208 protein-coding genes, 1 tRNA gene, 6 pseudogenes and 2 riboswitches (2 of these 217 cut by a window edge) are annotated in these 229,601 nt (G+C 70.8%); of the genes and pseudogenes, 108 read left to right on the forward strand and 107 right to left on the reverse strand.

All coding sequences use genetic code 11. The features are described from left to right. Window positions 1-2,437 carry the 5' portion of a beta-L-arabinofuranosidase domain-containing protein gene (locus QE392_RS04785; RefSeq protein WP_307448701.1) on the reverse strand. 1,703 nt of this gene lie to the left of the window's left edge, so only the first 2,437 of its 4,140 coding nucleotides appear in the window; the start codon lies at window positions 2,435-2,437; its stop codon lies beyond the left edge, outside the window. A 286-nt stretch (window positions 2,438-2,723) separates the two neighbouring features. Between QE392_RS04785 and QE392_RS04790 the strand changes: the two genes are divergently transcribed. From QE392_RS04790 to QE392_RS04845, 13 genes are all read left to right on the forward strand, one after another. After that, entirely contained in the window at window positions 2,724-7,061 is a 4,338-nt protein-coding gene (locus tag QE392_RS04790; protein ID WP_307448704.1) for a family 43 glycosylhydrolase, read from the forward strand. A 316-nt stretch (window positions 7,062-7,377) separates the two neighbouring features. Further along, window positions 7,378-7,557, forward strand: a complete 180-nt coding sequence (locus tag QE392_RS04795; RefSeq protein WP_307448707.1) for a hypothetical protein — start codon at window positions 7,378-7,380, stop codon at window positions 7,555-7,557. Window positions 7,558-8,876: 1,319 nt separating this feature from the next. Then, the gene (locus QE392_RS04800) at window positions 8,877-9,878 is read left to right on the forward strand and encodes a LacI family DNA-binding transcriptional regulator (protein ID WP_307448710.1); all 1,002 of its coding nucleotides are present in this window, start codon (window positions 8,877-8,879) and stop codon (window positions 9,876-9,878) included. Between the two features lie 100 nt (window positions 9,879-9,978). Next, the gene (locus QE392_RS04805) at window positions 9,979-11,220 is read left to right on the forward strand and encodes a sugar ABC transporter substrate-binding protein (protein WP_307448713.1); all 1,242 of its coding nucleotides are present in this window, start codon (window positions 9,979-9,981) and stop codon (window positions 11,218-11,220) included. Between the two features lie 26 nt (window positions 11,221-11,246). Continuing rightward, a complete protein-coding gene (locus tag QE392_RS04810; protein WP_373426435.1) occupies window positions 11,247-12,224 on the forward strand; it encodes a carbohydrate ABC transporter permease in 978 nt (325 codons plus the stop codon). Between the two features lies 1 nt (window position 12,225). Further along, the gene (locus tag QE392_RS04815) at window positions 12,226-13,041 is read left to right on the forward strand and encodes a carbohydrate ABC transporter permease (RefSeq protein WP_307448722.1); all 816 of its coding nucleotides are present in this window, start codon (window positions 12,226-12,228) and stop codon (window positions 13,039-13,041) included. Window positions 13,042-13,055: 14 nt separating this feature from the next. Continuing rightward, window positions 13,056-14,792, forward strand: coding sequence for an amylo-alpha-1,6-glucosidase (locus tag QE392_RS04820; protein WP_307448725.1), 1,737 nt, complete (start codon window positions 13,056-13,058; stop codon window positions 14,790-14,792). A 112-nt stretch (window positions 14,793-14,904) separates the two neighbouring features. Then, entirely contained in the window at window positions 14,905-15,138 is a 234-nt protein-coding gene (locus tag QE392_RS17495; RefSeq protein WP_373426436.1) for a type II toxin-antitoxin system Phd/YefM family antitoxin, read from the forward strand. A gap of 329 nt (window positions 15,139-15,467) precedes the next feature. Next, window positions 15,468-19,373: a LamG-like jellyroll fold domain-containing protein gene (locus QE392_RS04825; protein WP_307448729.1), complete on the forward strand. Its 3,906-nt coding sequence runs from the start codon at window positions 15,468-15,470 to the stop codon at window positions 19,371-19,373. A 224-nt stretch (window positions 19,374-19,597) separates the two neighbouring features. Then, the gene (locus QE392_RS04830) at window positions 19,598-19,987 is read left to right on the forward strand and encodes an ester cyclase (RefSeq protein WP_307448733.1); all 390 of its coding nucleotides are present in this window, start codon (window positions 19,598-19,600) and stop codon (window positions 19,985-19,987) included. 111 nt (window positions 19,988-20,098) lie between these two features. Next, the gene (locus QE392_RS04835; RefSeq protein ID WP_307448735.1) at window positions 20,099-20,386 is read left to right on the forward strand and encodes a hypothetical protein; all 288 of its coding nucleotides are present in this window, start codon (window positions 20,099-20,101) and stop codon (window positions 20,384-20,386) included. Further along, the gene (locus tag QE392_RS04840) at window positions 20,383-20,820 is read left to right on the forward strand and encodes a BLUF domain-containing protein (protein ID WP_307448738.1); all 438 of its coding nucleotides are present in this window, start codon (window positions 20,383-20,385) and stop codon (window positions 20,818-20,820) included. Before QE392_RS04835 ends, QE392_RS04840 begins: the two co-directional genes overlap by 4 nt. A gap of 63 nt (window positions 20,821-20,883) precedes the next feature. Next, window positions 20,884-21,525 (forward strand): Pr6Pr family membrane protein, encoded by a 642-nt coding sequence (locus tag QE392_RS04845; protein WP_307448741.1) that lies wholly within the window; start codon window positions 20,884-20,886, stop codon window positions 21,523-21,525. Window positions 21,526-21,668: 143 nt separating this feature from the next. Here QE392_RS04845 and QE392_RS04850 read toward each other — a convergent pair whose 3' ends face one another. Both QE392_RS04850 and QE392_RS04855 read right to left on the reverse strand, forming a co-directional pair. Next, the gene (locus tag QE392_RS04850; protein WP_307448744.1) at window positions 21,669-22,373 is read right to left on the reverse strand and encodes an SGNH/GDSL hydrolase family protein; all 705 of its coding nucleotides are present in this window, start codon (window positions 22,371-22,373) and stop codon (window positions 21,669-21,671) included. A gap of 64 nt (window positions 22,374-22,437) precedes the next feature. Continuing rightward, window positions 22,438-23,016, reverse strand: coding sequence for a YdeI/OmpD-associated family protein (locus QE392_RS04855; RefSeq protein WP_307448747.1), 579 nt, complete (start codon window positions 23,014-23,016; stop codon window positions 22,438-22,440). Window positions 23,017-23,138: 122 nt separating this feature from the next. Here QE392_RS04855 and QE392_RS04860 point away from each other — a divergent pair, with 122 nt between their 5' ends. From QE392_RS04860 to QE392_RS04870, 3 genes are all read left to right on the forward strand, one after another. Further along, on the forward strand, window positions 23,139-23,501 hold the full coding sequence (locus QE392_RS04860) for a hypothetical protein (protein ID WP_307448750.1): 363 nt from the start codon (window positions 23,139-23,141) through the stop codon (window positions 23,499-23,501). A 223-nt stretch (window positions 23,502-23,724) separates the two neighbouring features. Beyond that, the gene (locus tag QE392_RS04865; RefSeq protein ID WP_307448753.1) at window positions 23,725-24,486 is read left to right on the forward strand and encodes an SDR family NAD(P)-dependent oxidoreductase; all 762 of its coding nucleotides are present in this window, start codon (window positions 23,725-23,727) and stop codon (window positions 24,484-24,486) included. A 167-nt stretch (window positions 24,487-24,653) separates the two neighbouring features. Continuing rightward, window positions 24,654-25,001, forward strand: a complete 348-nt coding sequence (locus tag QE392_RS04870; RefSeq protein ID WP_307448756.1) for a hypothetical protein — start codon at window positions 24,654-24,656, stop codon at window positions 24,999-25,001. Window positions 25,002-25,272: 271 nt separating this feature from the next. Here QE392_RS04870 and QE392_RS04875 read toward each other — a convergent pair. Next, window positions 25,273-25,343: transfer RNA gene (locus tag QE392_RS04875), tRNA-Gly, on the reverse strand. A gap of 242 nt (window positions 25,344-25,585) precedes the next feature. Between QE392_RS04875 and dcd the strand changes: the two genes are divergently transcribed. Continuing rightward, on the forward strand, window positions 25,586-26,191 hold the full coding sequence (dcd, locus tag QE392_RS04880; protein WP_307448759.1) for a dCTP deaminase: 606 nt from the start codon (window positions 25,586-25,588) through the stop codon (window positions 26,189-26,191). Window positions 26,192-26,749: 558 nt separating this feature from the next. Here the strand turns inward: dcd and QE392_RS04885 are convergent. The 11 genes from QE392_RS04885 to QE392_RS04940 form a co-directional block, all read right to left on the reverse strand. After that, a complete protein-coding gene (locus QE392_RS04885; protein WP_307448762.1) occupies window positions 26,750-27,661 on the reverse strand; it encodes an NAD(P)/FAD-dependent oxidoreductase in 912 nt (303 codons plus the stop codon). Between the two features lie 331 nt (window positions 27,662-27,992). Beyond that, entirely contained in the window at window positions 27,993-28,316 is a 324-nt protein-coding gene (fdxA, locus tag QE392_RS04890; protein ID WP_307448764.1) for a ferredoxin, read from the reverse strand. Further along, the gene (locus QE392_RS04895) at window positions 28,313-29,689 is read right to left on the reverse strand and encodes an FAD-dependent oxidoreductase (RefSeq protein WP_307448767.1); all 1,377 of its coding nucleotides are present in this window, start codon (window positions 29,687-29,689) and stop codon (window positions 28,313-28,315) included. The genes fdxA and QE392_RS04895 overlap by 4 nt, the downstream gene beginning before the upstream one ends. After that, complete coding sequence (gene cobA / locus QE392_RS04900) at window positions 29,686-30,603, reverse strand: uroporphyrinogen-III C-methyltransferase (RefSeq protein WP_307448770.1); 918 nt, start codon at window positions 30,601-30,603, stop codon at window positions 29,686-29,688. Before cobA ends, QE392_RS04895 begins: the two co-directional genes overlap by 4 nt. After that, window positions 30,600-31,490 (reverse strand): ABC transporter permease, encoded by an 891-nt coding sequence (locus QE392_RS04905; RefSeq protein WP_307448774.1) that lies wholly within the window; start codon window positions 31,488-31,490, stop codon window positions 30,600-30,602. The genes cobA and QE392_RS04905 overlap by 4 nt, the downstream gene beginning before the upstream one ends. Continuing rightward, the gene (locus QE392_RS04910; protein WP_307448777.1) at window positions 31,480-32,283 is read right to left on the reverse strand and encodes an ABC transporter ATP-binding protein; all 804 of its coding nucleotides are present in this window, start codon (window positions 32,281-32,283) and stop codon (window positions 31,480-31,482) included. The genes QE392_RS04905 and QE392_RS04910 overlap by 11 nt, the downstream gene beginning before the upstream one ends. A 1-nt stretch (window position 32,284) precedes the next feature. Beyond that, window positions 32,285-33,346: an ABC transporter substrate-binding protein gene (locus QE392_RS04915; protein ID WP_373426437.1), complete on the reverse strand. Its 1,062-nt coding sequence runs from the start codon at window positions 33,344-33,346 to the stop codon at window positions 32,285-32,287. Between the two features lie 58 nt (window positions 33,347-33,404). Continuing rightward, window positions 33,405-35,669, reverse strand: coding sequence for a sulfate adenylyltransferase subunit CysD (gene cysD, locus QE392_RS17500; RefSeq protein ID WP_373426438.1), 2,265 nt, complete (start codon window positions 35,667-35,669; stop codon window positions 33,405-33,407). After that, window positions 35,651-36,388, reverse strand: coding sequence for a phosphoadenylyl-sulfate reductase (locus tag QE392_RS04930; RefSeq protein WP_373426495.1), 738 nt, complete (start codon window positions 36,386-36,388; stop codon window positions 35,651-35,653). Before QE392_RS04930 ends, cysD begins: the two co-directional genes overlap by 19 nt. Before the next feature lie 2 nt (window positions 36,389-36,390). Further along, window positions 36,391-38,148 (reverse strand): nitrite/sulfite reductase, encoded by a 1,758-nt coding sequence (locus tag QE392_RS04935; RefSeq protein ID WP_307454279.1) that lies wholly within the window; start codon window positions 38,146-38,148, stop codon window positions 36,391-36,393. A gap of 362 nt (window positions 38,149-38,510) precedes the next feature. Then, complete coding sequence (locus QE392_RS04940) at window positions 38,511-39,281, reverse strand: MarR family winged helix-turn-helix transcriptional regulator (protein ID WP_307448787.1); 771 nt, start codon at window positions 39,279-39,281, stop codon at window positions 38,511-38,513. A gap of 107 nt (window positions 39,282-39,388) precedes the next feature. Here QE392_RS04940 and QE392_RS04945 point away from each other — a divergent pair, with 107 nt between their 5' ends. Continuing rightward, window positions 39,389-39,895 (forward strand): MarR family winged helix-turn-helix transcriptional regulator, encoded by a 507-nt coding sequence (locus QE392_RS04945; protein ID WP_307448790.1) that lies wholly within the window; start codon window positions 39,389-39,391, stop codon window positions 39,893-39,895. Between the two features lie 492 nt (window positions 39,896-40,387). Here the strand turns inward: QE392_RS04945 and QE392_RS04950 are convergent. Beyond that, a pseudogene (locus QE392_RS04950) lies at window positions 40,388-41,759 on the reverse strand (MFS transporter). Between the two features lie 125 nt (window positions 41,760-41,884). Here QE392_RS04950 and QE392_RS04955 point away from each other — a divergent pair. From QE392_RS04955 to QE392_RS04975, 5 genes are all read left to right on the forward strand, one after another. Then, on the forward strand, window positions 41,885-43,660 hold the full coding sequence (locus tag QE392_RS04955) for a DEAD/DEAH box helicase (protein ID WP_307448795.1): 1,776 nt from the start codon (window positions 41,885-41,887) through the stop codon (window positions 43,658-43,660). Window positions 43,661-44,248: 588 nt separating this feature from the next. Beyond that, complete coding sequence (gene dnaK / locus QE392_RS04960) at window positions 44,249-46,120, forward strand: molecular chaperone DnaK (RefSeq protein WP_307448801.1); 1,872 nt, start codon at window positions 44,249-44,251, stop codon at window positions 46,118-46,120. A 10-nt stretch (window positions 46,121-46,130) separates the two neighbouring features. After that, the gene (locus QE392_RS04965) at window positions 46,131-46,745 is read left to right on the forward strand and encodes a nucleotide exchange factor GrpE (protein WP_307448805.1); all 615 of its coding nucleotides are present in this window, start codon (window positions 46,131-46,133) and stop codon (window positions 46,743-46,745) included. Between the two features lie 11 nt (window positions 46,746-46,756). Next, a complete protein-coding gene (locus QE392_RS04970; RefSeq protein ID WP_307448810.1) occupies window positions 46,757-47,737 on the forward strand; it encodes a DnaJ C-terminal domain-containing protein in 981 nt (326 codons plus the stop codon). An 88-nt stretch (window positions 47,738-47,825) separates the two neighbouring features. Continuing rightward, the gene (locus tag QE392_RS04975; protein WP_307448813.1) at window positions 47,826-48,263 is read left to right on the forward strand and encodes a heat shock protein transcriptional repressor HspR; all 438 of its coding nucleotides are present in this window, start codon (window positions 47,826-47,828) and stop codon (window positions 48,261-48,263) included. Window positions 48,264-48,434: 171 nt separating this feature from the next. On the opposite strand, the gene QE392_RS04980 is transcribed toward QE392_RS04975, so the two are convergent. After that, entirely contained in the window at window positions 48,435-49,028 is a 594-nt protein-coding gene (locus QE392_RS04980; RefSeq protein ID WP_307448816.1) for a hypothetical protein, read from the reverse strand. A gap of 169 nt (window positions 49,029-49,197) precedes the next feature. Between QE392_RS04980 and QE392_RS04985 the strand changes: the two genes are divergently transcribed. The 4 genes from QE392_RS04985 to QE392_RS05000 all read left to right on the forward strand — a co-directional run bounded on the left by QE392_RS04985 (window position 49,198) and on the right by QE392_RS05000 (window position 56,068). Then, on the forward strand, window positions 49,198-50,925 hold the full coding sequence (locus QE392_RS04985) for an ABC transporter ATP-binding protein (RefSeq protein WP_307448819.1): 1,728 nt from the start codon (window positions 49,198-49,200) through the stop codon (window positions 50,923-50,925). Continuing rightward, window positions 50,922-53,093: an ABC transporter ATP-binding protein gene (locus QE392_RS04990; protein ID WP_307448823.1), complete on the forward strand. Its 2,172-nt coding sequence runs from the start codon at window positions 50,922-50,924 to the stop codon at window positions 53,091-53,093. Before QE392_RS04985 ends, QE392_RS04990 begins: the two co-directional genes overlap by 4 nt. 394 nt (window positions 53,094-53,487) lie before the next feature. After that, window positions 53,488-54,726 (forward strand): glycosyltransferase, encoded by a 1,239-nt coding sequence (locus tag QE392_RS04995; RefSeq protein ID WP_307448826.1) that lies wholly within the window; start codon window positions 53,488-53,490, stop codon window positions 54,724-54,726. A 4-nt stretch (window positions 54,727-54,730) separates the two neighbouring features. After that, window positions 54,731-56,068, forward strand: coding sequence for a glycosyltransferase (locus QE392_RS05000; protein ID WP_307448829.1), 1,338 nt, complete (start codon window positions 54,731-54,733; stop codon window positions 56,066-56,068). A 24-nt stretch (window positions 56,069-56,092) separates the two neighbouring features. Here QE392_RS05000 and QE392_RS05005 read toward each other — a convergent pair whose 3' ends face one another. After that, window positions 56,093-56,350 carry a hypothetical protein gene (locus QE392_RS05005; protein WP_307448832.1) on the reverse strand — a complete coding sequence of 86 codons (258 nt, stop codon included), beginning with the start codon at window positions 56,348-56,350 and terminating at the stop codon, window positions 56,093-56,095. 87 nt (window positions 56,351-56,437) lie between these two features. Between QE392_RS05005 and QE392_RS05010 the strand changes: the two genes are divergently transcribed. After that, window positions 56,438-57,448, forward strand: a complete 1,011-nt coding sequence (locus QE392_RS05010) for a GlxA family transcriptional regulator (protein WP_307448833.1) — start codon at window positions 56,438-56,440, stop codon at window positions 57,446-57,448. Window positions 57,449-58,341: 893 nt separating this feature from the next. After that, a pseudogene (locus QE392_RS05015) lies at window positions 58,342-60,539 on the forward strand (ATP-dependent Clp protease ATP-binding subunit). Window positions 60,540-60,971: 432 nt separating this feature from the next. Here the strand turns inward: QE392_RS05015 and QE392_RS05020 are convergent. Both QE392_RS05020 and QE392_RS05025 read right to left on the reverse strand, forming a co-directional pair. Continuing rightward, entirely contained in the window at window positions 60,972-61,556 is a 585-nt protein-coding gene (locus tag QE392_RS05020) for a nitroreductase family protein (protein ID WP_307448836.1), read from the reverse strand. A 141-nt stretch (window positions 61,557-61,697) separates the two neighbouring features. Next, a complete protein-coding gene (locus tag QE392_RS05025) occupies window positions 61,698-63,059 on the reverse strand; it encodes a glucose-6-phosphate dehydrogenase (RefSeq protein ID WP_307448839.1) in 1,362 nt (453 codons plus the stop codon). Between the two features lie 111 nt (window positions 63,060-63,170). Here QE392_RS05025 and QE392_RS05030 point away from each other — a divergent pair, with 111 nt between their 5' ends. Then, complete coding sequence (locus QE392_RS05030) at window positions 63,171-64,955, forward strand: glycoside hydrolase family 15 protein (RefSeq protein ID WP_307448842.1); 1,785 nt, start codon at window positions 63,171-63,173, stop codon at window positions 64,953-64,955. Between the two features lie 711 nt (window positions 64,956-65,666). Here the strand turns inward: QE392_RS05030 and QE392_RS05035 are convergent. Beyond that, window positions 65,667-66,158, reverse strand: coding sequence for a hypothetical protein (locus QE392_RS05035; protein ID WP_307448845.1), 492 nt, complete (start codon window positions 66,156-66,158; stop codon window positions 65,667-65,669). Between the two features lie 92 nt (window positions 66,159-66,250). Between QE392_RS05035 and QE392_RS05040 the strand changes: the two genes are divergently transcribed. Beyond that, window positions 66,251-66,574, forward strand: a complete 324-nt coding sequence (locus QE392_RS05040) for a hypothetical protein (protein ID WP_307448848.1) — start codon at window positions 66,251-66,253, stop codon at window positions 66,572-66,574. Window positions 66,575-66,588: 14 nt separating this feature from the next. Further along, entirely contained in the window at window positions 66,589-66,969 is a 381-nt protein-coding gene (locus QE392_RS05045; protein WP_307448851.1) for a VOC family protein, read from the forward strand. Between the two features lie 57 nt (window positions 66,970-67,026). Here QE392_RS05045 and QE392_RS05050 read toward each other — a convergent pair whose 3' ends face one another. The 4 genes from QE392_RS05050 to QE392_RS05065 all read right to left on the reverse strand — a co-directional run bounded on the left by QE392_RS05050 (window position 67,027) and on the right by QE392_RS05065 (window position 71,170). Continuing rightward, window positions 67,027-68,145, reverse strand: a complete 1,119-nt coding sequence (locus QE392_RS05050; protein WP_307448855.1) for an ABC transporter permease — start codon at window positions 68,143-68,145, stop codon at window positions 67,027-67,029. Then, complete coding sequence (locus QE392_RS05055) at window positions 68,142-69,026, reverse strand: ABC transporter ATP-binding protein (protein WP_307448859.1); 885 nt, start codon at window positions 69,024-69,026, stop codon at window positions 68,142-68,144. The genes QE392_RS05050 and QE392_RS05055 overlap by 4 nt, the downstream gene beginning before the upstream one ends. Window positions 69,027-69,252: 226 nt before the next feature. After that, on the reverse strand, window positions 69,253-69,918 hold the full coding sequence (locus QE392_RS05060) for a response regulator (protein ID WP_307448864.1): 666 nt from the start codon (window positions 69,916-69,918) through the stop codon (window positions 69,253-69,255). After that, complete coding sequence (locus tag QE392_RS05065; protein ID WP_307448867.1) at window positions 69,911-71,170, reverse strand: sensor histidine kinase; 1,260 nt, start codon at window positions 71,168-71,170, stop codon at window positions 69,911-69,913. The genes QE392_RS05060 and QE392_RS05065 overlap by 8 nt, the downstream gene beginning before the upstream one ends. 141 nt (window positions 71,171-71,311) lie before the next feature. Here QE392_RS05065 and QE392_RS05070 point away from each other — a divergent pair, with 141 nt between their 5' ends. After that, a complete protein-coding gene (locus tag QE392_RS05070; protein WP_307448871.1) occupies window positions 71,312-71,884 on the forward strand; it encodes an NADPH-dependent FMN reductase in 573 nt (190 codons plus the stop codon). A 432-nt stretch (window positions 71,885-72,316) separates the two neighbouring features. On the opposite strand, the gene QE392_RS05075 is transcribed toward QE392_RS05070, so the two are convergent. The 4 genes from QE392_RS05075 to QE392_RS05090 all read right to left on the reverse strand — a co-directional run bounded on the left by QE392_RS05075 (window position 72,317) and on the right by QE392_RS05090 (window position 77,154). Continuing rightward, window positions 72,317-73,558, reverse strand: a complete 1,242-nt coding sequence (locus QE392_RS05075) for an RNA polymerase sigma factor (RefSeq protein ID WP_307448874.1) — start codon at window positions 73,556-73,558, stop codon at window positions 72,317-72,319. 19 nt (window positions 73,559-73,577) lie between these two features. Beyond that, complete coding sequence (locus QE392_RS05080; RefSeq protein WP_307448877.1) at window positions 73,578-74,003, reverse strand: YciI family protein; 426 nt, start codon at window positions 74,001-74,003, stop codon at window positions 73,578-73,580. Between the two features lie 1,041 nt (window positions 74,004-75,044). Next, a complete protein-coding gene (locus tag QE392_RS05085; protein WP_307448880.1) occupies window positions 75,045-75,890 on the reverse strand; it encodes an exodeoxyribonuclease III in 846 nt (281 codons plus the stop codon). A gap of 46 nt (window positions 75,891-75,936) precedes the next feature. Beyond that, window positions 75,937-77,154, reverse strand: a complete 1,218-nt coding sequence (locus QE392_RS05090; RefSeq protein ID WP_307448883.1) for a hypothetical protein — start codon at window positions 77,152-77,154, stop codon at window positions 75,937-75,939. A gap of 57 nt (window positions 77,155-77,211) precedes the next feature. Here QE392_RS05090 and pyrE point away from each other — a divergent pair, with 57 nt between their 5' ends. Next, a complete protein-coding gene (gene pyrE / locus QE392_RS05095) occupies window positions 77,212-77,790 on the forward strand; it encodes an orotate phosphoribosyltransferase (protein ID WP_307448886.1) in 579 nt (192 codons plus the stop codon). A gap of 246 nt (window positions 77,791-78,036) precedes the next feature. Here pyrE and QE392_RS05100 read toward each other — a convergent pair whose 3' ends face one another. The 3 genes from QE392_RS05100 to QE392_RS05110 all read right to left on the reverse strand — a co-directional run bounded on the left by QE392_RS05100 (window position 78,037) and on the right by QE392_RS05110 (window position 79,304). After that, window positions 78,037-78,189, reverse strand: coding sequence for a hypothetical protein (locus QE392_RS05100; RefSeq protein WP_307448889.1), 153 nt, complete (start codon window positions 78,187-78,189; stop codon window positions 78,037-78,039). Window positions 78,190-78,207: 18 nt separating this feature from the next. Next, window positions 78,208-79,038 (reverse strand): HAD-IIA family hydrolase, encoded by an 831-nt coding sequence (locus QE392_RS05105; RefSeq protein WP_307448892.1) that lies wholly within the window; start codon window positions 79,036-79,038, stop codon window positions 78,208-78,210. A 95-nt stretch (window positions 79,039-79,133) separates the two neighbouring features. Next, entirely contained in the window at window positions 79,134-79,304 is a 171-nt protein-coding gene (locus QE392_RS05110; RefSeq protein ID WP_307448895.1) for a CsbD family protein, read from the reverse strand. A 191-nt stretch (window positions 79,305-79,495) separates the two neighbouring features. Here QE392_RS05110 and QE392_RS05115 point away from each other — a divergent pair, with 191 nt between their 5' ends. Further along, a complete protein-coding gene (locus tag QE392_RS05115) occupies window positions 79,496-80,443 on the forward strand; it encodes an SDR family NAD(P)-dependent oxidoreductase (protein ID WP_307448898.1) in 948 nt (315 codons plus the stop codon). Window positions 80,444-80,615: 172 nt separating this feature from the next. Here the strand turns inward: QE392_RS05115 and QE392_RS05120 are convergent, their stop codons facing one another. Then, complete coding sequence (locus tag QE392_RS05120; protein WP_307448900.1) at window positions 80,616-81,251, reverse strand: metal-dependent transcriptional regulator; 636 nt, start codon at window positions 81,249-81,251, stop codon at window positions 80,616-80,618. A gap of 9 nt (window positions 81,252-81,260) precedes the next feature. Then, a complete protein-coding gene (locus tag QE392_RS05125) occupies window positions 81,261-82,775 on the reverse strand; it encodes an Nramp family divalent metal transporter (protein ID WP_307448903.1) in 1,515 nt (504 codons plus the stop codon). A 421-nt stretch (window positions 82,776-83,196) separates the two neighbouring features. Here QE392_RS05125 and QE392_RS05130 point away from each other — a divergent pair, with 421 nt between their 5' ends. Further along, window positions 83,197-83,838, forward strand: a complete 642-nt coding sequence (locus QE392_RS05130; RefSeq protein ID WP_307454031.1) for a TrmH family RNA methyltransferase — start codon at window positions 83,197-83,199, stop codon at window positions 83,836-83,838. A 207-nt stretch (window positions 83,839-84,045) separates the two neighbouring features. Continuing rightward, window positions 84,046-85,290 (forward strand): acyl-CoA dehydrogenase family protein, encoded by a 1,245-nt coding sequence (locus QE392_RS05135; RefSeq protein WP_307448906.1) that lies wholly within the window; start codon window positions 84,046-84,048, stop codon window positions 85,288-85,290. A 215-nt stretch (window positions 85,291-85,505) separates the two neighbouring features. Here the strand turns inward: QE392_RS05135 and QE392_RS05140 are convergent, their stop codons facing one another. After that, window positions 85,506-86,834 carry an MATE family efflux transporter gene (locus tag QE392_RS05140; RefSeq protein WP_307448909.1) on the reverse strand — a complete coding sequence of 443 codons (1,329 nt, stop codon included), beginning with the start codon at window positions 86,832-86,834 and terminating at the stop codon, window positions 85,506-85,508. Between the two features lie 263 nt (window positions 86,835-87,097). Here QE392_RS05140 and QE392_RS05145 point away from each other — a divergent pair, with 263 nt between their 5' ends. From QE392_RS05145 to QE392_RS05200, 12 genes are all read left to right on the forward strand, one after another. After that, window positions 87,098-89,080 (forward strand): M13 family metallopeptidase, encoded by a 1,983-nt coding sequence (locus QE392_RS05145; RefSeq protein WP_307448913.1) that lies wholly within the window; start codon window positions 87,098-87,100, stop codon window positions 89,078-89,080. Window positions 89,081-89,128: 48 nt separating this feature from the next. Further along, window positions 89,129-90,091, forward strand: a complete 963-nt coding sequence (locus QE392_RS05150; protein ID WP_373426439.1) for a serine hydrolase — start codon at window positions 89,129-89,131, stop codon at window positions 90,089-90,091. A gap of 235 nt (window positions 90,092-90,326) precedes the next feature. Then, window positions 90,327-90,587 (forward strand): hypothetical protein, encoded by a 261-nt coding sequence (locus QE392_RS05155; RefSeq protein ID WP_307448919.1) that lies wholly within the window; start codon window positions 90,327-90,329, stop codon window positions 90,585-90,587. After that, window positions 90,584-90,940 carry a monovalent cation/H(+) antiporter subunit G gene (locus tag QE392_RS05160; RefSeq protein ID WP_307448922.1) on the forward strand — a complete coding sequence of 119 codons (357 nt, stop codon included), beginning with the start codon at window positions 90,584-90,586 and terminating at the stop codon, window positions 90,938-90,940. The genes QE392_RS05155 and QE392_RS05160 overlap by 4 nt, the downstream gene beginning before the upstream one ends. Then, window positions 90,937-91,863, forward strand: a complete 927-nt coding sequence (locus QE392_RS05165; protein ID WP_307448925.1) for a hydrogenase subunit MbhD domain-containing protein — start codon at window positions 90,937-90,939, stop codon at window positions 91,861-91,863. The genes QE392_RS05160 and QE392_RS05165 overlap by 4 nt, the downstream gene beginning before the upstream one ends. Then, window positions 91,860-92,174 carry an NADH-quinone oxidoreductase subunit K gene (locus QE392_RS05170; protein ID WP_307448927.1) on the forward strand — a complete coding sequence of 105 codons (315 nt, stop codon included), beginning with the start codon at window positions 91,860-91,862 and terminating at the stop codon, window positions 92,172-92,174. The genes QE392_RS05165 and QE392_RS05170 overlap by 4 nt, the downstream gene beginning before the upstream one ends. After that, window positions 92,171-93,622, forward strand: a complete 1,452-nt coding sequence (locus tag QE392_RS05175) for a complex I subunit 5 family protein (protein WP_307448930.1) — start codon at window positions 92,171-92,173, stop codon at window positions 93,620-93,622. Before QE392_RS05170 ends, QE392_RS05175 begins: the two co-directional genes overlap by 4 nt. Next, complete coding sequence (locus QE392_RS05180) at window positions 93,619-95,184, forward strand: complex I subunit 5 family protein (RefSeq protein WP_307448933.1); 1,566 nt, start codon at window positions 93,619-93,621, stop codon at window positions 95,182-95,184. The genes QE392_RS05175 and QE392_RS05180 overlap by 4 nt, the downstream gene beginning before the upstream one ends. Beyond that, window positions 95,181-96,947, forward strand: coding sequence for a complex I subunit 5 family protein (locus tag QE392_RS05185; protein WP_307448936.1), 1,767 nt, complete (start codon window positions 95,181-95,183; stop codon window positions 96,945-96,947). The genes QE392_RS05180 and QE392_RS05185 overlap by 4 nt, the downstream gene beginning before the upstream one ends. Beyond that, on the forward strand, window positions 96,944-97,471 hold the full coding sequence (locus QE392_RS05190; RefSeq protein ID WP_307448940.1) for a Na+/H+ antiporter subunit E: 528 nt from the start codon (window positions 96,944-96,946) through the stop codon (window positions 97,469-97,471). Before QE392_RS05185 ends, QE392_RS05190 begins: the two co-directional genes overlap by 4 nt. Before the next feature lie 207 nt (window positions 97,472-97,678). Next, on the forward strand, window positions 97,679-97,957 hold the full coding sequence (locus tag QE392_RS05195; RefSeq protein WP_307448945.1) for a hypothetical protein: 279 nt from the start codon (window positions 97,679-97,681) through the stop codon (window positions 97,955-97,957). 15 nt (window positions 97,958-97,972) lie between these two features. Next, the gene (locus QE392_RS05200) at window positions 97,973-98,866 is read left to right on the forward strand and encodes an FHA domain-containing protein (RefSeq protein ID WP_307448949.1); all 894 of its coding nucleotides are present in this window, start codon (window positions 97,973-97,975) and stop codon (window positions 98,864-98,866) included. Window positions 98,867-98,998: 132 nt separating this feature from the next. Here QE392_RS05200 and purU read toward each other — a convergent pair whose 3' ends face one another. From purU to QE392_RS05220, 4 genes are all read right to left on the reverse strand, one after another. Beyond that, window positions 98,999-99,880, reverse strand: coding sequence for a formyltetrahydrofolate deformylase (gene purU / locus QE392_RS05205; protein WP_307448953.1), 882 nt, complete (start codon window positions 99,878-99,880; stop codon window positions 98,999-99,001). A 220-nt stretch (window positions 99,881-100,100) separates the two neighbouring features. Then, window positions 100,101-100,754 carry a zinc-binding dehydrogenase gene (locus QE392_RS05210; RefSeq protein WP_307448956.1) on the reverse strand — a complete coding sequence of 218 codons (654 nt, stop codon included), beginning with the start codon at window positions 100,752-100,754 and terminating at the stop codon, window positions 100,101-100,103. Next, window positions 100,718-101,008: a hypothetical protein gene (locus tag QE392_RS05215; RefSeq protein ID WP_373426440.1), complete on the reverse strand. Its 291-nt coding sequence runs from the start codon at window positions 101,006-101,008 to the stop codon at window positions 100,718-100,720. Before QE392_RS05215 ends, QE392_RS05210 begins: the two co-directional genes overlap by 37 nt. Window positions 101,009-101,077: 69 nt before the next feature. Continuing rightward, window positions 101,078-101,221, reverse strand: a complete 144-nt coding sequence (locus tag QE392_RS05220; RefSeq protein ID WP_307448959.1) for a hypothetical protein — start codon at window positions 101,219-101,221, stop codon at window positions 101,078-101,080. A gap of 79 nt (window positions 101,222-101,300) precedes the next feature. On the opposite strand from QE392_RS05220, the gene QE392_RS05225 reads away from it, so the two are divergent. Continuing rightward, complete coding sequence (locus QE392_RS05225) at window positions 101,301-101,879, forward strand: TetR/AcrR family transcriptional regulator (protein WP_307448962.1); 579 nt, start codon at window positions 101,301-101,303, stop codon at window positions 101,877-101,879. Between the two features lie 240 nt (window positions 101,880-102,119). Further along, the gene (locus QE392_RS05230) at window positions 102,120-103,457 is read left to right on the forward strand and encodes an MFS transporter (RefSeq protein ID WP_307448968.1); all 1,338 of its coding nucleotides are present in this window, start codon (window positions 102,120-102,122) and stop codon (window positions 103,455-103,457) included. Here the strand turns inward: QE392_RS05230 and QE392_RS05235 are convergent. Next, window positions 103,446-104,222: a GntR family transcriptional regulator gene (locus tag QE392_RS05235; protein ID WP_307448971.1), complete on the reverse strand. Its 777-nt coding sequence runs from the start codon at window positions 104,220-104,222 to the stop codon at window positions 103,446-103,448. The genes QE392_RS05230 and QE392_RS05235 overlap by 12 nt on opposite strands. A gap of 83 nt (window positions 104,223-104,305) precedes the next feature. Here QE392_RS05235 and QE392_RS05240 point away from each other — a divergent pair, with 83 nt between their 5' ends. The 4 genes from QE392_RS05240 to QE392_RS05255 are packed head-to-tail and all read left to right on the forward strand — an operon-like array spanning window position 104,306 to window position 108,132. Continuing rightward, window positions 104,306-105,265: an ABC transporter substrate-binding protein gene (locus QE392_RS05240; protein ID WP_307448973.1), complete on the forward strand. Its 960-nt coding sequence runs from the start codon at window positions 104,306-104,308 to the stop codon at window positions 105,263-105,265. A gap of 31 nt (window positions 105,266-105,296) precedes the next feature. Beyond that, on the forward strand, window positions 105,297-106,298 hold the full coding sequence (locus tag QE392_RS05245; protein WP_307448976.1) for a FecCD family ABC transporter permease: 1,002 nt from the start codon (window positions 105,297-105,299) through the stop codon (window positions 106,296-106,298). Further along, a complete protein-coding gene (locus tag QE392_RS05250) occupies window positions 106,295-107,353 on the forward strand; it encodes a FecCD family ABC transporter permease (protein WP_307448978.1) in 1,059 nt (352 codons plus the stop codon). The genes QE392_RS05245 and QE392_RS05250 overlap by 4 nt, the downstream gene beginning before the upstream one ends. Beyond that, entirely contained in the window at window positions 107,350-108,132 is a 783-nt protein-coding gene (locus QE392_RS05255) for an ABC transporter ATP-binding protein (protein WP_307448980.1), read from the forward strand. Before QE392_RS05250 ends, QE392_RS05255 begins: the two co-directional genes overlap by 4 nt. An 88-nt stretch (window positions 108,133-108,220) precedes the next feature. Here the strand turns inward: QE392_RS05255 and QE392_RS05260 are convergent, their stop codons facing one another. Beyond that, on the reverse strand, window positions 108,221-108,619 hold the full coding sequence (locus QE392_RS05260; RefSeq protein ID WP_307448982.1) for an MFS transporter permease: 399 nt from the start codon (window positions 108,617-108,619) through the stop codon (window positions 108,221-108,223). Between the two features lie 173 nt (window positions 108,620-108,792). Between QE392_RS05260 and QE392_RS05265 the strand changes: the two genes are divergently transcribed. Further along, a complete protein-coding gene (locus tag QE392_RS05265; RefSeq protein WP_307448984.1) occupies window positions 108,793-109,479 on the forward strand; it encodes a GNAT family N-acetyltransferase in 687 nt (228 codons plus the stop codon). Window positions 109,480-109,486: 7 nt separating this feature from the next. Here QE392_RS05265 and QE392_RS05270 read toward each other — a convergent pair whose 3' ends face one another. Together QE392_RS05270 and QE392_RS05275 are read right to left on the reverse strand one after the other, a co-directional pair. After that, window positions 109,487-109,696 carry a multidrug transporter gene (locus QE392_RS05270; protein WP_307448986.1) on the reverse strand — a complete coding sequence of 70 codons (210 nt, stop codon included), beginning with the start codon at window positions 109,694-109,696 and terminating at the stop codon, window positions 109,487-109,489. 5 nt (window positions 109,697-109,701) lie between these two features. Next, entirely contained in the window at window positions 109,702-110,514 is an 813-nt protein-coding gene (locus QE392_RS05275) for an SDR family oxidoreductase (RefSeq protein ID WP_307448989.1), read from the reverse strand. A gap of 209 nt (window positions 110,515-110,723) precedes the next feature. Between QE392_RS05275 and menC the strand changes: the two genes are divergently transcribed. The 6 genes and pseudogenes from menC (at window position 110,724) to QE392_RS05300 (ending at window position 116,424) form a co-directional block, all read left to right on the forward strand. Beyond that, window positions 110,724-111,857 carry an o-succinylbenzoate synthase gene (menC, locus tag QE392_RS05280; RefSeq protein ID WP_307448992.1) on the forward strand — a complete coding sequence of 378 codons (1,134 nt, stop codon included), beginning with the start codon at window positions 110,724-110,726 and terminating at the stop codon, window positions 111,855-111,857. Next, window positions 111,854-112,540 (forward strand): hypothetical protein, encoded by a 687-nt coding sequence (locus tag QE392_RS05285; RefSeq protein WP_307448996.1) that lies wholly within the window; start codon window positions 111,854-111,856, stop codon window positions 112,538-112,540. The genes menC and QE392_RS05285 overlap by 4 nt, the downstream gene beginning before the upstream one ends. Before the next feature lie 59 nt (window positions 112,541-112,599). Continuing rightward, on the forward strand, window positions 112,600-113,985 hold the full coding sequence (locus QE392_RS05290) for a glycine--tRNA ligase (RefSeq protein WP_307449001.1): 1,386 nt from the start codon (window positions 112,600-112,602) through the stop codon (window positions 113,983-113,985). A 658-nt stretch (window positions 113,986-114,643) separates the two neighbouring features. Beyond that, window positions 114,644-114,694, forward strand: a pseudogene (locus tag QE392_RS17505) (AAA family ATPase); the annotation flags it as partial. A gap of 79 nt (window positions 114,695-114,773) precedes the next feature. Then, window positions 114,774-115,376 carry an AAA family ATPase gene (locus QE392_RS05295; RefSeq protein WP_307454033.1) on the forward strand — a complete coding sequence of 201 codons (603 nt, stop codon included), beginning with the start codon at window positions 114,774-114,776 and terminating at the stop codon, window positions 115,374-115,376. Between the two features lies 1 nt (window position 115,377). Beyond that, complete coding sequence (locus tag QE392_RS05300; RefSeq protein ID WP_307449006.1) at window positions 115,378-116,424, forward strand: tetratricopeptide repeat protein; 1,047 nt, start codon at window positions 115,378-115,380, stop codon at window positions 116,422-116,424. Window positions 116,425-116,459: 35 nt separating this feature from the next. Here the strand turns inward: QE392_RS05300 and QE392_RS05305 are convergent, their stop codons facing one another. Together QE392_RS05305 and QE392_RS05310 are read right to left on the reverse strand one after the other, a co-directional pair. After that, window positions 116,460-116,813 carry a hypothetical protein gene (locus QE392_RS05305; protein WP_307449009.1) on the reverse strand — a complete coding sequence of 118 codons (354 nt, stop codon included), beginning with the start codon at window positions 116,811-116,813 and terminating at the stop codon, window positions 116,460-116,462. Continuing rightward, window positions 116,813-117,214, reverse strand: a complete 402-nt coding sequence (locus tag QE392_RS05310) for a DUF6177 family protein (protein ID WP_307449011.1) — start codon at window positions 117,212-117,214, stop codon at window positions 116,813-116,815. The genes QE392_RS05305 and QE392_RS05310 overlap by 1 nt, the downstream gene beginning before the upstream one ends. A 1,468-nt stretch (window positions 117,215-118,682) precedes the next feature. On the opposite strand from QE392_RS05310, the gene QE392_RS05315 reads away from it, so the two are divergent. Together QE392_RS05315 and QE392_RS05320 are read left to right on the forward strand one after the other, a co-directional pair. Next, on the forward strand, window positions 118,683-119,270 hold the full coding sequence (locus tag QE392_RS05315) for a hypothetical protein (protein WP_307449015.1): 588 nt from the start codon (window positions 118,683-118,685) through the stop codon (window positions 119,268-119,270). Next, on the forward strand, window positions 119,263-119,844 hold the full coding sequence (locus QE392_RS05320; protein ID WP_307449019.1) for an Imm61 family immunity protein: 582 nt from the start codon (window positions 119,263-119,265) through the stop codon (window positions 119,842-119,844). The genes QE392_RS05315 and QE392_RS05320 overlap by 8 nt, the downstream gene beginning before the upstream one ends. A 456-nt stretch (window positions 119,845-120,300) precedes the next feature. Here the strand turns inward: QE392_RS05320 and QE392_RS05325 are convergent. The 10 genes and pseudogenes from QE392_RS05325 to QE392_RS05370 form a co-directional block, all read right to left on the reverse strand. Continuing rightward, a pseudogene (locus QE392_RS05325) lies at window positions 120,301-120,753 on the reverse strand (sugar phosphate isomerase/epimerase family protein); the annotation flags it as partial. 498 nt (window positions 120,754-121,251) lie between these two features. After that, complete coding sequence (locus QE392_RS05330) at window positions 121,252-121,857, reverse strand: nucleoside deaminase (protein WP_307449022.1); 606 nt, start codon at window positions 121,855-121,857, stop codon at window positions 121,252-121,254. Window positions 121,858-121,894: 37 nt separating this feature from the next. Beyond that, window positions 121,895-123,418: a GMC oxidoreductase gene (locus QE392_RS05335; protein WP_307449025.1), complete on the reverse strand. Its 1,524-nt coding sequence runs from the start codon at window positions 123,416-123,418 to the stop codon at window positions 121,895-121,897. A gap of 31 nt (window positions 123,419-123,449) precedes the next feature. Beyond that, on the reverse strand, window positions 123,450-124,628 hold the full coding sequence (locus tag QE392_RS05340) for an ROK family protein (protein ID WP_307449028.1): 1,179 nt from the start codon (window positions 124,626-124,628) through the stop codon (window positions 123,450-123,452). Window positions 124,629-124,639: 11 nt separating this feature from the next. After that, complete coding sequence (locus QE392_RS05345) at window positions 124,640-125,491, reverse strand: carbohydrate ABC transporter permease (RefSeq protein ID WP_307449032.1); 852 nt, start codon at window positions 125,489-125,491, stop codon at window positions 124,640-124,642. Beyond that, window positions 125,488-126,414, reverse strand: coding sequence for a carbohydrate ABC transporter permease (locus QE392_RS05350; RefSeq protein ID WP_307449035.1), 927 nt, complete (start codon window positions 126,412-126,414; stop codon window positions 125,488-125,490). Before QE392_RS05350 ends, QE392_RS05345 begins: the two co-directional genes overlap by 4 nt. A 1-nt stretch (window position 126,415) precedes the next feature. Beyond that, window positions 126,416-127,729, reverse strand: a complete 1,314-nt coding sequence (locus QE392_RS05355) for a sugar ABC transporter substrate-binding protein (RefSeq protein WP_307449038.1) — start codon at window positions 127,727-127,729, stop codon at window positions 126,416-126,418. Window positions 127,730-127,911: 182 nt separating this feature from the next. Further along, on the reverse strand, window positions 127,912-128,478 hold the full coding sequence (locus QE392_RS05360; RefSeq protein ID WP_307449043.1) for a helix-turn-helix domain-containing protein: 567 nt from the start codon (window positions 128,476-128,478) through the stop codon (window positions 127,912-127,914). Then, a complete protein-coding gene (locus QE392_RS05365) occupies window positions 128,475-129,014 on the reverse strand; it encodes a helix-turn-helix domain-containing protein (RefSeq protein WP_307449047.1) in 540 nt (179 codons plus the stop codon). The genes QE392_RS05360 and QE392_RS05365 overlap by 4 nt, the downstream gene beginning before the upstream one ends. 109 nt (window positions 129,015-129,123) lie before the next feature. Beyond that, window positions 129,124-130,143, reverse strand: coding sequence for a LacI family DNA-binding transcriptional regulator (locus QE392_RS05370; protein ID WP_307449050.1), 1,020 nt, complete (start codon window positions 130,141-130,143; stop codon window positions 129,124-129,126). Between the two features lie 199 nt (window positions 130,144-130,342). Here QE392_RS05370 and QE392_RS05375 point away from each other — a divergent pair, with 199 nt between their 5' ends. Genes QE392_RS05375 through QE392_RS05390 form a run of 4 tightly spaced genes read left to right on the forward strand, consistent with a single transcriptional unit; the run spans window position 130,343 to window position 136,423 of the window. Then, entirely contained in the window at window positions 130,343-131,596 is a 1,254-nt protein-coding gene (locus QE392_RS05375) for an MFS transporter (RefSeq protein WP_307449053.1), read from the forward strand. After that, window positions 131,593-133,698: an amidohydrolase gene (locus QE392_RS05380; protein ID WP_307449056.1), complete on the forward strand. Its 2,106-nt coding sequence runs from the start codon at window positions 131,593-131,595 to the stop codon at window positions 133,696-133,698. The genes QE392_RS05375 and QE392_RS05380 overlap by 4 nt, the downstream gene beginning before the upstream one ends. Continuing rightward, window positions 133,695-134,729 (forward strand): agmatine deiminase family protein, encoded by a 1,035-nt coding sequence (locus tag QE392_RS05385; RefSeq protein WP_307449061.1) that lies wholly within the window; start codon window positions 133,695-133,697, stop codon window positions 134,727-134,729. Before QE392_RS05380 ends, QE392_RS05385 begins: the two co-directional genes overlap by 4 nt. After that, a complete protein-coding gene (locus tag QE392_RS05390) occupies window positions 134,726-136,423 on the forward strand; it encodes an amidase (protein WP_307449064.1) in 1,698 nt (565 codons plus the stop codon). The genes QE392_RS05385 and QE392_RS05390 overlap by 4 nt, the downstream gene beginning before the upstream one ends. A 31-nt stretch (window positions 136,424-136,454) precedes the next feature. Here QE392_RS05390 and QE392_RS05395 read toward each other — a convergent pair whose 3' ends face one another. The 23 genes from QE392_RS05395 to QE392_RS05505 form a co-directional block, all read right to left on the reverse strand. Beyond that, window positions 136,455-136,817 carry a hypothetical protein gene (locus tag QE392_RS05395; protein WP_307449067.1) on the reverse strand — a complete coding sequence of 121 codons (363 nt, stop codon included), beginning with the start codon at window positions 136,815-136,817 and terminating at the stop codon, window positions 136,455-136,457. Next, window positions 136,804-141,120 carry a type VII secretion protein EccCa gene (eccCa, locus tag QE392_RS05400; protein WP_307449071.1) on the reverse strand — a complete coding sequence of 1,439 codons (4,317 nt, stop codon included), beginning with the start codon at window positions 141,118-141,120 and terminating at the stop codon, window positions 136,804-136,806. Before eccCa ends, QE392_RS05395 begins: the two co-directional genes overlap by 14 nt. Next, window positions 141,117-141,911, reverse strand: a complete 795-nt coding sequence (locus QE392_RS05405) for a hypothetical protein (protein ID WP_307449074.1) — start codon at window positions 141,909-141,911, stop codon at window positions 141,117-141,119. The genes eccCa and QE392_RS05405 overlap by 4 nt, the downstream gene beginning before the upstream one ends. Beyond that, window positions 141,908-143,257 (reverse strand): EsaB/YukD family protein, encoded by a 1,350-nt coding sequence (locus tag QE392_RS05410; protein ID WP_307449077.1) that lies wholly within the window; start codon window positions 143,255-143,257, stop codon window positions 141,908-141,910. The genes QE392_RS05405 and QE392_RS05410 overlap by 4 nt, the downstream gene beginning before the upstream one ends. Beyond that, window positions 143,254-143,511 carry a hypothetical protein gene (locus QE392_RS05415; protein WP_307449080.1) on the reverse strand — a complete coding sequence of 86 codons (258 nt, stop codon included), beginning with the start codon at window positions 143,509-143,511 and terminating at the stop codon, window positions 143,254-143,256. Before QE392_RS05415 ends, QE392_RS05410 begins: the two co-directional genes overlap by 4 nt. A 67-nt stretch (window positions 143,512-143,578) precedes the next feature. Beyond that, entirely contained in the window at window positions 143,579-144,652 is a 1,074-nt protein-coding gene (locus QE392_RS05420; protein ID WP_307449083.1) for a DUF6177 family protein, read from the reverse strand. Then, the gene (locus tag QE392_RS05425) at window positions 144,649-145,425 is read right to left on the reverse strand and encodes an FHA domain-containing protein (RefSeq protein WP_307449085.1); all 777 of its coding nucleotides are present in this window, start codon (window positions 145,423-145,425) and stop codon (window positions 144,649-144,651) included. Before QE392_RS05425 ends, QE392_RS05420 begins: the two co-directional genes overlap by 4 nt. 103 nt (window positions 145,426-145,528) lie before the next feature. Then, window positions 145,529-146,008 (reverse strand): hypothetical protein, encoded by a 480-nt coding sequence (locus QE392_RS05430; protein WP_307449089.1) that lies wholly within the window; start codon window positions 146,006-146,008, stop codon window positions 145,529-145,531. Then, window positions 146,005-146,307 (reverse strand): YrhB domain-containing protein, encoded by a 303-nt coding sequence (locus QE392_RS05435; RefSeq protein ID WP_307449091.1) that lies wholly within the window; start codon window positions 146,305-146,307, stop codon window positions 146,005-146,007. Before QE392_RS05435 ends, QE392_RS05430 begins: the two co-directional genes overlap by 4 nt. A 100-nt stretch (window positions 146,308-146,407) precedes the next feature. Continuing rightward, a complete protein-coding gene (locus tag QE392_RS05440; RefSeq protein ID WP_307449094.1) occupies window positions 146,408-146,779 on the reverse strand; it encodes a hypothetical protein in 372 nt (123 codons plus the stop codon). A gap of 395 nt (window positions 146,780-147,174) precedes the next feature. Continuing rightward, complete coding sequence (locus QE392_RS05445; protein WP_307449098.1) at window positions 147,175-147,456, reverse strand: YrhB domain-containing protein; 282 nt, start codon at window positions 147,454-147,456, stop codon at window positions 147,175-147,177. Between the two features lie 255 nt (window positions 147,457-147,711). Continuing rightward, window positions 147,712-148,317, reverse strand: a complete 606-nt coding sequence (locus QE392_RS05450) for a hypothetical protein (protein ID WP_307449100.1) — start codon at window positions 148,315-148,317, stop codon at window positions 147,712-147,714. Between the two features lie 111 nt (window positions 148,318-148,428). Further along, window positions 148,429-148,740 carry a hypothetical protein gene (locus QE392_RS05455; RefSeq protein WP_307449105.1) on the reverse strand — a complete coding sequence of 104 codons (312 nt, stop codon included), beginning with the start codon at window positions 148,738-148,740 and terminating at the stop codon, window positions 148,429-148,431. Between the two features lie 195 nt (window positions 148,741-148,935). Further along, window positions 148,936-149,421 (reverse strand): hypothetical protein, encoded by a 486-nt coding sequence (locus tag QE392_RS05460; RefSeq protein ID WP_307449108.1) that lies wholly within the window; start codon window positions 149,419-149,421, stop codon window positions 148,936-148,938. A 648-nt stretch (window positions 149,422-150,069) separates the two neighbouring features. Next, window positions 150,070-152,169, reverse strand: a complete 2,100-nt coding sequence (locus QE392_RS05465) for an ADP-ribosyltransferase (protein WP_307449111.1) — start codon at window positions 152,167-152,169, stop codon at window positions 150,070-150,072. Further along, window positions 152,093-152,728 carry a hypothetical protein gene (locus QE392_RS05470; protein ID WP_307449115.1) on the reverse strand — a complete coding sequence of 212 codons (636 nt, stop codon included), beginning with the start codon at window positions 152,726-152,728 and terminating at the stop codon, window positions 152,093-152,095. Before QE392_RS05470 ends, QE392_RS05465 begins: the two co-directional genes overlap by 77 nt. Then, window positions 152,728-153,072, reverse strand: a complete 345-nt coding sequence (locus QE392_RS05475) for a DUF6507 family protein (RefSeq protein WP_307449118.1) — start codon at window positions 153,070-153,072, stop codon at window positions 152,728-152,730. The genes QE392_RS05470 and QE392_RS05475 overlap by 1 nt, the downstream gene beginning before the upstream one ends. 100 nt (window positions 153,073-153,172) lie before the next feature. Beyond that, the gene (locus tag QE392_RS05480) at window positions 153,173-153,484 is read right to left on the reverse strand and encodes a pore-forming ESAT-6 family protein (protein ID WP_307449121.1); all 312 of its coding nucleotides are present in this window, start codon (window positions 153,482-153,484) and stop codon (window positions 153,173-153,175) included. Between the two features lie 20 nt (window positions 153,485-153,504). Continuing rightward, a complete protein-coding gene (locus tag QE392_RS05485; protein ID WP_307449123.1) occupies window positions 153,505-153,825 on the reverse strand; it encodes a hypothetical protein in 321 nt (106 codons plus the stop codon). A 133-nt stretch (window positions 153,826-153,958) separates the two neighbouring features. Further along, entirely contained in the window at window positions 153,959-154,531 is a 573-nt protein-coding gene (locus QE392_RS05490; RefSeq protein ID WP_307449126.1) for an HhH-GPD-type base excision DNA repair protein, read from the reverse strand. 52 nt (window positions 154,532-154,583) lie between these two features. Further along, window positions 154,584-154,865, reverse strand: a complete 282-nt coding sequence (locus tag QE392_RS05495; RefSeq protein WP_307449129.1) for a hypothetical protein — start codon at window positions 154,863-154,865, stop codon at window positions 154,584-154,586. 94 nt (window positions 154,866-154,959) lie between these two features. After that, a complete protein-coding gene (locus QE392_RS05500; RefSeq protein WP_444875307.1) occupies window positions 154,960-156,219 on the reverse strand; it encodes an IS30 family transposase in 1,260 nt (419 codons plus the stop codon). 282 nt (window positions 156,220-156,501) lie between these two features. Next, complete coding sequence (locus QE392_RS05505; protein ID WP_307449132.1) at window positions 156,502-157,722, reverse strand: glutamyl-tRNA reductase; 1,221 nt, start codon at window positions 157,720-157,722, stop codon at window positions 156,502-156,504. A gap of 212 nt (window positions 157,723-157,934) precedes the next feature. Between QE392_RS05505 and hemE the strand changes: the two genes are divergently transcribed. The 6 genes and pseudogenes from hemE to QE392_RS05535 all read left to right on the forward strand — a co-directional run bounded on the left by hemE (window position 157,935) and on the right by QE392_RS05535 (window position 161,731). Then, window positions 157,935-159,035 (forward strand): uroporphyrinogen decarboxylase, encoded by a 1,101-nt coding sequence (gene hemE, locus QE392_RS05510; protein ID WP_307449134.1) that lies wholly within the window; start codon window positions 157,935-157,937, stop codon window positions 159,033-159,035. Further along, window positions 159,028-159,564, forward strand: a pseudogene (locus QE392_RS05515) (protoporphyrinogen/coproporphyrinogen oxidase); the annotation flags it as partial. The gene hemE and the pseudogene QE392_RS05515, both read left to right, overlap by 8 nt. Before the next feature lie 226 nt (window positions 159,565-159,790). Beyond that, the gene (locus QE392_RS05520) at window positions 159,791-160,534 is read left to right on the forward strand and encodes an FAD-dependent oxidoreductase (RefSeq protein WP_307449138.1); all 744 of its coding nucleotides are present in this window, start codon (window positions 159,791-159,793) and stop codon (window positions 160,532-160,534) included. A gap of 111 nt (window positions 160,535-160,645) precedes the next feature. Then, complete coding sequence (locus QE392_RS05525; protein ID WP_307449141.1) at window positions 160,646-161,047, forward strand: hypothetical protein; 402 nt, start codon at window positions 160,646-160,648, stop codon at window positions 161,045-161,047. 5 nt (window positions 161,048-161,052) lie between these two features. Beyond that, on the forward strand, window positions 161,053-161,463 hold the full coding sequence (locus QE392_RS05530) for a phage holin family protein (protein ID WP_307449145.1): 411 nt from the start codon (window positions 161,053-161,055) through the stop codon (window positions 161,461-161,463). Further along, a complete protein-coding gene (locus tag QE392_RS05535) occupies window positions 161,453-161,731 on the forward strand; it encodes a hypothetical protein (RefSeq protein WP_307449149.1) in 279 nt (92 codons plus the stop codon). The genes QE392_RS05530 and QE392_RS05535 overlap by 11 nt, the downstream gene beginning before the upstream one ends. Before the next feature lie 156 nt (window positions 161,732-161,887). On the opposite strand, the gene QE392_RS05540 is transcribed toward QE392_RS05535, so the two are convergent. Then, window positions 161,888-162,676 carry a bestrophin-like domain gene (locus QE392_RS05540; protein ID WP_307449153.1) on the reverse strand — a complete coding sequence of 263 codons (789 nt, stop codon included), beginning with the start codon at window positions 162,674-162,676 and terminating at the stop codon, window positions 161,888-161,890. Window positions 162,677-162,814: 138 nt separating this feature from the next. On the opposite strand from QE392_RS05540, the gene hemQ reads away from it, so the two are divergent. The 6 genes from hemQ to cofD all read left to right on the forward strand — a co-directional run bounded on the left by hemQ (window position 162,815) and on the right by cofD (window position 169,222). After that, window positions 162,815-163,486, forward strand: coding sequence for a hydrogen peroxide-dependent heme synthase (gene hemQ, locus QE392_RS05545; protein ID WP_307449156.1), 672 nt, complete (start codon window positions 162,815-162,817; stop codon window positions 163,484-163,486). Further along, entirely contained in the window at window positions 163,483-164,481 is a 999-nt protein-coding gene (gene hemC, locus QE392_RS05550; protein ID WP_307449159.1) for a hydroxymethylbilane synthase, read from the forward strand. The genes hemQ and hemC overlap by 4 nt, the downstream gene beginning before the upstream one ends. Then, window positions 164,478-165,290 carry a uroporphyrinogen-III synthase gene (locus QE392_RS05555; protein ID WP_307449163.1) on the forward strand — a complete coding sequence of 271 codons (813 nt, stop codon included), beginning with the start codon at window positions 164,478-164,480 and terminating at the stop codon, window positions 165,288-165,290. Before hemC ends, QE392_RS05555 begins: the two co-directional genes overlap by 4 nt. After that, complete coding sequence (gene hemB, locus QE392_RS05560) at window positions 165,287-166,288, forward strand: porphobilinogen synthase (protein ID WP_307449167.1); 1,002 nt, start codon at window positions 165,287-165,289, stop codon at window positions 166,286-166,288. Before QE392_RS05555 ends, hemB begins: the two co-directional genes overlap by 4 nt. Before the next feature lie 179 nt (window positions 166,289-166,467). Further along, window positions 166,468-167,808, forward strand: coding sequence for a glutamate-1-semialdehyde 2,1-aminomutase (gene hemL, locus QE392_RS05565; protein WP_307449170.1), 1,341 nt, complete (start codon window positions 166,468-166,470; stop codon window positions 167,806-167,808). Window positions 167,809-168,256: 448 nt separating this feature from the next. After that, on the forward strand, window positions 168,257-169,222 hold the full coding sequence (cofD, locus tag QE392_RS05570) for a 2-phospho-L-lactate transferase (protein WP_307449174.1): 966 nt from the start codon (window positions 168,257-168,259) through the stop codon (window positions 169,220-169,222). Between the two features lie 483 nt (window positions 169,223-169,705). On the opposite strand, the gene cofC is transcribed toward cofD, so the two are convergent. The 4 genes from cofC to cofG all read right to left on the reverse strand — a co-directional run bounded on the left by cofC (window position 169,706) and on the right by cofG (window position 175,795). Next, the gene (gene cofC / locus QE392_RS05575) at window positions 169,706-170,341 is read right to left on the reverse strand and encodes a 2-phospho-L-lactate guanylyltransferase (RefSeq protein WP_307449176.1); all 636 of its coding nucleotides are present in this window, start codon (window positions 170,339-170,341) and stop codon (window positions 169,706-169,708) included. 374 nt (window positions 170,342-170,715) lie between these two features. Further along, window positions 170,716-171,726, reverse strand: a complete 1,011-nt coding sequence (fgd, locus tag QE392_RS05580; protein WP_307449180.1) for a glucose-6-phosphate dehydrogenase (coenzyme-F420) — start codon at window positions 171,724-171,726, stop codon at window positions 170,716-170,718. Then, complete coding sequence (locus QE392_RS05585) at window positions 171,723-173,213, reverse strand: flavin-containing monooxygenase (protein ID WP_307449183.1); 1,491 nt, start codon at window positions 173,211-173,213, stop codon at window positions 171,723-171,725. The genes fgd and QE392_RS05585 overlap by 4 nt, the downstream gene beginning before the upstream one ends. Then, the gene (cofG, locus tag QE392_RS05590) at window positions 173,210-175,795 is read right to left on the reverse strand and encodes a 7,8-didemethyl-8-hydroxy-5-deazariboflavin synthase CofG (protein WP_307449186.1); all 2,586 of its coding nucleotides are present in this window, start codon (window positions 175,793-175,795) and stop codon (window positions 173,210-173,212) included. The genes QE392_RS05585 and cofG overlap by 4 nt, the downstream gene beginning before the upstream one ends. Window positions 175,796-175,922: 127 nt before the next feature. Here cofG and QE392_RS05595 point away from each other — a divergent pair, with 127 nt between their 5' ends. After that, window positions 175,923-176,312, forward strand: coding sequence for a hypothetical protein (locus QE392_RS05595; RefSeq protein WP_307326932.1), 390 nt, complete (start codon window positions 175,923-175,925; stop codon window positions 176,310-176,312). A 455-nt stretch (window positions 176,313-176,767) separates the two neighbouring features. Here QE392_RS05595 and QE392_RS05600 read toward each other — a convergent pair whose 3' ends face one another. Next, entirely contained in the window at window positions 176,768-177,586 is an 819-nt protein-coding gene (locus QE392_RS05600; RefSeq protein ID WP_307449189.1) for a sulfite exporter TauE/SafE family protein, read from the reverse strand. 79 nt (window positions 177,587-177,665) lie between these two features. Continuing rightward, entirely contained in the window at window positions 177,666-178,631 is a 966-nt protein-coding gene (locus QE392_RS05605; protein ID WP_307449192.1) for a helix-turn-helix transcriptional regulator, read from the reverse strand. 119 nt (window positions 178,632-178,750) lie between these two features. Here QE392_RS05605 and QE392_RS05610 point away from each other — a divergent pair, with 119 nt between their 5' ends. Together QE392_RS05610 and QE392_RS05615 are read left to right on the forward strand one after the other, a co-directional pair. Beyond that, a complete protein-coding gene (locus tag QE392_RS05610; RefSeq protein ID WP_307449195.1) occupies window positions 178,751-179,068 on the forward strand; it encodes a hypothetical protein in 318 nt (105 codons plus the stop codon). 287 nt (window positions 179,069-179,355) lie between these two features. Further along, complete coding sequence (locus QE392_RS05615; RefSeq protein WP_307449198.1) at window positions 179,356-179,727, forward strand: DUF7882 family protein; 372 nt, start codon at window positions 179,356-179,358, stop codon at window positions 179,725-179,727. 10 nt (window positions 179,728-179,737) lie between these two features. On the opposite strand, the gene QE392_RS05620 is transcribed toward QE392_RS05615, so the two are convergent. Next, window positions 179,738-180,556, reverse strand: coding sequence for an ABC transporter permease (locus QE392_RS05620; RefSeq protein ID WP_307449201.1), 819 nt, complete (start codon window positions 180,554-180,556; stop codon window positions 179,738-179,740). Next, complete coding sequence (locus QE392_RS05625; protein WP_307449205.1) at window positions 180,553-181,785, reverse strand: ABC transporter ATP-binding protein; 1,233 nt, start codon at window positions 181,783-181,785, stop codon at window positions 180,553-180,555. The genes QE392_RS05620 and QE392_RS05625 overlap by 4 nt, the downstream gene beginning before the upstream one ends. A 109-nt stretch (window positions 181,786-181,894) precedes the next feature. Between QE392_RS05625 and QE392_RS05630 the strand changes: the two genes are divergently transcribed. The 4 genes from QE392_RS05630 to QE392_RS05645 all read left to right on the forward strand — a co-directional run bounded on the left by QE392_RS05630 (window position 181,895) and on the right by QE392_RS05645 (window position 185,464). Next, the gene (locus tag QE392_RS05630; protein ID WP_307449208.1) at window positions 181,895-182,959 is read left to right on the forward strand and encodes an enoyl-CoA hydratase/isomerase family protein; all 1,065 of its coding nucleotides are present in this window, start codon (window positions 181,895-181,897) and stop codon (window positions 182,957-182,959) included. 323 nt (window positions 182,960-183,282) lie between these two features. After that, on the forward strand, window positions 183,283-183,789 hold the full coding sequence (locus tag QE392_RS05635) for an LssY C-terminal domain-containing protein (RefSeq protein WP_307449211.1): 507 nt from the start codon (window positions 183,283-183,285) through the stop codon (window positions 183,787-183,789). Then, window positions 183,786-184,379, forward strand: coding sequence for a hypothetical protein (locus QE392_RS05640; protein ID WP_307449214.1), 594 nt, complete (start codon window positions 183,786-183,788; stop codon window positions 184,377-184,379). Before QE392_RS05635 ends, QE392_RS05640 begins: the two co-directional genes overlap by 4 nt. Before the next feature lie 158 nt (window positions 184,380-184,537). After that, on the forward strand, window positions 184,538-185,464 hold the full coding sequence (locus QE392_RS05645; protein WP_307449219.1) for a DnaJ domain-containing protein: 927 nt from the start codon (window positions 184,538-184,540) through the stop codon (window positions 185,462-185,464). A gap of 78 nt (window positions 185,465-185,542) precedes the next feature. On the opposite strand, the gene QE392_RS05650 is transcribed toward QE392_RS05645, so the two are convergent. Further along, window positions 185,543-186,550, reverse strand: a complete 1,008-nt coding sequence (locus QE392_RS05650; RefSeq protein ID WP_307449222.1) for a tagatose 1,6-diphosphate aldolase — start codon at window positions 186,548-186,550, stop codon at window positions 185,543-185,545. An 85-nt stretch (window positions 186,551-186,635) separates the two neighbouring features. Between QE392_RS05650 and QE392_RS05655 the strand changes: the two genes are divergently transcribed. The 7 genes from QE392_RS05655 to QE392_RS05685 all read left to right on the forward strand — a co-directional run bounded on the left by QE392_RS05655 (window position 186,636) and on the right by QE392_RS05685 (window position 194,779). Continuing rightward, complete coding sequence (locus tag QE392_RS05655) at window positions 186,636-188,291, forward strand: glycerol-3-phosphate dehydrogenase/oxidase (protein ID WP_307449225.1); 1,656 nt, start codon at window positions 186,636-186,638, stop codon at window positions 188,289-188,291. Beyond that, window positions 188,266-189,768: an FGGY-family carbohydrate kinase gene (locus QE392_RS05660; protein WP_307449229.1), complete on the forward strand. Its 1,503-nt coding sequence runs from the start codon at window positions 188,266-188,268 to the stop codon at window positions 189,766-189,768. Before QE392_RS05655 ends, QE392_RS05660 begins: the two co-directional genes overlap by 26 nt. Before the next feature lie 119 nt (window positions 189,769-189,887). Then, window positions 189,888-191,429: a sugar ABC transporter ATP-binding protein gene (locus QE392_RS05665; protein WP_307449231.1), complete on the forward strand. Its 1,542-nt coding sequence runs from the start codon at window positions 189,888-189,890 to the stop codon at window positions 191,427-191,429. After that, complete coding sequence (locus QE392_RS05670) at window positions 191,426-192,439, forward strand: ABC transporter permease (protein ID WP_307449235.1); 1,014 nt, start codon at window positions 191,426-191,428, stop codon at window positions 192,437-192,439. The genes QE392_RS05665 and QE392_RS05670 overlap by 4 nt, the downstream gene beginning before the upstream one ends. Window positions 192,440-192,496: 57 nt before the next feature. After that, window positions 192,497-193,519, forward strand: coding sequence for a substrate-binding domain-containing protein (locus QE392_RS05675; protein ID WP_307449238.1), 1,023 nt, complete (start codon window positions 192,497-192,499; stop codon window positions 193,517-193,519). Window positions 193,520-193,610: 91 nt separating this feature from the next. Then, window positions 193,611-194,426, forward strand: a complete 816-nt coding sequence (locus tag QE392_RS05680) for a DeoR/GlpR family DNA-binding transcription regulator (protein WP_307449242.1) — start codon at window positions 193,611-193,613, stop codon at window positions 194,424-194,426. A gap of 170 nt (window positions 194,427-194,596) precedes the next feature. After that, the gene (locus QE392_RS05685) at window positions 194,597-194,779 is read left to right on the forward strand and encodes a DUF5302 domain-containing protein (RefSeq protein ID WP_150955198.1); all 183 of its coding nucleotides are present in this window, start codon (window positions 194,597-194,599) and stop codon (window positions 194,777-194,779) included. 49 nt (window positions 194,780-194,828) lie between these two features. Here QE392_RS05685 and thiD read toward each other — a convergent pair whose 3' ends face one another. From thiD to QE392_RS05715, 6 genes are all read right to left on the reverse strand, one after another. After that, the gene (thiD, locus tag QE392_RS05690; RefSeq protein WP_307449248.1) at window positions 194,829-196,289 is read right to left on the reverse strand and encodes a bifunctional hydroxymethylpyrimidine kinase/phosphomethylpyrimidine kinase; all 1,461 of its coding nucleotides are present in this window, start codon (window positions 196,287-196,289) and stop codon (window positions 194,829-194,831) included. Beyond that, window positions 196,286-196,930: a thiamine phosphate synthase gene (gene thiE / locus QE392_RS05695; protein ID WP_307449253.1), complete on the reverse strand. Its 645-nt coding sequence runs from the start codon at window positions 196,928-196,930 to the stop codon at window positions 196,286-196,288. The genes thiD and thiE overlap by 4 nt, the downstream gene beginning before the upstream one ends. Continuing rightward, window positions 196,927-197,748 carry a hydroxyethylthiazole kinase gene (gene thiM / locus QE392_RS05700; protein ID WP_307449258.1) on the reverse strand — a complete coding sequence of 274 codons (822 nt, stop codon included), beginning with the start codon at window positions 197,746-197,748 and terminating at the stop codon, window positions 196,927-196,929. The genes thiE and thiM overlap by 4 nt, the downstream gene beginning before the upstream one ends. Next, window positions 197,740-197,832: riboswitch (TPP riboswitch) on the reverse strand. It overlaps the preceding gene by 9 nt. 37 nt (window positions 197,833-197,869) lie before the next feature. After that, on the reverse strand, window positions 197,870-198,535 hold the full coding sequence (locus QE392_RS05705; protein WP_307449262.1) for an SDR family oxidoreductase: 666 nt from the start codon (window positions 198,533-198,535) through the stop codon (window positions 197,870-197,872). A 705-nt stretch (window positions 198,536-199,240) separates the two neighbouring features. After that, entirely contained in the window at window positions 199,241-199,597 is a 357-nt protein-coding gene (locus QE392_RS05710; protein WP_307449266.1) for a GntR family transcriptional regulator, read from the reverse strand. A 3-nt stretch (window positions 199,598-199,600) separates the two neighbouring features. After that, window positions 199,601-201,478: a D-alanyl-D-alanine carboxypeptidase family protein gene (locus QE392_RS05715; protein ID WP_307449268.1), complete on the reverse strand. Its 1,878-nt coding sequence runs from the start codon at window positions 201,476-201,478 to the stop codon at window positions 199,601-199,603. 36 nt (window positions 201,479-201,514) lie between these two features. Then, window positions 201,515-201,626: riboswitch (TPP riboswitch) on the forward strand. On the opposite strand from QE392_RS05715, the gene QE392_RS05720 reads away from it, so the two are divergent. From QE392_RS05720 to QE392_RS05730, 3 genes are all read left to right on the forward strand, one after another. After that, a complete protein-coding gene (locus tag QE392_RS05720; protein WP_307449271.1) occupies window positions 201,617-202,249 on the forward strand; it encodes an ECF transporter S component in 633 nt (210 codons plus the stop codon). It overlaps the preceding riboswitch by 10 nt. After that, window positions 202,249-203,727, forward strand: a complete 1,479-nt coding sequence (locus tag QE392_RS05725; protein WP_307449274.1) for an ABC transporter ATP-binding protein — start codon at window positions 202,249-202,251, stop codon at window positions 203,725-203,727. Before QE392_RS05720 ends, QE392_RS05725 begins: the two co-directional genes overlap by 1 nt. Beyond that, a complete protein-coding gene (locus tag QE392_RS05730) occupies window positions 203,724-204,503 on the forward strand; it encodes an energy-coupling factor transporter transmembrane component T family protein (RefSeq protein ID WP_307449277.1) in 780 nt (259 codons plus the stop codon). Before QE392_RS05725 ends, QE392_RS05730 begins: the two co-directional genes overlap by 4 nt. A gap of 122 nt (window positions 204,504-204,625) precedes the next feature. On the opposite strand, the gene QE392_RS05735 is transcribed toward QE392_RS05730, so the two are convergent. Then, on the reverse strand, window positions 204,626-205,120 hold the full coding sequence (locus QE392_RS05735) for a GNAT family N-acetyltransferase (RefSeq protein ID WP_307449280.1): 495 nt from the start codon (window positions 205,118-205,120) through the stop codon (window positions 204,626-204,628). A gap of 99 nt (window positions 205,121-205,219) precedes the next feature. Between QE392_RS05735 and QE392_RS05740 the strand changes: the two genes are divergently transcribed. From QE392_RS05740 to QE392_RS05755, 4 genes are all read left to right on the forward strand, one after another. Next, window positions 205,220-206,179, forward strand: coding sequence for a hypothetical protein (locus tag QE392_RS05740; protein WP_307449285.1), 960 nt, complete (start codon window positions 205,220-205,222; stop codon window positions 206,177-206,179). Between the two features lie 80 nt (window positions 206,180-206,259). Further along, window positions 206,260-207,021 (forward strand): SDR family NAD(P)-dependent oxidoreductase, encoded by a 762-nt coding sequence (locus QE392_RS05745; RefSeq protein ID WP_307449287.1) that lies wholly within the window; start codon window positions 206,260-206,262, stop codon window positions 207,019-207,021. Beyond that, the gene (locus QE392_RS05750; protein ID WP_307449290.1) at window positions 207,018-207,794 is read left to right on the forward strand and encodes an enoyl-CoA hydratase/isomerase family protein; all 777 of its coding nucleotides are present in this window, start codon (window positions 207,018-207,020) and stop codon (window positions 207,792-207,794) included. Before QE392_RS05745 ends, QE392_RS05750 begins: the two co-directional genes overlap by 4 nt. Then, complete coding sequence (locus QE392_RS05755; RefSeq protein ID WP_307449293.1) at window positions 207,791-208,654, forward strand: SDR family oxidoreductase; 864 nt, start codon at window positions 207,791-207,793, stop codon at window positions 208,652-208,654. Before QE392_RS05750 ends, QE392_RS05755 begins: the two co-directional genes overlap by 4 nt. A gap of 307 nt (window positions 208,655-208,961) precedes the next feature. Here the strand turns inward: QE392_RS05755 and QE392_RS05760 are convergent, their stop codons facing one another. From QE392_RS05760 to QE392_RS17510, 7 genes and pseudogenes are all read right to left on the reverse strand, one after another. Then, window positions 208,962-209,951 carry an ornithine cyclodeaminase family protein gene (locus QE392_RS05760; RefSeq protein WP_307449295.1) on the reverse strand — a complete coding sequence of 330 codons (990 nt, stop codon included), beginning with the start codon at window positions 209,949-209,951 and terminating at the stop codon, window positions 208,962-208,964. After that, complete coding sequence (locus tag QE392_RS05765; RefSeq protein WP_307449297.1) at window positions 209,951-211,174, reverse strand: amidohydrolase family protein; 1,224 nt, start codon at window positions 211,172-211,174, stop codon at window positions 209,951-209,953. Before QE392_RS05765 ends, QE392_RS05760 begins: the two co-directional genes overlap by 1 nt. Then, the gene (locus QE392_RS05770) at window positions 211,171-212,709 is read right to left on the reverse strand and encodes an ABC transporter substrate-binding protein (RefSeq protein WP_307449300.1); all 1,539 of its coding nucleotides are present in this window, start codon (window positions 212,707-212,709) and stop codon (window positions 211,171-211,173) included. The genes QE392_RS05765 and QE392_RS05770 overlap by 4 nt, the downstream gene beginning before the upstream one ends. After that, window positions 212,706-214,325, reverse strand: a complete 1,620-nt coding sequence (locus QE392_RS05775; protein WP_307449303.1) for a dipeptide ABC transporter ATP-binding protein — start codon at window positions 214,323-214,325, stop codon at window positions 212,706-212,708. Before QE392_RS05775 ends, QE392_RS05770 begins: the two co-directional genes overlap by 4 nt. Window positions 214,326-214,346: 21 nt before the next feature. Then, window positions 214,347-214,745, reverse strand: coding sequence for an ABC transporter permease (locus tag QE392_RS05780; protein WP_307449305.1), 399 nt, complete (start codon window positions 214,743-214,745; stop codon window positions 214,347-214,349). Window positions 214,746-215,243: 498 nt separating this feature from the next. Beyond that, window positions 215,244-215,762, reverse strand: a complete 519-nt coding sequence (locus QE392_RS05785; RefSeq protein WP_307449308.1) for an ABC transporter permease — start codon at window positions 215,760-215,762, stop codon at window positions 215,244-215,246. 160 nt (window positions 215,763-215,922) lie between these two features. After that, window positions 215,923-216,165, reverse strand: a pseudogene (locus tag QE392_RS17510) (ABC transporter permease); the annotation flags it as partial. Window positions 216,166-216,352: 187 nt separating this feature from the next. On the opposite strand from QE392_RS17510, the gene QE392_RS05795 reads away from it, so the two are divergent. Continuing rightward, the gene (locus QE392_RS05795; protein WP_307449313.1) at window positions 216,353-217,054 is read left to right on the forward strand and encodes a GntR family transcriptional regulator; all 702 of its coding nucleotides are present in this window, start codon (window positions 216,353-216,355) and stop codon (window positions 217,052-217,054) included. 216 nt (window positions 217,055-217,270) lie between these two features. On the opposite strand, the gene QE392_RS05800 is transcribed toward QE392_RS05795, so the two are convergent. From QE392_RS05800 to QE392_RS05815, 4 genes are all read right to left on the reverse strand, one after another. Continuing rightward, window positions 217,271-218,116, reverse strand: coding sequence for a Cof-type HAD-IIB family hydrolase (locus QE392_RS05800; RefSeq protein WP_307449317.1), 846 nt, complete (start codon window positions 218,114-218,116; stop codon window positions 217,271-217,273). A 59-nt stretch (window positions 218,117-218,175) separates the two neighbouring features. Next, on the reverse strand, window positions 218,176-219,591 hold the full coding sequence (locus tag QE392_RS05805) for a glycoside hydrolase family 1 protein (protein ID WP_307449322.1): 1,416 nt from the start codon (window positions 219,589-219,591) through the stop codon (window positions 218,176-218,178). Between the two features lie 18 nt (window positions 219,592-219,609). Continuing rightward, window positions 219,610-221,466, reverse strand: a complete 1,857-nt coding sequence (locus QE392_RS05810) for a beta-glucoside-specific PTS transporter subunit IIABC (protein WP_307449326.1) — start codon at window positions 221,464-221,466, stop codon at window positions 219,610-219,612. A 193-nt stretch (window positions 221,467-221,659) separates the two neighbouring features. Next, window positions 221,660-222,616 (reverse strand): AraC family transcriptional regulator, encoded by a 957-nt coding sequence (locus QE392_RS05815; RefSeq protein ID WP_307449332.1) that lies wholly within the window; start codon window positions 222,614-222,616, stop codon window positions 221,660-221,662. A 163-nt stretch (window positions 222,617-222,779) separates the two neighbouring features. On the opposite strand from QE392_RS05815, the gene QE392_RS05820 reads away from it, so the two are divergent. Then, window positions 222,780-223,775 carry a carbon-nitrogen hydrolase family protein gene (locus QE392_RS05820; protein WP_307449336.1) on the forward strand — a complete coding sequence of 332 codons (996 nt, stop codon included), beginning with the start codon at window positions 222,780-222,782 and terminating at the stop codon, window positions 223,773-223,775. A 3-nt stretch (window positions 223,776-223,778) separates the two neighbouring features. Here the strand turns inward: QE392_RS05820 and QE392_RS05825 are convergent, their stop codons facing one another. Then, window positions 223,779-224,687, reverse strand: a complete 909-nt coding sequence (locus tag QE392_RS05825; RefSeq protein WP_307449339.1) for a PRD domain-containing protein — start codon at window positions 224,685-224,687, stop codon at window positions 223,779-223,781. A gap of 143 nt (window positions 224,688-224,830) precedes the next feature. Here QE392_RS05825 and rlmN point away from each other — a divergent pair, with 143 nt between their 5' ends. The 5 genes from rlmN to QE392_RS05850 all read left to right on the forward strand — a co-directional run. Then, window positions 224,831-226,174, forward strand: coding sequence for a 23S rRNA (adenine(2503)-C(2))-methyltransferase RlmN (gene rlmN / locus QE392_RS05830; protein ID WP_307449341.1), 1,344 nt, complete (start codon window positions 224,831-224,833; stop codon window positions 226,172-226,174). Window positions 226,175-226,263: 89 nt separating this feature from the next. Beyond that, window positions 226,264-227,139: an ABC transporter ATP-binding protein gene (locus tag QE392_RS05835; protein WP_307449344.1), complete on the forward strand. Its 876-nt coding sequence runs from the start codon at window positions 226,264-226,266 to the stop codon at window positions 227,137-227,139. Further along, window positions 227,136-227,939 carry an ABC transporter permease gene (locus QE392_RS05840; RefSeq protein ID WP_307449347.1) on the forward strand — a complete coding sequence of 268 codons (804 nt, stop codon included), beginning with the start codon at window positions 227,136-227,138 and terminating at the stop codon, window positions 227,937-227,939. The genes QE392_RS05835 and QE392_RS05840 overlap by 4 nt, the downstream gene beginning before the upstream one ends. 1 nt (window position 227,940) lies before the next feature. Then, window positions 227,941-229,194, forward strand: coding sequence for a sensor histidine kinase (locus QE392_RS05845; RefSeq protein WP_307449350.1), 1,254 nt, complete (start codon window positions 227,941-227,943; stop codon window positions 229,192-229,194). After that, window positions 229,191-229,601: the 5' portion of a response regulator gene (locus QE392_RS05850; protein WP_307449354.1), read on the forward strand. The gene runs 210 nt beyond the window's last position; 411 of the gene's 621 nt are visible here — the first part of the coding sequence; the start codon lies at window positions 229,191-229,193; the stop codon falls past the right edge of the window. The genes QE392_RS05845 and QE392_RS05850 overlap by 4 nt, the downstream gene beginning before the upstream one ends.

The raw sequence follows: 229,601 nt of genomic DNA on the forward strand, positions 1-229,601 counted from the left end.
TGAAGGTGGCCGTGTCGGTATTCGGGATGTCCGCCGTCTGCGTCAGCTTCAGGTTCTGCGGCGCGGACGAGAACTCCGTCGAGCGGAACATGTTCACGTAAACCGACTGCCCCTTGCGGAAGTAGATCGAGTCGCCGAGCTTGGTGAAGCTCTCGGTCGCCGTGCCGTGATCGCACCAGAACTCGTCCTCTTTCCGACCGAAGACCTTGGCGTACCCGGCGGTCTGCGGCTGGAAGTACGTCATCATGCCCGTCTCGGGGTTCTGCGACGCGAGGATCGTGTTGATGTAGGTGTTCTCGTACCAGTCGGCGTACTTCACGTCAGGGCTCACACGGAACAGGCCGTGCGTGAGCTTGAGCATGTTGTACTCGTTGCATCCCTCGACCGTGGACTGCTCGCCGTAGCCGGTGGTGATGCCGTTGGTGGCGAACTCGTGCAGGGTGCCGGGCTGCTGGAAGTGCTCCGAGTAGCTGTTGCCGCCGCCGATGTAGGAGTGGTCGTTCACCACCATCTGCCAGAAGTTCTCGGCCGCCCGACGGTACATGTCGAGGTTGGACTTCTCGGCATCCGTCAGACGGGCGTAGAGCGTCGGGTTGTCGGTGAGGACGGTGTAGCGCTTGAGGGCGCCCACCAGCTTCGGGATGGTGGTGTTGGCGTGCTTGCCGGCCAGGACGTCCTGGTTCGCGGCGAGCTGCTGGAACAGCGAGACCTCGTCGAAGAGCTCGGCCGCCTTCTTGTGCTGGTCGTTCTCGGTGATGCTGTACAGCTCGTACAGCGCCTCGTTCATGCCGCCGTACTCGGTGCTGAGCAGCGCGCTCGGGTTGGCCTGGCGCGAGCCCCACACATTCAGCCACGAACCGAAGCCGCTCGCGACCGAGAGGGCCTTGTCGGCCACGTCCTTCGGTGCGTACTGGTGAGCCTTGAGCAGCCCCGCGAGCACCTTGTGGAGGTTGTAGAAGGGCACGATCAGTCCGTCGGCGCCGTGCGGCAGGTACGACACCGGGAAGGGGGCGACGTATCCGCTGTTGGACGGGTCCTTCTGCGCGTACGCGGCCTGGGCGGCGGCGAGGCCGTCGACCGCGGTGGTCAGCTTGGCCAGCAGCTGGGCCTTGCGACCCTCGTCGGTCTCGGTCGCGTACGCCTGCGACAGCGCCGACACGAAGTGGCCGAAGAAGTGACCCTGGAAGCGTGCACCGGTGGTGCGCTCCCACCCGCCGTACGGCTGCGCGGTCGTGGGGATGCCCGCCAGCTGATCGAACGAGTACAGGAAGCGCTTCGGGTCGAGGGTGAGCAGCCAGTCGACCATCTTGGCGTTGCTGTTCTGCAGATACGGGTCGGTGACGAGCACCTCGTTGAGGTCGGTGTCGTCGACGTAGATCGAGGTGGCGACACCCTCCTTCGGCACCGAGACCTGGAAGGTCTTGGTCCGCGGCGTGCTGCCGGCGTAGGTCGCCGACGCGGTGAGGGTGACGGTGGCGTCAGCGTCCTTCGGCCGGGTCACGCTCGCCTGGCCGCCGTCGACCGAGATCACGCTCGGCGCGGAGGAGGTCCAGGTGAAGGCCGTGCCGTTGGAGGCGGAGGTGGTGAGGCCGAAGCTGGTCGACGCGCTCGCCGGCACGGACAGCTGGTCGAGACCGCGCTGCGCGACGTCGGCCGGGTCGAAGGACGGGTTGTTCGCCTTGGTGAGAGCGACGACATCGGATGCCGAGGCGACGGCGTTGTAGAGGGTGTAGTCGTCGAGCGCGCCGCGGACGTAGGAGCCGTTGTACTGGGGGCCGTTGAAGCCGATGGACTTGGTCGTGGTGCTCTCGGACGTCAGCACACCGGTGGCGCCTCCGCCGATGGCGTTGGCGACGGAGGACACCTGCTGCTCGCCGTTGCGGTAGAAGATGACGGCCTTGGTCGCCGGGTCGTAGGTGACCACGACGTGCGTCCACTGGCCCGCCGGGAAGAACGCGTCACGCGAACCGTTGACCGCGACCTTGTAGGGCTGATCCGCGCCGGGGCCGATGGACAGCGCGAGCGGCGTGTTGCCGTTCTCGGAGCTCAGGTACCAGCCCGCCGAGTTGTAGACGCCCTTGTTCCAGGTGAAGACCTGCTCACCCGTGCCCATCGACTGTGCGGGCTTGAACCAGAACGACAAGGTCAGCTTCTCGGGCTGCAGCGCGGCGCTCGTTCCGAGGCCGACCGCGTCGGTACCACGCAGGTTCAGCGCCTGGTCGTGGATGCCGGTGGTGTAGGTGTCCTGCCCTCTCAACATGGACGTCGCGATCTTGTGGGGACCGCCGTCGGTGAGATTGCCGTCGAAGCGGAGGTCGAGGACCTTGGCCGAGTCGAGGGTTGCTGCCGAGGCGGCGGTGGGGGAGATCACCGCCAATCCGCTGGCGATCATCATCGCGGTCGCGCTGAGCGCCACCGCTTTTCGAATGGGGAACATCAGTGTTTCCTCTCTGCGGCTCTGCAGAAACGGTCGTGATCATCGAGTCGGGACCGCGGAACGCAGGGACCCGACGGGCGGGCGGCGGCCGACATGCGCAATGTTAGTGGTAACACGATTCGTGTGGGGGAAAAATTCCCTTCGGTCACCCGTCGCCCCTTATGGCGGGCGGTGCAGGCCGTGCGAGGGCGCCGTCCGACGACCACACCTTGCCGCCCTTCCTTGTGAGCGATAACATGTCGGAACACGGACATGACCTCGACCAATGGTGGTTGGAAGGATCGCAATGGAGCAGACCCTTTTCCGTCGCGCGCTCGCGGGCGTCACGACACTCACGCTCGCGCTGACCGGCGCACTCGTCGCCGCGCAGCCCGCTGCCGCGGCCGACGACCGGCTTGTCGCCTCCTACCCGCTGACGGAGACGAGCGGCACCGTCGCCGTCGACGTCTCCGGCAAGGGGCGCAACGCCGCCTACATGCAGGGGGCGACCCTCACAGGCGGTGAGGGCGTGCGCCTCGACGGCACCGACGACTACGTCGACCTGCCCGACAACCTGCTCGCCGGGCTCGACTCGATCACCATCAGCACCGACGTGCTGATCCGCGGCAACCAGGGCACGCCGTACTTCATCTACGGCCTCGGCAACACCGCGGGCGGGGCCGGAAACGGCTACCTCTTCTCGACGGGCAACTCGTACCGGACGTCCATCGCCACGGGCAACTGGCAGACGGAGCAGACCGCCAACAGCAACGCCGACCTGCAGCGAGACGTGTGGAAGACCATCACGTACACGCTCGACGACGCCACCGACACCGCGCGCATCTATCTCGACGGCACGCAGGTGGGCATGGCCACCGGAGTGACCACCAAGCCGAGCGCGATCGGAGGCGGGGTGACGACGGCGAACTACATCGGCCGTTCCGTGTACGACGCCGACCGACGCCTCGCGGGCAGCGTGCGCGACTTCCGCGTCTACAACGCCGCCCTCTCGGCATCCGAGGTGGCCGCCCTCGTCCCGACCGACGCCACGCGGCTGCAGCGGGATGCCGCGGCCCTCTCGCTCGGCGACCTGAGCGCCGTCACCGCCGACCTCGCCCTGCCCGCCACCGGCGTCAACGGCTCGGCCATCGCCTGGTCGACGAGCAACGCCGGCGTCGTGAGCGCGACCGGCAAGGTCACGCGTCCGGCTGCCGGTCAGCCCGCGGCCACCGCGACCCTCACGGCGAAGCTGACTCGCAACGCGGCCACCGAGACCAAGACCTTCGCGGTCACCGTCGCGCCCCTGCCGGGAAGCGCAGAACTGGCCAAGGCCGATCTCGACGCGATCAGCATCCCCAACGCGAGTGACGTGCGCGGCAACATCACGCTCCCCGCGAAGGGATCGGTCAACGGCACCGCCCTCACGTGGTCGGCCTCGCCCGCCGGTGTCATCACGACCTCGGCGTCGGGTGGCAAGGCCGCGGGCGTCGTGACGCGCGGCGCCGCCGACACGAAGGTGACGCTGACGGCAGCGGCATCCGGAACCTCCGCCACCCGGCAGATCGAGGTGACCGTCAAGGCGGCACCCGTAGGCCTCGACAAGGACTACACGGCCGGCTACCTGTGGACGCACTTCGGCGTCGAGGGCGGCTACGAGAAGATCTTCTACGGCCACAGCACCGACGGTCTGCACTGGGAGAAGCTCAACGACAACCGGTCGATCCTCGCCAACCTCGGCGGCGACCTCGGCGTCCGCGACCCGCACCTCGTGCGCTCGCCCGAGGGCGACAAGTACTGGATCATCGGCACCGACCTGCACGCCGAAGGCGGCGGCGCGGGCGGCTCGGGCTGGGACCAGCTGAACGCCAGCCAGAACCTCGTCGTCTGGGAGTCCACCGACCTGGTGAACTGGAGCGACCAGCGCATCGTCTTCGCGGGCTTCGACAAGGCCGGCTGCGTGTGGGCGCCCGAGGCCATCTATAACGAGGCCACCGGTGAGTACTACGTCTACTGGGCCGCGCGCGACCAGACCGACAACAACACCCCGGACTGGGCGCTGCGCATGTACCTGACGAAGACCCGCGACTTCGTCACGTTCACCACGCCCGAGATCTGGACGACGATGAACCCCAAGGGCGACGGCCAGGGCGGTCGCAACATCATCGACTCGACCATCGCCAAGGAGGGCGACACCTACTACCGCTTCTCGACCTCCGACTGGGACACGCTCGTCGACACAGCTCCGTCGCTCGACGGCCCGTGGACCCGCAAGATCGAGCCCGGACAGGCGGCCGCCGCGGGGCTCCGCACGCGCATGGAGGGCCTGACGGTCTACCAGCTGCCCGACGGTCGCTGGTCGGTCATGGGTGACGAATTCAACTACTACGGTCACATCGCCGACACGCTGTCGAGCCTGAAATTCCGTCAGCTCAGCAGCGGACCGGGTGCCGACCAGTTCTCGTTCGACCAGACCTTCCGTCACGGGTCGGTCCTGCGCCTGTCCAAGGCGGAGGAGGCGCGTCTGCTCGCCGCCTACGGCGACCAGCCGGTCACGCCGACCGATCCCGAGGAGCCGCAGCAGGGCCCGATCGCCGAGTACACCTTCGAGAACGGATCCCTCGCCGACTCCGTCGGTGACGCCGACCTCACCGCGTCCGGCACGGCATCCATCGCGACGGATGCCGAGAAGGGCTCCGCCCTGCGCCTGACCGGAGCCACGGGTGGCTATGCCTCGTTCCCGACCGGCTTCTTCGACGGTCGCAACACCATGACGGTGTCGATGGACGTGAAGTCCGAGCGCACGAGCGGCAACTTCTTCACCTTCACCTTCGGACAGAACCAGGACCGCTACTCGTTCCTGCGGGTCCGTGGTGACGAGGCCCGCAACGCCATCACGAAGGCGACGTGGCAGGGGGAGTCCGACGTCTCGGGCACCATCTCGAGCGGTCAGTGGCACAAATACGACCTCGTGTACGACGGCCGCATCATGCGCATGTACATCGACGGCGTGAAGGTCGACGAGAACCTCGCGCTGAACGCCACGGTGAGCGAGCTCGGCTCGAACCTCGCCGGGTACCTGGGTCGGTCGTTCTACGGCGGAGACGGCTACTTCCAGGGCTGGTACGACAACATCCGCGTGTACAACCGCGCGCTGTCGAGCACCGAGGTCCTGCAGAACGCGGGCGTCGAGGATCACTTGGTCGACGTCTCGCTGACGCAGCCCGAGAAGCTCAAGATGGCGCCGATCGTCGACAACGCGGCGCGCACGGTGAAGCTGCCGGTGGTCAAGGGCACCGATGTGTCGAAGCTCGCTCCGACCTTCAGCCTCGTCCCCGGGTCCACGGCGTCGCCGGCGTCGGGCACCGTGGTCGATATGCGCTCGCCCGTCACCTACACCGTGACGACCTCCACGGGCGCCAAGACGGAGTGGAAGATCGAAGCGCTCGTCGTCAACAGCCCCGTGCTGCCGGGCCTGTACGCCGACCCGAACATCGCGGTGTTCGGCGACACCTACTACATCTACGCGACGACCGACGGCTTCGACGGGTGGGGCGGCAAGGAGTTCTACGTCTGGAAGTCGAAGAACCTCGTCGACTGGACCCGCTCCGACAAGCCCTTCCTGACGCTCGACGGAGCCAACGGCAACGTGCCGTGGGCGACGGGCAACGCGTGGGCGCCGACCATCATCGAGCGGGGCGGGAAGTACTACTTCTACTTCAGTGGTCACAACCCGACCTTCGATCGCAAGACGATCGGTGTCGCCATCGCCGACAGCCCCGAGGGGCCGTTCACGGCGGAGCCGAACGCGATGATCGTCAACAACGAGGCCGTCACCTCGGGACAGGCGATCGACCCGGCGGCGTTCCACGACCCGGTGACGGGCAAATGGTACCTCGGGTGGGGCAACGGCTCGCCCGTCCTGGCGGAGCTGTCCGACGACATGAAGTCGATCAAGCCGGGGACGTACCAGCGCATCAACGGTCTGACCGACTTCCGCGAGGGTGTGTTCTTCAACTACCGCAAGGGTCTGTACCACCTCACGTACTCGATCGACGACACCGGCTCCGAGAACTACCGGGTGGGCTACGCGACCGCGACCAGCATGAACGGTCCGTGGACGTACCACGGGGTGATCCTCGAGAAGGACCTGTCGCTCGGCATCAAGGGACCGGCGCACAGCTCGATCATCAACGTGCCCGGTACGGACGACTGGTACATCGCGTACCACCGGTTCGCGATGCCGAACGGCAACGGCACCAACCGCGAGACCACGATCGACCGGGTGCGCTTCGGTGCGGACGGCCTGATGCAGAAGGTCGTCCCGACGCTCGAGAGCGTCGCGCCGCAGACGGTCCCCTCGCCGGGGCCGGAGATCACGGCGGCGGTGTCCACCCGGTGCGTGTCGGGCAAGGTCGTCCTCGCCGTAGCCGTCACCAACCGTGACGATGCGCCGGTGTCGGTCGCCCTCACGAGCGATTTCGGGTCCAAGACGGTCGCCTCCGTCGCCCCGGGCAAGACGACCACGCAGAGCTTCACGGTTCGCCAGTCGTCGGTGCCGGCGGGAACGGTGACGGTCAAGGCGACCGACGCGGGCGGCGGGGCCACGAAGGTGAAGTCGCCCTACAGCGCGCGGAACTGCGGCTGACGCGGCGGCCGACCCCGGCGGGGTCACCACTGCGAGCGGGTGGGCTCCGGCTTCGGCCGGGGCCCACTTCGCGTGCGCCCGGTGCCCTCCCGGTGTGCGAGGGCGCCGGATGGCGTTCGGCGGTGGTTCCCGAAAGCCGCGCCCGGCGCGACGCGAGCCGGATGCGGTGGGGCGGAGCCCTGAGAGCCCGCCGAGAGCTCTTGTTACCGAGAACATGAGCGCTTAGAGTGAACACATCGTGGTCCGTCTCCGGCGGCCCACCACCGGACCCGCTCAGGGCTCGTCGATGTCGACAGCCCTTCGGAAGGAACTCCCGATGGCCCGACGCCAGATCCTCACCATCCTCGCCCGCGGGCTCCTCGTGACCTCCGCGGTCGCTCCCGCGGGCATCGCCGCCTGGGACCAGACGGACCTCGAGAGCAGCGCCGTCCTGCAGGTCGCCGCCGGCGAACCCGACACGTTGTTCATCAACGGTCGGGCTTTCATCCTCGAGTGAGCCTCGTCGGGGCCCGCGCGCGTCGATCGATGTGCGGGCCCGGCGGAGGACGGAACAGACATCGCCGCGGGCGAGCCGCGCGCGGCGGGGGGCGTCTCGTGCCAGGCCTCCGCGCCCTCACGTCATCGTCGACGCGCTGACAGCGCGCGGGGCACCGCGCCGGCGACACCGGCGCTTCCGTGGCATCCCCTTTCCCCTCCCGGGGGGTCCGCGGTATCCGTCGAGCTGGTGATCCGCGGCGAGGCTCGGCCCTGTCCGCGGGGTGTGAGGCATCCGTCGAGCTGTCGTTCGCCGCGCAGATCCGTCCCCGCGGGTGAGCGGTATCCGTTGCGCTCTGCTCGGCTGCATGGCGGGTTCTGCGCACGAGGTCGGCATGCGCGCCCGCCGGCCGCTCGACGCCGCTCCGCCCGCAAGCGGGGGTCAGTGGTATCCGTCACCCGTCCGGATCGCTCGACATCGCCGTGCCTGCACCTCCGCCGAACCCGCACCCCGAGATCGTGGCTCTCATCGCGGATCGCGACGGTCGAGTGGCATCCCTCCGTGCTCTCCCCGTGATGCATCAGGGGGAGACCTCGCTCCCGGTGCCCTCCGGCTGGGGGAGGGGCGGGCACCGGGAGCGAGGCGATCAGCCGCAGCTTCGCGCCGAATACGCTGCGGTCTTGCTCGTGGTGACGCGCGTGCCATCGACGGTGGCGGTCGCGGTCGCAGTGATGGATCCCGCCGGGATGGACGCAGCGCGCTCGTAACTGACCGCTCTTCCCAGCCCAGTGGATCTCAGTCGCCCACGTGTTGCGGGGACGACATCGCCTTCGGGTCGATCGCGCGCTACGAGCTCCCCGCGAGGAATGGACGGACCGCGGTCAAATCTGCCCCGGGCTCTCCGATCGGCAACGGAACCGTCGACGTCGCCGTCCCGTGGGCCTGAGGCCAGGACTTTTCGTTCTCGGGCGGCGGCAGCGGTGGCCGGCCCCGGGACGAGCGTGGCCGCGAGGGTGGCGACCGCGGCGAGGGCGAGAGCGCGCGCACCGTAACGGCGTCGGCGCGGCGGTGCCTGATGCATGTCTTCTCCCGTGAGGACGTGACACCGCAGGACTGCTCCGTCGCCGGTGTTAACGGTAACAGTAGGGGACGCTGTCTGCGGGGAGCAAGCAGGAGCCCGGAACGTGCGGCCGCGTCGGCGGATGTCGTCACGCGGACGCGGGGGTCCTCGTCCGGATCCGATGGGCGACGCGCGCCGGCTCGGAACTCCCCTGTCGCTTGCGCTCCCTGTCGCCGCCGGATACTGTTCCATCGAACCAGTTCGACGGAGAGGGTGAGGCATGGTCAACATCGCCGATGTCGCGAAGGCCGCCGGTGTCTCTCGCAGCACCGTCTCGTACGCGCTCTCCGGGAACCGGCCGATCTCGCGCGAGACCCGGGAGCGCATCGACCTCGCCATCAGCGAGCTCGGCTTCACCGTCAACGCCGGGGCGCGCGCACTCGCCACGGCGCAGACAATGGTGCTCGGTCTGCTCGTCCAGTTCGAGGACGACGAGTTCCCACCCGCGATGCTGCAATACATCCTCGCGGTCTCCACAGCGGCGAGGGAACTCGGCTACGACATCCTGATGGTCACGGACGATCACGGTCCCGATGCGGTGCGACGCATCACGTCCTCCAACATGGTCGACGGCGTCGTGCTCCTCGACGTCGTCCACGACGATCCCCGGCTGCAGCCCCTCCGCGAGGCGCGCCAGCCGGGCGCTCTGGTCGGGCTGCCGCGCGACACCGAGGGACTCGACGTCTTCGACTTGGACTTCGGCGAAGCGGCCCGGCTCATCGTGGACCACTTGCACGGGCTCGGGCACCGGGACATCATCCTCGTCTCTCCGCCGCGTCATGTGTTCGAGCGCGGCGGGGCGTACGCGTGGAGGTTCCGGGAAGCCGCGCTGGAGCGGGCGGCGCGTCACGACATCCACCTCTACGCCCACTACGGCGAATCCCAGCAGCCGGGGATCGAGCGGAGCGTGAACGCCATCATCGATGCGCGTCCGCAGGCGACCGCCCTGATCGTGCACAACGACGCGTCCATCGCGGCGCTGCCTGCCGTCCTGCGGGAGCGGGGCATCGCGGTCCCTCGGGACCTGTCCGTCGTCAGTCTCTATTCGCGCGACTTCGGACGCACCTTCCTCCTGCCCTACACGGCGGTCGAGACATCTCCAGACGAGCTGGGACGCCTCGCGGTCCAGCACCTGGTCCGGCGCATCACCGAACCCGACTACGGTCCGCCGGTGGTTCGATTCGTCGAGCCGCAGCTCACCGACAGGGGGAGCACCGCCTGAACGGGCGGACATCGCGAGCCGTTTCCCGTCGATTGACGTCGAACCGGTTCAACGCGTCCCTGCAGAAGACAGTGCAGTCACATTCAGAGAGGAATATGCAGTGAGCACTTTCACGACCCGTCATCGCACTCTCGGCACAGCGGCCCTCGCCGCTGTGGCCGTGGGGGTCCTCGCCGGATGCTCCGGCGGCGTCACCGGCAGCACCACCGAGGCCTCGGGAACGTTCACCTTCTGGGATCCCTACCCCCAGTACGACGAGACATCCGAATGGGCCAAGGTGATCGGCAGCTGCGCGGCGGACGCCGGCGTCACCGTCGAGCGCACCGGCTTCGACACGAGCGACCTCACCAGCCGAGCGCTCCTGTCCGGTCAGCAGGGCGACTCCCCTGACATCCTGCTGATCGACAACCCCGCCGTCTCGACCCTCGTCGAGGCGGGGCTGCTGACCTCGGCCGGCGAGAACAACCTCGAGGTCGGCGATGTCGCCGAGAACATCCTCGGGGCCTCGGTCGTCGACGGCGAGACGTACGGTGTTCCCATCGGCGCGAACACTCTCGCCCTGTACTACAACCCGCAGGTGCTGAGCGCGGCGGGCGTCGACATCTCGTCGGTCGAAGACTGGGTCACCCTGAACGCGGCGATCGAGAAGGTCGTGGCCTCCGGTAAGAAGGGCATCACCTTCTCCGCCATCGGAACGGAGGAGGGCAGCTTCCAGTTCCTTCCCTGGTACTGGGGTTCGGGTGCGGAACTCACCGAGCTCGATTCGGCGGATGCCGTCTCGGCGGTGCAGCTGTGGACGGATTGGGTCAGCAAGGGGTGGGCCCCCAACTCGGTGATCAACAACACGCAGACCACCAGCTGGGAGGAATTCCTCACCGGTGAATTCGCCTTCGCCGAGAACGGCACGTGGCAGAAGGCCGCGGCCGCCGAGGCCGGCTACGAGGTCATCCCCATCCCGGCGAAGGACGGCGGAGCAGCCGCCGCTCCCACGGGCGGGGAGTTCCTGACCCTTCCGGTGCAGAGCGATCCCTCCCGGTACGAGAAGTCGGCGCAGATCGTGTCCTGCCTGACGAGCACCGACAATGTCGTCGACACCGACAACTCCCTGAACTACATCGCTGCGACCCCGGAGGCGCAGCAGGCGCAGCTCGCAGAGGACGCCACGTTGGAGCCGTGGATCGAGGCGGTCAACGCGGCGCAGGCGCGCACCGGCGACAACCTGGGAACCCGGTACCCGGTGATCTCGGAGCAGCTCTGGACGGCCGTCCAGAACGCGCTGACCGGTGTGCAGTCCCCCCAGGACGCCCTGACCGCGGCGCAGCAGAGCGTCAGCGCCGGCTGAACCCCTCTCCGGAAAGAAGCAGCGACATGACCCTGACCCAGTCACCCCCTGCGTCAGCGGCACGTGGTGGGAACGGGAGGGCGGCAACACGCACTGCCGCCCTCCCGGGCCCTGCCCGTCGTTCCCGCAGAACGGGTCAGTGGGCCGCGTGGGCGTTCCTCGCCCCCGTCGTGATCTACCTGATCGTCTTCTACGCCTACCCGCTCGCCCGCAACCTCGATCTGAGCCTTCGCGACTACACGGTCCGCTCGTTCATCACCGGAGACGCCCCCTTCGTCGGGCTGGCCAACTACCTCGCCGTCTTCCGCGACGCGACGTTCTGGCCCGCGCTCGCGAACACCGCCACCTTCACCCTGGTGTCGATCGTCTTCCAGTACTCCATCGGCATGGCGCTGGCGGTGTTCTTCTTCCAGAGGTTCCCCCTCTCGGCGACCCTGCGTGCCCTGTTCCTCGTGCCCTGGCTGCTACCGCTGCTGGTGTCGGCCTCGGCGTGGTCGTGGATGCTGAATTCCGAGTCCGGCGTGGTGAATTCCCTCCTCGGCGCGATCGGTCTCGGTCAGGTGAACTGGCTGACCTCGCCGCAGTGGTCGCTGGTGTCCGTGCTCATCGCCAACATCTGGATCGGCGTGCCCTTCAACCTCGTCATCCTCTACAGCGGCCTGCAGAACATCTCGTCGGACATCTACGAGGCCTCCTCGATCGATGGTGCGACCGCGTGGCAGCGGTTCTGGCGCATCACGTTCCCGCTGCTGCGGCCCGTCTCGGCGATCACGATCCTGCTGGGCCTGGTCTACACCCTCAAAGTCTTCGACATCGTCTGGATCATGACCCGCGGCGGCCCCGGGTCCACGTCGACGACCTTCGCCATCTGGTCGTACCGCCTCGGGTTCGGCTCGGCCCTGCCCGATCTCAGCCCCGCCGCGGCGGTCGGCAATCTCCTCATCCTCATCGCCCTCGTCTTCGGGCTCGTCTACATCCGCGCCCAGCGCCGTCTGGAGGTCTGACATGAGGACGCGACCGTGGTGGGTCACCGTCGTCGGTGTCATCCTCACCGCCATCATGCTGTTCCCGGTCTACTGGATGGTCAACGTCTCCTTGACCCCCCAGAGCGACATGCGCAAGAGCCCCCCGGACCTCTTCCCCGTGTCGCCCACCTTCGAGGGGTACCGGCGAGTCGTCGAGGATCAACTCCCCTTCCTGGGAGCGAGCTTCGTCATCGGGATCGGCACCGTCGTGCTCACCATCGCCCTGGCCGCGCCGGCGGCATTCGCTTTGGCGAAGCTCCGACCCCGCGGTGGCGATGCGCTCAGCTTCGCCCTTCTGATCGCGCAGATGATCCCCGGGATCATCATGGCGATGGGGTTCTACGCCATCTACCTGAATCTCGGCATCCTGAACACCATCCCGGGGCTCATCCTCGCGGACTCGACCCTCGCGGTGCCGTTCGGTGTCCTCATCTTCACCGCGTTCATGCGCGGGATACCCGACGAGCTCATCTCCGCCGCGCGCATCGACGGCGCGGGCACCTGGCGCACCTTCCGATCCGTCGTCCTCCCCGTCAGCCGCAACTCGATCGTCACCGTGTCGCTCTTTGCGTTCCTCTGGTCGTGGTCGGACTTCCTCTTCGCGTCGACGCTGAACAGCGGCGGAAAGATGCAACCCATCACCATCGGCATCTACCGCTACATCGGCAACAACAACCAGGAGTGGAACGCGATCATGGCGACGGCCGTCGTGGCATCCATTCCCGCGGCCGTCCTCCTCATCGTCGCGCAGCGGTACGTGGCGGCCGGTGTCACCGCCGGCGCCGTCAAAGACTGACCTGAAAGGCTCCCGTGTCCGCCTCCTCCCTGCCCTCGTTCGACGTGAGCGAGATCCCCTTCAGCTACCGGGGCTCGTGGATGAACCTCTCCCCGGTCGTGGGACTCCACGCCCACGCGGAGGATGTGCACCTCGTCTCGCATCTCACCGGCATGCACGCCGTCCTGCGCCTCGCGCCGTCGCGCGCGGACAGTCCGCTGCCGTGCACGGTCCGCTCCGATCCGGCGCAGCTGCACTGGCTGGTCGGCGACACGGTGGTGGCGCGCGCCGCCTTCGAGTCGTCCGATGTGCTCCGGCTCCGGGGGGATGCGGGGGAGTTCACCATCGCGGATGCCGCAGAGGCGTTGACGCCCTTCACCGGGTCCTACTTCTACCGGGAGCCGAAGGACGGGTCGTTCGTGTTCACCTCCTACGAGACGGGGAGGCGATATCGACTCACCGTCCTGCGGGGAGAGGCGCGGGCCGATGGCGCCGAGGCGCTGGGCGAGCACTGGCGCGCGCTCATCCTGGGCGGCCAGGACGGCTGGGAGGTCGCCCTCGAGCAGATCGAGGCCGCGGCGCCCCCCTACACCCGGAGGGAGAGCTTCGACGACGTGTGCCGGCGGGTGGGGGAGGAGTTCACTGACTACCTGGACGCGCTCGCCGCGTGGCGCACGACGCAGACCCCGGCCGTGGCTCGGGCGGTGTACGTGCTCTGGTCGGCGACGGTCGCGCCCGCCGGCTTCGTCACGCGCGAGTCGGTGCTCATGTCGAAGCACTGGATGGACAAGGTGTGGAGCTGGGATCACACGTTCAACGCCCTCGCTCTGGCGCCGGGGCTCCCCGATTCCGCCCTCGATCAGTTCCTCGCCCCGTTCGATCACCAAGACGCCTCGGGTGCCATGCCCGACTCGATCACGCACTCGGAAGTGCTGTACAACTTCGTCAAACCCCCGATTCACGGCTGGGCCTTCACGCGGCTCCGCGAACGACTGAGCCGACCGCTCGCCCCGGACGAGCTGCAGCAGATCTACACGCACCTGAGCCGCTGGACCTCGTTCTGGTTGGACCACAGGACGGCACCGGGGCGGGAGCTGCCGTACTACCAGCACGGCAACGACAGCGGCTGGGACAACTCGACCGCCTTCGATCACGACCGGGTCGTCGAATCGCCCGATCTCGCCGCCTTCCTCTGCGTCCAGCTCGGCGTGCTCGCCGGACTCGCGGAGGAGCTCGGCCACGACGGCGAGCCGTGGCGTGCGAAGCAGCACCGGCTTCGCGCGGCGCTCCTGCGCGACCTGCGCGACGACGAAGGATTCTTCGCCGTCGGCGCGCTCAGCCGTCGAGAGAGCAAGCGCAGCAGTCTCCTCCTGCAACTGCCCGTGCTCGCCGGCGATCAATTGCCGCCCGAGGTGAACGCGCAGCTCGCGAAAGACATCGAGGCCCACCTGACGTCCTGGGGGCCGGCCACCCAGCTCGTCCTGACGCCGGAGTACGAGAGCGACGGGTACTGGCGCGGGCCGATCTGGGCGCCGTCGACCATGCTCATCGAGGAGGGCCTGCGCCGCGGGGGGCACGTCGACCTGGCCGACACGGTGAACGCTCGCTTCCGCGCCCTGTGCGAGGAGTCCGGCTTCGCCGAGAATTTCGACGCGATCACCGGTGAGGGACTGCGTGATCGCGCCTACACGTGGACGGCGAGCGTGTATCTGGTGTTCGCGCACGACTTCACGCTCCGAGAGCGCGAAGCCCGGCGCGAGGACGCGGCGTGAGCGGCGTCTCACCGCTCTTCCGCGCGAACGGGGGCCGACTCGTCCTCGTCAGCCCCGAGCAGGTCCTCCGCGCAGATCGGGTGTCCAGCGGGTCCCCCACCCGGGCTGCCACATGGTGAAGCGGATCGCGATAGAAGAAGCCCGAACACGTCTCTCCTCCGTCGTGGACGGGGCGTGCGACGAGCCCGTCCTGTTGACCCGTCGCGGTCGAGCGGTCGCGGCGATCGTGACCGTCGAGCAGTACGAGCTCCTGGAGAGGATGCGACGCACTTCGGCGCGAAGCGGAGCGCCCCCTGCCGAAGAGGCGCCACGGCATGCGCCGCTGAACGCCCGTATTCCCCCGTGAGGCGCCCCCGCGGGGAGAACCGGTCGCGCTCGCGGACGTGAGCGACGACCCGCGCCGGAGCTGCGCGGCGAGCGGGCGGCGATCGTGGGTCGGACCGCGCTCGGATGACGTCACCACCTCGGCGGACGTCTCGACCAGTGCGACGGCATCGACACGCGATCGCCCGCCGATAGCGCGCCCAGAACGCCGGGACGTGTTCTTGCCACCCCATCCCGACTGCCCTAAAGTAACATCGAACCGGTTCGATGTCGAACCGCACATCTCAACGACGAGGAAGACACCCCATGAGGTCATCTCCGCGGCTTGCGTCCTGCAGGCCCATCGCAGCAGTGACGGCGGGCTTGGCCGTCGCCGCTCTCGCCATCGGCCAGCCCGCCGTCCCCGAAGGTGCGCAGGCCGCCGCGACCACGGTCTCGGCTGCCGACCACCTGATCCTGGACTACGACTTCGAGGGGCAGAGTTCCGTCACGGCGACCGTGCAGGACACGTCGGGTGACGGACGCAACGGTGTGCTCACCAACCCCGCGTCCGCGCGGCTGGTCGACCGTGAGGGCGGCGGCAAGGCGCTCCAGCTCACGGGTGGGGCGCCCAACTCCACGACCGCGCCCTACATCACGGTGCCTGCCGGCCTGTTCGAAGACCTGCAGGGCACGACGATCTCGTCGTGGGTCAAGTGGGAGGGCAGCGACGTCTTCGAGTGGCTGTACGTGCTGGGCAAGGACCGCGACAGCGCCACGTTCTACACGCCGAAGTTCGAGGACGGCACGGCGCGCTCCAGCGCCAAGCCCACCGCCACCGGCCAGGAGATCGGCGCCCGCGCGACGACCCCTCTGCCCGCCGGCGAATGGCACCAGGTCACCACGACCATCGACAAGAACACCCTCATCTCCTACCTCGACGGCCTCGAGGTGAGTCGTACCGAGGTGGGGATCGACGTCGCGCAGGCGCTGTTCGGAGCGGGCTCGCCGAACTCGGGCTACATCGGACAGCCCTTCTGGACCGGCGTGCACCCCTTCTTCAAGGGATCGATCGACGATTTCCAGGTGTACGACACGGTTCTCACGCCGCAGCAGGTGCGGGATCTGGCGGGGTCGTCCGCTCCCGTGCCCACCGAGGTGCTCGAGAGCTCCACGCAGGTGCGCACGAACGTCGGCACGGCGCCGGCCCTCCCGGGCGTGCGCGCGCGGTTCAGCGATGGGCAGGAACGCCTCGCGCTGGTGAACTGGGACGACGTGCCTGCGTCGGCCTACGCGCAGCGCGGCACCTTCACCGTGAACGGCGTGGTCGACGGGACCGACACCGCCGTGACGGCGCGCGTGCGGGTCGTCACCCCCGGCGAGTTGTCCATCGACGCGGGGGAGCGCACCGGAGCCTTCATGGGCGGCGCATCGGGAACCCTTTACGGGCTGTACGGCCCCGGTCTGCCCTCGAACAATCTGATCGACGGCATCCAGCTCCGTACCGTCTCGACGAAGGCGCAGGACGGCCCCCAGCACCCCGGCGCCGACGCGCTCGAGGTGGTCAAGCCGCTGGCGGACTCCTCCGACGGCGATGTCTACATCTACATGACGGACATCAACCGCGGGTTCCCCTATCAGGTGCCCGGGAACAACGGCGCGGAGAAGACCGCCTGGTACAAGCAGTCCGTCTTCGACCAGGCGAAGCAGGTCAAGCAGCTCCCCGCCGAATACCAGGACAACATCGTCTTCGTGCCGTTCAACGAGCCCGAGGGCAACATGTACGGCGGGGGTGCGGAGAACTTCTGGGGCTACAGCTGGCTGGACAACCCCGACAAGTTCTTCGCCGCGTGGGACGACTTCTACCGGGCGATCAAGGCGGAGCTGCCGGATGCCCGCATCGCCGGTCCCAACACCAGCATCCTGTACAACCAGGTCGAGGGCTTCATGAAGCACGCCGTCGCCAACGACACCGTTCCCGAGGTCGTCACCTGGCACGAGCTGAGCAACCCGGCCACCATCCGCTCCAGCGTCGACCGGTATCGGACGTGGGAGAGAGGGTTCTTCGCGGGGACGAAGTGGGAGGGCACAGAGCTTCCCATCAACGTCAACGAGTACGCCTTCAACTACCACACGTCCGTGCCCGCGCAGATGATCCAGTGGATCTCCGCGATCGAGGACAGCAAGATCGACGCCGACATCGCCTACTGGAACATCGACGGCAACCTCTCCGACTCCGCCGTCGAAGCCAATCGCGGCAACGGCCAGTGGTGGCTGCTGAACTCCTACGGGAACATGACCGGCGACACCGTCCGCGTGACCCCGCCTCAGCCCGACGTGAGCTACACCCTGCAGGGCGTGGCGACGATCGACGACGCCAAGAAGCAGGTGAAGGCACTCATCGGTGGCTCCACGGGGGCGCAGACCGTCTACGTCGACAACCTGCCGTCGTACGTCGGCGACAGCGCGCACGTGCTCATCCGCGACATCCGGTGGACGGGGCAGATCGGCGACTCCGCCGAGCCCCAGACGGTGAAGGAGTTCGAAGCTCCGGTGCGCGGCGGCACGGTCGAGCTCGGCTTCGGTGCGGGCGATCTGCCCGCGCTCGGCGCCGACTCCGCCTACGAGATCGTCGTCACTCCCGGCACCGACACCTCCTCGCCCTCGCAGCCCTCCGTGTCGTGGCGCGGCGTGTACGAGGCGGAGGCGGCCGGGCACACCGGTGCGCCGTATTACCTCAACGGTCCCGAGGGGTCGCCGGCCGACGTGGCGAAGTTCTACACCTCCGGCGAGCGAAACGTCGGCGGAATCGAGGGCAACTCCTCCCTGGCGCTGAACTTCGACGTCACGGTGCCCCAGGCCGGCACGTACGACCTGAGCGTCCTGGCGAATGCGTACAACAAGGAGGCGCGCAACGAGGAGCAGGGTCCGGTCAACATGTTCCTGCGCGTCAACGGCGGCGCCGAGCAGGAGATCTACGCCGACCTCGGCTACAAGTGGGTCGTCTGGGATCACACCGACACCAAGGTCGCCCTCAACGCCGGGAAGAACACGATCACCCTCGCGGCGCGCAGCCTCGACGGCACGAAGGCGACGAAGGGTGCCGCCATCATCGACAAGATCGATGTGACGCTGCCCAACGCGAACTACACGCCCATCTACGAGGCCGAGAACGCCGTTCTCCACGACGCCACGGCGACCTACGACCGGGGCGGCGTGTCCGGCTCGGGTTCGGTGAACGTCGGCGCGAACCAGTCGGTCACCTTCTGGGTCTACAACAAGGACGACTCCGAGAAGTCGCTCGAGGTGAAGACTCTCGGCGGCGGTACGGGGACGGTCAAGGTCAACGGGAGCGAGATCGCCTCGGTGACCGACACCGCGACGATCCCGGCGTTCCTGGTGGGCGGTGTCAACAAGGTCGAGATCGTCGGCGCCACGGGGACCCTGGCCCTGGACCGCGTCTCCGTCGGCGCATCCGGGGGCAAGCTCGCCACGCAGTCCGTCGAAGCCGAAGCGGGCACGCTCAACGGCACCGCGCGGGTGCAGGACCTCTCGCTCGCGAGCGGGGGCAAGGCGGTCGTCGCCGTCGGCGGCGCCCAGAACAACGCCAACACCCTGACCCACAAGGTGACGGTGGAAGAGGCCGGCACGTACGCGATGACGGTGCGCTACTCCAACGAGGAGCAGTCGCCCGCCTCGCACTACAACCCCGATCCGGTGGCCCGCCGAGCCGACATCACGGTGAACGGCGGACCCGTGCAGCAGGTGCTGTTCCCGCAGAGCTACAACGCCAACCAGTTCTGGGATCTCACCGTGCCGGTCCAGCTGAAGGCCGGAGAGAACACCGTCACGTTCGCGTCGAAGGAAGCGCCGGACTTCAACGGCCGGACCTTCATCTCGGAGCGGTACCCGACACTGGGGCTGCGGTCGCAGTGGGCGCCCAACCTGGACAAGCTCACCTTCACGGCGCTGAAGCCGGCGGCCGCAACTGCGGCCCTGAAGGTGGATGCCACGGCCTCCACCCGCAAGATCGGCGGCAAGGCGTACGTCACCGTCACGGCGGTGAACCGTTCATCGGTGCCGGTGCAGATCGAGGTCGTCACGGCGTACGGGAAGAAGACGTTCGCCGAGGTCAAGCCGAACCAGACGGTGAGCGCGGCCATCAATTCACGGCAAGCGTCGATCCCCGCCGGCATGGCGACGGTCACGGCAACGGCCACGATCGGTGGGCAGAAGGTGACGTCGACGGTCGAAGCGCCATACAACGCTCAGCAGTGACGATCCCGGTGGGGGCGGGCTGGACGCTCCCACCGAGGATTCCGAGGCGGGGGTGGGCACAGCTCGCCCCCGCCTCGTCGTCGCGGTGGGCCCCGAGGCCGCGCCGATCGTCGACCCCTGCGGCCGACGGTCATCGCGCGGGTGTGACAGGGTGCCCCGCTTCACGGCATCCCGCTCACCCGGCATCCGCCCGCCGTGCCCGAACCGCCGCGGATAATGGGGGAGTGGAGCCCTGGGAGATGCGCGAGTGGTTCGCCGACGTCCTCGACGCCCTCAACCGCCACCATCTCGACGACCTCCGCGCCTTCCTGCACCCCGGTGTCCGCCGGGCGCACCTGCCGGCCGGAGCCGAGGCCTGGATCGCCGAGTACGCCGAGCTGCTGCACGGCTTCCCCGACTGGCAGTGGAAGCGCATCCACGTGCTCGTCGAGGACGATCGGCTCGCTGTCCATCTGCGCGGCGGAGGCACCCACACCGGCCCGTTCGCGCACGTCGCGCCGACGCGCCGACGGGTCAACATCGCGTCATTCGCCATGTACCGGGTGGAGCACGGCCGCATCGTCGAGGCGAGCGGCACCGACGACGCCGCGCAGATCCGGGCGGCCATCGCCTGACGAATCGCGGTTCGGCAGCCGTGGGCGGTCTGTCAAGGGCGGCTCGATGTCGGAACCCCCGGGTACCGTCACTTCTGCCCGGTTTCCACCTCGGGTGTAAGGAGGGCGGCCATGGAGTCTCCCGAACAGCCCCGAGCGGGAGTCATCTGGGCTCGCGTCGAAGAGGGCTTCCACGTGGGCAGCCGCAGCGGTGTCTTCCTCGGCTACATCGACCGTCAGCCCGACGGCGTCTTCCTGGCCCACGACGGCCGGTCGCAGGTCGTCGGACGCTTCGCGGCCTTGACCGAGGCGATGGCCGCCGTCACCAACGGCCAGCCCCCACTCGAGGCGCCGGTCACCCTCGCGCAGGTGCGCGTCCCCGCACCGCGTTCGTCCGACGAAGGGAGCGCGGTCGCGTGAGCACATCCCTGGTCTCCGTCTCCTACGTCAGTACGGCCGTCGACTCGTTCGACGACGCCGCGCTGGCCGAGCTGCTCGCCCAGAGTCGCGCTTCGAACAGCGAGCACGACCTCACCGGCATGCTGCTCTACCGCCGCGGGCGGTTCTTCCAGGTGCTCGAGGGGCCTCAGGATGCCGTCGACGAGCTGATGGCGAAGATCGGGCGCGATCCGCGGCACACCGACGTACGGGTGCTGCTCACCGAGCAGCTCGACGAGCGGCGGTTCTCGGAGTGGACCATGGGCTACGAACCGATCGGGGTCCCCACGACCCCGGCTCCCGAGGGATTCCGCGACACGTTCGACGACCTCGAGTCCGACGACGAGGATGCCGGCATCCGCGCGGTGCGCGAGCTCACGGTGTGGTTCCGTGCCCGTACGGCGATCCCCGCCTGACGATCCCTGTCGGAGGAACGCCTTCTCGGTGGTTTCCCGAGGGTCGGCGGTAACGTCGCCGAGGTGACCCGCGTCTCGTCCGCTCAGCTCTCGTCGAGCGAGCGCGCGCGGCCGCTCGCCCGCGTCATCGTCGGGACGGCGATCGTTCTGGTCGTGCTCTACGCCTACGCGCTGCGGGCCGCGGTGGGCGACCTCAACCCGTTCGACTTCTTCGGATACTTCACGAATCAGACGAGTTCGCTCACCGCGCTCGTCCTCATCGCCGTGGGAATCCTCGCCCTCGGTGGTCGCCCTCGACCGACGTGGCTCTCGGTCGCGTGGGGCGTGGGGGCGGCGTGTCTGATCGTGGTCGCCGTCGTCTACAACACCCTGGTGCCCGGCACGGGATCGGCGCCGCCCTGGGTCAGTGTCGTGCTGCACATCGTCTTCCCCGCGGTGGTGCTGTTCGACGTGCTGCTCTCGCCGGACCGTCCGAGGCTCTCGTGGAGGCAGCTGTGGTGGGTGCTGCCGTACCCCCTCGTGTGGATCACCGTCGTGCTGGTCCGTGGTGTCACAGACGGGTGGGTGCCCTACGGCTTCCTGTTGCCGCAACGCGGCATCGAGTCGCTCATCCTGCATGTGATCGGCATCCTGGCTCTGCTGATCCTCGCGGCGGCGGCCGTGTGGGGATTCGGGGGGCGAGCGCCGCGGCGATCCGGGGTGTAGGGCGCGCGGGCGGTGATTCTGCGCAGCGATCGTGGGGCAGCCGGTCGTCCGCGATGGTCCGGGTGCCCCTCGGCGTCTGTCCTCGACGATGCCGGGCAGCAGGCGGTGTCAGCCTGTTCGGCACCCGGCCCGCCCCGCGGTGGTCAGAGGGGCGGATCGAGGTCGCGGAGCGCGGCATCCATCCGCTCCGCCATGACCGCGTACCCGGTGTCGTCGGGGTGCAGTCCGTCCGAGGCCATCCAGCTCTCGGCGGAGTCGGCGTCGTGGCCCTCGAGCCAGCGGCTCGCGCCGTCGATGTGGTCGGCGCCGATGCGCGCGGCCGCGGCCTCGACCCACCCCGCGATGACGTCGACCGAGGCCGGGCGATCGTCGGTGTACCAGAACGGCTCGACCACGACGATGCGGGCCTCGGGCAGTCCGTCGCGGAGGCGCTGCAGGTCGCTGTCGATGGCGGCGCGGATCCGCTCGGCGGCCCGGTCGTAGCTGAAGGTGTCGTTCAGGCCCATCGTCACGAACACGATGTCGGGGTCGTCGTCGATGATGAGCGCGGGGATGTCGTCGAGACCGGGCCCCATCGCCTCGCGCCGGTTGACGAAGCCGAGGCCGTTCTCGGAGCGGTTGATCTCGTACCAGCCGCGGTCGGCCGAGACGATGGACGACCAGCGCTTGTCTGTCGAGCTCGCGCCCGTCCCCCGCGTGTAGGAATCGCCGTAGAACGCGACGACGGGGGCATCGGGGTCGGCCACGGGCGCCGACGGCGCGGTGTCCGGTGACGGGACGGAGCACGCGGCGAGGCCCGCGAGGAGGGATGCCACGACCCCCAGGCTCAGCAGTCGTCGCGCGCGCATGAGCCCATTGTCGCCCGTGCGTCGGACGTCGGCGCGGTCGGTGGTGTCCGAGGGGGCCGACGCATCAGGTCGTTTCCTCGCGGTCCCGCTCCTCCAGGCGAGCGACCTGGCGCGCGATGCGCGCGGCGCGCACGGTGTCGTTCGGGGCCGTGACCACCGGGTGCAGCACCGCGTAGCGCTGCGTCTTGTTCAGGGCGGCGAAGAGGCGCGCGGCGCCGGGGGCGGCATCCAGCGCGGCCTGCAGATCCGGCGGCACCTCGATCGTCGCGGGCCCCGCATATGCGCGCTCCCACCGCCCATCCGCCCGGGCCCGGGCGATCTCGTCGGCGCCTCGCGGGCGCATGCGCCCCTCGTCCGCCAGGCGCGCCACGATGTCGACGTTGCGGGTGGACCACAGCGACCGGCTGCGGCGCGGGGTGAAATGCTGCCAGAAGGTGGTGGCATCCCGAGACTGTCGGCGCCCGTCGATCCAGCCGCTGCAGAGGGCCTCGTCGAGCGCCTCGGCGTAGGTCAACGTCGTGGGCGTCGTCGTGCCCTTCTTGGCGAGCACGAGGCGCACGCCGTCGCTCGAGCTCTCGTGCTCGTCGAGCCATGATCGCCACCGCTGCACATCGGTGACGATGAGCTCGGGAATCTCGGCCATCCATCGCTCCTCACGTCGTGACTGGCAACCTAACGCGTACCTCCGACATCGGGCCCCTATCGGAGCGGGACCCCGCGTGCAAGTGGCCGCACCCCGACCCCAGCGACCGCCACGATGTGGGAATGCGATGTGTGACGTACGCCGGCGAGACCGTGACCACGACCGATGACGTGGCGGAGGCACTCATCCAGCTCACCGCGTCGATCGCCGCCGACGGTCAGGCGGAGGCGGTGAGCATCCCCATCGTCACGGGGGACGGCGGCACCGAAGAGGCCGAGCTGGTCATCGGGGTCGGCAACGACGTCCTGAGCGCTCCTGCGCACGACTGGACCGGCGACGAGCCCGACTTCGCCTGGGCGGCCGAGGAGCTGCGGCAGCACAAGCGCTTCCCGCAGGCGCCCGCCATCGCGCACGAGCAGACGATCGACACCGACAACCCCGACGCCTTCTGGGACCCCGATCTCGACGGCTTCACCCGCGCCTGAGCACCCCCGCACCCGCCGGGGGAGCTCGTCAAGCCGGGGGCCCCGCGCGCACCCGGACGTAACGTGGGTGCTCCACGCCGGACGTGACCGGTCATCACCCCGGTGTGTGAGCCCCGGACAGTTCGGGCGGCGTCGCCGTTTCGCGTCGCCGCCCGGACGCTCGGTTCGACGAGGAGCGTCGCCGCTCGTTTCCGGCGGGGCACGCATCCGCGAGGATGGGACGATGCTGCACTCTCTCGTCACCGGTGCCTCGCGCGGGATCGGCCGGGCCATCGCCGTCGCCCTGAGCGCGCGCGGAGACCGCGTGGCCGTGCACTACGGCCACGATCGGGATGCCGCGGACGACACGCTCGCGCTCCTTCACGGCGACGGGCATCTCGTCGTCGGAGGCGATCTCTCCGACCCGCAGACGGCGGAGCGCGTCGTCACCGACGTGCTCGCGACGTTCGGCCGCATCGATGTGCTCGTCAACAACGCCGCGATCGCTCCGAACGCCTCGACATCGCATCCGATCGCCACCGTCGACTACGAGAGCTGGCACCGCGTCTGGGAGCAGATGGTCGACGTCGACCTCCGCGCCCCCGCGAACATGACATTCCTGGTGGCGCGCTCGCTCATCGAGCGCGGACTTCCGGGGTCCATCGTCAACGTCGGCTCGCGCGGCGCCTTCCGCGGCGAGCCGGAGTTCCCCGCCTACGGCGCCGCGAAGGCGGGCCTGCACGCCATGGGCCAGTCTCTCGCCGTCGCGCTCGCCCCGCACGGCATCGCCGTCACCAGCGTCGCACCCGGCTTCGTCGGCACCGACCGGCAGCAGGAGAAGCTCGCCGGGGCTGCGGGTGACGGCATCCGGGATCAGAGCCCCTTCGGCCGCGTCGCGACCCCGGAAGAAGTGGCGGATGCCGTGGTCTACCTCAGCGCGCCGCGCTCGCAGTGGGCGTCGGGCGCGATCCTCGACCTGAACGGCGCGTCGCACCTGCGCAGCTGAGAGCGACGACCGGCGAGTCACCGGCGATACGCTCGGCGCATGCACGTTCTTGCGCCTCGCGCGGACCTTCGGTGACCGACGAGGAGGCGGGACTCTCCCGGCGACTGTGGCGTGAGAAGCACAGGCCGCGTATGCGCCATCGCAGGATCTTCCGTGCACAGGTGTCCGTGGCCGTTCCACTGGCTCTCGCGATGTTCGTGGCGAGCTCGGGCTGGAGCCGGTACGGCGGCCAGTTGACGGCGGACGAGTCCGCGTGGTGGGTCGGCGGTATCGGCGCTTTGCTGGTCGTGGCGCTCGTCATCGACACCCTGCGTCGCGTCGCTTTCGTGGGCACAGCCGCGCTGGCGGCACTCACCAGTGTGCTGGCGTCGATCGTCATCATCGGGCGGAACCAGGGTGTGTTCGCTCCGTCCATCACGGCGATGCTCGCGATGAACGCGGTCTGCGTCGTCGTCAGCTGTCTGGCGATCGTCCGTGTCGTGCGGCGGACGCGCACGGCGGAACCCGAGGTCTGACGGCCACGCCTCGCCGCGCGCCGAGTCCGCGGCGGCGTATGCCCACACGCTGCGGCTTCGAGTTCCTGCGACACTCACGCGAAAGGTCCGCCACACCGCCTGTGGCGGTGCGTCGGACCTTTCGAGGGGCTGACGGGAATCGTCCCTCCCGCTTCTCCACCCGCCGCTGCGCGGCGCGCGGAGCCTCGGCGGCAGGGGCCCACCCAGGGCTTCGATTCGCGGCGACACGAAAGCCCTCCCGAGCGGCCTGCGGCCGCCCGTGAGGGCTTTGAGGGGCTGACGGGAATCGAACCCGCGCTATCTGCTTGGGAAGCAGATGTTCTGCCATTGAACTACAGCCCCGGATGCCGTGCGGCAACCCGGCCAGCATAACAGTGTCCGGCCGGCATCCCTCGGCATCCGAGGGTCAGGCTCCGAAACCGCACTCGTTCGCCGAAACCCCCCGTGTGGGTCGCCGGTTTCCTGCAGTCACACGGTTTCGTGGCACGCAGCCGAGGCCGCCGGCAGGCGAGGCGGTGGGGACGGGTGGGGTCACCCGCCGAAACGAGCCCGCACGGCGACGGACGCCGCCCTAGGCTGAGGGCGTGCTGCTCTCAGACCGCGACATCCGGGCCGAACTCGACGCGAAGCGCCTCGGCCTCGACCCCTTCGACCCGGCGATGGTCCAGCCCTCGAGCGTCGATGTCCGGCTCGACCGCTACTTCCGGCTGTTCGACAACCACAAGTACCCCTTCATCGATCCCGCCGTCGATCAGCCCGAGCTCACCCGACTCATCGAGGTGGAGCCCGACGAGCCGTTCATTCTTCACCCGGGCGAGTTCGCGCTCGGCTCGACGTTCGAGCGCGTGACCCTGCCCGACGACGTGGCCGCGCGCCTCGAGGGCAAGTCGTCGCTCGGCCGTCTGGGGCTGCTGACCCACTCCACGGCCGGCTTCATCGACCCCGGCTTCTCGGGGCACGTGACGCTCGAGCTGTCGAACGTCGCGACCCTGCCCATCAAGCTCTGGCCCGGGATGAAGATCGGCCAGGTCTGCTACTTCCGCCTCACCTCGCCGGCCGAGAACCCGTACGGCTCCGGCCCCTACGGCAACCGCTACCAGGGCCAGCGCGGCCCGACGGCCTCGCGTTCCGCTCTGAACTTCCACCGCACCGACGTCGGCTCCACCGACGCGGGTTCGCTCGGCGGCTGACGGCCGGCCGCGCGCGGCGTCGGACTTCGCCGAGATCACTCGCGTTTCCCGAGCTCACGCGTGTTTCCACCGAAACGGGTGTGATCTCGGGAGGGGCCGGTCATTTCGCGGCGGGGTCGCCGACCGCGACCCCGCGCCGGGCCGCGCCGCGCCGCGCCGCCGCACCGCACCGACGTCGGCTCCACCGATGCGGGGTCGCTCGGCGGCTGACCCGCGCCGCGCGCCCGCCGGCCGCGGCGGGTGCGCGTGCGTCGCGCCGGCGTCGAGATCACGTGATCGTGTCGCGAGGGCCCGACGCAGCGCGTGATCTCGCGCCGATCGTGTGATCTCGCGGTCCTGCGCAGGCCGCGGGCGCGCGGGGTCGGGCGGTGGCGCTCGTCGAAATCACACGATCGTGCCGAAAACCCGCGCCCCACCGTGTGATCTCGCGCCGATCGTGTGGTCGCGGCGCCCGCAGAGGCGCAGTCCCACAGCGCCACGCCCACCCCGCCGAGGCACCGCCCCGCCGAGGCACCGCCCCGCCGAGGCACCGCCCCGCCGAGGCACCGCCCCGCCGCGTCAGTGCGCGGTACGCACCCCGAGCAGGTCCTGCACCAGCACCGCGGCGACCCGCGCCCCTTGCCCCGCGGCGACGATGAGCTGCTGAGGCCCGGGGGCGGCGGCATCCCCCGCCGCGTACAGCCCCGGCACCGTCGTGCGTCCCGAGCGGTCGGTGATCAGGTGTCCGTCGGTGTCGCAGTCGGGGGCGAGCGGGTCGAGGAAGTCGTGGGCCGCGTGCCACGTGGGCCGCACGAAGCCGCCCGCCACGGCCAGCGCGGAACCGTCGGCGAAGCGCACGGCCGCGATCTGACCGCGCTCGCCCTCGAGCTCGGCGATCACGCGCCGCTCCACGGAGACACCGGATGCCGCGAGCTCGGCCTCATCGGCCAGCTCGATGACCTCGGCACCGTTGGTGCACACCGTGAGCTGCGACGTCCACCGCGTCAGCAGCCGTGCGCGGTCGGCCAGGTCGGGGGTCTCGCCGATCAGGGCGACGGGCTTGTCCTGCAGCTCCCACCCGTCGCACGCTGCGCAGCTGAAGATCGACATGCCGTAGAACGACCGCAGGTTTGGCACGTCGGGCAGGGTCTCGCGCAGGCCCGTGGCCACCACGACCGAGCGGGTGGCGAAAGCGGGGGATGCCGCGGCGGCCCGGCCCGTGAGCGACGCGACGAAGCCGTCGGCATCCCTCTCGATACGCGCCACCGCGGAGCGGTCGAGGATGCGCACGCCGTCGTAGGCGAGCAGTTCCTCGCGCGCGAGCTTGCGCAGCTCGATGGGGGAGATCCCGTCGCGGGTGAGGAAGCCGTGCGAGCGCAGGGTCGCGGCGTTGCGGGGGCGTCCGGTGTCGACGACCACCACCGAGGCGCGGGCGCGCGCGAGGTTCAGCGCGGCCGACAGCCCCGCTGGACCCCCGCCGACGACAAGCACGTCGGCGGACGGCCTCTCGGCCGACACCCCGGCGGCAGCGCCAGCGTGAGCTGAGCCCGCGTGGGCGGATGCCGCGTGAGCTGAGCCCGCGTGGGCGGATACCCCGTGGGCTGAGCCCGCGTGAGCAGACGCCGGGTGAGCAGAGGCCCCGTGAGCGGGGCCGGCCGCGTTCCGGTCGTGTGCGGGGCTTCGGCCGGCTGCCGTCTCAGCCGCGTGGGCGGCGCCGGCCGCGTTCCGGTCGTGTGCGGGGCCCCGGCCGGGCGCCGCCTCAGCCGCGTGAGCAGCGCCGCTCGAGCTCCCGTCGTCCACCGGCCCGCGGCCGGGGGCTGCCTCAGTCATGCGCCTGCGGCGGCAGCTCCGCGACGACCGGGTGATCCTTCGCGATCACGCCGATCTTCGCCGCGCCGCCCGGTGAGCCGATGTCGTCGAAGAACTCGACGTTCGCCTTGTAGTAGTCGGACCACTCCTCGGGCAGGTCGTCTTCGTAGTAGATCGCCTCGACGGGGCAGACCGGCTCGCACGCACCGCAGTCGACGCACTCGTCGGGGTGGATGTAGAGCGAGCGTTCGCCCTCGTAGATGCAGTCGACGGGGCACTCGTCGATGCAGGCCCGGTCTTTCACATCGACGCAGGGCAGCGCGATGACATACGTCACGAGACGAGCGCTCCCGACCGCGACACCGCCACCTGCTCCTCGCGCGGCACGACCTTGACGCGCTCACGCGTGTGCTCGTGCGCGGCGCCGAGGGCGCGCTCGTGCGCGTCGAGCAGACGCCACCCCTCCCACGTCGTGAACTCCACGCCGCGCTCGGCGAGAGAGTCGAGCACGTCGCCGTCGACCGTGGGGGCCGTCAGCGCGCCCGCCTCGATGTCGGACACCAGGTGGCCGATGGTCTCCATGGCATCCGACTTGGTGTGTCCGATGAGACCGACGGGGCCGCGCTTGATCCAGCCCGTGGCGTACAGACCCGGCACGACGGCGTCGGCCTCGACGACGCGACCCTCGACGTTCGGCACCACGCCGCGCACGGCGTCGAACGGCGCACCGAGCACGGGGCTCGAGAAGTAGCCGACCGCGCGGTACACCTGCTGCACGGCGATCTCGCGGATCTCGCCCGTGCCGCGCACCGTGCCGTCGCCGACCGGCTCGGTGCGCTCGAAGCGCAGGCCCTCGACGCGCTCCTCGCCGAGCACGGCGAGGGGGGAGTGGTAGAAGTGCAGGTGCAGGCGGCGGCTCGCGCCGGTCTGCTCGCGCGTGCGCCAGCTGTTCAGCACCCGCAGCATGACCTTCAGCTGGTTGTTGGAGGCCTGGGCGGGGTCGGCATCGGCGAAGTCCTCGTCGTGCACGATGATGTCGACGTTCGGCACCTCGCCGAGCTCGCGCAGCTCGATGGGCGTGAACTTGATGTCGGCGGGACCGCGGCGCCCGAACACGTGCACGTCGGTGACGGCCGAGGCCTCGAGTCCGTGCAGCACGTTGTCGGCGATCTCGGTCGAACGCAGGTCGACAGCGTGCTTGGCGAGCACGCGCGCGACGTCGAGGGCGACGTTGCCGTTGCCGATGACGGCGACCTCGCGCTCCTCCAGCGGCCACTCGCGCGAGACGTCGGGGTGGCCGTCGTACCAGGCGACGAAGTCGGCCGCGCCGTACGAGCCGGGCAGGTCGATGCCGGGGATGTCGAGCGGCGCGTCGCGCAGCGCGCCGGTCGCGAGGATGACGGCGTCGTACCGCGCGTGCAGCTCGTCGACGGAGATGTCGCGGCCCACCTCGACATTGCCGATGAAGCGGGTGGAGCCCGCGTCGAGCATCTCGTGCAGCGAGTCGACGATGCCCTTGATGCGCGGGTGGTCGGGGGCGACGCCGTAGCGGATGAGTCCGTACGGCGCGGGCAGCGAATCGAACAGGTCGATAGCGACCGTGCCGCCGGCGTCGGTCACCGCGCGCGTGAGGATGTTGCCGGCGTAGATGCCGGCGGGGCCGGCGCCGACGATCGCGACACGGAGCGAGGTGAGAGAAGACGAGGTCACAGCGAAGGGGCCTTTCGGGGAACGGCGAGGGGGTCGAAGGTGAGATCGAAGGATGCCAGGGCGGCGGGCGCGTGGGGACTCAGGCGCACCACGTCGCCGACGACCACGACGGCGGGGGAACGCACACCGCGCTCGGCCGCCTGCGCGGCGATGGTCGCCAGAGTGCCGACGGTCACGCGCTGGCGGGGGCCGAAGCCGTCTTCCACGATCGCGACGGGGCAGCCGGCGCCGCGCTCGCCGCGGGCGAGGGTCATGGCGGAGTGCGCGAGGGTGCCGACACCCATGAGCAGCACGACGGTGTGGTCGCGCCCGCCGCTGAGGGAGGTGATCTGATCGTGCGCGGTGGCGACGGTGAAGCTCGTCGCAACGCCCCGGTGCGTCAGCGGGATGCCGGCGAGCGCGGGCACCGAGACGGCGCTGGTGACGCCGGGGACGACGCGCACGTCGAGACCGGCCTCCTGGCACGCGAACAGCTCCTCGCCGCCGCGGCCGAAGACGTAGGGGTCGCCGCCCTTGAGGCGCACCACGGTGCGGCCGGCGAGGGCCTCGCGCACGAGGAGCGCGTTGATGGCGTCCTGCGGCACGGCGTGGTGGCCGGGCAGCTTGCCGACGTCGATCACCTCACCGCGCAGGTGCACGCCCTCGGCGGCGAGGCCGTCGAGCACCGACCGGGCACCGAGACGGTCCGCCACGATGACGTCCGCGGCCTCGAGGGCCCGAAGGCCGCGCACGGTCAGCAGGCCCGCGTCGCCGGGGCCGGCGCCGACGAGCCAGACGGTTCCGGATGCTGCGACACCGGCCGTCTTCGGAGCGCCGAGCAGCGTGGCATCCGGGACCGTCGTTTCGAAGCCGTCGCCCGTGCGCGCGTCGACAGTGTCGGCCGTGGCGTCCGCCTCGTCCGCGAAGCCGCTCACTTCGCCCCTCCCGACAGCAGCAGACCGCGCCCGCGCAGCATGCGTCGCTCGATGGGTCCGAAGAAGGCGAGCTCGATCAGGATGCCGATGCCCAGGATCACGACGATCGTGGCGAGCACGCCGGCGAGGTCGGCGAGGTCGCGCGTCTGCTGCAGCATGGTGCCGAGGCCGAAACCGATGGTGCCGCCCGACGTGATGATTTCGGCCGCCATGAGCGAACGCCACGAGAACGCCCACCCCTGCTTGAGACCCGCGAAGTAGCCGGGGAGGGCGGCGGGCAAAATCACCGAGGTCGCGAGCTGCCACTTGGACGCACCGAGCACCGTGCCCACGCGTCGCAGCTGCGGCGGCACCTGATCGACGCCGGAGATGAGGCCGTTGACGATCGAGGGGATGGCGCCCATCAGGATGACGAAGTACGCCGTGGCATCCGTCAGCCCGAACCAGATGATCGCGGCGGGCACCCACGCCACCGACGGCAGCACCTGCAGGCCCGAGATGATCGGGCCGACCGCGCGGCGGATCGGGCGCACCTCGGCCAGCAGCAGGCCGATCGGGGTGCCGATGATGATGGCGATGACGAAGCCCAGGATGCCGCGCTCCAGGCTCGTCAGCACCGCCTCTTGCAAGCGGCCGGTGTCCCACGCGTAGGACAGCGCGCCGAGCACGTCGGCGGGGCTGGGCGCCTTGTCGGGGCGCGGGTCGGCGATGACGATGTAGAGCTGCCACGCCGCGATCAGCAGGACGACGAAGATCACCGGCGGCAGGACGCTCGACCAGAACGTGCGCCAGCGCCCGGCGCCGGTGTCGGTCGTGGTCTGCAGGTTGTCGAGGCCGGCCTCGAGGCTGCGGAAGTCGTCGGTCGAGGCCGTGGTGTCAGCGCGCATTGCGGCGGATCTCCTTGCGCAGTTCGTCGGTGATCTCCACCGACAGGGCGGCGACCTCGGGCGACTCGATGCGGCGGCCTTCGGTGCGCTCGATGCGCCACTCGTTGACCACACGACCGGGCCGGCTGCCGAGCAGCACGACGCGCTGGCCGAGACGGGCGGCCTCGCGCACGTTGTGAGTGACGAACACGATGGTGCGACCGGTCGCGCGCCACACGCGCTCGAGCTCCTCGTGGAGCAGATCGCGGGTGATGGCATCCAGGGCCGCGAAGGGCTCGTCCATCAGCAGCACGGGCCGGTCCTGCGCGAGCGCGCGAGCCAGTGCCACGCGCTGACGCATGCCGCCGGAGAGCTCGTGCGGGCGCTTGTCGGCGGCATCCGCGAGATTGACGGTGTCGAGCAGGGCGAGTGCCTCGTCGCGGCGGCGGGTGCGCGGCACGCCGCGGAGGCGGAGGGCCAGCTCGACGTTCTTGCGGGCGCTCAGCCACGGCATGAGCGCGGACTCCTGGAACATGACCGCCGACCCCTCGGAGGGGGTGTCGATGCGTCCCGCGGTGGGGCGGTCGAGGCCGGCGATGAGGTTCAGCAGCGTCGACTTGCCGCAGCCCGAGGCGCCCAGCAGGCATACGAACTCACCGGGAGCGAAGTCGAGGGAGATGTCGTCGAGGACGACCGGACCCGCACCGAAGCGCTTCGAGACGCCTTCGATGCGCACCGCGGGTGCGGTGGCGGCGCCCGTCGCCGCGGCAGTGCCGGGGGCGGGGACGGGGGCGTCGGTGCGGGCCGTGGTCATGTCACTCCTCGCCGAGGCCGGCGGCCGAGATCGCCGTCTCGCCCGCCTCCTTCAGCTGTGCGTTGAGCAGCCGCAGGTCGAACAGGCCCTCGATCGAGCCCTCCTTCTGCGTGCCGGCGGTGACGCCGTGGTCGACGAGCGTCTGGAAGGTGTCGGCGTGCGGGTCCACCGAGTACGTCACGTGCTCGAGGGCCCGGGCGATGACGGCGTCAGCGAGCGGCTTGCCGGTGTCGGCGGCGATCTGCGCGTTGATGACGGATGCCGCGGAGCCGGCGTTGTCGGCGATCCACTTGACCGATGCCTCGTGACCGGCGAGCAGCTTCGATACCGTCTCGGGGTGCTGGTCGAGGAAGTCCTTGCGCACCAGCAGCACGGTGGTGGGGAATTCTCCGTCGGGCCACTCATCGGCCTCGTCGACCAGCACCTTCGCGCCGGCGTCGATGACCAGGCGCGACACCCACGGCTCGGGCAGCCAGGCGCCGTCGAGCTGGCCGTCCTTGAAGAGCTGGAACGTCTGCGCGTTCTCGGTGGGCGTGATCGTGACGTCGCCGCCGCCCGAGGTGTCGGTCTGGAAGCCCTGCGCCTTGAGCCAGCCGCGCAGCGCCACGTCTTGCGTGTTGCCGAGCTGCGGGGTGGCGAGGGTCTTGCCCTTCAGGTCGGCCGGGCTGTCGATCCCGTCGCGCACGACGAGGGCCGCTCCGCCCGTGGCCGCACCGGCGACGATGCGCGCCGACTCGCCGCGCGACTGGATGAACGTGTTGATCGACGGGTTCGGGCCGATGTAGGTCGCGTCGATGGCGCCGGCCGACAGGGCCTCGATGGCGGCGGGGCCGGCGTTGAACACCTCCGTCGACAGCTTCGTGTCGCCCAGCGCGTCCTGCAGCAGGCCCTCCTGCAGCCCGACGAGCGCCGGCGCGTGGGTGACGTTGGCGAAGTAGCCCAGGCGCAGTTCCTCGGCGGGACCCTGGTCGGTGGCTTCCGCCGTCGAAGAGGCGCAGCCCGCCATCATCGCTGCCACCACTCCCAGGGTCGTGATCGTTGCTGCAATGCGTCGTATGTTCACTGTCGCCTCCTTCACAGGGCTGGGGTGCGCCGATGGGCGCGGGTTTCTCGGGCGCCGGTCAGCGCACGATGCCGGCGGCGAGGGTCGCGCCGTCGGACGGATGGATGACGAGGAACGAACCCTCGTGGCGGCTGTCGCGGTAGGGCTCCAGCGGCAGATCGGCGGCCAGGCGCAGGCGCGCACGGCCGATGTCGTTGGTTTCGAGCCGGTCGGCGTCGACGTGCGTGAGCGCGTCGAGGTCGTAGCGCGAGTCGATGGATGCCACGATCGCCTGCACCGTGGCCGTGCCGTGCTTCACGAGCACGCGGGCGCCGGGCGTCAGGGGCCGCGCGTCGAGCTGGAAGAGTTCGACATCGGCCTCGCGGCGCGGGGCGGGCAGGGTGCCCGAGGTGGCGATGACGGCGCCGCGGGCGGCATCCACGTCGTCGGCGAGCTCGAGCGAGACGGACTGCGGGGCGACGGCGCTCTCGGCGGGAACGCCGGCGACCCGGATCCCGCGCACCACGGTGCGAACCCCCGAGCCCGACACCTCGACTTCGTCGCCCACCCGCACGGAACCGGCCGAGATCCGCCCGGCAACGGCGCGGTAGTCCCGCAGGGTCGCGGCGGCCTCGGGGTCGGCCGCGAGCTCGGGCGACAGTCCACCCTGCGGGCGGATCACCGACTGCACCGGGAGGCGCAGCGGCTCGCCGTCACGGGCGGCCTCGTCGGCCGAGGGCAGCGTCTCGAGCAGCTCGAGCAGCGCCGGTCCGTCGTACCAGGGCGTGCGAGCCGAGCGGTCGACGATGTTGTCACCCTCGAGGGCGGACACGGGGATGACGTGCAGGTCGTCGATCTCGAGCTCGGTCGCGACGGCGCGGGCCTGGGCGGCGACGCCCTCGAACACGTCGGCCGAGAAGTCGACGAGGTCGATCTTGTTGACCGCGACGATGACGTGCGGCACGCGCAGCAGGGCGACCACGGCGAGGTGGCGGCGCGTCTGCTCGACGACTCCGGCGCGCGCGTCGACGAGCACGACGACGGCGTCGGCCGTGGTGGAGCCGGTGACCATGTTTCGCGTGTACTGCACGTGGCCGGGGCAGTCGGCGAGGATGAACGACCGCGTGCCCGTGGCGAAGTAGCGGTAGGCCACGTCGATGGTGATGCCCTGCTCGCGCTCGGCGCGCAGGCCGTCGGTGAGCAGCGCGAAGTCGAACGCGCCGTGCGCGAAGCCGCGGTCGGCCGAGGTGCGGGCGACCTGCTCGAGCTGGTCGGCGAGGATGGCCTTGGCGTCGTGCAGCAGGCGGCCGACGAGCGTGGACTTGCCGTCGTCGACGGAGCCGGCGGTGGCGAAGCGGAAGAGCGTCGGCTCGGTCGTTTCGACCGGGGCCTCGAGGGTGTCGAGCGACATCAGAAGTACCCGTCCCTTCTTGCGGTCTTCCATGGCCGCCTCGCTGAGACGGTCGTCGGCGCGGGTCGCCCCGCGCTCGGTGATGGTGGTGCGCGCGACCTCGGCGACGATGGATGCCAGGTCGGCGGCATCCGATTCGACCGCGCCCGTGCAGCTCATGTCGCCGACGGTGCGGTAGCGGACCGTGCGGACCTCGACGGTCTCGCCTTCGCGGGGCGGGGAGAACGGACCCACGGGGTTCCACATGTCGCCGCGGCGGTAGACCTCGCGCTCGTGCGCGAAGTACAGCGGGGGCAGGGCGATGTTCTCGCGCTGGATGTAGCGCCACACGTCGAGCTCGGTCCAGTTCGAGATGGGGAAGGCGCGCACGTGCTGGCCGGGGGTGTGACGGCCGTTGTACAGGCTCCACAGCTCGGGGCGCTGGTTGCGCGGGTCCCACTGGCCGAACTCGTCGCGGAGCGAGATGATGCGCTCCTTGGCGCGGGCCTTGTCTTCATCGCGGCGCGCGCCGCCGAAGACGGCGTCGTGGCGGCCGGCGGCGATGGCATCCAGCAGCGGCAGGGTCTGCAGCGGGTTGCGGGTGCCGTCGGCGCGCTCCTGCAGGCGGCCGTCGTCGATGTAGTCCTGCACGCGCGCCACCTCGAGGCGCAGCCCCAGACGCTCCACGGTCTCGTCGCGGAAGGCGATGACCTCGGGGAAGTTGTGCCCGGTGTCCACGTGCAGCACGGGGAAGGGCACGCGGCCCGGCGCGAACGCCTTGGTCGCGAGGTGCAGCACGACGACGGAGTCCTTGCCGCCGGAGAACAGCAGCACGGGCCGCTCGAACTCGGCGACGACCTCGCGGATGACGTGGATCGCCTCGGCCTCGAGCAGATCGAGGGTGGACAGGGCAGTGGATGCCGTGGACACAGCGCTCATGTGTGCAACCCGCATTCCGTCTTCGAGAAGCCGGCCCAGCGGCCGGCTCGGGGGTCTTCACCGGGGGCGACCGGTCGGGTGCACGGCTCGCATCCGATGGAGGGGTAGCCGTGGCTGAGGAGGAGGTTGACCGGCACCTTCTGGTCGTTGGCGTAGCCGATCAGGTCGTCGAAGCTCCACGCCGCGACCGGGTTCACCTTGACGAGGCCGTTGCGCTCGTCCCACGTGACCAGGGGCGTGTGCGTGCGCGTGGGGGCCTCGTCGCGGCGGACGCCGGTGAACCACACCTCGTAGCCGCCGAGCGCACCCTGCAGCGGGTCGACCTTGCGGCGGGCGCAGCACAGCGCGGGGTCGCGCTCGTACAGCCGCGCGCCGAACTCGGCATCCTGCTCGGCGACCGTCTGCTCGGGGAGCACGTCGACGACGCGCACGTCGAGGGCGCGGTCGACCTCGTCGCGCGTGAAGTGGGTCTCACGGAAGTGGTAGCCGGTGTCGAGGAAGAGCACGTCGACGTTCGGCAGCTGCTCGGCCACGAGGTGCGGCAGCGCGGCATCCGCCATCGAGCACGCCACAGCGGCCGACTCCGGGGTGAAGTTGCGGGCGACCCAGGCGACGACCTCGGCGGGCGACGCCTCGTCGTCGGCGAGGCTGCGGAGTTCGATGTTGCCCCGTTCGGCCAGGGCCTTGAGCTCGTCGTGGCTGCGGCGTGCGGTGACGCGCGGGGTGAGGGACACGCTCACTGCAGGGCCTCCTCTTCGGCGCGGTGCGCCCACTGGGCGAAGGTCTCGTCGGCAGCCGCGTCGCGCTCGTCGAGGAAGCGGCGCACGACCCGATCGACGTAGTCGGCGATGCCGTCGGCGGCCACCTTCAGGCCGCGGACGGTGCGGCCGAGACCGGCTTCGTCGCGATCCTGCGATGCCAGACCCCCGCCGAGGTGCACCTGGTAGCCGGGCACCTGCTCGCCGTCGATGGTGACGAGCTGACCTTTCAGGCCGATGTCGGCGGTCTGGATGCGAGCGCACGAGTTGGGGCAGCCGTTCACGTGCAGCGAGATCGGGTGCGGCAGGTCGAAGCCCGCGAGGCGCTGCTCGAGGTCCTCTACGGCCGCGGTGGCGTTGACCTTGGTCTCGACGATCGCGAGCTTGCAGAACTCGATACCCGTGCACGCGATGGTGCCGCGGCGGATGAGGCTCGGGCGCGCCTGCAGACCGAGCTCGTCGAGACCGGCGACGAGGGATTCGACCCGGTCTTCGGGGATGTCGAGGATGACGACCTTCTGGTGCGGCGTGGTGCGCAGGCGCGTCGAGCCGTGCTCCTCGATGAGGTCGGCGAGACGGGCGAGCGTCGTGCCCGAGACGCGGCCGACGATCGGCGTCGCACCGACGTAGAACCGGCCGTCTTTCTGACGGTGGATGCCGACGTGATCGCCGGGGGCGGCCGGCTTGGCCGGCGCGGGACCGTCGGGGAGGGCGTAGCCGAGGTACTCGTCTTGCAGCACCTGGCGGAACTTCTCCGTGCCCCACTCGGCGAGCAGGAACTTCAAGCGCGCCTTGTTGCGCAGACGCCGGTAGCCGTAGTCGCGGAAGATCTGCGCCACGCCGTGCCAGGCCTCGGCGACGCGGTCGGGCGAGACGAAGACGCCGAGGCGCTCGCCGAGGCGCGGGGTGGTCGACAGGCCGCCACCGACCCACAGGTCGTAGCCGATACCGAGCTCGGGGTGCTCGACGGCGACGAAGGCGACATCGTTGATCTCGTGCACGACGTCGTGGTTGGGGTGACCGGTGATGGCCGACTTGAACTTGCGCGGCAGGTTCGACAGCGTCGGGTCGCCGATGAAGCGGCTCGTGATCTCGTCGATCTGCGGGGTGGGGTCGATGAGCTCATCGGCGGAGATGCCCGCGACGGGGGAGCCGAGCACGACGCGCGGCACGTCGCCGCACGCCTCGGTCGTTCCCAGGCCCACGGCCTCGAGGCGGCGCCAGATCTCGGGCATCGACTCGACCTCGACCCAGTGCAGCTGCACGTTCTGGCGGTCGGTGAGGTCGGCGGTGTCGCGGCCGAACTCCTGCGAGATCCCCGCGATGACGCGCAGTTGCTCGGTCGTCAGCTGACCGCCGTCGATGCGGACGCGCAGCATGAAGTAGGCGTCCTCGAGTTCTTCGGGGCTCAGCGTGGCCGTGCGGCCGCCGTCGATACCGGGCTTGCGCTGGGTGTACAGGCCCCACACGCGGAAGCGGCCGTGCAGGTCGGTCGGGTCGATGGACGAGAACCCGCCCGCGGCGTAGATGTTCTCGATCCGACCGCGCACCGCGAGACCGTCGTCGACCTGCTTCCACTCCTCGTTGCCGTTGAGGGGCGCTGTGCCGTCGATCTTCCATTGCCCGTTGGGCTTCGACGAGGGCCGCGGCGGCCGGGCGGCGGCGCGAGCAGAGGGAGGGATGGTGGTCACGGTGCGGGTTTCCTTCACTGCGCCAGCGCTGCGTGCCGACGGCATTCCAGGAGACGCTAGAACGGACCTCCGACACCGACCAGCGCGCGCGTCTCGAAGCGTCGCGTAACGACACGGAAGGTCACGAAACGTCTTGGATGTTGCGCGATCGAGCAGAACGCACTAGCGCGTCGTGTCGTCGCCGCGTCGGGTGCGAGGCGGGAGCCGTGACCGGGGGAGGTGTCGGCGTGCGGGGGAGCGAAGCCGGAGGGGCGTCGGGCGCTGCTGGGTCGGAGTCAGCCGCGGCCGGCGCCTCCGACGCGGCGTCCGGCGCGCGTCCGGAACCGGAAACGGCGCCCGCGGACGCACCGCCCGAGGGCGTCAGCGGCCGCGACCGCCGATCGTGCCGACGGCGCATCCGCGCGCGCTCACGCCTGCGGATCCGACGGCGCGCCGCCCGCTTCTCGACCGCGACGGAACCCGGCATCGAATCCGCGTTCGAATGCGCGCTCGACGCCCCGGTGGCGGCGGTGACCGGGGCCGCCGCAGCCGTGCGCACCGCGGTGGTGGGGCCGCTCGGGGAAGCCGTGGTCATGAGCGCCCGAGTCGTCGGCGACGCCGTGGTCGTCGCGCTCGCGCGGGACGGGCCCGGGGCTCGGTGCGGGGCGACGGCCTGCGGAGCCGCGCTCACCCACGCGGAAGCCGTGGTGCTCGTTGGGGCCGAAGGCTCGGCGCGGGTCGGGGCCGAAGCCACGGCGTCCGGGCACGACACGGAAGCCTGCCCGCGGGCTGCGGTCGGCCGTCTCGTCGTCGTCGACGCCGAGGAGCGCGGCGAGGCTGTCGAGCGCCGTGGTCAGGTTCTCGAGCTGCTCGGCCGGAACGCCGTCCAGCAGGGCCGACCGCTCGGCATCCACGCGGTCGAGGAGGGCGCGTCCGTCGTCGGTCAGCGCCCAGCCGTCCCCGGAGCGGACGATCCAGCCGCGGTCGGCCAGGGCGGTGACGCGCTTGCCGCCGCGCGCCAGCCGGTCGGCGACCCAGGGGGCGTCGATGCGTCCGTCGATGGCGCCGAGCAGCAGCAGCGTCTTGGGATGGATGCCGCTGTCGTGCAGTTGCGTGAGCAGGCGGTGGTGCAGCGAGTGGCCGATCGTCGTGAGGCGATGGGCGAGCGCCCGGGGGTGGGAGGGTGTGGGGGTGTTCATTGGGGGTCCTTTCGAGGGCGGACGATCCGCCGGTATATGTCATGTGACAACGAATGTACTCTGACATGTATTCCAGATGCTTGTCAAGCGACATGTAAAATCGGGGCATGCCCACCGACCCCGCCGACGAGATCGCCGCGGCGCTCGCCCGCCTGCGAGGCCGGCGCCCGCGGCCGCCGTTCCCGCCCGAGGCGCACCACCATCCGCACGGAGGCCACGGGGGGCCCTGGGGTCGCGGCGCACCGCCGTGGGCGGACCCGGCGCACGGTCGCTTCGGCGGACCCGCGCGCCTGCGCATGCTCGACGCCCTGGTCGCGGCATCCGGATCGCTGTCGGTGGGCGAGATCGCCGAGGCGGTGGGGGTCGACCAGCCGCGCGCTTCGCGGCTCGTGCAGCAATCGGTCGACCTGGGTCTCGTCGCTCGCGAACCCGACCCCGACGACGCGCGCCGCACCCGCGTCAGACTCACCCCCGAGGGGCAGGGTCTCGTCACGGGCTTCCGGGGACGCCGGCGGGATGCCGTGCGCTCGGCGCTCGAGTCGTTCAGCGACGCCGAGCGGGCCGAGTTCGCGCGGCTGCTGGCGAAGTTCGCCGACGCCTGGCCCCGCGACTGAGACCGCGGCATCCGATCTGGCGGGTCGGGTCGCCGGGTCGCCGCGCCCCTGGGTCGCCGCGCGCGCGCCGCGGCCTGGGTCGCCCTGCGCGCGCCTGTCGCCGAGCTGCCCGCCCCGTGCCCGTGGCCGCCCCGCGTCCGTGGCCGCTCGTGCCCGCCGCCGGCCCGTGCCCGCCGCCGGCCCGTGCCCGCCGCGGCCCGCACCCACTGCGAGATCACGCGATCCGCGCGAGGTCACGCGCCATATCGTGTGATCTCGGCGTGATCACGTGATCTCGCGGCATCCCCGCCGTCGACCGACGCGCACGATCCGGCCCGCGCCGCCCTCTCGTGCCCGCTGCCGGCTCGTGCCCGCTGGCCGCCCGCGCCCGCTTCGAGGTCACGCGATCCGGGCGAGATCATGCGCCAGATCGTGTGATCTCGGCGTGATCACGTGATCTCGCGGCATCCCCGCCCCCGACCGACGTGCGCAATCCGGCACGCGGGCGTCCGGTCAGCGGATGACGGCGGCCTTCGTCCTGACCGGCAGCATCAGCAGCAGGCCCGCCGCGAGGATCAGCACGATTCCCAGGATGCCGAGGCGCGTGTCGCCGGTCAGACCGACGAACAGCGCGAACAGGCCCGGCGCAAGAAACGACACCGCCCGGCCCGTCGTGGCGTAGAGGCCGAAGATCTCCCCCTCGCGCCCCTCGGGGGCCACTCGGGCGAGGAACGACCGGCTGGCCGACTGCACGGGGCCGACGAAGGCGCCGAGACCCAGGCCGACGATCCAGAAGCCCGCCTGCGACGTGCCGATGAACAGCATGGCCGTCCCCAGCACGATGAGGCCGGCGAGCGAGACGAGGATCACGTTCTTCGGGGCCGAAACGGTCGTCGAGGCGCCCGGCGAGCATGACGCTGACGCCCGCCACGAGGTTGGCCGCGACGGCGAAGTAGAGCACCTCGGTCGAGCTGAACCGGAACACCTGCGCGGCGATGATCGCCCCGAACGTGAAGACGCCGGCGAGCCCGTCGCGGAAGACGGCGCTGGCGACGAGGAAGAGCAGCACCTGCCGGCTGTCCCGCCAGAGCGAGCGCAGCGTCCCCCACAGCACGGCGTACGAACGGAAGAAGCCGACGCGCACCTGCCGCCGCTGCGCCGGGATCTCGGGCACGCGCAACAGCACCGGGATCGCGAACACGGCGTACCAGATCGCGGATGCCAGCACCGCCAGGCGGATGTTGAGACCACCCTCCTCGGGCACGGCGAGCACGCCCCCGGCATCCGGATCGCCGAAGCTCTGGATGAAGAGCACGAGGAGCAGCACCAGCAGCACGATGCCGCCGACGTACCCCATGCCCCAGCCGAAGCCGGAGACGCGGCCGATGTTCTCGCGCGTGGAGACCTGCGTGAGCATCGCGTAATAGTTGACGCTCGCGAACTCGAAGAACACATTGCCGACGGCCAGCAGCGTGGCTCCGAGCACCAGGTACGGCGGTGACCCCTCCACGAAGACCATCGCGGCCATGGCCAGCACGATCAGCCCGGTATTGACGCCGAGCCACAGCTTGCGTCGCCCCGTGCCGTCGGAGCGCTGGCCGAGCACGGGGGCCACGAGCGCGACGACGATGCCGGCGATCATGAGCGCGACTCCCACGACGCTGGCGTTGTCGGCCAGGGCGCGAACGAGCGCGGGGTCGTCGTCGTTGCCGTTCGCCGCCGCGACGACGGCGGGATCCACGAAGAGCGAACTCGCCAGATAGGTACTGAAGACGAAGGTCGTCACCACCGCGTTGAACGCGGCCGAACCCCAATCCCACAGCGCCCAGGCGAGCACGGGTCGGCGGGCGTGGTCGGCGGAGGGAGCGGGCCCGGGGGAAGGCATGTCGGTCACGCTAGCGTCCTTCGATGGATGCCCGGGGCACCGGGATCGCGCCGCGCCGTCTCGACGGGCGCGTTCAGGTTATCCCCATGCCCGCGCGGCGGGTCCGAGCCGACTACCGTGGTGTCATGGCATCCGAATCCCCCGTCCCCTCCGCCGAGGCGGACACCGCCCCCGAAAAGCTCACCTTCGCCGATCTGGGACTGGATGCCGCTGTGCTCAAGGCCCTCAAAGACGTCGGCTACGAGACCCCCTCCGCCATCCAGGCGGCCACCATCCCCGTGCTGCTGCAGGGGCGCGACGTCGTCGGTCTCGCCCAGACCGGAACCGGCAAGACCGCGGCCTTCGCGCTGCCGGTGCTGTCGCAGATGGAGACCGGCCACAAGAATCCGCAGGCCCTGGTGCTCGCCCCCACCCGCGAGCTCGCTCTGCAGGTGTGCGAGGCGTTCGAGAAGTACGCGGCGCACATCAAGGGCGTCTCGGTGCTGCCCGTCTACGGCGGCCAGGGCTACGGTCAGCAGCTGTCGGCGCTGCGCCGCGGAGTCGACGTGATCGTCGGAACGCCCGGTCGCATCATGGACCACCTCGACAAGGGCACGCTCGATCTCAGCGAGCTGAAGTTCCTCGTGCTCGACGAGGCCGACGAGATGCTCAAGATGGGCTTCGCCGAAGACGTCGAGACGATCCTCGCCGACACCCCCTCGACCAAACAGGTCGCGCTGTTCTCGGCGACCATGCCGGCGCAGATCCGCCGCATCTCGGCGCAGTACCTCAACGACCCCGAAGAGATCACGGTCAAGACCAAGACCACGACCTCGGCCAACATCACGCAGCGCTACCTCGTGGTGTCGTACCAGCAGAAGATCGACGCGCTCACCCGCATCCTCGAGGTCGAGAACTTCGAGGGCATGATCGTGTTCACCCGCACGAAGAACGAGACCGAGACGGTCGCCGAGAAGCTCCGCGCCCGCGGCTACACCGCGGCGGCCATCAACGGCGACATCGCCCAGGTGCAGCGCGAGCGCACGGTCAACCAGCTCAAGAGCGGCAAGCTCGACATCCTCGTCGCCACCGACGTGGCTGCGCGCGGACTCGACGTCGAGCGCATCAGCCACGTCGTGAACTACGACCTGCCGATCGACACCGAGTCGTACGTGCACCGCATCGGTCGCACGGGCCGTGCCGGGCGCACGGGGGATGCGATCAGCTTCGTCACCCCGCGCGAGCGCCGCATGCTCACCGCGATCGAGAAGGCCACGCGCCAGCCGCTGACCGAGATGTCGCTGCCGAGCGTCGACGACGTCAACGCCACGCGTCTCACCCGTTTCGACGACGCGATCACGGCCGCCCTCGAGGACACCGCGGCGATCGCGACATTCCGCGACGTCGTCGCGCACTACGTCGAGCACCACGACGTTCCCGAGGCCGACGTCGCCGCAGCGCTCGCCGTGGTCGCCCAGGGCGACACCCCGCTGCTGCTCGAGGAGGAGACGATCCGTCAGCCGCGCTTCGACCGCGATCGCGACGGCGGCTCCCGCGACGGGGGCTCGCGCGACGGCGGCTTCCGCGACGGCTCGTCGCGCGACGGCGGCGAGCGTCGCGGCGGCGGCGGTCGCTTCGCCACCTACCGCATCGCGGTGGGGCGGCGTCAGCGGGTCGAGCCCCGCCAGATCGTGGGAGCCCTCGCCAACGAGGGGGGTCTGCGCCGCAACGACTTCGGCGCGATCCAGATCCGTCAGGACTTCTCGCTCGTCGAGCTGCCCGCCGACCTGTCGAACGACACGATCAACCGCCTCGCCGACACCCGCATCTCGGGCCAGCTCATCGACCTGCGCCCCGACCAGGGCGGACGCTCCGCCAAGCGCAGTGACCGGCCGCAGCGCCGCGACCGCGACCGCGACTGAGCCTGCCCCGTCATCCACGCGCCGCGCGCTCCGGCGGTCCGAGCCGCGACGCCGGGTTTTCGGCATCCGTTCGACGCCCCCGCGCCCCGTTGAGGGTGCGGGGGCGGCGTCGTTCGCGGGGTTGGGGCGGCGTGTGTGGCCCCGGGGCGTCGTGTGTGGCCCTGGGGCCATCTGCGTGCGGTGGGGTGGGATGCGGTACTGGGTGGGTTGTGGTGGTGGGGCGGCGGGTGTGGCCCCGGGGCGTCGTGTGTGGCCCTGGGGCCATCTGCGTGCGGTGGGGTGGGATGCGGTGCCGGGCGGGTTGTGGTGGTGGGCCGGGCGGGTTGTGGTGGTGGGGCGGCGTGTGTGGCCGCGGGGCGCCGTGTGTGACCCCGGGGCCATCCGGATGCCGGCACCGCGACGCCGCGAGAGGAGCGCGCCGCGTGCCCGCCACACGGCATCCCGAAGTTGAGCCAATTCATATCAAGTCTCCTTGACGCCCGAATGGGCCTGCGCTAGCCTTGAGTCATCGCGGCTCAACCCGCGCAGCAGACTTCGCACCAACCTCGAGTCGTGGCATCCGCCCGGCTCACAAGCAAGGAGACACATATGCCCCGTGCAGTGGGAATCGACCTCGGTACGACCAACTCCGTCGTGAGCGTGCTCGAGGGTGGTGAGCCCAAGGTCATCGCCAACGCCGAGGGTTTCCGCACGACCCCCTCGGTCGTCGCCTACACCAAGGACGGCGAGGTGCTCGTCGGCGAGACCGCCAAGCGCCAGGCCGTCACCAACGTCGACCGCACCATCTCCAGCGTCAAGCGCCACATGGGCACGACCTGGACGTTCGACGTCGACGGCAAGAAGTGGACGCCGCAGGAGATCTCGGCCCGCATCCTGCAGAAGCTCAAGCGCGACGCCGAGGAGTACCTGGGCGACAGCGTGACCGACGCGGTCATCACCGTCCCCGCCTACTTCAACGACGCCGAGCGTCAGGCCACCAAAGAGGCCGGTGAGATCGCGGGCCTCAACGTCCTGCGCATCATCAACGAGCCCACCGCCGCGGCCCTCGCCTACGGCCTCGACAAGGGCAAGGAAGACGAGCTCATCCTGGTCTTCGACCTCGGTGGTGGAACGTTCGACGTCTCGCTGCTCGAGGTGGGCAAGGACGACGACTTCTCGACCATCCAGGTGCGCGCCACGGCCGGCGACAACCGCCTCGGTGGAGACGACTGGGACCAGCGGGTCGTCGAGTACCTCATCAAGCAGTTCAAGGACACCACCGGTGTCGACGTCTCGGGCGACAAGATCGCCCTGCAGCGTCTGAAGGAAGCGGCCGAGCAGGCCAAGAAGGAGCTGTCGAGCTCGACCTCGACCAGCATCAACCTGCCCTACCTGTCGCTGACCGACTCGGGCCCCGTCTCGCTCAGCGAGACCCTCACCCGCGCGAAGTTCGAGGACCTCACCAAGGACCTCCTCGACCGCACCCGCAAGCCCTTCTCCGACGTCATCCGCGAGGCCGGCGTGAAGGTCGACGACATCGCGCACGTGGTGCTCGTCGGCGGCTCGACCCGCATGCCCGCGGTCGCCGAGCTGGTCAAGAAGGAGACGGGCAAGGATGCCAACAAGGGCGTGAACCCCGACGAGGTCGTGGCCGTGGGTGCAGCCCTGCAGGCCGGTGTCCTCAAGGGCGAGCGCAAGGACGTGCTGCTCATCGACGTCACCCCCCTGAGCCTCGGCATCGAGACCAAGGGCGGCATCATGACCAAGCTCATCGAGCGCAACACGGCCATCCCCACCAAGCGCAGCGAGACCTTCACCACCGCCGACGACAACCAGCCGTCGGTCGCGATCCAGGTCTTCCAGGGCGAGCGCGAGTTCACCCGAGACAACAAGCCGCTCGGCACCTTCGAGCTCACCGGCATCGCCCCGGCTCCCCGTGGCATCCCGCAGGTCGAGGTCACCTTCGACATCGACGCGAACGGCATCGTTCACGTCTCGGCGAAGGACAAGGGCACCGGCAAGGAGCAGTCGATGACCATCACGGGCGGTTCGTCGCTGCCCAAGGAGGACATCGAGCGCATGGTGCGCGAGGCCGAGGAGAACGCGGCGGAAGACATGAAGCGCCGCGAGTCCGCCGAGACCCGCAACCAGGCCGAGACCCTGTCGTACTCGATCGAGAAGCTGATCAAGGAGAACGAGGACAAGCTGCCCGCCGAGGTCAAGAACGACGTGCAGGCCGATGTCGACGCCCTCAAGACGGCTCTCGCCGGTGACGACGACGACGCGGTCAAGACCGCGTACGACAAGCTGAACGCCAGCCAGGGCAAGCTCGGCGAGGCCATCTACGCCTCGTCGCAGGCCGCGGGTGAGCCCGCCGACCCCAACGTGGGCCAGCCCGGGAACGGCGAGACGCCGAACCCCGAGGAAGACGTCATCGACGCCGAAGTCGTCGACGACGACACCGACGAGAACAAGAAGTAAGCGATAGAACATGGCACACAAGGACGACGAACAGCCCACGGGCTCGGGCGCCGGTCCTGACGAGACGGGGCCGGAGGAGAACACCTCCGGCCCCGCGCCGTCGGGCGAGCAGTCCGAGACGCAGGCCCCGGATGCCGAGGGCCTGACCATCGACGACATCCTCGGCGCCGAGCAGACGCCCGAGGCGGCAGCGGAGGGGGCCGAATCCGACCGGGAGGCCTCGCTGCTGATCGACCTCAAGCGCCTGCAGGCCGAGTACGCCAACTACCGCCGGCGCACCGAGGAGCAGCGTCAGCGCGAGATCGAGCGGGCCAAGGGCGAGGCCGTGAAGGGCCTGCTGCCCGTCATGGACGACCTCGACCGCGCGGCCAAGCACGGCGATCTCGTCGAGGGCACCCCCCTCGCCGCGATCGGCGACAAGGTGCGCGCCGTGGCCGAGCGTCTGGGCGTGGTCTCGTACGGCGCCGTCGGCGACGTCTTCGACCCGCAGCAGCACGAGGCGATCTTCCAGGCGCCGACCCCCGGCGCGACCGAGACGACGATCCTCGAGGTCGTCGAAGTCGGCTACCGCCTCGGCTCGGTCGAACTGCGACCGGCGAAGGTCGTCGTCGCCGTGCCGGCCTAAGAGGAGGACACATGGCGAGTCAGGACTGGTTCGACAAGGACTTCTACAAGGTCCTCGGTGTCGACAAGAGCGTCAGCGCGGCCGATCTGAAGAAGACCTACCGCAAGCTCGCACGCCAGTACCACCCCGACTCGAATCCGGGTGATGCCAAGGCCGAGGCCACGTTCAAGGAGATCAGCGAGGCCTACTCGGTGCTCAACGATCCCGAGCAGCGCGAGGAGTACGACCAGATCCGGGCCATGGGTTCGGGCGCGCGCTTCTCGGCGCCGGGCGCGGGTGGTGGCGGCGGCTTCGACGACGTCTTCAGTCGTTTCGGGCAGCAGCGCGGCGGCGGAACCGCGGGCTTCGAGGACATCTTCTCGATGTTCGAGCAGCAGGGCGGGGGCTTCGGCTCGGGCCGCTTCGGTCAGACCACCGGCGGATACCGCGGCTTCGGCGGGCCCACGCGCGGGGCCGACGTCACGGCGCGCACGACGATCGACTTCGTCACCGCGGCCAAGGGCGAGACCATCACGCTGCAGGGCGAAGACGGCGTGCCGTTCAAGGTCAAGATCCCCGCGGGCGTCTCCGACGGTCAGAAGATCCGCCTGCGCGGTCGAGGTCGTCCCTCACCGGACGGCGGCGAGAGCGGCGACATCGTGGTGACCGTCGCGGTGCGTCCGCACCCGGTGTTCACGCGTGACGGGCTCAACCTCCGGGTGACGGTCCCCGTCACCTTCACTGAGGCCGCCCTCGGCGCGACCATCGAGGTGCCCACCCTCGGCGGCGACCCGGTGCGTCTCAAGGTCGCACCCGGCACGCCGTCGGGGCGCGTGCTGCGGGTCAAAGGTCGTGGCATCCAGTCGACCAAGGGCTCCGGCGATCTGCTCGCCGAGGTCCAGGTCGCGGTGCCCTCGCATCTCGACGACGCCGCCCGCGAGGCGCTCGAGCGGTTCCAAGAGCTTCAGCCGAAAGAGAACCCGCGCGCCGACCTCATGTCGAAAGCGCGATAGAAAAGCGGGAGAGCACTGCAGCGGCCGGGTGCCGGCATCCTGATCAGGATGCCGGCACCCGGCCGCCGACACCACGGAGGGAGAGACCGTGCCCGAGAGGGAGATCGACGAGGACGCACCGATCTTCGCCATCGCCGCCGCGGCGGAGTTGTCGAACATGCACCCGCAGACACTGCGGCAGTACGACCGGCTCGGTCTCGTCGTACCCGCCCGGACGCAGGGCGGTTCGCGCCGGTACTCCAGCCGCCACGTGCAGCAGCTGCGCGAGGTCGCCCGGCTGTCGGGCGAGGGCATGAGCCTGCCCGCCATCGCCCGGTTGCTGACCCTCGAGCAGCAGGTGCACGATCTCGCGCGTCGCGTGAGCGACCTGGAGCGCCAGCTCACGATCGAGCGCCAGTCTCGCCCCGGCGCTCGGGTGTTCGCGGCCGGTGCCACCGGCTCGGTGGTGACCCTCCGCCACGGCGCCCGCGTTCGCCGCGCGACCGACATCGTGGTGTGGCGTCCGCGCGATCCGCACGGCGATTGACGGCGTCCTCCCGGGTCCCGTGCTCGTCGACGCGATGCCCTCGCGGCCGAGGGCTGCTCGCCGACAGGGTCGGCCCGCGGCTCGCCATCTCGAAGGGAGCGGATGCCACGGGGCGGGGCCTTCGACGAGCGCGACCGCTGCCCGTGCGACGGGATCGCTTCCCGGCGCGGCTCAGGCCGGCTTGATCCGCAGAACAGTCGGCACTTCGCCGACCTTCAGATCGTCGACGACGCGCACCGTGCGTGCCACGGCATCCACCGCCCCCACGACGGTGCCGAAGCGCTCACGGTCGGAGCACACGGCCGTCACCGTGACGAAGTGCGAGCCGGTGTCCCACGTGTAGGTCGCGAAGGGCGGCGTGCGCGGGTCGCTCGGCAGCGGCATGGCCAGCTTCTCGCCGACCCCGAGGAAGGGATTGGGGAACGACTCGGTGTCGTCGTACTCCATCGGCATCATGGCCCGAGCGGTGCGCGCCTGCGGAGTCGCCTCTTGCAGCTGCGCCATGACGACGAGCAGTTCGGGGTCGCTCTTCCACACCCATACGAGCACACGGCCGGCGGCGCGACGCATCAGCAACGGCGCGGCCTGGCTCAGGATCCAGGCGAACGCACCGCCTCCGGGCCGTTGCGCGACTCCCACGGCGTTGTTCGCCTGGCTCAGCAGCATGCCGATCGCGGCCTTGCGGTGCCGGCGGCCGCGGAATCCGAGGGAGCCGGTGACGGGCACCCAGAGGTCGGCGGGGGCGTCGGCCTGCAGTCGGGACATGCGTCCAGCCTACGATCCGGCGCTGGGAAGAGGGATGCCGGAGTCTCGACGCGGGGCGGCGGCGGCCGTCGATCGGGGGTGTGCGCGCAGGGGGTCGCCGGTGTCGGAGGTTGGTGCAAGGCTGGACTCCGCGGCCACCCCGACCGCATCACGACCGTTCGGAGGTGCCGTGCTCGGCAAGATCCTCATCCGTTACCTCTCCCGGTATCGGTGGTTGCTCGTCGCTCTGCTGGCGTTCCAGTTCGTGGCGGCGATGGCGTCGCTCTACCTGCCCCGGCTGAACGCCGACATCATCGACCAGGGCGTCGCACGGGGCGACACCGCTTTCATCTGGTCGCAGGGTTCGCTCATGCTGGCCATCTCGCTCGGCCAGATCACGGCATCCATCATCGCGACCTACTTCGCAGCGCGTGCGGCGATGGCCGCGGGCCGCGACATCCGCCGCGACATCTTCGACAAGGTGAGCGGCTTCTCCGAGCGTGAGCTGTCCCAGTTCGGCGCCGGCTCGCTCATCACCCGCAACACCAACGACGTGCAGCAGGTGCAGATGCTGGCGATGATGGGCGCCACCATGCTGGTCAGCGCCCCTCTCTTGGCGATCGGCGGCATCGTCATGGCACTGCAGCAAGACGTGGGCCTCAGCTGGCTCATCGCCGTCTCGGTGCCCACCCTCTTGGTCGCGGCCGGCCTCATCATCGCTCGCATGGTGCCGCTCTTCCGGAGCTACCAGTCCAAGCTCGACGGCGTGAACCGTGTCATGCGCGAGCAGCTCACCGGCGTGCGCGTCGTGCGCGCATTCGTGCGCGAGCGCATCGAAGAAGAACGCTTCCGCGAGGCCAACACCGACATCATGATCGTGGGGCGCCAGGTCGGTTCGCTCTTCGTGCTCCTGTTCCCCCTCGCCATGCTGGTGCTGAACGTCACCGTCGTCGGCGTCATCTGGTTCGGCGGCATTCAGGTCGATGCGGGGAGCGTGCAGATCGGCACCCTCTTCGCCTTCATGCAGTACGTCGCGCAGATCCTCATGGGCGTGCTCATGGCGAGCTTCATGACCGTCATGATCCCCCGTGCGGCGGTTTCGGCCGAGCGCATCGGCGAGGTGCTCGACAGTCACTCCACCCTGGAGCGCCCGTCGAACCCCGTCAGCGTCTTCCCCGATCGTGGGGCCGTCGAGTTCGACGACGTCGCCTTCTCGTATCCGGGTGCCGAGTCGCCCGTGGTGTCGGGCATCAGCTTCCAGGCGCGGCCGGGTGAGACCGTCGCCATCGTCGGCTCGACGGGCGCGGGCAAGACCACGCTCGTCTCGCTCCTTCCTCGGTTGTTCGACGTGACCGCGGGCGCGGTGCGGGTCGGCGGGGTCGACGTGCGCGAGGCCGACCTCGACGTGCTGTGGAAGAGCATCGGCCTCGTTCCGCAACGACCGTTCCTGTTCAGCGGCACGGTGGCATCCAACCTCCGCTTCGGGCGCGAAGACGCCACCGACGACGAACTCTGGCGAGCGCTCGAGATCGCGCAGGGGCGCGACTTCGTCGAGGCGATGGACGGGCAGCTCGACGCCCGAATCGCCCAGGGCGGCACGAACGTCTCGGGCGGCCAACGCCAGCGTCTCGCTATCGCACGGGCCATCGTGCACCGACCGGCGGTGCTGGTGTTCGATGACTCGTTCTCGGCGCTCGACCTCAGCACCGACGCGAGGCTGCGTCAGGCGCTGTGGCAGGAGCTCCCCGAGGTGACCAAGATCGTCGTCGCGCAGCGCGTCTCGACCATCACGGGCGCCGACCGCATCGTCGTGCTCGAAGAGGGTCGGCTGGCCGGCGTCGGCACGCACGAAGAACTCCTGCAGACGAGCAGCACCTACCGGGAGATCGTCGAGTCGCAGCTGGGGGTGGAAGCGTGAGCACCACCGATGCCCTGACCGAAGAGGAGCGCGCCGAACTCGAGCTCGCCGAGCAGGCCCGACTCAACTCCGGCGACTGGGACAGCGTCGCGCCCGGGAAGGCCTCGAACTTCGGTCCGAGCTTTCGACGGCTGATCGGCCTTCTGCGCCCCTACGCCGCCGCTTTCACCTTCGTGTCGATCCTGGGGGCCGTCGGCGTCGTGCTGGCGGTCCTCGCCCCGCGGGTGCTCGGAGACGCGACGAACATCATCTTCGAGGGCGTGGTTTCGAAGGGGCTGGCCGAACAGTTCCCGGCCGGCACATCGCAGACCGAGGTCGTCGAGGCCCTCCGCGCGGCAGGCCAGGGCGACATCGCCAACATCGTCGGCGCGATGAACGACTTCTCGGTCGGCGCCGGCATCGACTTCGACGCCCTGCGCCTGGTGGTGGTGGCGGTCCTGGCGATCTACGTCGGGTCGTCCCTGCTGTCGTGGATCCAGGGCTACGTCATCAACGTGATCATGGTCCGCACGATGTGGCGCCTGCGCGAGGACGTCGAGGCGAAGATCAACCGCCTGCCGCTGTCGTACTTCGACAAGGTGCAACGCGGCGAGCTGATCTCCCGCGTCACCAACGACATCGACAACATCACCCAGACGATGCAGCAGTCGCTCTCGAGCGCCCTGACGTCGGTGCTCACCGTGGTGGGCGTGCTCATCATGATGTTCACCATCTCGTGGCAGCTCGCCCTCGTCGCCCTCGTCTCGCTGCCGCTGATGGCTGTGATCTTCGGTGTCATCGGGCCCAAGTCGCAGAAGGCCTTCGGCGAGCAGTGGAAGAAGGTCGGCCGCCTCAACGCGCGCGTGGAGGAGTCCTTCTCGGGCCACGCCCTGGTCAAGGTCTACGGCCGCGAGAAAGACGGCCGCGACAAGTTCGAGGTCGAGAACGAAGAGCTCTTCCAGGCGAGCTTCCGGGCGCAGTTCCTCTCCGGCATGATCATGCCCGGCATGATGTTCGTCGGGAACCTCACCTACGTCGGCATCGCCGTGCTCGGCGGACTCATGGTGGCCGGCGGGCAGCTCCGGCTCGGCGACGTGCAGGCGTTCATCCAGTACTCCCAGCAGTTCACCCAGCCCCTGTCGCAGCTCGGCGGCATGGCGGCCGTGGTGCAGTCGGGCACCGCATCGGCCGAACGCGTCTTCGCGCTGCTCGACGCCGACGAGCAGGACCCGGATGCCGCGGATGCTCCGACCGACGTCGACGGGCGCGGAGTGATCGAGTTCGAGAACGTCCGCTTCTCCTATACGCCCGAGCGCCCGCTCATCACCGACCTGTCCTTCCGCGTCGAGCCCGGACAGACCGTCGCGATCGTCGGCCCCACCGGTGCCGGCAAGACGACGCTGGTCAACCTGATCATGCGGTTCTACGAGCTCGACGGGGGACGCATCCTGCTCGACGGTCAGAACATCGCCGACCTGCGGCGCGACGACGTGCGTTCACGCACCGGCATGGTGCTGCAGGACCCCTGGCTGTTCGCGGGAACGATCCGCGACAACATCCGATACGGCCGCGAGTCGGCGACGGATGCCGAGATCGTCGAGGCCGCCGTGGCCACGCGCGTCGATCAATTCGTGCACTTTCTCCCCGAGGGCTACGACACCGTACTCGACGAAGACGCCGCCAACGTCTCGGCCGGGGAGCGCCAGCTCATCACCATCGCGCGTGCGTTCGTCGCCCGCCCGTCGGTGCTCATCCTCGACGAGGCGACGTCGTCCGTCGACACGCGCACCGAGCTGCTGCTGCAGCAGGCGATGGCGGCGCTTCGCGAGGGGCGCACCTCGTTCGTGATCGCGCACCGTCTGTCGACCATTCGTGACGCCGACCTCATCCTCGTGATGGAGCACGGCGACATCGTCGAGAAGGGGTCGCACGACGAGCTCATCGCCGCAGGGGGCGCTTACTACCGTCTCTACCGGGCGCAGTTCGAGCAGGCGGCGAGCGACCTCGACGCCGTCGACTCGCCGCCTGGCTCGGCTCCAACCAGGGACGCGGCCGCCGACGACCCCGAGGTTGTCTCGGCCTTCGCGGCCGCAGCATCCGAGGTCACCGCACCCGCCGGCACCGACGGACCTCCGCGTCCCGCGCAGGGGGTGCCACCGGCCGGTGCGGCGATCAGCGATCGCGGCTGAGGCGCATCGTCTGCGGGTATCGCCGTCGTTCCGTGCGGCGCTCAGCGAGCGGGACCGAGGCGCGCTGCTCCGCGCCGGGGCGCCGGAGGCCGGTGCGTCGCGCAGCGAGCGGGGCCGAGGCGCGTTGGTTCGCGCCGGGGCGCCGGGAAAGGTGCGGCGGTGAGCGAGCGGGGCCGAGGCGCGTTGCTCCGCGCCGGGGCGCCGGGGCCGGTGCGGCGGTCAGCGAGCGGGTGGCCGTGCCTCCTCCCGGGGGGCATGTCGGCCCTCCTCGAGGAGCCGAGGCTGCCCCACCTGTGGATGTCTCCCGGGCTCGCCGAACCCGCTCGGGTACAGTGAGGACGCGCATGAACAGCACCGCGCGACTCGCCCGCCGCTCAGATAGGCCTCACCCCTCGTGACCACTCCTGCGACGCCCGCCGACCATTCCGCGCCCGCCGCCGAGCCGTCCGCCTCGTCCCTCGCCGATACGCCGCTGCGCATCCTCATCGGCGCCGACACCTTCCTTCCGCACGTCAACGGCGCCGCGCGCTTCGCCGAGCGCCTCGCCGCCGGGCTCATCGCGCGCGGGCATGACGTGCACGTGGCCGCCCCCAGCATCGGTCACAAGAACGCCGGCACCGCCCTCGAGACGATCGAGGGCCAGCCGATGATGATGCACCGGCTGCCCGCCTTCCGCTTCCTGCCGCACGACTGGATCACCTACGTGCTGCCGTGGCGGTCGAAGCATTACGCCCGCAAGCTGCTCGACGAGGTCAAGCCCGATGTCGTGCATATCCAGTCCCACATCATCATCGGCCGCGGTCTCGCGCGCGAAGCCCGCAAGCGCGGCATCCCCGTCGTCGCGACCAACCACGTCATGGCCGAGAACATCCTCGACTTCACGACCCTCCCTGATTTTCTCGACCGCATCTTCGTGAAGCTCGCGTGGGCCGACGCAGAGCGCACGTTCAAGATGGTGCGGGCCGTCACCACGCCCACCCGGCGCGCCGCCGATTTCCTCGAGTCCACGATCGACATCAGCGGGGTCGTGCCCATCTCGTGCGGAATCGACCGCTCGAACTACCGCCCCGACCTCACCCCGCGCGACGCGAACCGCATCCTGTTCGTCGGGCGCCTCACGACCGAGAAGCACATCGACGTCGTGCTGAAGGCCCTCGCGCAGCTCGACCCGGCCCTCGACGCCCGCTTCGACATCGTGGGCGGCGGCGACCAGCGCGCGAAGCTCGAGGCGCTGGCCGGGCAGCTCGGCGTCGCCGACCGCGTCACGTTCCACGGCCACGCGACCGACGACGACCTGCGCGACCTGTACTCCCGTGCCAGTGTCTTCGCGATCGCCTCGATCGCCGAGCTGCAGTCCATCGCGACGATGGAGGCGATGGCATCCGGCCTCCCGATCGTCGCCGCGAACGCCGTGGCGCTGCCGCATCTCGTCCACGACGGCGAGAACGGCTATCTCTTCGAGCCCGGCAACGACGAGGAGCTCGCCGCGCGTCTGACCGACGTGTTGACCGCCGCCCCCGACGAGCGTCGACGCATGCAGCAGGCCTCGCTCGACGCCGTCGCCGTACACGACATCACCCGTACCCTGAACACGTTCGAAGCCCTGTATCGGGGTCGGCCTCTGCCGGAGTGATCACGTGCACGTGGTGATGTTCGCCGATCAGCACCTCGAGTCGCTCGGCGGCGCGCAGGTGTCGATGCGACTTCAGAAGCGGTTCCTCGAACGGGCGGGGCACGTGGTCACGGTGGTCGCGCCCCGGCTGCACCGCGACGCACCTGAAGACCCCGCCTACCTCGACCTCCCCTCGCTCGCCATCACCCCCGATCGCGAGTACGCCCTCTCCTGGCCCGGTGCCCGCACCGACCGGTTCGTGGATGCCGAGATGGCCACGCGCCTGCCCGCTGACGTCGTGCACGTGCAGGGTGACTTCTGGGGCGCCTTCGTCGGGCACCGGTACGCGGCTCGGCACGGCCTGCCCGTCGTTCACACGATGCACAACCGGGTCGATGTCGGCATCCAGGCGACGGCGCCGTTTCCCGGTCTGGTGCTCCGCGTGCTCAACGCGTGGGCCCGACGCGCGTTGCGCGACGCCGCGCGGTCGCGGGGCGGGTCTCGGGATGCCGCGGGGGCGACGCACGATGCTCGCACTGGCGCATCTTCCTCGCAGGAATCCTCCATCGCACTGCGAGCATCGCGCGCTTCTGCGAGAGCCCGAGCCGGCCACGTGCCCGCCGCACCCCCCGGCCGCAGCAGGTCGGACGGCTGGGCCTACTTGCGACGCCTCGCGGCCCTCTCCCGCGCCGTCACGGCGCCCTCGTCTCACTTCGCGCGCCGCCTCGAGCAGCACGGAGTCTCGCCCGCCGTCGACGTGATCTGGAACGGCATCGACGACGACGTGCTCGATGGCGTCCTCGCCGCGGGGCGGTCCGCGCGCAGACCCGGACCGCCGCGCTTCGTGTGGCTCGGACGCATGAGCCCCGAGAAGCGACTGATGCCGTTCTTGGGGGCCGTGGCGGAGTCGGGTATCGCGGCCGAGGTCGAGATCATCGGCGGGGGCGGCCAGCTCCGGGCAGCTCAGCGATTCGTCGAGCGCCACGCGTCCGCGGCATCCGTGACCTTCGCCGGTCGGCTGCCCTACGCCGAGACCCTTCGTCGGATCGCCGACGCCGACGCCGTGGTGCAGACCTCCATCGGCTTCGAGACGCAGGGCATGACGGTGTTCGAGGCCGCCTCGCTCGGCACCCCCGCCGTCGTCAGCGATCCCGATATCGCCGCCGAGCTGGGCTCGGGGATCTGGGCGGTGGCGGATGCCACGGTGCCCGCGCTCGCAGAGACGCTGCGTCGCGCGGCATCCGACATCACCGCCGGCGCGGCCGTCGCACCCGACCCGACCATCGCCGAGCGTTTCCGGCAGTCGTCGCGAACGGCCGCGATGATCGAGGTCTACGAACGCGTCGCCGCCGCCGGACGCTGAGGGCGCGCCGGCGGCGGCAGCGGTTCAGTCGGCGGTGACGATCCGCAGCGGCGCCGTCATCGGAGCCGCCGACGGTGCGCCCAGGTTCAGCGTCGGGCGCGCTGCCTCCGCGGCGGGCGCTGCGCCGACGGTTGCTGCGCGCGACGGTGCCGACCGGTCCTCGACGGAGGCCACTCGGGCCGGATCGGTGGGGATCCGACTGTACCCGTCGGTGCGGATGAGCCACACCGTCCCGACGATGCCGGCGAGGGACAGGATGCCAAGAGCGATGAAGTAAGCCATGGCAGGAAAACTACGGGTAGAGGAATGGTGCCCGCGAGTGGCATGATGGACACCAGTCAACAGATTCCTGCCACACCGGAGGTCCGCATGCGCTCGGTCGCCGTCGTCATCCAGCCGGGGTTCGCCCCGTTCGAGTTCGGTCTCGCGTGCGAGGCGTTCGGCCTCGATCGCAGCGACGACGGCATCCCGAACTTCGACTTCCGTATCGTCGCGCCCGACCCCGGCGTCGTCCCCTCGAACATCGGCTTCTCGGTCAACGTCGAGCACGGTCTGGACGCGGCGGCCGATGTCGACATCCTGGTGCTCGCACCCATTCCCCGCTCGTCGTGGGGATCCGTCGACCCGCGTGTGACCGACCTCGTCCGCGCGGCGCACGCGCGTGGTGCCTGGCTGCTCAGCGTGTGCAGTGGGTCGTTCGTGATCGCGGCATCCGGAGTCCTCAACGGCAAGCGGGGCACCACGCACTGGCGCTACGCCGACGTCATGGCGCGGATGTATCCCGAGATCGAGGTCGATCCCGACGTGCTCTATGTGCAGTCGGGCAACATCATCACGAGCGCGGGCACGGCGGCGGGTCTCGACGCCTGCCTTCACCTGTTGCGTCAGGAGCTCGGTTCCGAACTCACCAACCGCATCGCCCGCCGCATGGTCGTGGCCCCGCAGCGCGATGGGGGGCAGGCGCAATTCATCGCCTCGCCCATCCCGATCGACTCCTCGCTCTCGCTCGCTCCGGTCACCGAATGGATGCTGCAGAACCTGGATGCCGAGCTCTCGGTCGAGCGGCTCGCGGCGCGCGCCCACATGTCGCCGCGCACCTTCGCCCGCCGTTTCAAGGCCGACCTCGGGGCCACGCCCGCAGCCTGGCTCGCGCGACAGCGGCTGCTGCACGCCCAGCGCCTTCTTGAGGAGACGGATCTCGGCCTCGACCGCATCGCGTCGGAGTGCGGCTTCGGATCCGCGGCGGTGCTGCGGCAGAACTTCGCCCGCGTGATGGGCCTGACCCCGACGGCGTACCGCGCCCGGTTCTCGTGCACGGGGCCGGCGGAGGTGGCATCCGTCGCTCCCGTCGTCACCGCGGTCGAGCCGGTGCCCGCCTGACGGGGACTTCGGCCGCGGCCGGCGGTGACCGCGGCGGCGCCCGCTTGACCCGGACGCTGGCCCCGCCCGCGCGGCCCGGGCCGGCGCGCTGCGTCGGCCCGCCGGTCTGCTGCGCCGGCCCGGCCGGTCCGCTGCGTCGGTGGTGCGCGGAGTCGGCGGTGCGCTGCGCTGCGGAGGCGGTGCGATGACTCGGCGGCGCGCCGAGATCACGTGATCGGGTCGAGGCGACACGGCGGGAGGTGTGAACTCGGCCAGAACGTGTGATTTCGGCGTTCGGGCAGCCGTCGCCGCCACGGCGGCGGCGCATGGGGTCCGCGACGAGGCCTGATGCTCCGGCATGGTGGGGCCCCGAGAGCACGCGATCGGGCCGAGATCACGGGGTTGGGCGGGTGGATTCAGCCAGAACACGTGATCTCGTCCCTTGCGGCCTCGCACTGAACGCGGCGACCCGGCGGGAACACCGCGCCGCAGCAACGCCTCGGTCCGCGCCCGCAGCTTCGCGCTGCAGCAATGCCTCGGCCCGCGCCCGCGGCGTCCCGCCGCCGCTTCGCGCTGCACGGTCCCGCTGCGGCTTCGCGCTGCAGCGTCCCGTCGCGGCTTCGCGCCGCGGGTTCCGGTCGCAGCGTCGCGCCGCAGGGTCCCGCCGCCGCGTACCGCCGCCGCGTACAGCCGCCGTGTCCCGCCGCAACTTCGCACCGCGGCTTCGTACCGCCCCAGCTTCGCACCGCGGCTTCGCCCCGCCTCGCGCGCCCAACGCCAGCCGCCGCGGCACAGCTCCTCCGCGGTGGCGTCGAGCCCCCGGCATCCATTGCCTTCCCTGCCGCGCCGAGGTAAACTTGAGTCAACGCCGCTCAAGTTTTGAGCACAAAGCGAAGAGACTTCCAGGAGAACGCATGAACGCCACACAACAGCCGGGACAGGAGGACGCGCGGAGCGCCCTCGAGCAGTTCGGCATCAACCTCACCGACCGGGCCCGTCAGGGCAAGCTCGACCCCGTGATCGGGCGTGACGGAGAGATCCGCCGCGTCAGCCAGGTGCTCACCCGCCGCACCAAGAACAACCCCGTGCTCATCGGCGAGCCCGGCGTCGGCAAGACCGCCGTCGTCGAGGGCCTCGCCCAGCGCATCGTCGCGGGCGATGTCGCCGAGAGCCTCAAGAACAAAGAGCTCGTGTCGCTCGACATCTCGGCGCTCGTCGCCGGTGCCATGTACCGCGGCCAGTTCGAGGAGCGCCTCAAGAGCGTTCTGAAGGAGATCACCGAGTCCGACGGACGCGTCATCACGTTCATCGACGAACTCCACGTGCTGATGGGCGCGGGCGGCGGCGAGGGCTCGGTCGCGGCATCCAACATGCTCAAGCCCATGCTCGCCCGCGGCGAGCTGCGCCTCATCGGCGCGACCACGCTCGACGAGTACCGCGAGTTCATCGAGAAGGATGCCGCGCTCGAGCGCCGCTTCCAGCAGGTCTACGTCGGTGAGCCTTCCGTCGAAGACACCGTCGCCATCCTCCGCGGCCTCAAGGAGCGGTACGAAGCGCACCACAAGGTCGCCATCGCCGACGCGGCGCTGGTGGCCGCGGCATCCCTGTCCAACCGGTACATCCCCGCGCGTCAGCTGCCCGACAAGGCCATCGACCTGATCGACGAGGCCGCGTCGCGCCTGCGCATGGAGATCGACTCCGCGCCCCTCGAGATCGACGAGCTGCGGCGGCACGTCGACCGGCTCAAGCTCGAAGAGCTGGCGCTGAAGAAGGAGAAGGACGACGCGTCGAAGGAGCGCCTCGCCGCGCTCCGCGAGACCCTCGCGGCCGAACAGGCCAAGCTCGACGAACTGCAGGCCCGGTGGGAGCGGGAGCGCGCGTCGCTCAACCGCGTCGGTGACCTGAAGACCCGGCTCGATGCCGCTCGCGTGGATGCCGAGCGGGCCCAGCGCGAGGGCAACCTCGAGCGCGCCTCGCGGCTGCTCTATGCCGAAATCCCGGCGCTCGAACGCGAACTCATGACGGCCGAGCGCGAAGAGCCGGCCGGGGACCGCATGGTCAACGACCAGGTGACCGATGAGGACATCGCCGCGGTCATCGCCGCCTGGACCGGCATCCCGGTCGGACGCTTGCTGCAGGGCGAGACCGAGAAGCTGCTGCACCTCGAGCGCGAGCTCGGCAAGCGGCTGATCGGACAGAAGGATGCCGTGAAAGCGGTGTCGGATGCCGTCCGCCGCTCGCGCGCGGGCATCAGCGACCCGAACCGCCCGGTCGGCTCCTTCCTCTTCCTCGGCCCCACGGGTGTCGGCAAGACCGAGCTGGCGAAGTCGCTCGCGGACTTCCTCTTCGACGACGAGCACGCCATGGTGCGCATCGACATGTCGGAGTACGGCGAGAAGCACTCGGTCTCGCGGCTGGTCGGTGCCCCTCCGGGCTACATCGGCTACGAGGCCGGTGGCCAGCTCACCGAGGCCGTGCGCCGGCGCCCGTACAGCGTCGTCCTGCTCGACGAGGTCGAGAAGGCGCACCCCGAGGTGTTCGATGTGCTGCTGCAGGTCATGGACGACGGGCGACTGACCGACGGCCAGGGCCGCACGGTCGACTTCACGAACGTCATCCTGATCCTGACCTCGAACCTCGGATCGCCGATCCTCATCGACCCGACGCTGTCGATGGATGCCAAACGCGAGCAGGTGCAGGCCCTCGTGCGCCAGGCCTTCAAGCCGGAGTTCGTGAACCGTCTCGATGACATCGTGATTTTCCAGGCCCTCAGCCAGGACGACCTCGCTCAAATCGTCGAGCTCGCGGTCGACGCCCTGCACAAGCGCGGCTGCGCGAGCGCCGGCTGACGCTCGCGGTCACCCCCGACGCCCGCTCGTGGCTGTCCGAGCGCGGCTACGACCCGGTGTACGGCGCCCGACCGCTGCGCCGACTCATCCAGTCGGAGATCCAGGACCGCCTCGCCATGGCGATCCTCGCCGGAACGGTGCGCGACGGCGACGTCGTGCGGGTGGACGTGGCCAGCGACGGCGACTCGCTCATGCTCGTGAGCACGGGCCCGGCGGCGGCAGAGCCGGACGACGACGTGATCGAGGCGGAGATCGTCGAGTAAGCCCGGTCGAGAGGGGGATGCCGAGCGGTGGGCGTGGCATCCCCCTTTCTGTGTGCGCGGTTTCGGCGCCAGCGCTCTCTGTGCGCGCGGGTTTCGGCGCCAGCGCTCTCGGTTTGCGCGGGGTCGGTGCCAGCGCTCCGGGGTGGAGCTGCGATGTCCCGCATGAGCGGCCCCTTCGGGCGAACACCGCGGCGTGACCGCCGTCGACGCTGCGATCCGCGGTGCCCGGTCGCATAAACACGATCGGTGCGCGGAAACACGGTGTGCGCGTGTTTCCGCGCACCGATCGTGTTTATGCGTGACGCTGGGGCCGCCGCTTCGACGTCGCGCGGCTCCGGGCACGAACCGGCCCCGGCGAAACGCGCCGCAGAAAGACGACTGCCCCGGCAGGCAGCCGGTGAGGGCGCCCGCCGGGGCAGGGGGAGATGCGGCTTACTCGTCGACGAGCAGCGACTCCGCGACCGCGCGGCGCTCGCGGGGGGCGAGCTCGCGCTGACGCAGGCCCTCCTCCGCGGCGTCGACGTCGCCCAGGGCGCCGACGGCGATGACCGTCACGGGGACGAAACGTGCGTCGACGTCGAAGGCGGCGCGGAGGTCATCGGCGACGAAGCCGCCCATCTGGTGCGTCGCGAGACCACCGGCGTGCGCCTGGACGGTGAAGTGACCGACGGCCTGACCGGTGTCGTACAGCGCCCAGGTGCGAGCCTCGCCGTCGGCGGTCTCGGTCTCGGCCAGCGCGACCACGAGGGCACCGGCGTTGGGGGCCCACGCCTGGTTGAAGCCCATCAGCGCGGAGACGATGCGGCCGAATGCCTCCGATCCCCGGCGGGCGACGATGAAGCGCCACGGCTGGTAGTTCATGCCGGACGGCGCCCAGCGGGCGGCCTCGAGGGCCGAACGCAGCGCTTCCTCGTCGATGGGGGTCTCGGGGTCGAAGACGCGGGTGCTCCAACGCTCGGCGAGCACGTCGAGGATGGGGGCGTCGGTGCGGGCGGTGCGGTCGAGGACGAGGGACATGGGTACTCCTGAGAACGAGAACTGAGCCGGGGCGCCGTTGACCCGAACCACTGAACGCGCATCGTCGGCGGGATGTTCCCGTGTGACCTTATGCGTCGCCGATGACAGGGCCTCCGAAGTGTTGGGCCCGCGGCATCCGCCTCATGCGCTCCAGGACGCCGGCCCGGCACTTCCCGCCGGGTACTCGTCGAGCGGCACCTCGTTCTTGCGCCACGCGTCGATGACCGGCTGCACGATCCGCCAGCACTGCTCGGCGGCATCCCCGCGCACGGCGAGCATGGCGTCGCCGTCCAGGATGCCGGACAGCACTTCGCCGTACGCCTTGAGCGAGCCCTCACCAAGGTCGGCGGCGAGGGTCACGCGTTCGAGTTCGAGGGGGTCGTCGGCGCCGTTGACGTTCAGGCCGAGGCTCATCGTGTCGGGGCCGAGCGAGAACACCAACTCGGTCGGCTCGCTCTCGCCGCTGAAACCACCGGGGAGATGGCGCACCGGCTGGAACGTCACCGTGACCGCGCGGTGGCCGGAGCTCAGCGCCTTGCCGGAACGCAGCGTGATCGGCACACCCTGCCAGCGCGTGTTGCGCACCTCCACCGTCATCTCGGCGAGCGTCTCGGTGCCGCGCGAGGGGTCGACGCCGGGTTCGTCGACGTACGAGGGGAAGTGGCGCTCGCCGACGTCGCCCGCGGTGTAGCGGGCGCGGCGAGAATTGCGCACCGGATCGTCGTCGCGCACGTGCGTGGCGCGCAGCACCGCCGACGTGGCGTCGCGCAGATCGAGCTGGGTGAGGGATGCCGGGGGCTCCATGGTCACGAAGGCCATCACCTGCAGCAAGTGGCTCTGGATCATGTCGACGAGAGCACCGGCGCCGTCGTAATAGCCGGCCCGGCCCTCGAGGCCGAGCGGTTCGGGATAGTCGATCTCGACCGAGGCGATGTCGTCGGCCGACCAGACGCTCTCGAGGAGGCGGTTGGCGAAGCGCGCGCCGAGGAGGTTCAGCACGGTGGAGCGCCCCAGGAAGTGGTCGATCCGGAACACCTGGTCTTCGGGCACGAGCTTCGCCAGCTGCTGGTTGAGGCGGTGGGCGCTGGCCTCGTCGGTGCCGAACGGCTTCTCGAGGGCGAGGACGGTGCCGGCGGGGATGGTGACGTCGCTGAGCGCCAGACAGGACTTCTCGGCGACGGCCGGGGGAACGGCGAAGTACAGCGCCGGCCGCCCCTCGGCGTCGTCGAGGAGCTTCTGCAGGTCGGCCGGCTTCGTGATGTCGGCTTTCGAATAGGTGGTCTCCGACACCGCGGCGAAGGCGGCTTCGGCATCCGTCGTCTGGAACGACTTCTGCACCACCTCGCGCCAGTGCTCGTCGGTCCAGTCCTCCATGCCCGCGCCGTGCAGGCGCACGGTGCGACCGGGCTCACGGGTCAGCAGCTGGCCCAGAGCCGGGAGGAGCAGTCGCGAGGTGAGGTCGCCCGAGGCGCCCAGGATGATGAGGGTCGTGTCCGCGGCCATGCCGACACCGTATCGCCCCCCTCCGACGTCGCCTCACCCTTGCGGATGACCGAAGGATGCCCCTAAGAAACGCGGAGCTTCGATGTCGGTGCCCTCTGCCACAATCCGAGGGTGACGACTCCGATCGCCGACTACGCGCTCCTCAGCAACTGCCGTTCCGCCGCGCTCGTGTCGTCCGCGGGGCGCATCGACTGGCTCTGTCTGCCGCGGTACGACAGCGGGTCGATGTTCGGCGCGCTCCTCGGCGACGAGTCGCACGGGGCATGGTCGCTGCGCCCGGCCGACCCCGAGGCGCGGGCGACCCGCCGCTACGACGGCGACACCTTCGTGCTCGTCACGCGCTGGGAGACCGCCACCGGTATCGCGGAGGTCTATGACGCGATGCCCGTCGACGAGGGCGTCGAGGCGGTCATCCGCCGGGTGGTCGGGGTGTCGGGAGAGGTCGACTTCGTCAGCGAGGTGCTCCTGCGCTTCGATTACGCGCGCGCGGTGCCGTGGGTGCGGCAGGTCGGGCACGACGGAGAACACGTCATCCTCGCCGTCGCCGGTCCCGACGCTGTCACCATCCGAGGCCCCCGGCTGATCGCCGCCGACACCGCCCACCGCGGTCGGTGGACGACGACGGCCGGTTCGAGCGTCGACTCGGTGCTCGCGTGGGGTCCCTCGTGGCGGGACGCACCGCCGGGGTTCGACGTCGAGGCCGCGCTCGAACGCACGCGCGAGTGGTGGTCCGCATGGGCCGACCGCGTGCAGTCCGCCGGGACGCACGCGGCGCTCGTCACGCGCTCGCTCATGGTGCTCCGCGCGCTCACCCACTCCGAGACCGGGGGGATCGTCGCGGCAGCGACCACGTCGCTCCCCGAGTCCTTCGGCGGTTCGCGCAACTGGGACTACCGCTACGTCTGGCTCCGCGACGCCGCGCTCACCCTGAGCGCGTACATCGACCACGGATACCTGGATGCCGCGCAGCACTGGCGCACCTGGCTGCTGCGGGCGATCGCGGGAGACCCGGCCGACGTGCAGATCATGTACGGCGTCGCCGGTGAGCGGGACCTGCCCGAGCGCGAGCTCGCCGGCCTTCCGGGCTACGGGGGAGCGGCGCCGGTGCGCATCGGCAACGGCGCCGTCGACCAGTATCAGGCCGACGTGATCGGCGAGGTGATGGTGGCGCTCGAGGCAGCGCGCGACGCCGGCGTCGACGAGACGACGTTCTCGTGGTCGTTGCAGCGGGCGCTGCTCGACCAGTTGGCGAGGGAGGTCGACAAGCCCGACCTCGGCATCTGGGAGATGCGCGGCGACCCGCACTTCTTCACCCACTCGCGCGCAATGGTGTGGGCGGCGTTCGACCGCGGCATCCGGGCCGTCGAGCGGGACGGGCACGAGGGCGACGTCGACACCTGGCGAGCCCTGCGCGATCACGTGCGCGCCGACATCGACGCGCGCGGTGTGCACGCGGGCGGCTGGTTCACGCAGCACTTCGACACCGACGAGGTCGATGCATCGCTGCTCGTGCTGCCGCAGGTGGGTTTCTGCGCGTACGACGACCCCCGGATGCTGGCCACCGTCGCCCGCATGGAAGAGACGCTCATGCCCGACGGCTGGCTGCTGCGTTACCGCACCACCGGGGTCGACGGACTGACGGGCGACGAGCACCCGTTCCTCGCGTGCTCGTTCTGGCTCGTCGGGCAGTACGCCCGCAGCGGCCGCCGCGACGAGGCGGCGGCTCTGATGAAGAAGCTGACGGCGGTCGCCAACGACCTCGGGCTGCTGTCGGAGGAGTACGACCCGACCACCGGACGTCAGGCGGGCAACACCCCCCAGGCGTTGTCGCACCTCGCTCTGGTGGGCGCCGCCGATGCTCTGGATGCCACGGCCCCCGGGCCCGTCGACGGCTGAGGCGCATTTGGTTGGTGCGCGAGGACGGCACAAAGGCCACCACGCACAACGACGTCTACCGGGCGACAAAGACCGTCCGTGAGCTGGAAACGTGTTCGAACTGCATCCGATGGGACCCGAGCGGGTACAGGGCATGCCGCGGAGCCAGGAGAACCTCGCGCGCAAGGCGGCGCAGCGGTGCGGCGCCGCCGCACAACACAATGTCGCTAGGCCATCAGCCGGTCAAACGCCTCCGACGATGCCAGACGGTTCATCAAGAGCGTTCACGCCGAGTCGTCGCGCTTCTTACGCTTCTTCGAACAGTCCCACTCCCACAGCTGCTCTACGCCGAAGAATCGGCTCGTAGCAAAGACGACCACAGGAAGGAAGAACACGAGCATAACGGCTTTGAACCAAAGGTCGGCCTCGGCGAAGATAACGACAAGAACGCAGGCCAGCGCGACGAGGAAAGCGCTACTCGAGAAAAAGCGGCAGAGCCGGTTTCGTATCAAGCCGAGTCGTCTCTCTTCTTACGCTTCTTCGAATAGTCCCACTCCCACAGCTGTACTGAGCCGTAATACCGCTTATGAGCCACGATGATCACAGGAAAAACGACGACGAGCACGACGACCTTTTGCCAGATTTCGGTTTCGCTGAATACGATTACGAGAAAGCAGGCCAGCGTTGCAAGGCCTATGCTACTCGAAAGGAAGCGGCAGAGTCGAGTTCTCATCAGCGTGCAGGTTTCTGTTTGAATCGCTCGGTCACGTAGCGCGCCGTTTGAGTGAATGCATACGCCGTCGACACAATATGCACGTGTTTCACGAGACCAATCCCTTGACCCCACGTGGCCCGGTGACTGGCTCTGAAGCTTGCCCGCGCGGCCCTTTTCTCAGCTTTCATCTTGCCGGGAAGGTTTTCAAACTTCAGGTCCTCACGTTCTATGGCGTGTGCTCGAGCGATCGTACGCGATACGAGTCGGCCGGCTCCCGCGGCGGCAAGGTCCCGCACTACGAGTACGGCGCCCCCTGCATCGCCGGCCATGGCCTTCTGCAGTGTGCGTACCCCGGTGATAGCGAGACCCGCTCCGCGGAACACCGCGCGAATCGACCATTCCCCAAGACCTCGTACGAACGCTGCGTCGTCCGCCAGCTGCGCGCCGTCGAATTCTCCGTTCTTGTCGCACCATGTCGCGCGTCTGCCGGAGAGGTTGTTCGAGCCCATCGACAGGACGGCACCGCCGAGGGTCGCTGCGCGCCGTCGTCGGATGCCACGGTACCGGCCCCGGCCCCGTCGCGCGGTTCTAGAGTCGTCGCATGGACGACGACGTCGAGCTGCGCCGCCTCCGCGAGCGCGTCTACGGCGTCGCGGGTGCGCGCGCGACGCCCGCCATGATCGTGCGGCTCGCAGAGCTCGAAGACCGCGCCCGGCCCGTAGCCGGGTCCGGTGCCGGCGCCGTTTCCGTCGGGCGGCGGACGCCCGACGGCTCCGCCTCCGGGTGCGCGAGCGCGGAGCAGCCGACGGCGGTGTTCGACATCGTCGACGGCCTCGCCGTCGTGATCGGCGACCCCGACGGTTCCGAGGTCGACGGCATCCCGATCCGCTTGTCCGAGAGCGTCACGGCCTCCGTGGCGCGATGACGAAGGAGAGAACCATGTTCCATGCCGACGGCGCGTACTCGGGTCTGGCGGTCGACGACGTCGACGCCGCCCACCGCTTCTACGCCGACACCCTCGGACTCACGGTCGAGGTTCTCGAGGGCTCGGGCTTCCTCACCCTGCACCTGGGTTCGGGCGGCCGCGTGCTGATCTACGGCAAGCCCCATCACGAGCCCGCCTCGTTCACGGTGCTGAACTTCCCCGTCGCCGACATCGAGGCGGCCGTCGACGACCTGCGCTCCCGGGGTGTCGACACCAAGATCTACGACGACGCGGACTTCCCGACCGACTCGCGGGGCATCATGCGCGAGGGTGGTCCGCTCATCGCCTGGTTCCGCGATCCCGCGGGAAACGTGCTCGCCGTCATCGAGGAGTGACGGGGAGGGGGATGGATGCCGGTGCGCCCGGCATCCATCCCCCTCCGTTCGCGATGCTCAGCCCCGCAGCGCCTCCGCGAGCTTTACCCGAGCGCCCATCCGCAGCAGCGAGTTGCGGTAGATCCGCGCCGCGAGGCCGATCGCGAGCACGCACGCGGCGAGCAGGACCAGCAGCGACAGCACCGGCTCCCACCACCGCGCGTCGCCGATGTACATGCGCAGCGGCATCCCGACCGGGGCCGAGAACGGCACGTACGACATGATCGTCAGCACGACGGGGTTGTCGTTGAAGAAGATCACGAGGAAGTACGGCGCCATGATCAGCATGGTGATCGGCGTGGTCGTCGACCCGATGTCTTCCTGGCGCGACACCATGGCCGCCGCTGCGGCGAAGAGTGCCGCCAGCAGCACGAACCCGAAGAGGAAGAAGATCGCGAACCACGCGATCGGGGCCCCCAGCGCGTCGAGGACGCCCGTCTGATCGGTGACCGCGAGTCCCACCACGGCCACCGCGGCGAGCAGCACGATCTGCGCCATCGCCAGGATCGTGTTGCCGAGCACCTTGCCGGCCAGCAGCACCCGCACGGGGATCGCCGAGATGAGGATCTCGACCACACGCGTCTGCTTCTCCTCCACGACGCTCTGCGCGATCGTTCCACCGAAGGTCGAGGCCGCGATGAGGAACACCAGACCGAAGCCCAGCGCGATGAGGTAGCGCAAGGCGTCGGCCGCACCCGCACCGGGGTCGAGCATCTGCACCGGCGGCGTCTCGCTGAGCATCTGGAGCAGGGTCGACGGCACGTCGTCCTTCACGACGACGGTGTAGTCGAAGGCGGCATCCGATGAGCCCGAGACCAGGGCGGCATCCACCGTCCCGTCCTCGACGAGGGCGCGCGCAGCGTCATCACCGTCGGCGACGGTCACCTCGACGCCGTCGAGGCCCGACACCGCGCTCTGCGTCTGGGAGGTGACCGCGACGGGGATGCCGCTGCCCGAGGCGTTGCTCGCGGTGAAGCCGCCCCAGATCACCGTGGCCAGGGCCGCGATGATGAGGATCGCGGTGGAGATGACGAACGCTTTGCTGCGCAGCTTCGATCCGATCTCGCGCTCGGCGACGAGCCAGATGCTCTGCAGTTCGCCGGGCGCGCGGCGGGGGGCGGGAGTGGCGGTGCTCACTGGATGACCTCCTTGAAGATCTCGGCGAGAGACGGTCTCTGCGGTGCGAAGCTCGCCACGTCGCCGCGGGAGACGGCGCCGCGGAGCACTCGCTGGGCGGTCGTGTCGTCGTCGGCATCGAAGAGGGCGTATCCGCCGTCGAAGTCGAGCACGGTGACGCCGGGCTCATCGCGCAGCCACCCCGCATCGCCACTCGACACCAGCTCGTAGCGGTGCGTCGCGTGTTCGGCGCGGAGCGCGTCCCGGCTGCCCGCGGCCCGGATCGTGCCGCCGGCGATGATCACCAGGTCGTCGCAGAGGCGTTCGACGACGTCGAGCTGGTGCGAGGAGAACAGCACCGCCGCACCCGCCGCCGCCTTCTCCTGCAGCACACCGGCCACGACGTCGACGGCGAGCGGATCGAGTCCGGAGAACGGCTCGTCGAGGATGAGCACGTCGGGTTCGTGCACGAGGGATGCCGCGATCTGGGCCCGCTGCTGATTGCCGAGCGAGAGCGTCTCGACGAGGTCGCCGAGGCGCTCGCCGAGTCCGAGTCGCTCGAGCAGGGCCGTGGCCTTGCGCGTGGCCTCGGCCTTGCCGAAGCCGTGGAGGCGCGCGAGGTAGGCGATGTGCTCGGCGACCTTCATCTTCGGGTACAGCCCGCGCTCCTCCGGCATGTAGCCGAACCGGCGCCGGTCGGCGGTGGTGACGGGGGAGCCGTTGAGCTCGACCGTCCCCGCGTCTTTGCCGAGCACGCCCAGCGCGATGCGCATGGTGGTGGTCTTGCCGGCCCCGTTGCCGCCGACGAAGCCCGTCAGCCGGCCGGGAGCGACGGTGAAGCTCACGTCGTCGAGCACGCGGCGGCCGCCGTAGCTCTTGGTGATGCCCTCCAGATCGAGCACGATGCATCCCTTCTTCTCGTCGGTGTGCTTCCACGCTAGGGATGCGGATGCTGCGACACATCCGCCCCGGGTGGGGTCGTCGTCTCCCCCCGCCGGGGGAGGGGGATGTGCCGAACTCCGGAGATCCGCCGTGATGAGGGTCGCTTCCGACCCGTTCGAGCGATCTCGGCGTCGGTTCTCCGGAGTTCCGCACACGATGGCCGGGTAGGGCCGGCGGGAACCCGGTTCAGGCCAGGCCGTGCCGGTGCGCCAGCACGACGGCCTGAACGCGGTCGCGGGCGCCGAGCTTCTGGAGCACGTTCGACACGTGCGTCTTGACCGTGGCCTCGCCGATGAACAGCCGTGCGGCGATCTCGGCGTTGCTCAGAGCCTCGGCGACGAGGGTGAGCACCTCCGCCTCGCGCTCGGTGAGCGGCTCCGTCACCGGCAGGGGCGGCGGGACGGATGCCACGGGTGCCGGCGCCTCTCCGGTGAAGCGCTCGATGACCCGACGCGTGACCTCCGGGGCCAGCAGCGCGTCGCCGGCACCCACCACGCGCACGGCCGCGACCAGCTCTTCGGGACCGGCGTTCTTGAGGAGGAAGCCGCTGGCTCCGGCGGAGAGAGCGGCGAAGAGGTAGTCGTCGCGGTCGAAGGTGGTGACGATCAGGACCGCGGCGCTCGAGGAGGGGTCCGCCGTGAGTCGGCGGGTGGCTTCGAGGCCGTCCATGTCGGGCATCTGCACGTCCATGCAGATGACATCCGGATGCAGCTGTGCCGCCGCGGCCAGCGCTTCGGCACCCGAAGCCGCCTCGCCCACCACCGTGATGTCGTCTTCGAGCGACAGGATGGTGCGGAATCCGGCGCGCATCATGGCGTGGTCGTCGACCAGCAGCACCCGCAGCTCACGCACGAACGGCCTCCGCACCCACGAGGGGCACCCGCACGCGCACGAGGTATCCGCCGCGCGAGCGGGGCCCCATCTCGATCGATCCGCCGGACACGGCCGCGCGCTCGCGCATGCCCAGCTGACCCAGCCCGGGTGTCACCCGACCCGAGCGGCCGGTGTTCGTGACCTCGAGTTCGACGGCATCCGCGTCGAATCGCAGGCGCACGTCGGCGGTGGCGTGCGGACCGGCGTGACGCCGCGCGTTCGTCAGGGCCTCCTGGGCGATGCGGTAGAGGTTCACCTGCACGAGCGGGGCGGGATCGTGCGCCGGTTCGCCGATGACGGACAGCGTGGTGGGCAGCCCCGCCGCCGTGGCCTCGTCGACGAGCGCGGAGATCGAGGTGAGCCCGTGCGTGGTCGGAGCGGTGTCGGGGTCGGTCTCGCCGCCCGGTGCGCGCAGGGTCTCGAGGAGTTGGCGCAGCTCGTGCAACGACGTGCGGGCGGAGCCCTCGACGCCCGACAGCACCTCTCGTGCCCTGTCGGGTTCGGTCGCGAGGAGGGCGCGGGCGACGCCCGCCTGCACCCCCATGAGCGAGACGTGGTGAGCGACGACATCGTGCAGCTCCCGCGCGATCCGCACCCGGTCGAGCGCCACGGCCTGTGCCGCGGTGACCTCGCGCTCCGCTTCGAGCTCGGCGGTGCGCTCCTCGAGTGCGGCACGCTCGCGCATCTGCTGGTAGGAGCGGTTGCCGAAGTAGTACGCGCCGCCGAAGAACAGCGCGTTCACGCCGATCATGAGCAACTGGTACGCCACGAAAGGCGAGAAGGCGCCCGCACGCGAGAAGGCGCCCTCGACGGCCGGGTCGATCGGCTGCGTGGCGTCTTGGAACATCACCACGAACAGCCACGCGAACATCCCGACGATGATCGCGACCCGCACGATGGTGGCCCGACGCCGGTTCTGTTCCCACGCGCCCACCGTGTACAGCGCGATGAACATCGCGATGTTGCCGACGTAGAGCTCGGGGATGCGGAACGTCACCGCGAGGAAGTACGCCACCGACACGATCACCGCCGTCACCGACGGCCAGCGGCGGCGGAACGCGATGGGGACGGCCAGGACGGCGACGTAGACCAGGGCGACGGCGAGGGAGCCCTGCTCATCGCCGTAGAGGCCCGAGACCGACGACAGCACGGCGCTCAGCATCCCGCCGAGAAGCAGCACGACCGCGAGCACGATGTCGCCGCGCTGCTGGGAGCGGGTGAGGCGTGGCATCCCTCCACGCTAGAGCGGACCACCGACATCAGCATCCCCCGTGGGGTGGAGTCAAGCGGGCGGGGAATACAGGTTCAGCGGCGATGCTTGCAGCTGAATGAACCTGGGCGTTCGCGCCCCGTCATCCCAGAGAGGATCATCGTGACCGACTACACGATCGGCTACATCGTCGGCAGCATCTCCAGCACCTCGATCAACCGTCGCCTCGCGAAGGCGCTCGAGAAGGTCGCCCCCGAGGGTGTCACCCTGAAGGAGATCCCGATCAAGGACCTTCCCTTCTACTCGCCGGACCTCGACGGGAACTTCCCGCAGGTCGCCACCGACTTCAAGAAGGCGATCGAGGATGCCGACGGCGTCTTCATCGTGACCCCCGAGTACAGCCGCTCCATCCCGGGCGTCCTGAAGAACGCGCTCGACTGGTCGGCCCGCCCCTACGGCGAGGCGTCGTTCAATGACAAGCCCACCGCCGTCATCGGCACCTCGCAGGGCGGCATCGCCACCGCCGCCGGACAGCAGCACCTGCGGTCGGTTCTGCTGCACTACAACGCTCTCGTCCTCGGCCAGCCCGAGGGCTACATCCAGTCGACGCCCGGCCTGTTCGAGGAGGACGGCACGGTGACCGATGAGGGCACCGCCGCGTTCCTGCGCTCGATCATCGAGGCGCTCGTGACGCTCATCTCGCGCACCGCGCCGGCCGAGGTCCCCGCGGCCTGACGCCTCCTCGCGGCGGGGCCGGGGTCGGCCCCGGCCCCGCCGTTATTCGCTCAGCAATCCTCCTCGCCCGTCGGCACGTTCTTCGCACGATCGAGCCCGAAGCTGCGAGCATCCGACCTTCCGGTGAGCCCGGACACGCGCTCCGCCCCTCGGCGGAGAGCGCCGCCATGGCATCTGCCGATGATCTCGCCCACGCGCTCTTCGATCGAGCGACGTCACACGGGCAGGCCGCCGCCCGGTGCGATGCCTCGATCGCCGTCGATCAGGTGCGGGCGAAGATCCGTGTTCCGGCATGGGATGCCGCGGTGTCCGTCAGAACGAGCATGATCGACGACGTGCGGGACGTCGCTCGCACTGACGCCTCGTTGTGCTCCGGTGACGCAGCGACGATGCGGACCGAGCTGGCCGCCCCGATGCGGTGGGCGAGGTGGGTTAGAGAGGCAGTGCCTCGTACTTGCGTCGCAGGAGGGCCGCCTCGCGCTCGTTGCGTGTCAGCTCCGCTGCGGCCGACAGCTCCGCGCGCGCCTCGCGCGTCAGGCCCAGCCGCGACAGCAGCTCCCCCCGCACCGAGGGGATGAGATGCGAGCCTCGCAGCGCCCCGGTCGATGCCAGCGCGTCGACGAGAGCGAGCGCTTCGAGGGGACCGGATGCCATCGACACGGCGACCGCGCGATTGAGTTCGACCACGGGGCTGGGGGCGATCCGGCCGAGCGTCTCGTACAGCAGCACGATCCGGTCCCAGTCGGTCGCTTCGACACTCGCGGCCCGTGCGTGACACAGGGCGATGGCCGCCTGCAGCTGGTAGGGCCCGCGCCCCTGGCCGAGGGCGTCGGCGCGGTCGAGCAGCGCCGCGCCGCGGGCGATCGCCGAGCGGTCCCAGCGACGACGGTCCTGGTCGGCGAGGAGCACGGCATCCCCGTGCGCATCCACGCGGGTGGCGAAGCGCGACGCCTGCACTTCCATGAGCGCCGTCAGGCCCAGGGCCTCCGGTTCACGAGGGAGAAGGCGGTTGACGACGCGGCCCAGACGCACCGCCTCGTGCGCGAGCTCGGTGCGCAGCACCGCATCGCCGGCGCTCGCGGCGTACCCCTCCGTGAAGATCAGGTAGATCACGCTGAGCACGGCGCCGAGGCGTGCCGGCCACTCCGCGGGGTCGGGCACGGCGAAGGGCACGTGCGCGGCCGACAGTGCCTTCTTCGCCCGGACGATCCGCTGCTGCATGGTGGGCACCGGCACGAGGAAGAGACGCGCGATGGCATCGGTGTCGAGGCCGCTCACCACCTTCAGCGTCAGGGCCACCTGCGCCTCGCGCGCGAGCACCGGATGGCACGCGGCGAACACCAGACGCAGCACGTCGTCGTCGATCGGTTGCCACTCGGCATCCGAGATCTCCGTCAGATCCGCGCCGATCAGCCGGTACTTCTGACTCAGGTTCTGCTCGCGCCGCCACCCGTCGATCGCCCGCCGCTTCGCGACCGCCGTCAGCCAGGCGCCCGGGTTGTGCGGCACGCCGTCGCGCGGCCACTGCACGAGGGCCTCGGCGACGGCATCCTGGGCCAGGTCCTCGGCGGTGGCGAGGTCGCCGACCACGCGCGCGAGCGTCGCGACGATCCGGGCGCCTTCGATGCGCCAGATCGCCGCGACGCGGCGCGAGATGTCGGTGTCGGTGCTCATCGCCGGGGGTGCGGCGGCTTCATCGCGAGGCCTGCTCCTCGCGCCAGCCCTCCTCCTTCTGGATGTACTCGTTGTCGGCGAAGGCCGCGAAATCGGTCTCGTCGGTCACGCGGCGCACCTCGAGTTTGTTGCCGGCGATGAGCGGCGCGCGCCGGGCCCACTCGACGGCCTCGTCGCGCGAGGAGACCTCGATGATCCAGAAGCCGTTGAACAGCTCGTGCGTCTCACCGTAGGGGCCGTCGGTGACGACGGGCGTCTCGCCGCCGAACTCCACCACGAACGCGGTGCTCAGGTCTTCCGACAGTCCCTCGCCGGCCACCAGCACGCCCGCGGTCATCATCGACTCGTTGTACGCGCCCATGTCGTTGATGATCTGTTTGAAGGGGATCTGCTTGTACGCCGCGTACGCCTCGTCGGTGCCGCGCATGATCAGCATGTACTTCATCGTGAACTCTTCTCGTGAGTGCTCGGTCGAGCGGTCGGAGGGGAGCGAATGCCTCCCCTTACTATCGCGTCGAACGGCGCCGGGCGGAATCGACAGGGTAGGGAGAAAATGTTTCGGGATGCCGCGGGTGGGCGCACATCGGCGTGGGCGGTGACGTTGCGCGTTGCTCGCAGATTCGCGCTCTCCTCGCAGAATCGGCCCGGATTATTGCGAGGAACGGGCGCTGGTGCGAGGAACGGGCGCTGGTGCGAGGAAGGGTGGGCGCGCGGCCCGGAGGACGCGGGCGATCTGACGCGCCACGGGGCCGGCTCCGCGGCACGCTAAGCGCTTCGGCTCCGCGGTGCGTCGGGCGTGCGAGGAGTGGCTCGTGGGTCGTTGCTCGCAGATGCGCGTGCATCTCGCAGAATCGGCCCGGATTGCTGCGAGGAACGGGCGCTGAGGCGAGGAACGGTGGGCGCGCGGGGCGACGGACGCGGGCGATCTGACGCACCACGGGGCCGGGTCCGCGGTACGTCGGGCGCTTCGGCTTCGGATCCGCGGTGCGTCGGGGTGCCTCGGTCCCGGGCCTGCGGTGCGTCGGGGTGCCTCGGTCCCGGGCCTGCGGTGCGTCGGGCGTGCGGGGAGTGGCTCGGTGCTCGCAGATGCGCGTTCATCTCGCAGGATCGGCCCGGATTGCTGCGAGGAACGGGCGCTGGTGCGAGGAAGGGTGGGCGCGCGGGGCGACGGACGCGGGCGATCTGACGCACCACGGGGCCGGCTCCGCGGCGCGCTAAGCGCTTCGGCTCCGCGGTGCGTCGGGCGTGCGAGGAGTGGCTCGTGGGTCGTTGCTCGCAGATGCGCGTTCATCTCGCAGAATCGGCCCGGATTGCTGCGAGGAACGGGCGCTGGTGCGAGGAGCGGCGGGCGCGCGGGGCCGAGACCGCCGGGCTGATACGGACGACTCGGCGCCGCTTTCACTGCCCGGGTCTCGGTCCGCGGCGCACGCGTTCGCCGAAGACCCCACGAGGGGCGGAACGACTCCGGATGCCGTCGGCTCGGCGGTCAGCCGAAGATCATCGGCAGGTCGTCATCGTCGTCGGCGCCCGACAGGTCGAGGTCGGCGACCACGGGGACGTGGTCGCTGGGCACCTCGCCCTTGCGCTCGTTGCGGTGGATCTCGGCGCCGTGCACCGCGTCGGCGAAGGCGCGCGACCCGAGGATGAAGTCGATGCGCAGCCCCTCGTTGCGGGGGAAGCGCAGCTGCTTGTAGTCCCAGTAGGTGTAGCCGGTGGGGATGAGGGGGCGCACCACGTCGGTGAGCCCGGCCGTCTCGAACGCCGCGAAGGCCGCACGTTCGGGCGGGGAGACGTGGGTGGTCGCGCCCTCGACGACCGTGGGGTCGCCGTTGTCGTCGTCGGTCGGGGCGATGTTGAAGTCACCCGTGAGGGCCAACGGGAGGTCGGGGTTCTTCGCGAGGGTGTCGGCGGTGTACTGGCGGAGCTTGTCGAGCCAGTCGAGCTTGTACACGTAGTGCGGGTCGTCGAGTCCGCGCCCGTTCGGGACGTAGAGGCTCCACACCTTCACCCCGCCGATGGTCGCGCCGATTGCGCGGGCCTCCTTCGGCAGGTCGGGTCCCTCCTTGCCCTTCTCGAAGCCGGGCATGCCGGGGAAGCCGATCTCGACGTCTTCGATGGGCTCACGGCTGGCGATCGCGACGCCGTTCCACTGGTTCAGGCCGTGCGCGGCGACGTGATACCCGGCCTCTTCGAACGCGGCGTACGGGAACTGCTCCGTCTTGCATTTGATCTCCTGCATCGCCAGCACGTCGATGTGCTCGCGCACGCAGAACTCGACGGTGCGGGTGACGCGGGCACGGATGGAGTTGACGTTCCAGGTGGCCAGGCGCATGGCATCCAGCCTACTTTCGCGCTCTGACATCGCTGCGCGGTTGCCGTCACCCCGCCGTCGCCGTGATCGCGAACCCGATCGCTGTCGTGATGAGGATGAGCGCAGCCATTGCATAGCCGATTCGGTGACCTTCCGCGCGTTCACGCACGAGCGCTGCGACGACGGTGAGACAGGCCCACGATGCGGCCAGCAGAGCGAACGTGAGGGCGGCGATCGGCCGCGCGGAAGACGGCCACATTGCGGCGGAGATCGCGCCGAGAGGCACGAACAGGAGCGCTGCACACCACCAGCGGAAACGCGGCGGAAGATCGGGCGGGAAACTCGCAGCGGGAGTGAGGGGCGCAGCGCCTGCACGACGGAGGACGTCGGCCACGTCGCCCCGCTCGGACTTCTCCGTCCAGGTCGACGAGAGATCCATCAGACGGGTGAGTGGATCTCTGCCCGGCTTGCGCAGGAGCACCGTCGCGAAGGCGTCGCGCTCTTCCGGCGTCGTCAATCCTGCGATCGTGCAGCCCCAACGTCCGGCGTCGACGGGTCTGCCGCGACGGCGCGCGTCCTCGACGAGTGCCGTGCGGGCAACCGGGTCGTCGGTGGTCCTGGCGAGCGACCGCAGCATCACCCGCCCTTCCGGTGGACGCTCGACGAGGAGTTCGAGGGCTCGTCGCTGGGCGAACTCCGCGTCGGCGGCTCGTGCATCTTCGGAGGCTGTTCGCCCCGTGAAGAGCAGGATGAGCACCCCTAGAAACCCTACGGCCCCCGAGATGACGAGGATGCTGAACGAGTCCTCGAGCGACTCGCCGACGAGACTGCGCCACAGAGTGACGACGGAGGCGCACGACGCCATGAGGGTGCCGGTCGCGACCAGAAGACCCCCGCCGCACCCGACCGGGAAGGACCGGCCGCCGTCCCGCGGCCCTTTCGCGGTGTGCGCCGGGGCGACGAGGTCGACGACTTCCGGTGGAACGGGGTCGTTCCACCGGATTCCGAGGTACCGGCGGACGAAGGTCCCCCCGTCCGCGTGGCTGAGCAAGCATCGACGCAGCCTCGTGATCTCGTGCGGTTGCGCCCACCCGGGGAAGACGATGCCCCAACGTCCGGCCTGCGCGGGGTCGCCGAGGAGCCGGTAGTGCTCCGCGAGCGCTCGGCGGAGTCCGGGGTGGGCGGCCGCGCGCCACTTCGCTTTCTCCCGCGCGGCGCGCGTGTCTTCGGGAGTGCCAGCGCCGGCGAGCCGCTCGATCAGCGCGTCGAGCCTCTTCTTTCTCACCGGCTGAGTATCTCGCGCCGCCGTGTGCGCCCCGCCCGCCGCAATAGACTCGACGCCGTGACCGCTGCCTCCACGCCCGAGCTCGAAGCCGACCGCCAGGCCCTCATCGGCCTCATCTCCGACGAGGCGGTGTTCCACGGCGACTTCACGCTCTCGAGCGGCAAGAAGGCGACGTACTACGTCGACATGCGCAAGCTCACGCTCGACCACCGCGCAGCTCCCGCGATCGGGCGTCTGGTGCTCGACCTGGTGAAAGACCTCGACGGCGTCGTCGCCGTCGGTGGCTTGACCCTCGGCGCCGACCCGATCGCCAACGCCGTCATGCACGAGTCGGTGCATGCCGGTCGCCCGCTCGACGCGTTCGTCGTGCGCAAGGAACCGAAGGACCACGGCCGCGGCCGTCAGATCGAGGGCGCCGACGTCGCGGGCAAGCGCGTGGTGGTGGTCGAAGACACCTCGACCACCGGCCAGTCGGCGCTCAAGGCCGTCGAGGCCCTGCGCCGTGAGGGCGCCGAGGTCGTCGCCGTGGCGGTGATCGTCGACCGCAAGACCGGCGCGCAGGCCGCGATCGAGGCCGAGGGCCTGCAGTGGCTGGCATCCATCGACCTCGACGACTTGGGGCTGCAGCCGCAGTAGGCGCGTCGGCGCCGGCGCCCCTCACCAGGGCGGCCCGCGGCGAGCTCGGTCCACCTACCCGGCGTCACGGGAACAGGGCGTGCGACGAGGACAGGGCGCTCAGCGGCGGATTGCCCTGTTCTGGTGGCATCGCCTGTTCTCGTGACGTGGCGGTGAGCAGCGGATGCCGGGCGTCTCTCACGCGCGACGGCCGCCTTCTCGTGACGAACTGTCGTCGGCCCGGGTCGCGCACTCCCGCCGCGAGCGTCAGCGCGGCTCGTCGTCGCCCGGTCCCGGCCCGTCGAACGGGTCACGGCCGCCGCCGCCCCGGCGGGATCGCCGCCACTGCACGATGAACGCCACGAGCGTGCCGGCCGTGATGAAGAAGGCCGTGATCAGCCAGAGCGTGCGGTCGTCCATGTCGTCCTCCTCGGAGGCTCAGAGCCCCGCTTCGAGTCCTTCCTCGCCATCGGCGAGTTCGGTCTCGATGGGCTCCTCGCGCACGAGTTCTGCCACCGACCCCAGGATCTCGTCGGGGCGGAAGGGGTAGCGCTCGATCTCGCGCTGGTCGCTGATGCCGGTGAGCACGAGGACCGTGTGCAGGCCCGCCTCGATGCCCGCGACGATGTCGGTGTCCATGCGGTCGCCGATCATGCCGGTGTTCTCGCTGTGCGCGCCGATGCGGTTGAGCGCCGACCGGAACATCATCGGGTTCGGCTTGCCGACGATGTACGGCTCCTTGCCGGTCGCCTTCGTGATCAGCGCGGCGATGGCGCCGGTCGCGGGCAGCACGCCTTCGGTCGAGGGGCCCGTGGCATCCGGGTTGGTGGCGATGAAGCGTGCGCCGCCGCGGATGAAGCGGATGGCCTTGGTGATGGCCTCGAACGAGTAGTTGCGCGTCTCGCCCACGACGACGTAGTCGGGGGCGGTCTCGGTCATGATGAACCCGGCCTCGTGCAGAGCCGTCGTCAGCCCCGCCTCGCCGATCACGAACGCGGAGCCGCCGGGCATCTGCGACTTCAGGAAGTCGGCGGTCGCCAGCGCCGAGGTCCAGATGGAGGCCTCCGGCACGACGAGACCCGAGGCGCGGAGTCGGGCGCTGAGATCGCGCGGGGTGAAGATCGAGTTGTTGGTGAGGACGAGGAACGGCGTGCCCTCGGCCCGCCACTGCGCGAGGAGTTCGGACGCCCCCGCGATCGGTGTGTTCTCGTGTACGAGAACGCCGTCCATGTCGGTGAGCCAGCACTCGATGTCGCCACGGGTCCGCATGAGGTCAGCCTAACCCGGGCGTCCGACACCGCACGTGGTGGAAATGCGCGGGCGGGCCCGACCGAGGTCGCGACCCGCCCGTTTGCGGCGCGGACTTACTTGAACGAGTCCTTGACGTTCTCGCCGGCCTTCTTGGCATCCGCCTTCGCCTGCTCGGCCTTGCCCTCGGCGACGAGCTTGTCGTTGTCGGTGGCGTTGCCGATGGCTTCCTTCGCCTTGCCCACGATGTCCTGAGCGGCGTTCTTGATCTTGTCGTCCAGACCCATGATGTGACTCCTTTTCGAGTGTTCGGCGTCGGCGGCGACCCATCTCGTCGCGACGGAGCGTGTGCTCACCAGGGAGACGGAGGAGACGGATGATTCGTCACGCGATGGTCGGGAAAAGTTTTCCCGACGGCGATATGCCGGAGAAGGAATGAACCCGTGACGGCGGCCGGTGTTCTCGTTAGGGTCGGAGAGTGACGCGAGCCGAGTGGGACCCCCGGACCCTCCCCGATCTGTCGGGCATGTCTTATCTCGTCACCGGCGCGACGCGCGGACTCGGATACTTCGCGTGCGAGCAGCTCGCTGCCGCAGGTGCTCAGGTGCTGCTCACCGGACGCAACCCGAACAGGCTCGCCGCAGCGAAGGCGGCGGTGAAGCGGTCGCACCCGGATGCCGCGATCGAGACGCTCCTGCTCGACACCAGCAACATGGGGTCGGTGCGGGCCGCGGCGGCCACGGCCCGCGCTCGCGGGCGCCTCGACGGCCTGCTGCTCAACGCCGGCGTCGTGCACCCGCCGAAGCAACGGGAGGTCGTCGGCGGGCACGAGCTCGTCTTCGCCACGAACGTGCTGGGGCACTTCGCGCTCGCGGGCGAGTTGCTCAAACCCCTCGCCGCGGCGCGCGGCCGCATGGTGTGGGTGGGCAGCATGTCGACCTCGATATGGACGCATGTGCCGACCGATCCCGAGCTCGTGGAGGGGTACACCCCCTGGCGCGCGTACGTGCAGTCGAAGGCCGCGACGACGGCACTCGCTCTCGAAGCCGACAGGCGTCTGCGCGCGCACGGCGTGCCGGTGCAGAGCCTCGTCGCGCATCCCGGCTTCTCGACGAGCGGTCGCACCCGCGGTGTGCGCGGTGTGAACGAGCCCAGCAGGCTCAAGCGCTTCGTCGACAACCTGCAGGCTCCCCTCACGCAGTCGAAGGAGCAGGGAGCGTGGGCGTTGGTTCGCGCGTTGGTCGACCCCCTCGCCGACGGTGGAGAGATGTACGGTCCGTCGCGCGTCGCCAAGGGAGAACCGCGCGTGGCGACCCCGGCGCGACGGACGCGACGCAGCGACCTCGGTGCCGACCTCTGGCGCGCCTGCGAGACGGCGACCCATGTGCGCTGGCCTTTCGATCGCGCCCGCCGCGCGGCATCCTGAATCCCCCGTTCCGATGCGGGATCGCGCCCTCCCGTGATCGGGTGGAGCAGGCGGCCTCCGACACGAGCGATGGCGCAGACCTGCGCGGTCCTGCGCCGCGCGGCGTCGCGGTGCCGGGGTGCGCCGCCACGCCGCGCGGCGTCGCGGTGCCGGGGCGCGCCGCCCCTGAGGGTCAGCGGGTCAACCAGACCGAATCGGCCGCGCCGGCGGGCAGCGCCATCTCGACGCCGTCGGCGCGCACCACGGTGTCGGAGACGACTTCCAGCTCATGCCCCACGTCGATTCCGCGCTCCACGAGCGCTCGCAGGAGCTCGGGATCGCGGTCGCTGACGCGGAGCACGCGCCCCGCGTGGCCGGAGGCGGCTCGCGACAGCAGCACGAAGGGCTGACGGTGCACGGTGCCGTCGGCATCCGGGATCGCATCCCCGTGCGGATCGAAGCGCGGGCGGCCCAGACGCGCGTCGATGCCCTCGAGCAGACGGTCGCTCAGCGCGTGTTCGAGCACCTCGGCCTCGTCGTGCACCTCATCCCACGAGTAGGCGAACTCGCGCACGAGCCACGTCTCGATGAGGCGGTGACGACGGATGACGCCGGCCGCTCGCCGCTCGCCCGCGGGAGTCAGCGACACCGGGCCGTACGGGCGATGCGTCACCAATCCCTGGGCGGCGAGCTTCTTGACCATCTCGGTCACGCTGGAGGGGGCGAGGCCCAGCACGCCCGCGAGCTGCGAGGGCGTGATCGGGGTGTCCTGCCACTCGGTGTGGTGGTAGATCGCCTTGAGATAGTCGTCGGCCACGGGCGATTCCACGCCGTCAGCCTATCCGCCGGTGAACACCAGCCAGAGGAGCACGACGTTGAGGGTGATGAGGAACACGGATGCCGCCACCCCCGCCACCGTGGTCGCGACGCGGTTGCGGTACGAGCCGAGCACCGCGGTCTGCGCGGTGAGAGCGACGAGGGGGACGAGGGCGAACGGGATGCCGAACGACAGCACCACCTGACTGAGCACCAGCGCCAGGGTCGGGTCGACGCCGAGGGCGAGGATCACGAGCGCCGGGATCAGCGTCACCAGGCGTCGCGCGAGCAGGGGGACGCGGATGCGGAGGAGCCCGTGCATGATCTCGGCGCCGGCGTACGCGCCCACCGAGGTCGAGGCGAGGCCGCTCGCGAGCAGACCGACGGCGAAGAGCGTCGCGACGAGCGGCCCGAGTCCATCGCGCAGCGCCGCGTACGCGCCCTCGAGGCTGTCGGTGCCGTCGACCCCGGCGAGGTTCGCGGCGGCCAGCAGCAGGATGGCGAGGTTCACGGTGCCGGCAACGGCGAGGGCGATGGTGACGTCCCAGCGCGTCGCGCGCAGCAGGCGCGGGGTCGCGATGCCGCGGGCTCGCTCGAGAGAGGAGGCGGCCGTCGTGGCCGGGTCATGGGTCGTGGGTGCGGGGGCGCTGCGGGGGGCGGCGGGGCTGAGGGAAGCGGGAGTGGCGGCGCCGTAGGGAGAGATTGGGTCGGCTGCGGTGGTCGCGGCGGAGGTGCGCGGGGCGGGCGCGTCGGCTGCGGCGGCGCCGAGCGGGGCGGTGGACCGGATGGGCGTGCGACCGGGGCCGCCGGTCGATGCCTGCGCCGTGGCATCCGTCGTCGTCTGCGGAGTGCCGGGGGTCGGCGCGAACCGGTCGCGCGCGAGCGCCGAGTGCGCGTAGATCGCGTGCGGCATGATCGTCGCCCCGAGGATGGATGCCGCCAGCAGCACCGACTCCGTCCCCTCGAAGCGGGGGAGCAGGCCGCCGATGACGCCCTCGGCGGCGGGAGGCGCGAAGAAGAGGCCGAACGAGAAACCCACCGCGATCACCAGCAGCAGACCGATCAGCACCGTCTCGAAGGCGCGTGCGCCTCGGCGCGTCTGCACGAGCAGGAGGATCATCGACACGACGCCGGTGATCACACCTCCCCACAGGAGCGGGACGCCGAACAGCAGGTACAGCGCCACCGCACCGCCGATGACCTCCGCGACATCGGTCGCCATCGCGACCAGCTCGGCCTGCAGCCAGTACGCGCGGCGCGCCCACGGTCGGCGGATGCGGCGCCCGAGCACCTGCGGCAGGCTCTCGCCCGTGACGATTCCGAGCTTCGCCGAGAGGTACTGGATCAGCCACGCCATGACGTTGCCGAGCACCACGACCCACACGAGCAGATAGCCGAAGGCGGCCCCGGCGGTCATGTTGCTCGCGACGTTGCCGGGGTCGAGGTAGGCCACGCCCGCGACCATGGCGGGGCCCAGCAGCCACAGCGCGCGCCCGGGCGCGTGGCGGCGGTCGGGGGCCCGCAGATTTTTCGGCATGCCGAAAAGCTAGCAAGTTTTCGGCAAGCCGAAAAGCGCCTCTCGCAGGTGCGGAGCCGGCTGCGTGCGGGATCGCCGAGTTCGTTCGCGCTGATGTGTCGTCGCGGGCGTTCGTTCGCGTCGATGCGCGTCGCGCGGTGTCGTCGCGCGGGCGCGCTCGCGCGAAACGGCGCGAAGGAAGCGCGCGCGGGCGTACCGGCGCGCGTGAGCGGCGCGCAGCCGTGAGGTGCGCGGGCGTCGAGTCGCGTCGCTGTGTCGTCGCGCGGGTTCGTTCGCGCGAAACGGCGCGAAGGAGGGAACTCGCGGACAAAGGGGCAGCGCGCCGCGCGGGTAGCCTGAGGCGGTGACGGATGCCGACGAGCCCACGCACCCGCCGCAGGGGACGAGTCAAATCCAGCGGGCGGATGCCGGGACTCCGGCCATGCAGTCTGGTCCGAAGCCGACGGCGGGCGATGACCAATCCGCTGTCGTCACCCACGGGGTCGGACCGTGGGAGGGGGAGTGGCCGGACGATCCGCGCTACGACCCCGAACTGCTCGCCGAGGGCGACCGCCGCAACGTGGTCGACGAGTACCGCTACTGGACGATGGACGCGATCGTCGCCGACCTGGATGCCAAGCGGCATCCGTTCCACGTCGCCATCGAGAACTGGCAGCACGACCTCAACATCGGCACCATCGTGCGCAGCGCCAACGCGTTCCTCGCCGCCGAGGTGCACATCGTAGGCAAGCGCCGCTGGAACCGCCGCGGCGCGATGGTCACCGACCGGTATCAGCACGTGCGGCACCACGAAGACGTCGACGCCTTCATCGCGTGGTCGCGAGAAGCGGGTCTGCCGGTGATCGCCGTCGACAATGTCGAGGGATCGATTCCGATCGATCGGGCCGAGCTGCCCGAGCGGTGCGTTCTGCTGTTCGGCCAGGAGGGACCGGGGGTGTCGCCCGAAGCGATCGCCGCCGCGACCGGGGTGGTCGAGATCACGCAGTACGGCTCGACCCGGTCGATCAACGCCGCGTCGGCGGCCGCGGTGATCATGTACGAGTGGTGCCGCCGCTGGGCCTGAGCGGCGTGTGACGTTCCGCGGTGAAACGTGGGGTCTTTGTCGGTAACAGACCCCCACGTCGACGCGCCGCGACGGTTGACTGTCGGCACGCGCTCGACAGCGTGCGGCGAGGCGGATGCGTCCCGCGGCGAATCGAGCGAGGTGCCCGTCCCCGGTGGCAGCCGGGGAGGGCGCGCAACCGAATCACACACCTGGGAAGGAACGATCATGACGATCACGGATTCAGCGACGACGAGCCTGTCCGACCGCTGGCGAGACGCACCCACGCCACACACTAGCGCCGGCTGGATCGCGCGCGCTCGCGAGGTGGCCGACATCCTCGCCGTCGACGCGGTGGAGCGCGATCGCGCGAACCGGGAGCCGCGGGCCGAGGTCGATCTGCTGAAGTCGTCGGGGCTGGTGACGCTGCTCGGCCCGCGCGAGCACGGCGGCGCCGGCGAGACCTGGGACACCGCCTACAAGGTGATCCGAGCGGTGGCCCGCGGGGACGGTTCGATCGGCCAGCTCCTGGGCTACCACTACCTGTGGGGGTGGGCTGCGCGACTGGTCGCCACCGACGAGCAGATCGCCGCCGTCGAGGAGCTGTACACCTCGAACTCCTTCCTGTTCGGCGGTGCCGTGAACCCCCGCGACTCCGATCTCGTCATCCGAGAGGAGGGCGACGAGCTGGTCTTCTCGGGCCGTAAGTCGTTCTCGACCGGCGGTCGCGTCTCCGACCTCACCGTGCTCGAGGGGGTGCTCGAGGGCACCGACACGCACATCTTCGCCATCGTGCCGACCGCTCAGGAGGGGATCGTCTTCGCCGGCGACTGGGACAACCTCGGGCAGCGTCTGACCGAGTCGGGCTCGGTCGAGATCCGCGACGTGCGGGTGCCCTGGTCGGCTGCCGCCGGCTTCGTCGACAAGCAGTTCCGGCCGCTGGTGTACAACACGCTGAACGTGCCCGCGATCCAGCTCGTCTTCGCCAACTTCTACCTCGGCATCGCCGAGGGCGCCCTCGACACCGCGTCGGCCTACACGCGCGACCGGACGCGCCCATGGCCCTACGGCGGCGACGACAAGGAGCGCGCCACCGACGAGTGGTACCTGCTCGAGGGGTACGGGATCCTGCAGTCGAAGCTCTGGGCCGACGGGGCGCTGCTGGATGCGGCGGGCGCCGAGATCAGCGAGGTGCTGCATGCGCCTCGTGAGGAGCTCACGGCGCGCCGCCGCGGGGAGATCGCCGTGCGCATCGCGGCGGGCAAGCTCCGCATCGTCGACGACGGGCTTGAGGTCGCGTCGAAGATCTACGAGCTCACGGGCGCCCGGGCGACCTCGAACGCCGTGGGTCTGGACATCTTCTGGCGCAACCTCCGCACGCACAGCCTGCACGACCCGATCGCCTACAAGAAGCGCGAGGTCGGCGAGTACGTGCTGCTGAACCAGGTGCCCGTTCCCACCTGGTACACCTGATGGGTCGCGGGTGGGCGCCGACCGCGCCCACCCGCGCACCGTCGCCCATCGGCCCATCGGCTCATCGGCCCATCGGCCCATCGGCCCATGGGCCCACCGGCCCATCGGCCCATCGGCCCATGGGCCCACCGGCCCATCGGCCCATCGGCCCATCGGCCCACCGGCCCACCACGCGCGCACCGCCTCTCCCGCAGCCGTCGCGGGCGATGCGGACGTCAGCCGCCCGCGGTCATCCACGCCTTCCCGCGCACGCGCAGACCGAGCGTGAGGGCGCGCGCCAGCATGTAGACGCCGAAGAACGCCGCGGCGAGCCAGGCGAGGCCGGCGGCGCCGCCCCCGGCGAACAGCGCCACGAGCACGAGCGCCGGCACGTACGGCACGAGGTTCAGCACCCCCGCGACGGCCAGGTAGCGCGCATCGCCGGCGCCGATGAGCACGCCGTCGAGCACGAAGACGATCGCGGCGAGCGGCTGGGCGACCGCGAGGACGAGGAGAGCGGGCTGGATGAGGGCTGCGATCGCGGCATCCCCGGTGAAGACGAGACCGAGCACCCCCGATGTGGCCGCCACCACCGCGCCGACGGCGACGCCGAAGCAGATGCCCCACGCGCTCGTGCGGGCCAGCACCCGTGCGACGGTGTCGGTGTCGGCCGCGCCGAGCGCGTGCCCGATGAGCGCTTGCGCCGCGATCGCCAAGGCGTCGAGGGCGAACGCGGCCGTGGAGAAGATGGTGAAGGCGATCTGCCACCCGGCGAGTTCGGCCGACCCGAGCCCCGTGGCCACCGCGACCGTCGCGAGGAACGCCGCGCGCAGACTCACCGTGCGCAGGAACAGCCAGCCCCCCGACCGCACGGTGCCGCCGAGTCCCTCCCGCTGGGGCCGGACGGATGCCGCGTGCCGGGACGCCAGCCGCCGTACGACGAGCACATAGGCGCCCACCATTCCCCACTGCGCCGCGACGGTACCGACGGCGGAGCCGGCGATCCCCCACCCGAACCCGTAGATGAACAGCGCGTTCAGCAGAGCGTTGGCGCCGAACCCCAGGCCCGCGATCCACAGGGGCGTGACGGTGTTCTGCATGCCGCGCAGCAGGCCCGTCGCGGCGAAGACGACGAGCATGGCGGGCAGACCCCACATCGAGATCGTCAGGTAGGTGCGGGCGTTCTCGGCGACGTCGGGCGCGGCGCCGAACAGGTCGATCACCAGCGGCGTCAGGATCGACCCGACCGCGGCGAGCACCGCGCCGAGAGCGAGCGCGAGCCACATGCCGTCGATCCCGACCGAGACGGCGCTCCCGGGCTCTCCGGCACCGAAGCGCCGCGCGACCGCGGGCGTCGTCGAGTACGCCAGGAACACCATCAGGCCGACGATCGTGTGCAGCACCGCCCCGGCGATGCCCAGGCCCGCGAGCGGCGCCACGCCGAGGTGGCCGACCATCGCGGCATCGACGATGAGGAACAGCGGCTCGGCGATGAGCGCCCCCAGCGCCGGTACCGCGAGCCGCAGGATGGAGCGGTTCAGCGTCGCCGGCGGTGTGGTCGTCACTCTTCGAGCCTATGGCGGACCCCCGACATCTGGCATCGGGCATCGTGCATCGGGCGCCAGGCCCCGGTCTCGCGGATGCTGAGGGCAAGCGTCACAACGTCAGTGATGTGTACAACCTCTGCCGGCGTCGGGGGGATGCCGCTGAGGTTGTGCACATCGCGGAGGTTGTGCGCGGTGGAAATCGGGCCGTCAATTGCGCGGCGAGCGGGCAGCCTCCCTACTCCTCGGAGCAGGCACAGAGTCGCGGCATTTATCCTGTCTGCATGACCGACACCCCCCGCTCCTCCGGTCTCGCGCTCGACGAGCTCAGCGACGAGATCCGCCCGCAGGACGACCTGTTCCGCCACGTCAACGGCAGCTGGCTGGAGCGCACCGAGATCCCCGACGACAAGGCCCGATGGGGCTCGTTCCATCTGATCGCCGAGCAGGCCGAGGCCGACGTGCGCACCATCGTCGAGGAGTCCCAGGATGCCGAGGCCGGCAGCGAAGCGCGCAAGATCGGCGACCTGTTCGCGAGCTTCATGGACACCGACCGCATTCAGGCGCTCGGTCGTGAGCCTCTCGCGTCGCAGCTCGAGCGCGTCGACGGCGTCGACGGCATCCCGTCGTTCCTGCGGCTCGTCGGCGAGCTGGAGCGCGACGGCATCAGCGGGCTCATCGCGCTCTTCGTCGAGCCCGACCCGGGCAACCCGACGCGATACGTTCCGGTGATCTACCAGGGGGGCATCTCACTGCCCGACGAGAGCTACTACACGCTCGACAACTTCGCCGAGACGCGCGAGGCCTACCGCGGTCACATCGCGCGCATCCTCGAGCTCGCCGGGGTCGCCGAGGCCGCGGCATCCGCCGATCGCATCTTCGCCCTCGAGACGGAGATCGCCGCGAACCACTGGTCGCGCGAAGACAGCCGTGACTCGGTCAAGACCTACAACCTGAAGTCCTGGGACGACACTGTCGCCCTGGCCGGTGTCGATCTGGAGCCCTGGCGGGCGGGCGTCGCGCCCGGGCACGAAGACGCCTTCGCCGAGGTCGTCGTCTACCAGCCGAGCTTCGTGGAGTCGCTCGGCACGCTGCTGGTGGAGGAACGCCTCGACGACTGGAAGGCGTGGCTGCGCTTCAAGATCGTGCACGCGGCGGCCGCCTTCCTCTCCGAGGACTTCGTCGCCGAGAACTTCGCCTTCTACGGCACGCAGCTCACCGGTGTGCCCGTCAACCGCGAGCGTTGGAAGCGCGGGGTCAGCCTCGTGGAGGCGGCTCTGGGTGAAGCGATCGGCAAGGTCTACGTCGAGCGCCACTTCAAGCCGGCGGCCAAGGAGGCGATGGACGGTCTCGTCGCCCACCTCATCGAGGCGTACCGCCGCTCGATCCAGAAGCTCGACTGGATGACGGACGAGACCCGCGAACGCGCCCTCGCCAAGCTCGACACCTTCGTGCCGAAGGTCGGCTACCCGGTGCGGTGGAAGGACTACTCCGACGTCGAGGTCGACGCCGGCGACCTGGTCGGCAACGTCCGTCGTGCGCACGTGTGGGAGCACGACCGTCAGCTGGCGAAGGTCGGTCAGCCGATCGACCGCGACGAGTGGTACATGACCCCGCAGACGGTCAACGCGTACTACAACCCCCTCATGAACGAGATCGTGTTCCCGGCGGCGATCCTGCAGTACCCGTTCTTCGACGCCGACCGCGACGCCGCCGCCAACTACGGCGGGATCGGCGCGGTCATCGGTCATGAGATCGGTCACGGTTTCGACGACCAGGGCAGCCGCTTCGACGCCGACGGATCGCTTCGCGATTGGTGGACGGATGCCGACCGCGCGGCGTTCGAGGAGCGCACCAAGGCCCTCATCGCCCAGTACGAGGCGCTCGTCCCGCAGGGGCTGAGCGAGGAGCACCACGTCAACGGCAAGCTGACGATCGGCGAGAACATCGGCGATCTGGGCGGCCTCGGCATCGCGATCGCCGCCTACCGGCTGTTTCTCGCCGAGCAGGGTGAAACCGAGGGTGATGGGCCGATCGTCGACGGGTACACCGGCATCCAGCGTCTGCTGCTCAGCTGGGCGCAGATCTGGCAGCAGAAGGGCCGGGATGCCGAGACCATCCGCCTTCTCACCATCGATCCGCACTCGCCGAACGAGTTCCGGTGCAACCAGATCGTCCGTAACATCGACGCGTTCTACGCGGCCTTCGATGTGACCGAGGGTGATGCGCTCTGGCTCGATGCGGACCAGCGCGTCACCATCTGGTGAGGTTGCGTTTGTTGTCTTCCTGACACGGAAGGAGCCACGCTCGTGGGCATGCCCCCGGTACCCGACCCCGCTCTGCCCGAACCCCTGGGCGGGCCGGTGGCGTCGTCTCGACGCGACGCCCCGGCCCTCCGCGGGGCGGGGCGGAAGGGACCCAAGCGCCTGCCCCGACGAGCTGCGGCCGGAAGACGCTCCTTCACCGCGACGTTGCGCGCGCTCGACGAACTGGCGTCCTCCGGCGCTCAGGTCTCAGTGCGCATCGACGACCTCGACGGTGGATCGCAGGTGCTCGCCGGCGACGACTTCCTCACGCTGCCGGTCGGCGGCCTGGGGGTCGTTCCACTGCTGGTGGAGGTGGCGGCAGCCTTCGAGGCGGGGCGCATCGACCCCCTTGAGATCGTCGACCGCTCCGCCGTGCAGGGGGCGGCGCACGGGGGAGTGTGGCAGCACCTCAAGGCACCGGCGCTGCCGCTCATCGACGTGGCGATGCTCGCGGCATCGTCGGGTGACGCCCTCGCCGTGAATGCGCTGCTGCACCGCGTGGGGCTGCAGGCCGCGCGCTCGCGCATCGAAGAGCTGGGACTGCGGCGGACGGCCCTGCTCGATCGCTTCCGCGACGACCGGGGTCCCGACGACGCCCCCCATCTCGCTCTGTCGACCGCCCGGGAGATGGCCCACCTCTTCGCGGGACTGGTCAATTCCACGGTCGTCTCGCCCGGTGTCAGCGCCCAGGTCGCGGAGTGGCTGAGCTTGAACCACGACCTCTCGCTCGCGGCATCCGCCACCGGGCTCGACCCCTTCGCGCACGAGAACGACCAGCACGGGCTCCTGTTCGTCAACAAGACGGGGCGGGCGGCGGGCGTGCGCGCCGAGGCGGGCGTGCTGGGCGGACCGCGCGCCGGCGTCGCCTTCGCGCTGATCGTCAACTTCGACGACCTGACGATCGCGCACCGCCTGCGCGCGCACGATGCGTTCCGCGTGCTGGGCGTGGAGCTCATGGAATACGTGTACTGATCGCGAGGGCGCCCGCGCGGACGTGACCCAGCGACCCGGCCGTGCCCCCTCGCCGCCCGGAACACCCGCGGCTGCGGTCCCGGGCCGCGCGACGGCGAACGGGCCGAGCGCCCCCGCCGTCCTGCGCTGATCGTCCATAGCGCACCGCCGTGATGGCACGCCAGCCGCGGCGTCGATGTCGGACACGGTGGGTACAGTCCTCGAAACGCAGACGGCGAGCCGGGGAGGAGCAGTGATGGGCGCGATCGACCTCGCTCTCGTCGCCGTCGCGGCCGTCCTGGTGGTCTGCATCGTCGCGGGACTCTGGCGCGGCGTGCGCGGCCCCACGGCCGAGGACCGCTTGACGGCCTTCGTCCTGCTCGGCACGAGCGGCGCCGCGCTGTTCGTCGTGCTGGCATCGGCCCTCGATGTGCCGGCTCTGCGCGACGTGGCGATCACGGTCGTCGGGCTCGCCACCGTCACCGTCGTCGTCTACACGCGGAGGCAGCCGCGATGATCGATGCCCTCGTGCTCGCCCTGCTCCTCGTCGGCACGGTCTTCGTCGTGGCGGGGACGTTCGGTCTGCTCCGCTTCCCCGATCTGCCGACGCGCTTGCACGCGGTCGCCAAGGCCGACAACCTCGGCCTCGGCTTCATCGTCGTCGCACTCGTGATCGACGTGTTCTCCCGACCCGGCGACGGCTCGCCCCTCGGCGTGGCGCTCAAGCTCGTGCTCATCTGGCTGCTCGCCCTGCTCGGCACGGCTGCGAACTCGCACCTGCTCGCCGGTCATGCGCGGGCGGCGGAGTTCCCGGATGCCGCGCCCGCACGGCCGCCGACCGCCTCGAGTGATCGAAAGACCGGCGAGTGAGCGGCCTCGACATCCTCGACACGGTGGTCGTCGGAGCGGTGCTGGTGACCGCCCTCGTCGCCGTGCTCGTGCCCGGTCGCGCGGCGGCGCACACGGCGTTCCTCGTCTTCGGCATCCTGCTCGCGGTGCTGTGGGGGCGGGTCGACGCCCCCGACGTGGCGATCGCCGAGGCGGCGCTGGGAGGCGGCATCGCCGGGGCGCTCCTCGTCGATGCGCTCGAGCGACGAACGCCCCCGCCTCCCGGGAGCAGCGACGGCCGGCGCACCGTCCTCGCGATCATCCTCGGCGGCGTCGCGGCGGCGGCGCTGGTCGTGATCGTGCGCCGGCTTCCCCCGGAGCCGGCGCCGCTGGCCGCCGACGCGTTCGCGAACCTCGACCGCACGGGGGTGAGCAACCCGATCACGGCGGTGCTGCTGAACTACCGCAGCCTGGACACGCTGCTCGAGATCGCGGTGCTGGTCACCGCGGCCGTCGCGGTGGGCGCCGTCGCGCGGGAGCGCATCCGGCCCGTCCGGGAAGCCGAGCCCGTGCGACGCGCCCTCGCCCTCGTTCTGGTGCCGGTCCTGCTCGTGCTGGCGGTCTGGATCCTCGTCGCCGGCTCCCGTCAGCCCGGCGGCGCGTTCCAAGCAGGGGCTCTCGCGGCGGCCGCCCTCGTCGTCGCGCACCTGTGCGGCATCCCGTACTCCACTCCTCGCGGGCGGACGGCGATGGCCGTCGCGGGCGGTGGGGTCGTCGCTTTCGTGCTGCTCGGCGTGATCGGGCTCGGGGCCACCGGCGCGTGGCTCGGTCTCGATCCGGCGTGGGCGGGCGCGGCAATCCTGGCGATCGAGGCCGTGCTGGCGGTGTCGATCGCCGTCGCGCTGGCCGGGGTGTTCCTGGGCGCGGGCGCCGTCGACGTCGAGAGCGACGAGGCGCCCGTATGAGCACCGTCGAGCTGTTCCTGGCCGCGGGGGCGGTGATCTTCGCGGTGGGCATCGCCGTGCACCTGCTGGTGCGCGATCTCATCCGCCGCATCGTCACCCTGAACGTGGCGTCGGGCGGTGTCATGCTCGTCTTCCTCGCGCTGGCCGATCGCCGGCCGGACGGTGTGGCTCCCGATCCCGTTCCGCAGGCCCTCGTTTTGACCGGCATCGTCGTCATGGCGGCGATCACCGGCCTGGCGCTCGCCCTGGCCCGTCGGATCGAGCGGACGGATGCCGAGGACGAGGCGCCGACGGGGGAGGGGAGCTCGTGAACGCACTCCTGTCCCTCGTCGTCCTCGTGCCCGTGCTCGGTGCGATGGTCGCCGCTTCCGTCCCTCCCCGTGCGCGGGCGGCGGTGACGATCTCGGCCACCGTGCTCACGGGTGTCCTGACGGGCGTAGTCGGCGGGCACGTGGCATCCGCCGGGGCCGTGCGCACCGAGCTGGCCGGGTGGGCGCCGCCCCTCGGGATCGCACTCGTGGCCGACGGGCCCTCGATCGCGATGGTGGCGCTGAGCGCGCTCGTCGTGCTCGCAGCGGCGGTCGCGGGGGCGCTCGATCGACGCCTCATCGGCTCGCCCTCCTTCTGGCCGCTCGTTGGTGTCGCGTTCGCGGCCGTCAACGGCGTCTTCGTCGCGGGCGACCTGTTCAGCATCTACGTGCTGCTCGAGCTGCTCACCCTGGCCGCGGTGGGTCTCGTCGCCCTGGGCGGCGCGAAGGCGACGGCGCCCGCGCTGCGCTACCTCTTCGTCGCGGTGACGGGGTCGCTGTTCTACCTGCTCGCGGTGGCACTCGTCTATGGCGAGACGGGCGCCCTCGATCTGGCCATCGCGGCCGAGCGCATGCCCGAGGGGGCGACGGCGGCCGCAGTGATCGCGCTCGTCGCCGTCGGGATGGCGGCGAAGATGGCCCTCTTCCCGCTGCATTCGTGGTTGCCGGTCGCCCACCCCGCGGCGCCTGCCGCGGTGAGCGCACTGCTGTCGGCGCTCGTCATCAAGGCCTCCCTGTTCGTGCTGTGGCGGGTCTTCTCCGCGCTCGGTCCGGTCAGCGGCCTCACTCCGATGCTCGCGACGGTCGTCGCGGCGGCGGGCGCGACGGGCGTCGTCTGGGGCGGCATCCTCGCGCTGCGTCGCGACCGCCTGAAGACCGTGATCGCCTATTCGACCGTCGCACAGGTGGGCTACCTCGTCCTCATGCTGCCGCTGCTCGGCTCGGTCGTCGGGGCCGAGGCGGCGTGGAGCGGCGGGATCGTGCTCGCCGTCGCGCACGGTCTGGCGAAGGCGGCGATGTTCCTCGCGGCGGGGTCGCTCGTCATCGCCTACGGGGACGACCGCTTGGAGGGACTCCACGGGGCCCTGTCCCGGATGCCGCTGACCGCCGCCACCATCGGGGTAGCCGGTGTGAGCCTGGCAGGGCTTCCGCCCGCGCTCGGCTTCGTCGGGAAGTGGCAGCTGCTGCAGGCGGCGTTGGCCGAGGGGGCCTGGTGGTGGGTCGCCGTGCTGCTGGTCGGGGGTCTGCTCACCTTCGCATACACCGGCCGGATGATCGCGGCGATGTTCAACGTGCCCGGGGAAGACCCGCCGCCCCCGCATGAGACGCCTCGGCGCGCGCTGGTCGCCGTCCCCTTCGCGCTCGCTGCGCTGTCGCTGGTGCTGGGCCTGTTCCCCGGCCCGCTCGTCGACCTGCTGGTGGGCACCCTTCCGGGGGGAGGACGCTCATGACCGTCATTCCCAGCGCCGTTCCCGTCGTGCTGATCCTCACCTCGCTCGTGCCCGCGCTGCTCACTTTCGCCGTGCCGGAAGACAAGAGGTGGATCCGCACCACCCTCAACCTCGGCGGTGCGCTCGCCAAGGTCGCGCTGGTGGCCGTCCTCATCCCGTTCGTCCTGCAGGGCGAGCAGCTGCGCGCGGAATTCGCCTGGATCCCGGGCCTGCCCATCGTCTTCGTCACCGACGCGTTCTCGCTGTTCTTCGTCGCGCTGTCGGCGGGGCTGTGGCTGGCGACGACGATCTACGCGATCGGCTATCTGGAGGGCGCCCCCAACCGCAGTCGGTTCTTCGGCTTCTTCAGCCTCTGCGTCACGGCGACGACCGGGATCGCTCTCGCCGAGAACCTCGTCACCTTCCTCATCTTCTTCGAGCTGCTGACGCTGGTGACCTACCCCCTCGTCGCCCACCGCGGCACGGCGCAGGCTCTGCGGGGGGCGCGCACGTACCTCGGCTACACGCTCGTGGGCGGTGTCGTGCTGCTGCTGGGCGTCGCGTGGCTCACTTTCGAGGTGGGGCCGGTCGAGTTCTCGCCGGGCGGCATCCCGGCCGTCATCGAGTTCGCACAGCGCGACCCCGTGTCGGCCACGATCATCGGGGCCCTGCTGCTCACGGGCGTGGGGGTCAAGGCCGCCCTCTTCCCCCTGCACGGCTGGTTGCCCGTCGCGATGGTCGCCCCGGCCCCGGTCAGCGCGCTCCTCCACGCCGTCGCGGTCGTGAAGGCCGGCGCCTTCGGCATCATCCGCGTGGTCGAAGACACCTTCGGTCTGCAGACCGCGTCCGACCTGGGGTTGCTCACGGTGCTGGCGGCCGTGGCATCCGTCACCATCGTCTACGGATCGGTGCGCGCCCTCTCACAGGACGACCTCAAGAAGCGACTCGCTTACTCGACCGTGTCGCAGGTGGCCTACATCGCGCTCGGGGCGGCGCTGCTCTCGCCGCTGGCCACCGCCGGTGCCGTCGCCCACATGGTCAACCAGGGGTTCATGAAGATCACCCTCTTCTTCTGCGCGGGTCTCTACGCCGAGGAGCTGGGGCTGTCCAAGGTGAGCCAGCTCGCCGGGGTCGGACGACGGATGCCGCTGACCACCGCGGCCTTCACCGTCGCCGCCCTCGGCATGATCGGGCTCCCTCCCCTCGCGGGGTTCGTGTCGAAGTGGGCGCTGGGAGTCGGCGGACTCGAGGCCGGTCAGCCCTGGGTCGTCGCGGTGCTGCTGACGAGCACGATGCTGAACGCGGCGTACTTCCTGCCGGTGGTCATCGCCATGTGGACGAAGCCGCCGGTGAGGAGCGAGGCGGGCGGCGCGGCCCCCGACATCGCCGACCCGGTCGATGAGGACGAGCTGAGCGGTGAGGGCGCCGGTGGCGAACCGGTGCGCCGGCTCGAGGCGCCGGCGGCGCTGCTCCTGCCCGCCCTCGCGACCGCGGTCGTCGTGGTGGGTCTCGGGATCGCGGCCGGGTGGGAGTACTCGCCCTGGTCGATCGCCCGGATCATCGCGGATGGAGCGTGGCCGTGACCTGGATCGCCGCCTTCCTCCTGCCGCTCGTCGTCGCGATGGTGATCGGCGCGCTCGGTCGCCTCGGCGGCCTCCGCTCCCACCAGGTGCGCGCCTGGCTCGTGCGCCTCTCGTGGCTCGCGGTCGTCCCCGCGGGTGTCGCCGCCCTCGTCGACCCCGGAGGAGTCCACCGGATCGACTGGATGCTGCTGGGTACCACGATCTCGATCGACGGCATCGCCCGCCCGCTCGTCCTGATGGCCGTGGCGCTGTACGGCCTCGCCCTGTCGTTCGTGGTGCGCGGCAAGAGCGACCGCACGCACGTGCTGACGGCCTTCCTCCTGCTGTGCTTCACGGGCAACGTCGCGGTGTTCCTCGTGGCCGACCTCGTCACCTTCTACCTCGCTTTCGCCGCGATGAGCTTCCTCGGCTACGCGATCGTCGTGCACGACCGCACCGACGGGGCGCGCCGGGCGGGCGCCATCTACCTCGTGCTCACCGTTGTGGGGGAGTGCGCCGTGCTCGCGGCGCTGATGATCCTCGCGTCCGAGGGCGTGACGACCGTCGCGGAGGCTCCGGCCGCCGTCGCGGTCTCGCCGTGGCGCGACGCGCTCACCGCGCTCCTTTTGATCGGTTTCGGGGTCAAGGCCGGCACCGTACCGCTGCACGTCTGGCTCCCGCTCGCCCACCCCGCCGCCCCCAGTCCCGCGAGCGCCGTGCTGTCGGGGGCCATGTTGAAGGCCGGCATCGTCGGATGGCTGCGCTTCCTGCCGCTGGGCGAGAGCGCCGAGCCGGTCTGGGGCGGGGTGTTCCTCGCGCTGGGGCTGGTCGGCGGACTCCTCGCCGCGGCGGTCGGCGTGCTGCACGACAACCCCAAGGTCGTGCTCGCCTACAGCAGCATCAGTCAGATGGGATTCCTCACTGCGGTGATCGGTGCCGCCCTCGTCGCCCCCGACCTCGCTCCGGCGTGCGTCGCGGCGGTCGTGGTCTACAGCGTCTCGCACGGGCTGGTGAAGGGTGCGTTGTTCCTCGGCGTGCAGGCGTGGGATGCCGAGCGGATGCCGCGGGCCCTCGTGCTCGGCGCGCTCGCCGTGGCATCCCTCGCCCTTGTCGGCGTGCCGTTCACGAGCGGGTTCGTCGCGAAGTACGCGGGCAAGGAGGCGGTGGGCGACGTGCTCGTGCCCCTCGTGCCGGTCGCGGTGGCCGACGTGCTGCCGTGGTTCGGGGTGGGTTCCACGCTGCTGCTGGCGCGGTTCTTCGTCGTGCTGATGCGGCGGACACGACACGCGCACCGAACGGCGGTGTCGCGCGACGTCGCGTGGGTGCTCGTGTCCGTCGCGGCGGTGGTGCCGGTGGCCGTGCTCGCCGACGCATGGGCGCCTCCGGTGTCGGTGCCCGACTGGTTCTCCCCCTCGACGATGTGGGCACAGACCTGGCCCCTGCTGGTGGGGCTGGCCGCCTCGGCCGTGGCGTGGGGCCTTGCCCGGCGGGTTCCGGCGTCTGCCGTCCTCCACCCGCGCGGCGACGTCATCCCGCCCGGCGACATCGTCGTGATCGAGGAGCGCGCGGCGCGCGCGCTCGGCCGCGTGTTCGCCCGCGCATCGGGGGGTCTCGGTGCGGCGCGTGACGGACTCCTCACGGCGATGCGGCGGAGTCCGTCCCCGTGGCCCGCGTTCGAGCGCGTTCAGGCCGGGGTGGGCACATGGGTGGGCTCGGGCGTCGTGCTGGTGCTGATCCTGGCCGCCGCGCTGTGGGTGGCCGTCGCATGGGGCGGTGCGCGGTGATCGTTTCGCTCCTCGTGCGCCTGGCCGTCGTCGCGGTCCTGTGGCTGGCGGTGACGGAGCTGGCCCCGTCGGCCCTGGGCTACGGGCTCGTCGGCGTGCCGGTCGTCGTGGCGGCGACGTATGTGCTGGCGCCCCGACGGGATGGCGGTGTCCGGGGCGTCGACGCGGGGAGCGTCGGCCGCGGTGTCGTCGCGCGGCGGGTGCGCGGCATCCTGGTCGTCGTCGGGTTGGCGGGGTGGGTGCTCTGGCGCTCGGTGGTCGGGGGCATCGACGTCGCGCGCCGCGCGGTTCGTCTGCCGCGCCCCGACATCGACCCGCGCTGGACCACGTATGAGACGCGGCTCCGCTCTCGGGGGGCGCGTGTGGCGCTCGCGCTGGTCATGAACCTCATGCCGGGGAGCCTCTCCGCGCGTCTCGACGGGACGCGCCTCGACGTGCACGTGATCGATCCCGCCCTCGATGTGCACCGGGCGATCGCCGACCTGGAGGGGCGGCTGGCCCGGGTCGAGGACGCGTTCGGCTGACGCCCGGCCTGCGATGCATCCCTGAGCGGCACCGGTCCGGCCCGGGGCATGTTTCGGGCGGCCGTTACCCGCGTCGGCGGGACCGCGGTCGTCTGCCGCAGTGGGGTCGGAATGGTCCCGCACCGTCGACCGAAGCGCAATCCCTCCTGGGGTGTCGATCGGCGCTGGGACGCTGGTGGCCTCGAAACGACAGAAGGGACCGGGGCCATGTCCGACTCCACCACCAGCACCACCGACCCGTTCGCCGACAGCAGCGGCCCCGAGGGCCATTCGATCACCGACTGGACCGACCTCGGCCGTGAGATGTGGTCGTATCTCACCGGTCGTGGCGCGGCTGTGAACTACTCGTTCGTCGACATGACCGTCGAGGTCCCCCGCGACATCGGCCCCGACGCGCCGCGCGCGACGTGGAAGCTCAACGGAACCCTCCGCGTCACCACGAGCGACGACACCGCGGCCGGGTCCGACCCGTACCGCGGCAACTGAGGGGCGGCGGGCGACATGGTGCGCCTCGACATCGACCTGGCGTTCTCGGAGCGGGAGCAGGGGGCGGATGCCGAGACCCCGCCCTTCGAGGGGACGGTCACGGCCGCGGGTACCGAGGTGCGCATCGTCGTGAGCGACCCCTCGCGGCTGCCGGGAAACGGTCGGCGCACGCTCGCCGAGCTGTCCACGGTCGCCGAGGCCCTGGCATCCCGAGGCATCTCCGTGAAGCTCGAGGGGCCGGACGGGCCGATCCTGCAGCTCGGCGACGTGAAGAAGAGCGTCCTGCAGCGTGCAATCACGGGGTCGCGGCACATCCGGCTCGGGTCGGTGGCGGCGGTGGCGCCGCTGCTGACGCGGCGCAGCAAGGGGCAGGCGTTGACGTTCCCCATTCCGCCCGAGACGCCGTTCCCCCTCGTGCCGACCGTCAACCGCACCGTGCGCCGGCGCGTCACGACGACGCACTACACGCCCGGCTCCGGGCGTCCGCGGCTGATCTTCGCCGTCGGCGACGCGACCTGGGACGGCTCGCGTCCCCGCGAGTTCGACCTGCTGCCGACCAAGACGGTCATCGGTTCCGGCGACGAGGCCGACCTCCGCCTTCCCGGGCTCGCTCCGGTGCACGCCGAGATCCGACACGAGGGCGACGACGAGTACGTGCTCTACGGCTTCGACGTGGTCGGCGGCGGCGGGGCGCGTGAGCAGGGACCGGGTCGTGGCGGCGGCGGCCGCATCCTGCGCACCGGCGCCCGGATCGAGCTGGGCGCCTGGCGCCTGGCGTACTTCCGCGCCGAGTTCGCCGACCACGGTCGGCCCTACGGCGGCCGCGTCGGCGGCGAGCTCGCGCGTCAGCGCAAGCAGCCGCCCCGCGGAGGAACAGGGCCGCTCAGCCGCGCGAGCGACCCCGACTGACGCGGAGGCCGTCGGCATCCGTCCGCCGGGACCGCACTCCTTCGCCCAGACCGCACGTGTGTGCGCACTCGCGTGGATGTTGCGAACCGCGTGCGGTCTGGGGGCGGGGCCGGATGCCGGGCGTCCGTGGCGTCAGAAGACGATCGTGTGGTTACCGTCGCGCAGCACGCGGTCTTCGGCGTGCCACAGCACGGCGCGGGAGAGCACCTGGCGCTCGACGTCGGCGCCGCGGCGGGCGAGGTCGGCCGCGGAGTCGGCGTGCGTGACGCGCACGGTGTCCTGCTCGATGATGGGGCCCTCGTCGAGGTCGCTCGTGACGTAGTGCGAGGTGGCGCCGATGAGCTTGACGCCCCGCTCCTTGGCCTTCTTGTACGGCTCGGCGCCGATGAAGGCGGGCAGGAAGGAGTGATGGATGTTGATCACCGGCACGCCGATCTTCTGCAGGAAGTCGGGGGACAGGATCTGCATGTAGCGCGCCAGCACCACGAAGTCGACGTTGCCGACGAGCAACTCGAGGATCCGCGCCTCGGACGCCGACTTGTCGGGCCCGGGCGTCGACGGCACGTGGAAGAAGGGCACCCCGAACGAGCGCACGTCGTCGGCGGAGGTGGTGTGGTTCGACACGACCATCGGGATGCTGACGGGCAGGTCCCCGCGCCGGTGGCGCCACAGCAGGTCGAGGAGGCAGTGGTCCTGCTTCGACGACAGGATCGCCATGCGCTTCGGGGTCGAGAGATCGGTGAGGGTCCAGTCGAGCTCGAACCCGTCGCCGAGCGTCGTGGCCAGATCGGCCTCGATCTCGGGGAGGGCGGCCGGCAGGTCGGGCCGGTGGAACACGACGCGCTGGAAGTAGGCGCCGTCGCGGAGCTGGTCGGAGTACTGATCGAAGGCGACGATGTTGCCGCCCTGGCGCGCGATCAAGGTCGACACGGCGGCGACGATGCCGGGGGTGTCTTTGCCGTGGACGATGAGACAAGCGTGATCGGGCTGCAGGTGGGGGCTCGCGGAGGCCATTAGACCATTCTGTCGTGCGCGCGCGATGTCGCCGAACACGGCTCGCGTGGGGTGCGGGTCCGCGCGTTCGCGGGTGGCCCCGGGGTCACGTTCGGCGCGCCGGGGCCATGGGTGGGGTGTGGTCCGCGCGTTCGCGGGTGGCCCCGGGGCCACATCTGGCGCCCCGGGGCCACCTGTGCACAGCGGCTCGTCCTCGACGCCTGAGAGCGCACCCGCATCGTCAGAGCCGCACGACCACCTTCTGAGCCGAGACGCCCGCGCGTTGGCGGTCGAGGGCGTCCTGCACCACCTCGAGCCCGTTGCCGACGACGAGCGGTGCGGGTGCCGGACGCAGAGCGCCCTCCGCGAGCAATCGCGGAACGACCTCTCCCCAGAGACATTCGCCGGTGTCGTCGTCGCGCAGGCTGCTGCCCCACACGAACCCCGCGCGGATGCCGAGGCGACGAGCGCGAGAGGTCGAGCGCAGGGTGCCGAGGCCGATGCGGGTGAAGACCGGCACCATCGCGGGGAAGAGGTGCCGCCGCCCGACGAGGGAGTCGAGCGAGACCGGCGTGCTGACCATGGCCAGTCGCGTTCCGCCGGTGCGGGACAACACGTCGATGCACGCGTCCGTCGAGCCCACGCCCACAGCGACCGCGCCCGCGACGGGGCGTCCCGCGATGGCGGCGACGAGATCGTCCACCGCCGAGCTCGAGCGATGATCGACGACGACGTCGGCACCGAGTGAACGCACCGCATCGGCGTTCTTCGCGGATGCCGTGGTCACAACCGTGTATCCAGCGGCGCGCGCGAGCTGGATCGCGTTCATCCCCACGCTGGTGGATCCGCCCCAGACCATCACGACCTCGTTCTTCTCCTCGGATGCCGGGCCCACACCGGCATCCGCAGACCCAGGTGCGCGGGTTGGAACAAGGCGCAGGCGGCCGTGGACAGTCCGAGGGGGAAGACGGCGGCCTCTTCATCGGAGAGGTCATCGGGTGTGGGGGCGGTGAGACGCTCGAGCAGGGTCGTGAACTCCTGGAATGCGCCCTCGCGGAGGGGGTCTCTGCCGCGATCCGTGCCGGTTGCGAGTCCGAACACGCGCTGACCCACGCGGAACCGGTGGACGTCGGCACCGACCGCGACCACCTCCCCCGCGACGTCGGAGCCGAGGACTGCGGGCGTGGGGAGCCAGCGATACGTGATGCGGCTGGTGCCCTAAATGACCCAATCGACGGGGTTCACCGCCACGGCGCGCACGCGCACGACGATCTCGTCGGCACCGGGTGCCGGTGTGCGGACTTCGGCGAGTGCGAGCCGGGCTCGGGGAGTGGCGAGCGTTGCGGCGACGTGCGTGGACATGACGGCCTTCCTCGTGATGACACGGAGTGTCTTCACTATAGGTGTGATGACACCATGTGTCATCGCATAGGATTCCGGCATGGCCAGATGGGCACCCGACACGCACGAGCGTCTGCGCGAGGCTGCCCTCGACCTCTTCGTCGAGCGCGGCTTCGACGCCACGACCGTGGCCGACATCGTCGAGCGAGCGGGGGTGACGCGCCGGACGTTCTTCCGCCACTTCGCCGACAAGCGGGAGGTCTTCTTCGACGGCGACGAGATCCCCCGGCTCGCCACGGATATGCTCGCCGCCGCCCCCGCCGACGCGCCTCCGTTCGCGATCGCCTGGAACGGCCTGCAGGCGCTCGCCGCCGAACGCTTCGAGCCGCGCCGTGCGCAGATGGTCACCGCTCGTCGCCTCATCGAGGCGGAGCCCGCACTGCGCGAACGCGATCTGCAGAAGCAGTCCGATCTGCGGGCGGCGGTGACCGAGGGGTACCGCGCGCGGGGTGTCGAGCGACTGAGGGCACGGGTCCTCGCCGGCGTCGTCGTGGAGCTGCTGCAGACGGCGTTGGAGCAGTGGGCGGCCGACGACACGGACGCGACGCTCGCGAGTCACCTGGAGCGGGCCCGCGCGGAGATGGCCGAGATCCTGGACGGCGTCGTCGCCCGGCGGTGACGTTCCGTGTCCGATCGCGCGGAGCTCGGCGCCCGACGTCGACGCCGGACCGGCTCTGGCCCGGGAGCCATGCCCGGTGCCGGGGGCCGGGGGTGCCGGTGTCGCGCGGGCGCGATCGCCCGAGTGCGGTGGTGGCCCCGGGGCCACATCCGGCGCCCCGGGGCCACGGACGCCGCCCCGAGCCTTCGCTCTCCGTCCGCAGCTACGCCGATGTCGGTGGCCGCGGATAGCCTGGATGACGTGACCAGCACCCTGCGCCTCGACCGGCCGGGCTGGCGCACCTGGACCCTGTGGGCGGTCGGCGTTCTGGCCTACGTCGTGTCCATCATCAACCGCACGTCCCTCTCCGCGGTGGGAGTCGATGCCGCCGTGCGTTTCGGCGCCGACGCCTCGGCGCTGTCGATGTTCGCCGTCATCCAGCTCTTCGTCTACGGCGCGATGCAGATCCCCGTCGGCCTGCTGCTCGACCGGTTCGGCGCACGCCCGATCATCGCGATCGGCATGCTGCTGATGGCAGCGGGACAGCTCGTCATGGCCTTCGCGGATGCCGTGGGGATCGGCATCCTGGCCCGCGTGCTCATCGGCGCGGGCGATGCCGCCATCTTCCCGAGCGTGCTGCGGGTGATCGCCACGTGGTTCCCGGCGCAGCGCGCGCCGGTTCTGGTGCAGCTGACGGGCATCCTCGGCCAGCTCGGACAGATCGTCGCCGTGGTGCCGCTCGCCGCGCTCCTGCACGCCACGAGCTGGAGCGTCGCCTTCGGCAGCGTCGCGGGACTCGGGGTGCTGTTCGCTGTCCTCACCTACGCCATCATCCGCAACCGTCCACCCGAACGCCGATCCGACCCCGTCGACACCTCCGTCGACACCCAGACCGGGGCGATCCGTGTCGTGAAGTCGGCACCCGATCTGCGGAAGGGCTTCCGCGAGTCGTGGGCGCACCCCGGCACGAGACTGGGTTTCTGGTCGCACTTCGCGACACCGTTCGCCGGTACGGCGTTCATGCTCCTGTGGGGCTTCCCTTTCCTGACCGCGGGCGAGGGGCTCGAGCCCGCCACGGCGTCGCTCGTGATGACATCCCTCGTGCTCTTCGGCATCCTGAGCGGGCCGGTGATCGGGGCGCTGTCGAGTCGGCATCCGACGCGCCGATCCCGTTGGCTGGTGCTGCCGACGGTGGTGTTCCAGGCGCTCGTCTGGCTGATCGTCATCGCGTGGCCGGGTCCGGCCCCGGTGTGGCTGCTCGTCGTGCTCATGTTCGCGTTGTCGACCGGGGGACCGGCCTCAATGATCGCGTTCGACCACGCCCGCACCTTCACGCCGAGTCATCGCCTCAGCACGGCGACCGGGATCGTCAATGGCGGCGGTTTCCTCGCGGCGCTCCTCGCGATCCTGTTCATCGGTATCGCGATGGACGTGCAGGGGGCGGGGACGCCCGACACCTACTCCCTCGACGCGTTCCGCCTCGCCTTCCTCACGCAGGTTCCGCTGTGGCTGGTGGGCGGGATCGCAATCGTCGTCGAGCGCGGACGCACGATCCGCCACGTGAGCCGGACCGACTCGCCCTCGCCGTCAGGGCGCTGACGCGTCAGGACTCGCTCCCCGGTCGACCCGTCCGAGGCTGCCGGCCCATGCGAGCGCGTCGTCGGATGCGTCGTGAGCGGACAGGTGGTCGCCGAGAAGGTAGGCGGCCGTGTGGTGTGCGCGCAGTTCCGCGAGCACGGCGTCGGGATGCCCCTCGGCAATCAGGTCGACGACGCGTCGATGTCGCGCCGCGCGCTCGAGGAGAGACTCGGCCCCCGCCTGTGCCTGACGGTTCAGCCGCATGAGTATGGCCACCGGGAGGGCGATCGCGGCGTAGGCGGCGTTCAAGTGGTCGTTGCCCGCCAGGTTCACCAATGCCGTGTGGAACTGCAGACCGTCGTGAGGTGCCCGTGTCTCATCGCCCGAGCGGGCGTTGCGTTCCATCGCGTCCATAGCCGTCCGCAGGCGCTCGAACGTCTCGCCGTTCGCCGGTACCCCCTGCTGCACCGCGAGGGCCTCGAGCTGTTCGCGCACCGTGGTCACCTGGAAGGCGTCCTGCAGAGTCAGCTGCACCACGCGGCTCCCCGCACGCGGCACGTGGACGATGGCGCGTCGACTCTCCAGTGCGCGGAGGGCTTCACGGAGGGATTGCCGTCCGACGCCGATCTCCGCGGCGAGTGCATGCTCGGTCACATGCGCGCCCATGGCCAACCGTCCGTCGATGATGCGGTCGCACAGTTCCGCCGTCGCGATCGCGGTGACGCTTTCGGGGCCATCGATGAGGCCGCCCTCCCGACGCCCCCTTCCCCTTGCGGTTCGCTGCATCGGACTCCTCCCGGGCACCACGCCCGACGCATGGGTTAGGGTAGCCTTACCTAGTCGACCATGACGGATCAAGGATACCCCTCATGCCTGCGAAACGCTTCCCCGCCTCTCTTCTCGCCCTCTTCTCCGTCGCTGCTCTCACGCTGACCGGGTGCGCGGCTGTCAGCGGCGGCGGTCCGGCGGCGAAGGAGGGCGACCGAACCGTCGAAAGCGTCCTCGGCCCGGTGACCGTGCCCGAGACAATCGAATCGGTGGTGGTCCTGGAGGGGCGCCGCGACCTCGACATCGTGTTGTCGCTGGGTCTGCCCCTCACCGGGTACCCGTACGAAGAGGCCGCTGCGCTGGACCTCGAGGCTCCTGTCGCGCCGGCCCTTGCGCGGGCGGTGGGCGCTTCGCCAATGTTCCTTGCCGAAGAGGTCAACCTGGAGGCGATCGCGGAAGCTGCGCCGACTCTGATCGTCAGCCGCATCGACGACGTCGAGCCCATCCTGGACGAACTGCGGGCGATCGCCCCCGTGCTGGCGATCGGCGATCAGACCACGAGCTCGTGGCAGGACGACCTCCGTCTCGTGGCCGAGGCGACGGGGACGCAAACTCGCGCCGCGGAGCTCATCGCGCAGTACGACGCGCGCGTGGCGGAGGTGTCGGAGGCATACGCCGACGTTCTCGCGTCCCAGACGTTCGCGCCCATCAATGTGACCTCCGATGGGAGTGATGTGCGCCCCAACCGACTGCTCTCGACCGTGCTGCAAGACCTCGGCGCCGCGCCGTCCGCCGCTTTCGCCGAAGCGATTCAGAGCGGCGAGGGCATCGAGTACTCCCCAGAGCAGCTGGTCTCGAAGTGGAGCGATGCGACGGCTGTCGTGGCGCTGGTCAACGACGCCGCGTCGTGGAACGAGCTGCAGACCGATTCATTGTGGACGCAGCTGCCCGCGGTCGCCGGAGGCCATGTCGTGCGCTCCGACAAGCAGACCCACGAAGGTGCGGCACTGACCGCGCTCCACAGCATCGACGTCATCGAGTCGCTGCTCGCCACTTTCTGAGAGCGGAACCCTGAACCTGTCGTCGGGTGGCATGGCGCGCGCGGCGCTTCTCATCGGCGCGGCGTTGGCCGTCACCGTCGTGTGCCTCACTCTCGGTCTGATGGTGGGCTCGAGAGGGATCGCCCCGGTGGCGGTGTGGCAGGCGCTGCTGGGGGCCGCGGACCCGGAAGCGCGTGCGATCGTGCGAGACCAGCGTCTGCCCCGCACGCTCATCGGGATCGTCGGGGGCGCTGCTCTGGCGGTCGCGGGTGTCGTCGTCCAGGGTCACACCCGTAATCCGCTCGCCGATCCGGGTCTGCTGGGAATCACGGCCGGCAGCTCCCTCGCTGTCGTGGTCGGTATCTCGGCTCTCGGTCTCACCACACCCGCTGGTTACCTCGGGGCGGCATTCGGCGGCGCTGCCCTGGGCACGATCGTCGTGGTCGTCATCGGGCTCGCAGCGAGTCGCCGTCGAGACGCGTCCCCCGCGTCGCTGGTGCTCGCCGGAACGGCCGTGTCCGCCCTGCTCGGCGCGATCACCGGGATCATCCTGCTGCTCGACTCCGCCGCGCTCGACCTGTTCCGCTTCTGGACGGTGGGCTCGTTGAGCGCAGGCCGGGACCTCGATGTGTTCATGGCCGCACTCGTTCCTCTCGCGGTGGGCGGCGTCCTCGCCGGTGCGCACGCTCGCGCGCTCGATGTGCTGGTGCTCGGCGACGACGTCGCGGCCGCTCTGGGGCGCCGCCTGCTTCCCACCCGGCTCCTGGGGTTGGTCGTCGTGACTCTCCTCGTCGGTGGGGCGACCGTGGCCATCGGAGCTCTCGGATTCGTCGGGCTCGTCGCCCCTCACCTCGCGCGACGGGTTTTCGGCGAGAAGCACGAGGTGCTCCTGCCCGCGAGTGCGATGCTCGGCTCACTCCTCGTCGTCATCGCCGACGTCGTCGGACGTGTCATCATCTCGCCCGCAGAACTCCCGGTCGGCGTCGTGCTCGCGGTCATCGGCGCTCCGGCGCTCCTCGCCATCATCGTCCGCACCCGGAAGACCTGCGCATGAGCGCGTCCACCACTCTGCGAGTCGGGAGGTTCTCGCAGCAGGTCCGCCGACGAACCGTCGTCGTCTCCGCGCTTCTCCTCGTCGCGACCGTCCTGCTGGCCGGTGCCGGGCTGGCCCTGGGCGACTACACGCTCGCCCCCGGGGATGTCGTCGCCGCGCTCCGGGGGGAAGGAAGTGCCCGCGACCACCTCGTCGTCAACGCCATACGTCTCCCACGCGTGGCTCTCGGCATCGTCGTGGGGGTCTGTCTCGCCGTCGCCGGCGCGATCGTGCAGACGACGGCACGCAACGCCCTGGCGAGTCCCGACCTTCTCGGCGTGTCGGCGGGCGCGGGCGCGGGCGCGGTCGCCGCGATCGTCCTCAGCGGCACGAACGCCGCCGGCTCCGCGGCGCTCGACGTCATCGGGACCCCGCTCGCCGCTCTCCTGGGCGGCGTCGTCGCGGCCGCCACCGTCGGACTCCTGCTCCGCGTCACGGGCACGACCGGTCTGTCGCCCCTGCTCGCCGGTGTCGGCGTTTCCGCGCTGTTCGGGGGACTGACGAGCTGGATGCTCACCGCGGCGAGCATCGACGACGCGGCCCGAGCGAACGCGTGGCTCGCGGGCTCGCTCGGCGGCAGAGGATGGTCGGAAGTCGCAGCCGTCACCGTCGCCGCCGTCACGGCCCTCGCCCCCCTGATCGTCCTCTCCTCGCGGCTCCCCGCGCTGGAACTCGGACCATCCATCGCGACCTCGCTGGGCTTCCGCGTGCCGCACTCGGTGGGACTTCTCCTTCTCATCGCGGTCGTTCTCACGTCCGTCCCCGTCGCCGCGGCGGGCCCGATCGGCTTCATCGCTCTCGTCGCCCCTCATCTCGCACGTCTCGCCTGTCGATCACCCCGGCCTCCGCTCGTGGCGAGCGGGGTCGCGGGAGCCGCGCTTCTTCTCGCGAGCGATCTCGTCGCACGGTTCGCACTGGCCCCCCTCCTTCTCCCCGCCGGCGCGGTCACCGCCGTCATCGGCGCGCCGTTCCTCATCTGGCTGCTCGTTCGTTCGAGGAAAGACCCCACGCAATGACCTCTGTGTTCACCGTTCGCGATCTCGTCCTCCGATTCGGGGAACGCTCGGTGCTCAAGGGCATCGATCTGGAGATCCCCGCCGGCCGGGTGACGGCCATCATCGGTCCGAACGGGTGCGGCAAGTCGACCCTCCTCCGCAGTCTCAGCAGGCTCGGCCCGGCGGGCGACGGGCAGGTGCTCCTGGAGGGCACGCCGATCGCCGACATTCCGCATCGCGTTTTCGCTCGCCAGGTGGCCCTTCTCCCGCAGGCCCCGATGGCGCCGGAGCAGTTGACCGTCATCGATCTCGTCACGCGCGGGCGAGACCCGCACCGGCGCTGGTACGACCAGTGGTCACGCGCCGACGAGGACATCGTGCTCGATGCACTCGATCGCACCGGTCTTCGCGAACGGGCGGACCAGCCGCTTTCCACCCTTTCCGGAGGGCAGCGGCAACGCGCCTGGATCGCGCTCGCGCTGGCGCAGAGCACACCCGTCCTCCTTCTGGACGAGCCCACCACCTATCTCGACATCGCGCACCAGCTCGAAGTCCTCGATACCGTTCGTCGGCTCCATCTCGAGGGGGTGACCGTCGTCATGGTGCTTCACGATCTCAGCCTCGCCGCTCGTTATGCCGACCACATCGTCGCCATGCGTGACGGCCGGATCGCCGCGACAGGAACGGTCGAGACCGTCATCACCCCGGACATGATCCGCAGCGTTTTCGACATCGAGTGCACGATCCTGGCCGATCCGAGGACCGGGCGCCCCGTGGTCCTGCCGCATTCGCCCACATGAACGACAAGGGTGCCCCGCGACCGCACCTGATGTCGCACTCGACGCAAAAGGGGACCGTCTGGCCGCCGCGCCCCTCTGCGGCGGCCGGTCAGCCGTTGATCAGCCGCTGCCAGATGTCGATGATCAGCGGAATGACGTCGGACGCGCGGTCGGCGGAGCCGATAGCCACGACGGTCAGCGGGAAGACCGTCACCGCGAGGGCGACGAGCAACGCGACGACCGCGAGCGCCCACGACGACCGCGAGCGCCGGCGGGTGACGGCGAGCAGAAGCGCACCGACGACGATCACGATCCCCAGCAGGGTCACGCCGATGACGCTCGCGAAGGGGAAGGGGACGAGTCCGGCCGTCGTCGCCGTCGTCGCGGCCAGGAAGCCGACCAGGGGAAGGGACAGAGCCAGCGCGATGATGGCCGAGACGGCGGTTCCGACGCCGGCGGCGATGAAGACGCCGCGCGGGCGGCGCGCGAGGGCCGAGCGCGCGCGCATCACGGGATCACCTCGGACAGCGTCTTGGCGGCGGCTGGTGAACGTGGGTGCGAGTCGTGTCCTCTCGTCGGTGAAGCGTTCGTTCGCATACACCGGTGAGACGCATCGACGTGCGCGAACGTCACGTCGAAGAGGCGATCGGGCGTCGACGGCGGCGGTGCCAGACTCGATGCATGAGCGACTTCGCGATCCGCACCCTCGACGACGTCGGCGGCATCCACGAGGCAGCCCGGGTGCTCGATGAGGTGTGGGGCGAGCGCGGCACGATACCGGCCAACATCCTCCGAGCGCTCGAGCACGCGGGTAACTACGTCGTCGGGCTTTTCGACGGCGACAGGATGATCGGGGCATCCGCGGCGTTCTTCGGCCTGCCCGCCGCGCGGACGATGCACTCGCACATCACCGGCATCCTGCCCTCGCACCAGGGCCGCGGTCTGGGTCGCGCGCTCAAGGACCACCAGCGCGTGTGGGCAGTCGAGCGCGGCGTCGGGCACATCACCTGGACGTTCGACCCGCTGGTCGCGCGCAACGCCCACTTCAATCTGGCGGTGCTCGGCGCCCGTGCCACGGAGTACCTCGTCGATCACTACGGGGCGATGGCGGATGCCGTGAACCGCGGCGACGAATCCGACCGGCTCATGGTGTCGTGGGCGCTGGCCGAGCCGCCCGTCCCGACTCCCGATGAGGCGGACGTCGTCGCCGTCGTGGCGGCGCCCGATGACATCGAGAGCCTGCGTCGCACCGACGCCGCGGCGGCCCGCGACTGGCGCCGGCGCCTGCGCGACGAGCTGGCCGGGCACCTGGCATCCGGGCGCCGGATCGGCGGCTTCGACCGCCGGGGTTATCTCATCGTCGAGTGACGGACGGTCACCGCTCGGTGATCGGGGTATCTTCCTCCGCCGCCGGGTCGCCCTGACCCGGACCGGGACGCACCGCCGCGTCATCGCGCACGTCGATGCGGGTGACGCCGTCGTGGTGGCTCACGTCGAAACGGGGAGCGGCATCCTCTTCCGTGGCTTTCGGGGCCGACGTCAGCTGATCGTGACGGTTCTCCTCAAAGCTCTTCTCGTCGCTCATCTCGCTCACTCCTCTCCGGCCGAACGCCACGCGTCCGACTCCATGTGCGAGCCCGCCTGGGGGCCCATCTGTAGCATCCCGCCGTCGACGACCCAGCTGGCGCCCGTGACGTACGAGCCCGAGGGCGAGGCGAGGAAGCGGATGACGTCGGCGATCTCCTCCGGCTTGCCGGGGCGGCCGAGGGGGATGCCGGGGCGATGGATGCGATCGGCATCCTCGGCCGACATGTCGTTGATGGGGGTGGCGATCTCGCCCGGCGCGACGGCGTTGGCCGTGATGCCGTACTGACCGAGCTCGAGAGCCATGGTCTTGATGAGGCCGCCGACGCCGTGCTTGGCGGCGACGTAGGGTGCGGAGCCGACCCGCGGCTGATGCTCGTGCACGCTCGACACCACGATGAGCCGTCCGCCGTTGCCGGCCGCGACCATGCGCTTCGCCGCGGTGTGCAGGGCGAGGAACGCGCCGTCGAGGTTGAGCGAGATGTCTGTGCGCCAGGTCGTGAAGTCGAGGTCGAGGAAGCTCCCGCCGATGCCGCCGCCGGCATTGTTGACGAAGACGTCGAGCCCGCCGAGCTCGTCGGCCATGGCGTTGACGGCATCCGGAACCGCGTCGAAGTCGGTTGTGTCGAACTGCGCGACGATCGCCCGGGAGCCGCGCGCGCGCACGGCCGCAGCGGTCTCTTCGGCGCCGTCCTTGTCGGAGTGGTAGGTGACGGCGACGTCGATGCCGGCCTCGGCGAGGGCGATGGCGGTGGCGGCGCCGATGCCCGAGTCGGAACCGGTGACGATCGCGTGGCGGGGGGTGAAGTCGGCGGTCATGCGCACGACGCTACGCGCGCGCCGCGGGGCGGGTTCCGGCCTTGCCACGGCCGGGTGCGGGCGTTACGGTCGGGCTCCTCTCCCCGCCGACGCCGCGGCCGGGTCATCCCCTCCCCGCCGACGCCGCGGCCGGGTCATCCCCTCCCCGCCGGCGCCGCGGCCGGGCCATCTCCTCCTCGCCGGCGCCGCGGCCGGGCTAGCCTCGCCTCATGCCCCTCACCCGCGCCGCCGTGCCCGTGACCCTGAATGCCGTCGAGCTCCGCGTCCTGCAGATCCCGCTCGTATCGCCCTTCACGACGTCGTTCGGCACCGAGACGGTGCGCGAGGTCATCGTGGTCGCGGCCGAGACCGCCGACGGGCGCGGCTGGGGAGAGGTCGTGACGATGGCCGCTCCGCTGTACTCGAGCGAGTACACCGACAGTGCGTGGGACGTGCTCGCCCGCTACCTCGCCCCGGCGCTGCTGCAGCGTCGCACCTTCGCGCCCGAGGAGGTGCCCGGCATCCTGCATCCCTTCGTGGGGCACCGCATGGCGAAGGCGGGGCTCGAGCTCGCGATCATCGACGCCGCCCTTCGCGCCGAGGGTCGCAGCTTCGCGCAGTACCTCGGCGCCGAGCGCGACCGAGTGCCCTCGGGGGTTTCGGTCGGCATCCAGCGCGACCCCCAGGCGCTCGTCGACACCGTCGGCGGCTACCTCGACGAGGGCTACGTGCGCATCAAGATCAAGATCAAACCCGGGCGCGACGTCGACGACACCGCCGCCGTCCGCGCGGCCTTCCCGTCGATCCCGCTGCAGGTCGACGCGAACTCCGCGTACACCCTTCAGGATGCCGACACCCTCGCCGAACTGGACCGCTTCGACCTGCTGCTGATCGAGCAGCCCCTGCAGGAGGACGACCTCGTCGACCACGCCGCCCTCGCGAAGCGGCTCGGCACCCCGGTGTGCCTCGACGAGTCGATCGTCTCCGACAAGGCCGCGGCCGACGCGCTCGCCCTCGGCGCGGCGGCGATCATCAACATCAAGGCCGGACGCGTCGGCGGCTACCTCGAGGCGCTTGCGATCCACGACCGCGCCCGGGCGGCCGGCATCCCGGTGTGGTGCGGCGGCATGCTCGAGACGGGCATCGGCCGCGCCGCCAACGCCGGGCTCGCCGCCCTCCCGGGCTTCACGCTGCCGGGCGACATCTCGGCATCCGCCCGGTTCTACGACCGCGACATCGTCACCGAGCCGGCGGTGCTCGAGGACGGACACGTGCGGGTGCCGACCGGCCCGGGACTCGGCGTCGACATCGACGAGGCGGCGTTGACGGCGTTCACCGTGCGCGCCGAGCGTCTCACGCGATGACCGGCAGGCAGGGGTTGCGGGAGACCGAGCGCGACGACGTGCCGTGGGGGAGGCCGGCGATCGCCGGCATCCCTCTGCCGCCCTTCCTGGATGCCGACGAGCGCACCGCCTACGTCCGGTCGCTGCAGACGTATGTCGCCCTGCTCGACGAGGGCGCGCCCACCGCGACGACGGTCGCGCTCCTGGCCGCGCTCGAGCGAGGGATTCCCGCGGTGGGGGAGGCCTGGAGCGCAGAGTTGTCGATGCTCGAACTCGACGTGAGCGTCGCCACCTTCTTCCCGGCGCCGTGGACGCCCGAGCGCCTCGCCCCCGCGATGGATCCCCTCGAGCACTTCTCGCCGCGGTTCACCCGCGGCGCGTGGAGGTGGCATTTCGACCCCGAGTACGAGGCGACGCCCACGACGACCGGCTGGCGGATCGAGCGGCACGAGCGCGGATCGCGCACGACGGCGGAGCTCGACCACCGCGATGACCTCGTGCTGCTGTGGATGGACGCGTTCCGCAATCGGTTCCCCTACCCCATCGCGCACATGCCGTCGCCGCGGGCCGCGCCCGTCGAGGAATTGGCGGCCGCCGCCCGGAGCGCGCGAACGGCGCACGCGGTCGACATGTCGATGCCGTACCTCGCGAGGTGGAGGACCCGGCCTCTCCCGTCGGGAAAGCCGGGCGGCGCGACTCGATAAACTGGGGGTCCGCGCGTTCCGCGGCATCCCCACTCTCTTTTGCGACCATTGGAGCCACCGTGGCCGAACAGTCCCGCCTCGATAAGGTCATCGCCCTCGCCCGCCACCGCGGGTTCGTGTTCCAGGCCGGTGAGATCTACGGCGGTTCGCGCTCGGCGTGGGATTACGGTCCCCTCGGCACCGAGTTGAAGGAGAACATCCGCCGGCAGTGGTGGCAGACGTTCGTCCGCGGTCGCGGCGACATGGTGGGGCTCGACTCCAGCATCGTTCTGCCCAAGCGCGTGTGGGAGGCCTCCGGTCACGTCGCGACGTTCGCCGACAAGGTGGTCGAGTCGACCATCACGCACAAGCGTTATCGCGCCGATCACCTGTGGGAGGCGTTCGTCGCCAAGCGCGGTCGCGAGCCCGAGAGCTGGGACGAGGTTCCCGACCCCGACACCGGCCAGCGCGGCAACTGGACCGAGCCGCGGTCGTTCTCCGGTCTGGTCAAGACCTACCTCGGCGTCGTCGACGACGAGTCGGGCCTGTACTTCCTGCGCCCCGAGACCGCGCAGGGCATCTTCGTGAACTTCTCGAACGTGCTCACGGCATCCCGTCGCAAGCCCCCGTTCGGCGTCGGCCAGGTGGGCAAGGCGTTCCGCAACGAGATCACGCCCGGCAACTTCATCTTCCGCACGCGCGAGTTCGAGCAGATGGAGATCGAGTACTTCACCCCGCCCGCCGAGGCGAACGAGTGGTTCGAGCACTGGGTCGAGGCGTGCTGGAACTGGTTCATCGATCTCGGTATCGACCCGGAGAACATGAAGCGCTTCGACGTTCCCGAAGACGACCGCGCGCACTACTCCGCCGGCACGATCGACGTCGAGTACCGCTTCGGCTTCCCGGGCAAGGAGTGGGGCGAGCTCATGGGCGTCGCCAACCGCACCGACTACGACCTCAAGAGCCACTCCGAGGCGTCGGGCCAGTCGCTCACCTTCTTCGACCAGGCCTCGGGCGAGAAGTACACGCCGTACGTCATCGAGCCGTCGTTCGGTCTGACCCGCGCCATGATGGCGTTCCTCGTCGATGCGTACCGCGAAGAAGAGGTGCCCAACGCCAAGGGCGGCACCGACACCCGCACGGTGCTGAAGCTCGACCCGCGCCTCGCGCCCGTCAAGGTCGCGGTGCTGCCGCTCTCGCGCAACGAGCGCCTGTCGCCGCTGGCCCGCGAGGTCGCCGACACCCTGCGCTCGGCCGGGTGGAACATCGACTTCGACGACGCCGGTGCCATCGGCCGCCGTTACCGTCGCCAGGACGAGATCGGCACGCCGTACTGCGTCACGGTCGACTTCGACTCGCTCGACGACAACGCCGTGACCGTGCGCGACCGCGACACGATGGGCCAGGAGCGCATCGGCCTCGACGCCCTGCACGGGTACCTCGCCGAGCGGCTCCGCGGAGCCTGATCCGGTCATGACGGGTTCGGAGGACTTCGTCGGGATCATCCGGGCGGCCGTCGCGGCCGACCCGGGCAACATCGGCCTGCGCGTCGACCTCGTCGAGCTGCTGCTGCAGGCGCAGCTCGACGAGGCCGCGGCCGAGATCGAGCGCATCGCCGAGCTCGGCGCGAACGCGGCCACCGTGGGCGTGCTGCGCGCGCGGCTCGCGGCGGCGCGGCTGCGCGCGGGGCAGACCCCGGATGCCACGCCCCCGGTGCCGGGCGCGGGTGCACCGCCCGCCGCGCCGGTGACGCCCCCGCCGGCACCCGCCCCGCCGTCTTCCGCGCCGATCGTGCCCGGCCCTCCAGCCGCCACGACGGGGCAGCCCGCTGCGCCCGCGGCGCCGACGGGGCAGCCCGCTGCCCCCGCGGCCGTGACGGGGGAGCCCGCCGCGCCCGCGACCGGCTCCGTCGGCACCACGCCGCCCGGCGATGCGCCCCTGCTCGAGGTGGCGGCCGACAAGGTCGAGAAGCCGGTCTGGGACGTCGAGCGCCCCGTCGTCACCCTCGCCGACGTCGCCGGCCTCGACGAGGTCAAGCAGCACCTCAACGGCGCCTTCCTCCTGCCCATGCGCAACCCCGAAATGGCGCGCATGTTCGGCAAGGCCCCGCGAGGCAGCCTGCTGATGTACGGCCCGCCCGGCTGCGGCAAGACGTTCATCGCCCGCGCGATCGCGGGCGAGCTCGGGGCGAACTTCGTGCACGCGACGCTCGCCGACCTCGTCCGGCCGCACTTTCGGCGAGACCGAGCAGTCGATCCACTCCCTCTTCGAGGCCGCGCGCGCCGCGCGACCCTGCGTGGTGTTCATCGACGAATTCGACGCCATCGGCGGGCGGCGCAGCTCCGGCGGGTCGTCCGCGCAGTCGTTGCGCATGTTCGCCAGCCAGCTGCTCGAGGAGTTCGACGGGGTGGATGCCGACAACGACGGCGTCTACATCCTCGCCGCCACGAACCGCCCGTGGGACGTCGACCCGGCCCTGCGGCGTCCGGGGCGCATCGACCGCACCGTGCTGGTGCTCCCGCCCGACCAGCCCGCGCGACTCGCGATCGTCGAGAACGCGCTGCGCGACAAGCCCGCCGCGGCGGTCGACGCGCGGGAGCTCGCGCGGCGGACCGAGGAGTTCTCCGGTGCCGACATCGCCTACGTCGTGGACCGGGCGATCGAGACCGCGTTCACCGAGTCGGTGGCATCCGGGGTGCCGCGCATGATCGGCACGGCCGATCTCGAGCAGGCCGCCACGAAGGTGGTGCCGTCGACCCGCGAATGGTTCGAGCAGATCAAACCCGTGCTCGAGTACGGCGTCGACGACGGCACGTTCGGCCAGCTGCGCGCCTACCTCAAGCGCCACCACATCTGACATGGCATCCGATCCCCTCGGCCAGGCTCGCCGGTACCTCCTGCTCGGCGAGCCGCAGAAGGCGCGGCTGATGCTCGAGCTCGTGCTGTCGGAGCATCCCGACCACGGGCCGGCGCTGCTGCTCATGGCGATCACGCGGACCGAGATCGGCGATGCCGAGGGAGCCGAGCGCGACGCGCGCCTCGCCTTCGCGCACCCTGAGCTGCGGGCGGATGCCGCGTCGCTCCTCGCCCGGATCACCATGGCGCGCGATTCGACCGAGGCGCTGGGCTGGGCGAGCGAGGCCGTGCGGCTGGATCCGGGGCGCAGCGAGTTCCGCCTCGTGCTCGCGCGCATCCTTCGCGAACGACGGCAGTTCGACGCGGCCCGTCGGGAGGCGGAAGCGGGCCTGACCACCGCGGCCGGCGAGGACGAGCGGGTGGAAGCTCTCGTCACCGCGTCGTCGATCGCTCTGCAGCAGGTGCCCCGTCGTGAGGAGGCGGTGCGTCTGGCCGAAGAGGCGGCCCGCATCGACCCGACAAATCCCTCGGTGGGGCAGATGCTGGCCGCGGCGCAGATGGCGAGCGGGCGCCGGACCCAGGCGATCGTCACCGCCCGCCGCATCCTCAGCGAGAACCCGGTCGCACGCGTTCCCCCGTACCTCGCCCAGGTGGCGACGGCCTTGCTGGTGCGGTTCCTGATCGGACTCGTCACGCTGGTCTCTGTCGTCACGCCGTTGCTCACGTTCGCGATGTTCGCGCAGATCTACGGGATGCCGGTCGGCTCGCGCGTGGGGGCGGCGGTCGCGTTCGGATCGGTCTGTGTGATCTGCGTGGGCGTGCTGAGTCCGCTCCGTGACCCGGGCGTCTCCCGCGCGGTCCGGCTCTTCCTGCGTCAACGCCCGATCGAGGTGGTGGCCCTGGTCACGGCGGGCGTGATCGCTCTGGGGTATCTGGTGGTGATCGTCACGGGGTTCTTCCCGCTGATCCCCCTGATGCCTCTGCTCGCCCTGGCGGTGTGGACCGTGCACGAGGTGAAGCTGACGCAGCTGCGCCCGCCGGTGTCGTGAGGACCTGCCCCTCCGTCCGGCGCGACGCCCTGCGCTCAGCCGCGTCCGCCGGGGGAGAGATCGCGTGCGGTGCCGTCTGACACGGCGGCGAGCGCGGCGATGATGCGCGCCGCGCGCTGCTCGGCCTCCCACGGCGCGACGAGGTCGATCCACCAGCGCGGCTCCGCGGCGGCCGGGGCATCCTCGCCGAGGAGCCGCCACACCTCGGTGGGTCGCGCGGGAACCGGATGCACGATCGTCAGCACGGTGGCATCCCCGTCGACGAGCACGATCTGCATACCCCCGGCGTCGAGGCGGTAGGCGAGCGAGGGTTCGGTCGCGGCGACGGAGTGGGCGACCTCGCGCAGCCCGATCACGCGCGGGGTGAGCAGGACGTACTCGTGGGGCATCAGCGGTTCCGCCATTCGTCGATGTCGAGCCGGAACCCCGTCAGTTCCGCGACGCGGTCGGCGCCGAGAGTCTCGGCGATCTCGACGAGCCGGTCCCAGGCGATCTCGACGGGCTCCTCTGACCGTCGGAGGGGGATCACGAGCGCGGGCGTCCGCGGGCGGCCGGCCACGCGCGCGCCGAAGCGCTCCGCCCAGGTCGCGGGGTCCAGCGCGAGGTCGCGCACCGCGGGCGCACCGACCAACAGAGCCAGGGGCCGGGGCGTGGGGGCGACGAACGCCGAGGTTGTGAGGTCGGCTCGGCCCGGACGCGTGAAGAGAGCCGCCATCAGGGGCCACGGGGTGACGGCGAGCTCGTCGAGCAGCTCGACCGCGGCGTCGGGCTGCCTGACGGCTTCAAGCACGAGGGCAACTATGTGGTTCGATACGAGGACGGCGTCCCGGGGTCGCGGATCTTGGCGGAGAATTATTTAGGTCTTCGCGAGCGCTCCGTCCACAATGAAGGATCTGACACACTTGTGCTTGGGCGTTATGTGAAGAACGATCCCACTTCCTACATTGCGGTTGCTGAGCGCGACGGTGCTAAATACTTCGATATGGGTCCTGAGTGGAGCCAGGCGGAGAATAAGTATGGGTTGTCGCCCCGGGATGATATGTTCAATTTCTTCAACCGGCCGGTGCTTGACGAGGCGATGCGATCTGGGATGAAAATACGGTTCACTCATGACCCGGTTAGCGCTCGAGGTAGTTTCTTGGAGACCGAAGCCAGATATCTAGTTGCTCACGGATACCGCATCATGCCCGACGGGAACGGTGGCTTCTATGCCCAACGATGAATCAATGTCGGATCTGGCCCGCTTGCTGGACGCGAGTTTGCGGCGAGTATTCGGGGGCGAGCAGAGCGCTCTCGTATTCAGAGAACTTCAAGAGGGGGATCACTCGTGGATGCAAGCATCTTTCGTTCTGTACGAATACTGGGAGATTCTATTCACGTACGATCGCGGCGCCTTCGGGTTCTCGATACCATTTCGCTTTTCTGGGCCCGCGGTTCTGGATGGACCTACGGATGTCTTCACGCTAGATGATCTCGACTCGCTCTTGCATGAAGTCGGAAGTCGCGTGAGGCTTAGAATTCCCGATAAGTATTTGGCTGCACGTGGAGTCGGTATCTGAGGTTTATACTTCGGAGAGGAGCTTTTGGTCATGGAGGCCAAGTGCATAGAGACGGCTGCGACACTGTTCCTGATGGAAATGGGGGATAGTATGCGACTCCAGGAGTCAATGTCGGCGTATGTGAAAACCTTTAGTCGTGCGGTTTAGAACGTTTTAGGCGAAGATCAGGGCAGTCTGATCTTTCTGGAGGTTCATCACAGGCCTCGGCCGGGGCTCCAAGCGTCGTTTGTGCTCTACGAGTACTGGCAGATCATTTTCGGTTATAAAGACGGTAGTTTCGGGTTTGAGATTCCCTTCCGAACTTCGTCGGCGGCGGTACTCCTTGGTCCGACCAAAGAGTGGGCTCTGAATGATCTCGAGGGCGTTGTACGGGAGGTCGACCGCCGTGTGAGACTCCGAATCCCGGACAAGTATTTGGCCGCACGGGAGGCAGAAGGTCTTTGCGCATCACATTAGTGCGTTGCGTCGACATCGTTCCGTGACCCGATTCCTGTGGATGCAGACGGGGGGGGGGGGGGGGGGAGACGTGGGAAGTGACACCAGGAGGGACGTACCGGATGCTCGCAATTCTCGATGATCTCACCGGAGGGTAGGTCCCGGTGGGCGGATGGAAGCCGGACCTCCCGTGATGGTGCGCGAACTGCATCAGCGGGGGATGTTCGCGCTCATCGTGCGCGAGCTGCTGGCCGCGGGGGCGTCATGAGTACTTCGTGGTATGTCGACAGCGTGGCGAACGCCCTCTGGGAGTCCATGAGCGCGGATCTGCTCGCGGGTTACGGGGGACGCGTGAGCATCGCAAAATTCCTCGGAAAGTCCAGCGAGGAAGAGGCGCAGAGTTCTTGGTCGTCGCGAGTCGCTCGCGATCTCGCCGAGCTCCCGCCGAATGTGTCGAGTACGCTCATCGTCGATCCGAGCTCTGCCCCGGTGGGGGTATGGCCTGAGGTCACGGCGCGTTTCGAGCTGGGCCGCGTGACGGTGAGTATCTCCGGTGAGGACGTGTGGAGAGCGGCGATGCGGCCAGGCTTCAGTGCGGCGATCATCGCGGGCCTGGGGTGGAAGTGGTGGGCGGGCCGGTGGGCTGACGCGCTCAGCGCTCTGGGCGCGCATCGCGGGCCGATTGTGCGCGCAGCGGACGACGACGATCTCTCGTGGATCGCTCAACGCCCCGCCGAGCCGGGACCGTGGACCCGTGCGCGTTCGGAAGCTGACGCTGTTCTGATCAGCGAAGCCGAGGCGTTAGGGACCCCTCGCCTGTTCGAAGTGTACGAGGAGTTGAACCGTGGTTGATGGTGCCCGGCGTGTGGAAGAGGCCCTCGCGAAGCTGCCCGTTGTTCGGGGAATGGACGTCGCCTTCACCGAAGAATTTCTTTCTCTTGCCGCGCGCGCGGGATACACGCCGAACAGGGAGGGCGCGCATTCCCTGTCGCTGGCGAACACAGGAGGTGAAATCCGCTACACGGTTTCGCCGTACCAGGGCGGGTATCTCCTCTCATCCGCTGAACGCGCGGAAGAGCCCGAAGGTCTGATGTGGGCTGCCGAACTTCGCTACGTGGAGGTCATGCTCGCACGCTTGCTCGCCGTCGCCCTGCGTTCCCGCGAGGGAATGGAGCCGGTGCGTCTGCCAATAGGATGGGAGGAGGCTGCCGACCAATTCGAGGCCATCGATTTCGGGGATGGGTGGACAGGCCTGGCGCGCGGCGGAAGTCCGCTCGCGCTGAAGGTTGCCGATCGGAACCCTCTGCACCCCGTGATCCAACTCTCATATCTTCTCGTCGGCGCCTTCGATGAGGTTCTCGTCTCGTTGTCGTCCGGAGACGGTGCCCCCCTCCTCATCCCGTACATCCGACCGCCGCGCCGGTGACGGCTCGTCCGCGGGCAGACCGAGAGTTCCCGAGAACCCCCTTGCTGTCCGGGAGCCGATCCCCATGCAGGGCCGGAGGCTCAGTACGAGTCCGAGATCCTCTTCCAGCGCGGCACGGAGTTTGAAGTCGTGTCCAAGTCAGCTGCCAGCCCCGGAGCGTCATGAATACTTCGTCGCACGTCGACAGTGTGGCAAACGCCCTCTGGGAGTCCATGAGCGCGGATCTGCTCGCAAGTTACGGGGGAGGCGTGAGCATCGCGAAGTTCCTCGGAAAGCCCAGTAAGGAAGAGGCACAGAGGTCTTGGTCGTCGCGAATTGCTCGCGATCTCGCCCAGCTTCCGCCGAATGTGTTGAGTTCGCTCATCGTCGATCCGAGTTCTGCGACGGTGGAGGTATGGGTCGGCTCGTTGTCATGCGGGTGAAGCGGCATGGCGATCCTTCCCGTCGGGCACCGGCTTACACCGCGAACGTCCTGTTCATCCACTCGGCGCTGACCTTGGCCGACTCCCACGGGTCCATGCTCGCGCGGTCGACCTCGATGATGATCCACCCCGCGAACGCCTCGGGGAGCGCTGCGAGCATCCGGTCGAGGTCGAGGTGGCCGAGTCCGGGTTCGAGGAAGATCCCGGCATCCGTCGCCGTCCGATACGGCGTCGGCGTGGCGCGCGACGCTTCGACCACGGTCATGTCGAGGTCCTTCACGTGGAGGTCGATGACGCGATCGGCGTGCCGGGCGATGATGGTCGCGGCGTCGAGCCCGGCCCACTCGAGGTGCCCGACGTCGAAAGACGCGCCCAGGCCGGGGATCGCCGCCAGCGTCTGCTCGATCTCGTCCTCGGTCTCGATCCACGTGCCGACGTGGTTGTGGAGCCCGGCCCGGATCCCCTCTCGACGCAGCACCTCGGTGGCCCTCCGCGAGGAACTCGATCTGCTCGTCGAGCCGCGCCTGCGAGAAGCCCGCGCCCACTGCGACGGCCTCGAGGGTCCGCACGGCGGAGGGCTCCCACGACACCTCCGGGGCGAGGAACACGGTGTCGAGGCCCGAGAACGACGACTCCTCGGCCTTGCGACGGATGCCGTCGAACCAGTGCACGCGCTCCGCCGTGCCGGGCGGGAGGACGGCGCCGTGGTCGCTGGGGATCGCGATCGACGCGTAACCGGGGGCGAGCGCGAGACCCGACTCGGCGATCATCGCCCGGAAGTCCTGCAGCGTCTGGGTCGGCAGCACCTCCATCATGACCGCCTCGAATCCGACCTCGCGGATCTGCCGGAGCACGTCGGGGTAGTCCGCGCGGAAGTCCGGGTCGGCGTAGCGCCACAGGCTCTCGCTGTTCGGGTCGGAGGGATCGGCCTTGACGTTGATCCACTGGATCGCGTTGAGCGCGACGCGGTCGCGACGCAGCGCGCTCATGCGTCGCTCCGCGCGTTGTAGACGACCACCGCGTCGGCGTCGACGGCATCCCGGTACGAACGGAACACCTCCAGCGCTTCCTCCCGCAGGAGCGGATCGATGACGCGGATGCCGCGCTCCTCGAACTGCGCGGCCCAGTCGTCGCGCATCGGCCCTTCGTCGAAGGTGGTGATCTCCTCCAGCTCGGGTCCGGAGCCGGCGACGGCGAGCGTCCGCACCCCCGACCACAGCGTGGCGCCGTAGCACTGGACGCACGGCCGCCAGTTGACGACGAGCTCGTGCTCGGGCTGGTCGGCTCCGCCGAGGTCCCAGGTGCCGAGGGCCTGCTGGGCGGTGCCGAGGGCGGTGACCTCGGCGTGCGCGGATGAGATGCCCGAGGCGAGCACGACGTTGACCCCCACCGACACGATGCGCCCAGTGGCGGTCTCGGCGACGAGCGCGGCGAAGGGGCCGCCGTTGCCCTCGCGCCAATTGCGGTCGGCGAGGGCGTGCACGAGCCGCATGCGGTCGGCGCGGTCGGGGATGACCTCGGGGACGTCGGAGAGGGCGTCGGACACCCAGTCGGGAAGGGTGATGCCGTAGCCGGTGGCGGACAGTTTCATCGGGGCTCCTTGCGGGGTGCGGGGGGTCGATCGGGTGTCACACGGTGACGGCGGTCAGGTGCTGCACAGCCGCGCGGGCGGCGCGGACAGCGGTCACCGCGCCGGTGAGCGTGGCGTTGGCGACGACGGCGGTCGGGACGACGCCGTTGCCGGCGACGTACAGGTTCTCGAAGCCCCAGACGCGGCCGTCGGTGTCGCACACGCTCGCGCCGTCGTCCGAGGATCCCATGCGGACCGTGCCGGTCTGGTGCAACGATGACCCCGGGGGCAGGAGCGCCGACTCGGTGACCGGGTCGAACGTGCCGAACAGTTCGCACAGCTCGACCATCGTGCGCTGCGCTGCGGCGATCGCCGCGCGATCGGCGTCGGAGTACCCGAACTCGATCTCGAACCGCGGCATCCCGGTGATGTCGGTCTCGCCCTCGATGAAACGCACGCGGTTCTCGCCGCGGCTCTCGACGGGGACGTACAGGGAGATGCCGACGCCGTAGCCGAGGGGCGAGCCGTGCTCGTCGGTGTACGTGCTGTTCATGATCTGTCCGTGGAACGGCTGCGCCACCCCGTTCTGCGGCAGCCAGAGGGAGTCGACGCAGAACTCGCCCGGCAGCGCCGTCGGGAGGTCCTCGACCGCGAGTCCGAACCGATCCAGGTCCATCAGGACCCGCCCGGTGAGAAACGCGTGCTCGTTGAGGTACCGGCCGAGGGCCGCGGGCCGGATGCCGGAGGCGTGGAGGAGCTGCGGGGTGCGGAACGTGTCGGCGCACACGACCGTGACCGCGGCCTCGACGACCACGTCGGCTCCGTCGGCCGACCGTCGCAGCCGTGCGCCCGCGACGCGCTCGCCGTCGTGCACCAGTTCGACGGCGAGGTGACCGGGGAGCAACTCGAAAGCGCCGTCCGGGGCGCCGCCGATGGGCGGGAAGATCACCGCCGGTCCGACGCGCTGACGGCCGGTTCCGCCGGGCGCGAAGGCCATCGGCATGGGCTGCGGCTCCCGCGGCGCCGGGGTCCGGGAGCCGAGGTGCGCAGCCAGACGATCGAGCACGACCCGCCCGGGCTCGGTGGGGCCGATGGAGGGCGAGGTGGAGTGGAGAACGCGCTGCGCCACGGCGAGGTCGTCGGTGAAGCGCTGGGGGTCGCCGAAGTCGAAGCGCTCGTCCCCGGCGGGCCAGGGCACCGCGGCCGTCCAGTGCGCCCCCATGCCCCCGACGTTCCAGGCCGCGGCCGCCATCGGCATGGCATCCGCGTCGTCGCCGAGGGCGCTCAGCAGGTGCAGCCGCGGCTCGAGTCCGGCGGCGTCGGTGGCGCGCGTCGGCTCGGGGGCCTCGCCGGCGTAGAAACCCTGGATGCCGATGGCGACGGCGGCGTTGTACGCGGACCAGATCTCGGGCTCGGGGACGTCGTGGAGGTGCAGCCCCGGCGTCGCGCCGATCGTCTCGCCGCCGTCGACCATCACGATGCGAGCGTCGGGGGACGCCGCACGGACGAGATGGGCGACGATGCTGCCCATGATCCCGCTGCCGATGATCAGCAGGTCGGGGGGCGTCGATGCGGTGTTCACGGTGTCTCCGGTTCTGGGGTCGGGCAGATGGTCATCCCGCGGCGCCCCGCATGATCGTGTCCAGCACGGATGCCGAGACGGCATCGCGCGCGACGTGTGCGGCTCCGAGCAGGACGGCGTCGGCGCCGAGGGCGGTGGGGAGGACGCGGATGCCGGGGTCGCCGCGCTCGCGCAAACGCTCTCGGACGAGCGGGATGAGGAGTTCGGAGGCGTCTTCGAGCCCGCCACCGAGCACGACGAGTTCGGGAGCGATCGTCCAGGCCAGCACGTCGATCACGTCGGCGAGTTCGGCCGCGAAGTCGCGCGCGAGCGCGAGGGCGTCGTCGTCTCCCGCCCGCGCCGCGGCCGTGAGGGCGAGCGCGGCCGTGCGGTCCGCCGCGATCGGCGAGCTGAGGAGGGAGAAGCCGTCGCCGTCACTCAGTGTGAGGCCGAGCACGTGGGACTCCACCAGCTCGCCCGCGGCGCCGCGGTGGCCGTGGTGGATCGCGCCACGGAGGAGGAAGCCGGCACCGGTGCGGTTTCCGTGGACGAGCCAGGCGACGTCGTCGTGTTCCGCGGCGGCGCCGGCGCGGCTCTCGGCGAAGGCGGCGAGGTTGGCGTCGTTGTCGGCGGTGACGGGGAACCCGAGCAGCGCGGTCGCGGTCTCGGCGAGGGGGAATCCGGTCCACGCCGGGGCGTTGATGAGGCGGACGACGACACCCGTACGGGCGTCGATGACACCACCGGCGGCGATCGTTCCGGCGGCGAGCACGCGCGGGTCGAGGCCGGCCTGTTCGCGCGCGATCCCGGTCACCGCGGCGAGGTGCTGCAGGGCGAGCTCGGGGGTGAGGTAATCGTCGCCGAGCGCGGTCTGCGCGCGGCCGAGCACCCGGCCGTGCAGATCGACGATCATGGCGTACGCCGTGTGCGTGTCGAGGCGCAGGGCGACGGCCACCCGGTGGTCGGCGACATAGGCGTAGCTCTTGGCCGGGCGCCCCGCGCCACCGGACGCGGTCTCGGACTCGAGGGCCCATCCGGCCCGGCGCAGCTCGTCGAGGATCGCCTGCAGTGTGCGTCGGCTGAGCCCTGTGCTCTGCCCCAGTTCCGCGAGCGAGGCCTCACCCGCTGCGGCGAGGGCGCGCAGGACCACGGCCGTGTTCATTCGGCGGACGCGTCCCTGATCCAGGCCTCCGGCCAGGCCGGGGTCGGGGTCGGTGCGTGTCGCTGTCATGGCGGAGCCTCTCATTTGAGCCCGGTGGCGGCGATGCCCTGCACGAAGTAGCGCTGGAGGAACAGGAACAGGGCGAGCACCGGGAGCATGACGACCACGGCGCCGGCGAGCACCAGTCCGTAGTCGGTCACGTTCTGTGCGGCCTGTTTCGTCGCCGCGAGCCCGACGGGGAGCGTGTAGGTCGCGGACTGCTGCGCGACGATCAGCGGCCAGATGAAGTTGTTCCAGGATGCCAGGAACGACATGATCGTCACCGTCGCGAGCGCCGGCCCCGCCAGGGGCAGGAAAACCTGCCCGAAGATCCGGAACTCGCTCGCGCCGTCGATGCGCGCCGCCTCGATCACCTCCTGCGGGATGCCGGCGGCGTACTGCCGCACGATGAAGACCGACAGCGGCGCGACCATCAGCGGCAGCGCGATGCCCACGAGCGTGTCCACGAGGCCGAGGTTGACGGTCACGACGAACTGCGGCACGAAGGTGGCCGAGAACGGGACCATCAGGGAGGCCATGACGGCGCCGAACGCGATCCGCTTCCCCCGGAACTCGAGCTTGGCGAGGGCGTACCCGGCCATCGACCCGCCGATGACGTTCGCGACGACCGTGAGCGCGGCGACGACGAGGCTGTTGACGAGGAACCCGCCGAACCCGACCTGTGCGAACAGCCGGCCGTAGTTGTCGAACGTCACGTCGCTGGGGAGCCACGCTCCGGGCGCGGATCGGAAATCGTCGAGCCCGCGGAGCGAGCCGGACACCACCCAGAAGAAGGGGAGCACGGTCAGCGCCGCCGCGACGATGAGCGCGACGTACAGCAGGGCCACCGGCACGGCGGTTCGGCGAGCGGACGCGGGGGTGGTGGTCGTCATGTGCGGGACCTCAGCATCCGGAACTGCACGAGGCTGACGGCGACGACGATGACCAGGAGCACGAAGGATGCCGCGGACGAGGTCGAGATGTTCCCGAACCCGAACTGGTCGTACGTGTACAGCGCGAGGGAGCGCGTCGAGCCGAGCGGCCCGCCGTTGGTGAGCAGGTACGGCTCGTCGAACACCTGCAGGAAGAACACCGAGAGCAGGACCGAGACGAGCAGCGTCGTGGGCATGAGCAGGGGCAGGGTGATCGAGACCAGTCGCCGGAGGGGGCCGGCGCCGTCGAGCGACGCGGCCTCGCGCACGTCGTCCGGCACGGCCTGGAGACCGGCGAGGAAGAGCAGCATGGCCGTGCCGAAGTTGCGCCACACGCCGAGCAGGATCACGACCGGCATCGCCAGGGAGGTGTCGCCGAGCCAGTTCGGGCCGGCGAACCCGAGGGTGGCCAGCACCTCGTTGACCGTGCCCTCGGAGTTGAACGCGTACTGCCAGATGAGGGCGACGGACACCACGTTCGTGACGACGGGGGCGTAGAACAGCGCCCGGAAGACGTTCCGGCCGCGGCGGATGACGGAGTCGAGCACGACGGCGAGGACGAAGCCGACGAGCATCGTGGCGGGGACGCCGATCACGACGAAGACCAGGGTGTTCAGCAGCGAGCGCTGGAAGGTCGCATCGACGAGCAGCGAGAGGTAGTTCTCGAGCCCGACGACGTCCACGCTGAAGGGGTTGCGCAGATCGGTGGCGCGCATGTCGGTGAGGCTCATCGAGAGCGAGCCGACCACCGGGATGAGCGTGAAGACGACGAACACCGCCATGAACGGCAGGAGGAACAGCCACGCCGTGATGCTGTGGGTCCGCTCGCCGCGGGCACGGCGCGAACGCGCCATGCCCGCGACGAGCGAAGGGACCGAGGCCATGTCAGTCGCCGGTGCCGATGCTGTCGGCGGCGGACTGGAGGTTCTCGGCCGCCTGCTCGGGCGTCTCGGTTCCGCGGGCCACGGCCTCCAGCTCGGCACCGATGGCGGTCGACACCTGCGGCCAGGTCGTCGTGGCGGGCATCGGCTGGACGTTCTTCAACTGCTCGAAGAAGGCGTCGAAGAGCGGGTTCCCGGCGATCGTGTCGTCCGTCCAGGCAGCCTGGACGGCCGGCATGCTGCCGTAGGCCGAGAACTGGGCCAGCTGCGTCTTCTCGTCGGCCATCTCGCGGACGACCTTCCAGGCCGATGCGGCGTTCTTGCTGTCCTTGTTCACGACCCAGCTGCCGCCGCCGAGGTTGCCGACATCGCCGGCGGGACCGGCGGGCTGGACGGCGGTGGCGACGTGCTCGGCGGTCCAGCCGGGCTGCTTGGCGACGCCGTCGAGCGCGGCGATCACCCACGGGCCGGAGATCATCGATCCGGTCTTCCCCTCGACGAAGTACGGCTGCGAGTCGAGGAACCCGGGGCTGTCGACGGCCGCGACACCCGTCAGGTAGGGCTCGGCGAAGTGGGTGATCGCCTGAATGCCCTCGGGCGTGTCGATCTTCCACGACGTCCCGTCGTCGCTGAGCAGACTCTGGCCGGCCTGCACGGCGTAGCGCTGCAGGGCCTGCCCGGTGTACGTGTCCCAGCCGACGTCGGCGCCGATGCCCTTGGTCGCGCCTCCCTTCTCCAGCGCCTGGAAGAACGGCAGAGTCTGGTCCCACGTCGTCGGGACCGTGGCTCCGCCGGCCGCGGCGAGATCCTTCCGGTAGATGAGGGCGTAGGTGTAGGCGTACCACGGCACCGAGTAGGTCGTGCCGTCGAACTGACCGGCATCCCATACTCCGGAGAAGAAGGACGACGGGTCGACGAGACCCTCCGGGACCGGGGCGAAGGCGCCGCTGGCGAGGAATTGCGACTGCGCCTCGGTGTAGACCTGGGCGATGTCGGGCCCGGTGCCGGCGGCCATGGCCGTCTGCAGTTTGGTGTTGTACTCGTCGGAGGGCACGAGGGTGATCTGCAGGTCGAGGTCGGGGTTGGCCTTCTCGTAGTCGGCGAGCACGCTGTCGAGGGCGGTGGCGTCGCCGTCGGGCGCCCAGAGCGTCACGGCTCCGGTCGCAGGTGAGTCGTCCACGGTCGTCGTGGAGGCGGATGCCCCCGCGTCGGAGGCGCGGCCGCAGCCGCTGAGGACGAGGGTGGCGGCGAGCACGGTGGCTCCGATGGCGGTGAGGCGGGGCATTCGGGTGATGCGGGTGTAACCGAAGCGAGTCACGGAGAGCTCCTGGGGTTCGGTGGCCGGTGGACGGACGGTGCGGTGGAGCGGGCGCCAGAGACGTGTCGGGTCGGTCTGGCGGTTATTGCGATAAAGTCGCATAATTAGGTGCTGGACTCTCGCGGGACCGATGATCACAGCCCTCGATTACGTCCGCTCAATCGCAGCGTTCCTGATTTGTTTCAGTTATCTGTCAATCCCGAGCCAGGACGTTTCCCTCGACCGCGCGCGGTGACCACCTGCGCCCGCAGCGCTTCCGTCGCCGCTGCGGCGAACCGGTGCGGCGACGTCGCGTCGAGCCACAGCACGTCGCCTTCGCGCACGGCGAGGGTTCGCTCCCCGAGGGCCAGCTCGCCGCGTCCGGCGAGGATGACGATGAGGTCTTCTCCCGCGTGCTGGAACGCCCGCTCCTCGGAATGGCCCGCCGGCACCGTGATCTCGTACGCCTCGAGCTGTGCCGCGGCCGGTGCGGGAAGTGCGCGCAGCCGGACCCCGCCGCTGGTCTCGTCGTGACCGTCGTGTCGGCCGGCGCCGTCCGACAGGAAGCGCCCGGGAGGGACTCCGAGCGCTTCGGCGATCTGATAGAGCGTCGCGACGCCGGCGCGCACCCGTCCGTTCTCGATGTTGGAGAGCGTGGGCTGCGAGATGCCCGCGAGCCCGGCGAGCTGACGGGTGGTCAGGTGCCGGTCGCGGCGCGCGGTCCGCACCGCGTCGCCGATCCGTCGGTCAAGGGGGTCGGCGTCGCTCATCCCCGTCCGCCAGCGGCGCCGTGGATCAGCAGGATGGTGGCGCCGCGCGGGCCGGCCTCCATGCGGTGCGGCACCGTCCCGTCGATCCAGAGCGCGTCGCCCTCCGCGAGCGGTCGGGGAGCCTCGGATTCCCTCAGCAGGACGGCCTCGCCCTGCAGGACGCGGATGATCTCCTCGCCCGGGTGGATGCGGGGACGCGTCTCCCGTTCGTGCGGCGCGAGGGAGAGCCGAAGGGCGCTGAGCAACCGTTCCGGTGTCGCGCGCGCTGCGGCATCCGGAGGGGGAAGCTCGTCGACCGTTGTGCGGTCGACCTTCTCGGGCGAGCGCAGCAGCTGGTCCGACGAGACGTGGAGTGCGTCGGCCAGGAGGGAGAGCGTGCGCAGGCTGGGATAGATCCGCCCGTTCTCGATGTTCGAGACGAAGGGCTGCGACGTTCCGATGCGGCCGGAGAGATCCCGCATCGACAGACCGAGAGCGCGACGCCGTGACCGCACCGCCGCGCCGATCGCGCGCGCCGCTCCCTGCTCGTCGCTCACCCGTCGAGAATACGGGGCGGCCGGCACTGATGCGGAGGGCGCTCGGTGGACCGTGCGCCGTGATTCCTGTGAGTTATCATCAGCGCATCGTCCTCTCTCGGCACGCCCCTCACTCCCGGTCGCGGGCCGCTTCCTCTCCGCCCGTGCTCGCGCGCACGAGGAGCCGCGGGGCGATGACGCGGGTGCGATCGACCGGGGTGTCGGCATCCGTCACCGCCGCCAGCAACTCGAGGCAGGCCGAGCCGAAGGCGCGGGCCTCGAGGTCGAACGACGTCACCGCGGGGGAGAGGAGCGCGTGCATCGGCTCGTCGACGTAGGCGGCGAGCAGCAGGTCGTCGCCGACCCGGCGTCCGGCGCGGTGGGCGGCGGCCAGGGCCGGAGCGGCCGACCCGCTCGGGGCGACGATGAGCGCGTCGACCTCATCGGTGGCGAGGATGTCGGCGACCGCGCCGTCGACCTCGTCGGCCGTCGGCACGAAGGAGATGGTGCGGGAGACCGGGATGCCTCCGCGCTTGGCCGTCCAGTCCGCGTACGTCTGGGTGAGTTCGCGACTCCACGCGGTCCCCTCGGGCGGCAGAACGGCGGCGACGCGCGTCGCGCCGCGGCCGGTCAGGTGATCGAGCAGCCCCCGCAGTGCGGTGTCGTGGTCGTACACGACACTCGCGCTCACCCGGTCCTCGCCGCCGAGCACGTGTTCGCCGCTGACCACCGGGCGACCGGTGTCGAGGATGGCCCGGATGCCGGCATCCTCGACCGTCGCGTCGACCACGATGTACCCGTCGACGAACGCCGTCGGCGGCGTGGCGTCGTCGGCGGCGCGGTGGGGCAGCAGGATCACCGACAGGCCGCGGGCGTCCGCGGCATCCACGACGCCGAAGGCGAACTCGGTGTAGTACGGCAGGCGCGTCGACCCGGGCGGGAGGTGCAGGCCCACCGCGCCGTAGCGGGCCGTGCGCAGGCTCCGCGCGGGCACGTTGACCACGTAGTTCAGCTCGCGCGCGGCGGCGAGCACGCGCTCCCGGGTCTCGGGCGACACCCCCGCCTTGTCGCGCAACGCGAACGAGACCGCCGCGATCGACACACCCGCGGCGGCCGCCACGTCGTGCAGCGTCGGTTTGCGGGGGGTCACGCCCCGACGTTACCCGACCGCGAAATCCCCCCTTGCGGCCGCGCTAACTTAAACGTTTAATGTTCTCGAAACACCACCGGCCCGCCGTCCGAAACACGCGGTCCCTAGCCTCGGCCTCAACCGGTCGCGATCGACGACGATCCACCGGGGCCCCGCACCCGTCCCGCCGGCTCGGCCGGTACCTCAGAAAGGCCTCCCCGTGTCGTCCACCACCCGTGACACCGCCGCGCCCGTCGCCGCCGGCGCGAGCCGCGTGCCCCTCCGCTTCCCCACCGCCGGCTCGACGTTCGTCGTCGGCATCGCCGGCTACCTCGGGGTGAACCTCTCGCCGTACATGATCATCGCGGTGCAGGAGGGGGCCGGCGCCGACGTCCTCACCGCCAGCTGGCTGGTCACCGGAGCGCTGCTGCTCACCGCTCTGACAGGCCTCGCCGTGGCACCGCTCTGCGCCGGTCGCTTGCGCCGCACGGTCGCCCGCGTCGGCCTCGCGCTCGCCGTGCTCGGATTCGGTCTCGCCGCCCTCGTCCCCGCCGCCCTCCTCCCGGGCCTGCTCCTCGGCGGCGCCGGCGCCGGTGGGGCCGTCGCCGCCTCGGGCGCCGCGCTCGCCGCGTTCCGCAACCCCGACCGCGTCGCCGGCTTCTACGGCCTCGCCAACCGCGGCATCATCACCGTCGTCCTCGCCGTCGTGCCGCTGATCGGGCTCGCGCCCCTCGACGTGTTCGGGTCGATGGCCGTGTTCAGCCTCGTCGCGCTCGCGCTGGTGATCTGGCTGCCGGCCGCGCCCGCCGCCCCGGCCGTCCCCGTGCCGGCAGTGCCCGAGACCGCCCCGACGGCCGCCCCGCACGTGTCGCGCGCGGCCGGCCGCTCCTCGCGCACCGTCACCATCGCCGGCTTCACCCTGCTCGTCGTCTTCGCGCTGTGGGCGGCGAGCGAGGACTCGCTGTGGGCCATGGTCAGCGTCATGGGCCCCGACCAGGCAGGCGTGACCCCCGAGGGACTCGGCATCGCGCTGAGCGCCGCGACCGCCGGCGGCCTGATCGCCTCGGTCGCGCTCATGATCGTCGGCAATCGGCTGGGTCGCGGCATCCCCCTCGTCGTGCTGCTCGTGCTGGGCGGCATCCTGAAGATCGTGCAAGGCTCCGTGACCGACCCGACGCTGTTCATCGTGGTGTTCGTCGTCTGGAACACCGCCTATGCGCTCGTCTTCGCCTTCTTCGTCTCGACCTCGGCCGCCCTCGACGCCGACGGCCGCTGGTCGGGTCCGCTGCTGGCGACCTACCTCGTCGGCTCCGCGCTGACCCCGGTCATCGGTGCCGCCCTCGTCTCCGGCCTCGGCTATCAGGGCTTCACGGTGGTCCTGGCCATCGCGAGCTTCGTGCTGGCCGTGCCGGCGGGCATCATCGGCATCCTGTCCCGCCGTATCGAGCGCGCCGCCACGGAGGCTCTCGCATGACCCGCACCCTCTATCGCAACGGCCGCATCTTCACGGCCGAGGTCGAGCCGTCCCGGCAGTGGACGGATGCCATCGCCCTCGACGGCGAGACGATCACCGCCCTGGGCGCGGAGGCGGAGGCGCAGGATGCCGACCGCGAGGTCGATCTCGGCGGCGCCCTTGTGCTGCCGGGCTTCACCGACGCCCATACGCACCTGCTCATGATGGGTGCCGCGCTCGGCCAGGTTCCGCTCACCGACGCGCGGTCGCTCGAAGAGATCCAGGCGGCGCTTCGCGAGGCCCGTGCCGCCGACCCCGCGGCGACGGTGCTCCGCGGCCGCGGCTGGCTGTTCGACGCGGTGCCGAGCGGGGCGCCGACGGCGGCCATGATCGACGCCGTCGTCGCCGACGTGCCGGTGTACCTGGATGCCAACGACTACCACTCGTGCTGGGTCAACACCGCCGCGCTGGCTGAGCTCGGCATCACGCGCGACACCCCCGACCCACTCGGCGGGCACATCGCCCGGGATGCCGACGGCGAGCCCACCGGCATGCTGTACGAGACCGCCGCGATCCAGTACGCCTGGGCGCAGCGCGACGCGGCGACCACCGACGCCGAGCGCGACGAGGCCGTGGACCGCGTGATCGACGCGTACGTCCGCGCCGGTGTCGTGAGCGTCGTGGACATGGCCTTCGACGAGCACGGACTCGCCGCCTTCGAGCGCGCTCTGGACCGCTACGACGGTCGCCTGCCGATCCGCGTCGCGGCGCACTGGCTCGTCGAGAACACCGGCGACGCGGAGCGCAATCTCGCGCAGCTGGACCGGGTGGTCGCCCTCGCACAGCGCCCGGCGTCGCCGTGGCTGCGGGTCGTGGGCATCAAGCTCATCCTCGACGGTGTCATCGACGCGTGCACCGCCGCGATGGGCGCCCCGTACGCCGACGGCTCGAACGCCGAGCCCATCTGGCCCCTCCGCGACCTCGAGCCCGTCGTCGCCGCGGCCGACGCCGCGGGTCTTCAGATCGCGATGCACGCCATCGGCGATGCCGCCAGTGACAACGCCCTCACCGCGATCGAGCAGGCCATCGAGGCCAACGGCGACCGCCCCCGCCGCCACCGCATCGAGCATCTCGAGTACGCCGCCCCCGGCACGGCCGAGCGGATGGCGCGGCTGGGGGTGACGGCATCCATGCAGCCCGTGCACGCCGACCCGGCGATCTTCGCCAACTGGGCCGCGATGCTCGGCGACGAGCGCGTGGAACGGGCGTTCCCGTGGACCGAGTACGAGCAGGCCGGAACCCTCCTGGCGTTCTCGACCGATGCCCCCACCGCCCCCTTCGACGCCCTCGCCAATATGTACGTCGCCACGACGCGGGCGTCGGCGCTCGACACCAGCGTCGCAGCCGTGCACCCGCAGTACGCGCTGCCGCTCGCGAACGCCCTCGGGCACGCGACCCGTGACGCGGCAGCCTCGGTCGGGGACGGAGACTGGCGCGGTCGCATCGCGCCCGGGTTCGCGGCCGACCTGGTGATCCTCGACACCGACCCGTTCGCCGCGGGGGAGGCCGCGCTGCTGTCCGCCCGAGCCGTGACCACCCTCGTCGCCGGCACCCCCGTCTTCCCCGCGCCCGTCCCTGCGCCCGCCCTCGCGCCCGCGCCCGCCCTCGCGCCCGCGCGCGCCCCCGCCCCCGCGCCCGCGCCCGTCCTCGCGCCCGCGCCCGCGCCCGCGCCCGTCCCTGCGCCCGCCCTCGCGCCCGCGCCCGCCCTCGCGCCCGCGCGCGCCCCCGCCCCCGCGCCCGTCCTCGCGCCCGCGCCCGCGCCCGCGCCCGCCCTCGCGCCCGCCCCTGCGCCCGCGCCCGTCCTCGCGCCCGCGCCCGCGCCCGCGCCCGCCCTCGCGCCCGCGCCCGCCCTCGCGCCCGCCCTCCCGCCTTCGTCCCGCCCGCCGTCTTCTTCCGCCGTGACTTGCGGCGAATGTACGTCGGATTCGTCCCAAGGCGAACATTCGGCGCAAGTCACCGGGGGAGGGGCCCACGGGAGGGCGGCGAGAACTGGGGGAGGAGCGCACGAAGACGCGGCGCGGGGCGATGCGACACCGCACCACCACGAGAGGGAGACACCATGACCTGGCGCATGCCGAGCGAGACCGCCCCCCAGACGCGCACCTGGATGGCGTTCCCCGCCGAGGGGCCGACCCTCGGGGAGACGGATGCCGAGCGCGAGGCGGGCTACGCCGCGTGGACCGCGGTCGCCCACGCCGTCGCCGCGTTCGAGCCGGTCACGATGGTCGTCGACCCCGCCGAGCGTCAGCGGGCGCGGCGCATGCTCTCCACCGACATCGACATCCTCGAGGCGCCGGTCGACGAATTCTGGATGCGCGACGTCGGCCCCACCTTCGTCGTCGACCCCGAGCGCCCCGGCATCCTGGGCGCCGTCGACTGGACCTTCAACGGCTGGGGCGACCACTGGTGGAGCCAGTGGCGCAAGTCGGCGCAGCTCGGTCGCTTCGTCGCCGAGGCGGCCGGCGCCGAGCTCGTGCCGTCGTCGCTGGTGAACGAGGGCGGTGGCATCCACGTCGACGGCGAGGGCACCGTGCTGCTCACCGAGACCGTGCAGCTCGACCCCCGTCGCAACCCCGGCGCCGACCGCGCGAGCGTCGAGGCCGAGATGGCCCGCACGATCGGTGCGACCCACGCCGTGTGGCTCCCGCGCGGCCTCACCCGCGACTACGGAGACTTCGGCACGAGCGGGCACGTCGACATCGTCGCGGCCCTGCCGTCGCCGGGTGTCGTGCTGCTGCACGATCAGCGCGACCCCGCCCACCCCGACCACGCCGTCTCGGCCGAGCTGCGCGCGTTCTTCGCGGACCAGACGGATGCCGCCGGCCGCCCCTTCACCGTTCGCGATCTCCCGGCTCCCGACACCCTCCGCGACGCCGAAGGCGACACCGACTGGAGCTACGTGAATCACCTCGTCGTGAACGGCGGGGTCATCGCGTGCGGCTTCGGCGAGCCCGTCGCGGACGCCCGGGCGCGCGGCATCCTGGAGGAGGTCTACCCGGGTCGACGGGTCGTCACCGTCGATGCGCGCGAGCTGTTCGCGCGGGGCGGCGGCATCCACTGCATCACGCAGCAGCAGCCGGAGGTGCGCGCATGATCGAGGTCGCCGAGGCCTCCATCGCGGAGCTGGCCGCGGCGCTCGCCGCCGGCGAGACGACCGCCGTCGAGCTGGTGGACGCGCACCTCGCGCGGATCGCGGCGTACGACGGCCCTGAGACGCCGACGCGGCTCAATGCCGTCGTCGTGCTCAACCCCGACGCCCGGGCCGAGGCCGAGGAGTCCGACGCCCGCCGCGCCGCCGGACGGGCGCGCGGGCCGCTCGACGGCATCCCGTACACCGCGAAGGACAGCTACTTCGTGCGCGGCCTCACCGCCGCCTCCGGTAGCCCGGCCTTCGCCGACCTCGTCGCCCGCTCCGACGCCTTCACGATCGAGCGGCTGCGCCACGCCGGCGCGATCTGCCTCGGCAAGACGAACATGCCGCCGATGGCCAACGGCGGCATGCAGCGGGGCCTCTACGGCCGCGCCGAGAGCCCGTACAACGCCGACTACCTCACCTCGGCGTTCGCCTCCGGGTCGTCGAACGGCTCCGGCACGGCGACCGCGGCGTCGTTCGGCGTCTTCGGGCTGGGCGAGGAGACGTGGTCGAGCGGGCGGGCCCCGGCATCCTGCAATGCGCTCTGCGCGTACACCCCCTCGCGCGGCGTCATCTCGGTGCGCGGCAACTGGCCGCTCGTGCCGACGATGGACGTCGTCGTGCCGCACACCCGCTCGATGGCCGACCTGCTGGCGGTGCTCGACGTCGTCGTCGCGGACGATCCCGAGACGCGGGGTGACTTCTGGCGGGCGCAGCCGTGGGTGTCCCTGCCCGCGGCATCGGCGGTGCGGCCGGAGTCGTATGCCGCGCTCGCGGCCGACGCCTCGCTGGCCGGTACGCGGATCGGCATCCCGCGCATGTTCCTCGGCGCTGACCCGCTGGCCGGCACCGGTCCGCGCGGCGTGGGGGGACCCACGGGCGAGCGGATCGAACCGCGACCGTCGGTGCTGGCGCTGTGGGAGGCCGCGCGCGCCGACCTCGAGGCCGCCGGAGCGACCGTCGTCGAGACGGATTTCCCGCTGGTGAGCAACTACGAGGCCGACCGGCCCGGTGCGCCGACGATCTCGACGCGCGGTCTCGTCTCGCCGGAGTTCCTGCATCGCGAGATCGTCGACCTCTCCGCGTGGGCCTGGGACGACTTCTTGCGCGCCAACGGGGAGCCGGGGCTGGCCACCGTTGACGGGGCCGCGATCTTCCCGCACCCCGAGGGTGCGCTGCCCGACCGTTACACCGGCTTCGACGACGACATCGCGGAGTATCCGGCGCACGTGCGCGAACATCCGGTCGCCGCGTTCACCGAGATTCCCGGGTTGGCCGAGGGCCTCCGCGGGCTGGAGGAGACCCGGCGGCGTGACCTCGAAGAGTGGATGGATGCCGAGGGCCTCGACGCCGTGGTCTTCCCGACGCTGAGCGACGTGGCGCCCGCCGACGCCGATGTGAACCCCGCGTCGGCGGACATCGCGTGGCGCAATGGCGTGTGGGTCGCGACCGGCAACCTCGCGATCCGGCACTGCGGCGTTCCGACGGTGACGGTACCGATGGGCACGCTCGACGACATCGGGATGCCGGTGGGCCTGACCTTCGCCGGCCGCGCGTACGACGACACGGCTCTGCTCCGGCTCGCCGCCGCCTTCGAGGCGACCGGGACGCGGCGCACGGTGCCGCCGCGGACGCCGCCGTTGGTCGGGGGTTGAGGCGGCCTCCCGCGGCGCGCCTCGCCGGCGCTCAGCCCAGGTGCACGGCCGCGCCGCCTCGCGCGCCGGCTGCCGCCTCGATCAACCGAACGCCGATCACGCCCTCCGGCTCCCATGTCGAGAAGCACTCGGTCGTCCAGCGGGCGTCGGGGGCGACCTCGACGGAGCCGTAAACGCGGGCGAGCTCGGCCGGCGTCGGCAGGAGCCGCGGGCGCAGCACGGTGAGGACGACCCGGCCGCCCATCACGACTTGCGCGGCGGCGCCGTCGTCGAGAGGGCGAACCTCGATCGGTGTGGCCGCGAGCTCCTCGGGCGTGAGCACAGCGGACACGGCCCCGGCCAACGCCTCGATGTCGATCGGCTCGCGGGTGAACGCGACGCTACTGCGGGGCACGATTCCTCCTCCGGCGGGTCAGGGGCGGGTCGTCGTCCGCCGGGGCGCGAGGACCGTCCGGCGTTGCCGCCGCGTCCCGTCCGTCCGGGGTGGTGCGGTCGTCCGCTGGGCCCGCCGCGCCCCCGGTGGTCGGCGTGGTGCGGTCGTCCGCTGGGCCCGCCGCGCCCCCGTTGATCGGGGCGGTGCGGTCCTCCACCGGGCCCCCGGCGGCCCCTCCGGTCGGGGCGGTTCGGTCATCCACCGCAGTCGCCGCGGCCCCTCCGGTCGGGGCGGTGCGGTCATCCACCGCGCCCGCCGTAGCTCCACCGGACGCGCGGTCGGCCCGGCCCCCGGCAACCACCACGCCCACCGCCGTCGTGGCGTCCCTCGTCGATGTGGATTGGTGGACCGACGCGTCCGGCTCCGCCTGGCCGGGGACGAAGTTCGCCACCTGCACGAGCGTCGGGCGCTCGCCGCGTCGGGCGAGGCGACCGCGGCCGGCGATCATCGGCTCGGCGTACAGCTTGGGCAGCAGTGCACCCTCGGAACGGTCGCCCGACATGATCAGCGTCGTGCCGCCGGTGTCGCGGACGCCCTGCAGGGCCAGGTCGAACATCGCGCGGGACGCCCCGGCGGCCGGGCGGCTGACGACGACGTTCAGACGTAGGTCGCGGGCCGACGCGAGGTAGGGCAGCAGCGGGCGCAGCGGTTCGGTCCCGCCCGCGGAGAGCACGTCGAAGTCGTCGGCGACGACCAGGATCCTCGGACCCGAACCACGATCGCCCTGGCGCTTCTCGAGCTCGAGCGCGATCGACTCCGCGAGCAGACGAGCCTGTCGGCCGGAGGTGGCGTGGCCGCCGAGGTAGGCGTCGGGGACCTCGGATGCCAGATCTCCCCGCGCATCCATCAGGGCGACGACGAGTTCCTCGGCGGAGTGCCGGTCGACGGCGCCCTGCACGATTCCGCGCAGCACCGTCGTCTTGCCGCAGCGGCTGTCGCCGAGCACGAGCAGGTGCGGATCGCGCGTGACGAGGTCGAGCGCGACGGGCTGCATCGTGTCCTGCCGCAGGCCCAGGGGCACGGCATCCGGTTCGTCGATCGCGTCGGGCAGCTCGGTCGGCGACAGCACCTCGGGCAGCAGGCGGATCGGTGCCGCACCCTGGCCGCCCCACCGGGCCGCGCTCTCACGGGCGAGCTGCTCGAGCGCTTCGCCGGTGTCGCCGTCGTCGACCTCCTCGAGAAGCGGCAGCGCGATCTGCGCGAACAGCTTCTCGTCGGTCAGGACGCGGCCCGGTTCGTCGGCGCGCAGGGTCGTCGCCAGCTTCCGTGCGATCTGGGAGTCGGCGGGGTCGTTGAGCTTGAGCTCGAGACGCGTGCCGATGAGCCCCTGCAGGTTCATGCGCAGTTCGTTCCAGCGCGAGAGGGCGACGACGACGTGGATGCCGAAGCTCCCGCCGCGCTCGAGGAGCTGGCCGAGCGGCCCTTCGAGGTCTTCGAAGTCCTGGCGCAGGGCTCCGAGCCCGTCCACGAGCAGCACGACATCGGCGCTCGGCAGGTCGGGCAGGCGCCCCGCCGCGTGCTGGCGGCGCATGTCGGCGGGCGAGTCGAGGCCATGGTCGCGGAAGACGCGCTCGCGCATCGCGAGCATTCCGGTGAGCTCCTCGAGCAGGCGCGTGAGGCGCTCGCGGTTGCCGCGGGTGGCGACACCTCCCACGTGCGGGAAGGGTTCGATGCGCGCGAGACCGCCACCGGTGAGGTCCATGCCGTAGATGCTCACCTGGCGCGGCGAGTGCGTGAACGCCAGCGATGCGGCGAGCGTGCGCAGGAACATCGAGCGGCCCGACTGCGGGGCGCCCGTGATCGAGACGTGACCACCCGATCGGGTCAGATCGAGCATCCAGGGACCCTGCGTCTGCGTCGACGGGTCGTCGAGCAGCCCCATCGGCGCGCGCAGCGTGCCGGCGCCGTCGGCCTGCGGCAGCACGCCGCCCAGGGTGAGCACGGGCGGCAGCGGCGGCAGCCACACGGGCCGGGTGCGGGCGATGCCGCGCGCCAGCTGCGAGGCCGCGGCCTGCACGAGCGTGCGGCCGGTGGTGGGTGTCTCGGGTTCGGCGCTGTCGAGGTGCTCCTCCTCGGGAGCCTGCTCGGGGAGGTCGTACGCGGGCAGCGGCAGCACGGGCGGGGCGTCGTCGTGCCGGGGGCCCGACTCGACGGGGTCGGGAACGGGCCCCGAGACGTAGCCGGCGCGGAAACGCGTGTAGACGGAGGTGTCAACCTTGAGGTAGCCGAAGCCGGGGATCGCCGGAAGGTGGAAAGCGTCGGGGGTGTCGAGCACCACGGCCGACTCCGACTCCGAGAAGGTGCGCAAACCGATGCGGTACGACAGGTAGGTGTCGAGCCCGCGCAGGCGGCCCGCCTCGATTCGCTGGCTCGAGAGCAGCAGGTGCACGCCGATCGACCGGCCGATGCGTCCGATCGTCAGCAGGAGGTCGACGAAGTCGGGCTCGGCGGTGAGCAGTTCGCCGAACTCGTCGATGACGAGGAAGAGGTGAGGCAGGGCGGGGAGGTCGGGCCGCTCGCGCCGCATCTGCCGGTAGTGACCGATGGACGCCGCGTTGCCGGCATCCTTCAACAGTCGCTGCCGGCGCACGACCTCGCCCTGGATGCTCGCGCGGGCGCGCTCGGTGAGCTGCGGGTCGTCGGCGAGATTGTCGATGATGCCGGCGACGTGCGGCAGCCGCGCGAAGGGGGCGAACGCCGCACCGCCCTTGTAGTCGACGAGGATCATGCTGAGGTCGTCGGGTGCGTGCGTCAGAGCGAGACCGAGGATGAGTGTGCGCAGCAACTCGCTCTTGCCGGAGCCGGTGGCGCCGATGCAGATGCCGTGCGGACCCATGCCGAGCTGCGCCGACTCCTTCAGGTCGAGCAGCACCGGCGCGCCGCCATCGTCGACGCCGATCGGCACGCGCAGGAACTCCGCCGCACTGCGCGTGCGCCACGCAGCCTGGGCGTCGAGGGCGTCGACGTCGGCGACGCCGAGCAGCTGCGTGACGTCGGGGGCCAGGGCCGTGCCGGTGTCTTCGGCCGACGTGCGGCGCAGGCGCAGGCCGGCGAGAGGGCGCGCGACGATCTCGAGCGCGGCGGGTGTGAGCGCATCGACGCGGATGCCGCTGACGGCCGCCTCACCCGACCCCGGTGTCTCGACCGTGGCGACCCCGCCGTCGACGGTGACGCGCACGGCCACCGTCGTCGGCTCCTTGAGGCGATCGTCGACCAGGTGCACGACCGTCACCCCGAGCGCGGTCAGGTCGAGCGCCGCATCGAGGCGGGGAACGGCGGATGCCGCGCCGTCGGCCTCGTCGACGAAGATCACCAGGCGACCGGGTTTGGTCCGTCGGCCGGCGCGACGCGACGCGGCCGCCGTGGCGACGCGGTCCCGCAGTTCGTCGCGCAGCAGCGACAGCAGCTCCGGAAGGCTCGGCGCCATGCGGCGCGCGGTGACGGCGCCGGCGGGCGGGGAGTCGCCGGAGACGTGGGGGAGCAGGTCGAAGCCGGCCCAGTCGTCGCGTTGCGCGGGTGCGACGGCGGCGGCGACGTGCACGTCGTCGGGTGAATGGAACGCGGCGATCTGCGCGGCCAGGGCGCGGGCGACCCGCAGGGTGTCGCTGCGTGCGCCGACGAGCGACACCTGCCCGCCCCGCTCGAGGTCGATCGTCGCCGGCATCCCCTGGGAGACGCCGGCCAGGCGCACCATGCGCTCCGCCGACTCGCGCATCACCGGGTCGAAGGGCTGCACGGGGTTCTGCTCGGGAGGCAACGAGACCTCGACGGCCCGCAGGTCGCCCGTGCCGATGCGCACCTTCAGAAAGTCGGCATCGCCGGGGCGCCGCTCCCACCGGCGGGCGGGGTCCGCCGCGATCTCGACGAGCGTCCCGGGCGCCGGGTGCAGTGCGAGGGCGGCGCTGCGCTGCGCGTCGGCGGTGGTGCGCACGTCTTCGCGGGTCTCCTCGAGATAGTCGAGGTAGCGCTCGCGCTGCACGCGGCGCTGGCGGGCGGCGTTGCCGCGCTGCGTGAGCGCCATGCCGACTCCGCCGACGAGCGCGACGACCAGGATCACCGCGCCGACGACGACCATGATCGGGTTGTTGCGCAACAGCACGATCATCGTGATGGACGACAGGCTGCCGACGATCGGCAGCAGCGACTGCAGGGGGAAGCCGGTGCTGCCCTCGCCGATCGGCGGCGGCGGGGCGAGGACGACGTCGGGGGCGGGCTCGACGGGCTCGCTGATGCGGGCCGGGCGGTGCACGATCCGGACGGTCATGCGGCCCTCCCGTTCGCTCCCACCACGGCGGCGGCCAGCCGCACGACCGCGAGGTGGGTGGCCGACCGGCGCGCACGGCCGCCCGCGGCCAGCCCCACGTCGAAGGGGAGGGACGCGACGTCGCACGCGGTGCCGGAGGCGAAGGCGCGTGCCACCCCGCCGCCCTCCCGCGCGTGATCGACGAGAGTCAGCACGACCGACGGCGCCTCGGGGAGCGACCGCACGGCATCGACGACGGAGCGGGCGTGCTCCGCAGCGGACCGCCGGGCGTCAGTAACGAGGCAGACCACGTCGCACAGCGCCGCGCACGCGGCGAGGTCGACCACGGGATGCCGTGCCCCGAAGTCGGTGACGGCCACGTCGAAGAAGCGGGTGATGGGGGCGGCCTCGCCGAGCCAGGCGCCGACGACGTCGGCGGTGTCGCGGGGGCGGAGCGCGACGACCCCGTCACGCTCGTCGAGTCCGCTCATCGCCTCCGCGGTGGTGCGGGCACCGGCGCGCGTCTCATCCGGTGCGACGGGGGCCGCGCCGAGGCGCCCGGCGAGGCCCGCGCTCCCCGTCGAGACGTCCACGGCGAGCACCGGATCGCTCCGTCGTGCCGCGATCGCCCGCGTGAGCAGATGCGCCACGGTGCTCGTGCCGGCGCCCGTCGCCAGCGACATCACCCCGATGCGGCGCGTCGTCGCCAGACCGCCGCGGATCGCGGCATCCCACTCCGTCAGACGGACGCGTCCGGTCGCACCGCTGCCGAACACCGCGGTCGACACCGCGCGGACGTCGAGCACGCTCACGACCGGCCGCCGAACATGCCGAGCAGGTCGGCGTAGACGCCCAGCGCTCCCACGAGCAGCGGAAGGAGCGAGACCACCGCGAGAGTCTCGACGACATTGCCGAGGCCGCGCAACCGGGCGCGGACGTGCGGCCTCGGCTCCACGAGCACGGCGGTGGCCACGAGAGCAGCCATCACGACGGCAGTGCCCGCGCCGATCCAGCCGAGACCGCCCGACGGCAGCACCGTCAAGCCCGCCGCCGCGATCGCTCCCGCGGCCGCCCACAGCAGCCAGCCCTGCCAGCGCAGGGGGAACGCGCGCGTGCGCAGAGCCGCGACGAGGAAGAGCGCCAGAGCGAGCAGCTCGGTCCAGATGGTCCCCGAGAACGCGAGGACGACGCCTGCGACCCCGAGAACGGATGCCACGGCCCCCACGCTCCACGTGAGCGCCGCGTACGCCTCGTCGATGGCGGCGAAGGCGCGCGGCCGCGCGGGCGGGGCGCCGTCGGCGGCGCGCTGGTCGAGGTCGGTCAGCCCCGCCGCCGACAGCGCGATCCAGGGCAGCGGGCCGGTGGCGAACGCGGCGACGACACCGGCGACGGCCGCGGCGGCCGTGGCATCCACTCCGCCCACGAGGAGTCCGAGCAGGAGCGACGACAACACGGCGCCGAGGGCACCGCCGGAGGCTGCGCCGCGACGGCGGTGGGCGACGCCGGCGCCGAGGAGGGCGACCGTGAACCCCGTGGCCAGCGCCGAGGCGAAGCCGCCGAGGACGGGGGCTCCGCCGACGAAGCCGTGGGCCGTCAGCGCGGCCGTCGTCGTGCTTCCCACGGGCAGCGCGAGGCCCGCTGCCGCGGCCGAGATGCACGTCGACAGGCGGCGGAGTCCCCCGAGGCCCAGACCCGTGGCGATGGCGGCGAGCAGGATCGCCGCCGCCAGCAGCGCGAAGGCCGCGACGGTGGGCGACGACCACGGCGCGAGCGATCCGGCGACGGCGAAGGCCGCGGCGATCCCGGTTCCGCCGGCGACCATCCGCGCTCGCTCGTCCCAGCGGTCGGGGCGCGCGTCGTGCGCGTCGGCGGCGGCGTCGGTCACATCGATCACCACGGGCGGCGGGGGCGCGGCATCCAGGCGGACGAGGCGCACCAGCGTGCCGTCGGCGAGGTCGAGCTGCTGCGGCGTCAGGGCGATGTCGACCTGCTCGCCGTCGGGCGCGATCACGGCGAGCGGACGTTCGACGGTTCCGGCGGTCTCACCCAGCAGATCCAGCAGACGCGGCAGCGCGGCGCCGACGGGCTCGCCGCTCGGCACCACCACCTCGGCTCGGCGCTCGGAACCGGCGACGGTCAGACGGGTGTAGATGCTCACGGGGTGACGGCTCCGGTCGGGGTCTGGATCGAGATGCTCGTCTGCGCCCGCTCGGTCAGCAACTGCGAGACGAACGAGACACCCACGCACGCGGCGCACGCGACGGCGGCGACGACGAGGGAGCCCATCAGCCGCTTCGCGTGGTCGTTGACGGTGCGACGCTCGCCGATGTGCCCGTAGACGAGGGCAGCCCCGAGGCGCATCCGCTGGATCTTGGCCTGCTCGATGAGCACGGTGTCGCGCTGGTCGGGCATCAGCGGGCTCCTCCCTGCGTGCGCAGTTGCGGGTGCACGTGCGGCGCGGCGACGAGCATCTCGGGCATCAGCGGGTCGCTCCGGGGGCGACGAGTTGGGAGCGCACGTGCGGGGCGACGTCGAGCAGGTCGGCGAGACGCGCCGGGTCGAGGGTCGCGAGCACATCGTTCAGTCGGGTCCACCCGCCGCCGTCGACCGATCCGAGCGGCAGCAGCACACCCGGGAGCCGGGGGCTGCCGACGACCGTGCCGCCGGCATCGTCGACCCATCGCTTCGCATCGATGCCCAACGCGCGCACGCCGACGGGGCCGACCAGGAGTGCGAGCGGTTCGGCGTGCGGCGCAGCCGTGGCCCGCCGCGCGAGATCGGGCGCCCCGATCGCGGCGAAGGCCACCCCGATGAGCGGAAGCCCGATCGTCGCGGTCCGCGCGAGCAGCTCGCGGGCCTCGGCGGTCGCCGTCGTTCCCGCGTCGCGTCCGACGCCCGGAACGGCGGCCCACACCCGCGTCGTCTCTTCGAGTCCCTCGCTCGTGCGGGCGGCCTGAACGGTCGCGACGACCGCGCGCTCGCCGCCGCCGACGGCGATCCAGTGACTGTCGAGCGGGATGCGCCGGCGCGTGCGCTCGGTGAGATCGTCGCGGTCCCAGGGTGCCAGCAACGGCTCGACGGCGCCCCACGCGGCCGGTTCCGCGTCGGTGAACAGCGCGACGGCCGCCTCGGCCACCCCGCCCAGACGCACCGGGCGGGTGACGCGGTGGCGCGTCGACACGGTCGCCACGACCTGGAGAGTGGATGCCACCTGCGCCCGCACGAAGAGGGGATGCACCGTGTCGGGAGTCGATGGACCGGCGGTGAGCGCATCGGCGGGGGCCGAGAGCCGCACGCCGCTGCGCGCGTCGTAGAAGCCGTCGTCGCGCGTGCGGACGACCCAGTGCCCCTGCACCGCCGACAGCACCTGGGCGAGCGGCTGCGTCATCCGCGAGTGCTCGCCCGAGACGACGATCGGGCGGAGCCCCTGACTCGCCGTCTTGTGCAGCCAGTCGCTCATCGCCGTGGTGAGCGCGACCACGGGGGCGCGCGTCTCGGTCCCGGCCCAACCGGGGCCGGCGGCGTCGAGGAGCGGATGGTCGATGGTGGTCATGCGGCATCCCGAACGGTCAGGGTACGGTCGCCGATCTCGAGGACGACACCGGTGGGCACGGGCGTGCGTTGATGGGGGAGGAGGGGTGTGGAGGAGCCGTCGCCGCGGACGAACGTGCCGTTGGTCGACCCCAGGTCGGTGACCCACACATGGCGGCCGTCCCACTCGAGGCGCACGTGCGACTTCGACAGCGTCCGCGACATGTCGGCCCAGCGGTACACCTCGGCGGGCGCGTCGGCCGGGGCCGAGGGGGCGCGCCCGAGGATGAGCGCGCTGTCGAGCGCGAGACGTTCTCCGGAGTCGAGCATCAGGGTCGGCACCATCCCGCGGCGTGCCCGGCCGGGCTTTCCGCCGGTGGGTGCGGCATCCGGAAACCGGAAGGCGGCGATCGCCGGGGCGAACGGGTCGCGCCCGCGGCGCAGGTCGCACGCGGTCAGCTTTCCGGATGCCAAAGCCCACAGGGCTGTGCCGCCGGCGGCGACCCCGGACTCGCGGTGGACGATCCGTGCGTCGACCGTCGACGCGCCGAGGGTGCGGCCGGTGCGGCCGAGCAGCCAGACGGCGGCGGCCAGGAGCCCGACGGCGATGACGATGAGGGGCCATCCCAGCACCGGCAGCCCCGTCGCGACGGCGACGATTCCGGCGACCAGCAGAGCCACCGGCATGACCACATCGAGGGCCACGGCGCCGGCGATCGTGCCCGCGCGGGCGCGCTCGGAGGAGACGAAGGGGTCCACGTCAGCAAGGCGTGGGATCTCCTGCACGTTCGTCATCGGCGCCTCCTCGACCCTCCACCCTATGCGGGCGTCCTGGTCGATGCCCAGACGGTGTACCCGTTGCGTGGATAACTCGCGGCGCGACGGAATGGTGCATTCGTCAGCGCGTCTGCTCCCGGTCGGCGGAGGCGGGGATGAGCGTTGTCACGGTCTGGCGGTAGCCGTCGAGGGCGTCGAGCGCGACGACGAACGAGACCCCGCCGTTGCCTCCGCGATCGTCGTGCACCTCCGCGCCGGGCAGCGTGATAAGCGTGTCCCACTCAGGGCTGGTGTAGAGATACAGCACGGCCAGGTATCGGCCCTGGGCACGGCGGAGGGGAGCATAGGCGTGGACCATGTCCGGGGTCCAGGTCGAGACGAGCGGGATCCAGTGGCCCCGGTAGAGTGCCTCGGACTCGACCCGTTCGGCGCGCAGAATCGCGTCGAACGTCACTCTGCGGTATCCGGTGCCCTCGTGGTCGTAGAGGGAAACCTCGGAGGGTGTCGCGCCCACCTCGATCCGCCACGTCGGCACGAACCACCCGTCGACCGTCTGCACCCACGTTCCAGCGCTGCGGATCATGTCGCGCACGTCACTCACCCCTGAGCCTCACGCAGGCGCTCGATCTGCGCATCCACATCTCTCCGGGCATCGAGCGCGTACGGGGCTCGACCGTCGACGGGGACGACCACGGGCATGTTGCCGACGAGCATCTCGTCGAGGTCGCCGCGCTCGACGTACCCCCGGCCCTGGAAGAAGAACACCCAGGCGAAGCCCCCGTCGACCGGCTCGCCGAGAGGGACCCGCTCGATGCCGTCTCCCTTGGTCGAAGCCGCGAGGCAGCACAGCGCGATCGCGGTGGCCTGCTCCTTCGACAGTCCGGTCACGACGTCGCCCATCAGAAGCGCGGGTCCTGTCTGAGGCGCAGCGTGATCACGAACTGAGCATGGGTCCACCCGGAGTGGGCTGTCACGGCGCCGAACGAACGCGGATGGGTCGTCATGGTCGAGTTCGTCCCCTGAGTGCGTCGTGGATCTGCGGGAGCGGGATACCGGCGACGGTGCTGAACCGCGCGGCGTCGAGGTCGTTCGCGAAGAACCACCGAGCACCGTGGTGCCGACGCGACAGGCGGTATCCGGATCCCGGTTCCTCGGTGAGGAGGAGGCCGACGCCGGGCTGCGCGACGCCGTCTTCCGACAGCGCGAGCGTGCGGTCTGCGCGACCGAGGCCGTGAGCGCGTCGGATGTCGTTCTCGACGAGGGCGAGGACGAACCGGGCGACGTCGGCCTCGTCGGCCGCCTCGAACACGACCCCTCGGTCGACGTCTCGCCACTGTTTGCGTACGCGCCAGGTCGAGCCGTCGGAATTCACCCTGAGGGTCAGCTCACCAGTCCGAAGAATTACCCCCGCGTCGGCCCGCTGCACCTCGAAGATCTGGGGCGGGAGGCCGGCGAGATGGGTGAGCGGGTCGCCGTCCGCTGGCTCTCCTCCGTTCGAGGCCCTTCCGGTCGGGGACCCTTGCGCGCGCGGGTCGTGTGACCCCACGCCGTTCGCACTCACGGGTCGATTCAAGCAGGGCTTCCTCCACATTCGACGGAAGTGCGCGAGTGGGGAACAACTTCCCGCCGCCTGCCTAGCAGCGTGTGGGCCGGGAGCTCCTTGCGCGTCGACGAGCAAGATGTGGAGACCGACCGAGACGCCGGGCTGTCCGGGTCCGATCGCGTCGCCGATAACTCGTTTCGCGCCCTCAGCGCGCGTCTTCCGGCTCAAGACCGACGCGCCAGGCGTTCCATCTGCACGTCGACGGGCTCGGCGCTCGACAGGATGAAGGGGGCGTCACCGTTCTTCGGGACGACGTAGGGCCCGTTGCCCGTCAGCGCCTCGAAGACATTGCCGCTGATGGTGAACGCCTCCGACTGGTAGCCCTGCACCCACCACGAACCGTAGTCGAGCGTCTCGCCCACCAGGACGCATCGGGGCATTCCGCGCTCCTCCGCTTCGCTGAGCGCTTTCCTCACGGATTCTCGCGCGCCGCTCGCGTCGATCATCGACCACCTCGTTTCCCACAAATCAGTGTCACAGCGTCCCTACCGAACCGAGCAGCTGAGAGTTATCCTCGCCTGTCAGCATCTGGCGAGAACAGTCGTTGCGCCATCGTCGATCGAGCGTCGGCCTGTCTTCCCGTCGAGCCTTCGAATCCGCGCGACGGGAGCTCCACGGATCGCACCGACCTCATGGCGGTCTCGAGATTGTTTGCGGAGCGAGGCTCTGTCACCCGGATTGCCGAGAAACTTCGATTCGACTCAATGAGCGGAGCGGAATGGTACGTAATTGCCGTTTCGCACCATTGCTTCGAATTGGGCGGCCTCGTCAGCCGTGACCTCCTCGAGATCCGAGTCGAGGGAGAAGATGAGTGCGTACTGGATTTTTCCGTCGATATCCGTGCGCCAATCGCCTACGTTCTTCAGGAACTCGTCGACGTGGCCGCCCTCGACCGTACGGCGGCGGAAGAGCGAGATTGGGATCGGCGACGCCCCTTCTCCGCCGTAACGGACGAAGTATCTCGGCGCATCCGAGCCCGACTGGATGCCGAGCCACCGGAGACGAAAGAACCACCGAGAAGCGAGAGCGTCGACAGCGGCGTCAGATAGATCTGATCGCGCATGCTTCAGGCGACTCTTGTAAGCCGCGGCGCCGCCGTCCGGGTGATCGTTGAGGTCGGCTGTGGGCAAATGGTCTGAGTCCGCAATGGCCCCCTCAACCCGTGCGAGCAATTCGGAGGCACCGCCCGACGCGTTCTGCCCAACCCGCGCGACCGCTGACTCATCCTCTGACGGCATGTGGGCTTTGGGCCAGCCGAGATACGCCGTTACGGCCTCGGACAGAACCGGATCATCGTTGGTAGACATGCAGGGCTCTTCCGGTGTGCGCGTCGACGACGGTGATCTCAATTTCCGCACCGTTCTCGATCGGGTGTGGCCGTGCGTACGGGTCGAACGACCCCAACTCGACGTGAGTATTCATCGGATCTCTCGCTGTCCCCGCTCAACCGCGCCCACTAGTCTGCGTACTGTCGTGCGGTGATCGTCGAGGTCGCTCAAGCGGACGGTGAACACGATGCCACCGTTTGAGCCCCGGGGGTCGAGGACGGTCGCGCCGGGCAGTTGGCTGATGTGCTCGGCATCCGCGGTGCCGCCGTAAAAGAGATGGGCGTGACGGTTCATCGCGCCGCGTGGGGCAGGGGTGCGTATCGTCACGCCATCGGAGTCGGTGATAGTGCCCATACCCAGCCAGTAACCGCGGTACTGCCCCTGTGTCGAGAGGGACAGCACTTCCTGAGCCTCGGCCGGAGGACGTCTTTCACGTTCTCGGCCGCGATCCCCGAAAAGGATGATTCTGTCGACGCTTGATCCGTCGCGAAGGTCCTGGGGCGACGCGAACCAACCTTCGGGGGTCCGGATGTAAACGCCCGTGGGCCAGACGCGGTCCCGCATGTCTTGCTGTGATATCTGGTTCGCAATCACGATTCAGCCCGATCGTCCGCCTGTCTGTGAGCCACCGTCATCGATGGGCGGCCGCCACCCGAATCGCGCCGCGCGCTCCAGCGCCGCTGGGCCGCGTGCCCGCGCCTGTTGAATGGTTTCCTGCAGCACGTCATCGGTGGGGATGAACTGTTCGGATGCGGGGACTGACTCGCCCAGAATCTGCAGGCTCAGCCCGGACAGGTCTCGGCGGGGGCCGAGGGGTATCAGAGTGGTGCCCGGTAGGAACGCGACCTCCCCGTCCTGAGGTGACGCGGATAGCAGTGCGACATCGCGTGCTGTGCTGCTGACGATGGCGATCGCGCCGACACCTTCGAAGTTGCCTGTTGCGAGACGGACATCGCGGGTGGCGGGGAGCACCGAATCGAGCGGAATCGGAGCGGTGATCTCCCGCGGGAAACCTCTCCAGCACAGTCCCCGGTAGATCGGGAGCGCCGCCAGTGCGTTCGTCAATCCTGAGTTGTCGCTCATTCGTCGTTCTCCGCCTCCTCTTCGCCTTATGCGCGGCTCTGCCGGCTGGTCTTCACATTCGTTGTTCAGTCTGCTGTCGAGTTTCGATTATTTGAATTGCACGGCGCACGCCATCCTCCCCGAGGTCTTCTGCCTGACCCCCACGTTGCGCCATCTGAGACGATGAAGCGGAGATGTATGGTCCAACCCCAGAGGGGTCCTGAGCGACGAAATCCAGGCCAGGGAAATATCCGCCCTCGTCCATGTGAACAACCGTGCGCGGGGACTTGAGCGCATTCAGCGTCGACGTCCACGTCTCGCCCCAGGTTGAGAATGCCCATTCACTGAGGATGACCGCGGCCGGAGGGCGCCACAGGATGGTGGTAAGACGAGCGCCGCCGGCGAACACCTGGACGTGCGAAATGCCCAATTGGACGGTGACGCCTCCAGCGTCTCCCACCACGAACCTCAGATCACCGATCTGGCGTAGGGCCGCGACTTCAGCGACGGACGCCAGACAGCCTGATGCCGCGTCTGTCCATCGCGCCCGGGGGTCACCAGAGCGTCGACCACCTAGCATCTTCTCGATCCCCACGGAGCCTAGCGTGTTGTTCACGTGTGTCTCGAGCTGTCGCCAGAGTTCGGACGAGTCGGGGAGATTGCGGGTCGTCAATTTCTCACCTCCCGCATGTGAATGTGCCAGACGCCCACGGCGTCCTGAAATTTACTGAGAACTTCGAATTTTGTGCTCCTCTGATAGAGGAATTCCGCTTCTCCAGCGTATCGAGACAGAGGAGACACCGACGACGGCGTTACTCCGTCGATTGTGATGATTCCTGGTGTCTTGCCCTGTCCCAGCGCCAAGTCGGCGAATTCTTGAGCGATGAAGGGGTTCGTAGTTGTGCTCATGAAAGATGCATCACTCCAGTGGTCGCCCGGGATGAACTGGTCGAGGAGATCGGGGCTGAATGTTATTCCGCGAGAGAAGAAACGGCCGGGAATCGCCTCGCCGGGCAAATTTGCGAGTCCCTGTGTCAAGTCCCTTACTCGGCTTTCGAGGAGATCGATGTCCGCGGGCGCGTCACCGTAGTTTCTCAGGTAGGGGTTGATCGCCTCGAAGCCCTCGTCCGTGGTGTACCAATAGATGGCCTTGACCTGCTCCGGGGTGAGCGCCGGGTACGCCTCCGACACAGCGGCGGCCCACTTGTCCATCCGTGCTGGGTCCACTTCCCCGGAGGGAAGACGGAACTCGTCGTTGATGGTAGCGAGCTTTTCGAGAGGTAGCGGCGGGGCATCCGCACCTGTGTGAGGTGGTGGAGCGTCGAGACCCGTGTGCGGCGGGACGTGCAGGTTGTCCTTCGGATCATCGCCGCCGAAGCCCTCCCCGTGGTCTCCACGGCCTACGTCGATGCCATCGTCCCGTCGCCCGGCGTCCTCGCCACCGTCGCCGCGACCCGCGCCATTGCCTCCGTCACCGGTGTCCGAGCCACCGTGGCCACCCCCACCCGTGGCGGAGCCACCTTCGCCGCCACCGTGGCCGCTGCCGCCGCTGGTCTCGGTCGAGGGCTCGCGCACGATCGTCGACTCGCCCGCTCCGCCGGTTTCGGTGCGCACCGGGGCATCCTCGACGATCGAGTTCACCGCACCGGGGCCGGTCTCGCCGCGGACGCCGCCGGCGGCGACGAGCTCGGGCTCGCGCACGGGTGCCGCGACACCGGCATCCGCTCCGCCATCGCTTCGACCCGAAACGTCGGTACGCGCTGGCAGGTCACCACCGCGGATGCCGTCGAAGGAGCCCGCGGGCATTTCGATGCGGCCCGAGGGGATGGCATCCGTCGGCGGGAACTCGTACACCGGAACGCCGTCGTCGATGCGCGCCGTGATGCTGTTGAGGTCGACGCCGGCGTCGTCGAGGGCGCGCAGCGCCGAGGCCGCATCGTCAGCGACGAGAGGCATGTCGGGAGTGTGGAGGTGCAAGCCGTCGCTGGTGTTCGAACCGAGGCGGCCGATGATGTTGTCGAGGCCGCCGATGCCGGCGCCGCCCAGGCGGAGGGCACCGTTCATTGCGAGCGCACCGGGGTCGACGAAGTCGACCACTCGCGCCGCCTTCGCCACGACCGAGGCTGCGGTCGACGCGGTCTTCACACCGGTCACGGCAGCACCCGCGGGGATGAGGATCGTGCCAACGTTGAAGACTGCCTCTCCCGCTGCGGTGCCGGGGTCGTCGGCCCACTTGTCCCATGCGATGAGCGCCTTGCCCGTGTTCAGCCATGCCTCGCGGGATGAGTCTTTGAAGTCGCGGAGCTCCTGGGGCAGCACCTGACCGCCGAACATCTGCGCCGCATCGTCGGCTGCCACCAGCAGGCTCAGCGGCGGCATCACGTTCATCAACAGGCCGCCGGCGAGCGTGCCGAGGTTGCCCCACGCGGCGCCGTACGCGTCGGTGGAGAAGAACTCGCCCGTCGCCGGGTTGTAGCCGAGGACCAGCGTGCCGAGGCCCTCGACCGTGCCCCAGATGCCGCCGACGACAATGCCCTCCCAGAGGAAGTCCTTGACGACGAAGGTGGCGGCCGCCTCCGCGCATCCCTCGGTGCGCTCGACGTCGGCTCCCCACGGCATCTCGGTGCCCTCGGGGATCTCGGAGATGCCGTAGCCCAGCGAGTCGTTCTCCGACTGGGCGGCACGCAGCGCATCAGCACCGTACAGGGCGCGGATGCGGTTGGCGCAGGCGCGTTCGGCCTCCCACAGTCTGATCTGCTGTGCGTTCACCGCGGCCAGCAGCTCGTTGTTGCGGTCGACATGCTCCTGGGACTCGTGCCACTCCTTCGTGACCGTGCGGTACTTGTCGGGGGGTTGCGGGAGCCGTCGTCGTCGTCGTCGTCGACCCGCCCCACGAGCCCTGGTAGGTCGGCGTCGCGGTGGCGCCGCCGTAGGGGGACTGCGCCGCCGTCCACGCGGGGTTGATCTCGCGCACCTGCACGCCGCCCTGGATCGAATCCACGAACGCCTTCGCCTCGATACGCAGGGAATCGAGCTCGGCCTTGATCGGGCGCACATCGGCGGCGAACGCGATGAGGGCGGCCGACACCTCGGCGAGGTTGTCGCCGACCTGCGTGGCCTGCGAGCTCACGGGTGCCATGAGTCCGAGCAGGGTGGGGGACTCCGGCGCTTCGTAGACACCGGCCATGCCCTGCCAGGTGAAGTTCACGTTCGAGCCGTGCTCGGTCACCTGGCCCGAGATGGTACCGATCGTGCGCGCGTTCTCCTCGATGGCATCCGGCTGGATGTCGGCACCCGGGATCTTTTCGAAGTCGATGGGACTCGGCATCACATGACCCCACGCGGGAGTGCGGGCGGGTACACGGCTGACACGGCGGCCGACTGTGCGTTCGCGACCATCTCCATGTCACCTGCGATGTAGGCCTCAGTGGCGGTGACGACGCCCCGCGCCGCGGCACCGATCCGGGTGCTGATGCCCTGGATGCGCGGCCCCTCCTCCTGCTGGAAGTACGCCTGCACGGCCTCCGAGATCGCACCCGACTGCGTCGCCGTCACCGCTCCCTCGAGCGCGGGGCTCAGCGCGTTGAGTGCCGTGCCGAGTGCCTCGGCTTCGACATTCACCTGCTGCAGCACCGCTGAGACACCCGACGGCTCAATACGCCACGCTGTCATCGCGTGCCCTCCTTCGCTCTCTTCTTCCCCTGTGCCGCTCATCGCGCTGCGGCGCGGCGACGATGCCGGGAGCGTGTGGCCCCCGGCATCGCGGGGGAACTCAGCCGATCGACTCCACGGCCGCGCGAGCCTTGCTCAGCGCGGTCTGGGCCGACTCGTCGTTGCGCTCGAGCGACGAACGCAGCGTCTGAATGATGCCGCGCACCTCGGCGGCGGCGTTCTTCCAGCGCAGTTCCTTCGCGCGGTAGTCCTCGGACACGCCGTCGGCGGAGTAGTCGGCCATCGCCGCCTGCACGTCGCGGTCGCGCTGGTCGATGAGCGACTCCAGCAGCGAAGCGACGCGGTTGAAGTTGTCTTGTGCGTTCTGCGACGCCGCGATCGAGTAGTCGCGACGATCTCCTTGGTTCACCATGAGTCAGTCCTCTCCGATCCTCAACGGGCGCCGAAACGCGCGGCGTCGAAGGACGACCCGGCTTCCAGGCTGGTGGTCTGATCGACCATGGACGCCTCGCCCTCTTGGAACGAGCGGTCCATGCTCGAGATGCCGCCGAGCACACCGTCGAGGGCGACCTTCAGCTCGGACGAGATCGCGTCGGTGCGCGACTTGAACCGGTCGAATGCGGCGCGACCCGCGCCCTGGAACTGGCCCTCCAGCGGCTCCGCCGCCTCGAACAGCTGTCGCACCAGCAGCGACAACTCATCGCTCGAGCCGGAGGTTGCTTTCGTCAGCACGCCCAGCGTGTCTGACCCCATTGCGAACTTCACGAGAGCCCACCCTTCGTTCGTGAATCACGTGCAGAGAACTCGAAAACTGTAACCAGAGCCCCCCGGCCCCGGAACAAAGATGAGAGAACTCTCCTTTTCGATTCACCCTGTGGAGGAGGGGTCAGTCACCCGCCTTCGCCGCGGCCTTCGCGGCCCGCTTGTGCTCGCGCACCTTGCCCAGTGACTCCGGACTGACGATGTCGGCGACGGAGCGGAACGAGCCGTCCTCGCCATAGGGGGCCGAGGCCTCGCGCCACCCGGCACCGGTGAATCCGCGCTGCTTCCCGAGGAGCGCGAGGAAGATCTTCGCCTTCTGCTCGCGGAAGCCGGGCAGCGCCTTGAGACGCTTCAGCACCGTCGCTCCGTCAGGGTCGTCACGGGTCCACAGGGCGGCTGCATCCCCGCCCCAGTCCTCCTCGACCGCGGCGCACAGCGCCTGCACGCGCTTGGCCATCGACCCCGGGAAGCGGTGCACGGCCGGCGACTGGGCGAATGCCGCAGCGAAGTCGTCGGGGTCGTCGTGCGCGATGCTGGCGGCATCCATCGACCCGGTGCGCTCCCGGATCTTGAGCGGGCCGGCGAAGGCCGTCTCCATCGCGACCTGCTGGTCGAGGAGCATGCCGATCAGCAGGGCGAGCGGGTTGCTCGACAGCAGCTCGTCGGCGGCGGGGTCGTCGGTGATGCGCAGACTCATGTCCCCATTCTCGCGCCGCGGAGGGGGAGGGAACAGCCGGGGAGCGCGGGCGTCAGTCGCGCTCGGCGATCCACTTCGCGGCGAAGGGCACGGCATCCATCGTCGAGATGTCGCGGGTGATCTCGTTCAACTGGTCGGTGAAAGCGCTGACGTCGCCCGGCGGCAGTCGCGTGACGACCGAGCCGTCGACGCGGCGGATCACGACCTCGCTGACCGACGGCGCATCGCGGCCGGCGTCGAGCAGTCCCATCACGACCGTGCCGATCCATCGCAGCCCGTTGCGCGGCCGGTCTTCCCCCGCGACGGTGTAGACCTCGGATGCCGGTGTGCTCACGGCATCCATCCTGCCCGAGCCGGGGCTGCGACGCGGGGACGACCGTGATGGAGGGAGATCCTGGGGCGAGGGGAGGAGGGATGCCGGGGCGGTTTCAGGCGGTCAGTGCAACACCGTTGTCTGGTGGGGTTGAGAGTAGTCGTTCAAGGGCTTCGGTGGGGGTGGCCCAGTCGAGGGTCATGCGGGGGCGGTCGTTGAGTTGGGTGGCGACGTAGTCGAGGTAGTCGGCGGTGTAGCCGGAGAGGTCGGTGCCTTTGGGGAAGTATTGCCGGAGCAGGCCGTTTGTGTTCTCGTTCGTTCCGCGCTGCCAGGGTGAGTGCGGGTCGCAGAAGAAGACCCCGTCGCGCAGGTCGGCTTCGACGGTGATCCTGGCGTGGGCGGACAGCTCCTTGCCTTGGTCCCAGGTGATGGATCGTCGCAGCAGGTCGGGCAGTCGCCGCATTTGTTGGATCATCTGATCGGCGACAGTCTCGGCGTCTCGGCGGGCGGGCAAGTGCAGCAAGATCACGAACCGGGTGGCGCGTTCGACCAGGGTTCCAATCTGTGACAGACCGTCCTTGCCGATGATGAGGTCCCCTTCCCAGTGGCCGGGGACGGCGCGATCTTCTGCTTCGGCGGGACGGTCGGAGATCATCACCATCCCGGGGATCTTTCCTGGCCCGGCCGCTGCGGCCGCTTGACGTTGGGTTCGGGCGCGGGGCTTGCGGGTGGTGCGGCCTGAGCGCAGCGCCCGTGTGAGCTCGTTGCGTAACTCACCGCGACCCTGCACGAACAGGGACCGGTAGATCGCCTCGTGCGAGATGCGCATGCTCTCATCATCCGGGAAGTCCACCCGCAGGCGTCGGCTGATCTGCTGCGGGGAGTGTCCCAGCCTCAACCGCCGCTGCACCTCGACCCGCAGCGAGAGCTGCGAAGCGAGCTTGGATGGCTTAGGGCGCGATAGGCGCCGATCCGCGCGGCCCTGCGCGGTCGAGGGTGAGTAGAACACCGACTGGGTGGGCGGGCGCATCGTGCGTTTCGCCCGGTAGCGCGGCAGATTGCCGCGATTGCGACGCAACTCCCGCAGCACCGTCGAGGGATGCCGGCCAAGGCCCCGAGCGATCTGACGGATCGATTCGCCCCGCGCCACTCCAACAGCGATCTGCTCACGCTCGAGAAGGGTCAGAAACCGACCCGAGGGATCAGACAACGACAACGGTGACATACCGCCAGCATCCCGAAACCATCTCTCCGCACCCTGCCGCGACGCGCCCGCCGCCCCCGCCGCATCCGCCGTCGACAATCCCGCCGCGATACCTCGCCAAAACTCCCGCTTCACACTCCGCAACACACTGAACACCGCCCACCCCCTCAATCAGGGTGTTGCACTGACCACTTGAGTGCGCCCCGGGGTATGGTCCTTCGCTGGCCCTGGTCCTCCGCTCGTCACGGAGGGGCTGCGGCGCGGCGACGAGCGGTGAGATGAAGGGAGGGTCTGGGGCGTACGGAGGAGGGATGCCGGGGGTGAGGTCCTCCGTTTGGATCCTGGTCCTCCGCTCGTCACCGCGCGCTGGCAAACAGCGCCACGCGGCGCAAGCGAACGGCGCCACCGCGCGCAAGCGGACAGCGTTACCGCAGGCGGAACGGGCAGCGCGCCTCAGCCGGCGTCGGCGACGTCGCGCTGCTCGAGGGCGGCGGGCTCGGTGACCTCGATGCCGAACAGCGCCGACAGCGCGTCGATGTACTCGTCGGCCCGGCCGGTCTCGGCGAGCTCGTGCGCGCGGGTCGTGGGGGTGTGCAGCAGCACGCCGACGAGGTGACGGAGGGCCTGCTCGGTCTGCCCGCCCTCGTCGCCGCGGGCGCGCACGCGGGCCACCTCGGCGTCGAGCACGCCGAACACGTGGGCGCGCAGCGCCACGACGGCGGGGGTGATGTTCTTGCGCTCGCCGACCGAGGTGAAGCGGCGGGCGGCGTCGCGGACGAGGTCGCGCGCGGCATCCGTCGCCTGCAGCTCTTCGAGCGGGGCGTGGAGGCGGATGGTCTCGAGATCCAGCAGGTCGACGCCCGCGACGGTGGCCACGTCGGGGTCGACGTTGCGGGGGAGGCCGAGGTCGATGACGAGACGGCGGGCCGTGTGGTCGACGGGGCAGACGCCGGCGCTGCCGTCGATGGCGGTCTCGTAGGCGCCGCGTCCCGCCGCGAAGGTCGCGGCACTCAGCACGTAGTGCTCCGCGGTGGTGCACGTGATCACGAGGTCGGCGTGGGCGACGGCGGAGGGGAAGGTCTCGGCCGAGACCGCTCGCAGGCCGTGCTTGAGCGCGAACTTCGTGGCCCTGCCCGAGGGTGAGTGCACCGAGATGTCTTCGGCGCCCTGATCGCGCAGGGCGGCGACCGTGGCGGCGGCGTAGGCGCCGGTGCCCACCAGGAGAACGCGCTGCGTCGACCAGTCGGCGATCCGGCTGTCGGCCAGTTCCAGGCCGAGGCGCACGAGCGAGCGGCCGGCGCGACCGATGGCCGTGGAGTTCTTCACGCCGCGCTGCGCCTCGGAGGCCCGCTGGAAGAGCCGCTCGAGTTCGGCCGAGGTGGTGCCGAGCTTGCGCGACTCGGTCAGTGCGCGACGCACCTGCCCCGCGATCTCGCCCTCGCCCACGACGACGGACTCGAGACCGGATGCCACGGAGAACAGGTGTTCGGCGACCTCGTTACCGCCGAGGACGGTGTAGCCGCCCTCGAGTTCGCTGGCGGGAACGCCGGTGGCGGCCTCGATTGCGGCGAGCGTCGCCTCGATGCCGAGGGCGACGGCGGCGGTGACCGGCTCGTCCATGTCGACGTAGGCCTCGAAGCGGTTGCACGTCGCGACGACGACGGCTCCCTGCACGCACTCGTCGTGCGCGGCGATGAGGGGGGCGGACGGGGGTGCTGGGTACGCTCAACCGCTCCAGGAGCTCGAAGGGCGCGGTCTTGTGACTCGCGCTGACGCACAACAACACATTCATATTCTACGCCCGGCTTTCGCGAGGTATTCCGGGCGGCCTTTCGACGTCAAGGCATCCCCTCTGCTCACCGGAAGCGAATGGGAGGATGGATGCCATGGCCTCCCTCGATGCTCCCCTTCTCCGTGCCCTCCGGGGCGACCGTCCCGAGCGTCAGCCGGTGTGGTTCATGCGGCAGGCGGGGCGCTCGCTGCCGGAGTACCGGGAACTCCGCGTGGGTACGCGCATGCTCGACGCCTGCCTGACCCCTGACCTCGCGGCGGAGATCACGCTGCAGCCGATCCGTCGTCATGACGTGGATGCCGCCATCTTCTTCAGCGACATCGTCGTGCCGCTGCGCCTGGCCGGTGTCGACGTGGTCATCGAGCCCGGCCGCGGCCCGGTCTTCGCCGACCCCGTCCGCACGGCCGACGATGTGGCGCGCATCACTACGATCGACCCCGCCGACGTGGCCGCGGCTGCCGAGCCCGTCCGCGAGGCCGCCCGCCGCGTGGTCGCCGAGCTGAGCGACTCGGTGCCCCTCATCGGCTTCGCCGGCGCGCCGTTCACGCTCGCGGCGTACCTCGTCGAGGGCGGACCGAGCAAGGAGCACTTGCGCGCGCGCGGCATGATGCACGCCGACCCGGCGTCGTGGCATCGCCTGGCCGGGTGGCTTGCGAAGGTGTCGCGCGCGTTCCTCGACGCGCAGATCGACGGCGGGGCTCAGGCCGTGCAGCTGTTCGACTCGTGGGCGGGGTCGCTCGCTCCCGCGACGTTCCGCGAGTTCATCGCCCCGCACTCGCACGAGGCGCTCGAGGGCATCGAGGTGCCCCGCATCCACTTCGGCGTCGGTACAGGCGCGTTCCTCGACGACATGCGCCTGGGCGGCCTCGCCGACGCGGTCGGCGTCGACTGGCGGATGCCGCTCGACGAGGCCGCAGCCCTGGTCGGTCCCGACGTCACCCTGCAGGGGAACATCGACCCGGCCCTGCTCGGTGCCCCGTGGCCCGTGCTCGAAGCCCACGTCGACGACGTGCTCGCGCGCGGCCGCGCAGCGCGCGCACACGTGCTCAACCTCGGTCACGGCGTGCCGCCCGACACCGACCCCGACGTGCTGACCCGCATCGTCGCCCACGCGCACGGGCACGACCCGGCCCCCCGCGCCGACGCTCTCGCCGCCGGCGATGACACGGTCGGCGGGGCGCGCACGCATGAGTGAGGCGCTCGACCGGCTCGTGCAGCACGCGCACGAGACGCGGGTCGTCGTCGTCGGCGGCGGGATCTCCGGACTCGTCGCCGCCCGCGAGTGCGCCAAGGTCGGTCTGCAGGTCACCGTGCTCGAGGCCTCCGACGTGTTCGGCGGGGTCCTGCGCACCGCCGAGGTCGGAGGACTCACGCTCGACGTGGGCGCCGAGAGCTACGCCACCCGCGGGGGCGTCGTGCGCGACCTGCTCGCCGAGTTGCATCTGACCGACGCGATCGTGTCGCCGAACCCCGCCGGGGCGTGGGTTGCGGGCGTCCCCGGCGTCGGGGCGGCGCCGCTGCCGAAGGGCGGGGTGCTCGGCATCCCCGACAACCCCTTCGCTCCCGACGTGCGGCGCATCATCGGCTGGTCGGGCGCGTGGCGGGCGTACGTCGATCGCGTACGGCCCCCGCTCACCATCGGCCACGCGCACAGCCTCGGCAAGCTCGTGCGCTCGCGCCTGGGCTCACGCGTCCTGGACCGTCTGGTCGCCCCCGTCACCAGCGGCGTGTACTCCGCACGGCCTGACGACATCGACGTCGACCTCGCCGCCCCCGGCCTCAACGCCGCGCTCACCCGCACCGGTTCGCTCACGGGTGCCGTCGCCGAGCTCCGCGCACAGCGGGCGGGAGCGCGGCCCGCCGATGCCCCGGCATCCGATGTGCCGGTCGCCTCCGGCTCGGCGAAGGCACCGGGCCCCGGGTGGCGCCGTCGAGGGTCTCGCGGGCGGGATGTCGCGCCTGGTCGATGCGCTCGTCGCGGGCCTCCGCGACAGCGGCGTCGATCTCCGCACCGGAGTCGGCGCCGAGAGCCTCACCCGCACCGATGCCGGCTGGTCCGTCGCGACCTCGGTCGACGACGCGCCGCTTACCGCCCGCGCCGTGATCGTGGCCCTCCCCGAGGGGCCGGCGCGCGCACTCCTGGCCCCGGTGGTCGCCGGACTCGAGCCGGGCGAGCCGATCGCCCCGGTCGTCGAGGTGGTGACCCTGGTGGTGAACGCCCCCGCGCTCGATCGCGCGCCACGGGGCACCGGCGTGCTGACGGTGCCCGGCAGCCACACGGCCAAGGCCCTCACCCATTCGAGCGCGAAGTGGGACTGGGTGCGGGATGCCACCGAGCCCGGCATCCATGTCGTGCGCGTCTCGTTCGGCGCGCAGGGCGAAGAGCCCGCGACCGCCGCCCTCGACGACGACGGTGCGGCACGCCTCGCCCTGGCGGAGGCCGCCGCACTCCTGGGCGTCGAGTTGCCGGCATCCGCCCTCGTCGCCTCCCACCGCTCGCGTTACGTGCAGTCGCAGCCGGCCGCCACCATCGGACGCGCCGCCGTCACCGCCGCCGCACGCGGTGCGGTGCGCGCCGTGCCCGGCCTCGGCGCGACGGGCGCGTGGATCGCCGGCACGGGGTTGGCCCAGGTCATCCCCGACGCGCGCGACGAGGCCGATCGGGTGCGCAGCGCCGCGCTCTGGACCAACTGACGGGCGTCGCGATCGATCACGTGCGGCCCCGTGTCAAGGGTGGATGCCGGAGACGGCATACATGACTACTGTGAGACTCGACCAGCACTCGATCGAGCGTGAGGAGACCCCATGAGGGGCAAAGCAGCACTCGTCGTCGGACTCGTGGCGGGCTACGTGCTCGGAGCACGCGCCGGCCGCCAGCGGTACGAGCAGATCAAGGAGCAGGCCGACAAGGTCTGGAGCCAGCCCGCCGTCCAGGGACAGGTCGAGAAGGTGAAGGCGCTCGGCGTCTCGGCCCTCAAATCCGTCCCCGGAGTCGTGTGGAAGGGCGCGAAGTCGGTCACCGGTGCCGCCGCGGGTTCGGGCACTGTGCAGGAGCGCGCCGAGCGTGCCGGGCGCGCGGCGAAGCAGTCGGCCGCCGAGGTCGCCGACGTGGTCGAGGACTCCGTCGACGACGCGAAGCAGGCCGAGAAGGTCGCCACCGCGCGGGCCAAGGCGGCACAGAGCGGCTCCGACGCGTCGGGAAGCTGACGCGCATGACGACTCCTCGCGGATTCCGCGACCGCTCCGACGACAGCATCTTCGAGCTGATCGGCGATATCCCCGAGCTGGTGCGCAACCTCGTCGTCGCCGAGATCAACGGCGCGAAGGCGTGGGCGCAGCGCACCGCCAAAGACGCCGGGATCGGCGCCGGCTGGTTCGTCGGCGCACTGATCGTGCTGTTCTGGGCCGTTCCGGTGTTCTTCGCCTTCGTCATCGCGGGACTGTCTTCGTGGTGGCCCGTGTGGCTGTCGGCCCTCGTGGTCTTCGGCGTGATGGTCGTGGTCACCGCGATCCTGGCGCTCTTCGGCTACCTCCGCTTCAAGAAGTTGTCGAGCCGAGAGAACCCGGGCAAGGCCATCGCCGAAGACGTCCGCATCGTCAAGGAGGCCCGCGATGAGTATTGATCGTCCCGTCCCCGTGCCCCGCACCGCCGTGCCGCTGGGCATCAGCGACCCGGTGGAGTCGGCCCGCGCCGAGCTCAAGGCGGCGCTGGCGGCCATCGAGGTCAAGGCCAACGTTCCGCGTCGCGCGAGTGACGCCGTCGACCGCACCGTCGCCGAGGTGCGCGCCAAGGCGCGGCGCAACCCCCAGGCGGCCGCGGCCGCGGTCGCGGGTGTCGCCGCAGCGGTCGGCTTCGCCGTGTGGGGGATCGTCCGCGCCTACACGCGCTGAGACGCGAAGAAGCGGCCCGTTCCCCGATGGGGCGGGCCGCTTCGCCGTTCGCAGCGGGGGAGGAGGCTGAGCTCGTCGAAGTCTCCGGGCGTGAGGTGGGCCCCGGTCCCTTCGACGGGCTCGGGGACCTCCGCCACGGAGGCGGCGACACCCCGCTCACGGCTCGTCGGCGAACAGGCCCTCCAGCAGGTCTTCGAAGTACTCCGGGGTCACTGCGATCGGACCGGCGTACGCGTGGTCGAACCCGGCGATCGCGTACAGCAGCAGCGCGACGAACAACGCGAGCATGCCCGACATCAGCAGGTGCACGCGCAGGTTCCGCACCTCGATGAGGCCGATGAGGATGGCGTTCAGCACCGCCCCGACCGCGAGCACGATCCACAGCACGCTGGGCAGCGCCAGGTGCGTGAGGGCGATCCGCTCGCGACGGTTCTCGACGAGCATGTGGAACTGGTCGAGCGACTGCTGCACGTAGAGGATCTCGGCCGGTGACGACGGCTGCACGGCGGCGATCGACTGCTGCATGGCCGTGATGTTGGCATCCGTCTCGGCGGGGATCTCGAGTCTGCGCTGCATCGGCCAGTCCAGGTCGATGACGTCACGCGTGTACTGGTTGATCTGCTGCTGCACCTGGCTGGACTCGGGTTCGGGCAGCAGCGCCGCCGTGCGGTACAGCGCGGCGAGCGTCGACGACTCCTCGAGCACCACGCCGTCGACCTCGGTGAAGTTGCCGTAGGCGGCGGCCGCGATGAGGGCGAGGGTCACGCCGTAGAAGACGCCGTAGGCGCCGACCGCGTAGCTGAGCACGCGGTCCCACTCCTCACCCTGCGGTGCGACCGCGGAGACCCACCTGCGCAGGATCAACAGGATGCCGCACGAGCCGCCGACCACGACCACGATGAAGATCGGCAGACCGACGGACATCGGCAGGTCGTAGAGCCACATCGCGCACCCCTTCGCGCGGCATCCCCCGACGCCGTCGTCGCACAGTACCAACGCGGACCGACGCGCCGCACCTGTCGGTCGTTCACCGGTGAGTCAACCGGTTTGGCCCGTCGCTGCAGCGAGACGAGACTAGGAGTCATGTCCCACGACAGCGACTCGTCCGTGTACACCCTGTGGGCGGTCTTCCGCCGCGATCCCGAGAACCCGGTCACCGCCTCCGAAGCGACCGAACTCGCCGACCTGGTCTCACTCATCGAGGCCGACGGCGTCACGGTCCGTGGTTTCTACGACGTCAGCGGCCTGCGCGCCGACGCCGACCTGATGGTCTGGCTGTACGGCGAAGACCCCCAGGCCCTGCAGCGCGACCTGCGGCGCCTGCGCCGCACCGACCTGCTCAAGAACCTGCTGCCCACCTGGAACGCGATGGGCGTGCACCGCGACGCGGAGTTCAACCGCTCGCACGTGCCCGGCTTCCTCCGTGGTATCGAGGCGCAGCAGTGGCTGTGCCTGTACCCCTTCATCCGCAGCTACGAGTGGTACCTGCTGCCCGAGGCGGAGCGGCGCGAGATGCTCATCGAGCACGGCAAGAAAGGCTCCGCCTACAAGGGCGTCATCGCCAACACGGTGGCATCCTTCGCCCTCGGCGACTACGAGTGGCTTCTGCCCATGGAGGCCGACGTGCTCACCGACCTCGTCGACATGATGCGCGACCTGCGATACACCGAGGCCCGCCGTCACGTGCGCGAGGAGGTGCCGTTCTACACCGGGCGTCTGGTCACGCTCGACGAGATCCCCGAGATCCTCCAGTGAGTGCGCCCCTGCGCCTCGGCACGCGGCGCAGCGCCTTGGCCATGACCCAGTCGCAGATGGTCGCCGACGCGGTCTCTGCGGCATCCGGTCGCGCCGTCGAACTCGTGCCGATCGTGTCGGAGGGCGACGTCAACCGCGCCTCGCTGTCGCAGCTCGGCGGGCGCGGTGTGTTCGCCAACGGTCTGCGCGAGGCGCTCGCCGCCGATCGGTGCGATTTCCTCGTGCACTCGCTGAAAGACCTGCCGACTCTCCAGCCCGAGGGACTCGTCATCGCGGCGACGCCGGCTCGAGAAGACGCACGCGATGTCGTCGTGACGCGCGACGGCACCCCGCTCGGGGCGCTCCCGCCGGGCTCGCGCGTGGGCACCGGTTCGCCCCGCCGAATCGCCCAGGCGCTGCGGCACAGTCCGCGCGTCGACATCCACGACATCCGCGGCAACGTCGACTCGCGTCTCGCGCGCGTGCGCGACGGAGAGCTGGATGCCGTGATCCTCGCCGCCGCGGGCATCTCGCGCCTCGGCGGTGATCTCGGCGGGCTGCACGCCGAGGAGCTGGGACTCGCGGAGTGGCCGACCGCTCCCGGGCAGGGCTCGCTCGCCGTGGAGACCCGCGCCGACATCGACCCCGAGATCCTGGCTGCCCTTGCCCAGCTCGACGACGAGGACACCCGCGTCGCCGTCACGGCAGAGCGCACGGTGCTGTCGGCCCTGGATGCCGGGTGCAGCGCGCCCGTCGGAACGCACGCCGCCATCGCCGACGGCGACCTGCGGGTGCGTGCCATCGTCTACGCGCTCGACGGATCACGTCGGATCGGTATTGATCGAACGGTGCGTCTCACACCGGGGTATGGTGGGGAAACGGGCAGTGGCAATGGAGCGGATGCTGCCGACGACGGGGGATCCATGACGCGTGCAACGCGCCTGGGCCGAGAAGCCGCGCGTCGGTTGCTCGAACGCGGGGCGGCCGATCTGGTACCACGAGAGTCGACCACATGAATGAAGGCCACCGGCACACGCCGAATCCCACGACGGGCAGCGTTCCCAAGCCTCTTTCCGGACGGCGCGTGCTCGTGCCGCGCGGCGGTCCCTGGGGTGATGGCGTCGCCGCGCGCCTCCGACAGCTCGGGGCTGCTCCTGTCATCGCCCCACTGATCAACTTCGCGCCCACGAACGACCAGGCGACGCTGGACGAAGCCCTCGCCGACCTCGCCGCGGGTGCCTTCGATTGGCTCACGCTCACCAGCGCGACGACGGTCGACGTGCTGTACGCCTACAAGGCGGTGATCCCCGCGAAGACGCGGGTCGCCGTGGTGGGCGAGACCACGGCCGCGGCCATGCAGGCCGTCGGCTATCGTGTCGACCTCGTGCCCGAGCGCGACAACTCCGCGCAGGGCATGGCCGAGCAGATGATCGACCTCGAATCCTCGCCCCGCACGGTGCTCACCCTGCGCAGCGAGATCGCCAAGCCGGTGCTGACGCGTCTTCTCATCGAGGCCGGCCACGACGTGCGCAGCGTCGTGGCGTACCGCACCGTCGGGGTGCCGGTGTCCGAGAAGGTCGCGGGCGACGTGCACTCGGGCCGCATCAACGCCATCCTCGTCACCAGCGGCTCGGTCGCCGAGCAGGTGGTCGAGCAGTTCCCCGAGATCCCGGCATCCACCGTCATCGCGGCGATCGGCCCCCGCACCGCGAAGGATGCCAAGCGCGCCGGGCTCAGCGTCGACGTCGTCGCCGAGCGGCAGACCGTCGACGCCCTCATCGAGGCGGTCGCCCGCTTCCCCGTCCCCACCGAATCGACCCCATGAGCTTCCCCGAGCACCGCCCGCGGCGTCTGCGCCGCACGCCCGCCGTCCGCCGTCTCGCTCGCGAGACGCACCTCGTGCCGTCGCAGCTCGTGCTGCCGATGTTCGTGCGCGAGGGCATCACCGAGCCGAGCCCGATCGGCTCGATGCCCGGCATCGTGCAGCACTCGCTCGACTCGCTCCGCCGTGCCGTCGCCGAAGCGGCCGAGGAACGGATCGGCGGCGTCATGCTCTTCGGCGTGCCCGAGACGCGCGACGCGGTCGGTTCGGGCGCCGATGACCCGCACGGCATCCTGAACGTCGCGACCGAGGCCGTCGTGGCCGAGGTGGGCGACGCGCTCGTCGTGCAGACCGATCTGTGCCTGGACGAGTTCACCGATCACGGGCACTGCGGGGTCCTTCGACAAGCTCAGGAACCTGCTGCACAAGCGGTCGTCGACAACGACGCGACCCTGGAGCGCTACACCGCGATGGGTCTCGCCCAGGCGCGAGCGGGCTCCGCGATGCTCGGGCTGTCGGGAATGATGGACGGCCAGGTGGGCGCGGTGCGCGAGGCCCTGGATGCCGAGGGCTTCACCGACACCCTGATCCTCGCCTACTCGGCCAAGTACGCCGGTGCCTTCTACGGGCCGTTCCGCGAGGCCGTCGACTCGCAGCTGAAGGGCGACCGCCGCTCGTACCAGCTCGACCCCGGCAACGGCCGCGAGGGCGTGCGCGAGGCGCTGCTCGATGTCGAAGAGGGCGCCGACATCGTCATGGTCAAGCCCGCGCTGCCCTACCTCGACGTGCTCGCCGACGTTCGCGCGTCCGTGGACGTGCCGGTGTGGGCGTACCAGGTGTCGGGGGAGTACGCGATGGTCGAGGCCGCTGCGGCGCACGGCTGGATCGACCGCCGCGGCGCGATCATGGAGAGCCTGCTCGGCATCCGTCGCGCGGGCGCTGATGCGATCCTGACCTACTGGGCGCTCGAGGCCGCCCGCTGGCTGCGCGCCGAGCTGTAGCCGCTCACGGCGCGAGCCCCCGGGGCCTCGGGCCCCGGGTCCCGCCCCCGGCCCTCGCCCCGGCCCCGGGCCCTCGGCCGCCGCCCTCCGCCGGTGAGGGGTCGATTTTTGTCGCCCAGACGGGCCGTAAGCGACAGTTCCTGACCCCTCACGCGGGGGCACCCGGAAGAATGGATGCCATGACCGACCTCAACGACCAGTGGTTCGCCCGCGCCAAAGACGTCATCCCGGGCGGGGTGAACTCGCCCGTGCGGGCCTACGGCTCGGTCGGCGGCACGCCGCGATTCGTGCAGTCGGCCTCGGGGCCGCGGATCACGGATGCCGCAGGTCGCGAGTACGTCGACCTCGTCGCCTCGTGGGGTCCCGCGCTCCTCGGCCACGCGCACCCCGAGGTGGTCGGCGCGGTGCAGGCCGCGGCATCCCGGGGTCTGTCGTTCGGTGCTCCCACGGGGGCCGAGGTGGAGCTGGCGGACCTCATCGCCCAGCGCGTGCAGGTCGGCGACCTGAAGCCCATCGAGAAGGTACGGCTGGTGTCCACCGGCACCGAGGCGACGATGACGGCGATCCGCCTCGCGCGTGGCGTGACGGGCCGCGATCTGCTCATCAAGTTCGCCGGCCACTACCACGGCCACTCCGACGGGCTGCTGGCCGCCGCCGGGTCGGGAGTCGCGACCCTGGCGCTGCCCGGCTCGGCCGGCGTTCCTGCGCCGATCGCCGCGCAGACACTCGTGCTGCCCTACAACGACCTCGACGCGGTGCGCGAGGCGTTCGAGGTGCACGGACAGAACATCGCCGCGATCATCGTCGAGGCGGCATCCGCCAACATGGGCGTCGTGCCGCCGCTGCCCGGCTTCAACGCGGCCCTCGCCGACATCGCCCACGAACACGGCGCGCTGCTCATCATGGACGAGGTGCTCACCGGCTTCCGCGTGCACCCGGCCGGCTTCTGGGGCCTGCAGGCCTCGCAGGGCGAGACGTACCTGCCCGATATCCTCACCTTCGGCAAGGTCGTCGGCGGAGGGATGCCGCTGGCCGCCCTCGCGGGTCGCGCCGAGGTCATGGATCATCTGGCCCCCCTCGGCCCGGTCTATCAGGCCGGCACACTGTCGGGAAACCCGCTGTCGGTCGCCGCGGGCTTGGCGACGCTTCGCCTCGCGACGCCCGAGGTGTACGCATCCGTCGATACCGCGGCCGCGCGGGTCGCCGACGCGCTCGGTGCCGCGCTGACGGCGGAGGGCGTGGTGCACGTGGTGCCGCGCGCGGGGTCGCTGTTCGGCGTCGCGTTCCTGCCCGAGGTGCCGTTGGACTACGCCACCGCGCTCACGCAGCAGTCGTACCGCTACGCCGCGTTCTTCCACTCGATGCTGGATGCCGGCGTCTCGCTGCCCCCGAGCGTGTTCGAGGCGTGGTTCCTCACCGCCGCGCACGACGAGACGGCGCTCGCTCAGGTGCTCGACGCGCTGCCGGCGGCGGCGAAGGCCGCGGCGGAGGCATTGGACCCGACGCTGCTGGCACAGTAGGGGGCGCGCCGGCGCTCGCGTGCGCGGGCCGGGGGCCGGTGGCGTACGTAACTCCTGTGGATGTGCGGGGAGGTCAGCCGCTACTCGCGAAGTTCCGGAGTCGGGGTCGGGGGTTGCGCCCGGATTTCCGGAGTTGTGCACGGCGTCGGCCAGCCGCCGCGTGCAACGGCCGGCCGCCGCCTGCATCGGCCGGCCGCCGCCTGCGTCGGAGGCGCACAGGCGCCGGTCGAGCGCAGCGGAGTGGACGCTGGTGGTCGGACGGGTCGGGGGCCTGTGGCGTGCGCAACTCCTGCAGATGTGCGGGGAGGTCAGCCCGTGCTCGCGGAGTTCCAGAGTCGGGGTCGGGGGTTGTGCCCGGATTTCCGGAGTTGTGCACGGCGTCGGCCGGCCGCCGCCTCCGTCCGAGCCGCATTCTCTGGGTCCGGTCCGGCGGTGGAAGACTTGAGGGATGGAACCCTCCGCCCCTCGTGTCGTCGTTCTCGCCGGTGGAGTCGGGGGGTCGAAGTTCACGCTCGGCGTGCGCGCCGCCCTGAGCGGCCTCGGCGCGCCCGAAGCGACAGTGGTCGTCAATACCGGTGACGACCTGTGGCTCTCAGGCGTGCGGTTGCAGCCCGACGTCGACTCGATCACCTACGCCCTCGCCGGCGTCAACGACACCGTGCGCGGCTGGGGCCGCGCGGGCGACACCGAGCGCGTCAACGTGGAGCTGCAGGCGTGGGGCGCGGGCTGGCCCTGGTTCACGCTGGGCGATCTCGACCTCGGCACCCACCTCGCCCGCACCGGCTGGTTGAGGGAGGGTCTCACCCCGACCCAGGTGCTCGCACGCATGGCGGAGCGGTGGCCGCTCGGCATCCGGCTCCTGCCCATGACCGACAGCGAGGTCGACACGCACGTGCTGCTCGAGGACGGGCGACGCCTGCACTTCCAGGAGTGGTGGACGCGGCACCGCGCCCAGCTCGCGCCGCGGGCGTTCGAGAATCCCGGCATCGCGGATGCCGTGCCCGCCCCCGGAGTGACGGAGGCCATCGCGCAGGCCGATGTCGTGCTGCTGGCCCCGTCGAACCCCGTCGTCTCGATCGGGCCGATTCTCGCGGTGCCGGGCGTGCGCGAGGCACTTCGACAGACCCCGGCCCGAGTGGTCGGCGTCTCGCCGATCATCGGCGGACGGGTCGTGCGCGGCATGGCCGATGTGTGCCTGGCGGCGATCGGCGTGGAGACCTCGGCCGCCGCGGTCGCGCGACACTACGGCGCGCGGTCCTCGGGTGGGGTGCTCGATGCGTGGCTGCTCGCCGAGGAAGACGCGGATGCCGCCAGTGCGGTCGAGGCGGAGGGTATCCGCGCGGTCGTCGCGCCGCTGTGGATGCGCGGCGAGGAGACGTCGGCCGCGATCGCGGAGGCGGCGCTGGGCGCCTGACCCGATCGCCGCGCACGTGGCGCGTGCTCGGGGTCCGGCGCGCCGGGTCGGGTGCGCGGCGCGCGGGTTTTTCGCGGATCGTCGTGTTGGTCGCAGATGTGCGGCGGATGGCTGCGTGGATCGTGCGTTTCTGCGGGGGTGACGCAAGGTCGGCGCGGCGCGGGTTGACGGCGGCGCGGCGTGCGGCGCGTGCGCGGGCGCGGCGCGCCGGGTCGGGGAACGGCGTGCGGGTTCCTCGCACTTCGTCGTGTTGGTCGCAGATGTGCGGCGGATGGCTGCGTGGATCGTGCGTTTCTGCGGGGGTGACGCAAGGTCGGCGGGGCGCGGGTTGACGGCGGCGCGGCGTGCGGCGCGTGCGCGGGCGCGGCGCGCCGGGTCGGGTGCGCGGGTTTCTCGCGGATCGTCGTGTTGGTCGCAGATGCGTGGTGGATGTCTGCGTGGATCGTGCGCTCGTGCGCGGAACGCGCGGTCGAGAGGACCGGCTCAGGCCGCCGCGGCCCCCAGCACCGCCGCGGTCCGTGGACCGACGCCGAGCGACACGGCCTGGGCCAGCTGCTCCGCGGTGTCGACGTCGCGGCGCAGTGTCGAGTCGCGTTCGACGGCGAGGTCGGTGCATCCCAGCAGGCGGTGGCGGGACGCCGAGTCGACGCCGAAGGCCGACACCCACACCGCTCCGGCGCGGGCGGTGACGAGGGTGGAGCCGGTGGCCTCGGCATCCGGAACCAGACCCCGCTCGACGGATGCCGCGAGCTCCAGGGCGTGGTCGAGATCGGCCGGGCGCAGGGCGGGCAGGTCGCCGAGGAGGGCGGCGCGGGCGACGCCCTGGCCGGCGGCGGCGGCGCCGAGCGCGATGGCGGCGTCGAGTCCGCGGGTGTCGCCCTCGGGAACGATCTCGACGGTGCGAGCGCGGCGGAGTTCGGCGCGGACGCCGGGGTCGTCGGTCACGACGACGACGCGGGCGACGCGCGTCGCGGCGACGGCCGCGGCGATCGTGTCGAGGGCGATGGCGCGGGCGAGCGCCTCGCGGTCTGTGCCGACGTCGGTCAGGCGCGACTTACCCACCGCGGCGGGTTTGACCGGCACGATGATGGTCCATCCGGGGGCGCTGGGGGTGCTCATCGGATCCATTGTGTGTCGCACTCGACGGATTTGCGGATGGGGGTAGCGGTGCGGCGGCGAAAGGTGCTGCGTGGCGCGCGAGATGACGGTCGTTTCGCGAGATGACCCGCGATGCGGCGGGAACGCAGGTCATCTCGGTGATCGGGTGTGATCTCGGCGGCACCCGGCGCGCCGGGGCGGGGACGCCGGAGCGCGGACGGCGGCGAGCGGGGGGCGCGCGCCGCGCGGGCGCCGCGCCAGCGCCGCCGGCCGCCGCGCCAGCGCCGCCGCCCGCGCCGCGCCAGCGCCGCCCGCCGCGCCAGCGCCGCCGCCCGCGCCGCGCCAGCGCCGCCCGCCCCCGCGACGCGCCCGCGCCGCCGCCCCCGCGCCGCGCCTCAGGCGAAGCGCTTGCGCAAGCGCGGCAGGATCTCGTCGCCGTAGGTGCGCAGGAACTGCTCCTGGTCGTGTCCTGGGTCGTGGAACACGAGGTGGCGGAAGCCGAGATCGACGTACTTCGCGATGCGCTCGACGTGCTCGTCGGGGTCGGTCGAGACGATGAACCGGGATGCCGCGCGCTCGATCGGCAGCTCGTTCGCGAGTCGTTGCATCTCGAGGGGGTCGTGCACGCTCATCTTCTCTTCGGCGGTGAGGGCGAGCGGCGCCCAGAACCGCGTCTTCTCCAGCGCGGTGTCGTGGTCGGGGTGGTACGAGACCTTGACCTCCATGAGCGTGTCGACGTCGTCGCGGGTGCGACCGGCCTTCGACAGGCCGTCGTCGAGGGCGGGGAGGAGCTTGTCGGTGTAGAGCTCCGGGTCCTTGCCGCTCGTGGTGATGTAGCCCTCGGCGATGCGTCCGGCGAGGCGCGTGGCCGCGGGGCCGGAGGCGCCGATGTAGATCGGCACCTTCTGCTCGGGGCGGTCGTAGATGGTGGCATCCTTCACCGAGTAGTACGTGCCCTCGTAGGTGACCCGCTCGCCGGCCCACAGCTCGTTGATGATCGTGATCGCCTCTTTCAGGCGCTGGAACCGCTCGGGGGGCTCGGGCCACTCCAGGCCCAGGGTCACCTCGTTGAGGGCCTCGCCCGTGCCGACGCCCAGCACCACACGGCCGGGGTACATCACGCCGAGCGTCGCGAACACCTGGGCGATGACGCCGGGGTGGTAGCGGAAGGTGGGGGTGAGCACGCTCGTGCCGATGATCACGCTCTCGGTGCGCGCGCCGAGGGCGCCGAGCCACGGAAGGGCGTTGGGGGAGTGGCCGCCGTCGTGCATCCACGGCTGGAGGTGGTCGGAGAGGAAGACGGAGTCGAACCCGACCTCCTCGGCGAGCACGCCGAAGTCGAGCAGCTCGTTGGGGCCGAACTGCTCGCTCGACGCCTTGTATCCGAAACGCAGGGGAACGGTCATCTTTCTCCTCCAACTTCGCATCCGCGCACGGGGGTGTGCGCGGGCTCGAACTCCGAACCGTCGGTGCCCACGAGGCGCTCGTGGAACGCCCGGACGGTTCCCGGCCACAGCAGGGTCAGACGCCCCGAACGGTCGTCGACGTACCAGTTGCGGCATCCGCCGGTCAGCCAGGGGGTGGATGCCGCGGCGGCGGCGATCTCGTCGGTGTAGGCCCGTTCGGCCTCGGCGCGGACGCGGAGCACCGAATCGGGACGGCGGTCGCGTTCGGCGAGGGCACCGACGACGTACGCCGCCTGCTCTTCGGCCATCAGGACGGCCGAGTTGTGGCCGAGGCTGGCGTTCGGGCCGTTGAGGACGAACAGGTTCGGGAAGCCCGCGACGACCGTGGAGCCGAACGACGTCATGCCCTCGGACCAGTGCGCGGCGAGCGTCCCGTCCTCGCCGCGCACGAGGTCGGCATAGGGCTGCTGCGTCGAGGCGAAGCCGGTCGCCAGCACGAGCACGTCGGCGGCGTACCGCGCGCCGCTCGCCGCGGTGAGCGTGGAGCCGTCGACGGCGGACAGCGCCGTCGGCTCGAGGGCCACGGCATCCGATCCCACTGCGGGGTAGAACGCGTCGGAGAGCAGCACGCGCTTGCACCCGAAGGCGTAGTCGGGGGTGAGGGCCGCGCGTAGCGCGGGGTCGGCGACCTGTGCGTGCAGGTGGGCGAGGGCCACGGCGCGGGCGGCGTCGGATGCCGTGGGGTCGCCCGAGCGCGAGGCGAAGCGCAACTCGCCCTCGGCGTAGAGATCGGCGCGTAGGCGGGCGAGGGCGCCGGGGTGCGCGGCGAGGTGGTCGCGGGCGGCCGGGTCGATGTCTCCGCCGCCGCGTGGGACGATCCACGCGGGAGTGCGCTGGAACAGCGTCACGTGTCCCGCGCGCGGGGCGAGTTCGGGCACGAGCTGCACCGCGCTCGCTCCGGTGCCCACGACGGCGACGCGCTTCCCCGTCAGGTCGACATCGTGATCCCAGCGCGCGGTGTGGAAGATGGGGCCGTCGAACGACTCCAGGCCCGGGATGCCGGGAACGTGCGGCTCGGTGAGGCGTCCGCACGCCAGCACCAGCGAGCGGGCGGCGAGGGGCTCGGCGTCCGTGTCGATCCGCCAGATTGCGCCGGTGGCATCCCATTCCGCCCCCAGGAGGGGAGTGCGGAGCCGCAGGCGATCGCCGAGCCCTTCGCGCGCGGCGACGTCTCGGAGGTAGGCCTGGATCTCGCGGCCCGAGGCGAACGTGCGAGACCAGTGCGGATTGGGGTGCGCGGCGAGGCTGTAGAGGTGGGCGGGCACATCGCACGCGACGCCGGGGTAGGTGTTGTCGCGCCAGGTTCCGCCCACGTCGTCGGCACGTTCGAGCACGACGATGTCGTCGCGGCCCGCGCGGCGGAGAGCCCCGGCCATGGCGAGACCGGCGAAACCGGCACCGACGATGACGACGTCGATGACCCTCACGCGCGCGTCCCGGCGGCGGGGGCGTGTGCGCTGTCGTTCGGCAGGGCGGAGGGCGTGGGCGGCACCGCCACCCGATAGTCGGTGGTGCGCAGGCGGAAGGGTCGCATGAGGCTGCGCGCGATCCGCTCGGCTGCGGGGACGGGCAGTTCGAGACCGTGCTCGATGCCGGTGTCGGGGAGGACGCGCCCGTCATAGAGGGTGCCGCCGAGATCGTCGCCGCCCGACCGCAGGAGCACCGCGGCGGTCTCGCGGCCGACGCGCGTCCACGGGATCTGCACGTGCGGGATGCTGCCCGACAGCAGCAGCCGCGACACCGCGACCATCGCACGGTGCTCGTCGATGGGCGGCCGGCCCTCGACGAGCGGCACGTCGCCCCCGGGGAGGGGGATGGGAACGAACTCGGCGAACCCGTGGGTTCGGTCTTGGATGTCGCGGAGGCGGCGGAGGTGCGCGATGCGCTCCCCGGCGGTCTCGACGTGGCCGTAAAACAGGACCGAGGTCGAGCGGAAGCCGCTGAGGTGAGCGGCGGTGATCGTCTCGACCCAGTCGTCGATCTCGAGGTCGCCCGGCGCGACGAGCGCGCGCACCCGCTCGCTGAGGACCTTCACCCCGGTGCCCGGCACGGTGTCGACGCCCGCTGCGCGCATCGCCGCGAGGGCGCCGCCGAGGCCGAGGCCGCTGCGTTCGGCGAGATCTCGCACATCGAGCGGACGGTACGCGTGCACGTGGATGCCGGGCGCCCCGCGCTTCACCGCCCGCACGAGGTCGAGATAGCCCGCGGGGTCTTCATCGCTTCGGAGCGCGCCCTGGATGCAGATCTCGGTGGCGCCGAGGTCGGCGGCATCGGCGGCGATCGCCGTGGCGTCGTCGAGGTCGAACTCGCCTGGGCTCGTGCGTCCGGTGCGTCGCAGCCCCGTCGAGGTGAGGTTGCGGTTCTGCACGAGCGTGATCGGCTCACCGACGGTGTAGCGGCGCGCGTCGTCGGCGACGGCGGTGAGGTCGTCGAGTTCGGCGCTCGTCGCGCGCAGCAGTCGCGTCCAGTCGGCGTCGTCGAGTTCGAGGGGGTCGGATGCCGCGCGCTCGGCCAGCCGGCGCACGCCGGGGTCGGCGCCGGTCGCGCCGGCGGCCGGAGTCGGCGCGCTCGCGGGGGTCGCGGCGCCCGCAGGGGTCGCGGCGGCGGGGCGAGCGGAGGATGCGGGGCGAGCGGAGGACGGCGGCTCGGCGAAGTCGCCTCCCTTCGTCCCTCGTCCTCCCTCCGTCACGCCGGCGGGCGTCACGCTGGCGGGCGTCACGCGCGGGGGCGTCGCGCTGGCGGGCGTGGCAGCGGAGGCCGCCGGGGCGCCGGGCTTCACGTCGGCCGCGAGCCCCCCGGCATCCGCCAGTGCCCGCACGGCCTCGTGCAGGCCCGGGTCGATCCAGCGCTGCGCATCCCGAACGAACTCGGGATGCGCCGTCAGCCGCTCCCGCAGCGCGAACCCGCTCGCGGCCGTGTGCGCGGCGAGGTCGTCGATCTGCGGCCAGGGGCGCTCGGGGTTGACGTGATCGGCCGTGAGCGGCGAGACCCCTCCCCAGTCGTCGGCGCCGGCCTGCACCAACAGGCCCAACTCGCGCGGGTCGGACAGGTTCGGCGGCACCTGGATGCGCATGTCGGGACCGAACACCAGACGCGCGACGGCGACGGCGGCCAGATACTCGAGCATGTCGGCATCCGGAGCGCCCTGCATGGGGGTGCGGGGCTTCGCACGGAAGTTCTGCACGATGACCTCTTGCACGTGCCCGTGGCGGTCGTCGATCTCACGCAGTGCGACCAGCGACTCGGCGCGGTCGCGCACGGTCTCGCCGATACCGACGAGGATGCCGGTCGTGAACGGGATGCCGGCGGAACCGGCGTCGTCGATCACGCGCAGCCGCAGCGCGGGGTCTTTGTCGGGAGAGCCGAAGTGCACCTGCCCGGGCTCTTCGTGGAGGCGCCGGGAGGTGGTTTCGAGCATCATGCCCATCGACGGGGAGACCGGGCGGAGGGTCTCGAGCTCGTCGGGGTGCATGACGCCGGGGTTGGCGTGCACGAGCATTCCGGTCTCGGCCGTGATGAGGCGGGCGATGTGCGCGACGTAGTCGATGGTCGAGGCGAAGCCGTGGTCGTCGAGCCACGCGCGGGCCTCGGGCCAGCGCTCCTCGGGACGGTCGCCGAGGGTGAGCAGCGCCTCTTTGCAGCCGAGCGCCTGCCCCTGCCGCACCACCGTGAGCACCTGCTCGGGGCTCATGTACGCGGGCTTTCGCAGGAGGGCGAGCTGCCCCGGGGTGTCGACGAAGACGCAGTAGTGGCACCGGTCGCGGCACAGGGTGGTCAGCGGCACGAACACCTTGCGCGAGTACGTGAGGACCCGGGAGCGGCCCGCGCGGGCGAGGCCCTCGTCGCGGAGAGCGGATGCCACGTCGAGCAGGCTCCGAAGCGGCGCCTCGAGCAGCGCCTCGGCCTCGTCGACGTCGGGTCGATGACCCGCGGCGACGCGCGCCAGCAGGTCGTCGATCGACGTGCCTCGGGCCGGTGCGACTCGCGGCGCAGCGCTGCCCGTACTCATCGCTCCAGGCTATCCCCCGCCCCCGACATCGGGGCCGAGCGGTACGCGTGCGTGCACGGGATGATCGTTGCGCTCTCGTGAGGTGCCACGCCGATGCGCGCTCTCGGGCGCTGGCAGGATGGATGCCATGGTGACCCTGCTGCTCGATTCGACGCAGCTCGAGGTGGTTCTCTCGCCGACCGAGCGTGCGATGTCGTTCCGGAGATCGAACATCGTCGTGCCCCGCGAGCACATCGAACGCGTGCAGCTCACCGACGACGCGTGGACGTGGCTGCGCGGCGTGCCCAACCCCGGCATCAACCTGCCCGTCGCCGTCGGCGCGGGCACCTGGAAGTCCGCGGGCGGCAACGACTTCGTCATCATCCGAGGGCGCAAGCCCAGCGTGGTGGTGGACCTCGCCGGTCACGACGAGTTCGAGCGGCTCGTGCTCACCACCAAGCACGGCGTGGCCTTGCTCAAGGCGCTGCGGCTCGACGTGGCATCCGAGCCCGAGAACGTCGCCGACATCGTCGCCTGACCCGCGTCCCTCCCCTCCGCCGGGCGGTGACTTGCGGCATATGTTCGCGAGATTGCGGTCCCGGCGTGCATACGGCGCAAGTCAGCGATGGTGGGGCCTTCCCGGGGTGGTGACTTGCGGCATGTGTTCGCGAGAGCGCGCTCCGGGCGTGCATACGGCGCAAGTCAGCGATGGTGGGGCCTTCCCGGGGTGGTGACTTGCGGCATGTGTTCGCGAGAGCGCGCTCCGGGCGTGCATACGGCGCAAGTCAGCGATGGTGGGACCTCCCCGGGGCGGTGACTTGCGGCATGTGTTCGCGAGATCGCGCTCCGGGCGTGCATACGGCGCAAGTCAGCGAGGGTGGGGCCTCCCCGGGGCGGTGACTTGCGGCATATGTTCGCGAGATCGCGGTCCCGGCGTGCATATGGCGCAAGTCAGCGAGGGTGGGAGGGGAGGGGGCGGCAGGCGCGTGCGGGTCAGGACATCAGCTGCGCCACCGTGTCCCACGCGAGCTTGACGATCAGGATCGACAGCGTCACGAGGAACACGATTCGGACGAACCCGCTGCCCCGGCGCGTGGCCATGTGCGCCCCGATGAAGCCGCCGGTGATGTTCATCACGGCCATGGCGACGCCGAGGGCCAGGATGATCTCGCCGTGCACGCCGTACACCGCCAGCGCCGCGAGATTCGTTGTCAGGTTGGCGATCTTGGCGTTGGCGCTGGCCTGCAGGAAGCCGTAGCCCAGCACGCTCACGATCAGGATGACGAAGAACGACCCCGTCCCCGGTCCCAGGATGCCGTCGTAGAACCCCACCAGCAGACCGATCGCCGCAGCTCGCCAGACGATGGCCGTCCGACCGGTGTGGCGGGGGGCGTGCTCGAGGCCCATCTTCGGCTTGAAGAGGGTGTACAGCGCGACCGCCACCACCGCCACGAGCACGACCGGGGTGAGCACCTCGCGGGGGACGTACCGTGAGAGCGCCGCGCCGACCGTCGACCCGGCGTAGGCACCCGCGACCAAAGGGATCAGAAGGACGAGCTGCACGCGGATGCGGCGCAGGTACACCCAACTCGCCGAGAGCGTGCCGAAGAACGACGACAGCTTGTTGGTGCCGAGGATGAACGGCGTGGGCACGTCTTTCGGCACGGCGATGACCAGGGCGGGCAGCTGGATCAGGCCGCCGCCGCCGACGACCGCGTCGACCCAGCCGGCGACTCCCGCGGCCAGCAGGAGGAGGATCAGGGATGCCACCGACACCGGCAGCCATTCCGCGATCACCGGTCCATCGAGCACGGTTGATTCTCGCCGCTGCGGGGGGCCACGCCAAATGCAGGGCGGGCCCGCGATCGACCTTCGCTGCTCGGGGGACGGACTAGGCGGTGTCTCGCGGCTGATCGGGCCGTCGGCGCCGGCCGCCGTCGCGCACCTCCGACGGGTCGAGGCCGAAATGGCCGCGGTACGCGCGGGTGAAGCCTGCGGGGGTGAAGCCCCAGCGCACGGCGACCGCGTGGACGGTGTTGTCGCGACCCGCCGCCAGCAGGTCGCGGTGCGCGGCGGAGAGGCGCACGTCGCGCAGCACCTCGCCGGTCGACCGCCCGCCGGGCGAGTGCCACCGGAAGGCGACGTCGAGCTGAGTGGTCGGCAGCCCCGCGGCCTCGGCGATGTCCTCCACCGTCAGGGGGAGCGAGGCGTGGTCGTCGATGTAGCGCATGGCCCGGCGGTACCCGCTGAGGAGCGAGCGCGAGGTCACCGGGCGGCTGACGGGCTCGTTCCGCTGCGGGAAGAGCTCGATGATGCGCGCCGCGACGTGGCGGTACATCGCCGCGGCGACGAGATCGCTCTCCCAGACCGCCTCGCGCTCCGCGACGACGAATTGGACCATGTCGCGCAGCATCCGCCCGCTGTCGGGAGCGCGCGGGTGGCTGCTGTCGAACGTCAGGGTCAGGCGGTCGTCGGCGTGCATCCGCTGAACCATCCGTTGCAAGGCCTCGGGAAGGAAGCTGATACCGGCGCCGACACTGTCGGTGATCTCCACGGTCGTCGCCACACCGGGCAGGACCAGGTAGGCCGATACCGCGGCATCCCCCTGCTCTTTCCGCGTCCTCCATCGGCAGATGCCGGTCGCCGCGCCGAGCGAGACGTACGACCCCGCGGTGACCGTCATCCCCACCGTTCCGCTGAACGTCACCCGGTTCAGCAGGAACTCGGGCCGGCGGACGATGTCGTCGCTCATCGTGGCTTCGGGATCGCGCACGTGGTAGTCGCCGTACTCCGCGCGCAGGCGTGCCTCGACCTCGTCGCCGTTGCGGGCGAACGTCCGGGATCGCAGCGCCGTCATGGCTGACGCCCGATCGACGCGCGCACGGCGGGGAAGCGAGATGTTTTCGAAAACCGCAACCCCCCTGCGCCCGGTGGTGAGGCAAGCTGACACTGTCCGCATCGGAGGGGGCATCGGTCATGCGCGGGATCTTCGTCAGCGGAGGATCGGTCCTCACCACCAACGCGATCGCCCGGCAGCTCTTCCTCTACGCGTCTCTTCTCGCCGACCAGGGACGCACCGACACCGTCGATTTCCCGGTCATCGTCGACGGGGAGACCACGAACTGCACGCTGCTGGTGGGTGCGCACCTCGCACTGGCCGCGGTGACGGTCCCGCGCACCGAAGCCGGGACGCTCGCGGGCGAGGACAGTGCGCTGTTCGAGCTGCAGCGACGATGCGACGAGGTGCGGCTCGCCGCAGCGCGGACGCGGCCCTCGGAGTCGCTGGGCCCCTGAGCGCGTCGCTCGTCGACCAAGACCCGGCACGGTGTCCACGATGCCTCCTCGCCTGTGTCATGTCTCACGCTCCCGCACCGCAGCGTCCCGCGCATCCCGCTTGCGGGGTGGTTCCTGCCTGCGGTAGTTCTCGCTCGCCCGCAGCGCGGCCCGTACGGCGGCCGATCACGAAAGGACCCTTCGCGCAAGGGCATAGTCCAGCCCGGACCCGCTCTTCGAATGTGGTGGACAGGCGCTCGCTGGGCGACACTCGCCACCCTCGCAGAGTCGGGCGTCGAGGAGGGATCATGGGCAAGTTCATCTACGACTCGAACATCAAGGTGGAGTTCGAGGATCGTCTTCTCGCACATCTGCAGGCCGTGATCATGGCCAAGGTGCGACGCGGTGAGACCTTCACCTTCACCTGGAAGGACGACATCAGCACGGGCGGCGGGCGCACCTGCGTCTACATCCACTCCGGAGTGTCACTCGTCTTCAAGTTCCACGGTGGGCGCACCCCGCAGCTGAACCCCGCGTGGCTGCACGTCCTGACCTACAACGCCAACTCCGGGCGCGGCTTGTACGTCGTCTCCGAGCCGGACGGCCCGATCCGACCGCCGGAGCCGGTGAAGGAGATGGTGTTCATGCAGGTTCCCCGGCACGCGCCGGTGACGCCCTGACCCCGGACGCTCAGTCGACGTCGCGGCGCCAGGTGGTCAGCAGGCCGATGACGACCAGCGCCACCGCGTAGCCGAGCAGCACGAGACCGCCCGCCCACCAGTCGAGGGTGTCGCCGCCGGCCATGCCCATGACGCCGAAGATCGTCTGTCCGACCAGGGCGTCGCTCGCCGCGCTCGGGAACCACTTCACGACGCCCGCGAAACCCTCGACGAGCCCCCCGGCCGTGCGCACGATGGGCTCGACGAACAGCGTGATGGCGAGCACGATCACGATCGCGGCGACCTGGTTGCGCACGACGGTGCCGACGCCGATGCCGACGAGCGCCCAGAGCGCGAAGGCCAGCAGCATCCGCCCGACGAGCTCCCACGTGTCGGCGGTGGTCAGGGCCACGTCGATCCCGAAGATGCTCAGCACCGCCGCACCGGCTCCGACGGCGGCGAGCGAACCGAGGATGCCGTAGAGCAGACCCACCGCGATGGCGACGACGAACTTGCCCACGAGCACCACCCCGCGGCGCGGGGTCGCGAGGAAGGTCGGCGTCAGGGTCTTGTGGCGGAACTCGGTCGTGACCATGAGGGTTCCCACCAGCAGGGGGAAGACATAGCCCACCGCGGTCGCCGAGCTGTAGATGAGGCCCGTGATGCCGTCGACGGACGGCGCGGGGCCGCGCGCCCCCGACAGCTGACCGGATGCCACCCCGCCGAACACGAACGCCAGGACGCCCGCCGTGAAAGCGACGTAGGCGACGAGCACGATGCCCAGCACCCACCAGCCCGCGGTGCTGAACTGCTTGGTGTACTCGGAGCGGGTCGCAGCGGCAAGGCTCATCGCGGTGCCTCCGTCTCATCGGGTGCGGCGGAGGGGACGATGTCGATGACGCCCGTGGAGGCGACGGAGTACGAGGGGCGTGGGCCGCCGTCCGGCGGGGGTGCGGCGGCGCGCGCCGGCCGCGGCGCGGGGATCACCGCCACCAGTGCCGTGGAGGGGCGCGCATCGGCGTCGGCGTCGTCTGCGTCGGCGTCTGTGGTGTCGTCGGATGCCGGGGTGTCGGTGGCGGCGGCCGGCGGGGGCGCCGACCCGGTGGCATCCGGAACCTGCCCGGCATCCGTCTCGGGACCCGCCGCCGCGACCGCGGCCGGGACCCCGCCGGCGCTGGCGTGCACCCGCACGCCGCTGACGAGCTCGAGGAAGATGTCCTCCAGGCTCGCGCCCTTGCTCTGCAGGTTCGACAGCGCGATGCCGGCGCCCGCGGCGAGAGCGCCGATCTCGACCGGGTCGTGGTGGCGGATCGTGAAGCCGTTGCGCAGCAGCTGGTGCTCGATGCCCCGGTCGTCGAGCAGTCGCGACAGGGCCTCCCGGTCGAGCGAGTCGACCACGGTGGCGAACTCGTCGGGGTCGGCGAGGTCTTCGATGCCGCCCTGGAACACGAGGCGTCCGCGGGAGATGATCAGCAGCGCGTCGACGGTCTGCTGCACCTCGGCGAGCAGGTGCGACGAGATGAGCACCGTGCGCCCCTCCTCCGCGAGGTGGCGCAGCAGGGAGCGCATCCAGCGGATGCCCTCGGGGTCGAGTCCGTTCGCCGGTTCGTCGAGCACGAGCACGCCCGGGTCGCCGAGCAGCGCGGTCGCCAATCCCAGGCGCTGGCGCATGCCGAGCGAGAAGCCGCCGACGCGCCGGCCGGCGACATCGGCGAGACCGACGAGGCCGAGCACCTCGTCGATGCGGGTGGTGGGCAGGCTCGCCGCCCGCGCATAGACCTTGAGGTGGTTCGCGGCCGAGCGTCCCGGGTGGAAGCTGGATGCCTCGAGGGCAGCGCCGACGGTACGCAGCGGCGACGCCAGCTCGCTGTACGGCCGACCGCCGACGGTGGCCGTGCCCGAGGTGGGCCGCACGAGGCCCAGCAGCATGCGCAACGAGGTGGTCTTGCCGGCGCCGTTCGGGCCCAGGAAGCCGGTCACCTGCCCGGGCTCGACGCGGGCGGTCAGGCCGTCGACCGCCGAGATCGCCCCGAATCGTTTGGTGAGGCCGACCAGTTCGAGCACCTGTCCGTCGGGCATGCGACCCCTTTCCTTCGGCAGACGTTCCGCCCATCTTCCCCGATCCGGAGCCGAAAACGCATCCTCGCGAGGGGCGAGGCGGCGCGGGCGTCGTGTGTAACGTGGCAGCGTGCACGCAGAGCGAACCGAGAACGACGGCGTCCTGGTCGGCGGGCGGGGCGGCCTCGGCCACCTCACGCTCAACCGGCCGAAGGCGATCAACGCGCTCGACCTCGACATGATCCGTGCGCTGCACCTCACCCTCGACCGGTGGGAGAGCGACACCGACGTCGATGTCGTGCTCCTCGACGGGGCGGGCGATCGCGGCTTCTGCGCCGGCGGCGACGTGCGCGCACTGCACGAGATGATCGTCGGCGGCCGGGTCGACGAGGTGCACGCGTTCTTCCGCGAGGAGTACGCCCTCGATCACCGCATCGCGACCTCGAAGAAGCCGATCGTCGCCATCGCCGACGGCGTGTGCATGGGCGGGGGGATCGGTCTGGCCGGCCACGCCGCGATCCGCATCGTCACCGAGCGTTCGCGCCTGGCGATGCCCGAGACGCGCATCGGCTTCACCCCCGACGTCGGTGGATCCTGGCTGCTCGGTCGCGCCCCCGGTCGGATTGGCGAGTACCTCGCGCTCACGGGCGGAACGATGGATGCCAGTGACGCGCTGTACGCCGGCTTCGCCGACCACATGGTGCCGGTGGCCCACCTCGAGGCGCTGTACGAGGCGCTCGAGAACCGCGCCGATCCGTCCAGCCCGACCGAGCTCGTGCTGCTGTTCGACGAGACGCCGGAACCGTCGCGGCTGGAGACCGCGCGGGAGTGGATCGACGATGCGTTCTCGGCCGCTGACGTCCCCGGCATCCTGGAGCGCCTGCGTGCGCGTGACGAGGCCGAGGCCCGTGAGACGGCCGAGCTGCTGGCGGCATCCGCCCCGACGGCGCTGGCCGTGACGCTCGAGGCCGTGCGGCGGGCGCGCGAGCTGCCGTCGCTGCGGGCTGCGCTCGCGCAGGAGTACGGCCTCGTGCTCTGGTTCGCGTTCACGCAGCCCGACCTCGTCGAGGGGATCCGCGCGCAGCTCGTGGACAAGGATCGATCGCCGTCGTGGTCGCCCGCGCGGATCGAGGACCTCCCCGCCGACCGCGTCGCCGAGGCGTTCGCCTACGAACCCGAGCCGGCGCTGTGGTGACGGTGCCATGACCTCGCCGCGGCGTCGCTGGTCGATCGGTCGAGCCCTCGACGGGTTCTTCTTCGTCTTCGGCGGCGTCGCCGCGATCTGGCTCGCCTACCTCAGCCTCACCGAGTCGTTCTCGCTCGGCTGGGGCGGGGTGCTCATGGCGATCGCGTTCTGGGTGCTGCTGGCCTACCTCGCACTGCCTCGCCTGCACCGCATCCTCACCGCCATCTACGTGCCCGACTACTTCATGGGCCGCACCCGCACCTCCGACGGTCTGCTCGGAGACCCGGTGAACCTCGCGATGCGGGGGGCCGCGCGAGAACGTCGAAGCCGTCATGGCCGCGGCCGGATGGATCCCCGCCGATCCCGTGAGCCTGCGCTCGTCGTGGCGCATCATCGCGTCGACCCTGCGGCGGCGGAGTTACCCGCGTGCTCCGGTGAGCCCGCTGTTCCTGTTCGGGCGGATGCAGGACCTCGCCTACCAGCAGGAGGTGGCGGGCTCCCCGGCGAAGCGGCATCACGTGCGCCTGTGGAAGTGTCCCGACGGGTGGCTGCTGCCCGGTGGGCGGCGGGTCGACTGGCTCGCCGCGGGCACCTTCGATCGCGCGGTCGGTCTATCGCTGTTCACGCTGCAGGTGACCCACCGCATCGACGCCGACACCGACATCGAACGCGATCACATCGTCGGCACCGTCCGCGACCTCCCCGGCGTCGAGGTCGACGTCATCCGCGATTTCGCCACCGGGTACCACTCGCGAAACGGCGGCGGCGACACCATCACCACCGACGGCGACCTGCCGATCATCGACGTGCGCGGGGTCAGGACGGGGGTGTCGTCGTGAGGGAGGAGCGACGTCCCGAGAAGCGCCCGGCGTTCGAGCCGCCGCTCGATCCCCCCACGGCCGACCCTGCGATGCGCCGGCCGGTCTCGACGGTCGCGGGCAGCGTGCTCGTGCTGTTGCGCGCCGTCGCGGGGGCGTTGTGGGCGGTGAGCGTGGCGTTCTCGCTGCCGCCGTGGCTGCGGGCCGTCGCGGGCGCGGCGAGCGGAAACGCCGACGAGCCACTCGACCTGACCGTCAGTGACCTGGGCGTGGGGACGACGGTGTTCCTCGCCGTGCTCGGTGGCGTCTTCGTGGTGCAGGTGGTGTTCGGCATCCTGATCCTGTTCGGTGGCAACCTCGCGCGCGTGCTGGTGATGCTGCTGTCGGTCGCGTCGATCAGCGCGAACTTCGTGGGGTGGTGGGCGTACGGGCAGCAGATCACGGTCGGCACGACCCTGCTGACGTTGAGCCTCGACATCCTGGTGCTGCTGGCGCTGTCGAGTCGGGATGCCGCGGCCTACGCCCGGCGCGATGAGGGGCGCCGGCGGCGGGGCGTCATGCGAGCGCGTGAGGGTGCGACCAGAACAGGCGATGCGACGCGAACAGGGTGATCCGGCGCGGAACGGCCTGTCCTGGTGGCATCCCCCTGTTCTCGTGTCGTCATGTCGTGGCGGGTCGGGTCGCTTCCCATCGCCTCGGGCCGCGCACAGCCACGGCGGGTTAGCCTGAGAGGCGCCGCGCACCCGGGCGGCAGAACGGAAGAACGTACGTGTTCGACAGTCCCATGTCGTCCTCGGCATACGAGGTGCTCCGTGTCGCGGTCGACATCGACGACGAGGGCCTGCGCCGGGCGTATCGCCTGCGTCTGCGCGAGACGCATCCCGACACCGGCGGCGACGCCGCGCTGTTCGTCCAGGTGCAGCGTGCGTGGGAGCTCGTCGGAACGCCCGAAGCGCGCAGCGCCTATGACCGCGGCCGCGGAACGGCGCCGGGCGAATGGGGTGGAGCGGCCACGGCATCCGCCCCCTCCCGCCCGACCGACACGCGTCCGCGCGCGCGGGCGTACGGCCACCCCGGCGGCTGGCGCCGCGAGCGCTACCTCGGACTCATCCGCGAGTGGGTGGGTCGCGGGGTCGACATCGCCGACCCGTACGACCCGGCGCTCGTGCGGTCGGCGCCGCCGGAGATCCGGCACATCCTCGCCGATGCGCTCGCCGAGGAGGAGACCGCCCGGCTCGTGTCCGAACTGGGCATGGGGTACACGGTGTGGCACGACGTTTTCGCCGACCGTGACGGGCGCGACCCCGAGCAGAAGCTCGATCACCTCGTGCTCGGGCCCAGCGGGTTGTATGCGCTGCTGAGCGAGGACTTCGGCGGGCCGGTGGGGGTGCGCCGCGGTGAGATCACCGGGCCGAATATCATCGGTGCGCCGGTGACCGAGTTGGTGTCGCGCGCCCGCGTGATCGCCCGGGCAGCCGGGGTCCGCTTCAGCGGAGCCATGGTGGTGCTGCCCGACGACGCGATCCTGGATGCCGTCACGGAGCTCGGCAAAGTGCGTGGCACCCCCGTCGCCCTCGTCACTCGCAGCGCCCTGACGACCCTGTTGCGACGCGGCATCACAGGTGCGCGTGAGGTCGGCGGAACCGAGCTGTTCGACATCCGCACGCGGCTGCAGCAGCGCGTGCGCCACGTCTGACCCAGGAGGCAGGACGGGGCGTCTCGCTGACCCTCTCGTCGTCGCTCTGCTCGGTGAGTTCTGCGCCGGTCCCGGGGATCATGCCCGGCGGTACCATCCGCGCGGCAGGTCATCCAGCGCCCGATCGAGCGGAACGGTGAGGCCGAGCGGTCGCCCGTGTCGGCGGGTCACCGCGTTGAGGGCGCGAATCCGCTCGAGGGCGATCGCGGTCGAACCCTGCGTGACGACATCGCCCCAGACGCTCCGCCCGGCCATGTAACCGCTGGCGCCGGCGCGGCAGGCGATCTCCACCTGCACGAGGAAGGCGTCGAAAGAGACCCCTGCCGACAGGATCACCCAGGGAACCGTGATCGCGGCGTCGAGGCGCCGGCAGACCTCCTCCGCGGCAGCCCGGTCGTCCGCCGTGGCGACGGAGCCGGGGAACTCCACCTTCAGGACATCGCAGCCGAGCGCTGTCACCTCCGAAGCGGAGGCGACGATGCCCTCCGCCCGCGCCGTGAGCCAGGCAGGGTCGGCCGTGTCTTCGCCCTGCACGGCGTACCAGATCGGCTCGACGATGAGGGGGATGCCCGCCGCGGCGGCGGCGCGGTGCGTCGCTGTGAGCAGTGATCGCTGCGCGGACGCGACGGTCGGGTCGAGGTCGGGGCGGTAGAACCAGAGGAACTTCAGGGCATCCGCCCCTGCGGCGGCCGCGTCGGCGGGTGTCCACCCCTCACGGAGGATCGATCCCCGGGGCCCGTCGGGGAACTCGTAGTTCTCCGCCTCCAGGCTCGCCACGATTCCGACGTGCGGGGGAACCGCCCCGCTCGCGACCAGGTGGCCGATGCCGTAGTCGGGGTCCAGGAGCACGGCGGAGACCTCGCCCGCGACCGCGCGGACGACTGCCTCCTTCGCTTCGACGATCTCTGCATACGGCACACTGCCCACCGGGCCGAGCAGGATTTCGAACTCCGCGAGATGGTCGACCGCGCAGACCAGGACGAAGCCGTCGGAATCGGCGATCCGCTGGAGGGAGCGGGTGATTCCCGGGTGGGTGGGCTGCGTCATGGTGTTCTCGCTTTCGTCTTCGAATGTGAGATCGAGCATATTGAGTGGTGGTTATAACAGCAAACGTGTTATATATTTCGTGTGGCGACCACGTGGGTGTGGTCGCGGAGGACGAAGGAGCCACATGCACGAGCACGCAGCCGACCGGGGAGCTTTGTTCTCCGCTGCGCAAGAAGGCACGTTCGATCTGCTGGTCATCGGCGGTGGCGTGAACGGACTCGCCACCGCGTGGGATGCAGCGCTGCGGGGCCTGAGCGTCGCCATCGTCGAGAAGGACGACTGGGGCAGCGGCACGTCGTCATGGTCGTCCCGACTCGTTCACGGGGGACTGAAGTACCTCGAGCACCTCGAGTTCGGCCTCGTCTACGAATCCCTCCGCGACAGGGAGTGGCTCTTGAACGCCGCGCCGCATCTCGTCCGGCCGCTCGCGTTCATCATGCCCTTCTACCGAACCAACCAGAACGGGCCCGTGATCCTTCGCTTGGGGATGTTCCTCTACGACGTGCTCTCGGTGGGCAAGTCCGTCCCGAATCACCGCATCCTCTCGCGGGCGAAGACGATCGAGCGCGAACCCGGGATCATCCGCACAGGTCTCCTCGGATCCGGCGTGTACTACGACGCCCAGGTCGCCTATGCCGAACGACTCTGCGTGGAGCTGATGCTGGCGGCCACTGCGGCCGGCGCCCGCGCCGCGAACTACACGCGGGCGGAATCGTTCCTGTACGAGGACGGGCGGGTCACAGGAGCGCGCGTGCGCGATCGGGAGACCGATCGCACCTTCGACATCCGCGCGGGGGTGACCGTGAACGCCGCCGGGCCGTGGATCGACGAGGTGCTCGCCGGCACGCCGATGGGTTCCACCCGCTTGAACGGCGGGACCAAAGGCACCCATCTCGTCGTCGACCGCTTTCCGGGTGCTCCGACCGACGAGTGCGTCTACTACGAAGCGCGGACGGACGGTCGTCAGGTGCTCGTCATCCCGTGGCTGGATCGGTGCCTCATCGGAAGCACCGACAAGCGGTTCGAAGGCGACCTCGATCGAGCGATGCCGGACGACGAGGAGATCGACTACATCCTGACCGAGACCAACACCGTCTTCCCGGACGCCGAGCTCACGCGCGACAGCGTCGCCTTCGCGTACACGGGCGTGCGCCCGCTGCCGTACAAGCCTGACGGCGCGGAGGGCACGATCACGCGCAAGCACATCGTGAAGGACCACGCGCCCGAGCACCCGGGACTGATCACGCTGATCGGCGGCAAGCTGACGACCTTCCGAACCCTCGGAGAACATGCCACCGATGCCGTCATGAAGCGGCTCGGCCGTACGGGACGCTCCCGCACGCGCACCGTGCCGCTGCCCGGTGCGGCTCAGACGCCGCGACAGGCGCGGGCGGCGATCCATCGGCGGGCACCTTTCCTCGCCAGCGCCGAGGTCGACCGGCTGGTGGATGTCTACGGGTCCCGCGCCGAGCGGGTGATCGATCTCGTCGGCGAGAACCGAAGGGGAGGGGATGCTGTTCTGCTCGCGGAGGTCGAGCTGGCGGTGAGAGAGGAACAGGCGGTCCACCTGCGCGATGTCCTCGCTCGGCGCACGATGCTCGGCTTGGACAACGACCTGGGCGTACCGCTGCTCGATGGCATCGCGGACCACATGGCCAGGCTGTCGGGGTGGGACGGTCAGCGCCGCGCCGCGGAGATCGAGCAGTACCACTCGTACATCGAACGACTGATCAACACGGAGAGAGGTGAACGCATTGGAGCGTTTACTGCTGGGAATTGACGCCGGCCTGACCGTCACGAAGTCGGTCATCTTCGACGAACACGGCGTGCAGGTGGGCGTAGCCACGCGGCGCGTGGCGTCGCACAGCCCGCAGCCGAATTTCGTCGAGCGCGACCAGGACGCGGTATGGGCAGCGATCGTCGCCACCGTTCGTGACGTCGTGGTCCGCACCGGCGTGGACGTCGAAGACATCGTGGCGGTCGGTGTGACCGCGCACGGGGACGGCCTCTACCTCGTCGACGAAGCGGGGTTGCCGGTGGCCCCCGGGATCCTCTCGCTCGACACCCGCGCCCGCGATGTCGTGGAGCGCTGGCGGGAGGACGGGACCTTCGAACGGGCGCTCGCGTCGAGCGGTCAGACGCCGTTCGCGTCGACCCCGGCATCACTGCTGCGCTGGTTCGTCGAGAACGCCCCGGAGACCCTTGCTCGCGCACGATACGCCTTGACCTGCAAAGACGCGATGAAGGCGAGGATCACCGGATCGGTCTCGACCGACCGTACCGAGGCCAGTCTCTCCTTCGTCGATCCCCGCACGCAGCGATACAGCGCGGACATCCTCGCCACGTACGGGCTGGCCGAGTGGGAGTCGCTCCTGCCGCCCCTGATCGACTCGTCCGCGGTCGCCGGAGCAGTCACCGAAGACGCGGCGCGCCGACTCGGACTGCGCCCGGGGACGCCCGTCGTGGCCGGAGCGCATGACGTCGACTGTTCGGCGATCGGCTCGGGGGCCGTGCGTCCGGGGCAGATGTCGCTCATCGCCGGCACGTACTCGATCAACCAGGCGATCTCTTCGACGCCGCGCACGAGCGAGCGGTGGTACGCGCGAAGCTTCGTCGTTCCCGACATCTGGATCCATCAGGCCGTGTCGCCGTCCAGCGCGACGAACATGGAGTGGTTCGTCCGAGAGGTCGCGGCACCCGTGAGGGGCGACGCCGGAGGGACGGACGCGTTCGCGTTCGTCGAGGAGGAGGTCGCCGCGATCGCCGGCGATCCGGACGACGTCATCTATCTTCCGTTCCTCTACGGCTCTCCCCTCGCGGACCGCACCTCGGGAACCTTCCTGGGCCTGCGCGGATGGCACCGGCGGGGGCACCTCCTTCGAGCGGTGATGCAAGGAGTGGTCTACAACCACCGGTGGCACGTCGACGATCTGCTGACCTCCTTTGACGTGGAGAGCATCCACCTCACCGGTGGCGCCTCCAACAGCGGACGTTGGTGTCAGATGTTCGCCGACGCCCTCGCGCGCGAGGTTCGGGTGGCTCCCACGCCGGAGGCGGGTGCCCTCGGGGTCTGCATGCTCGCGGGTATCGGCGTGGGCGTCTACGCCGACCTCGACGACGCCGTCGAGCGCGCGGGCGGAGTGCCGGCGGTGTACAGCCCCGACCCCGACGGCGTGGCAGCGCACGCGGAGAACTACGCCCGCTACCGGCGAACGGTCGAGGCAATGCGTCCGGTCTGGTCTGCCATCCACCGCTGAGGCCGACCGTCGACGCGACGGGCACGCCGACCGTTCCTCCCACCGATCCCGGTGCCGATCACATTTGACGCACCGATCTCCGCATCGCTCACATCGAATCCAGAGAAGGAGTTAGACCGATGTCCCTCTCCCAGCCGTCCCCATCGCGCGCCGCGTTCGCCTGTCGCGCGATCTCCAAGGGCTTCGGCGGCATCCCCGTTCTCAAGTCCATCGACCTCGACCTCGCACCCGGCGAGGTCGTCGCGCTCGCCGGCGAGAACGGCGCCGGCAAGTCGACACTGCTGAAGATCATCGCGGGTCAGGTGCGCCCGGATGCCGGGGAGCTCACCCTGTTCGGCGAGAGCATCGGCCGGTACAGCTCAGGGGTCGCTCACCGTCATGGCGTGTCGATCGTGCCCCAGGAGCTCGCCCCGGTCCCCGACCTCGCCGTGTACGAGAACATTTTCCTCGGTCGGGAATTGCGCACGCGCCTCGGCACGATCGACCGCGCGGCGGAACGGCGAGAAGCACGACGGATGCTCCTCGACTTCGACGTCGACATCGATCCGGTCCTCCCCATGCGCAAGCTGACCGTCGCGGTGCAGCAGATCGTGGAGATCATCAAGAACACCTCGTCGGGTTGCAAGGTGCTCTTGCTCGACGAGCCCACCTCCGCGATCTCGACACGCGAGGTCGAGCGGTTCTACCGGATCGTGGACCGGCTGCGCGATGCCGGGGTGGCGATCGTCTACACGACGCACAAGATGGAGGAGATCCGCCGCTTGGCAGACCGCGTCATCGTGCTGCGCGACGGCCGATTGATCGCGGACGCACGAGCCGCGGACATCACCGACGACCAGATCGTCACCGCCATGATCGGCCGTGAGTTGGAGGCGCTCTTCCCCGAGAAGGCGACGGTCTCCTCCTCGGTTCGACCGGCGCTGTCGGTCCGGAGTATCCGCGTAGAAGGCTTCGACGCCGACGTCTCCCTCGACGTGCGCCCGGGCGAGATCGTCGCCCTGGCGGGCCTGATCGGGGCAGGACGCACCGAGTTGTTGGAGGCGCTGTTCGGATCACGCCGACGCGACGGCGGCCGCGTCGAGGTCGGCGGGGCGGTTCTCGCCGATGGACATCCGCGCGGCGCCATCGCGGCGGGCGTGGGTTTCGTCCCCGAGGACCGCAAGAACGCGGGACTGGTGCTGTCGATGAGCATTCTCGAGAACGGCATGCTTCCCCATCTCGACGGGTTCTCCACGGCCGGCTGGCTGAACCGCACCCGCGCCACCGCAACCCTCGGTGAGGTCGTGGACAGCCTGAACCTCAAACGATCAAGTCTCGGGCAGAGCGTGGGCACTCTGTCGGGCGGCAATCAACAGAAGGTGGTCCTGGGCCGCTGGTTGACCCATCCGCTGACCGTGATGCTGCTCGATGAGCCGACCCGCGGCGTCGATGTCGGTGCGCGCAGCGAGATCTACCGCATCGTCGCCGAGCTCGCCGCCCGAGGTGTCGCCGTCCTCATGGCATCGTCCGACATGGCCGAGGTCATCGGTCTCGCCCACCGCGTCGTCGTTCTACGCGAGGGGGGCGTCGTCGGCGAACTGGATTCGACACAGCTCGGCCCCCACGCCCAAGACCTCATCTTCCGGCTCGCTGCCGGCCTGCAGACAGGAACCCGCGCATGACCACCCCGACCTCCACCCCTGTGACCACCGAGGCGTTGGCATCAGCGATGTCCAGGTCGCGTTTCAGCCTGGGCGCATTCAAGATCTTCGCGATCAAGAACGCGATGATGCTCGTGATGGTGCTGGTCATCGTCTACTTCACCCTGGCGAGCCCCCTCTTCGCGACGCTCGACAACGTCCAGAACATCCTGCTCGCCGCAGCGCCGTTCGCCCTCATCGCCTTCGGACAGACACTCGTGATCCTCACCGGGGGGATCGACCTGTCCGTGGGCAGCACCATCGCACTGTCGGCGATGATCGCCGCCTGGTGGGCCCGGGCGAACCCCGAGCAGATCTGGATCGGCTTCGCCGTCGCCGTCGCCAGCGGCATCCTCGTCGGTCTCATCAACGGAGCGCTCGTCGCCTTCCTGCGTGTGCCCGCGTTCATCGCCACCCTCGCGATGCTCACCCTCGCGTCGGGCCTGGCATACGTCATCGGTGACGGTGCTCCGATCAACGGGCTCCCCGCCGCGTACGGTGACATCGCCAAATTCAAGGTGCTCGGCCTGCAATTCCCGGTGATCGTGATGATCGTGGGCTTCATCGTCCTGGCGGTGGTGATGCGCAAGACCGTGTACGGCACGCGCATCTACGCCACGGGCGGCAACCCGCAGGCTTCGCGTATCGCCGGCATCAAGGTCTCGGCGGTGCTGTTGAGCGTGTACGTCATCTCCGGCGGCCTGGCCGCCGCGTCGGGGGTGCTCCTGTCGTCTCGCGTCATCGCCGGAACCCCCAGCCTCGGGCAGGGATACGAATTGGATGCCATCGCCGCCGTCGTCATCGGAGGCGCGAGCCTTATGGGTGGTCGAGGGACGGTGTGGGGCACCCTCATCGGTCTCCTCCTGATCCAGACGCTGAACAACGGCATGGACCTGCTGCTCGTTCCCTCCTACTGGCAGTCGGTGATCAAGGGCGTGCTCATCGCAGCCGCCGTCGCCGCCGACGTCTACGTCAGTCGCAGGACTCACTGATTCGCCCCCGGTAGCACCCCACCCCACCCCTCTGCACGAAACAGACAAGGAAGTCACATGAAGAAACTGCTTTCCACCCTGACTCTGCTCGCCCTGGGAGCCACCGCTGTGAGCGGCTGTGCATCCGGAGCGCCGGCCGGAGATCAACCGCTGCGCATCGGCGTGTCGGTCTACGCCAACAGCTCGTTCATCACCCAGGGGCACGAGGGGGTCGACGCCTACGCCGAAGCGAACGACATCGACGTGCTCTGGCAGGCCGCCGACTTCGACGTGAACACCCAGGCCACGCAGGTGGAGCAGCTCATCAACCAGCGCGTCGACGCCATTCTGCTGGCACCGGTCCAGCCCGATTCGCTCGCCCCGCAACTCGCGTTGGCGAAGGAGAAGGGCATCCCGGTGATCGCCGTGAACGCTCAGCTCGACGACACCTCCGCACTGGCGTCCAGCGTGCAGCCCGATGACGTGGTCGCGGGCAGCCAAGCGGCGCAGATGATGATCGACCATCTCGGCGGCTCCGGGAACGTGGTGATCCTCCAGGGGGCGCTCGGTAGCTCGTTCGAGATCAACCGCACGAACGGCATGCAGGAGGCGATCGCCAAGAGCCCCGGCATCTCGGTGCTGGCGGAGGACGCGGGCAACTGGTCGCGCGACGATTCGATCAACCTCACCCGCACCTGGCTCAACTCCTTCCCCGGCAAGATCGACGGCATCATCGCGCAGAACGACGACATGGCCCTCGGCGCTCTCCAGGCCACTCGCGAGGCCGGACTGTCGATCCCGATCGTGGGGATCGACGGGATCGAGGACGCATTGAATGCTGTGAAGGACGGCGGCATGATCGGAACCCAGCTCCAGCACGGGCGTGTCGAACTGGCGGCGGGGCTGGCGGTCGCTGAGCGGGTCGCGAAGGGAGAGAGCGTGGAGCCGCTCTACACCTACCTCATGCCGCCGGTCACCTCAGACAACGTCGACGCGGTCATCGCGAACGTCGTCACCGAGAAGGACGCCTTCCTGAAAGGCCTGCCGGCTCTCGTCGACGCCAACTTGGAAACCGGTGACATCGCCAACGAAAAGCAGTGATCTCCGCCGTCCCGGCGGCGCTGAACCAGCGCTGCCGGGACGGTTACATTGGATGCGGACTTGCACGACGACCAGACATGGGGCCCAGGTTGTGAACACCGAGAAAGGCGGCGCGGGGGCGACCGGCGTGAAGGCGTCCCGCCAACGGGAGCGGCAGCGCCTGATTGCCGAGCAGGTGTTGCGTGAGGGGTCCGTGCGCATCGAGGTGCTGGCCGAGGACTACGACATCAGCCTCATGACCATCCACCGCGATCTCGACGAGCTGGAGACGCGCGGTCTCCTCCGCAAGTCGCGCGGGTGGGCGACAGCGATGTCATCGAGCCTCGTCGAAGCCAGCGACGTGTTCCGTCGTGATCAGCAAAGCGCCGAGAAGGATGCCCTGGCTCGTGCCGCGCTGGAATTCATCGCCCCGGGTCAATCCGTCTTTCTGGACGACTCCACCACGACCGCACGCTTTGCCGCCCTGCTGCCGCAGAAGGCGCCGCTGACCGTGGTGACGAACTACTTCTCGCTGATGGAGTCGTTGCGCACCGAGCGCGACGTGACGGTGCTCGGACTCGGTGGGCGTTACGTCAGCTGGTCCGACTCGTTCATGGGCAGTATGACCACGACCGCCATCCGCAGCGTCGCCGCCGACGTCTTCGTGATGTCGACCTCCGCGATCATCGATGACACGTGCTACCACCACACGCAGGACATCGTCGACGTCAAGCGCGCCATGTTCGACAGCGCGGCCGTCCGGATTCTCGCCGTCGATCACACGAAGTTCGAGCGGCGCGCTCTGCACGCACTCGTGCGTCTGAACGAGTTCGATCACGTGATCGTCGACGACGGTCTGAGCCCGGAGCGGCTCGCGAGACTGCGGGAGACCACCAGGGATCTCACGGTCGCCCGCGTGCGTGGGTGAGGGTTCCCTCGGCGGTGCGTGAGAGGAGGACCCGAGAGCGGTGCTCGGCCTGCTTGTCTCCGCCGTCGCCGTCGCCGTCGCCGTCGCCGTCGCCGTCGCCGTCAGCGGTGCGGGGTCCGTCACGTCGGACACGCCCTGCGCCCTCGCGAAGGGATGCCTAGGGTGGAGGCATGAGTACCGACGAGACCTCGGGTGCCTCGGCATCCGACGACATGAAGCGCAAGTTCAAGGAAGCGCTGGAGAAGAAGAACGGCCAGCAGCGCTCGGGTCAGGCGCACCTCGACGGCCACTCCGCCGTGCAGGGCACGCACGGAGCGGTCACCAAGCGGGAGTTCCGCCGCAAGAGCGGCTGAGCTGCCTTGACCCGCGCGCGTCGCCACCACCGGGCGACGCGCGCGGGTGTCAGATCCGGCGCAGTGGCGCTTCGAAGAACGCCAGCTCCAATGCCATCGATCGATCGTAGGCGGCGGCCATCGCGGCGCGAGTGGTTCCGGATGCCGTGCGGGCGGCGGCATCCACGATCGTCGCCGCCTCGGCCGATGACGCCGCGAACGTCTCGTCGCCGTAGGCGGTGAGCCAGTCGGCGTACGGATGGTCGGGGGCGAAGGTGCCGCGCCAGCGCGCGCCGATGTCGGTGTAGAGCACGAAGCAGGGCAGGATCGCGGCGACCAGCACGGCGTACGACCCCGCGGTCGATGCCGCATGCAGGTGGTCGGTGTAGTCCAGGGTCGATGGTGCGGGTTCGAGCTGCGTCGGGTCGACGTGCGACTGGTGCAGGGCGGCCTCCTCGACCAGGCACGACACTGATGCCGCCGCCCAGAACCGTTGCTCGTCGACGTTCGGAGCGAGCGCCGCGGCGCGGGCCAGCACGCGGGCGTACTCGCGCAGGTATAGCAGATCCTGACCGAGATACCAGTGGAAGGCGTCGCGGTCGAGGTCTCCCCATGCCAGTCCCCGCACGAACGCGCACGCGTCGACCTCGGCACGGGTCGAGGTCGTGGCATCCCATCGTCCGGCGCTCCAGGAGCGGCCCAGATCGATGTGGGGGCGGAGTTCGTGCAGATGGTCGATCGGGCCGTTGCCGCGGCCGACGTGCAGGGCTTCGGCGTTCTCGAGGGCGCCGGTGAGCCAGCGCTTCGCGCGTTCCAGCGCCGCGGGCCAGGGGAGGCCGTGGGCGGCGAGGGTCGCCATCGCCGACGACAGCGAGCAGCCCGTGCCGTGGGTGTGCCGGGTGGCGACGCGACGGCCCGGCACCGGGTGGACGCCGGTCGTGTCGACGATGGCATCCGGGCTCTGGTCGCCGTCGAGGTGACCGCCCTTCAGCAGCACGGCGGTGTCGGCCGTCTCGGCCAGGGTGCGCGCCTGGGCGACCGCATCGTCCCAGGTGCGCGCGACGGGTCGGTCGGTGAGGACGGCGAGTTCGGGCAGGTTGGGGGTGACGAGGTCGGCGCGGTGGCAGAGTGTGCGCACCGCCTGCTCGGCGTCGGCGTCGAGCAGGCGGTCGCCGCTGGTCGCGATCATCACCGGGTCGAGCACGACGATCCGCGGCTGCGTCTCGGCGAGCCAGGCGGCGACGGTGGCGACGACGTCGGCCGAACCGAGCATGCCGATCTTGACCGCGTCGATCTCGACGTCGTCGCTCACCGCGCGCAGTTGCGCGTCGAGGAACGCCGTGGGCGGCACGTGCACCTCGCGGACGCCGAGGGTGTTCTGCGCGACGAGCGCGGTCACCGCCGCCATGCCGTAGCCGCCGAAGGCGGCGATGGACTTGAGGTCGGCCTGCACGCCGGCGCCCCCGGTGGGGTCGGTGCCGGCGATGCTGAGCACGCGCGGGCTCGCTTCCCGCTGCTGTGCGGCGCTCACGCGGCGCTCGCCCACGCCGCTCGGAGGTCGCGCACGACCGCGCCCGGGTCGTCGGCCGCGCACACCGCCGAGACGACAGCGACGCCCGCGGCCCCCGCGGCGCGGAGGGCGGCGACGTCGCCGACGTCGATCCCGCCGATCGCCACGCACGGCAGAGCGGTGGATGCCGCGAGCTCGGCGAACCCGTCGACGCCGAGCGGTCGCGGGTGGTCGGGCTTGGTGTCGGTCGCGCGGATCACGCCGACGCCGAGGTAGTCGAGGGTCCCCGGGGCGAACGCGTCGGCGGCAGCGAGGTGTTCCGGAGTGTTCGCCGTCCAGCCCACGAGGGCGGTGGGGCCGAGGAGCGCGCGTGCGGCGTCGACGGGGAGGTCGCTCTGACCGAGGTGGATGCCGTCGACGCGGGCGCCGCGGTCGCGCGCGGCGAGCACGATGTCGAGGCGGTCGTCGACGACGAAGGCGCAGCGACCCGCGACGACGTCGGCGAGGTCGAGTGTGCGGGCGTAGAGCTCGCCGCCGGTGGCGACCTTGTCGCGCAGCTGGACGACCGTGACGCCGTCGTTCACCGCTTCATCGACGATGTCGCGCAGGCGGGCGAAGGGCACGCGGTGGTCGGTGACGAGGTGCAGGGAGAGGTCTGTCATCGCGTGAGCTCCACGCGGCCCACGAGGTCGTGCGGCTGCACGGCGGCGAGCTCGTCGAGGAACGCGACGGCGAACGAGCCGGGGCCCGCGGACCGGGATGCCGCCCGCTCGGACGCCACCGCCCAGACGGCGCTCGCGGCGTGTGCCGCTTCGAAGGGTTCTACGACCGCTGCGAAGGCCGCCATCGCGGCGCCGAGGGCGCAGCCGCCGCCGGTGACCTTCGTCAGAAGAGCGCTGCCCCCGGGCACTCGCGCCGTGCGTCCGGCATCCACGATGAGGTCGGTCTCGCCTGAGACGGCGACCGTGCCGCCGGTGTGGGCGGCGAGCTCGCGGGCGGCGTCGAGGGCGTCATCGGCGGTATCGGTGGCGTCGACGCCGCGACCGCCGGCGCCCAGGCCCGCGAGGGCGAGGATCTCGGAGGCGTTGCCGCGGATGATCGCCGGACGCGCCTCGAGCAGCTCGTGCGCGAGGGCGGTGCGAACGGGCAGGGCGCCCACTGCGACGGGGTCGAGCACCCAGGGGGTGCCCGCGGCGACGGCTTCGCGGGCGGCGTCGCGCTGCTCGGCGGTGGGCGTGCCGAGGTTGACGAGCACGCCGCCGGCGATGCCGGCGAACATGCCCGCTTCGCCCGGGATGTCGCACATCGCGGGGGCTGCGCCGAGCGCCAGCAGGGCATTGGCGGTGAAGTTCGTCACCACCGCGTTGGTGATGCACTGCGTGAGCGGTGACGCCTCGCGGAGGCGTTCTAGCGCCCGGGCCGGGTCGGCTTGGAGAGCGGGGGTGGGGGTGGACGGAGACGACGACGTGCGAACGACCATTCGCGACATCCCTTCGCTAGTACGAGCTAGATCAGGTTCAACGGGTGTGTTCTCAGCCCCTTGCGGGCACCCCGTGTCACTGCCGGTGACGTTAGCACGGCGAGCGGGCCTCGTCGGCCGCTCAGAACCGCGCGGTGAACCCGCCGTCGGTGTGGAGGAGCTGTCCGCTGACCCAGCGGCCCTCGTCGGACAGGAGGAACGCGGTGATGCCGGCGATGTCGCGGGGCGTACCGAAGCGGCCGAGCGGGTGGTAACCGGCGAGGGCGTCGCGGGTTGCGGCATCCATCCATCCGGTGTCGATCGGGCCGGGATTGACGACGTTGGCGGAGATGCCCCGCGGGCCGAGTTCGCGTGCGGCGGAGATGACGATGCGGTCGAGCGCACCCTTCGACGCGCCGTAGGGGAGGTTGCCCGTGGTGTGGTCGCTCGTGAAGGCGATGATCGCGCCACCGGTTTCGTCGACCTGTCGCGCGAAGGCGGCGATCATGAGCAGGGTCGCGCGGGCGTTCACCGCGACGTGGCGGTCGAAGCTCTCGGCGGTGGTGTCGAGGATTCCGGACTCGACACCATGTGCGTGGCTCAGCACGAGGGCGTGGATCGGTCCGCGCTCGCGGGAGACGCGTTCGATGAGCTCGGTGGGCGCTGTGGGGCTGGCGAGGTCGCACGGGTAGTCGCCGGTGTCGAGTTCGCTGGTCACGGTGTCCCAGCCGTCTGTCTGCAGGCGCGGGAGGATCGCGGCGGCGATGCTGTTCGCGCGTGCGGCTCCGGTGACGAGGGCGAGGGGCATAGGACGAGGGTATGGCTTCGGCTCCGGCCGGCGCGCGGGTGGCGACGGTGTGCGGGCGGCGATGGTGGGGCGCGGGTGGTGCTTGCTGGCGGCTGCGCGGGTGGCGACGGCTTCGAGGTGGCGATGGTGGCGGTTGCGCGGGTGGCGGCGGCTTCGAGGCGGTGGCGGTGGCGGTGGCGGTGGCGGTGGCGGTGGTGCGGGGCTCGTTCCTCCCCAGAAAGGGCCTCTGACCGGGAGCGAGCCGGTGAGGTGTGGAGGAGGGGTGCGACCGCGGGTGGAACGGTGCCATTCAGCGGGCTGCTTCCTTGATTCAGAACGGGGGCCGGCGGCTCCGAAAAACCCAGCCACCAGCGCCGAGATGAGAAAGGGGCTTCGACGGGCTCAGCCGCCAGCGCCCACATGAGGAAAGGGGGCTCGGACAGACCCAGCCACCAGCGCCGAGATCAGAACGGGGCTTCGACGGGCTCAGCCGCCAGCGCCGACATGCGGAAAGCGGCTCCGACAAACCCAGCCACCGGCGCCGGAACGGGGGCCGGCGCCTCAGACAGGCTCAGCCACGGGCGTCGAGAGGGGGAAAGGGACTCACCACCGGCGTCGAAATGCAGACGGAGGATCGCGGAGCGTCACGCCGCCCGCCCGCGACCGGCGCCCCGTCGCGCATCGATGGGCGACCGCCTCAGCGGCACATCGCTCCAGCCGCCGAGGTCACTCCTCGCCGAGCGCCGCCTTCACCAGCGCCACCGCGTCCGCTGGCGAGACGCCCAGCCGGCGCACCGTCTCCGCGTACGCCTCGGCCGCCTGCGCAGCTCGCGCGGACGCCGCATCGCCGCCGCGGACGATCGTGCCGGCGCGCCCGCGTGTCTCGACGTAGCCGGCCTCCTCGAGCTCTTTGTAGGCCCGGGCCACGGTGTTCGCGGCGAGGTCGAGCTCGGTTGCGAGGGTGCGCACGGGCGGCAGACGCGTCCCGGCGACGAGCGACCCGTCGTCGATGGCGGCGATCACCTGCGCCCGCACCTGCTCGTACGGCGGCGTGGGGGAAGCGGCATCCAGGGAGAACTTCATGTCTCAGTCGTTCAGGCCGAACAGGTCGAGGGGGTGGGTCAGACGCCACCAGGGGCTCGGCGGCTCGATCTCGCCGGCCAGCCGCGCGTCGACCGTGTCGGCGTCGACCGGGCCCGTCGCGGTGAAGGTACCCACCGTCGCGCCGGTTTCGGTCGCCTGGCCCAGGTCGAAGCGGGCGGAGGTCTGCGCGGTGCCGCCGTTCCACAGCACCACGGTGGCGTCGGAGGCGGTGATGATGTCGATGTCGTCGCTCCAGCGCGTCTCGACCTTGCCGATGACGGTGCCCGCCGTCACCGAGGGACGCGGCTGAAGTTCTTGTTCGATGCGCGCGAACAGGTCGCGGGTCGCTTGATTGCGGGTGTCGGGTCCGGGCTGGCCGAGCACCGCGGCGTACGCGCGGACCGTGGCGTCGCCCACCGTGATGTCCTTCGCGGTGAGCAGGTTCCACGCGTCGAGGGTGCCCGTCTTGACCCCGATCACACCGGGGTCCGAGAGCAGGGCGTTGCCGTTCTTGAACGTGCCCGCGCCGGGCAGCGTGAGCTCGGGCGTGCGCACGATCTCCGCGATCACCGGGTTGGCGAGCGCGCGCTCGGCGAGGGCGATCAGGGCGGCCGGGGTGGCGGTGTTGCCCTCCTCGATCCCGGTGGGATTCACGATCATGATGCCCTCGATGCCCCGTTCGGCGAGGTACTGGTTCGCGGCGACCGAGAACTCGGCATCCGTTCCGAAGAGATCGGATGCCAGACGCTGGGCGTAGTTGTTCGCCGAGGCGATGAGCATGCCCTGCAGCATCTGCAGTTCGCTGAGGCTGCCGTCGATGGGGACGTCGAGCGAGGACTCCCCGCGGGCGCGGTACTGCCAGTAGTCGGCACTGTCGGCCTGGGTGAAGGCGTACGACGGTCCCTGCTCGCCGGGCGCGAGCGGCAGGCGGTCGAGAACGACGAGCGCCGTGACGACCTTGGTGATGCTGGCGATGGACTCGGGCGCCGCCGCCGCGGTCGACAGCGTCTCGGGCACCCCGTCGATCGCGATCGCCGCCTCGCCCTCGGCCGGCCACGCGGGTTCCGCGGCGGGGGCGGCGCTCGGCTGCACGCCGACGGCACGGGTGGTGGGCGCGATGGCGGCGAGCGGCCAGAGCAGGGTCGCGGCCGCGTAGGCGGCGAGCAGCAGCACGAGCAGCACCGGCGGGATCACCGTCGCCGGACGGAAGACGCGACGCCGACTCCCGGCCAGCAGGTCGGCGGAGCGCGCCGAGACCTTCGTGCCGGTCATCGCGGGTGCGGGTCGCAGATCGGTTGCGTCGTCGGGATCGACCCAGGTCAGCGCGCCGATCAGGGCGGGCGCCCCGGATGCCGCGGGCGCGGGGGCCGCGGCGGCGGGCGTCGCCTGCGCGGGATGGGGGGACGTTCCGGACGCCGCGGGCGCGGGGGCCCCGGCGGCGGGCGACGCCTGCGCGGGATGGGTCGGCGTTCCGGATGCCGCGGCCCCGGCGGGGAAGTCCGCCTGCGCGGATTCGACGGGCGCTGCGGATGCCGCGGGCACGGGTGCCCCGGCGGGGGAGTCCGCCTGCGCGGATTCGGCGGGCGCTGCGGATGCAACGGGCGCGGGGGCCCCGGCGGCGGGGGTCGCCTGCGCGGGATCCGCGGCCCCGGCAGGGGTGACCGCCGGCGCGGGCTCGGCGGGTGCTCCGTCCGCCGTCGAAACGGGCGAGGACGGCGCCTGCGAAGTCTCGAGCCCCGCACTCGGGGATATCGTCGCCTCGGCGGGGGAGGGAGCGCCGGCATCCCTCGTCGACACCGTCGACTCGATGTCGGGATCGGGGTGCTCCGCCTCCCCGGGGCGGCGCGAATCGCGTCGCGTGGCCGGGTTCTGCTGGTGCACCCGCCCACGCTACCCCGGGCATGCCCCTATACTCATCACGTCAACCACGGGAGTCCGGTGAGCCGGGCTGAGAGGAAGCGATCCACGCTTCGACCGTCGAACCTGATCCGGATCATGCCGGCGCAGGGAGGAGTAGAAATGCACGCGTCCACGTCTGCCCGCACGGCCCCCGCCGTGGCATCCGCGAACCGCTTCTCGTGGCGGGTCGTCGACATCGTCGTCGCCGCCGTGCTCGGCGTCGCAGTCGGTCTCGTCTTCTGGGGCTGGAACACCGTCGGCGGGCTGTGGTTCGTGGCGATGGACGGCCTGACCCCCGGGCTCGGCGGCATCGCCGTCGGCATCTGGCTGATCGGCGGCGTGATCGGCGGCCTCGTCATCCGCAAGCCCGGCGCGGCGCTGCTCGTCGAGGTGATCGCCGCGATCGTCTCGGCGCTCATCGGCAACGTCTGGGGCGTCACGACGATCTTCTCCGGACTCGCGCAGGGCCTCGGCGCCGAGCTGATCTTCCTCGCCTTCCTGTACCTGCGATTCACCCTGCCCGTGGCGATGCTCTCGGGCGCCGCAGCCGGCGTCGGCGCGTGGGTGCTCGAGCTGTTCATGTCGGCCAACATCGAGAAGTCGGTCGAGTTCAACCTCATCTACCTCGGCACCCTCATCGTCTCGGGTGCCCTGCTCGCCGGGGTCGTCGGCTGGCTGCTCGTGCGCGCCCTCGCCGCCACCGGAGCACTCAGCCGCTTCGCCGTCGGCCGGGAAGCGCGTCGCGACGTCTGATGACGGGCCCCGCGCGCGTCGACGTCGCGGGGTGGGGCTGGCGCTATGCCGGACGGAAGCTCCCCGCCACGCGTGACGTCGACCTGACCATCGAGGCCGGGGAGCGCGTCCTGCTGCTCGGTGCCTCGGGAGCCGGCAAGTCGACGCTGCTCGCCGGACTCGCCGGCCTCCTCGGCGGCAGCGACGAGGGCGAGCGCACCGGCCGCATCCTGGTCGACGACCAGGCGCCCGAGGCGCAGCGCGGTCGGATCGGCCTCGTGCTGCAAGACCCCGAAGCGGGCCTCGTGCTGTCGAAGGTCGGCGACGACGTCGCCTTCGGCTGCGAGAACCTCGGCGTCCCCGCGGCGGAGATCGCGGGGCGGGTCGCCGAGGCCGTGGCATCCGTGGGTCTGACCGTGCCCCTCGAGCGCCCCACCAAGGAGCTGTCGGGCGGGCAGAAGCAACGCCTCGCCCTCGCCGGGGTGCTCGCGATGCGACCGGGCCTGCTGCTGCTCGACGAACCCACCGCCAACCTCGACCCCGACGGGGTTGCCGAAGTGCGCGCGGCCGTCGAGCACGTCGTGCGCACCGACGGAACGACCCTCGTCCTGATCGAGCATCGCACCGACGTCTGGGCCGACCTGATGACCCGCGTCGTCGTGCTCGCCCCGGGTGGCGGGGTGCTGGCCGACGGACCGCCCGCGCGGGTGTTCGCCGAGCACGGCGATGCGCTCGCCGCGGCGGGCGTGTGGGTGCCGGGCCGCCCTGTCGACCTTCCCGTGCTCGCCCCTCTCGAGGCACCGGATGCCGTGCTCTCGGCCCGGGCGCTCGCGATCGGCCGCGAGAAGCGCACGGTCGTCGCTTCCGGACTCGAGGTCGCCGTGCCGCGAGGTGCCGGGACCGTGGTGACGGGACCGAACGGGACCGGCAAATCCACTCTGGCGCTGACCCTCGCGGGACTGCTGCCCGAGCTGGCCGGCGAGGTGCTGACGTCCGAGACATTGGCCGCACGCGGCATCCGTCGCCCCTCGCGCTGGCGCTCCACCGAGTTGCTCACGCGCATCGGCACCGTGTTCCAGGAACCGGAGCACCAGTTCCTCGCCTCGACCCTGCGCGACGAACTCGCCGTCGGCCCCCGGGCGCTGCGGATGCCGGCGGTCCAGGTCGACGCGATCGTCGAGGAACTGCTCGAGCGGTTGGACCTGGCATCCCTCGCCCTCGCCAACCCCTTCACGCTTTCGGGCGGACAGAAACGCCGGCTGTCGGTGGCGACGGTGCTCGCGGCGTCGCCCGAGGTGATCGTGCTCGACGAACCGACCTTCGGGCAGGACCGCCGCGGGTGGACCGAACTCGTCGCGCTGCTGCAGCGCGAGATCCAGCGCGGACGCACGGTGATCGCCGTCACCCATGACGCCGACGTGGTGCGGCACCTCGGGCAGCACCGGGTCGCCCTGGGCGCCGCCGCCGTGCCGCGCACCGCGGGTGGAGGCGCGGCGTGACCGCCCTCGTCAGCGCCCGCCCTGCCTGGCTCGACGGCGTGAACCCGGTCGCCAGGGTCGCCGTGGTCATCGTGCTCGCGGTGCCGCTCGTGGTGTCGATCGACGCCGTGAGCGCGGCCACGGCGATCGTGCTCGAGTTGCTGTGCGTGCCACTCACCGGCGTCGCCTACGCCACCGTGATGAAGCGCCTGCTGCCCGTCGTACTGTTCGCCCCCGTCGCCGGGCTCAGCATGCTGCTCTATGCGCGCCCGGGCGGCACCGTGTACGGCACCTTCCTGTTCGCCACGGTCAGCGACAACTCGATCGCCCTCGCGGTCGCTGTCCTGCTGCGCGTGGTCGCCCTGGCGCTGCCGATGATCCTGCTGTTCGCGCGCACCGACCCCACGGAACTCGCCGACGCGCTCGCGCAGGTGGCGAAGCTGCCGAGCCGCTTCGTGCTCGGCGTCCTGGCCGGCGCCCGCACGGTCGGGCTGTTCGTCGACGACTGGCGCACGATGGCCCTCGCCCGCCGCGCCCGCGGCCTCGGCGACCGCGGAGCGCTGCGCCGGTTCTTCTCGATGGCGTTCGTGCTGCTCGTCTTCGCCGTGCGCCGCGGCACCAAGCTCGCCACCGCGATGGAGGCCCGCGGCTTCGGGTCGGGGATCGAGCGCACGTGGGCGCGTCCGTCGAGGTTGTCGTCTCGGGATGCCGTCGCCGTCGGTGGTGCGGTCCTGCTGATGGCGGTCGCGCTCGGCGCGGCGGTGATGACGGGGGCGTTCCGCGTCGTCGGGTCGTGACGTGGGTCCTGGCGCCGCCTCAGGGCCGACGCGCAGCGATCCCCGGGTCCGCGTGTCGCCGCCGAGCCCGCCCCGGCGTGGCGTCACCTTCGCGTTCTCGGCGAACCGCGCCGACGCGGCGCTCACATCACGTACTCGAAGCACAGTGAACGCGGCATCGTCTCGGCGTAGGGCTCGTAGACGGGGATCGGCGTGAACCCGCTCGCGGCGTAGAGCTCCAGCGACTCCGGCTGCATCCGACCGCTCTGCAGGATCACGCGGCGGGCGCCTTCGCGACGGGCGAGGTCCAGGACCTCGGCGGTGAGCTTGCGACCGACCCCGCGCCGCCGAGCCGCCGCGACCACGACGAGGCGCTTGAGCTCCCACTCATGGCCGAGGCGGCGGAGGATGACATGCCCGAGGGGTGCGCCGTCGGCATCCATCGCCAGAAGCGTTGCGACCACCTGCTCGGGATGCACGGCCAGCGCGGCCGCGCGCTTCGCGGCGATCTCGGGGGTGTCGTCGGCGTCGGCGTCGCGATAGCGCTCGTCGAGGTCGGCGTCCAGGATGCGGCGCAGGGAGACGGCGCGCGGATCGTCGACGTCGACCCGCGCGATGTGGAAGGGTCGATCGTTCACCCGACGAGCCTAGGATGGACCCTCCCCGTCTCCGACCCCGCTCGGTGCGGCGAAGCTCTTCGCCGGGCGCCGGGACGGGCAGAAGGAGAGTGGGTTGTCATGGGTCTCTCGTTCGGTCTTCTGGGAGTGTGCGTCGCGGTGGCTGCCGCGGTGCTCTTCGTCGCGGTGCCGCGCATCGGCACCCCGGGCCCGCTGACGCTCTTCCTCCGCTTCGCCGCCGCGTCCGGTGTGGCCGCCGTCGGCTCCAGCGCCATGTACTTCATCCACGGAGCCGGTGGCGGCATCCTGACGCTCGCTTTCGGAGATGTCTCGATGGTGTCGGCGCCGGCTCTGATGGTCGTGGCAGTGTGCGTGCTCGCCGGTCGAGGCGTGCGCCGTGCGGCGGTCGGCGCGCTGTCGCTGGCGATCATCGTGGGCGCGGTGGCTCTCACGGTGCCGCTTCCCGGCTCGCTCGCCGTGAAGGCGCTGTGTCTCACCTTCGCCTGCGGGGCGTGCCTGTGCGTGGTCGCCCGTTTGCGCCCCCAGCCGTCCGGGCCGCTGTGGTTCATCGCGACGGTCAACGGCGTGTACGCGGTGTTCAGCCTCACGCGGGTGGTGGTGCTGGCCGTCGCGGGCTGGGATTCGCCGCTGTACGCTGCGGCTTTCTCCTTCGGGCCGACGACGGTGCTCGGCGCGCTCGCCGTGCTGCTGATCGGGGCGGCGGTCGTGCGCGTGCGGTTCGGTCCGCGCGTTGCGGCGCCGCCGGCCGCGAGGGCGGGCGGGACGGTGGTCGTGGTGGGCGACTGGGATCTGGCATCCGCCGCTTTCGGGTCGGACCGGATGCGTGAGCTCGTGAGAGAGTTGCGCGCCGCGGCGCGCGACCTCGATGAGACGGCGGTCGACGTGCCCCGCGGGGTCGATGTGGTCGTGCCCGACGCGCTCTCCGCGCTCGACGCCCGCCTCCGGGCGGGGTACGGCTGGACCTCCGGCGACACCATCCTCCTGGTCGACGACGGATCGCAATCGGCTCCCCCGCGTGTGGGCCGCTTTCGTCGAGGGGCGCGGGCGTCGGAGGACTGACGGTCGCCCCGTCCGACTTCTGCGTGCGAACCTGAGTCTCGACTAGGGTGGGACTCGGTTTCAGCTTCGAAGGAGAACGCATGGACATCTCAGGAGCGTCCGCTCTCGTCACGGGCGGCGCCTCGGGTCTCGGTCTCGCGTCGGCCCGTCGGCTCGCCGCGGCCGGTGCGCACGTGACCGTCGTCGACCTCCCCTCCTCGGACGGCGGGGCGGTCGCCGAGGATCTCGGCGGCGCCTTCGTCGCCGCGGATGTGACGGATGCCGACCAGATCGCGGATGCCGCGGCGCGCGCCGCCGCGGTGGCTCCGCTGCGCGTCGTCGTGAACTGCGCGGGCATCGCGCCGCCGGCGAAGGTGCTCGACCGCGAGGGCGTCCCCACCTCTCTCGCGGCCTTCGAGCGCGTCATCCGTGTCAATCTCATCGGCACGTACAACGTCATCGCCCAGGCGTCGGCGGTGATGGCGCAGACGGATCCGACCGACGGCGGTGACCGCGGCGTCATCGTCAACACCGCGAGCGTCGCGGCCTTCGACGGGCAGATCGGCCAGCCAGCGTACGCCGCGAGCAAGGGCGGCGTGCACGCGATGACGCTCCCCATCGCCCGCGAACTCGCGCGCCACGGCATCCGGGTGGTCACGATCGCCCCGGGCATCATGGAGACGCCGATACTCGCGGGCCTTCCGCAGGCGGCGCAGGACTCGCTCGGCCAGCAGGTGCCCTACCCCTCGCGCCTCGGCGCCCCCGACGAATACGCGCGGCTCGTGCTCGCCATCGTCGACAACGGCTACCTCAACGGCGAGACCATCCGCCTCGACGGCGCGATCCGGATGGCGCCGAGATGAGCCACGGCATCCTGCTCCAGGTCTCCGACGGCCTCGCGCGCGTCACCTTCGACCGCCCCGCCTCACTCAACGCGATGGATTTCCCCATGGCCGCGCGCTGGCGCGAGGTCGCCCACCAGGTCACCTCCGACACGTCGGTGGGAGCGGTGATCCTGGATGCCAACGGCCCCGCATTCTGCGCGGGTGGCGACGTCGTGGCGATGGCGACGACCGGCTCCTCGGGGGCCGACGTCACCGCGACGGCCGAGGCGATCCACGACGGCGTCCGCACCTTCGTCGAGGCGCCGCTGCCGATGGTCGCCGCCGTGCAGGGCGCGGTCGCGGGCGGGGGCCTCGGGCTCATGCTGACCGCCGACTACGTCGTCGCCGGCGAGAACGCGCGCTTCGTCAGCCGGTACGCCAACATCGGACTCACCCCCGACCTCGGCGTCTCCACCCTCCTTCCCGCGGCGATCGGGCAGCGTCGGGCGCTGCAGCTCCTGCTGCAGGATCGGATGCTGGATGCCGCGGAGGCCCGGGACTGGGGCCTCGTCGCCGAGGTCGTGGCATCCGGTGCTCTGGCTGCGCGCGTGGAGGAGATCGCACGCTTCTGGCTCGACGGCGCGACCGCCGCGTTCGGGCAGGCGACGCGCCTGGTGCGCGTGGGCGCCGGACGCACGTTCGCCGAGAATCTCGCCGACGAGGCCGCCACCATCGGCGCCGCCTTCGACACCCCGGAGGCGAAGGCGCGGGTCGCCGCGTTCGCCGCCGCCTCCGCGAAAGGACGCTCATGACCTCCGCCGACTCGGCCGCCGCCGGCGCGAGCCCGCTTTCGGGAAAGACCATCCTCCTGTCGGGCGGGAGCCGCGGCATCGGCCTCGCGATCGCGCTGCGCGCCGCGCGCGACGGTGCCAACGTCGCGCTGCTGGCCAAGACCGACAGCCCGCACCCGAAGCTCGAGGGCACGGTGCACACGGCCGCGGAGGCGATCCGGGCGGCGGGCGGTCAGGCGCTGCCCATCGTCGGCGACGTGCGCGACGAGGCATCCATCACCGAGGCCGTGCTGAGGACGGTCGGCGAGTTCGGCGGCATCGACATCGTGGTCAACAACGCCAGCGTCATCGACCTGTCGGGTTCGCTCGAGCTCGCGACGAAGAAGTACGACCTGATGCAGGACGTGAACGTGCGCGGCACCTTCCTGCTCTCGCGCGCGGCCGTGCCGCAGCTGCGGGAGGCCGCGAACCCCCACATCCTGTCGCTGTCACCGCCGCTGAACGTGACACCTCGCTGGCTGGGCGCGCACACCGGCTACAGCCTCGCCAAGTTCGGCATGACGATGGCGACCCTTGGCCTGGCATCGGAGTTCGCCGACGCCGGTATCGCCGCCAACACCCTGTGGCCGCGCACGACGATCGCGACCGCGGCCGTGCAGAACGTCATCGGCGGTGACCGACTCATGCGCGTGTCGCGCACGCCCGAGATCTACGCGGATGCCGCCTACGAGGTGCTGACCGCCCCGTCGCGCGAGCGCACCGGGCAGACGCTGATCGTCGAGGACGTGCTTCTCGCTGCCGGGGTGACCGACTTCTCGGGCTACGCCGCCGTGCCGGGGACGCCGGACGAGGCGATGTACCCGGACATCTTCTTGGACTGACGCGTGTCGCGGCCGCGGGTGGCGGCGTCGCGCGGCCTGGCGAGACGGCGGGGTGCTGCGGCGCCGCGCCGCAGAGCGCGTGGCAGCCGGTCGTTCACTCGGGGCGTGGTGCACGGCATCCGCCCACGCAGAAACACGATCCGTGCGCAGAAACGCTTTGTCGGCGTGTTTCTGCGCAGGGATCGTGTTTATGCGTGGGGCGGGAGGCTGGACGCGGGCGAACCGCGACGCCACTCGGGCGCGGAGCGGCGGTGAGGCGCCGACCGGACGCACCCGGCCGGGGGCGATCGCCCGCGTACGCGTACGCCTACGCGCTCAGGTCGACCAGTGTGCCGAGTCCCCGCTCGCGGGCGGCGCGGATGAAGACGTCGGCCACCGCGACATCCTGCGCGCCGATCCCCACCGAGTCGAACAGGGTGATCTCGTCGGGCGACCGGCGGGCCCGCACGAGGCCGGCGACGACCTCGCCGATCGTGCCGACGACGTCGGTCTCGGCGATCGCGCCCTCGGCGATCGCACGCAGCAGATCGCCCGACTTCGTCCGCGCGGTCGCCCGGTCGTCGACCCAGATCGACGCGCGGGCCATCGCCTCGCCGTCGACCTCACGCTCGTCAGCGCGCGGCCGAGCGCCGACGACGTTGAGGTGCTGTCCCGGGCGCAGCCAGGCGCCCTCGACGATGGCCTCCACCGACGGGGTCAGCGTGCAGACGACGTCGGTCTGCTCGACCACGTCGCGCGGGGATGCCGCGACCTCGATCGTCGTCGGCCAGCCCTCTGCCCGCAGGTCGGCGGCAAGGCCCTCGGCGCGCTCGCGGGTGCGGGACCACACCACCACCCGGTCGAACGGACGCACGTCGCGAAGGGCCAGGGCGTGTTCCCGCGCGAGCGCGCCGGCGCCGATGAGGCCCAAGCGGCGACTGTCGGGGCGGGCGAGCATGCGGGTGGCCACGGCGCTCGCTGCCGCCGTGCGCACCCGGGTCGGCACCGCGCCGTGCAGGAGCGCGACGGGGGAGCCGTCGACGCGATCCACGACGAGGATCATCGATCGCTGCGTCGGCAAGTGCCGACCCGCGTTGTCGGGGACATCCGCGAGCAGTTTCACGCCCGCGAGGTCGGAGGCCTCCGACACCGCCGACATGAGGATGAACCGTGCGGAGTCGGCCGATGTGGCCATGGAGGTCGGACCCGGCTGGTCGGCCCGGCCCTCGGCGATCTCGGCGAACCCGCGCGAGACGGCCTCGGTGATGGCATCCCGATCGACGAGACCCTCGAGCTGGGGAGTGCTGAGCAGCAGCATCAGGCGCGGCTCCCCTCGGTCAGCTCGAGCGCGTCGGCCACGACGGACCCGCGGAACAGCACGGTGCGATCGTTCAGGCGATCCATGACGGCCGCCGTGACGGTGTCGCCCGCCACCACGACGAGGTCGGCGGGGTCGCCGACGGCGAGGCCCGGCCGTTCCGCGCCGTGCGCGGGCATCGCTGCGCGGCCCATCACGGCACGGCCGCCCACCGTGGCGATCGCGACGCAGTGCTCGATGTCCTCGTCACGGCGGAAGCCGTTGGTGAAAGCGAGCTGCCAGGTGCGATCGAGCATGTCGGTGTTGCCGTAGGGCGACCAGTAGTCGCGCTGCCCGTCCTGACCGAGCCCGAGCGCGATGTCGTACTCGTCGAGCAGGCGTGTGGGCAGCGGTGCCTGCGGCGCCACGGTGGCCATCGAGATGCCCAGGTCGCGGAACTCCTCGAGCAGCGCCCGAAGCTCCTTCTCGGGGAGGCGGGCCAGCCCGTAGCCGTGCGAGATGGTCACGCGACCGCGCATGTCGAGGGCGCGGGTGCGCTCGATGATCAGTTCGGTCGAGAACTTCGCCAGCTGGTCGGGCTCGTGCAGATGGATGTCGATCGGGGCGCCGTGGCGCTCCGCGATCGCGAACACGGCGTCGAGGTGACGCACCGGATCACGGTCGAGCGCGCAGGGATCGATGCCGCCGACCACGTCGGCGCCGCGGGCCATCGCCGCCTCGAGCACGTCGATCGACCCCGCTTCGCGCAGCAGACCCGCCTGCGGGAACGCGATGATCTCGACCTCGCAGCGGTCGAGGTTCGCCTCGCGCGCCGCGAGCACGGCATCCAACCGCTCCATTCCGGCGTCGACGTCGACCTGTGCGTAGGTGCGCACCTGGGTCGTGCCGCGTGCGATCGCGCTCTCGAGCGTCGTCGCCACCCGGTGCTCGATGCTCCGCTCGGCGTGGCGCCAGTTGTCGCGGTCGTTGAGCATCATGCCCCAGACGCCCGGCACGCCGGTGTGGGGTCGGAACGGCAGGCCGATGCGCGTCGAGTCGAGGTGCACGTGCACGTCGGCGAACGAGGGGAGCAGGATGCGGCCGCGGCCTTCCACCCTGCCGGCTCCCGGGTCGAGGGGTTTCGTGCCGGCGGGGTGGATGCCGCTGATCCGGCCGTCCGTCAGGGTGACGTCGGAGGCGGGGCCGCCCCAGGGGCGGACGTCCGCGACGACGGTGGAGGTCATTCGAAGCTCGTTCCGGTGAAGTCGTACAGACCGTCGGCGCGCGGGGTCCAGCGCAGTCCGCTCACGGCAGCGAAGTTGTTGAAAGGCACGTACAGCGGCACGAAATAGCCCTGTGTGTTGCTGTAATCCAGAAGCTTCGCGAACACCTCCTGGCGAGCGTCACCCTCCACGCCGCGCTGCTCGGCCGCCCACTGCGCGGTGGCGGGATCCTGGGCGTAGTTGTTGTTGCCGGCGGTCTCGTAGAAGTCCGTGAGCGGCAGGTCGCCGTCGAGCGTGGAAGGCGCCCAGGTGTTCAGGTAGACGCCCTTCATCTCCTTTCCGCGCACCTTCAGCGTGTGGCTCTGCTGGTCGGCTCCGCGCATGTCGACGGCGATGCCGACGGCCTGCAGGTAGCCCTGGATGCTCTGGGCGACCTCGCTCGAGAGGGGGATGCGGCCGTCGGTCGCGTAGTCGAACGGGATCGGTGTTCCGTCGTACCCGGCCTCGGCCAGCAGGGCGCGCGCGCCGTCGGGGTCGTAGCCGACGGACTCGACGGAGTCGGAGTAGCCCTCCACCGCGGGGGCGATCATGGCCTTCGCGGGTTCGGCCAGCCCCGACAGGAGCGAGTCGACGATGGCTCCGGTGTCGATGGCCTTGGCGACCGCTTCGCGGACGCGGACGTCTTGGAGGGGACCGGACGTGGAGTTGACGCCGAGGAAGACGACGCCGTTCGAGGCGGCCGAGAACGTCTGCGCCGACGGCGCGGCCTTCACCGACGCCACCTGCGTCGGCCCGATCTGGGCGACGTCGAGGCTGCCCGAGAGCACCCCGTTCGCGCGCGACTCGGTGGACGAGACGGGCTGCAACGAGATCTCCTCGAGGGCGGGGGCGGGACCCCAGTAGTCATCGTTGCGCTTCAGGTCGTACGAGACGCCCGTCGTGATGCTCTCGAAGACGTAGGGCCCCGATCCGATGGGGTCTTTCGCGTAGGCATCGGCGCCCATCTCCTGATAGGTGTCGGCGGGGACGATGGAGATCAGCGAGGTGTTGCGGGGGAAGGCCGAGAACGGCTGCTTCAGGAAGAAGCGCACCGTGGTGGCATCCACGGCTTCGACCCGGTCGAGGGAGGACAGGTAGGCGTAGTTCTCGCCGCTGGGGTCGCTGAGGATCGTCTCGTACGTGAAGACGACGTCGTCGGCATCGATGGCTTCGCCGTTGCTGGCGGTGACGTCGGGGGCGAGGGTGAACTCCCACTGGGTCAGGTCGTCGTTCGCCGTCCACGCGGTGGCGAGCTTCGGCTCGAGCGCGCCGTCGGCGGCGATCTTCACCAGCTGGTCGTGGGTGTGGAAGAACACCGACAGCACCACGAGGGCACCGGAACGAATGGGGTCCATGGAGCTCGGGTCGGTGGGCAGCGCCGCGGTGATGCTCGTGCGGGCGGTGCCGCCCGAGGCGGACGGAGAGTCGAACCCGCCGGCGCATCCGGCGAGGATCACGCTGCCGAGGGTGAGGGCGGCGGCGCCGGTGAGAGCGCGGCGGACTGTCGAGCGGGTCATGTGAGGGCCTTTCGGGTGGGTGACGCGGAGAACGGAGACAGGGAAGTCGGTTCGGTGGACAAGTGAGGGATGGCATCCAGCAACGTGCGGGTATACGGATGCCGGGGCTCGGCGAAGACGCGTTCGGTGGGGCCCTCCTCGACGATGCGTCCGGCCTGCATGACGACGACGCGATCGGCGATGCCCCGCACGACGCCGAGGTCGTGGGAGACGAAGAGGTAGGCCAGCCGCTGCTCGCGCTGGAGGGTGCCGAGCAGATCGAGGACCTGAGCCTGGATCGACACGTCGAGAGCCGACACGGGCTCGTCGAGCAGCACGATGGCGGGGTCCAGTGCGAGCGCCCGGGCGATGCCGACGCGCTGGCGCTGGCCGCCCGACAGTCGGGTGGGGAGGCGATCGTCGAACGACGCGTCGAGACCGACGCCGTCCAGCAGCGTCCGCACGCGCGTCGACGTGAAAGCCCGGCGGATCTTCAGCGGCTCGCCGACGGAGCGCGCCACGCTCATGCGCGGATCCAATGCCGACGACGGATCCTGGAACACCACCTGCGCGCGGGAGCGCAGCTCGGCGCTGCGCCCGGCGATGTCGGGGGAGGCGCTGCGCCCCTCGAAGCGGACCGTGCCGGCGCTCGCCGGGGTGAGCCCGAGGATGGCTCTCAGCAGAGACGATTTGCCGCATCCGGACTCGCCGACGACAGCGACCGTCTCGCCCGCGCGGATGCGCAGCGACACCCCGTCGACCGCGCGGGTGCGACGGCCGCGCCGACCCGGGTACTCCACGACGAGGTCGGTCACCTCGAGGGCGGGCTCCTCGGCGGTCTCGACGACCGCCGGTCGACCGGCTCCGGTCCGCGTCGAGGGAGCGGCAGCGAGGAGACGGCGCGTGTACTCGTGGGTGGGGGTCGAGAGCACCGCGCGGGTCCGGCCGCGCTCGACGACCCGGCCCGACCGCATGACGACGAGGTCGTCGGTGTGCTGCGCGACGAGACCGAGGTCGTGGCTGATCAGCGCGAGAGCGGAACCGGTGCGCTCGCGCACCTCGTCGAGCAGGGCCATGACCTGCGCCTGCACGGTGACGTCGAGCGCGGTGGTCGGCTCGTCGGCGATCAGCAGCAGCGGGTCGTTGGCGATGGCCATCGCGATGACCGCGCGCTGGCGCATCCCGCCCGACCACTGGTGGGGACGCGTTGCGGCGCGATCGGCGGCATCGCGCACCCCGACCGACGTCAGCAGCTCGACGGCCCGCCGCCGGGCCGCAGTGCGCGAGGTGCCGGGGGAGTGCGCCCGCACCGCGGCGGCGACCTGCGCTCCCACCGCGCGGAGGGGGTTGAGCGCGGACATCGGGTCCTGGAAGACCATGCCGGTGACCCGTCCGCGCATCCGGCGGAGGTCTCGTTCGCCCAGCGTCGTCACGTCGCGGCCGTCGATGCGCACGCGTCCCGACGCGACGCGCACGCCCGGGGGGAGCAGGCCCAGGGCTGCGAGCATGGTCAGGCTCTTGCCCGATCCGGACTCGCCGACGACGCCGAGGGCCGCCGAGGGAGCGACCCTCGAACGAGACGTCTTCGACGACCGTGCGAGGGCCGTCGTCTGTGTCGACGTCGAGGCGCAGGTCATCGATCGTGAGGACGGGGTGGTTCATCGGCGGGCTCCCTTGCGCAGGAAGGCGCCGCGCGCCTCCGCGGTGAACTGCTGACTGAGGAATTGCACGCCGCCCACGGCGAGGAACATCGCCAGGCCCGGCAGGATCACCAGCCAGGGGTCGGTGGCCAGGTACTTCTGGCCGTCGAAGATCATCGCGCCCCAACTCGGGGTGGGCGGCTGCACGCCGAGACCGAGATACTCCAGCGACGCTTCGATCAGAACGATGGTGGCGATGTCGGTCGCGGCGATGATGAGCGTGTGCGGCCAGACGTTCGGCAGCACATGCCGGATCAGCGACCAGAAGCGGTCGGCGCCCTGCGTGCGCGGAGCGATGACGAAGTCCTGCCCCCGCAGGGCGGCGGCGACATTGCGGGTGACCCGGGCGTAGCCCACCCACCACGTGCAAACCGACGACCAGGATGGTGAGACCCGCGCTCGGCGGAACGACGGCGCAGACGGCGATGAGCAGCAGCACGACCGGCATCGCGAGCACCGTGTTCGACAGCACCGACAGGCCGGACTCGATCCGCCCGCCGAAGAAGCCGGACAGGATGCCGACCGCGGTGCCGATGACCGCGTTCAGGCAGACGATCGCCACCGTGATGCCAAGGGTGACGGCCGAGGCGAGGGCGATCCTGCTGAGGAGGTCGCGCCCGAGCGGATCGGTGCCGAGCGGGGACGCGGGGTCGGTGAAGGGCGGGAGGAGCGCGCGGGAGAGATTCTGCCCGAACGGGTCGAAGCCGGGCAGCAGGGGTCGGACGGCGGTCACGCCGAGGACGATCGCGAGCATCGCGACGCCGGCCACGGCCGAGGCGCGTGGGCGCCGACGACGGGGGCGCGGGGGGAGCGCCGCGGAGGCGGCCTCGGGAAGCGGGGGCAGGACGACGGTGGTCATGAGGCAGCCGTTCGGGGGTCGATGCGGGCGACGAGCAGGTCGACGAGGGTGTTCACGACGACGAAGGCGACGGCGACGAAGAGGAGCCCCGCTTGGACGATCGGGAAGTCGCGTTGGCTCACGGCATCCGTGAGAAGGCTCCCGAGGCCCGGCCAGGCGAAGACCACCTCGACCACCACGGTGCCGCCGAGGAGGCCGCCCAGGTTGAGTCCGGCCATGCCGAGAACGGGCGGGAGAGCATTGGGCAGCATCTGCGTGAACAGGATCTTCGGCCGCGACTGGCCGATGGCGAAGGCCGTGCGCACGTAGTCCGCTCCGGCCTGATCGCTGAGGGCGGCGTCGAGCAGACGGAGGTACATCACGAACTGGCCGGTGGCGAGGGTCACGACCGGGAGCACGAGGCTCGATGGGCTCGTGCGGCCGAGCGAGGGGAGGAGTCCGAGCGAGACGGAGAAGACGAGGACGAGCAGGAGTGCGAAGAAGAAGTCGGGCACAGCCTGACGGGTTGCGCCCACCCAGCCAGCCGATGACCGCGCGCAGCACCCTGCTGCCGGTGAGGTGGATGACGACGGCGGCGACGAGCGCGAGGGCGAAGCCGGCGATGAACGCCCAGAAGGCGAGCTCGACCGTGGCGGGAAGACGTTCCCACACGAGTCCGAGCGCGGACTCGTGCAGACGGTACGAGTCGCCGAGGTCGCCGACGACGACCCCGCGGAGGAAGTCGAGGTACTGCACGATGACCGGCCGGTCGAACCCGAGTGTGGCGTTGAGGGCGTCGACGTCGGCACTGCTGGCGTTGTCGGGGAGGAGGAGTGCACCGGGGGCGCCGGTGAGGCGACCGAGGACGAAGCCGATCGTGACCACGAGGAAGACCGTGGCGCCGGCCAGGGCGAGGCGGCGGAGGAGGAAGGCGAGCACGGAGGCGACGCTACGGCGTGCAACGGGTATACCAAGCTGATGTAACGAACACGCAATGCAATCCTTACGTTGATGTCACTTTGGCGTACCAAAAGGTATTTGAGACGGCTCATACGAGACTCAAACGCGGCTATGGCATACCAGAAACCAGTTTCGCGCCCCGCCCCGTCCCTGTCAGGATGGACGCGTGGACGACGACATCGACGCGGCCGGCCGGCGCATCGCGCACGTGCTGCGTGAGCGCATCATCACCGGCGAGATCGACATGGGCGCCAAGCTCGGAGAGCGCGACATCGCCGAGGAGCTCGGGGTTTCCCGCGTGCCCGTCCGAGAGGCGCTGCACGTGCTCGAGGCAGAGGGGTTCGTGTCGTCAGCCCACCGCCGTGCGGCCGTCGTGCACCGCTTCACTGTCGACGACGCGCGGGAGCTCTTCGACATGCGCATGCAGCTCGAGCCGTTCGCGGCGGCGCTCGCCGCCGGCCGGGCGGCCGAGGGTGCCGACACGACGGCGCTGCGCGCCGCCCTCGAGGTCGCCCACGTCGACGCCGTGGCCGAGGCTTCGGCGTCGTCGCGCAACTCCGACCTGCACGACGAGATCTTCGCCCTCGCCGGACACGCCCTGCTCTCCCGCATGAGCGGTCTGCTCACGGGACGCACGCGGTGGCTCTTCCGTCTCACGCCCGAGCGCGACACGGTGGGCAGGTGGGACGAGCACGCCGAGATGGTGGAGGCGATCGTCGGCGGACACGTGATGCTCGCGCAGACCCTCGCCGCGGCCCACGTCGAGCGCGCGCGCGTGGAGTCGATGCCCGGGCTGATCGAGCGGCTCCCGGTCGCCGGCCCGCCCGTCCGTCGGAGGCGTACGCGCCGCGTGGTCTCCGGCGTGTGACCCCCGGGGGAGTCGCGCGTGCGCGAAGCCCACGCATAAACACGATCCGTGCGCAGAAACACGCTGCCGGCGTGTTTCTGCGCACCGATGGTGTTTATGCGTAGCGAGCGCGGCGTGGCGAACGCGGCGTAGCGGCGGCGGCGCGCGGCGTAGCGGCGGCGGTGCGCGGCGCAAGGGGGTGCCGGTGCGCGGCGCGTGGGCGGCAGCCCGCGGGTCTCAGATCAGGCCCAGCTCCGCGAACGCGTTGCGCACGCCGTCCTCGAGCACCGCGGTGGTCACCCGGCCCGCCAAGCTCTGCAGCTCGGGCTCGGCGTTGCCCATCGCGACGGGTGTTCCGACGACCTCGAACATCTCGACGTCGTTCCAGCTGTCGCCGACGCCGATGGCATCCGTCGCCGACAGCCCGAGCACGCCCAGCACCTCCGTGATGGCCGAACCCTTGGTCACGCCGGCTCGCCCGATCTCGCCGTTGGAGCCGCCGGGCAGGGGCATCGAACCCGGGATGACGTGGAAGCCTTCGCCGAGCTCGGCCGCGGCGTGTGCGACGGTGTCGGGGGAGGGGCTGACGAAGACGGCCTTCGCGACGCGATCGCGGTCGACGTGGGCGACGGGACGCAGGTCGCGCTGGCGGTGGTCGATGTCGGAGGGCAGCCCGAGCGCCGCCAGCTCGTCGGCGCGCTGGGCATGACGGGCTCGCAGGAACTCCTCCATCGTGTCGGCCATGCCCGGCGAGGCGTAGACGGCGTCGTGCGTCTGCAGGAAGTAGTGGATGCCATGGCTCTGGAAGTACGCCTCCAAGGCCGTCACGTCGCCCTCCGGCAGCGTCCGCTCCAGGAGCAGCTCGCCGTCGCGGGTGGCGTACGCGCCGCCGTTGGAGATCGCCCCGTCGAAGCCGATGGCCACCACGTCGGGGTGGATGTCGGCCTCGGCTCGGCCGGTGCACAGCCACACGAGGTGGCCGTTCGCGCGGGCCTGTTTGATGGCATCCACCGTCGAGGGCGCGATCACCGAGCCGTGCTCGAGGATCGTGCCGTCGACGTCGAGGAAGGCGATGCGGGTCATGTGCACTCCAAGGGGGTCGGCCCCGGGCCACGAGGGCCCGGGGCCGCCCCGGACGGGGATCAGCGGGTGAGGGATGCGCCGTTGGATCGGATGACGTCGGCGTACCAGCCGAACGACTTCTTCCGGTAGCGCTTCAGCGTCCCGGTTCCGTCGTCGTTGCGGTCGACGTAGATGAAACCGTATCGCTTGCTCAGCTGCGCGGTGCTGGCGCTGACGATGTCGATGCAACCCCACGAGGTGTACCCGAGCACGTCGACGCCGTCCTCGAGCGCCTCGCCGACCTGGACGAGGTGGTCGTTGAGGTAGGCGATGCGGTAGTCGTCGACGACGGTCTTCTCGCCGTCGACCTCGACGAGCTGGTCGCGGGCACCCAGGCCGTTCTCGACGATGAACAGCGGCTTCTGCCACCGGTCCCAGAACTGGTTGAGCACGAGGCGCAGGCCCACCGGGTCGATCTGCCAGCCCCACTCGCTCGCCGGGAGCGTGGGGTTGGAGACACCGCCCATGATGTTGCCCTCGCCCGTGACGCGCTTCGCGGGGTCGGCGGTCTCGGCGATCGACATGTAGTAGCTGAACGAGACGAAGTCGACGGTGTTCGTCAGGTCGTCGCGGTCCTCGTCGGTGATGTCGAGCTCGATGCCCTTCTCGCGGAGCGTCCGCAGGAAGTACCCGGGGTAGGCCCCGCGGGTGTGCACGTCGCCGTAGACGAGGTTGCCGTGGTCGGCATCCATCACCGCGAGGGCATCGTCGGGCGACGGCGTCAGCGGATACACGGGCATCGACAGCACCATGCAGCCGACCTTCGCCGCGGGAGCGACCTCTCGTGCGATACGGGTCGCCCGGGCGGATGCCACGAGCTCGTGGTGCATCGCCTGGTACAGCTGCTGCTCGGGAACACCGCCCTCGGGGATCGGGATGCCGCCGCTCATGAAGGGCGCGTGCAGGAGCGAATTGATCTCGTTGAACGTCAGCCAGTACGTCACGCGGCTGCCGAAGCGCTCGAAGAGCGTACGGGCATAGCGCTCGTAGAACCCGATGAGCGCGCGGTTCGTCCAGCCGCCGTACTGCTCGGCGAGGTGCAGCGGCGTCTCGTAGTGCGAGATCGTCACGAGGGGTTCGATGCCGTGCTTCTCGAGCTCGTCGAGGATGCGGTCGTAGAACGCCAGTCCCGCCTCGTTCGGCTCGGTCTCGTCGCCCTTCGGGAAGATCCGGCTCCACGCGATCGAGAAGCGGTACACGCCGAAGCCCATCTCGGCGAAGAGCGCGATGTCCTCCGCGTAGCGGTGGTAGTGGTCGATCGCGACGTGCTTGAGGTTGTCGGGCGTGGGCTGATTGCTCCGCGGGCCCGAGATGCCCTGGGGCATCACGTCTTGCACCGAGAGGCCCTTGCCGTCCTCGTCGTACGCGCCCTCGATCTGGTTCGCGGCGGTGGCGCCGCCCCAGAGGAAGCCGTCGGGGAAGGGAGTGGTCGTCATGGTCTGCGCCTCCGGGGCTCAGCGGGCGGTGGACAGGGAGTCGACCGAGACGGCGCGGAACAGCGTCTCGCCGTGCGAGAGGGGTCCGGATGCCGCGTCGGCGATGTCGGGATACAGGTCGCCGTTGGTGACGATGACCGGGGTGATGAGGTCGTAGCCGGCCTTCTCGATGGCGTCGCCGTCGAACTCGAGCAGCAGGTCGCCGGCCTTCACCTCGGCGCCCGACTGCACCTTCAGGGCGAAGTGCTGACCGCCGAGCTTGACGGTGTCCAGACCCACGTGGATCAGCAGCTCCACGCCGTCGACCCCGCGCAGGCCGATCGCGTGGCCGGTGGGGAAGGCCGCGACGACGGTGCCGTCGAAGGGGGCGTAGACCGCGCCCGACGTCGGGCGGATGGCCACGCCCTTGCCGAGCGAGGCGTCGGCGAACGCGGCATCCGGAACCTCGGCGAGGGGCACGACCGTGCCGTCGACGGGGTTCGACACCACGGTGTCGGTGGCGGCGGCCGGGGCGGCCGCGACCGACTCGTCCACCGGGTCGGCGAAGCCGAACAGCACAACCAGGACGAAGGGCACCACGACGGCGGCGCCGAGACCGATCGCGAGGAGCACCATGTCGCCGTTTCCGAGCAGGGCGGGCAGCGCGAGTCCCGAGGGGACGACGAACGCCCGGGTGAAGACCCCGCCGGTGGCCACGATCGCGCCGCCGATCACACCGCCGACGATGCCGAAGGCGAAGGGACGCTTGAGCGGCAGCGTGATGCCGTAGATGGCCGGTTCGGTGATGCCGGCGAGCAGGGCCGAAAGCGTTGCGGGAGCTGCGAGGGAGCGCAGGTTCCTGTTGCGCGTGCGGGCGAGCACACCCGCCACCGCACCGCCCTGGGCGAGCACCGCGGCGAACACCGGGCCGAAGAGCAGGAAGGAGCCGGTCGTCTGGTACTCGAGCTGGAACAGCGGCACGAAGCCCCAGTGCAGACCGAAGATCACGAACACCTGCCACAGACCGCCGAGGATCGCACCGCCGAGCCACGGCACGGTCTGGAAGATCCAGCCGATGCCCGAGGCGAGCGTCGTACCGAGGAGGTTCGAGAGCGGTCCGATCACGACGAAGACCAGCGGCACCGCGATCAGCACCACGATCATCGGCGTCAGGAACCGTCGAACGGCGCTGGGCAGCACCTTCAGGAGGAAGCGCTCCGCGTACGCCTGCAGCCACACGATCACGATGATCGGGATGACGCTCGAGACGTAGCTGACCATCGTCACCGGGATGCCGAAGAACGTGATGTCGGGCTGACCGTTCAGGGCCACGATCGACGGGTACACCAGCGCGCCGGCGATGGCGAGAGAGGTGAACTCCGCGGCGCGGAAGTACCGGGCGGCGGTGATCGCCAGGGCCAGCGGAAGGAAGGTGAGGAACGCGTCGGAGAGCGCGTTCAGGATCGTGTACGTCGTGGTGGTCGTGTCCATCCACCCGAAGGTGACCGCGGCCGCGAGGAAGGCCTTCAGCAGGCCGGTGCCCGCGAGCGCCCACAGGACCGGAGTGAAGATCGCGGCGATCATCCGGATGAACCGATTGAACGGGTTGCCCGTGGGGGCCTCGCCCGCTCGGGTGTCGCTGCCACCGCCCTTCGTGGCGGCCTGGATCGCCGCGAACACCTCGGGGACGTCGTTGCCGATCACGACCTGGTACTGCCCGCCCGCCTGCGCCGTGGTGATGACGCCCGGGGTGGCGCGCAGCGCCGCTGCATCCGCCTTGCCCTCGTCTTTGAGCACGAACCGGAGTCTCGTCGCGCAGTGCACCATCGAGGTGATGTTGCCCTCTCCGCCGACGCCGGTGAGTACCGCCGCTGCTGTCTTCGCGTGATCCGTCATCGGAATCCGCCTGCCTTTCGCCGCTTCGGTGCGGCCCGTTCGAATGTTCGGTGGCGACGACTCGGGAATGTTTCGGGCAATAAAAAAGACCCGAATCCGTTCACCGCTCGTCAGAGGTGTGGATTCAGGTCTTGCCCGCTCGCGCGGTAACAATCCGGAAAAACGTCGGCAGGTATGACGCCTGCGACGGCGACTATAGCACGCCGGATGCCGGGGGTGGGGCGATCGTTTGGTTCGAGGCCGCACGGAACTGCGTGGGGCTCTGTCCGTCTTCGCGGCGGAACGTCCGTGCGAACACGGTCGGATCGGGGATGCCGCACCGCAGGGCCACGTCGGGTACGGGCAGCGTCGTCTCGCGCAGAAGGGTGCGGGCTCGAGCGACGCGCTGCGCGCGCACGAGGGCGGCGGCGCGCTCGCCGCGTTCGGCGAAGATCTGGTGAACGGTGCGCACCGACACGCCGTGAAGGTCGGCGATGGCGGGCACGCCCAGGAGGGGGTCGTCGAGATTGTCCGCGATCGTGCGGCGGAAAGAGGCGTACAGCGCGTCGTGCGACAGCCCGGACGCGGGCCGACGGCTCTCTCGTCGCAGCGCCGCGACGAGCAACTCCGTGGCGGCGCGGAGCGCATGGCCCTCGTCCTCGAACACGGGATTGTCGCCGAAATGCGAGCGTACGATCATGCTCGCCGTCCGCAAGGCAGCGGCACCATGGGCCGACATGGTGCGGGCCGACATCGTGCGGGCGGAGAGTGCGGTCAGCGACGACATCGGCATCCCGAACCAGTCGGTCGGCACCTGCAGCACGATGAGGTCGGACGGTCCCGGAAAGGCCAGTTCATACGGCGACCGGGTGAGGTAGAGGACACTGTGGCCGGGGGCCACGACGGCCTGCCGGCCGTTCTGTTCGACGAGGTTGCGCCCGCCGTACTGGAAGCTGAACAGGGCGAGATCGTCGGCGGAGCCCGACGCGGCTGCCGGGTCCCGCAGCACGCGGCATGCCCCGGACCGCACCGACGACATCGCCGCCCGCGCGCGGCCCCGGTGATCGAGCTGCGCCGTGAAAGGACCGTCGGCGACGACGCGGAGGGGCACGAACGCGGCGCTCGACAGGGCCTCCCATTCCGAGACCGACGCCGCCGTTCGCCGCACCATGCGTCTCATCCTGCTCCTCGAGGCGGTCCGAGAGAAGCGCTCGCGTGACGATCGCGTTTCGTCGTGCGCGATCTGCAGAAAGTGCACGATCGGCTGCACGATTCGCCTTCGACGTGGCGAGACCGGCTCGTACTGTCGCCTCACCTACTACCGAGGAGTCCTCATGACCGTTCGCGTCGCCGCCGTCCAAGCCGAGCCGGGCTGGTTCGACCTGGATGCCACCGTCGTCAAGACCATCGATCTCATCGCCGAGGCCGCCGCCAACGGGGCGGAGATCGTGGCGTTCCCGGAGACCTGGCTCCCGGGGTACCCGATCTTCCTCTGGGCATACCCCGTCCCCGAACAGATCCCCTCCATCGCCCGGTATCACGCCGCATCGCCGAGCGTCGACGGTCCCGAGATCGCCCGCATCCGGGAGGCCGCCGCCGCCCACGGCATCACGGTGGTGCTGGGCCTGAGCGAGCAGGACCACGGTTCGCTCTACATGGCGCAGCTGGTGATCGGCCCCGCCGGCGAGATCCTCCTGCACCGGCGCAAGCTCAAGCCCACCCACGCCGAGCGGACGCTCTTCGGCGAGGGCGACGGCGGCGACCTCCAGGTGATCGAGACCGCACATGCGCGGTTGGGTGCTCTCAACTGCTGGGAGCACCTGCAGCCTCTCGTGAAGTTCGCGATGTACGCCCAGCACGAGCAGATCCACGTCGCCGGCTGGCCCTGCTTCGGGATCTTCGCCGAGCACCCGTCGTTGGGGTGGGAGCCGTCGATGGCGGTGAGCCGGACCTACGCCCTCGAGGGCGGGGCCTTCGTCGTCGTCTCGACCCAGATCCTCAGCGCGGAGGGGGCGCAGAACTTCCTCGTGAACGGAACCCCTTCGCCGATCATCGACCTCGGCGGCGGATACGCGCGCATCTACGGCCCCGACGGGTCGCTGCTCACCGAGGCCCTCGACCCCGGCACGGAAGGACTCGTCTACGCCGACCTCGACCTGCGGACCATCGACATCGCGAAGAAGTTCGCCGACCCGGTCGGCCACTACAGCCGGCCCGACGTCTTCTCGCTCACCGTCGACCGCACGGCTCGCACGCCCGCGACATTGAGCGGCGCGACCGCGGACTCCGGCGAGGAGCACGTCCTCGCCCCGATCGTCGTCGGCGACTGAGCGTCAGAGCGCCGGCGCTCCGGGGGCGCCCGAGGTGTCGGCGCGCCCCATGCTCGTCGCCAGGCGCTCGACGTGGACGATCAGGTACAGCACTTCTTCGTCGGTGAGGGTGGAGCCCGTGGCGGCGAGCACGTACGCCTTCACCGCCTCGGCGATCCCGAACGCCCGGGGGTAGCGGTGCTTCGCGAACTCGAAGAACGACGAGTCGCCGCTGGCGAGCATGGTGCGATCGACGAGGCGCTGCAGCAAGAAGCGCACGTGCAGGATGAAGCGCGCGTAGTCGGGGCTCGTCGTGTCGAGGTCGACGCCGAGCCCGGTCTCGACCGTGCGCACCACGTGCTGCACGCGGCGGAAGAGCAACGCCGCCGTGCCGTTCGGTTCGTCGCGCGTGGCGTTGAGCAGGTGCATCGTCAGGAACACCCCCTCTTCCGGCGGGAGCTCGCGATCGAGGGATGCCGCGATCGAGGCGGCCATGTGCTCGGCGGCGCGCGACTCGTCGGGGTGCAGGATGCGAAGCTCGGGCATCGACGTGCCCGGGATGCGGATGCCCTGGTCGAGTCGCTCGATGACGTAGTTCACGTGGTCGATCACGGCGAGGGGCAGGCGACGGCCGAGGTCGCGGCCCAGCTCGCGTTCGGCCTCGTCTACCGCGCGCAGCACCGCCTGCACGAGCGCGTACGGGGCGTCGGTGAGGAGTTTCTGCGCGTGGGCGGTGTCGCTGCCCTGGTCGAGCACGAAGGTCTTCTCGACCTTCGACGGATCGACGCGGCCGTCGTGCTTGAGCTGGAAGCCGATGCCCCGGCCCATGAGCACCCGCTCGCGGCCGTCGGCGTCGATCGCCACGACGACGTTGTTGTTCAGCAGCTTCTGCACGCCGCCGGGCGGGATGGGGGCTTCACCGGCACCGGGCACGTGAGCATCCTAGGGCGCTGCGTCCCCGCGTGAGGGGTCAGGAACTGTCGCCGGGGGCCGCTCTCGGCGACAAAATTTGACTCCTCACGCGGGTGAGACGGTGCCCAGCCGCGGTGCAGGCGCGCCCCGGTACCCTGGAAACCATGACTGACCAGCCCCCCGTGCGCTCCACCACACCCCGGCAGGCGCGCCCCGCGGGGGCGCCTGCTGACACCGGCATCCGCGAGACGACGCCGAAGAGCACCGGCATCCGCGAGACGCGTCCGCGGACCGCGCCCGCCCGTCAGGTCCGGCCGAAGACCGAGGGGTGGCAGCAGGCCAAAGACGAGACCGGGCGTCCGCTCCTGCAGTTCGCCAGCCCCAAGCGCGGCAAGCCGCCCGTGCATCTCGCCGACCTCACCGCCGCCGAGCGCGTCGCGAAGGTCAAGGAGCTGGGCCTCCCCGGCTTCCGCGCGAAGCAGCTCGAGAAGCACTACTTCACGCACTACACCTCGGATGCCGCCGACATGACCGACCTGCCGGCATCCGGTCGCGAAGAACTCGTCGCAGGGATGCTCCCGCCGCTGCTCACCGAGGTGCGCCGACTCGAGACCGACCGCGGCGACACCATCAAGTTCCTCTGGAAGCTGCACGACGGTGCGCTCGTGGAGTCCGTGCTCATGCGCTACCCCGGCCGCATCACCCTCTGCGTGTCGTCGCAGGCCGGGTGCGGCATGAACTGCCCGTTCTGCGCCACCGGGCAGGCGGGCCTGACCCGCAACATGTCGGCGGCCGAGATCATCGAGCAGATCGTGCGGGCCAACGCCCTCATCGCCGCCGGGGGACTCGGCGGCAAGAAGCGCGACGACCACTCGCTGGACCGCGTCTCGAACATCGTCTTCATGGGCATGGGGGAGCCGCTCGCCAACTACGCGCGCGTCATGCAGGCCGTGCGGGTCATGGTCGACAAGGAGCACGGCCTCGGCATGAGCGCCCGCGGCATCACGGTCTCGACCGTCGGCCTGGTGCCCGCGATCAAGAAGCTCGCCGATGAAGACATCCCGGTGACCTTCGCCCTGTCGCTCCACGCCCCCGACGACGGCCTGCGCGACGAGCTCATCCCGGTGAACTCGCGCTGGAAGGTCGATGAGGCTCTGGATGCCGCGCGCGCCTATTTCGACAAGACCGGGCGCCGCGTGTCGATCGAATACGCCCTGATCAAAGACATGAACGACCACGCCTGGCGCGCCGACCTGCTGGCCGACAAGCTCAACGCCCGCGGTCGGGGCTGGGTGCACGTGAACCCCATCCCGCTGAACCCGACGCCCGGGTCGATCTGGACGGCATCCGAGGTGCCCGTGCAGAACGAGTTCGTGCGGCGCCTCAACGACGCCGGCATCCCGACCACCCTCCGCGACACCCGCGGCAAGGAGATCGACGGCGCGTGCGGCCAGCTCGTCGCGACCGAAGAGGACGAGGTCGCCGCTGCGGCGACGCCGGTCGGCTGAGGTCCCTCCGCGACCGTCCACCGATCGGTGGATGCCGACTCCATCGCTTCGTCGTTCCCGTCGCGGCCGCGTCCGGTCAGACTGAGGGCATGAGCGAGAACGTCGTGCGGGTGGAGAACCTGCGCAAGACCTACCGTGGCGGCCTCGAGGCCCTGCGCGGGGTGAGCTTCGACATCGGCCGTGGCGAGACGTTCGCCCTGCTCGGGCCCAACGGCGCGGGCAAGAGCACCGTCATCGAGATCCTCGAGGGCTACCGCGACCGCACGAGCGGCGAGGTGAGCGTTCTCGGGGTCGACCCGCACCGCGGTGGCCTCGACTGGAAGGCGCGCCTTGGGATCGTGCTGCAGAACACCGGCGAGGCGCCCACGGCGACCGTGCGGGAGCTGCTCGCGCACTTCGCCTCGTTCTACCCACGCCCGCGCGACGTGGATGAGGTGATCGCCGCGGTGGGGCTGAGCGAGAAGGCGAAGGTGAGCGTCCGAAAGCTCTCGGGCGGACAGCGTCGCCGGGTCGACGTCGCCCTCGGCATCATCGGCCGCCCCGAACTGCTGTTCCTCGACGAACCCACGACCGGCTTCGACCCGGAGGTGAGGCGGCAGTTCTGGGAGCTCATCCGGCAGCTGCAGGCCGAGGGCACGACGATCCTGCTGACCACCCACTATCTCGACGAGGCCGCCGAGCTCGCGGAGCGCGCCGCGATCATCGTCGCCGGCGAGGTGGCATCCGTGGGACCGATCGACGACCTCGGCGGCCCCGGGGCACGCGTGCCGATCGTGCGGTGGCGCGAGGGAGACGCGATGCACGAGGAGCGCACCGAGGATCCGGGCGCTTTCGTCGCCGCCCTCTATGCCCGCGGCGGCGAACCCGACCGGCTCGAGGTCGTGCGCCCGAGTCTCGAAGACGTGTACCTGTCGTTCCTCGGCGACGAAGCGCGCCGCACCACGGCGGCCGGAGGCCTCGCGTGAGCCGGGTGCTGCGCCTGGGCGCCGCCCGCATCGTCTTCGAGGTGCGGTCGTACTTCCGGCAGGGCGACTCCGTCTTCTTCACGTTCCTGTTCCCCATGATGATCCTGCTGATCTTCGCCGTCGCCTTCGACGCCCAGACGTTCGGCCCTCCCGGCGACGAGGTGGATGCCGCGCAGTTCTACCTCCCCGCGATGCTCGCCGCGGGCGTGCTGCTGTCGGGCCTGCAGAACATGTCGATCGACATCGCGATGGAACGCAGCGACGGCACGCTCAAGCGCCTCGGCGGCACGCCGCTGAGCCCGGTGTCGTACTTCATCGGCAAGCTCGGCCAGGTGCTGGTCACCGGCTTCCTGCAGTCGGTGCTGCTCATCGTGGTCGCCGCGGTCTTCTTCAGCGTGCCGCTGCCGACGGAGCCCGAGCGCTGGCTCACCTTCGCGTGGGTGTTCCTGCTGGGTGTGACCACCTGCGCGATCCTCGGCATCGGCCTGTCGGCGCTGCCGCGCACCGGTCGCAGCGCCACCGGCGTCGTCATCCCGATCGTGCTGCTGCTGCAGTTCATCTCGGGCGTCTACATCAACTTCGCGGCCCTTCCGGAGTGGCTGCAGAACGTGGCGAGCGTCTTCCCGCTGAAGTGGCTCGCGCAGGGCTTCCGCTCGGTGTTCCTGCCCGAGAGCTTCGCGGATGCCGAGCCCTCAGGCTCGTGGGACCACCCGCTGATCCTCCTCGTGACGGCGCTGTGGCTGGTGGTGGGTCTCGCGCTGGTGCGCGTGACGTTCCGATGGATCCGCAAGGACGCGTGACATGCCGCCTCGCGCGACCCCGTCCAACGTCTCCGCCGCGGTCGACGCGCCCGTCGCGCGCGATCTGGCCGTGTGCGATCGGGTGCAGGGCGTGTGGTGCGGAGTGCGGGGGTGGTCGCTGACGTACGGCGTCGCCGGTCTCGTCGGCGCCGGTACCGCGGTGGTCAGTGCGCTGATGGGCCCAGTGTCGTGGCCCGCCGCTCTCGGCGCCGTCGCGGCCGTCGTGCTGCACGCCGCCGTCGTGCTGCGGAGTCTGCCACGCCTGCTCGGCCACGACGATGCGCGGGCGCTCGCCGGTGTCGTCATGGTATCGACCGTCGTGTTGCTGACGGTTGCCGTCGCGCTCGCACCCTGGGTCGCGATGATCCAGTTCGCCTCGTATCCGCTGCTGTGGGTGGTCTCGTCGCGGCGCCGTGAGGCCATCGGCTGGACAGCGCTGTCGAGCGTCGCGGTCTTCTTGGCGCTGGCCGCGGGTGGCGACGCCAGAGCCTGGGTGAACGCGGCCGTCATCCAGGCGGTCTCGTTCGCGGGCAATATCGGTCTGGGGCTGTGGTTCAGCGCGGTGTATCGCCACGGCACGCAAACCCAGGATCTCCTCGACCGCCTCACGGCCGCGCAAGACGAGCTGGCGGCGCTCCACCGCGACGCGGGCGTCGTGCACGAGCGCGAGCGCTTGGCCGCGGAGCTGCACGACACGATCGCGCAGACTCTCGCGGGCACCGTGCTGCTCGCCCAGCGTGCGCGCCGGGAGCGCGGGGCGGGAACGCTGTCGGACGACACCCTCGCCCTGATCGAAGACGCGGCACGTGAGGCGCTCGCCGAGACGCGCACGCTCGTCGCGGCGGGCGCTCCCGTCTCGCACGGCGAGGGTCTGGCTGCGGCCCTTCCCCTGCTCGTCACGCGTATCGCCCGTGAGTCGGGCCTCGAGATCGCCTCGCGGGTCGACGCCGTCACGGGTCTCGACCGCGAGAGCGAGGTCGCGCTCCTGCGCTGCGCGCAGGAAGGCCTGTCGAACGCGCGTCGGCATTCCGGTGCGGCGCGGATCGAGGTCACGCTCGTCGAGGTCGACGGTGCCGTGGAGCTCCGCGTCGGCGACGACGGCGCGGGCTTCGACCCCGCCGCCCGCGCCGAGGGCTTCGGCCTCGACGGGCTGCGGGCGCGCCTGGCGCATCTAGGCGGTCACCTCCACGTCGACGGCACCCCCGGCGCGGTCGTGGTGACCGCGCGCGTCCCGCGAGAGACGGTGCGCGCGTGATCCGTGTCGTCATCGTCGACGATCACCCGATCGTGCGGGCAGGGCTCGTCGGCATCCTGGATGCCACCGACGACATGACCGTGGTCGGCGTCGCCGCCGACGGCGTCGAGGCGGTGGCCGTCGTCGAGCGCGAGCGACCCGACGTCGTGCTGATGGACATGCGGATGCCACGCCGCGACGGCGATGAGGCGACGGCGCTGCTGCGCGAGGCGGTGCCGGAGACGCGCGTCATCGTGCTGACGACGTACGAGAGCGATGACGTCATCGTGCGCGCGGTCGCGGCGGGGGCGTCCGGATACCTGCTGAAGGCCGCGCCCGAAGCCGAGCTGCTCGCCGGCATCCGCGCCGTGGCCGCCGGGGAGGTCGCGCTGGCCCCGAGCGTGGCGCGGGTGCTCGTCGCGCACGCG

The sequence above is a fragment of the Microbacterium proteolyticum genome, assembly GCF_030818075.1.
GTDB classification, from domain to species: Bacteria; Actinomycetota; Actinomycetes; order Actinomycetales; family Microbacteriaceae; genus Microbacterium; species Microbacterium proteolyticum_A.

Excerpts from the sequence above, each read along its gene's own strand:
- QE392_RS04790 (WP_307448704.1), top strand. The coding sequence starts at position 2,724 with ATGGAGCAGACCCTTTTCCGTCGCGCGCTCGCGGGCGTCACGACACTC.
- QE392_RS04795 (WP_307448707.1), top strand. The coding sequence starts at position 7,378 with ATGGCCCGACGCCAGATCCTCACCATCCTCGCCCGCGGGCTCCTCGTG.
- QE392_RS04800 (WP_307448710.1), top strand. The coding sequence starts at position 8,877 with ATGGTCAACATCGCCGATGTCGCGAAGGCCGCCGGTGTCTCTCGCAGC.
- QE392_RS04810 (WP_373426435.1), top strand. The coding sequence starts at position 11,247 with ATGACCCTGACCCAGTCACCCCCTGCGTCAGCGGCACGTGGTGGGAAC.
- QE392_RS04815 (WP_307448722.1), top strand. The coding sequence starts at position 12,226 with ATGAGGACGCGACCGTGGTGGGTCACCGTCGTCGGTGTCATCCTCACC.
- QE392_RS17495 (WP_373426436.1), top strand. The coding sequence starts at position 14,905 with ATGGTGAAGCGGATCGCGATAGAAGAAGCCCGAACACGTCTCTCCTCC.
- QE392_RS04835 (WP_307448735.1), top strand. The coding sequence starts at position 20,099 with ATGGAGTCTCCCGAACAGCCCCGAGCGGGAGTCATCTGGGCTCGCGTC.
- QE392_RS04850 (WP_307448744.1), bottom strand. The coding sequence starts at position 22,373 with ATGCGCGCGCGACGACTGCTGAGCCTGGGGGTCGTGGCATCCCTCCTC.
- QE392_RS04855 (WP_307448747.1), bottom strand. The coding sequence starts at position 23,016 with ATGGCCGAGATTCCCGAGCTCATCGTCACCGATGTGCAGCGGTGGCGA.
- QE392_RS04860 (WP_307448750.1), top strand. The coding sequence starts at position 23,139 with ATGCGATGTGTGACGTACGCCGGCGAGACCGTGACCACGACCGATGAC.
- QE392_RS04865 (WP_307448753.1), top strand. The coding sequence starts at position 23,725 with ATGCTGCACTCTCTCGTCACCGGTGCCTCGCGCGGGATCGGCCGGGCC.
- QE392_RS04905 (WP_307448774.1), bottom strand. The coding sequence starts at position 31,490 with ATGCGCGCTGACACCACGGCCTCGACCGACGACTTCCGCAGCCTCGAG.
- QE392_RS04910 (WP_307448777.1), bottom strand. The coding sequence starts at position 32,283 with ATGACCACGGCCCGCACCGACGCCCCCGTCCCCGCCCCCGGCACTGCC.
- cysD (WP_373426438.1), bottom strand. The coding sequence starts at position 35,669 with ATGCGGGTTGCACACATGAGCGCTGTGTCCACGGCATCCACTGCCCTG.
- QE392_RS04935 (WP_307454279.1), bottom strand. The coding sequence starts at position 38,148 with ATGCCGTCGGCACGCAGCGCTGGCGCAGTGAAGGAAACCCGCACCGTG.
- QE392_RS04940 (WP_307448787.1), bottom strand. The coding sequence starts at position 39,281 with ATGAACACCCCCACACCCTCCCACCCCCGGGCGCTCGCCCATCGCCTC.
- QE392_RS04945 (WP_307448790.1), top strand. The coding sequence starts at position 39,389 with ATGCCCACCGACCCCGCCGACGAGATCGCCGCGGCGCTCGCCCGCCTG.
- QE392_RS04955 (WP_307448795.1), top strand. The coding sequence starts at position 41,885 with ATGGCATCCGAATCCCCCGTCCCCTCCGCCGAGGCGGACACCGCCCCC.
- dnaK (WP_307448801.1), top strand. The coding sequence starts at position 44,249 with ATGCCCCGTGCAGTGGGAATCGACCTCGGTACGACCAACTCCGTCGTG.
- QE392_RS04965 (WP_307448805.1), top strand. The coding sequence starts at position 46,131 with ATGGCACACAAGGACGACGAACAGCCCACGGGCTCGGGCGCCGGTCCT.
- QE392_RS04970 (WP_307448810.1), top strand. The coding sequence starts at position 46,757 with ATGGCGAGTCAGGACTGGTTCGACAAGGACTTCTACAAGGTCCTCGGT.
- QE392_RS04980 (WP_307448816.1), bottom strand. The coding sequence starts at position 49,028 with ATGTCCCGACTGCAGGCCGACGCCCCCGCCGACCTCTGGGTGCCCGTC.
- QE392_RS05005 (WP_307448832.1), bottom strand. The coding sequence starts at position 56,350 with ATGGCTTACTTCATCGCTCTTGGCATCCTGTCCCTCGCCGGCATCGTC.
- QE392_RS05010 (WP_307448833.1), top strand. The coding sequence starts at position 56,438 with ATGCGCTCGGTCGCCGTCGTCATCCAGCCGGGGTTCGCCCCGTTCGAG.
- QE392_RS05020 (WP_307448836.1), bottom strand. The coding sequence starts at position 61,556 with ATGTCCCTCGTCCTCGACCGCACCGCCCGCACCGACGCCCCCATCCTC.
- QE392_RS05025 (WP_307448839.1), bottom strand. The coding sequence starts at position 63,059 with ATGGCCGCGGACACGACCCTCATCATCCTGGGCGCCTCGGGCGACCTC.
- QE392_RS05035 (WP_307448845.1), bottom strand. The coding sequence starts at position 66,158 with ATGGGCTCGAACAACCTCTCCGGCAGACGCGCGACATGGTGCGACAAG.
- QE392_RS05040 (WP_307448848.1), top strand. The coding sequence starts at position 66,251 with ATGGACGACGACGTCGAGCTGCGCCGCCTCCGCGAGCGCGTCTACGGC.
- QE392_RS05045 (WP_307448851.1), top strand. The coding sequence starts at position 66,589 with ATGTTCCATGCCGACGGCGCGTACTCGGGTCTGGCGGTCGACGACGTC.
- QE392_RS05065 (WP_307448867.1), bottom strand. The coding sequence starts at position 71,170 with ATGCCACGCCTCACCCGCTCCCAGCAGCGCGGCGACATCGTGCTCGCG.
- QE392_RS05075 (WP_307448874.1), bottom strand. The coding sequence starts at position 73,558 with ATGAGCACCGACACCGACATCTCGCGCCGCGTCGCGGCGATCTGGCGC.
- QE392_RS05080 (WP_307448877.1), bottom strand. The coding sequence starts at position 74,003 with ATGAAGTACATGCTGATCATGCGCGGCACCGACGAGGCGTACGCGGCG.
- QE392_RS05085 (WP_307448880.1), bottom strand. The coding sequence starts at position 75,890 with ATGCGCCTGGCCACCTGGAACGTCAACTCCATCCGTGCCCGCGTCACC.
- QE392_RS05100 (WP_307448889.1), bottom strand. The coding sequence starts at position 78,189 with ATGGACGACCGCACGCTCTGGCTGATCACGGCCTTCTTCATCACGGCC.
- QE392_RS05105 (WP_307448892.1), bottom strand. The coding sequence starts at position 79,038 with ATGCGGACCCGTGGCGACATCGAGTGCTGGCTCACCGACATGGACGGC.
- QE392_RS05110 (WP_307448895.1), bottom strand. The coding sequence starts at position 79,304 with ATGGGTCTGGACGACAAGATCAAGAACGCCGCTCAGGACATCGTGGGC.
- QE392_RS05125 (WP_307448903.1), bottom strand. The coding sequence starts at position 82,775 with ATGCCGAAAAATCTGCGGGCCCCCGACCGCCGCCACGCGCCCGGGCGC.
- QE392_RS05130 (WP_307454031.1), top strand. The coding sequence starts at position 83,197 with ATGCAGTCTGGTCCGAAGCCGACGGCGGGCGATGACCAATCCGCTGTC.
- QE392_RS05135 (WP_307448906.1), top strand. The coding sequence starts at position 84,046 with ATGACGATCACGGATTCAGCGACGACGAGCCTGTCCGACCGCTGGCGA.
- QE392_RS05145 (WP_307448913.1), top strand. The coding sequence starts at position 87,098 with ATGACCGACACCCCCCGCTCCTCCGGTCTCGCGCTCGACGAGCTCAGC.
- QE392_RS05150 (WP_373426439.1), top strand. The coding sequence starts at position 89,129 with ATGCCCCCGGTACCCGACCCCGCTCTGCCCGAACCCCTGGGCGGGCCG.
- QE392_RS05155 (WP_307448919.1), top strand. The coding sequence starts at position 90,327 with ATGGGCGCGATCGACCTCGCTCTCGTCGCCGTCGCGGCCGTCCTGGTG.
- QE392_RS05160 (WP_307448922.1), top strand. The coding sequence starts at position 90,584 with ATGATCGATGCCCTCGTGCTCGCCCTGCTCCTCGTCGGCACGGTCTTC.
- QE392_RS05170 (WP_307448927.1), top strand. The coding sequence starts at position 91,860 with ATGAGCACCGTCGAGCTGTTCCTGGCCGCGGGGGCGGTGATCTTCGCG.
- QE392_RS05180 (WP_307448933.1), top strand. The coding sequence starts at position 93,619 with ATGACCGTCATTCCCAGCGCCGTTCCCGTCGTGCTGATCCTCACCTCG.
- QE392_RS05195 (WP_307448945.1), top strand. The coding sequence starts at position 97,679 with ATGTCCGACTCCACCACCAGCACCACCGACCCGTTCGCCGACAGCAGC.
- QE392_RS05200 (WP_307448949.1), top strand. The coding sequence starts at position 97,973 with ATGGTGCGCCTCGACATCGACCTGGCGTTCTCGGAGCGGGAGCAGGGG.
- purU (WP_307448953.1), bottom strand. The coding sequence starts at position 99,880 with ATGGCCTCCGCGAGCCCCCACCTGCAGCCCGATCACGCTTGTCTCATC.
- QE392_RS05220 (WP_307448959.1), bottom strand. The coding sequence starts at position 101,221 with ATGTCCACGCACGTCGCCGCAACGCTCGCCACTCCCCGAGCCCGGCTC.
- QE392_RS05225 (WP_307448962.1), top strand. The coding sequence starts at position 101,301 with ATGGCCAGATGGGCACCCGACACGCACGAGCGTCTGCGCGAGGCTGCC.
- QE392_RS05235 (WP_307448971.1), bottom strand. The coding sequence starts at position 104,222 with ATGCAGCGAACCGCAAGGGGAAGGGGGCGTCGGGAGGGCGGCCTCATC.
- QE392_RS05240 (WP_307448973.1), top strand. The coding sequence starts at position 104,306 with ATGCCTGCGAAACGCTTCCCCGCCTCTCTTCTCGCCCTCTTCTCCGTC.
- QE392_RS05245 (WP_307448976.1), top strand. The coding sequence starts at position 105,297 with ATGGCGCGCGCGGCGCTTCTCATCGGCGCGGCGTTGGCCGTCACCGTC.
- QE392_RS05250 (WP_307448978.1), top strand. The coding sequence starts at position 106,295 with ATGAGCGCGTCCACCACTCTGCGAGTCGGGAGGTTCTCGCAGCAGGTC.
- QE392_RS05255 (WP_307448980.1), top strand. The coding sequence starts at position 107,350 with ATGACCTCTGTGTTCACCGTTCGCGATCTCGTCCTCCGATTCGGGGAA.
- QE392_RS05260 (WP_307448982.1), bottom strand. The coding sequence starts at position 108,619 with ATGCGCGCGCGCTCGGCCCTCGCGCGCCGCCCGCGCGGCGTCTTCATC.
- QE392_RS05265 (WP_307448984.1), top strand. The coding sequence starts at position 108,793 with ATGAGCGACTTCGCGATCCGCACCCTCGACGACGTCGGCGGCATCCAC.
- QE392_RS05270 (WP_307448986.1), bottom strand. The coding sequence starts at position 109,696 with ATGAGCGACGAGAAGAGCTTTGAGGAGAACCGTCACGATCAGCTGACG.
- QE392_RS05275 (WP_307448989.1), bottom strand. The coding sequence starts at position 110,514 with ATGACCGCCGACTTCACCCCCCGCCACGCGATCGTCACCGGTTCCGAC.
- menC (WP_307448992.1), top strand. The coding sequence starts at position 110,724 with ATGCCCCTCACCCGCGCCGCCGTGCCCGTGACCCTGAATGCCGTCGAG.
- QE392_RS05285 (WP_307448996.1), top strand. The coding sequence starts at position 111,854 with ATGACCGGCAGGCAGGGGTTGCGGGAGACCGAGCGCGACGACGTGCCG.
- QE392_RS05300 (WP_307449006.1), top strand. The coding sequence starts at position 115,378 with ATGGCATCCGATCCCCTCGGCCAGGCTCGCCGGTACCTCCTGCTCGGC.
- QE392_RS05305 (WP_307449009.1), bottom strand. The coding sequence starts at position 116,813 with ATGCCCCACGAGTACGTCCTGCTCACCCCGCGCGTGATCGGGCTGCGC.
- QE392_RS05315 (WP_307449015.1), top strand. The coding sequence starts at position 118,683 with ATGAGTACTTCGTGGTATGTCGACAGCGTGGCGAACGCCCTCTGGGAG.
- QE392_RS05330 (WP_307449022.1), bottom strand. The coding sequence starts at position 121,857 with ATGAAACTGTCCGCCACCGGCTACGGCATCACCCTTCCCGACTGGGTG.
- QE392_RS05340 (WP_307449028.1), bottom strand. The coding sequence starts at position 124,628 with ATGACAGCGACACGCACCGACCCCGACCCCGGCCTGGCCGGAGGCCTG.
- QE392_RS05345 (WP_307449032.1), bottom strand. The coding sequence starts at position 125,491 with ATGACGACCACCACCCCCGCGTCCGCTCGCCGAACCGCCGTGCCGGTG.
- QE392_RS05350 (WP_307449035.1), bottom strand. The coding sequence starts at position 126,414 with ATGGCCTCGGTCCCTTCGCTCGTCGCGGGCATGGCGCGTTCGCGCCGT.
- QE392_RS05360 (WP_307449043.1), bottom strand. The coding sequence starts at position 128,478 with ATGAGCGACGCCGACCCCCTTGACCGACGGATCGGCGACGCGGTGCGG.
- QE392_RS05380 (WP_307449056.1), top strand. The coding sequence starts at position 131,593 with ATGACCCGCACCCTCTATCGCAACGGCCGCATCTTCACGGCCGAGGTC.
- QE392_RS05385 (WP_307449061.1), top strand. The coding sequence starts at position 133,695 with ATGACCTGGCGCATGCCGAGCGAGACCGCCCCCCAGACGCGCACCTGG.
- QE392_RS05390 (WP_307449064.1), top strand. The coding sequence starts at position 134,726 with ATGATCGAGGTCGCCGAGGCCTCCATCGCGGAGCTGGCCGCGGCGCTC.
- eccCa (WP_307449071.1), bottom strand. The coding sequence starts at position 141,120 with ATGACCGTCCGGATCGTGCACCGCCCGGCCCGCATCAGCGAGCCCGTC.
- QE392_RS05415 (WP_307449080.1), bottom strand. The coding sequence starts at position 143,511 with ATGCCCGACCAGCGCGACACCGTGCTCATCGAGCAGGCCAAGATCCAG.
- QE392_RS05420 (WP_307449083.1), bottom strand. The coding sequence starts at position 144,652 with ATGACCACCATCGACCATCCGCTCCTCGACGCCGCCGGCCCCGGTTGG.
- QE392_RS05425 (WP_307449085.1), bottom strand. The coding sequence starts at position 145,425 with ATGACGAACGTGCAGGAGATCCCACGCCTTGCTGACGTGGACCCCTTC.
- QE392_RS05435 (WP_307449091.1), bottom strand. The coding sequence starts at position 146,307 with ATGGGCGACGTCGTGACCGGACTGTCGAAGGAGCAGGCCACCGCGATC.
- QE392_RS05445 (WP_307449098.1), bottom strand. The coding sequence starts at position 147,456 with ATGATCGACGCGAGCGGCGCGCGAGAATCCGTGAGGAAAGCGCTCAGC.
- QE392_RS05450 (WP_307449100.1), bottom strand. The coding sequence starts at position 148,317 with ATGTCTACCAACGATGATCCGGTTCTGTCCGAGGCCGTAACGGCGTAT.
- QE392_RS05460 (WP_307449108.1), bottom strand. The coding sequence starts at position 149,421 with ATGAGCGACAACTCAGGATTGACGAACGCACTGGCGGCGCTCCCGATC.
- QE392_RS05470 (WP_307449115.1), bottom strand. The coding sequence starts at position 152,728 with ATGCCGAGTCCCATCGACTTCGAAAAGATCCCGGGTGCCGACATCCAG.
- QE392_RS05475 (WP_307449118.1), bottom strand. The coding sequence starts at position 153,072 with ATGACAGCGTGGCGTATTGAGCCGTCGGGTGTCTCAGCGGTGCTGCAG.
- QE392_RS05480 (WP_307449121.1), bottom strand. The coding sequence starts at position 153,484 with ATGGTGAACCAAGGAGATCGTCGCGACTACTCGATCGCGGCGTCGCAG.
- QE392_RS05485 (WP_307449123.1), bottom strand. The coding sequence starts at position 153,825 with ATGGGGTCAGACACGCTGGGCGTGCTGACGAAAGCAACCTCCGGCTCG.
- QE392_RS05490 (WP_307449126.1), bottom strand. The coding sequence starts at position 154,531 with ATGAGTCTGCGCATCACCGACGACCCCGCCGCCGACGAGCTGCTGTCG.
- hemE (WP_307449134.1), top strand. The coding sequence starts at position 157,935 with ATGGCCTCCCTCGATGCTCCCCTTCTCCGTGCCCTCCGGGGCGACCGT.
- QE392_RS05520 (WP_307449138.1), top strand. The coding sequence starts at position 159,791 with ATGTCGCGCCTGGTCGATGCGCTCGTCGCGGGCCTCCGCGACAGCGGC.
- QE392_RS05525 (WP_307449141.1), top strand. The coding sequence starts at position 160,646 with ATGAGGGGCAAAGCAGCACTCGTCGTCGGACTCGTGGCGGGCTACGTG.
- QE392_RS05530 (WP_307449145.1), top strand. The coding sequence starts at position 161,053 with ATGACGACTCCTCGCGGATTCCGCGACCGCTCCGACGACAGCATCTTC.
- QE392_RS05535 (WP_307449149.1), top strand. The coding sequence starts at position 161,453 with ATGAGTATTGATCGTCCCGTCCCCGTGCCCCGCACCGCCGTGCCGCTG.
- QE392_RS05540 (WP_307449153.1), bottom strand. The coding sequence starts at position 162,676 with ATGTGGCTCTACGACCTGCCGATGTCCGTCGGTCTGCCGATCTTCATC.
- hemQ (WP_307449156.1), top strand. The coding sequence starts at position 162,815 with ATGTCCCACGACAGCGACTCGTCCGTGTACACCCTGTGGGCGGTCTTC.
- QE392_RS05555 (WP_307449163.1), top strand. The coding sequence starts at position 164,478 with ATGAATGAAGGCCACCGGCACACGCCGAATCCCACGACGGGCAGCGTT.
- hemB (WP_307449167.1), top strand. The coding sequence starts at position 165,287 with ATGAGCTTCCCCGAGCACCGCCCGCGGCGTCTGCGCCGCACGCCCGCC.
- hemL (WP_307449170.1), top strand. The coding sequence starts at position 166,468 with ATGACCGACCTCAACGACCAGTGGTTCGCCCGCGCCAAAGACGTCATC.
- cofD (WP_307449174.1), top strand. The coding sequence starts at position 168,257 with ATGGAACCCTCCGCCCCTCGTGTCGTCGTTCTCGCCGGTGGAGTCGGG.
- cofC (WP_307449176.1), bottom strand. The coding sequence starts at position 170,341 with ATGAGCACCCCCAGCGCCCCCGGATGGACCATCATCGTGCCGGTCAAA.
- fgd (WP_307449180.1), bottom strand. The coding sequence starts at position 171,726 with ATGACCGTTCCCCTGCGTTTCGGATACAAGGCGTCGAGCGAGCAGTTC.
- cofG (WP_307449186.1), bottom strand. The coding sequence starts at position 175,795 with ATGAGTACGGGCAGCGCTGCGCCGCGAGTCGCACCGGCCCGAGGCACG.
- QE392_RS05595 (WP_307326932.1), top strand. The coding sequence starts at position 175,923 with ATGGTGACCCTGCTGCTCGATTCGACGCAGCTCGAGGTGGTTCTCTCG.
- QE392_RS05605 (WP_307449192.1), bottom strand. The coding sequence starts at position 178,631 with ATGACGGCGCTGCGATCCCGGACGTTCGCCCGCAACGGCGACGAGGTC.
- QE392_RS05610 (WP_307449195.1), top strand. The coding sequence starts at position 178,751 with ATGCGCGGGATCTTCGTCAGCGGAGGATCGGTCCTCACCACCAACGCG.
- QE392_RS05615 (WP_307449198.1), top strand. The coding sequence starts at position 179,356 with ATGGGCAAGTTCATCTACGACTCGAACATCAAGGTGGAGTTCGAGGAT.
- QE392_RS05620 (WP_307449201.1), bottom strand. The coding sequence starts at position 180,556 with ATGAGCCTTGCCGCTGCGACCCGCTCCGAGTACACCAAGCAGTTCAGC.
- QE392_RS05625 (WP_307449205.1), bottom strand. The coding sequence starts at position 181,785 with ATGCCCGACGGACAGGTGCTCGAACTGGTCGGCCTCACCAAACGATTC.
- QE392_RS05635 (WP_307449211.1), top strand. The coding sequence starts at position 183,283 with ATGGCCGCGGCCGGATGGATCCCCGCCGATCCCGTGAGCCTGCGCTCG.
- QE392_RS05650 (WP_307449222.1), bottom strand. The coding sequence starts at position 186,550 with ATGCTCGATCTCACATTCGAAGACGAAAGCGAGAACACCATGACGCAG.
- QE392_RS05655 (WP_307449225.1), top strand. The coding sequence starts at position 186,636 with ATGCACGAGCACGCAGCCGACCGGGGAGCTTTGTTCTCCGCTGCGCAA.
- QE392_RS05665 (WP_307449231.1), top strand. The coding sequence starts at position 189,888 with ATGTCCCTCTCCCAGCCGTCCCCATCGCGCGCCGCGTTCGCCTGTCGC.
- QE392_RS05670 (WP_307449235.1), top strand. The coding sequence starts at position 191,426 with ATGACCACCCCGACCTCCACCCCTGTGACCACCGAGGCGTTGGCATCA.
- QE392_RS05675 (WP_307449238.1), top strand. The coding sequence starts at position 192,497 with ATGAAGAAACTGCTTTCCACCCTGACTCTGCTCGCCCTGGGAGCCACC.
- QE392_RS05685 (WP_150955198.1), top strand. The coding sequence starts at position 194,597 with ATGAGTACCGACGAGACCTCGGGTGCCTCGGCATCCGACGACATGAAG.
- thiE (WP_307449253.1), bottom strand. The coding sequence starts at position 196,930 with ATGACAGACCTCTCCCTGCACCTCGTCACCGACCACCGCGTGCCCTTC.
- thiM (WP_307449258.1), bottom strand. The coding sequence starts at position 197,748 with ATGGTCGTTCGCACGTCGTCGTCTCCGTCCACCCCCACCCCCGCTCTC.
- QE392_RS05705 (WP_307449262.1), bottom strand. The coding sequence starts at position 198,535 with ATGCCCCTCGCCCTCGTCACCGGAGCCGCACGCGCGAACAGCATCGCC.
- QE392_RS05710 (WP_307449266.1), bottom strand. The coding sequence starts at position 199,597 with ATGAAGTTCTCCCTGGATGCCGCTTCCCCCACGCCGCCGTACGAGCAG.
- QE392_RS05720 (WP_307449271.1), top strand. The coding sequence starts at position 201,617 with ATGCACGCGTCCACGTCTGCCCGCACGGCCCCCGCCGTGGCATCCGCG.
- QE392_RS05725 (WP_307449274.1), top strand. The coding sequence starts at position 202,249 with ATGACGGGCCCCGCGCGCGTCGACGTCGCGGGGTGGGGCTGGCGCTAT.
- QE392_RS05740 (WP_307449285.1), top strand. The coding sequence starts at position 205,220 with ATGGGTCTCTCGTTCGGTCTTCTGGGAGTGTGCGTCGCGGTGGCTGCC.
- QE392_RS05745 (WP_307449287.1), top strand. The coding sequence starts at position 206,260 with ATGGACATCTCAGGAGCGTCCGCTCTCGTCACGGGCGGCGCCTCGGGT.
- QE392_RS05750 (WP_307449290.1), top strand. The coding sequence starts at position 207,018 with ATGAGCCACGGCATCCTGCTCCAGGTCTCCGACGGCCTCGCGCGCGTC.
- QE392_RS05755 (WP_307449293.1), top strand. The coding sequence starts at position 207,791 with ATGACCTCCGCCGACTCGGCCGCCGCCGGCGCGAGCCCGCTTTCGGGA.
- QE392_RS05760 (WP_307449295.1), bottom strand. The coding sequence starts at position 209,951 with ATGCTGCTGCTCAGCACTCCCCAGCTCGAGGGTCTCGTCGATCGGGAT.
- QE392_RS05765 (WP_307449297.1), bottom strand. The coding sequence starts at position 211,174 with ATGACCTCCACCGTCGTCGCGGACGTCCGCCCCTGGGGCGGCCCCGCC.
- QE392_RS05770 (WP_307449300.1), bottom strand. The coding sequence starts at position 212,709 with ATGACCCGCTCGACAGTCCGCCGCGCTCTCACCGGCGCCGCCGCCCTC.
- QE392_RS05775 (WP_307449303.1), bottom strand. The coding sequence starts at position 214,325 with ATGACCTGCGCCTCGACGTCGACACAGACGACGGCCCTCGCACGGTCG.
- QE392_RS05800 (WP_307449317.1), bottom strand. The coding sequence starts at position 218,116 with ATGACCCGCATCGCCTTCCTCGACGTCGACGGCACGATCCTCGAGCAC.
- QE392_RS05805 (WP_307449322.1), bottom strand. The coding sequence starts at position 219,591 with ATGACGACCACTCCCTTCCCCGACGGCTTCCTCTGGGGCGGCGCCACC.
- QE392_RS05810 (WP_307449326.1), bottom strand. The coding sequence starts at position 221,466 with ATGACGGATCACGCGAAGACAGCAGCGGCGGTACTCACCGGCGTCGGC.
- QE392_RS05815 (WP_307449332.1), bottom strand. The coding sequence starts at position 222,616 with ATGGTGCGGCGAACGGCGGCGTCGGTCTCGGAATGGGAGGCCCTGTCG.
- QE392_RS05820 (WP_307449336.1), top strand. The coding sequence starts at position 222,780 with ATGACCGTTCGCGTCGCCGCCGTCCAAGCCGAGCCGGGCTGGTTCGAC.
- rlmN (WP_307449341.1), top strand. The coding sequence starts at position 224,831 with ATGACTGACCAGCCCCCCGTGCGCTCCACCACACCCCGGCAGGCGCGC.
- QE392_RS05835 (WP_307449344.1), top strand. The coding sequence starts at position 226,264 with ATGAGCGAGAACGTCGTGCGGGTGGAGAACCTGCGCAAGACCTACCGT.
- QE392_RS05845 (WP_307449350.1), top strand. The coding sequence starts at position 227,941 with ATGCCGCCTCGCGCGACCCCGTCCAACGTCTCCGCCGCGGTCGACGCG.